This window comes from Cellvibrio chitinivorans (assembly GCF_035117775.1).
In the GTDB taxonomy this organism is placed as follows: Bacteria; Pseudomonadota; Gammaproteobacteria; order Pseudomonadales; family Cellvibrionaceae; genus Cellvibrio; species Cellvibrio chitinivorans.
The window spans coordinates 519,044-749,729 of the sequence record NZ_JAYKKN010000002.1; the positions used below are offsets into that span (position 1 = coordinate 519,044).

The window sequence follows — 230,686 nt, forward strand, 5'->3', positions numbered from 1 at the left end:
TGCCGATGCTCGACTTGCGCCGCCAATTTATGTTCGTCTGGCACAAAAGCCGTTATCAAACACCGGCAGTAATTGCGTTCTTAAATTATTGTCGCTCACTTACAACCAAGCTAAAACACAGTGATCAAATACAACTAATGACTAACTCCCCAGCACTTTAGAGATATACATTAAGTATCGACTGAGTAGCAAACACCTGTTCCACCTAGCCCGCAGTAACCACCCGGATTTTTGTGCAAGTATTGCTGATGATAGGTTTCTGCATAATAAAATTCACCAGCAGGTAAGATTTCTGTTGTTATCTCACCAAGATTTTTCTCATCTAAACCTGTTTGATAAATTGCCTTTGATTGCTCTGCCAGTCCCCGCTGGGATTCAGTGAAATAGTAAATTCCTGATCGATATTGGGTTCCACGGTCATTCCCTTGGCGCATTCCTTGTGTCGGGTTATGCGATTCCCAGAAGACTTTCAATAAAGTATTCAATGATATTTTGGTCGGATCAAAAACTACCAATACAACCTCATTGTGCCCCGTTAACCCTGAACATACCTCTTCATAAGTCGGATTAAGGGTAAAACCTGCTGAATAACCAACCGCCGTTGTATAAACACCATCCTGTTGCCAGAACTTACGCTCCGCGCCCCAGAAACATCCAAGACCAAACACTATCTTTTCCATATTTTCAGGAAAGGGAGCTTTAATTGGAGCATTTTTGATGGCATGTTGATTATTCACTGGCATGACTTCAGCACGCCCTTTCAATGCTTGATCTGCAGTAGGCATTTGTAATTTGGTTGTTGAGAAAATCATAATCAGCCTCCAATATATTTTTAATTCATCAAAAAAAAACGGTGCCCTTAGGCACCGTTAGATTTTCAATCAGACTAAAACCAGCGGCTCATATTCAACCGCTCCCACCAAGTCATCAGTAATCGATCAATCGTTGCTTGAGCCGCAAGTCCCAGCTTTTCTGGAAGCGTTTTTTTGTGGGTAAATTCTACTTCGTAAATATCAGCAGTTTCTGCTTGCGCAAATAGATATTCATCACTGGTTTGTAACTCATCAATAAGATTCACATCTTTTGCGCGCAAACCGAACCACACCTCACCAGTAGCAACTTTTGCAACATCCACTTGTGGGCGATGCTCACTAACAAAATCTTTGAAAAGCACATGTGTATCTTCCAGCTCTTCGACGAATTTTGCGCGACCTTTTTCAGTATTCTCGCCAAACATAGTTACAGTGCGCTTGTATTCACCCGCCGTAAACATTTCATAATCAATATCATTTTTCTTGAGAATCTTATGGAAATTAGGAAGCTGCGCCACAACACCAATTGACCCCAAAATAGCAAAAGGTGCGGCAACAATTTTGTTGGCGACACAAGCCATCATATAACCACCGCTGGCTGCGACTTTATCGACACACACGGTTAACGGAATATTTTTACTGGTAATGCGCGCCAACTGGCTTGATGCTAAACCATAGCCATGCACCATGCCGCCACCACTCTCTACCTTTACCACTACTTCATCAGTAGGTTTGGCAAGAGTTAGCACTGTGCTAATTTCTTCACGCAGGGATTCAACGCCAGAGGCTTTGATGTCGCCGTAAAAATCCAATACAAAAACGCGCTTTTTAACTGCTGTATCGGCGTCAGCATCTGCTTTTGTTTTGGATGATTCTTTGGCCGCTTTTTTCTTTTGCGCCTTTTCTTCTTTCAGGCGTTTCTTTTCAGCTTTTTCAAACTCTTTGTATTCCTCATCATCTAACATGGCATCGCGCAATGAGTCGCGCAGATGATCAAACTTTTCATTCAGTTTGGTGACTTCGATATGACCTTTATCTGACTTTTTATTGCGCCCGCCCATAGAAACAACAAGGCTAACAATGACACCAATCGCCACCACAAATGTCAGCGTCTTGGCGAGAAACAAACCGTATTCTGCTAAAAATTCCAAAGGGTAAACTCCGTACAACTTTTATAAAAAATAATTACAAACGATTAATTAAACTCTGCAACTGCATCACGTGCAGCCTCATTTATTGGGCGGGCAACCAAACCGGTGTTAGACAGGCTTATTTCAAACAAAGCGCCATCCTTCATAGGCAAATAGGTTGCAGAGCCATAAACTGCATCGACCACAGGAACCCACTCAGGATTAGCGTGGAAAATTTTCCAAACATCGACACCATACAAACTATTATGCACTGTATAGGCGGTGCGTTTGGCAGTGGTTTCCTGCTCTATGTCGTAGTAGCGTCCACTTAGACGCTCTAATCGATAGGCTGGTTTAAGGCCAAAGGTAGAAAGATAGCCATCCCACTTCACGATGCGTGCATCCAATTGCCATTGGTCGCCACGCATTTCTACGCGCTGCTCTTTGCCGTCTTTATCGGACAGAACGGCAAAATAATGTTGATCTTCAATTTTATCAAAATTGATTGTGGCAACGACCTGCTCTTGCAGCACCTGTTTGTAGCTGTACACATCATATGCCGTTAAGGCTACAAAAACGCCTGCAGCTAACAATGCCAAACCGAAAATACCGCGGCAAAACCCCACAAACCAGGAGTTTTTCCAAAGCAAATTAACTGCTTTGTACGCCAGAAAAACAGCAATTAGCCCAATAAAAATCGCCAGTAAGGTAAAAATCATGAATGTCCTACCTGTGTTAACCGCTTGTTATTGTTTATGAAGTTGATGCATATGTTTCACGTAATGCGCAATCAATTGCCCCGCTACACTAGCGGGTGCTGGCGTCTGAGGCAACTGATCGTAACGGAACCATTTCGCATCCACAATTTCAGTGGGGTCGATCTGAATCTCACCCGCTGCGTATTCGGCAAAAAAACCGAGCATTAACTGACCAGGAAATGGCCAAGGTTGACTGCGAAAGTATTCCAATTTATCAACACGAATACCGACTTCTTCCATTACCTCTCGCTTTACGCAGTCTTCCACGCTCTCACCCGCTTCTACAAAACCGGCCAGTGTTGAGTACATAACACGCGAGGCGCGCTGATGATGCGCAAGCAAAAGCTCGTCACCGCGCGTTACTAACACAATCATGCAAGGCGACAACCTTGGATAAAAGCGTAGATCGCAAGGGATGCAAACCTTGGCGCGGTCGATATGATCTTGTGTGGTTTTTTGCCCACAGCGCCCACAAAAACGATGATCATAAAACCATTGAGCTATTTGCAGTGCGCGCCCAGCTAATTGAAAAGCCTCGGGTGATAACAGCTCCAATTGTGATCTCAGCCCACGCCATTGATAAGTTTCCGGCAGTGCAGCCTCAGCGAACACTCTAACCCACAAATCTTCGCCATTCAGCACACCTAAATAGTGTTCGCTAGTAGCTTCCGACTTAAGGCTAAACAAATGTGACTCTTGCGCAAGGAATAGATACCCTTCCGCATCACAAAGAAGCTGATCACTACGATAGTTGGGCGAAGTGCCGACGATAATAAAACGCCGGTTGCGAGAAACAACCGGCGCTACAACTGAAGCATGAAATTCAAATGAAGCCAGATCAAAACGAAAGGACATAATTACACATTAAAACCCAAGGCTTGCAGACTCTCTTCAGCAATCTGCAATACACTGGTATCGGCCGCTTTATCCAGCTTGATCGCATCAAGGTAATACTCAAGACTGATTACTGCATCGGCAAACGTTTCCAGAAGATGCTGCACGGCGGGATGCTGATCGGACGCCAATAAATCTTCTTCAACAAAACGCATACAACCTGCGAGGACTTTGGCAGCGCGCGGCAAACCAAGTACAAACATACCGCCACGCACTGAATCCAGAATTCCCGGAATGTTGCGGATATGCCCTTTGTCGTAATTGGACTCTGCAAAAGCAGTTAATGCGCGCTTGACCATTGCCAAACCGGCTTCCGCTTCATCGATTACAATTTTTTCAGCTTCTGCAATTTGGTTATTTGCCATAGCCGCATCGCGTGAGAGCGCATTGATCTGCGCGACTTTTTCATCCGACAGGTTAGCGTTGTTTAATCCGGCAATTGTGCTCTCTACATAGAGAAGAGTATCCGCAACAACCAGTAGCTCATCTGCAGTTACCGGGCTGTGATTTGCTTGCCATTGTGCGATCTTGTCGATCTCTTGCTTGAGACTGTTACTCGGCGCAACCAAGCCCACAATCGATAAAATATCAGCCACTTTTTTGAGTGTTTCCAATAGCTCGGGCGACTCACTCAAAAGCTCTGCGCCCCCTTGAGCTGCACGTTCAAGAATATTTTTGGTGCTGTGTAACTCATCGGTTAATACCGCCACCATAGAACTGATGGTATTTGCGCTAGGGCCGTTCAGGAACTCCATTTCGCGCGCAAGTTCAGCTTCGGTGTAGTTTAACGATGGCACACCATAAGCCGACAAAACCGTTTGGGTTTTATCTTGATCGGAATGGGACAGTGCCAATAAATAAAGCAATTCTTTTTGCAGCGCTGAATCAACCTCACGCGCAAGTACCGCACTACCCTCAAATTGAAAGCGTTTGATCTCACGTTCAATCCCGCTCAAGAGCATTTTACGGCTTTTGGTAAGGCGCATATTTTTTTCTGCTATCGCCGCTAAAGTTGCTCCACTCAGCCACCAAAAATTGCTCAGAGGGCTGCCTGCTGCGGCAACTTCCAATCGCTGCAATGCGCGCGTCATCATCCCCAATGATGCTTTTGGCTGAACGTTTTTCAGCACATTTAATAGCGCCGTTTGATACATGTGGCGCAAACGGCGCACCAAGGTCACCAAGTCTTCCGGCAATTGCTGAGCGGCAACCAATTCACGATTTGCTTTGATCGCAGACAAACTATAGAAAAAGCTTTCTGGCAGCGGCGCCGCTTTGCGCGTCATGCGCAGCTCATTGATATGAGGGATTAACAGCATCGGCATGCTGCGTGCGGTTTGTGTGCAATATTCCAAATAGCGTGGCAGGATAAAAAAGCTGGAAGTCAGCAACTCCAGCTTTGCATCTGTTTTTTCATCTTCACCCAAGGTGATATCGGTGATGTGAGTGACCAGTTCATCGGCCAACAAATCTACGCCGCGCAGTTGAATCAAGCTAAGAATGCCACGGATCTGCTTGATTCCATCGATACAGTTTTGCAATAACTCGCCATTGTTGCGGTCATGCGAGAACTGCTCCAAACGGATTGCTGATTGCTCAATAGTCGCAACCAGTTCGTCTTGAACCATTTTAAGAGAGGCGAGATTTAAGGTTTCTGTTGTGCTCACAATTACATCCTGGCGTTTATTTTTAACGGGGCAAGGCCGATACAGGGAAATGCATCAGCCTTAGCTCATTCGAGATCACATTGACTCTATACCATGTTTGGCGTTATTTCACCGCTGGCACGCAAATAAGCCAACCAGCGAAAGGAGTTTGCCAAGCATCTCTCACTTGTTCATTTTTTCAACCAGTACTTCATCCAACAATAAAAACCTTCATTTATACAGACTTACTCGCGCAGCCAAACACAGTTGTCGCCGCTGCTTTTGGCGATAGCGGTCAGCTTTTGGCTATGCAATTCCAGTTCTGCTTCAGTCGCCATAATCACCGGCAGTGGTTTGCGATTGGGTGACACACGGCGAATGGCTTCTTGCCCACCGCCCTCTTCGCTATTGGCCTGATTGCCACCCAGCGATAATGCTGTTTGGCCGCCCGTCATTAATAGATAGACGTCGGCAAGGATTTCCGCATCGAGCAATGCGCCGTGCAATTCACGCTGGGAGTTATCGACTCCGTAGCGTTTACAGAGCGCATCCAGATTGTTCTTTTGGCCGGGATGCTTGGCGCGCGCCATTAATAGTGTATCCACCACATGGCAGCGATCGGCGATGCTGCCATAACCCGGGCGCAGCATATTCATTTCATGATTGATAAAGCCGATATCAAACGCCGCATTATGGATGACTAATTCCGCATCGCCCACAAAGGCTAAAAATTCATCGGCGATACGTGCAAATACAGGTTTATCTTCCAGCATTGCATTGCTAATGCCGTGCACCGCTTGCGCGCCCGCGTCGATTTCACGCTCTGGCTTAATATATTGATGGTAATGACGCCCGGTTAAACGACGATTGACCAGCTCAACGCAGCCGATTTCAATAATCCGGTGCCCTTGGCTGGTTTCAAGGCCGGTTGTTTCCGTATCCAGTACGATTTGACGCATGAGTCCAAACCTTAATGTTAAATCTTGTTGTTGAGTGTATTTGCGCCAGGCGATAAAGAATGCAGGCGCAATCCGGGAGCCGGGCCAACAATTCTGGTTACCGCTAAACCACGCAGCGGGTGATATTTTCGCCAATCGGGTTTAACTGGCGTGAGCGGGATGTGATCCTTACGCGCGACCACCATATAAAAGCCCCCCCAAGGCAAGTGCAGCCTTTTACTCCAGCGCTCCATCCAATGCAAATGTTTAATCGCGCCTTCTTGCGGTAATGGAGGGCGAAAAAAACCTTTGTGAATCGCAATGGGTTCCATATCCAACAGGGTTAACCAATCCAAAAGGCGCCCCAAGCGTAAATATTGAAAGCGCCAGCGCGGGCGGGAATTAAAAATCCGCGCAAGGCTCGCCCAAACACCCCAAGGGCTCCAAGGGTTAAAGCCGACAATAAGCAGATGGCCTTTGGGGATAATAATCCGTGTTGCTTCACGCAATTGATGATGAGGACTTTGGCTGTAATCAAGACTGTGATGCAGTAATACCGCATCGATAGATTCTGCAGCGAGCGGGAGATGGTTAAAATCCGACAGCGCACCAAGGCGCTGCTGGGATTTGTGGGTGCTATCCTCTAGCTGCGAGTGCAATATAAATCGATGTGAGATGCGGCTTTCTGCCGTTAGATCCAATCGCCCACTGACGCCGAGCTGCAATAGTTGATAGCCAAACACACACTGCAAGCCCTCAGATACCGCGGCTTGCTCCTCCTCCAACAGCGCCCGCCCAAGTGGTGACTCAAACCAAGGTGTTAAATCTGCGATGGACTCACGCATCGGCAAAACACCAAAATGCTTTTTCCAAATGGCAGAAAAACGGATCATTAACCGATGCGGTGTTTTCATCAATTTGGAGTTCATTTTTTGACCTCGTCGCTCACTACCGGATTTTGCACGCCAGACATTAATAAGCCGCGGACTAAGCTAACGCAAGAACAAACCGTAAATTACACTAACCCCTAATTAAGACAGCGTAGAATAGAGTGCCATTTTTAATGAGGTATCACCGTGCTGACAATTACTCCTATACCTGCCCTCGACAGCAATTATTTCTGGATAATTCAGCCTGATGAAACATCAAAAAAAGTCTATGTCGTTGATCCGGGTGATGCCGCACCGGTTATTAATCATCTTCAACAGCAGCAATTACAACTCGCCGGAATTTTAATCACCCACCGCCACCGCGATCACACGGGCGGCATCAATAGCCTGTTAGAACATTGGTCGGTACCCGTTTATGGGCCTGACTCAGAACTTATCCCGCAAATAACTCATGCACTTAAAGACAAAGACCAACTCCAACTGGAAGGTATTCACTTCAACATTATTGCCGTGCCCGGTCACACATGGGAGCACATTGCATATTTTAGCGATGCCCCTAATTTGGCAGCACCAATCCTTTTTTGTGGTGATGCGTTATTTGCCGGCGGTTGCGGTCGGCGGTTTGATGGCACCGCCGAAATCATGTGGGATTCGTTAGTGCGACTCGCATCGCTGCCCGACGAAACCTTAATCTACTGCGCCCATGAATATACTCAAGCCAATCTGGCATTTGCCGTAGCGGTAGAGCCGGACAATTTGGAATTAAGAGAGCGCTTTGAACAAGTAAAACAAACCCGCCAGCAGGGCAAGATCACCCTCCCCTCTTCTATTGTGTTGGAAAAACGAACAAATCCATTTTTGCGCTGTCAACAAGCTGGCATCAAAATCTTCGCTGAACAGATGACAGAAGATGCCTTGGACACCCCTGCAAAAGTCTTTGGTGCGCTGCGCTCAATAAAAGATAGCTGGCCAAACTGAACCGGAAAGCAACATTTTTGAACTCCCGACCAGCTCTCATTCAGGCTGTGAACGGTTCTTGTTATTCCGAATTAAGCGTTGACCCAAGCGACGCCTGCACCTAGAATCCGGGATCCTCAGCCCCAGGGAGCGCAGAGGCAATCACTAAACAGCCGTTATTTGTCATCATAATTAGGATAAAAATCCTAATGACAGAATAATGAAGGCCAAAATCAACCGGATTTTCCACGTCAAAACTGAACACGCATTGTTGGAAATGCAGGAACAGCAACGTGGAAAAGTAACCTTGAAAGTGACCCTATGAACCATCAAAACCGCTTCCCGCTGGTGCCATTCATTTGTATAGCCTGGCTCATCGCACTCGCAGGCTGTAGTACAACTAAAAAGGCAGAAGAACCAGAAATCAGCACTGCCACAATAGAGTCCCCCTCCGCAGAAAAAATAGCTGCCAAGAAAAAACAAAGCCACGACCACAGCGAAGACTACGGTAACCTGTGGGAAGAAATTGTTGATGGCTATGGTTTTCCCGCAATCGGGGACGCTAAGGTCGATAAAAACTTACGCTGGCTTTCCAATAATCAACGCTATCTTGACCGCATCACAGAGCAAAGTAAGCCCTACCTTTATTACGTTGCAAGCGAGCTGCGTAAAAATGATCTTCCTTCAGAGCTGGCGCTCTTGCCTATTGTAGAAAGTGCATACAATCCATTTGCCGTATCACCGAGCAAAGCAGGAGGCTTTTGGCAGTTTATGCCTCGCACAGCGAGCAATTTTGGTTTAAAACAAAACCACTGGTATGACGGGCGCCGCGATTTGGTTGCCTCTACCGATGCCGCCGTCCGCTATCTAAAGCGACTGAATACTATGTTTGATGGCGATTGGTTGTTAAGTATCGCTGCCTACAACGCTGGCGAAGGCACCATCCGCCGCGCGATTGATAAAAACCGCAAGCAAGGTAAAGGGACTGATTTCTGGTCTCTACCCTTATCACAACAAACCCGCTCCTATGTTCCACAACTTGTCGCACTATCTAAAGTGATTGCTGACCCAGCTAAATACGACTTGGAACTGCAAGAAATCGACAACAACCCCTACTTCACCAGTGTCAACGTCAGCTCAGCCATTGACCTTGCTCAAGCCGCACGCATGTCGCAAATTGACCCCAAGGAACTGCGCAATCTGAATGCCGGTTATCAACGCTGGACAACTGACCCCACAGGCCCACATCAAATTCTGGTTCCAGTGGCCGATGCAACCAACTTCAAACTGAACCTCGACAAACTACCCAAGGTTGCCCCAATACAAATTGCTGGCGACTACAAAGTGAAATCAGGCGATACCTTGGGCGCAATCGCTAAACGCTACGGCACCAGTGTGGCAGCGATTCAATCCGCCAACGGGATGAAATCCACCCAGCTGCGCGTTGGTCAACGTTTGAGCATTCCCGGTCAGGCGCCGTTGAACTCGCCTTATGCTGTCCAAGCGGAGCAAGAAATCGCTCAACGCAATCAAAAGAACACTGGCACTTATTACACAGTGAAATCGGGCGACAGCTTTTGGACTATCGCCAAAAAGCACGGCACCAGCGTGAAGAATTTGTTGAAATGGAATCAGTTGGCGAGCAATGCCACCCTAAAGCCGGGGCAAAAATTATTAGTGATGAACAAAACCGCCACGCAAACCGCCGACAACAAAATCACCTATGAAATTAAGAGTGGCGACACCCTGCTCAAAATCGCTAATCAATTTGATGTATCTAAAAAAGATCTCTTGGCTTGGAATAAAGTGAAAAACGAAAGCTACATTCATCCAGGTCAAGAACTTACTATTTATCTCAGCGCTAAGAACTAATCGCTTTCAGTTCTTCCAAGCAAGCGTAAATTTAGATAGAACAGATAACAAAATACAAAAAAGCCAGAGATTTTCGCAAATCTCTGGCTTTTTATTACAAGCTAAAAAAACAAGTTACGCAGGCAACAATTCTTTTACTGCGTCGCGCTCTTCTTGCAATTCTTTCTCAGTAGCGGTCATACGAGCGCGTGAGAATTCATTGATTTCAACGCCTTGTACGATTTCCCAATCGCCGTTTTTGCATACGCATGGGAATGAGTAGATCAGGCCTTTTTCGATGCCGTATGAGCCATCGCTGTAAACGCCCATGCTGGTCCAATCGTTTGCTGGAGTACCCAGTGCCCAATCACGCATGTGGTTCAATGCAGCGTTAGCAGCAGATGCAGCAGAAGAAGCACCACGAGCAGCAATGATTGCAGCACCGCGTTGTTGTACAGTTGGGATGTAATCTGCTTCGTACCACGCTTGATCAACCAAGCTCAGTGCTGGCTTGCCATCAACCAAAGTGTTGTGCAGGTCTGGGTATTGGGTAGATGAGTGGTTACCCCAGATCAGTGCTTTGGTGATGTTGTTGATGCTGGTGCCAGTTTTGGTCGCCAACTGTGACAACGCACGGTTGTGATCCAAACGGGTCATTGCAGTGAATTGACGTGGGTTGATGTTTGGTGCGTTGCGTTGAGCGATCAGCGCGTTGGTGTTTGCTGGGTTACCAACTACCAATACTTTGATGTCGCGTGATGCGTAGTCATCAATCGCTTTACCTTGAACAGAGAAGATAGCGGCGTTAGCAGCCAGCAGGTCTTTACGCTCCATGCCTGGGCCGCGTGGACGCGCGCCAACCAGCAATGCGTAATCGGTATCTTTGAAAGCGACAGCAGGATCATCGGTAGTCACAATGCCCGCCAACAATGGGAATGCGCAGTCATCCAATTCCATTGCTACACCTTGCAGCGCTTTCAGAGCTGGGGTAATTTCGAGCAATTGCAGGATTACTGGTTGGTCTTTACCCAACATGTCGCCAGCAGCAATGCGGAACAACAATGAGTAGCTGATTTGGCCTGCGGCGCCAGTGACGGTAACTCTTACAGGTGCTTTCACGATGAGACTCCATTTATTCGGGTGATATTGGAAGGAAACGAAAGTTCGGCATTGTGTGCCAGGGTTTTACTAGTAAGACGGGCGAGCATTATAGGCATTTGGGCAGAAAATTCACCCCAAGAATGCGACTTGATGAAGACTTAATGAGAGGAATTCGCACAATTGACTGGCTATTTACGCTTACAACCTAAACCCCACCAATGAAAAATGCACCGCGCAAACTAAATTTTTGACGCCATCTTGAATTTTGCATCGGATAGAGCAAAATCGCGCAGCTCGACGACAACATCCCCCCAACCACCTTTCCTCGTTCTGAGGCCACATGTCATCCGAATCCCCTTGCCTAACTTGCGGCGCTTGCTGCGCGAACTTCCGTGTGTCTTTTTATTGGGGCGAATGCCAGAGTGCCGGAGGAAGTATTCCCGATGAGCTGACCCTTCAGGTAAGCCCTCATCATGCGTGCATGAAAGGTACCGAAAAGAATCCGGTGCGCTGCATCGCGCTGGTAGGAACCCCCGGTGAACATGTTTCCTGCAACATCTATGAGCAGCGCTCAAGCACTTGCCGGGATTTTGATATCTGGAATGACGATGGCAGCATTAATGATACCTGCACTCGCGCCAGAGCTGTGTTTGGATTGCCGCCGATCGTTCTGCCGGAAGCGGCACTAGTACCGGAGCCAATCTGGGTTGCAGAGGTGCTCCATGCTGATCAGGCAATCCTGATTACTGAGCCGGCAATACTCGCTGAGTCAGCATCTGTATCGACTCTGGAACCGATGACTGATTCGATGGTTGATTCAATCAGTGACCCGATACTAATTGATCCGCTAATAGCTACAACAAACATCGCCCCGAAGCAGCCAGAACTTATCGAGCTATTGGTGATTGCCGATGGCTCATCATTCCCAACTGATGAAACCCAGTTAAATTAAGCGCCAGGCCCACAATCCAAACAGGTATTTTCACTGATTACACCCAACCGCAGCTTACGATTCAAATCGCGCAATGCGGTGCGAACCCCCTCCTCTAATACGGGGTGATAAAAGGGTAAATCCAAAACCTGCTGCACAGTCAGCCGAAGCTGGATAACCCAAGCCAATTGGTGCGCGATATGTTCAGCTGCTGGGCCAAACATTTCCGCACCTAATAACAACCCCGTGCCCTGCTCCGCATAAATACGCAACAAGCCGCGATTTTTATTGATGACCTGCGCCCGACCCTGCTTTTCATAACTAACTTCGCCGATTGCGTAGCAGTCGGTACACCCGCGTCTGATCTCTTCCAAACTTTGACCAACGCTGGCTATTTGCGGGTCGGTAAACACCACACTGAGCGGCGTCCGGCGCACACCGGCACGAATATCATCAGGGTTGCGCAGCGTTCGCGCCGCATTGCCTCCAGCAATACGACCTTCATCTACCGCCTCGTGCAGCAAAGGCACGTCCGAAGAGGCATCACCAGCAATATAAATCGGCGAGCTGCCGCACTGGCCGGTATAGCGGTTGTAATAAGGAATGCCGTCGTTGTTTAGCGATAGATCAGCACTCTCGATATTTAACCCATCAATATTCGGGCGACGCCCGGTAGTCGCTAATACGTAGTCGAACTTTTCGGTGATTACGCCTTTCTGGCGGTGAGCATAGCGAATCGCTACTCCGTCTTTTTCAGATTGAATATCTTCGATATTGGCTTTGAGATCGAGATAAAACTCGCGGTTGAATTCCATGTCGGCATATTCGCAGATCGACGGGTCTTTAATCGCCGCCAAAGCACCGCTTTTCCCGAACACCGCAACTCTTACACCCAAGCGGCTCATCGCTTGCCCCAACTCCAAACCAATCACACCCGGGCCAAAAATTGCCACCGACTTAGGCAAATCTCGCCATTCGAATACATCATCGCTCACCACCAAATGTGGCGCCGCCGCTTTTAGGGAATCAGGAATAACTGGCGACGAACCTGTCGCAATTACGATGCGCTTGGCGCTGACTTCAATTTCAGTACCGTCCTGCTGGGTGACAATCAATACCGACCGCGATTGAAATTTCGCGCGCCCCAGCAATTTGTTTTCCGGCGGAAACTCGTCCACCGTTTTAATCACCGAAGCGACAAATCTATCGCGCTCACGGCGCACACGCTCCATCACTGCAACACCGTTGATTTCTGGCGCGGCATAGGTGACACCAAAAACGTCACCTGATTTGCCGTGATGTGCATAATCAGCGGCAGCAATTAGCAGTTTACTCGGCATGCAACCTACTCTGGCACAGGTAGTACCAAAGGTTTTCGCCTCAATCAGAAGTAAGTTATCGGTATAGTGTTTAGCGGCGTTATAGGCACTTAAACCTGCTGTGCCCGCGCCTATGATGGCAACGTCAACTTGACGTTTTTGAATGGTTTGTTGCATATAAATTCCCTCCTACTTACTAACACTCTAGTAAATAGGAGGAAGTTTAATCTGTTTGGTTTCAAACAATACTTAAGCCTGTGATGAATTTCTTAAAGATGGTAGAACTTTAAGATGTAAATTCAGGCACTTTTATTTCGTATATCGAGTTAAAAGTGCTTGGTAGAGTTCATCTTTGAATTCAGGCTTGGTGGCATCAAGGCTCTGCACCGCTTCAACCAAATGCTCGTTATCTTCACGGCCATCGTGCCAATGTTTGCGATAAGAGCCATCTTTATAGCCGTGATCCTGACGGAAAAAATTCAGCACATTTTTGCCCACATAACCGCGATACAACTGCTCAAAGCTCATACCAATTCCCGCCATCAAGCGCGCAAATAATCCGATATGAAACTGGCGATCACTTAAAGTAGCTGCGACAAATTTTTCCAGATCGAGACGGAAATCTTTTTCATCAGTCGCGATAGTCAATTCACGCTGGATTTTGACGATGATGTCATCCAAAGCAGTGCCTGATTGCAGTTCGATACTTAAACCAAAGTGCCAAATGTCGATCAACTCCAGTGCAACCTGCTCGGTATCCGGCGATTGTTTTTTCCACCACTTCCAGCCGTAGTGATCCATCAACTCGGCACACTCAACCCAAATCGCGCGGTACCATTCATAACCTTGTTGCTGCCAATTCGCCGTTACCTTGGTGTTCATTGCATCCTGTAATTCGAGCATGATTTTTATTTGCTGGGCTTGTGCAGACATATGTTCCAACCTTACTGAGGGAGATATTGTTTTGCTTTGCTAAATAAGCGGTAAAAGTTTTCGGTGGTTTTTTCGGCAAGTTCTTCGAGCGGGATTCCACGCACATCGGCTACAAACTGCGCCACTTCACGCACATATTTCGGTTCATTCGGTTTGCCGCGATAAGGAATGGGCGCAAGGTATGGTGAATCTGTCTCTACCAACAATCGATCAATTGGCATATTGCGCACCACATCACGAATCTGTTCGGCATTTTTGAAGGTGACGATACCGGAAATAGAAATGTAGTAATTCAAATCCAGCGCCGCTTTGGCCATATCCCAATCTTCAGTAAAGCAGTGCAACACACCACTACTTTCCAAACTGCCGTGCTCTTTGATCAACATTAATGTATCGGCTTTGGCCTCGCGTGTATGCACCACCACCGGCAGACCGATTTGCTTGCCAACGCTTAAATGCAGCGCAAAACTTTCATGCTGAATATCTTTGCTTTCAGTTTCGTAGTGATAGTCCAAGCCGGTTTCGCCCAAGGCGACAACCTTGGGCTGCGCAGCCCAATTCATTAACTGGGCTTCGGTCGCTGCGCCCTCTTTCACATCGCAGGGATGTACACCAACAGAGGCCACTACGCGCGGGTGCGCTTGGGCAATATCGATTACGGTTTGGATATTTTCCAAGCTGATGCCAATACATAGCATTTGCTGAATACCGCGCTCATGGGCGGCAGCAATCGCAGCGCTCAAATCACCGTTGTAAGGGTCAAGTTTGATTCGATCAAGATGGCAGTGGGAATCGATCAACATAGGGAATTTCCAAAATATCGGCTACAAAAACAACAAAGCCAGGAATGACCTGGCTGTGTAAACACTCAGTGGTGCGAATTTTACATGCTGCACTCATTACATGATATGGGCGTTTTACATGGTATGGGTAGGTTTGTCTGAGTTGAGCATACCGGCTAGATAGGTTTCGATTTTGTTGATGGCGGTATTATCCTGATCGCTAAACTGCACACCTATCCCCGCTGCACGGTTGCCCTGCGCACCTTTTGGTGTCACCCATACAACCTTGCCTGCAACCGGAATTTTTTCTGCCTCGTCCATTAAGCTCAACAACATAAACACTTCGTCGCCCAGCTTGTAGCTTTTGCTGGTGGGGATAAACATGCCGCCGTTTTTTACGAAGGGCATATAGGCTGCGTAGAGCACAGCTTTGTCTTTAATCGTGAGTGAAAGTATGCCGTTACGGGCACCACCGCCAATGGGTTGCATAAACAATCCTGTTTGTTGTTTTGTTAGTTCATAGACCTAATTGGCCGAAACACTAATAGATTAGCTCATTAGTGTCCAGACGCCATTGCACGATTCGTGCTGGCGCGCAATAAAGCACTCCAATCCAGTAATAATTCCTCTAATAACAATTGCTTATTGGGGTTTGCCCCGCTCAGCAGCTGCTTTTTGGAGAGCAGGATTTTCTCGATATAACGATGCAACAGCGACACATTGAGATGACTTAATCGGTCGCGCCACTCCACCGGTGCCTGTTCCATTTGCAGATCCTCAGCACCCACACGCCAGCGGGCAATACTGTGCAAGAGCCCTAAAAACCACTCCATAAACCCCTGCACATCGCCACTGTGCCATTGGGCCGCCAGCTCGATTGCCGATATTTGACCGAGACTTAAGCGCACAAACTGCTGCAACACCTGTTCGCGTTGTTCCAAGGCATCGCCCTGCAACAAGGCTAATGCACTCAAGGGCGCTCCGCGCGCGGCAACCAGCAGCTTTTCAGCATCAGCACTGCTACCGACCAATAGCGGCGACAGCCAATGCAACACCTGTTCGCTGCGCGGCATCGGGAATTTGCGCATCTGGCAGCGGCTGCGAATAGTCGGCAATACCGAGCTTGGGCTGTGAGCGACAAGAACCAACAAGGTATTGGCCGCAGGCTCCTCCAGAGATTTCAACAATGCATTGGCTGAATTGCCATTCATCGCCTCTGCTGGCTCGATAATCACAACCTTATAACCGCCCTGCTGCGCTGTCTTGCCGAGAGATTCGGTCAGCTCACGTACCTGATCCACTTTGATTGCTTTGCCCTCTTCTTCCGGCTCCAGCCAGATCAAATCCGGATGGGTTTGGGCTTTGTTCAATTCACAACCGCGGCATTTGCAGCAAGGCGTACCTTCAATCGGCGATTGACACAAAAGCAATTGCGCTAACGCATCTGCCAAATGGCGCTTACCGATTCCCTTGGGGCCAGCAATCATCATCGCGTGAGGCAATTTTTGGGCGGCGATCTGCTGCACCAACTGTTGCCACTCGCCCAACTGCCAAGGATAAGGATGTAAAGGAAAGACTTGTTGTGGGGAATCGCTCATGAATTACTCAGTGCCTGGAACAGAAGAGACAGACCAAAGATAAAGTTGGGCAAGCTTAGCAAATTTGCGATAATCCGCACCCACTTAATTCTGCTCAGGCGCGCCAATGACCGACTCCCAGCTCGACATTCTCTACCTCGACGAGGATCTGCTCATTGCCAACAAACCCGCCGGGCTGCTTTGTGTTCCGGGCAAAGGCCCTGACAAGCAGGACTGTCTTTACAACCGCGTGGTGAAATTTAACCCCAATGCGCGCATTGCGCACCGCTTGGATCAAGGCACATCCGGCATAGTGATGTTCCCGCTAAACTATCTCACTCTGAAAAATCTGACCCACAAGTTTGAAGCGCGCGAAATCCACAAGCGTTATATCGCCGTAGTTGAAGGATTGATGGAGGAAGATGAGGGCGAAGTGAAGTTGCCGCTGATTTGTGACTGGCCAAATCGCCCGCTGCAAAAAGTGTGTTTTGAAAGCGGCAAGGCAGCGCATACGCGCTATCAGGTAATCGAAAAAGATATAGAAAGAAACACTACTCGCGTGCTTTTGGAGCCGGTTAGCGGCCGAACTCACCAGCTGCGCGTTCATATGCTCAGCCTTGGTCACCCTATGTTGGGCGATGGGCTTTACGCCCCTGAAGATGTGCTCGCCAAAGCCCCTCGCCTGCTGTTGCACGCGCAAGAGCTGTGGCTTGACCACCCTATCACTGGCGCCCGGATTCACATCAAAGCAGCGCCGGATTTCTAATTACTCAACCAAGCAATCGAGTGAGCACCGCATCAATTTCGGCTTGCACCTCAGGTAAGGTTTTACCTGCATCTACCAGCGCATAACGCTCGGAAGCCGCTGCTGCACGCTGACGATATGCCGCTCTCACCTTCTCGAAAAACCCGATGGTTTCGCTTTCAAAACGATCCAGCTCTCCGCGTTGGCGCGCGCGATTTAAGCCCAGCTCAACATCAATATCCAAAATCAGGGTCAAATCGGGGCGCAAATCACCCTGAACTAGCTGTTCAAGTTGCTCGATGGTCGATTTGCTTAAGCCGCGCCCACCACCTTGATAGGCAAAGGTGGCATCGGTAAAGCGATCACTCAGCACCCAAGCACCGCGCGCCAGCGCTGGCTTAATCACTTGGGCCAGATGCTGTGCACGAGCGGCGAATACCAGCAGCAACTCAGCTGTTTCATCGACAGTTTCGTCACGCTTACTCAACAACAGACCACGAATTTCCTCAGCAAGCGGCGTACCACCCGGCTCGCGTGTCACAACCACTTCAATTCTGCGCGCCGTTAACCAATCCCGCACAAACGCTAAATTGGTGCTTTTTCCTACACCTTCCGTACCTTCAATTGTGAGAAATTTACCGCGCTGCATAGGCTTCACTTAATCAAAAAATTTAATGGGAATACGCATTCCTTCCCCTTCGGGGAGCGCGTATCATACCCGCTTTTTCCACAAGGGAGACTTAGCATGATCACTCTACACACCAACTACGGCGATATTGTTATCGAACTGGATTTTGACAAAGCGCCAAAAACTGCCGCCAACTTCAAACAATATGTTGAAGAAGGTTTTTATAACGGCACCATTTTTCACCGCGTAATAGATGGTTTTATGATTCAAGGCGGCGGCTTCACCGAAGATTTTGAGCAGAAAAAAACCCGCGACCAAATTGAAAATGAAGCAGATAACGGTTTGCAAAATCTGACCGGCACCTTGGCAATGGCGCGTACCAATGACCCACACAGCGCCACTGCACAATTTTTTATCAACGTAAAAGACAACAGCTTCCTGAATCACTCAGGTAAAAATGCATCCGGCTGGGGTTACTGCGTATTCGGTAAAGTAACCGAGGGCATGGACGTTGTGAACAAAATCAAAGGCGTAAAAACTGGTACTAAAGGCTTCCATCAAGACGTACCTAAAGAAGCTGTAATCATTCAAAGCGCTACGATTGCTTAATTAAGTATCGCTGAATAAGTACTACAGAATATGCACACGCTATTTATTTCAGATTTGCATCTTCATGAATCACGCCCGCAAATCACGCGGGCGTTTTTTCATTTCTTGCACACACAAGCAGTCAATGCGGATGCGTTGTATATCCTTGGCGACTTTTTTGATACCTGGATTGGCGACGATGACGATTCAGCACTTGCGCTAGAAGTTGCTAACGAACTACAACACGTACACACACGCGGCACAGCGATTTATTTTATTCATGGCAATCGCGATTTTTTATTAGGGAAAGATTACGCCGATAAAGCAGGTATGACTTTGCTGCCGGAAATCTCGACTATCGATCTCTACGGCACTCCCACACTGATAATGCACGGTGATGAACTTTGCACTGAGGATACCGAGTACCAACAATTCCGCGCAATGGTGCGCAGCCAACAATGGCAGCAACAAATTCTTTCTCAACCGCTCGCGGCTCGCCGCGCACTGGCTGCGCAACTGCGTGAAAAAAGCCAAAGCATGAACAGCCTTAAGTCAGGCGACATAATGGATGTCACTTCTACAGAAGTAGTGAATCAAATGCAGGCAGCAGGAGTAACTCGCTTAATTCACGGCCACACTCATCGCCCAGCGCGCCATGAATTAATCATCGATGGACAAACTGCGGAGCGAATCGTATTAGGTGATTGGCACGATTTTGGCTGGTGTATAAAAGCCAACCAAGAAAAACTTACTCTTGAGCGCTGGACTATTGCTTAACAAGTTCACGTTTTGCTCATCCGTAAATAACAACCCCACAAAAAAATAACCCCGCAAAAAAAGTGCGGGGTTATTCAGAGCACATCAGAAAATATTAGCTTCGATTGCGACTAGTCATCATATAAAGACCGCCGATAATAACGAAAACCGGCCACCAGACCCAAAATGACAAATCCAGCAAGAACATCAACGCAACAAAAATAATCGCCCCCGCTGACACCAATGAATTAGCCACATTCGCGCTTAATCCTTCCTTGCGATAATAACTAAATGCCTGCTGCAATGGCCCGATGGCCGCACACATAATTAAAAACGCCCACCAATTATGAAAATCCAAAAAGAACAACTCATAACCAAGATTACGCGCCAGCAACAACCCACCGATAACAACTACCGCCAAACCAACTGCCCAGCCTGAAGCAGATGACTTGGTAGAAGCTACTGATGGCGATGGAGCTGCAACGGGATGCTCTTCTTTGTTTTTTTCATCAATGGACATAAAAACTCCTTAACTGGAAAGTCATTGCAAACCTGCTGAAAGACTAGATGCTACCGCAGTAACTATTAAGACACCATACAGCGATATTGAGATTCACTCTTTCAACAAGTTTTATCAGACAGTTCTATTAAAGAGCTTATTACCTAAAAAATCTAATTCATCAACACATCTTCTGCTGCATTCACCAGAAAGATATAGCTGGCAGCCAAGTTGACTACGTATTCATTTTGCCCCCAGAAGAAAGGCCAATCCTCATGATTTTCGGGAAAATCTGGTTTCAAAATCAGAACACCAGGAACAATAGCGCCAGAAATAAAAGAGAAGTCTGCGCGGTTCATACCATAGGCTACTTCTTTTGAGCGAGCCCCTACATTTGAAACGAATGACAGGTTATGAGCAGGATGGGTACCATACAAATAATTCAGCCCTTGCAATACTGATTCACGCGTTACGAGCGAAGGAAACGCTTTGTGAATGTAGTAATTGTTGATCGCAAATTGAATTACCGCTCCATTGCCTGCCCAACCGCCTTCCGTGATAGGCACACCAAATGGGTTTTTCTTTTCTGTCACGCTTAATTCTTGTTGATAGATCTTTGCCTTGTTCTCTAATTCCGATTTAAAGCTGGCATTCATATATGGCATGGCACGCACAAACCATGATGCCATTGGCACAAACTCAACTTGCATGAGAGCTTTTTCAACTGCTTGCGCATATTGTTTTTCTCCCGTTGTAATCAGCAATTCGGTAGCCGCTTTTAACTGTTCATGCTCCAGCTTGCCTCCAGTTGTATTGCCATATTTGAAACTATCTGGTTGAGGTTTTGCCTGTTCGTCTGCCCATACTTTTTTCGCGGTCGCGATGCACTCTTTCGCCAGCGCATCATTAAACCCCTTTAGTGCACGGCTCGCGGCAGCAAGTGCAGCGGCAGAACCATAATTGAGCGATGATGACTTGCTGGTAAATGCCCAGCGATCATCAAACTTGCCACTTTTAAAACCATCAGTCTCAAGTTCACTCATTTTGGGGTCGTAGATTAAGTTATCTGTTTTGGTAACACCGTCGCCCAAGTGGTGATATTGATCAATATGCGCTTCTACAGTGCCGGGAATTGCGTGCCCTACAGCGCGATGCTGAGCTATTAAAGCTAAGGTACCGTGCTCTATTTGCTGCAATATATCTGGCTTACCATCCGCAGTGTGAAGATCAACAAATTTACTTTCGTAATCTACTTTGGTGGTATCACGCGTTAATTTAAAAGCTTCCCATGCAACAACTAAAGTATTCACCACCGCATACTGGGTTTGAGTTCGAATATCGTAATCACCTGCATCGTACCAACCACCAATGTTTAACCCGGGTATATGCTCGCCCGGCTTAAATTTTGTATCAGTTGTTGGCCCTTGGGCATACAAGTCAAAATGCTCATGATTAACAGGTGCCTGCAAAGCATCATCCAAATGAGATGCACCATGCCAAATACGATAGGACTCATTTACGGTGACATGATCCATTTGCACAGGTAAATACATATCCAATGTCGGATGCCATGCATTTTGATATACAGATTTACCAATACGGAAGCTGTGCGTCTCTTGACTGCCATAGGTAATGACGTACAAACCAGATTCTTGCACCTTACTGAAATCAAACTGATGATATTCATAGCGCAAATACTTGCCCCAGTGTTTTGGCTTCTGGCTAAGTATGGTTTTGCGTGCTCCGTCTGCATTAATTTTTATTAAGTTTGCCTTCTGGATTTTTTTATCATTTGCATCCAGCTCAATCACTGCTATTTTTTTCTGAGAAGGATGATAGCCCACCTGAGAATGAGCAATCATCGGTTCGCGAATCCAGTTATTAACGGTTGCCGCATCAATTTGCCATTCAATAACGATTCCCGTTTTGTTTGCAGGAATTTTACTGCGCAACACATACCAACCATTCTGAGCCTTTCCACGACCATCGTATAATTCCAGTGGTACTTCTGTAGAGCTAATACTTATACGATGCTCAATATCCTCTGGCGCCAACACCAAGTGTTGACCTACCGCTAACGCAGCAGGATCAGCCTTTCCATTAATTTCTTTTAAACCACTTGGATAGCGAGGAAAAGTTCCTGCCGAACCATCCATTAAAAAAGATTTATGAAAATAAGCTGCTGGCAAAAACTCCAAATTGAAACCCGCCTTACCTTCAAGCGATTTGGGTAAAGACTTAGGAATATTTACAGTTAAACGAACCCCTGCCGCGTTTTTAGCAACCTTTATAGAAAAATCAAATTGATAATCGGGATAATGCAAAAAAGCCTCAATCGATTGCTCTTCTCGATTGACCTTTCGCTCCTTAAATAGTGGGGTTAAATCCCACTGCTCGGGCGTCGCATTCACACGCACATCGCCATTGGTTACAGTGCGCTCACCGTGGTGAATTAACTCCACTCCGCTCGTTTTAGAATCGCTAAAAAGCCCGTCATACCAGTTGCTAAACACCAGCACATTTAAACCGGGCTTTTCAAAGTAATCCTTATCATTGAGGCGTAAGTTATCTTTTGCCGAAGCGGATAATGAGAGAGTGGAAAACAGAAGAATAGAAAAGATAGCGAGTAAACCTCGCCCACGACCGAATTGATATCTCATGTGCATCTCCAGAATTATTATTTGAGCCTGAAAACAAGCCGATTAATAGACTAGATACACGCTGATTACTAGTATACAAGATTTACATTTAATAACGGATCATCAGTCATATGATGACACACCGACAATTTCGATGTGTCGCTCCTTGAGCACTAGCAGGGAACATCCCTCAGTGAGCTACCAGTTAATTGGTATCGCTCAACAACCGCAGCTCATACAAGTCTTTGCGTCTATCACGCATGGTATGCACTGAACCATGAGAGTGTAATTTTTTAAGCAAATCCATATTCACATCCACAATCAAAGTCATCTCTGAATTGGGAGTGGCTTCCGATTTAATACCGGTAGCCGGAAATGAAAAATCAGAGGGAGTAAAAAGCGCAGACTGCGCATATTGAATATCCATATGATTCACACGCGCCAAATTTCCTACTGCACCTGCGATTGCAACATAACACTCGTTTTCAATCGCTCTTGCCATAGCACAGTGTCGAACGCGCGTGTATCCACTTTGAGTATCGGTTAAGAAAGGCACAAATAAAATATTCATGCCTTGATCAGCCAGCAAGCGGCTGTACTCGGGAAACTCAACGTCGTAGCAAATAATAATGCCGATTTTTCCGCAGTCAGTATCAAATACACGAATATGCTGCCCGCCAGTCATCGCCCAGTTGCGAACTTCGGCAGGGGTATTATGAATTTTATCGTAGCGCTCCCAAGTACCATCGCGACGACATAAAAATCCGGAGTTATACAGCTTTTCGTTATCCATCAAAGGCATGCTGCCCGAGATAATATTGATGTTGTAGCTGATGGCCATTTCAATGAACTTATCCCGAATTGCCTCACTGTAAATCGCCAACCCACGGATAGATTCGGTAAAACTCAAGTGGTTGAATTCAGCCATTAGCGGAGCACTGAACAGCTCGGGAAATAGAATAAAATCACTTTTATAATCTGATACCGCATCAACATAAAATTCCATTTGCTCGAATAACTCTTCAAGCTTATCCATTCTGCGCATTTTCCATTGCACCAAACCAATACGCACCTCACTGCGTTCAGCATTAATCAATTTGGGGGATTTGGTGTAATACACATTGATCCATTCAATCAATGTCGCACACTCTTTAGATTCTTTATCGCCAGCCAAATAAGCGGTCAACACTTTGCGAACGTGGAAATCATTCGCCAATTGAAAACTTAACACCGGGTCGTAAATTTCTCTGGCTTTTACTTTGGCAATGTAGGTTTTTGCGTTCATCTCGTGCGCATGTGCTGCATAGCCTGGCATACGCCCACCCGCGATAATGGCTCGCAGGTTCAGATTTTCACACAGTTCTTTGCGTGCAGCGTAGAGTCGTCTTGCCAAACGCAGGCCGCGATATTCGGGATGAATAAAAACTTCAATTCCGTACAGCACATCACCCACCGGATCATGTGTTGAGAACTTTAAATTGTCGGTAATTTGGTCGTAGCTGTGATCATCTCCAAATTGCTGATAGTCGATGATGAGTGAAAGCGCACACCCAACTACTTTGCCATCTACACAGACACAAATTTGTCCTTCAGGAAATTTCGTCAGCAATCGGCCTATAACCTTTTCATCCCAACTGGCCAAAGCAGAATCGGGATATACCTCATTACAAGCGACTTTTAACTCAAACATGTCCTGATGGGAAAGATGACGAATTTCAATATGATGAGCTTCCATTTTGCACCTTGCATTAGAGTGACTGAATTTTAAGCGGTACACCGAAGTCTAGCAGAAGTGAGCACATGCAGGTGTCCCAATTTCGCTACAGAAACAATCAAATAGCATCTCAAAAACAGAACAGTTTTACTTTTAAATACTTCCATAGATTTTGTAATTTATTGTTTTCACTATAAAAAATATATCTGGCTCAGTTACTGCTCTATAAACACCATCAACAGTATCAGAGCAGTTAAGAAGTGGACATCATTCGTTGTCAGCCTAACAAGCAAATCAAATCAATCTGGCTTCTTGCCGGATTTTTAATGTGTGTTTTTATAGGATACGGCGTTATTCCCTTATACAGCCCATCCGATTTTAAAGTTGACCGACATACGCTTCGATTGGCGAAAGTTAATCAGGGTAGCTTTGATATTGTCATTCGTGCACCGGGCGCACTGGTACCGATCAATGTTCGCTGGTTGGCTGCAGAAACCAATGGCCGCGTTGAGCAGGTTTTAGTCAAGCCTGGCGCTCAGGTTAAAACCGGTGATCTGATTGCAGAGTTGAGTAATCCTGAATTGGAACAAGCTTACGACGATTTACACTGGGATCTTGAAGCCATGCAAGCGCAAACAAGTGCGGAAATAAAAGATATGGAATCTGCGCTATTAGATCAACGCACGATTGAATTGGAAGCAAAAGGTCTATTCCAAACCTCCGAATTAAACCTGAATGCGCAAATATATTTACGTGAACGCAATCAGGGATCCATATCTAAAATTGAATTTGAATCAAGTCAAATGCAAACAGCCCAACGCAAAGAACGCTGGCAGATCGAGCAAAGCCGCACCAAAAGCATGGAAGAAAATGTTGTAGTGCAAGTAATTGCTAAAAAAGCACGTTTGAAAAAGCTGCAAAAACAAATTGAGCGCGCAAGGGAGCAAGTTGAACAACTACAGGTTCGCGCAACTATGGATAGCGTTGTACAAGAAGTAGCCATAGAGCCAGGCCAACAACTGGCACTAGGAGCAAACATTGCCAAGCTAGTACAACAAGATCAATTGATTGCACGCATGCTGGTTCCTGAAATTCAAATCCAACAAGTCGCCTTAGCCCAAACAGTGAGTATTGATACCCGTAATAATCGTATTACCGGTGTTGTCTCGCGCATATCGCCTTCAGTGATGAATGGCACTGTAGAAGTGGATGTTGAACTCACAGAACCTTTACCTACTGATGCCCGCCCGGATTTAACCATAGATGGGGAAATTATGGTGGCCGCTTTGAGTAATGCGCTATTTGTAGAGCGCCCTGCTTACTCACAAAATTATCGCGCGATGCGAGTATTCAAGCTTTCAGAAGATGGAAATTTTGCAGATAAAGTCCCGGTAGAATTTGGTCGCGGGTCTGCCAGCAAAATCGAGATTGTCAGCGGCCTTAATCCAAGCGATCAAATTATTGTCTCTGACCAATCGGAGTTGGATGGCTATTCAAGAATCTATTTAGCCAACTAATCATTAGGTTATTTTTAAAAGTTCCACCACATATTTTTATAAAAATGGAGTTATGTATATGAATAAGCCACTCATTAATATGGATGCTATTAAAAAAATATTTATTACGGATGATATGGAGACTCATGCGCTCAGTAATATCAATTTAACGATTAAGCAAGGAGAGTATGTTTCCATTACCGGGCCTTCAGGCTGTGGAAAATCCACACTTCTATCAGTAATGGGGCTTTTGGATAGCTCATCTGCGGGAGCTTATTATTTGTCCGATGTGCTCGTCAGCGATTTAAACAGCAAAGTGCGCAGCCAGATTCGCAATAAAGAAATAGGTTTTATCTTTCAATCATTTAATTTGATTAGCGATATGACAGTACAAGAAAATGTGGAGCTGCCGCTCACTTATCGCAATGATTTAACCAGACAACAACGCAAAGATATGGTGGAAAATGCTCTTGCTGCAGTAGGTATGCATCATAGAGTTAATCATTATCCGGCCCAGTTGTCAGGTGGTCAGCAGCAGCGCGTGGCCATTGCGCGCGCGATTGCAGGGAAACCATCTCTGCTGCTAGCAGACGAACCCACTGGCAATCTGGATTCGAAAAACGCGGCAGATGTAATGACACTGCTGGATGAGCTCCACGCAAAAGGCGCCACCATTTGCATTGTCACTCACGATCCGCGATCCGCTCACCGTGCACACCGAATAGTACAAATGATGGATGGAAAAATTGTCAGCGATATTTCCAGTGATGCCCCCATACATAATGTATTGCAATCGGATGAACGTTTAACATCATCACCGGAAACAAAAATCCATTTGGCAGGTGCAATATGAGCCTGCTTCTCGATATTAAGTACACATTACGTATTTTATTAAAAACGCCCGGTTTTACTGCGCTCACTATAGCGGTAATGACAATTGGGCTTGGCGTTTCAATTTTTATGATGTCGGTTGTGAATGCGTTCGTCTTTCGCCCGCTGGATTTTAAAGACGGTGAGCGATTAATGTTTATAAATCGATTGGTAGATAAACGCGTTCAACAAACGCTCTTGCATGATTATCAAAAGATTAAATCCGAAAGCCAAAGTTTTGAATTGGTAGTTGCCTTTGGTTCTGAAACAGCGGTTTTATCTGACGGGGTTAAATCCATTCGCTATCAAGGTATTTACGCTGGGGATGATTTTTTTGAATACACGGGTGTGGTGCCCCTGCTAGGGCGAACCTTAACAAATAATGATCAACAGATTGGCAGCCTTCCTGTGGTAGTGATTGGCTATGACCTTTGGCAAAATTATTTTGATGCAGACAGCGCAATTATTGGAAAAACAGTTCAGATCAATCGCGAGAAGGTTGAAGTTGTTGGCGTTATGCCCAAGGGATACGTATTTCCTTTTAACAATCAAATATGGCTTCCATTAAAGAAAGACGCTCATCAATTCTCCTTAAAAAATTCCCCTTTGATTCGTTTACTTGCAAAAGCAAAACCAGGGATTTCTGCAGCTGAAGCCGAACTGGAACTGCAAACCATTTATGCCAACAGTACCGACTTGCGCATTAATCCACAGCAAAACCTAAGCGCCAGAATCGATCTTTATAAACGTGAACTTTCCAGAAACAATATTAATATTTTTTATTTAATGCTGAGCTCAGGTTTTTTTGTTCTGGCATTGAGCTGCATCAACGTAGGAAACTTATTACTCGCCCGCGCCAATATGCGCTCAAAGGAAATCGCCATTCGTGTAGCCTTGGGCGCTCAGCGCACGCGGCTCATCAGCCAAATGATGTGGGAAAGCCTATTTATCTGCGGAATCGGTGGCTTATTAGCAATTCTATTTGCCGGTTGGGGGTTAGATGCAGTAACCCAATTTTTTATGAAGCGGAGTACTGACGGCATTCCTTTTTTTGCAGTGATGAGCCTTAGAATGGAAGATGTCATTAATGCTCTTGCTGTTATTGTAATAACCGCACTGGTAACCGGTTTTATTCCAGCTTGGAAAGCATCGGGAAGAAACTTTAATGCCGTATTAAAAGATGCAGCAAAAACATCACTGGGAAAAACGGCGGGATTCATCAGTAAAATTCTGGTGACAGTTGAAATTGGGCTTTCATGCGCATTGATGGTGATAGCAGGCATTATTTCCATATTGATTTATCATGCCGTCGCAGAAGGATATGGTATGAATATCAATAATTTTTTAACCGCGCGCGTCAACCCGCCGCCAAGTGTTTACCCCCAAGGACCAGCGCAGACCGGATACTACAATCGCCTGCTAATGGACATAAGCAATATTTCCGGTGTTGAGAAAGCGACATTAATGTCGCACGTACCAACTGAATTTTTACCTGCCAGCGGTATTCAACCCGAGGGGCAAGAGTTCCCTACTTCTGCATTTCCTCAGGCGCATTTGGTACAGGTTTATCCAAACACGTTTGAAACCTTATCAATTCCATTACTGGAGGGGCGCTTGCTGGATGAACGCGATAACGAAAACTCACCCAAAGTAGCCGTCATTTCTGATGAGTTCGCCAACAAAATATGGCCGGAAGAATCACCTATTGGCAAACGCATTCGCATCGCCAGTAGCATACAAACCATGCCCGACAACTGGATGACCGTCGTAGGTGTTGTGCCACAATTAATGCAAGGTAGTCTGTTTGGTTCTGAACAGGAACCGACCGTTTATGTTCCCTTTGCACAAATGCCACGCGATGCTATGGCGATTGTGTTAAAAACCCGTTCTGATCCTAATCTTTTCCAACAACCACTCGCCAGAGTGTTACACAACATTGACCCCAATTTACCCATGTACCGGTTTGCAACTTTAACCGCACAAGCCGAAAACAATCGCGTGTTGCTTGATTTAATGGAGCGTATTTTTTTCTTATTTGCCATTTGCTCATTAGTAATGGCGGTAAGCGGCATATATGGGGTGATGGCAAATCATATCGAACAACGCACGCAAGAATTGGGAATTCGCCGCGCGCTCGGCTCACCAGACACCCGAATACTTTTATTATTCAGCCGCCAAAGCGCATTACAATTAATCACAGGATTTGCACTGGGCCTTCCACTCGCTTACTTTATGAGCCGGAGTTTTATTAAGACGATTGGTGCAGAAAATCAGCTTCATCTACTGGCGTATATATTGGTTCCTATAATTATCACCGTCGCTGTATTTGTCGCCACATGGATACCCTTACAGCGCATACTACGCATGGAACCCGCACTGGCATTGCGATACGAATAATTTATCCGGACTCTATAAATGGCAAATGTATTAATCGTCGATGATGATGACGCTATCTTGGCTGCGTTAAAAATCTTACTGAAACACGATCAACATCAGGTTGTATTAGCAAAAAGCCCGCGCGCCGCATTGGAGGCGCTCAGGCAAACAGCAATTGACCTTGTGTTGCTGGATATGAATTTTACCCACGATACTACCTCGGGTAGCGAAGGACTGGATTTAATTAGCCAATGTAAATTATTAAATCCCGATATTCCGCTAGTAGTGATGAGTGGCTGGGGGTCAATTGAACTTGCCGTAAAATCCCTGCAGCAAGGAGCGAGCGATTTTATTGAAAAGCCCTGGGATAACGAACGCCTTCTGCACATTATTCGTACCCAAGCGAGCATTCGCGAACAACAGCGCGTGCAGACCGCACTGATCATCGAAAATAAACTGCTCAACCAACAAGTGGCAGCAAAAAACATCCAACAACTCCGTACGCGATCCCCCGCAATGCAAATAGTGCTGGATACAATTCAGCGCGTTGCTGCCAGCGATTTAAATGTTTATTTTTCCGGTGAAAATGGCACAGGTAAAAGCATGCTGGCTCATTATATTCACCAACAGTCGGCACGCAAAGACCAGCGGCTAGTAGCGATTAATATGGGCGCAATAGCCGAGTCGTTATTTGAGAGCGAAATGTTTGGCCATGTAAAAGGCGCCTTTACCGATGCACGCGACACTCGTATCGGTCGATTTGAATTGGCGAACAAAGGCAGTTTGTTTTTGGATGAAATTGGCAATATCCCACTAAGCCAGCAGGCGAAACTATTGCGCGTGCTTGAAGAGCGCCAATTTGAAAGACTGGGATCATCGGAAACAATCACTGCCGATGTACGCTTGATTTCTGCCAGCAATGCCAATATCCAAACAATGGTAGCGGAAGGCAGTTTTCGTCAGGATCTTTTGTATCGGCTCAATACCGTTGAAATTCGCGTGCCTTCTCTGCGTGAACGCCGCGAAGATATAGACGATCTTTGCAATCAATTTTTGGAAGCTGCCTGTCTGCGTCATCGTCGCCCGCCAGCAGAATTAACTGTAGAAGCGCGGCACAAACTTCATACCTATGATTGGCCGGGGAATATTCGCGAGTTACAACATGTACTTGAACGCAGCCTTATTTTAAGTGATAACGGAAAAATCGATACCGATGTGTTAATGCTTGAAACTTCTGAAAGCACACAAAATGCTATGACCAATACACTCTATGACGCGTACAACAATAGCACTTTGGACGAAATTGAAAAAAATATTATCGAAGCAAGAATTTTATTGCAGGCGGGCAATATGTCGAAAGCTGCCAGTTCTCTGGGGTTGAGCCGCAGTGCGTTTTATCGCCGACTAGAAAAACTGCAAATTCGCTAAACATTCCCTGATCACAAAACCGATGAAAAAATAGTAATAAAAAATTAAATGAAAAAACGCCCTGTTGAATACATTCAAACTCGCGCCCCACTTTTGGCAAGCGTTCCACTAACCTGCTTTACGATCTGGCTGTGTGTTCAACAGGGGTTATCACCCTATTTCATTGCCATTCTGTGCTTATTACAACTCACTCTGGTTGGTTACGCCATTTACATCATACGCTTTGAATTAACCTATCGCCTACGGAGTTTAACTTCTGTGGTCGATGCCATGCTGCAGGGAGACTTCTCACTTAAAGCTCGTCAGGAGCTAACCTCCTCCGGTTTAAGTGGCTTGGCCGATAGTATCAATACACTCTCTCATGAGCTCTCCAGTCATAAGCTCGCCAATGTAGAAAAACGTGCACTACTGGAAAAAATCATTACCCAAATTAATATAGGCGTGATCACCGCAGATGATAAAAATACTATTACGGTGATGAACAATGCCGCTGTACAGATGTTAAATATTGAGCAGCCCAATGCAATCAAAAATCTGCAACAACTGAACCTCTCACTACCGAATTGCTCTCCCACCAAAGAATTGATTAATCTGCACACAAATGGAAAATCTAAAAAGCTCTACATCCAAGTCGATAAATTTCGTGAATTTGGCAGCGAGCAAACACTGATTCTGCTAACAGACATGAACCATTTACTGCGTCAGGAGGAATTAAAATCATGGGAGGGATTAGTGCGAGTCATTAGTCACGAGATTAATAATTCGCTCGCGCCTATTGCATCCTTGAGCCAATCCCTAATTGATATTGTTAAACACAGCAACATTGCCAGCGCACAGGGCGCTGATATTACAGAGGGGGCAAACATTATTTATGACAGAGCCAAATCCCTGACAGAATTTATTGCCCGTTATCGTGACCTGACGCAGTTAAAAAAGCCACAATTGAAAAATATCGATATACAGTCGCTAGTGAGTCCACTCTTGCCATTGTTTTCCGGGCAAAGAATTTTACTGCGGGGAGAAGTAGATTTGGTGTGTGCGCTGGATTCAGCACAGCTCAAGCAAGCACTGATTAATCTTTTGAAAAATGCAGTAGAGGCTATGCAACACCCGGATGCGAGCGATCCATCGGCAGCAATTATTATCAATGTAGCAAAAGTCGCAGCTCAATCCTCCCCTTCTGCCTCTGTCTTCCTGCGCATCGACATACTGGATTCCGGTTGCGGCATTCGCAACAACCAGAATCTGTTCATTCCTTTTTACACAACCAAAGCACAAGGCTCAGGGATTGGCTTGGCATTGAGTCAGCAAATTATTGAATTGCATAACGGCAGCCTGCAGATTTTCAATCGTGATGACACCAAAGGCTGTTGTGCCCGTATAGAACTGCCGCTAACGAAATAAAACCAGGATGACTGCTTGTAAAAGCATTTCTCTTACGTTTTCTTAACCGTAAGTAGATCCTGCAACTACTGTTTTTTCTCCTGTGTAATACTTCAATCCGCAGTTTGCAAATTTACACTGCACTAAGAGTTCCTGAATGAAAACGGAACTCTTCATCAACACCTTCGATCAAAGTCTTTTCCAGCGCCAGAAATTCCTGCACACGCGCAGAAATATCCTTACCCTCTGCCGCACGTTTGGCGAGTGTTAAATAATCTTCGTAGTGACGCGATTCAGACTTAAGAAGAGAAAGATAAAACTTTTGCAATTCTTCATCTAAAAATGGAGCGACCTTGGCAAAGCGCTCACAGGAGCGCGCTTCAATTATTGCGCCACAAATAAGCGTATCGATATAGCGGCCAGGCTCCGAGGTGCGAACCAATTTACGCAATTCACCTGCATAACGGCCGGGGGTAATTTGCTCGTAGGCAACACCTCTTGCCTCCATAATCGCCATGACTTGCTCGTAGTGTCTCAACTCTTCACGCGCGAGACGCGACATTTTATTCATCATGTCAAAGTCGCCTACGTAGCGGAACATCAAATTAATGGCAGTCGATGCAGCTTTTTTCTCGCAATTGGCGTGATCGAGCAATAACAGCGCTTGATTATCAAGGGCATTCTTCACCCAGGCATCAGGGGTTTCGCAATGTAAAAATTGTTGGATTCTAGCGACGGCATTCATAGTGATGGACTACTTTGTAAGTCAAGTTTTTATGAGTCAGAACTTGTAAGTTAAGAATATGTTAATCAAGATTTTCAACAGAGATAAAACACGGAGAAATATAGCGTTCATAATGCGCACAGCTTAATGCGTAATAGTCTTTATCGATGTTATCGCGAATAATAGCTAGTGATGTGCCTTGCCATGCGGGCTGCAACGCTAGTCCGTATGCAGATAAACTCTGAATTTGGCTCGCGCCTGCGCGCAGCAAATCAAAAACCCAACAGTAAGGATTTTGCTCCTGTTTGAATTGGATTTGCTGATGTTGGATTTGCGTTAGTAAAACTTTTTCATCCAAAATTTGAATCATGTTTTGCACAATTTGCGCAAGAAAAGTTTCCAAGCGCTGTGCGATCAACAGTTTTTGCTCATGTGTGTAACTATTCCAGTCAATCACCTCATGACCAAAACGTTTGCATCCGCGGCAGACACTATCGCCAATGCCGGTGGAACAGATTCCCACACAGGGAGTTTTGACACGTTTTAATACAAGCATAAGTTTTCGTTGTTACAGACGAATCATTAGTCATAAATGATCCGCCTTGATGATCAGATAAAAATTAATAGGCTGAGCCAGTAACGGCGAGTTCAATTTTCCACAGTGAGCCTGCTCCTGTCAGGTAAAGCGTTTTTCCTTCCACACCACCAAACGCAGCATTCGTCAGGTTTGCATCTGTTGTCGCCTGTGCGATTTGCTCACCAGCAGGCGTATATACACGCAACTGACGCGCGAGATGCTCAGTCAAATAAATATTCCCCAAACAATCTACTGCCATGCCATCTGGGATAGAAATACCTGTCACCAAATCCTTACCTGCTTGCGGTACACCATTAACAATCGGATAAGCACGCAACACACCCTGCTCACCACCGCCGTTTACATAAAGCACATCTTCTGCTGGCGATAACGCAATCCCGTTCGGATTGGAAATAGTGTCATCAACCAACGTCACAGTGCCGTCAGTTGCTACGCGATACACACCGGTTTTTTCCTGGCCGCCGGGCGCAGCATCGCGCTGAAAATCGGGGTCGGTAAAGTAAATGGTTCCATCTGCCGCAATGGCAATATCGTTAGGTGAATTAAAAGGATTGCCATTATATTGATCAACAATTGGTGCGCGCTCACCCGTTGCAGGGTTGAATAGCGAAAGACCTTTGTATTTATGCGTGCCCGCAACAATTAAACCTTTGTTATCGACAGCCAAACCATTGCTGCCCGAATCATCAATTGCAGTTGTGACAGTGCCATCTGCATTTAATTTTTGAATGCGCGATGAAAAACCATTGGTGAATACAAAATCAGAAAAATACAGTGAATCATTGATCCACACAGGCCCTTCAAACAAGCCAGGCTCGGTACGGGTGGTGTTGACGGCATCGATACGAACCGGAGTCAAATCACCTGCAGGTGCAACGCCCTCACAAGCTACAGTAGAAACAGATAAAGCTTCCGATGAAATCGCAACTGCACTGACTGCCGGAACTTCAGCTGCCTTTTTCTCGCAGCCCATCAGCGTAGCTAGCAAACCAACCATCAAACTTGAAACAACCAATCTATTTTGTATAGCGCTCATAGTGTCCTCATTCTTATCAGCCGAAGCCATTTTTATCATTGCCGTAGTTCATGTCTGACCTTTCAAACAAGTCTGCCACCTTATCACAATCACCTTTAAATACCGATTCCTGCCCTGCATCATGCAATGACATCTGCACAGGCAAATTGATACTCGCAATCTACGGCGACTTGGGCATCACGCATTAACAGCCTGCGCTGCATCAGGTATACTCTGCCCCCGATTTGCTGCTCCTTTCCATCACGTTAAATCGTAAGTTAGGCGAGCAGTTTAGGTGCAAACAATTCTTGGTTGCACTTAGTCATCCATGAAGGCCATGGATAGTCTCTTGAGGCAGAGATCCTGTCGAGGGAGTAACCCCCACACTAATGAGGATAAAACCGTGCTTGAAGCCTATCGTAAACAGGTCGCAGAACGCGCCGCAGAAGGTATTCCACCAAAACCATTAAACCCTGAGCAAGTTGCCGGATTGGTTGAATTACTGAAGAATCCCCCCGCTGGTGAAGCTGAAGTATTGCTTGATTTGATCACCAACCGCGTTCCGCCCGGCGTTGATGAAGCCGCTTATGTTAAAGCCGCTTTCTTAAGCGCGATTTTGAAAGACGAAGCCTCCTCCCCCCTGATCGATAAGCCTCTCGCTATTAAACTGCTCGGCATGATGCTCGGCGGTTACAACATTGAACCTCTAGTAAACCTGCTTGACGACGCCACTTTGGCGCCTTTGGCAGCCAACGAACTCAAACACACTTTGTTGATGTTCGATGCATTCCACGATGTGGAAGAGAAAGTAAAAGCGGGTAACGCACACGCTAAAGAATTGATGCAATCCTGGGCTGATGGCGAATGGTTCACCAGCAAACCAAAAGTTGCCGAGAGCACCAAGCTCACCGTATTCAAAGTCACCGGTGAAACCAACACCGATGACCTGTCACCAGCACCTGATGCATGGTCACGCCCTGACATTCCACTGCACTCACTGGCCATGTTCAAAATGAGCCGTGACGGCATCACCCCAGACCAACCCGGTTCTATCGGCCCCATCAAACAACTCGAAGAACTGAAAACCAAAGGTTATCCATTGGCATTTGTTGGTGACGTTGTAGGCACTGGTTCTTCTCGTAAATCTGCAACCAACTCAGTGTTGTGGTTTATCGGCGACGACATTCCCGGCGTACCAAACAAGCGCACTGGCGGTGTTTGTATCGGCGGCAAAGTCGCACCGATCTTCTATAACACTATGGAAGACGCCGGCGCACTGGTGTTTGAAGCGCCAGTAGACGACCTGAACATGGGCGATGTAATTGAAATTCGTCCATACGATGGCAAAATCCTCAATGCTGAAACCGGCGCAGTTATCTCTGAATTCGCGCTGAAATCAGATGTATTGCTGGATGAAGTACAAGCTGGCGGCCGTATCCCACTGATCATTGGTCGTGGCCTGACCACCAAAGCGCGTGAATCACTTGGTTTAGAGCCAAGCACCTTGTTCCGCCTGCCCCAAGCACCTGCTGACACCGGCAAAGGCTATACCCTTGCACAAAAAATGGTAGGTAAAGCTTGCGGCGTAGAGGGTATCCGCCCTGGCACCTACTGTGAACCAAAGATGACTACCGTTGGCTCACAAGACACCACCGGCCCAATGACTCGCGACGAACTGAAAGATTTGGCTTGCTTGGGCTTCTCTGCCGACCTGACCATGCAGTCTTTCTGTCACACTGCGGCCTATCCAAAGCCAGTGGATATCGAAACCCAACACACCCTGCCCGACTTCATCATGACTCGCGGTGGTGTTTCCCTGCGTCCAGGCGACGGCATCATCCACTCATGGCTGAACCGCATGTTGCTGCCTGACACCGTAGGTACTGGTGGCGACTCTCATACCCGCTTCCCAATTGGCATCTCCTTCCCTGCTGGCTCTGGCTTGGTTGCTTTCGCTGCTGCGACTGGTGTTATGCCTCTGGATATGCCCGAGTCTGTTTTGGTTCGCTTTAAAGGCGAATTGCAACCAGGTATCACCCTGCGCGACTTGGTAAACGCCATTCCTCTGTACGCTATCAAGCAAGGCCTGTTGACTGTAGAGAAGAAAGGCAAGAAGAACATTTTCTCTGGTCGTATCCTTGAGGTTGAAGGCTTACCTGATTTGAAAGTTGAGCAAGCGTTTGAAATTTCTGACGCATCTGCTGAGCGCTCTGCTGCGGGCTGCACCATCAAATTGGACAAAGCGCCAATCATTGAATACATGACCTCTAACATCACCATGCTGCGCTGGATGATCGAACAAGGTTACGGCGATGTACGCACTCTTGAGCGTCGCGCACAGAAGATGGAAGCCTGGATTGCCAACCCAGAATTGATGGAAGCCGATGCTGACGCAGAATACGCAGCAGTGATCGATATCGATCTGGCTGACATCAAAGAGCCAATTCTTGCCTGCCCTAACGATCCGGACGATGTGAAAGTATTGTCTGATGTACAAGGCGCAAAAATTGATGAAGTATTCATCGGTTCTTGTATGACCAATATCGGCCACTTCCGTGCTGCAGGTAAATTGCTGGCCTCAACCAAAGAAGAGCTAACCACCCGCCTGTGGATTGCCCCTCCAACTAAAATGGATGAGCATCAACTGATGGAAGAAGGCTACTACAGTATTTACGGCGTTAAAGGTGCCCGCACTGAAATGCCAGGCTGTTCACTGTGTATGGGCAACCAAGCACGTGTGGCGCCAAAATCCACTGTAGTTTCCACCTCTACCCGTAACTTCCCGAACCGCTTAGGTGAAGGCGCCAACGTGTATTTGGCCTCTGCAGAACTGGCTGCTATCGCTGCTGTAATTGGTAAACTGCCAACCCCGGACGAATACCAAGCCTACGCAAGCAAGATCAACAGCATGTCAGCGGATATCTACCGTTACCTCAACTTCAATGAAATTGAGAGTTACCAAAACGCTGCCAATGAAGGCAAGCGTATTGCGGCGGTAGAAATTCAAACTGTCGCTGTATAAATAAGGCTAAAACCTGAAACAAAAAACCCGCTGCGAAGCGGGTTTTTTGTTTGTGTTATTTCAAGTTAACTTTATTAGCGCTGCATATCGTATTTGCGCATTTTTTCCACCAAGGTAGTGCGCCGCACACATAATTTATCCGCTGCACGCGCCACAACACCACCGCAGTCATTCAGTGCCTGTTGAATCAAACTCATTTCCAAATTAGTTATATATTCGCGCAAATCAATTCCCTGCTCAGGTAGTAACGGAGTGTCATTCATATTTACGTAACTTGCACCACCCGCCACAGTAACTTCACCATTTATCGATGCAGGTAAAAAATCTTCATCAGTTACATCGACATGGCGATATTTTGCGGGCAAATCCTGAACACCAATGACACCAAAGGGATGCATGATCGCCATGCGCTCCACCAAGTTAGCCAGTTCGCGCACATTTCCACTCCACTCATGCTGGCAGAGCGACATAATGGCAGCTGAGTTAAAACGTATTGAGCCGCGCTGCTCACTCTCCATGCGCGATACCAACTCATTAATCAACAATGGAATATCTTCCGAGCGATCCTTTAATGATGGCAATTCGATTGGAAATACATTGAGGCGATAAAACAAATCTTCCCGAAAAGTATTACCAAGAATCATCTGATCCAGATTTCGATGCGTTGCCGCAATAATACGCACATCAACCGGCTGGGTTTTATTGCTACCGACACGCTCAAAACAGCGCTCTTGCAAAACACGCAAAATTTTCACCTGCATGTTCAACGGCATATCGCCAATTTCATCTAAAAATAAGGTGCCACCTTCAGCCAATTCAAACCGCCCAGCGCGCGAATTGATCGCGCCGGTAAATGCACCTTTTTCATGGCCAAATAATTCGCTTTCCAACAGTTCAGCCGGAATTGCGCCGCAATTTACTGGCACAAATGGCTTATCGCGACGCGGAGAGTTGTAGTGAAGGTTACGCGCAACCACCTCTTTGCCGGTACCTGATTCACCGGTAATCAGCACAGAAACATCTTTATCGGCCACCTGCGCCATCATCTCGCGCACATTTTGAATTTCACGGCTGGTTCCTACAAGACTGCGAAATAAATGCACAGGGCGACGCTGAGGCTGACGCTTGCTGGTTGATTGCGCTTCACGATACAACTGGGCGCGATGCAGAGTATCAACCAACTTGTTATAGGTAGGAGGAATCGAGAGAGTTGCTATGATCATGAAGCGATAAAAATCATCTAACCCCTCATAAATATTGGGATGCTCATCGCCAACTAAAATGATAGCGAGCTCATCGCTCCAAGAGCGAATTTCTTTTAAGAGATGAGCGAGGGATTTATTGCTGTCACGATAATCCCCCAGAAAAATAGCAACATAATCTTCACCGCCATTCTCTTCAGCAACAGCTGATTGCCATGTGTCACTCGCTGTCGCGCATGTGGTTTCACTGAGAAAATCGAGCAGAATTTTTAAATCGTGTCGACGTGACGGATTATCGTCGATAACTAAAACTTTATTGTTGCGCCACATACCCCAAGACCTTTATTTATTCACGCCAACATATTAAAAACACTTAAAAAACGCGTGTTTTAATTGGCAAGCCGACTTATTGGAGTAAGTAATAGACGAGACTGTGATCTTAGTCAAATTTATGACGAAATGATTTTGGCGTTTTGATAAGACTTAGCCAGATAGCACAAACTATCGCCAAATTATTGCCTGTTTTTAGAATTATTTCTAAGCAAGAAGCCAAGCTAAATTACAATACTGCTGACTGAAAAACATCCAATTTTTATTTCGCAAATTGTAAAGCTGAACTCAAGGCGCAATATCATCCCAGCCTGATTTTATTGTTTTCAGCAACTGAATGGCTTCATTTACTTTTTCAGCGCTGTTTTCTTTTGATGCCTCAAGCAATTTCAAATTAACGTATTCATATACCTGATCAAGACGCTCCGATAATTCGCCCGCGCTCATATCTAACGAACTGCGCAAACCGCCTACAATCCCTATAGCTTTACCTAGCAATTCACCTTTTGCAGCCACATCACCGCGCTCAATAGCACCCTGAGCGGCCGCCAAGCGCCCTAAGGCACCCTCAAATAATAATTGGATTAATCGGTGGGGCGAGGCGTTATTAATTTCTGACTCAATTCCCAACTGGCGATATTGTTTGAGTGCTTCTTGCGGATTGTAATTAGACACGTCTGTCCCCTGCTAGCGGTTAGATTTTCTAAGGCTAGCAGGGCTAAGTCGTTTTGGCGAGTTTTGCTATAAGTAAGCTGTTTTAAAAACCTAACGTGCTAGACCATCAGGTCGCATGCAGTAGAGTTACTTCGCGCTGACATTGTGCAATCAACCCGGCATACACTCCCTTCAACTCATTCAGAGCACATACCAATGTAGATTTGTCATTGCGATTTGCAGCAACCACTCTATCGATCAGCAAAGCACAAATTCGATCCAAATGGCGGATTTTTTCCCAGTCCTCAACTTGCAATGCGTTAGTCAGCTCCTGTTGCAGACCACGCATTGCCATAATGCCAGCCGCTCCCACATATTCAGGTGCTGAAACCAAGTGAATTGCCATATGAACCTCGTTACACCTGATTTCCGATTGCATCCCATGCTGTTTTAATCTCACCCAGCAGGCGACCGCACTCATCCAGATACTCACTGTTATTTTCATAATTCGCCTGACTCAAACGGCGAATCACATAATCGTACAAACCATCCAAATTGGCTGCCAAAGAACCACCTTCGCGATCATTCAAGCTGCCCTGTAAACCGGCAACTATCGCTACCGCTTTGCTAATCAACTCGCCTTTACGTGCAATTTGGTTTTGCGCCATAGCGCCTTTTGCCTGAGCAATACGCTCCAGAGCTCCCTCAAATAACATCTGAATCAAGCGATGAGGCGAAGCAGCTTCAACACCTGACTGTACTTTTACACTGGAATAATGCTGCACGGCAGAATAGGCATTCATAAATCACCACAGATTTTTTTGAGTTTTGGCAAACCACTATAAGTAGCAGTCAAGATTAGTTATCCGACCCTATAGCTAACGGCACCAACCAAAAAACCTTTAGCTAAAAACAGCGAATATCACAAAGTATCTTCACAACCTCGGAACTTATAAAAGTGCGAAATAAGAACAGATTGAAAAACTATTGCACACATCAGATTACTGTATATAATCACAACCACTGTACAAACAAACAGATTCAGGAGTACACATGTCTGACTTAACACCGCGCCAGGAACAGGTACTACAACTCATTCGTCAATATGCAGATGAAACGGGCTACCCACCGACACGCGCTGAAATCGCACGTATTCTGGGGTTTAAGTCAGCCAATGCCGCTGAAGAACACATCAAGGCATTGGCACGCAAAGGCGCTATTGAAATTATTCCCGGTGCTTCAAGGGGTATAAGATTGCCGGAAGTGCATACAGGTATTCCGGTTATAGGGCGCGTTGCTGCTGGCAATCCGATTCTTGCGCAGGAGCACATTGAGGACTATTGCAACATTCCTCAAAGCTTTTTTTCACCCAGTGCTGACTATTTTCTGCGTGTGCATGGCATGAGCATGAAGGATGCAGGGATTTTGGACGGCGATCTCTTAGCTGTCCATAAAACCGACCAAGTCCGCAACGGGCAAATTGTCGTTGCGCGAATTGGCGAGGAAGTAACCGTGAAGCGTTTCAAGCGCAGCGGCAACAAAGCACAGGTTGAATTGTGGCCTGAAAACCCTGATTTCGAGGTTATCCTCGTTGATATGCGCGATCAGGAATTCAGTATTGAAGGTTTAAGCGTAGGAGTAATTCGTCGTGACTAATATCGCCCATGCAATACCGTTATCTGCAAAAACACATTCACAACCCGCAAGTGGCGTAACCGAGCTGGTACTAACCAGTGATTCACCAGAGCAACTTGCACTACTGCTACCAATGATTGCCTTCCTAAGTAATGTCAGCAGTGACCGTTGGATCACGTGGATTGCACCACATAATATCAATCGTGAACTATTGGAATCCTATGGTGTGAATACTCGTTATATTCGTGTCATTCACTGTCAGGACCCACAAACACTCTTGTGGATTACTTGGGAAGCTCTGTCAGCCGGCAACAGTCACACAGTTATCTCGAGCCCGGGAAAACTGACCGACAAAGAATTAGCCCAGCTGGAATTGGCTGCAAAAAATGGCTCAAGCCAAGGGCTGTTACTTAGAGTGCGATAAGGTTTTTGTAAGAAGTAAGCCTTTCAGTGGAAACACATCAAGTCTTCTTAATTGATGAACTGCTTTTCAGAAGATCGCTATTTAAAATGTTTTTATTTGAAGTGCTGCTAGCTTGAAAAATTGTCACTTGATGTACAGCGCTTGAAGTTATGCAGGGATGCGAATACATCAGGGAAAATAAAAATCACATAGATTTGAAGCTCAAACTCCGCGTAGCCGTGCCCTAGTGCAACATCAACTTTTCTGTATCATCTACACCATCAATCAACTCATCTAACATGGCCTCAGCCTGCTGATCAGCAATATCTCCCGCCGCCTCCATACCAGCTTCGATCATTGCTTTGGCAACCGCAAACTTCTCCTCCCCCAAAAAGGCCATAGACTCTTCTGAAAAACGGATAGTCACTAGCGGTTCATTTTTTTCATCGTCTGCACGCGCCAAGGCGACATCACCATTTAGTAACTCAATGATTTCGTAGAAAGACGACATAACTACCTCAGAACCTCTGCGCAAAAAAGACGCGCATTCTAACACCCAAATAGACTCAAAGCCTATTTAGGTGACGATTTGGGCGTTGCTAGCAAGAACAGACTGGGCTTTCGGCTGGATATAAACCACCCTGCCCCTGATTTAGGCATCAGTATCGCCTGCCCTGAATTAACCTCTTGCTGGCTCCCTAATTGACCTATAACCAGCTCCCCATCAAGCGTCATCAACACAGAGTAAACACCACTATCCTCATGATAATTACCATCCAGCCAAACGCGCTTTACCTCGAAATCATCAAAATTAACAATTCGCTCAATCCGATAATCCAGTGTTTCCACTAAAATCTCTGGCGTTGGTAGCTGGGTAAAGTTCATATCAGCCAATTTAAGAGCTTCTTCCGTATCCCAATGAGACTGAGTCAGCACCTTTTGGCCGAAACTGAGAATCTTGCGTTCATAAACCGGGGTCTGAAACTCAACCACCCTAACTCCATGCTGCAATGCGTGAGGCACAAGCTTAGGAACAGTTACAACATCGCCAAGCCTCAATGGGTAATGCTCCACAAAACTATTCATAACTTGACGCAGTTGCTGTTCTTGCTCAATTAAACCTTTCGTATCAACTGATTGTGATAACTCATTAATCCAGATCATTAAGTCCGAACTGGATGCCGGTTCGCTGAGATCCAGCCCAACATCACGCTTTTTTTCATCTAATAGAGTGTCAATCAGACGCCTAACACGCTCATAGGATTGGACAGCCTGCAAATAAGCGCGCTTGAACGCATCATCATTTTTATATTGCGCACGAGCTTGCGTTGAAAACCCCAATTGAATAGCACCTACCCCATCTCGCCATGCAGATTGATTTAGGTGAGTGACGACATAAACCTCTTGTTTTTTCTGATGAAGCTCAAAATAAAGGTCGCCATAAACCTCTTCAGCAACAGGGTCCAACACTTTTAACAATACTGGAGGTGAATCTTGACCCAAGCCAATCTGACCAGACATTACATCCAACAACCAAGGCAAAGGAATAATCCCATTTGTACAAACAACACCAGCCTGACCCCGAGCCTCAATACCGGTATACCAGATTTCCTGCCCCCAAGGTTTTGGGACATGTACAGGTGAAAGCACCCAAGGATCAGACATTACCAACCATGGCAATAAGTTTGTTTTAACAAAGCTGTGGAGTGTCTCATCATCTGATGCCAGATGGGGTAGCTGCTGAATTTTTGCCCAGCGTTCAGAAGTAAAAGGAAAAATGCTGCCTTCGATATGCAATTGATTAGATTTATTTTTGCGAATTATTAGTAATGCCACCAGCTCTGTAGCTGATTGTTGCGGTAGATAATACTGGTTATGAGTAAATTGAATTGCCAGATGTTGTGTTTGGAAAATGCCATCAGCAGAGTTGCCTAATCGTTGAATGATACGATTGAGCAAGACTCCGACTGGCATTGTTTTATCTGTGTAATTATGAATCAACGCATATTTCCCAAAAGCTCGATTTTGGGCGTCAGTTTAACAGACACAAAGATTTGCGTTAGACGAAACATGTCTTACGTAGCTTCCAACAAAAAGGGTCAACATAAGCTGACCCTTTTTGAAACTAAAATATGTACTTGGCAGCTTGTTACTAAATCAGCGACTGGATTTCTGCATCATCTCAAGTAGTGATGCCTCGGCGCGAGATAATCCGCAACGTCGCGCCACCTCATCGCAATCCATCCCCATTTTGAACATTTGTGCCGCTTGGGAATATGGTTGAAATTCATCGTCATTGTAGTAATCGATTTTTTCTGGTTGCTTCGCTGCACTAGCCTGCAAGCGTTTCTCCATTGCTAGCAAGCGCTGCCCCATACCCACCGCACCGTTACTGGATGCAGCGACCTCACGCATTAACTTTTGGATTAGTTTTTCATTGGCATCAGCCTGACGGCGCACATGCTTCAAACTGGCAACGGCAATAATCAGCGCGATCACACTGACTACTGCCGTTGCTATCAATCCCATCTCCAACACTGTCATGGCGTTTTCTCTGAGCCAGATTCAATCTGTAACTTAAATATCTTCCAGCTCTGACCATTCATCGCTGGTCAACAATTTGTTCAAATCGATCAGGATTAACAGCTCATTGTTCTTGTGACATACACCTTGGATAAATTTGGCGCTTTCTTCGTTACCGACATTAGGAGCGATTTCAATTTCTGATTGGCGCAAATACACCACTTCAGCAACGCTATCCACCAAAATACCGATGACATGGCGATCAGTTTCGATGATAACGATGCGGGTATTGTCGGTAATTTCGCCACTGGCCAAGTTAAAACGGTGGCGAGTATCGATCACCGTCACTACGTTACCGCGCAAATTGATGATACCCAACACGTAAGATGGCGCCCCTGGAACCGGAGCAATCTCCGAGTAGCGCAGCACTTCTTGCACCTGCATTACGTTGATGCCATAGGTTTCACCATCCAAGCGGAAAGTTACCCATTGCAGTACTGGATCATCGCTGCTCTTATTTTTTGTTGTATCAGTTGCCATCGCTTTTCCTCTCAAGCTGCACCATTGGCAGCGATCACATAAATGTCGTTATAACTATAGCCGAGGACTTTTCCTGTGCCACTTTTGTTTGATTCGCCCGGAGTTTACGCGGGAACGAAGTTTTTATCTGCATCAATTAGCATCTGTCCGATACGCGGAATATCCAGCAAGGCGCACATATGCTCTTTCACAGTACCGGCAAGCCAAGGGCGCTTGCTGCGATCGCCGCGCCATTTCACATCTTCTGGTTGCAAGGTGATCGGCTGATTCACTGAATCGACCGCCAGCCCCCAAGGCACACAGTTTATCGACATCACATATTTTGCGGTCTGCAAAAATGCTTCATCGTAACGCTCAGGCATCACAAATTTTGCGGTATTAACCGTGCGAATTTTACCTGCGGGAGTTGGTTGCAACCCCATGAACCAGTCCGCCTGCCCAAATAAAGGGGTTAACTCATCCGTTAATGGCTGGATTTGCCCCAACGAAATTAATGGCACCGCAAGCGTTAAACCTGAAACGGTAAACAGTAAAACATCAAAGCGCGATTGCGCCCACTGCGGGCGACCATTCTCAAGCCATTCGAGGCCATCAATTTGAAATTGAGGTGCCGGTGCCGCCAGCTCAGGATCAGCAATGGCCTCAACGATGGTCTCTAAAGGTGCAATTTCTGTAATGGGAGATTCAATCACCCAGTCCTGAATTTCTTCAGGATTATTTATAAATTCAGATTTTGCCTCTATAAGCAATTGCGGACGAGCAGATTGCAATAGCCGTTCAAGCTTGAGCTTTTGCTCAATGGACTGAATGGGTTCAGGTTCAGCATAAGTTGGGATTGAATCTGATTGGGTTTTGGGTGCTATTTGCGAGACAGGCTCTACCCGCAAATTCACTTTTTTAGGCTTATGCTCAGGCTTTTGCTTGGTGTCAGACACCTTTTTAGCGGGCAAGGCTTTCGTAGGCAGAGACACTATGCGTGCGCCACCAGAGCTGGCAGCAACGGGTAGCACTTGCTCGTCAATGGCCGCTAACGCGTGATCCAGCAGGCTTTCATCGCCAAAGCCGCCACCTAACAGGTCGTCAAAATAATTGCTCAGGCTATCATCTGGCGAGCTGATGCCGCCATCAACATCATTTTTCTTGCTCACGACGCCGCACCCGTTTTATTGGTTGCAACGCGAGGAGCCTGCTCGGTTTTTGCTTCATCGGCGCGGATCGCTTTTTCCAGCCAATGCCACAAGGATAAATATGCTTCTGCACCGCGGCTGGTTGGATCAAATAGATGGGGTGGAATACCTGCCTTACTGGCATCACGAAAACGCGTGTCGATTGGGATATGACCAGGCCAGGCCTGCTCGGGATAAGTATTGCGAATGGTGCGCAAGCTGGTTACGGACGCTTGCGTTCTGCGGTCAAACATCACCGGAACGATTGTATAAGCCAGCGCTTTTTTGCGTGAACGCGACATCATATTCAGCGTGCCGACCATTCGCTCCAAGCCCTTGAGCGCGAGAAATTCAGTCTGCACCGGAATCACCAAATATTGGCAAGCCGCCAACGCGTTCACCATGAGTACCCCCAGCAAAGGTGGGGTATCGATCAACACATAATCGTAGTCATCAGCGAGATGCGCCAAAGCGCGGCTCAGCACCAAGCCCATACCGTCTTGCCCTATCGCTTGTCGCTCCAGCGTGGCTAAAGCCGTGGTCGATGGCAGCACATGCAGATTGGGAAAGTCAGTTTCGATAATCAAGCGACGAACGGAATCCCGCGTAAGCGTTTTACGTTCCTGGAATAAGGTGTAACTGCTCAGCTGCTGAGTGTCAGGATCCTGACGGAAATAAGTCGATAAGGAACCGTGCGGGTCAATATCCAGTAATAGCACGCGCTTCCCGGACGAGGCGATTAATCCCCCGAGAGACACGCTGGTAGTGGTTTTACCTACTCCACCCTTCTGATTTGCGATTGCCACGACACGCACGTTCAAGTCCTCTCTGGCGCCAAACACCAGACATTTTTGTCATTTATTCATGCAAAGCAAGCTCTATGCCCAAACCACCGTGGAAAATTAAGTATTGCCGAGCAGAAAGCAACGTCAAGTTATCGGCTCAGGTTTAGGAATATTTAATGGGAGCTTAGTATCGATTAAGGTTTTGCTGTAGCTGTAGAGTTTGATGCAGATTGAGCCTTAGCAGGTACGGGGTTTAGTTTGGGGCGCTCCATTTTGCGCTTGGCAACCATAATAGTAACTCGCCGATTTTGTGCTCGCCCCTGCTCGGTATCATTAGGAGCGACAGGCTGATATTCACCGTAACCCACTGCCGACAATCGCTCTGGCGCCACACCTTTGCTCGCAAGATATTTCACAATCGCACTTGCACGTGCCGTCGATAACTCCCAGTTGGTTGGATATTTCACGCTTTTGATGGGAATGTTGTCAGTAAAGCCTTCAACCTGAACCGGATTTGAGTAAGCTTTTAAAATAGACGCAATTTCATCAAATATTTTTTGCGCTTGCTCACTGGTATCGGCACTACCAGACGAAAACAAAATACTGTCTTTTAATTCGATCTGCAGCCAAAGCTCATTGCTGGAAACTTGAATTAATTGTTCGTTGATTAATTGCGAGAATTTTTCAGTCACCAAATCCGATATCTGCGTCAGCTCATCGCTGGTTTTAATGGGATTACCGGAGTTTTCAGATTCAGCGTCGGCCTGTTCTTGCGGCTGAGCATTAGTAGGCGCGCCCTGCTCTCCGCTTGCTGGCTCAGTCGAAGCACGCCCCATATCGATTGGAGTAATAATCGCGTTTGAGGGCGATGCATTGTCTTGCGCATCTGATGAAGATTGCGTTTCTGTTGGCCGATGAAACGCCTCAATAAAAGTATCGGATAACACACGATACTTACTGTCGCTGACTTGTGATATTGAATACATCACCACAAAAAAGGCAAACAGGAGAGTAATAAAGTCGGCATATGAAACCAACCAGCGCTCCTGATTAACATGAACCTCTTGGCGTCTGCGACGTACCATAAAAATACTGCTAGGAAAATTGAGAGATTAATAAACGATTTGGATTTACTGCGGATGTAAATATCCATTCAGTCGCACTTCAATCGAGCGAGGATTTTCGCCGTCAGCGATTGCAATAATTCCCTCAATAATTAATTCGCGATATTGTGAATTTTCATTCACACACATGCGCAATTTATTGGAGACGGGAATAAACACCAGGTTTGCCAAAGCAACACCATAAATTGTCGCCACAAAAGCAATCGCGATTCCAGGGCCAAGCGTGGCAGGATCAGCCAGATTATTCATTACGTGAATAAGCCCAATCACTGCACCGATGATGCCGATAGTGGGAGCATAACCGCCCATGGACTCGTAAAACTTTATCGCATCAATATCGCGCTGCTCATCGACGATCATGTCAGTTTCGAGAATGCGACGAATAACTTCCGGCTCATTGCCATCCACCAAAAGCTGCAACCCTTTTTTAGCAAACTTATCTTTTTCTCGTTCAGAAACAGCTTCCAACCCCAGCAGACCATCTTTACGCGCAGCTGCTGCCCAGCGCACTATATTGGCAACACCTTGCTTGAACGGCACATACGGCGGTTTAAATACCCAGCGAATAATTCTTAAAGCGCGGCGCAAACTATTTTTGGATGTCTGTAACATAGCTGCGCCCAAGGTACCGCCAATCACAATAAATGCAGCTGGGCCATTTACCAATGTACCCAAACCACCACCTTCTAAAAAATTTCCGCCGATAATGGCTGCAAACGCAATGATGACGCCAAATATGCTTAGCAAATCCATTACATAACCTCTCGCACTAAGCGTGGCCCAATTTCTTTCAGGCTTAAGACTTTATCAGTCAATCCCGCTCGTGCAACTGCCATCGGCATACCATAAATCACGCAACTTGCTTCATCTTGTGACCAGAGAGCAGAACCCGCTTCTTTTAATAAGCGCGCACCATTGCAACCATCGGACCCCATTCCGGTTAATACAACCCCCAACACTTTGTCGGCGTAAATATTGGCTGCTGAACCAAAGGTAATATCAAGCGAAGGTTTGTAATTCACGCGCTCATCATCCGGCAACACTCGCACAGAACCACCATTACGGCGATCAAGCATTAACTGTTTTCCACCCGGTGCCAGCAATGCCAAACCCGCTTGTAGCTGGTCACCGTCTACTGCTTCGCGCACGCGAATATTGCACTGTTTATTTAAACGCTCGGCAAATGCCTTAGTGAAATTTTCCGGCATGTGCTGCACTAGCACTATAGGTAAGGGGAAATTGGCAGGCAGTGTGGTCAACACTTCAGCTAGTGCAACTGGCCCGCCTGTTGAGGCGCCTATCACCAGTAACTTGGGTTGTTTTTTGAGGCGATAATTATCAACACCGGAGGATTTTGCCGAATCCTCTGCTGGCGCATTTACCATTGGCCGCACAGGCGTTCGTGTAACAGGAACCGGGGCGCGTAACTGCGGGGTTGATGAAACAGAGGTTGGTCTTGGCTCAATAATGGGCGCCGCACGTGCAGTAACGCCCGCTAAAGTAATCAGGCGCTCATGCAGTTTTTTCTTGAGTGCATCTGAGCTGCGCGATACTTCAGCGAAATCTTTGGGAATAAAATCCAGCGCACCTGCGGCCAAAGCATCGAGTGTTACTTTAGCGCCTTCATAGGTAAGCGAAGAAAACATCAGAATCGGCACTTTGCGATTGGCCATTATCAGCTTGATCGCAGTAACGCCATCCATCACCGGCATTTCAAAATCCATGGTGATGATGTCCGGCTTTAGTTGTTCTGCTTTTTCTACTGCTTCGCGACCATTACTGGCTATGCCGATGACTTTTAAATCCGGGTGCTCATTAATAATATCTTTCAAGCGATGCTGAAAGAAATTTGAATCATCAACTACTAATACCCGAACAGGCATCTAACTCACTCCGCAGTTGCAACTGCTGTGAAAAATTAACGTTTGAGTTGGCCGCGCTAATAAATCGGGTCGCCAAAACCAAAACAACGATTAGCTATGACCCCAACTGGTCGATCCTTTTGCATAGCGACGCAGCAAGCTGGGAATATCCAGAATTAACGCGATGGTGCCATCACCTGTAATCGTGGCGCCAGCCATACCAGGGGTGCCCTGTAGCATTTTACCGAGCGGCTTGATGACAACTTCTTCTTGCCCGATCAACTGGTCAACCACAAAGCCAACGCGGCGGGTTCCAACAGTAACGATAACAACGTGTGCATTGTCAGGACGTTCGCCGTAGGCGTTTTTAACCAGCCAATCTTTCATATAAAACAGAGGGATTGCCTGATCGCGAATCGCAACACAATCCTGCCCGTCAACAATATGGCTCTTGGTTAAATCCATGTGGAAAATTTCATTCACACTCACCAATGGGAAGGCAAATGTTTGCTGCCCGAGCATAAACATAAGCGTTGGCATAATAGCTAGGGTGAGCGGCACTTTAATAATAAAACGCGTGCCCTTACCCAATTCCGATTTGATTTCTACGGTGCCGTTTAATTGGGTGATTTTAGTTTTCACCACATCCATGCCTACACCGCGGCCAGACACATCGGAAATTTCTTTTTTCGTTGAAAAACCAGGCGCAAAAATTAAATTGTATGCTTCGGTATCGGATAATCGATTGGCGGTATCTTCATCGAACAGACCTTTCTCAACTGCAATATTACGCAGCTTTACCGGATCCATACCGGCGCCATCGTCGCTAATTGACAGAAGGATATGATCACCCTCTTGTTCAGCAGACAGCACAACCTGGCCTACACGCGATTTGCCATTAGCCTCGCGGATCTCAGGAAATTCGATGCCGTGATCGACCGAGTTGCGCACCAAATGCACTAAAGGATCGGCAAGTGCTTCAACCAGATTTTTATCCAAATCTGTTTCTTCACCCACCAATTCCAAATTAATTTCTTTGCGTAGATTACGCGCAAGGTCGCGAACAACACGCGGGAAACGACCAAAGACTTTTTTGATCGGCTGCATGCGGGTTTTCATTACCGATGTTTGCAAATCTGCGGTAACCACATCGAGATTGGCAACAGCTTTTACCAAAGCTTCATTGGTTGAAGCATTACCCAAACGCACTAAACGATTGCGCACCAATACCAGCTCACCAACCATATTCATAATGTCATCGAGGCGCTGGGTATCTACCCGCACAGTTGTTTCAACTTGCGGCGCTTCTTTGTCATTGTTCGAGGCAGCCGCTGGTGCTGCGGCAGCCTTAGGCGATTCGATTTTTTTCGCCGGTGTCGCTACTGCAGGTTTTGGTGCTGCGGGTTTTACGGCAGCGGTTTCTGATTTCGCTGCTTTAATCTCTGATGGCTTTACCTCAGGAGTTTTTATTTCTGCGGGTTTAATTGCAGGTGCTGATGTTGATGCTAGAGTCGCGCCCGGCCCTTTACCTTTGCCGTGCAACTGATCGAGCAACGCATCAAATTCATCATCGCTAATTAAGTCGCCACCTGCGCTCGCCGCGGTTGGTGCAGGTATTGATGAAGATGTTGCTGTAGGCGCAGATACAGCTGGAGCTGCACTTGGCCCAGGGCCTTTGCCCTTACCATGAAGCTGATCGAGCAATGCTTCAAATTCATCGTCAGTAATTTCGTCACGGCCAGAAGCAGAAGCTGAATTTGTAGTATGCGATGGAGCATTGCTAACTATAGGAGCTGCGGTGCCCGGCCCTTTGCCTTTACCGTGTAATTGATCCAGAAGCGCATCAAATTCATCATCGGTGATGTCATCATTCCCCGAAGATGTTATTGGAGTATCCGTAGCAATGGACTCATTGGCTGATGCGGGCTTACCGGCGATTGCATCCAACAATTGTTCGAATTCTTCGTCGGTAATATCTCCACTGGGAGTTTCTGCAACTGGCGCAGTTTCCGAAACAGCAGATACAGCAGGCACCTCGATTTCAATATTTTCTGGCTCATCCGCTTCATTCAAATCTGCACAGGAAACCAAGCGTTCCAAAGCGGCGATCAGCGATGGGTCAACCGGAGGTAATTCTTCGCGCTGGGAAACCAATTCAAACTGCTGGTTAACCATATCCAACGCTTCAAGCACAACGTCCATCAATTCCGATGTAACGGCACGTTTGCCATTGCGCAAAATATCAAATAAGTTTTCAGTCAAATGGCAGCATTCGACCATGGGTGTTAGTGCCAAAAAACCTGCACCGCCTTTAACGGTATGAAAGCCGCGAAAGATCGCATTCAACAGGTCTTTGTCTTCAGGACGTTGCTCCAAATCAACCAATTGCTGGCTCAGGCGCTCAAGGATTTCTCCCGCCTCTACCAGAAAATCCTGGAGAATATCCTCGTCATCACCAAAACTCATTCAACTTTACCTCGCGTGTCACGCAGATATTAAAAATTATCGTAATTAAAAGCCCAGACTCGACAATAAATCGTCAACATCATCCTGGCCTGATACCACATCTGCGCGCTCTTTATTAATTTGCGGGCCTTCCGCTTCGGTTTTACGTTTGAGCATAATTTCTTTGTCGTGCTCAAGCATGTCACTATCTACATCGAGGCCGGCAATTTCTTCAACCTGACCGGCAATACGCACCAAACTGACCAAATCTTTTTCAACATCATTAATCAACCCGATCACGCGCTTTAATACTTGACCAGTTAAATCCTGAAAGCCTTGTTCTAAAACAATATCTTGCAAGTTTTTGCTTAATTGTTCGGTGCCGGTAACCATTTGCCCTAAAAAACCATCCATACGTTCATAGAGTTGGCGAAATTCATCCGGCGTCATTTCACGGCGTTTCAAGCGCGCCCACTCGGTGCGCAAACTGCTGGCTTCTTGCCCGAGATTCATCGCAATAGGAGCAGCTTCATCAACCACATCCATGGTTTTTTCAGCGGCTTTTTGCGTTAACTCAATAACGTAATTCAAACGATTGGAGGCATCGTGAATATCCGAATTGGCAATTTTCGGCGGTTCTTTAGTGAGATCGGCATCGACATTGAAGTTGACAATTGCATTGTGCAAACCACGCGTTAAACGCCCGACAGATTGAAAAATATGACGGTCGCGCGCTTGAGTGATGGTATGAATTAGCACTGATGCTTCTTCGAACTGATCGCTTTGTAATTTTTCGGTGAGCAGCTTGGCGCACTCTTTCAGTTCGATCACAAATTCTTCATTGAAGGATGTTTGGAGTTCAGATGCCATGACAACGCCTTATTTATTATTTGATCGAAGACAATTAACCGACGCGATCAAAAATTTTCTCGATTTTTTCCTTCAGTGCTTGCGCAGTAAACGGTTTAACCACATAACCATTCACTCCCGCTTGCGCCGCCTCGATGATTTGGTCGCGCTTGGCTTCCGCTGTCACCATTAATACCGGCAAGGTGCGCAACTTTTCATCGGCGCGAACAGCCTTGAGCAAATCGATTCCGGTCATGCCTGGCATATTCCAGTCAGTTACCAAAAACTGGAAATCACCACTTTTCAGCATAGGTAATGCCGTGACGCCATCATCTGCTTCATGGGTATTGGAAAAGCCCAAATCCCGCAGCAAGTTTTTAATGATCCGTCGCATTGTTGAAAAGTCATCAACAATCAAGATCTTCATATTCTTATCCAACGCAACCTCCACCACCCTGACGGGATTTTCATTTACTCATAGTCTAGTAGGAGTTAAAGCTTCGGCCAGTGCTGGCACACAAATCTTCAACTTTTAATGCGAATCATAGCCCAAATACCTGTAAATACAGAGTTTTTGCTAGTTATCTATGAAATCACAGCCAATTCGCCTGATATTTGAACAAGCTTCAGCCCGCTTGCCAATCCGCCAGCTTGTGGCGTAAACGCGCCGCCGCCTGACTGTGAATCTGACTAACGCGGGATTCACTTACCCCAAGCACCAAACCGATCTCTTTCAGGTTGAGCTCTTGATCATAATAAAGCGCCAGCACCATGCGTTCGCGTTCGGGTAAAAGTGCGATGGCTTTTGCCAACGCCTGTTTTAAACCATCGCGCTGGATACCATCGAGCGGGCTGACAAATGCACTGCTGTGCTCAGAAGCATCGATGTTGCTGTCTTCTTCACCAAAGGTTTCTTCGTAACTAAATAAACGGCTGCCGTTGGAGTCTTGCAGCATTTCAAAATATTCTTCGAGTTCAACCCCCAGCTCAGCGGCGACTTCGCTATCGCTTGCATCGCGACCGGTGCGCGCTTCAACTGCCGCAACCGCTTGAGCTACTCTGCGCGCATTGCGATGCACCGAGCGAGGCACCCAGTCACCGCGGCGCATCTCATCGACAATCGCACCGCGAATACGAATTCCGGCATATGTTTCAAAACTCGCACCGCGCGAGGCGTCATATTTTTGGGAGGCTTCGATAAGGCCGATCATGCCGGCCTGAATCAGATCGTCTACCTGCACACTGGCAGGCATACGCATCATCATGTGATAAGCGATACGCTTAACTAAGGGAGCGTATTCTTCAATATTGATCTGGGCATCAAGTAAGGTTTTTTTATCGTACATGGCTAAACCATTGACTGCGGCCATTGAGCGCCCTCTTTTCAGTAATAATCTGGCAGCGTCCCAACAGCCTTGCGGTACAGCGTGTTTTATATATCCACTTCCCTACTACCATTTGCAGGTTAACGCGCATTCGCTGCCTGCAACAAACGCTCAACAAAAAATTCCAATCGCCCAGTAGGCGAATTGGGCAGCGGCCATTTATCAACTGTTTGCGCGAGTGCACGTATCGCAACAGCCGCTTTTGATGAAGGCGCAAACTCAAGTAGCGCCTTTTGTTTTTGTACAGCTTTGCGCACATTTTCATCAAATGGAATCTGCCCCACAAACTGCAAGGTCACATCCAAAAAGCGCTCACACACCGTATTAAGTTTGTTAAACATGTTGATGCCTTCTTGCGGTGTGCGAGTCATATTCGCCACAACCCGGAAGCGCTGCATGCCGTATTCTTTATTGAGTAATTTGATCAACGCGTAGGAATCGGTGATGGATGATGGCTCATCACACACGACGATCATCACTTCATTGGCGGCGCGCACAAAACTCACAACGGTATCGGAAATACCAGCGGCAGTATCAATGACTAATATGTCGACCTGATCGGACAAATCATTAAATGCATTAATTAATCCTGCATGCTCAGCTGAACTCAATTCGGCCATACGCTGCACGCCGGAAGACGCAGGCACAATTTTCATTCCGGCAGGACCAGTGACGAGAACATCGTTAAGGCTATGAGTACCCGCCAAAACATCGGCCAAAGTGTGAGTTGCGCGAACACCCAAGAGCACATCAACATTCGCCAAGCCCAAGTCAGCGTCCAGAAGTACAACGCGACGGCGCAACTCTGCTAGCGCAATACTGAGGTTGACGGAAATATTGCTCTTGCCTACCCCGCCCTTGCCGCCGGATACCGCGATCACCTGTACTGGTCGCACTTGACTCATCTACGCAAAACTCCAAACCTTGTCGTTGAGTTGTGCCGGGCTGTTGTGATGCTGATCACTTTAGCGGGCGACACACCAATGGTGATCTGATTATAGATAGGGATTAGCAATTCATCCGACTAATTTCAGTTTCACCAATAAAATCCTGTACTTATCTGCTTTTTTGCTGCTGCTCTGGCTGGGAAACAGCCACCGCTGGATTAGTTTTGAGCAGTGCAACGGCTTTCGATACCAGCTGATGCGCACGCGCGACATCCAGATTTTTGGGAATATCCTGACCATCAGTGGTGTAAGCAATTGGTAAACGGCTCTGCGCAGCTACACCCAAGGCTTCACCGATACTCGCGGTTTCGTCCAACTTAGTGAGAATGCAGCCCTGCAAACGCGCTGCGCCATAAGCGTGAACCGATGCCTTGAGCATTTGCGCTTGGCTGTTGCAGGACATCACCAGATAGGTTTTAACCATTTGCTGATCGGCCAGCGCCTTTAATTGCGCCTTCAAGTGTGGATCGCCGTGGCGGAAACCAGCGGTGTCGATCAATACCAATGAACAGTGGCGCAAACTGCGCAGCACAGTGTCCAGTGGATTGACTTCATCTACCACGCGCACCGGAACGCGCAGAATACGCGCCAGTGAGCGCAGTTGATCGTGCGCAGCGATTCGGTAGGTATCGGTGGTAATCAGCGCAACCTTGTCAGCGCCGTGTTGCAATACATAGCGCGCAGCCAGTTTGCCGATAGTCGTTGTCTTACCAACACCAGTCGGGCCGACAAAAGCAAAGACGCCGCCTTTCTCAACCACATCACCACCGGCAACCGGTAATTGATGAGCAAGATTTGCCAGCGCATCCGGCCAGGCCTCCGCCAAGGTTTTAGTCTTGGTGCATGAGGCAATCACTTTGCTAACGATTTCTTTCGGCAGATTCAAACGCTCCATGCGGCGCGCAACACTGGCCAACACAGGGGAATTCACGGGTGCAGATTGCTGCCCCAGCAGACGATCCAATTGTTGTTCAAGCAAGAAACGCATATCGGCTATTTCTGCTTGCAGGTCATTGAGCTGCGCGGTTTGATCGATTTCAGTTGCGGACTTGCCTTCAATAGCAGTGGGTTCTGACAAACGGTTTTCTGGCAAACGAGTTTCTTTCACACGCGCCTCGTTCAACAGTGCCTCTCTGAACGAGATTGATTCTTTGCTCAGCATGGGTTCTGCGGCGGGAACTTCATCAACCAAAGGATATTTTTCTGCTGCGCTCATGCCTTTCATTGGGCGTGCAACAGGTGCGCTAGCATTGCGTGGAATACCGGCATTTACCACGGTATTTTTGCCCACTAAAAATTCTTTGGCCGATTCCTCAGCTTTGCGTGCAGCGATCATACGCAAGCGAGCTTTTTCAATATCTTCAGCCAATTGCGCGCCGCTCTTGCCCGCATTGGGGTGGCTGGCACTCCAGTGATCAGCTGCCACACTCAATACCGGCTGGGTTTTGCGTGGTTGAGTGTTGTTTAAGGCGCGCGGGGAGATATCGCCATCACTAAGCAGAGGTTCACTCAAGGCAAAAGTCGATTCCGCAAACGGACGATTTTGCAGTTGTTTGAGTTCGTAATCCGACCCCATAGTCGTGAGCAATTCAACGCCTTCAGGAATGCGGTTACTGGAGAGAATAATGGCATCTGGCCCCAACTCCTGGCGGACCAATTCCAACGCACGGCGCATATCAGCAGCTACGAAACGTTTGACTTGCATATTCAACTCCTACCCCTTGGGGCTATTTTTTATCGGCGCCAACGCTGGCATCGATAGTGATCTGTTTGTTATCTGGAACTTCGGTATAAGCCAGTACGCGCATATCAGGAACACTGTGACGAACAAAGCGCGACAGCATTGGCCTGAGCGGCGCGGCCACCAGCAATACCAGTGGTTTGCCTGACATCTCCTGCTTTTGCGCTGCGTTAATCAGCGACTGCTGCAAGCGATCTGCCAAGCCAGGCTCAATAAACGCGCTGTCGTCAGCGCCAGCTTTTTGTGCCTGCTGTACGGTGTTTAGCAACAACTGTTCCAAACTGGGCTCAAGCGTGATAACAGGCAGGTTTCGCTCGTTTCCAATGATGTTTTGGACGATTTGTCGGCACAGTGCCACCCGTGCCAAAGCCGTTAAAGCGGCGGGATCTTGACTCTTTCCGGTTGTCCCCGCCAAGGCTTCGGCGATGGAGCGTATGTCGCGAATCGATACGCGCTCGCGCAACAAATTCTGCAAGACTTTTAACAACACATTGATGCTGATGGTATTGGGCACCAGCTCTTCAACCAATTTGGGCGAGGATTTGGCCAGCATGTCGAGCAGCTTTTGCACGTCTTCATGACCGAGCAATTCAAAGGTGTGTTGCTGCAGAATTTGGTTGAGATGAGTGGCAACCACAGTGCTTGGGTCAACCACCGTGTAACCAAGGGTTTGCGCCTGTTCGCGCTGATTAGGGCTAATCCAGATGGCATCCAGACCAAAGGCAGGGTCTTTGGTTTTTATCCCCTCAAGAGTGCCGAACACCTGCCCCGGGTTGATCGCCAACTCGCGATCGGGGTAAACATCAGCCTCAGCCATAGTCACACCCATTAAACTCAGGCGATAGCCGGTTGGGTTTAAATCCAGATTGTCGCGAATGTGAACCGAGGGAATTAAAAAGCCCATTTCCTGAGATAGCTTTTTGCGTACACCTTTGATTCGGCCGAGCAGCTCGCCGCCCTGATTTTTATCGACCATCGGAATCAGGCGATAGCCCACTTCCAGCCCGATTACATCCACTGGCTGCACATCATCCCATCCCAATTCAGGCGCTTCTGGTGTACCGGCAGGCAATGCAGGTGCTGAACGTTGTGGGGCGATATTGGCGCCGCCTGCGGCTGGCTGGGCATCGCCCGCTACGCGGGTTCCGGCGGGAATAAAGGAGTTGTCTTCAACCGGCGCAGGCTGTTGTTTGCGCCAGTGGAGATAGTAAGCAAGGCCGGCACAGATCAGCCCCAGTCCGAGGAACGCCATATGTGGCATACCCGGCACCAGCCCCATGATGATCAGCATGAGTGAGGCAACGGCTAGAGCTTTAGGCGAGCCAAACATCTGGCCGACCACCATCTTGCCCATGTCTTCAGAGCTGTTAACGCGAGTTACCAGAATCGCGGCTGCAACCGACAACAACAAACCGGGAATCTGCGCGACCAAACCATCACCAATGGTCAGGATGGTGTACTTTTCAAACGCATCGCTAAACGTTAAGTCATGCTGAACCATACCTATCGCAAAACCGCCAAAGATATTGATAAACATGATCATGATGCCCGCAACGGCATCGCCTTTCACAAACTTGCTCGCACCATCCATTGCACCGTAGAAGTCCGCTTCGGATGACACTTCTTGACGGCGTGTGCGCGCTTGATCCTGATCGATCAAACCTGCGTTCAAGTCCGCATCAATCGCCATTTGTTTACCGGGCATTGCATCCAAGGTAAAACGCGCGCTCACTTCCGAAATACGGCCAGCACCTTTGGTAACTACCACGAAGTTGATGATCATCAAAATAATGAACACCACAATCCCCACCGCCAAATTGCCGCCGATCACAACATGACCGAACGCCTCAATAACCTTACCTGCCGCATCGCCCCCCTCATGCCCTTCAAGCAACACCACGCGGGTTGATGCCACGTTCAAGCCCAAGCGCAGCAAGGTTGCGACCAGCAAAATTGTCGGAAAAGCAGCAAAATCCAGCGGGCGCATGGCATAGACAGACACCAGCAAAACCACCAGTGCCAGTGCGATGTTGAAGGTAAAAAACATGTCGAGCAGCAGCGCCGGAATCGGCAGGATGATCATGGCCAACAGCATCAACAGCAGAATAGGAATCCCCAGATTCCCGCGCCCCACCCCCCTTAAGGAACCAAGCGCAGCTTTGCCGTTGAAGTTGTTGAGTTGATTAAAAGTCGGTAAGGCCATAAGCACGGATTCTTGACGGTCAGATCATTTTTCCGTGTTATCGCAAGAAGTGTACCGATTTAAACCAGTGCGATAAAAGAGTTAATTGTTGTTTTATTTTTAATCAAAAACGCGCCGTGGTGATTGTTAATCCACCTTACCAGAAGCGTTATAACGAAGGTCGCGCGGCACGTTAATGTTGCGCGGATAAACCGGTTTGTCGCCCTTCCCTTTGCGGAAATTACGCAATTGAAATACATAGGCCAGAATTTGGGCGACGGCTAAATACAAGCCGGATGGAATTTCTTGATCCACTTCCGTGGTGTAGTAAATCGCACGAGCGAGAACAGGCGATTGAATGATTTCGATTTTATGGGCACCGGCGATTTCGCGGATTTTTAGCGCGGTATGATCGCCGCCTTTGGCGATCATTAGCGGTGTATCCATAGTTTCCGGGTCGTACTTGAGTGCAACAGAAAAGTGTTCCGGGTTGGTGATGACCACATCGGCCTGCGGCACGTTTGACATCATGCGGCGCTGCGCCATTTCGCGTTGTAACTGGCGGATGCGCCCTTTGACTTCGGGTTTACCATCAGTATCTTTGGCTTCGTCTTTTTGATCTTGCCGCGACATTTTTAATTTTTTGTTGTACTCAAAAATTTGCAACGGCACATCAATCGCGGCAATCACAATGGTGGTTGCCGAGAGTGCGATAGTGGCGAGAATTGAAATTTCCAGCGAGTGAATGATCGCATTGCCGACACTTTCATCCACTAAGCGAAACATGTCCTGCGCGTAAAATTTTAATAGCCAAATAGTCGCGCCAAGAATAATCAGCACCTTGCCCAAGGCTTTTAACAATTCGATCAACGACTTCACCGAAAACATGCGTTTAAGGCCAGCAAGCGGGTCCATGCGGCTCAGTTTTGGCTCCATCGCCTTGGCGCTCATGTTCCAGCCGCCCAAGGCAATAGGCCCGACAATCGATGCAACTACTAGCATCAGCATCAGCGGCGTGATACTGATCAAGCCGTCGTAAATAGCACTAACGAAATGGGCAATCATCGCATTGGGGTCAAAAATCGCAGCGCGATTGAGGATAAAACTTTCGCGGGTCAAACCGATTAATTTTTTGCCGGTAAATTCGGCAAACATATAAATGCCGACCGACGCCAACAACAGAATGGCGGTGGTAGTTAATTCGCGGGATCGGGGAACCTGGCCTTCTTCGCGCGCTTTCTCGATCTTTCGCGCACTGGCCTCTTCCGTTTTTTCCTGACTGCTGTCGTCATCTTCAGCCATAGCAACACCTAGGGAGTTAAGGCCAAAGTACGCAGCACACCTATGCCTTCATCCATAATTTCAAAATAGATGGGCAGGAAGTTGGCAAAGGTAAACCACATGAGGATAAAACCAAGAAGCAGCGTAATCGGAAAACCAACAGTAAATACGTTCATTTGCGGCGCGGAACGGCTCATCACACCAAACGACATATTCACAATCATCAACGAGGTAAACAGCGGCAAGGTTATCAGGAGCGCAGCACTAAATAACCATGACCCCATTTCAACAATCGTCATAAAGTGCGCAGTGTTCATGCCAACACCGCCGATGGGAAAAGTGGTAAAACTATCGATCATTAATTGCAAAACAACCAAATGACCGTTGCTGCTTAGAAATAAGAGCGTGGATAACAGCAAATAAAATTGCGACAACACCGTCACACTCACACCGCTGGAAGGATCGTTCATCGCGGCAAAACCCAAGCCCATTTTCATCGCGATAAATTGCCCTGCCAACACAAACACATGCATAACCACTTGCATGGCAAAACCCAGTGCAAGGCCGATCAGCACCTCTTGAATAATCATCATAAAACCCTGTGCCGATAAAAACGACACAATAGGTGCAGGAGGCAATACCGGGGCGATCATGATGGCAGTATAGAGCGTGAGAACAATACGAATGCGCGCTGGAACCGTACGCGCACCAATCACCGGAACAGCAAAATAAAATGCACTGATACGCAATAAAGGCCAGAGGTACTGGCCGATAAATTGCGACAACTGTTCTTCAGTGATGATTAATTCTTGCATCGCAATGCCTAGCCGATCAGGGAGGGAACGGCCGAATAGAGTTGATCAAACAAATCCATAAATTTGGTGAGCAACCAAGGCCCGGCCATCATCAAGGTAATGATGGTCACAATAAGGCGCGGCAAAAAACTCAAGGTCTGCTCGTTAATTTGCGTAGCAGCCTGAAACATACTGACGATCAAACCCACTATCAAACCTGGGCCAATAATCACCAACAGCATCAGGATCACCAAATAAAAAGCATCGGCAAAGAGATCCATTACGACTTCGGGCGTAATCATAAAACCTCCGTCATATTCCGTAACTGGCAGCGAGCGTGCCAACAATCATCGCCCAACCATCCACCAATACAAACAGCATAATTTTAAATGGCAGAGAAATAATCAAGGGCGAGAGCATCATCATACCCATCGCCATCAGCACGCTGGAAACAACAATATCAATCACCAAAAACGGAATAAAAATAATAAAGCCAATTTGGAATGCGGTTTTTAACTCACTGATGATAAAAGCCGGCACCAGTATGCTAAACGGCGTTTCGTCGGGGTTGGCAATGGGTGGATGTTTGGCAATACCGACAAACAAACCTATATCGGATTCGCGCGTTTGCTCAAGCATAAATTTGTGGAAAGGCGCAGCAGTTTTTGCAAGCGCTTCCTGCGCGCCAATCTGCTGATTAATGTAAGGCTGAAGTGCATCCTGATTCACCTTGTTTAACACTGGCTGCATGATAAACAGGGTTAAAAACAAGGCGAGGCCAATCAGAATTTGGTTGGACGGCGACTGCTGCAATCCGAGCGCTTGGCGCAAAATTGAGAACACAATAATGATGCGAGTAAAGGACGTCATCATCATTAACAGCGCTGGCAAAAATGTCAGCGCCGTCATAATGGCGAGAATTTGTAAGGTTACCGTGTACTCCTGAGTACCATCAGGATTGGTTTTTACCGTTAACGCAGGCAACCCGGGAATGGCAGGCAGACTCCCTAAATTAGAAGGTGCAGTTTGCGCAAGCGGCAAAGTACCCGCAGCAGGATCAGCAACTGGCGGCGTGCTGGTTTGCGCTGACGCAAATCCGGCCAGCAGCATTAAAAACAACGCAGCGATTATGTGTGCAAATGTGCGCTGATGAGTTATCGCATTAATAAACATGGCGTCACCTAGGGCGCAGAGCTGTTTTTGTTATCGGGATTTTGGCTAGATGAGAGCGATGTTTTTTGTTGCAAAATGGACATCAACTTACGGCTAAAGTCTGACTGGGCATTATCGCCGCTATCCAGCACTATCGGTGTGTCAAACACATGCAATGTATTGATGCTGGTTGATGTTATGCCGAGCAACAGTTGCTGACCGCCAACCTCAATCAATGCAATGCGCTCGCGTGTTCCCAGCGGCATAGCCGATAAAATTTTGATGTGCGAATTGGCGGAAAATGATCCCTTATTAAACCGCTTCACAAACCATGACAGCGCAAAGATCAACCCGATAATTCCCATTAACGCCAAGGTCACATTTACCAAATGGCGGCCGCTGCCAATAGGCGCAGCGGTATTGTTAACGGTTGTTGTTTTGGCTGAAACAGTATTAGGCACAGACGCTACTGAAGCTGTTTGTGCGCTAACAGGTGCAGTTACAGCAGCTTCTACTTGTGCCGAGCCCTGTGCAGAGTCTTGCGCCAACTCTTGTGCAGTTACTGCTTGAGTTGCGAGTAAAAAAAATACCGACAAACATAAACAAAGAGATTGGTTTTTTATCAAAACCAATCTCTTTGTTGCGAACAAAAGGTGTGAAAAAAAATTCATTGGGTATCCCTAACGCAACTTTTTAATACGCTCAGCCGGGCTGATAACGTCCGTCATACGAATACCAAATTTTTCATTCACCACCACGACTTCACCGTGGGCAATCAAGGTGCCGTTAACCAACACATCCAGCGGTTCGCCCGCCAAACGATCCAGCTCAATCACCGAGCCTTGGTTAAGCTGCAGCAAGTTGCGGATCGTAATAGAGGTGCGCCCTACTTCCATTGAAATAGAAACTGGAATATCGAGAATGACATCCAAGTCAGGACTTCCTGACGGTTGTTTTTGGACTTCTGCTTTTAATTCATCAAACGACACCGCATTGGCCATAGCTTCATCGGCATCGGCCTGTTCCGCCATGGCGGCAGCCCAATCATCAGCCATAGAATCTTGATCGATATCATCACTTGCCATTTTTTCCACCCTTTAGTGCAGCAACGCTGTTAGTGTTATTTTCTGCTGCCGCAGCGTTTTTAGTCTCGGCAGCATCCGCTTTAGTCCCCGTAATGTTGTAGGCACTACTGCGATCAATAAATTCACGAATTTTTAATGAGAGAAAACCATTACTCTGCCCCAACTGTGTACGAAACATAGGTACACCGTTAGCAGTCAGCACGTGGTAATCAGGAAATTCAACCGGAATAATGTCGCCCTCTTTTAACTCGACAATATCGCGCAACGTAATGTCGCGCCGAACAATATCGCACTCCAAATCAACACTGGCAGAAAGCACATCCTCACGCAGCGCCTTTTCCCAACGCTCGTCGTGTTCATCGCTGTCGCTTTGCAAACCGGCATCGAGCACTTCGCGAATCGGTTCAATCATTGAATAAGGAACAGTGATATGCATTTCACCGCCGCCACCATCCAACTCAATGTGGAATGTGCTCACCACCACCACTTCACTAGGGCTAACAATATTCGCGAGCGATGGATTTACTTCTGAGTGAACATATTCAAAATTGATGGGGAAAACTGCTTTCCAGGCTTCAGCCAAATCGACAAACGCCTGATTCAATACCATTTGTACAACGCGCAATTCTGTCGGCGTAAATTCGCGACCTTCAATTTTTGCGTGACGGCCATCGCCACCAAAAAAATTGTCTACCAATTTAAATACCAAGCGTGCATCAAGGATAATCAATGCTGTGCCGCGCAGCGGGCGGAATTTCACCATGTTCAAACTGGTGGGCACATAGAGCGTATGAACATACTCACCAAATTTTTGGATTTGCACGCCGCCGACCGACACATCCGCAGTTCTACGCAACAGGTTGAACATACTGATGCGGGTGTAACGAGCAAAACGCTCGTTAATCATTTCCAACGTAGGCATACGCCCACGCACAATACGATCCTGACTGGTGAGGTCATAATTCCTCACCGCGCCCGGTTCGACATCGCTCTCTGTGTCTATGTCACCGTCATCGACACCGTGCAGGAGCGCGTCAATTTCGTCTTGTGAAAGTAGATCTTGCACAGCGGTTTCCTTATTGCATTACAAAATTAGTAAACAACACTTGTTCAACATTGTTTGATGAAACCTTTTCCGCTTTGCCTTGAGCAGTCAGTGCTTCCTGCTCCTTTTGCAATTGATTGCGCACTACTGCCAAAGCTTCTTCACGCAGTTGTTCCTTGCCTTCAGGTGTTTGTAGTTCATCAAAGTTTTTTGCACTCAAGAGCATAACCAAACCATTACGAATCGCGGGCATATGCAGCTTGAGCAGCTCTTCCAATAAAGGGTCGCGATACAAAAGTGTGATCGCCGCTTGCAAATAACGCTGGCGCCCATTCACATTAAAATTGATAGTGAAGTTGGGCTTCATTTCATAATAAATCGCTGGCGCCAATGCGGTATGTTCGGGTTCTTTAGTTGCGCTTTCACCAGCAGGTTGCTCTGGCGACAAAAATTTCAAAGCCACAACTGTGCCGCCAATGGAAAGAATAATCAGCGCAACCGCTACACCGATCAGTAAAAACAATTTCTTTTTAGAACCAGAGCCGGCACTGCCTGCATCGTTTTTGGCTTTTGGGGCTGCCGCCATGTCAAAACTCCGTCATATTCGAAGGCTAAAAGGGGTTGAGCAATACCTATGCCAGCATCGCCTTGAAAGCTTAGCAGCGGATAAAAGGTTTGCGAAGAATATAATCGGGATTAGGGGAAATTCACGAGCAGAAACAAAGCAGTAGAGAATCTGATCAACACGATCAGATTCTCACTAAAAGCAGATAAAACAAACCGTTTCGAATGGATTTTATGCGTAATGATCAACAAGTCGGCTGGAAATGCTCTGACTGACAGCAACTGGCGTCAGCTCCTCTTCATCCAGTTCAGTATTACCGCTTTGTTGTTTCGAGGATTCACCTTGCTCACGCTGGGTGAAGGATTTATCCGATACATCAACATTCACCAGATTTAAGCCCTGCTCGGAAAACATTTCGCGCAGACGGTTTAATTGCTGATCCAAAGCTTCGCGTACCGCGGGATGAGGACTAGTAAAGGTAACGTTCGCCTGTTGATCTGGCGTCACAGTGACTTTGACCTGCATAGGGCCAAGCTCGGGCGGATCCAAACGAATTTCGGCAGCACTTACATTTTGCGCCGCAAGCCACAGCACCTTGTCACCCACAGCCTGACTCCACTGCGGGCTGCCCATAGCCACAGGCATACCGGTTTGCACTACAAAACCACGCGCAGCGGGCGCTTGCGCCTCTGTCAAACGAGCCAAACCCTCCACTACTGTTGCCGGTGCTTTGGTCAAATCAATCGCGGTATTTTTTGCATCTGCTGAGGCCATATTTGCCTCGGCAAGTTTATTTAATGCAGCTTTGGAATTCAGGAGTAAAAAGTCGGGGTTCTCGCCAGAGTCAGTCGAACCCAACACATTTGCTTCAGACTCAGCTGCGTCTGGATTTTCACCAGCTGCCAGCACATCATTCGCTGCCTGAGCTGCGGCCAGTAAACCTGAGCCGGCGCCATTAGATGCATTCACTTCCTGCCCTGCCCGTACAGATTCGCCCTTTATACCAGTCACACCAACCGATGTTGGCTTTAAGGGCGCAGCAAACTGTTGTACCCCAGCGAGCGCGGGATCGACCAGTTGATCAATTTCACTGCTAGCGTCATCTTCAGCGACCAATTGCTCGGCTAGCTCAGCTTCCAATTCATCAGTATTCTCAATTACTGCATCCAGCGATTCTTCTGCAGCCTCACCGGTTGCAAGTGAATTATCTGCATTGGATACCTGCGTGAGCTCGCCCTCTTCACCCGAAGCCACAACCTGTTGGTTATCAACATTAGTTGTACTTTCCTCCGAAGAACCCTGTGCAGTTTCCTTCTGGGTAGACTCTGTTGATGCAGCCTTATCAGTTTTGACCGGATGCTCGCCAGCTTGAGATTCGCGAGACTCAGCCTGTTCGGTGTTTTGTCGCAATACAGACTCAGGGCGTTCGCGTTGCGGCTCCAATCTTGATGCAGAGCGCACTTCGCTGGATGAGTTTTCAGCAGAGGATGCGCGAACAGCCGGTTTACGAGCGGCAACTTCTGGCCGCGCCTGCTCAAAGGCTTGATGGAATCGCTCGCTTGCATCCGCACGGCTTTTAGCGGCAGATCCTTTCGCAGATGCAGGATTGGCGCTGGTTATTCCCAGCAGACTATTTAAAACGGTGCCATTGCTCATCGGCTGCTCCTGTCTTTGATCAGGGCAAAACTTTGCCGCTTGATCACTCAACAATTAGGTTCAGTTCAAATACTGCAAAGCAAATGCCAAATCGAAGAGTAGCTAAAAACTGGAGATAAGAGCGATTGTTAGAGAGAACTCAGAAGGGATTGAACTTGATTAAACTCCTGTTCGATTGCGTCTATATCAATCGACAGTCCTTCAAGCTTATGTTCGAGAGCTTTTTTCTCTAGCGCTGCACAGAGCGCCGAAAGTTTCAGCGCGCCAATATTGCTGCAACTCCCCTTAAAGCTGTGGGCAGCGCGGCGAATCAAGTCAGCATCCAACTGTTGGATCACACTACGCAGAGTGCGAATGCGTTCGGTTGAATCCTGTATAAAGGTATCCAACAACAATGCAAAATCATCTTCCATGACATCTTTAAGGGTATTTAAGGTGTCGTAATCCAGATGTTCCATTGGCCGGCATCCTATCTATAGTAAATCTACGATTAATTAATTGTTTACCGAGTCGATCACCCTTAGTGTCAATCGTCATTAACCCAGAAAAAATCGACTTCAACGACATTACCACATCCATGATAAGTCACGGTGCCACAGAGTTTTTCAACCAATGCAATTCCGCGGCCGCTATACCCTAAGGACGACAGAGCTTCGGTTGCACGCCCTTGATGATCAAAACCATCACCGCTGTCTTCAACACGAACTTTTAGCATGCCACCATTTTCGTTACTTTTATGTGTAATGTGAATGCGGACGAAACCTTCTATTACCTGATTGATACGTTGCTCACGCAGTTCGTAATACTCAGAAAAACCGTCCGGTGTTTTTTTAAGATTAGAATCCAATTTCAATACACCATGCTCCAGCGCATTGGTATATAACTCAGCCAGTATGGTGTACAACCTGCTACTGAAAGCGCGCAGGCTTGGCACTTCCATAAGCACATTCAGCAGCAAAGGTAATGGATCAAATATTTTAAAGCTGGTTGGCTTTACTTCAAAACTCATTGTCCATTCTGTTTCAGAGTTACCGTATTTGTCGCTCGCATCTTTAGCAAGGCTGCTGACCATCGCAGGTTCGTCCATACGGATTTCGAGTAGCGACAGATCATCATCTGCTTCGCCTGTACCTACAAATTGTTTTACGCCACCAATAATTTCATCAAACAACAACTCGGGCTTTTGGTTGCGACTGAATACTTCTTTCAGTCGCTCTTCGCCAAACATATCGCCTTCTGTATTGCGTGCTTCGTGAATACCATCAGACCAGACAAAAATCCGATCGTTTTTTTCTAGCTCAAAATATTCACAATTGTCTTTGAATGCGCGATTCGACAATACACCCAAAGGCAAATGCGTGGATTTAATCGGTGTTATCTCGCTGGTTTTATTGCGATAAATAAAGCAGTCCGGCAAGCCGCCGTTCCAGATTTTTAACCGCTGCTTGCGAAAGTTGATATCAATAATCGTGGCGCAACAAAAAATCCCCACGGGCAGAATGTTTTTTAATTTTCCGTTGATCTCACGCAAAATATCGGTCATGGAAAAGCCTTTCGGCACCATGCCATAGAACGTCGAGGCGAGTGGCATTGCACCTATTGCCGCAGGTAAACCGTGACCGGTAAAGTCACCCAGCAGCACCATCATATTGCCATTAGGCCGCATGGCGGCGACCAATACATCGCCATTAAATACCGCAAGTGATGATAAAAAATAACGAACGTTATTGGCATTCAAACAACCGCTATGCGCTACGTTGTCAAACACATGTTTGGCGACGGTTTGTTCTTGCAATAAACGATTGTTGTATTGAGCAATTTGATTGCGCTGCGCGAGCATGGTGCCATGCAATTCGCGCATACGATTAAAAGACTTGATTTTTGCCTGCAAAATAATGCGGTTGTAGGGCTTGGAAATAAAATCATCGCCGCCCGCATCCAGGCATTGAACAAGGGATTCAGTATCCGTAAGTGAAGTAAGAAAAATAATGGGGACTAATTCATCACCCGCCAGCTCTTTAATTTTGCGCGCAGCTTCAAAACCATCCATTTCCGGCATTAATGCATCGAGCAATACTATGTCGGGTTTTTCAGCAGCATAGACTTCAATCGCCTCGCGCCCATTGCTTGCTGAAACAACATTGTGCCCTTCTTTACGCACAATGCTTTCAAGGATCAGCCGGTCAGTATCTGTGTCATCCGCGACCAGAATTTTCAAACGACGAACATCATTCATAGGATCGCATCCATACCCCACTTAACGCGCCGATGAATCTGGCCACCTATTGGATATCAAAGAGTTGTTCAAAGTTGGAAATCAGTAAGATTTTTTTCACATCGGGAGCGCAATTAACAATCTGGATGTTGGATTGCTCGCCACCAGCGTAGTCGCGCAGTAGCAGCAACATACCTAAGGCGGAGCTATCCAGATAAGAGGTTCCCTGTAGATCGACCCGGTAATGTTGTGGAGTTTGTGCAAGCTTTTCGTAAGCGCCGCGGAATTCCTGATGGGAGCTAAAATCGAAGCGGCCCTGAATGTAAATAGTGACTTGGTTGCCGTCAGGGGACACTGTTGACGTTATCGCCATGTTTTACCTCTTCAAAAAACGCTGATCATCTAATTACCAGCCAATCCGGGCCATGCCCTTTCGCAGTTCAACCTAAGAATAGCCTATATATCGGAATCTGTACTGCCCGAGTTGCGCTGCAATTGTTGGGAGCTTAGTTCATCCATTTCCTTCTGCAAGCGCTTATCGAGCAGAAGGTCATCTTCCTGTTTCATACGGCTGATAAGGTCTTCAATCGACTTGCGTTTTTGATGTTTTATCCGCCATTGTTGCTGCAGGTTTTCCAGCAAATGCTTGTAGCGCTCGACTTTGGTTTCCTGATCCCGACAGGCTTCATTGACGCGACCAATAAAACCGCTGTAGTTGATAAGTTCAGAAGCGCGAACGCCTTGGTGCAAAGAGCCCTGAGCGGTTAAATACTGAGCGGCATAATCCCGTAGCTCAGCCAACTGCCGCTCTTCTTGCGCGACCTGCTCGCGAAACTGGCTTAATTTTTGAGCGGCCTCATCCTCCTGACGAATAACCAGCGTCAAGACAACCTGCATACGCTTTGCGCGGGATTCAGCCATGAATTATCTCTTCACACTAATTAATCATTTAGCGCTGGCGATGTTGCTGCGCCAACGGGCTGGTAGCTTTGGTATTGGCGGGAGGTTTAAGGAGGGTTTTGAGATTGGTGATGGCCTCCGGCAGGCGAACCCCCTGCTTGATGCCCTGCTGGATAAAGGCACGCAAATGCGGGAAGCGTTCGATAGCGGCGTCAGTATCCGGGTCGGCGCCCGGTGTATAGGCGCCAATCGCGATCAAATCGCGGTTTTGTTGATAGCGCGCCAATAACTGTTTAAAGCGCTGCATCATCTTTAAGTGCTCATCCTCAACGATGTTTTGCATCGCACGGCTGATAGACGCCTCCACATCAATTGCAGGATAAACCCCCTCTTCCGCTAAACGGCGCGATAACACCACATGGCCATCCAAAATTGCGCGCGCCGAATCGGCAATCGGGTCTTGCAAATCGTCGCCTTCGGTCAAAACGGTGTAAAACGCGGTGATGGAACCGGCACCTTCGGCGGCATTACCGGCGCGCTCGACCAATTGGGGAATTTTTGCAAACACCGAAGGTGGATAACCTTTTGTCGCGGGCGGCTCACCAATCGCCAACGCGATTTCACGTTGCGCCTGTGCGTAGCGCGTGAGTGAATCCATGAGCAGCAATACGTTTAAACCTTGATCGCGATAATACTCAGCGATACGGCTGGATAACTGCGAGGCACGCAGGCGCATCAAAGGCGCATCATCAGCAGGTGATGCCACCACGACTGCGCGGCGCAAACCTTCTTCACCCAAAATATGGTCGATAAATTCTTTTACTTCGCGGCCACGCTCACCAATCAATCCCACAACGACGACATCCGCAGTTGTAAAACGAGTCATCATGCCCATAAGCACGCTTTTACCCACGCCGGAACCGGCCATTAATCCAAGCCGCTGGCCACGCCCGACGGTGATTAAGGCGTTGATAGCGCGCACACCAACATCCAGCGGTTCGCTGATGGGATGACGTTGCAAAGGGTTAATTTCGTGCGGGGTAAAGTCGAGGAATTCATCGCCAATCAAGGGGCCTTTGCCATCGAGCGGCTGGCCGATGCCGTTCACAACTCGCCCCAATAATTGCGGGCCTACGCGCATCCCCATTTGGGTGGCAATGGGAACAACACGTGCGCCCGGCTGTAAGCCTTCGACGCGCTTGATCGGCATTAAAAATACTTTGTCGCCCGCAAAACCGACGACCTCGGCTTCGATCCGGCGATTATCGCTGTTGATGATTTCGCATTGGCGACCGACGGATACATTTAATCCAACCGCTTCCAGTGTTAAACCAACCGAGCGAGTGATGCGCCCTTCAGCTTGCGGTTCGACTATCGCTAATTTGCGCGGAGCGTAGCTGCGCAGGCGGGCGGCGATGGATTGGCGTTCTGACATTGCTATTCCTCATAAGTACTATCAGGATTAGCATTACCTGAATAAGCACTATCAGGATCGATGCCTGTTACTTCTTCATCGCTGTAGTCATCACTGCCGCTCGCCAATTGCTTGGTAATAAATTGCTCTAACACAGTTTGCAAACGCGACGACACCGAAAAATCGACGCGGCTTTCCGGCGTTTCTACACGGCATCCACCCGGCAACAATTCGCTATCGCCAAAAAAACTCCAAGCTAATTGCTGTTCAGCTGCATAGGTTTCAACGGCAGCCAGATCGTCCGGATTTAAACAGATACGAATATTTTTGCTGCCGATTGGCAAGGCATCAACGGCGGTTTTTACCAAGCCGATAATGTGGGAGGAGTCAGTCAATAATTCGCGCTGCACCACACTTTGGGTGAGCGTGCAAATAACATCCAGCAACAAATGTTCTACGTCAGAATCCTGCTCATTCACAGGATCGAGCAAGGAATTAGCAAGCTTTTGAAAGCGTTGCTGTTCAGCAACCAATTGCGCGCGCATTTCCATTAAGCCTTGCTGGCGCCCTGCTTCGTAGCCTTCGGTATTACCTTTGGCAAAACCTTCTTTATGGCCTTGTTCAAAGCCATCTTTTTCAGCAGCGTCAAAAATCGCCTGCATTTCTTCTGCAGAAATACCCTGTTGTGCAGGCACTTCCGGTTCTGGAATCTCAATGGTTTCGATGGTTTCTTTTTCGCGGCGCAATAACCGCTCGCGTCTTTCACGCGCTTCTTTTTCAGCAGACGACAAAATTTTGCCGTGCTCGGTAATGGGAGGAATCACCCAAGTCGTGGCACTTTCAACCGCTTCTGCGGGAATTCGGTTTTGCAAATGATTATCCGACATGGATGAATTTCTCGATTACAGCGTTGCGTTCAGGAATAAGTAAGACTCATTAAACCATTTGATCGCCACCGCCGCCCAGCATAATTTCGCCCGCATCTGCCATACGGCGCGCGGTGATAAGAATCTCTTTCTGCGCGGCTTCTACATCGGCCAAACGCATTGGCGGTTTGGTTTCAAGATCATCACGCAGCAATTCTGCTGCACGTTTGGACATGTTTTTGAAGATCTTTTCTTTGAGACCATCGTCAGCACCTTTAAGTGCAACCACCAATACATCAGAAGATACTTCGCGCAACAAGGATTGAATACCGCGGTCATCCACCTCTTTCAGGTTATCGAATACAAACATCAAATCCTGAATTTGGTTACCCATATCCTCGTCAATTTCTTTGATGCTTTCCATCAACTCGGCTTCAATAGAACCATCCAGATTGTTCATAATTTCTGCCGCAACTTTATAACCACCCATGGCTTTGGTTTGCGATGCAGCATTGCCCGAGAATTGTTTTTCCAGAATATCGTTTAGTTCTTGTAGCGCGCTAGGTTGGACGGTATCCAGGGACGCAACGCGCATCATAATGTCGAGGCGTACTTTCTCAGTGAAATAGGTCAGAATTTCGGCTGACTGATCGGAATCTAGATAAGCAATTACAATCGCCTGAATTTGGGGGTGTTCGTTGCGGATAATATCGGCGACTGAACGTGCGTCCATCCACTTGAGCGTATCCAAGCCTGTGGTATTACCGCCAATTAAAATACGGTCGATCAAACTGTTCGCTTTATCTTCACCTAATGCCGTCACCAGCATTTTGCGAATGTAATTATCTGCACCCACACCCAAGCCAGTGAGCGTGCGTACTTCATCTAAAAAATTACCTAAAACCTGATGCACATCTGACTGTTGAATATTCTGCAGCTGGGTCATAGCAGCGCCAATGCGCTGTACTTCTTTTGGCCCCATGTGTTTCAGAATTTCAGCTGCATCCGCCTCGCCCAGCGACATCAATAAAATCGCCGCCTGATCTACATGGCGCATTTTCAGCTTGGGTTTTTCAACCGCTTTATCGTTAGCATCAGTCATCGCGATTTATCCATTGTTTTACTACTTGCGCCACACGACCGGGATCGTCGGCAATCAAGCCTTTAATTGCATTCAATTGTGCCTCGTAACCTTCTTCCGGACTTGGCAACAGAAGCGCGTGGCCACCAGTGAGCGTTACGGTTTCATCAGACATACCATCCAAACCGCCAGCACCTGCAGCCTCCAAGGCTGCCAACTGACGAGCTTCTTCCTGCTCGGCATATGCTCCACCTTGCTTAGCCAAACTTTTAAACATGGGGCGCAGCAAACCAAATACGATCAACATCATAATCAACACACTGGCGATGTGTTTAATGTATGGCATCACCCAAATCTCCCACCAAGGCAATTCCGCACCTACCGAAGAAGTATCGACACGATTCGCAAAGGGAGAATTCAAAACATTGACGCTATCGCCACGCACTGCGCTGAAACCAACGGCATCACGAACCAGTATAGACAAACGTTCCAATTCGTTTTCAGTCCAAGGCACCAGCGTTTGGGTGCCATCTGCATTCATGACAACTTTATCGTCAACAACAACAGCGACAGTCAAACGTTTCAATGTGCCCTGCTGATGTTTGGTATAACTAACGGTGCGATCCAACTCGTAATTGCGTGTTGCCTGCTCGCGATTATTCGTTGGCTCTGCCGGTGCGACAGGCTGACCAGTAGCGGGGTCAATTTGCTCAGGCGCTTCTGCAGTTCCCGGAGGCTGATTGGTGAGCGCGCCAGGAATACCAGCGGCCACATCGCCCGCGCGACGAGTTTCATTCAAGGTTTGCTCAGAGCGAATTGCAGGCAAATCAGGGTTAAAAGTTTCTGCCGCTTGTTCTACCGCTGTAAAATCAATATCCGCACTCACTTCAGCGCGGAATTTTCCGCCGCCGACAACTGGTTCAAGAATACTGTTAATGCGTTTGATTACACTGCTCTCAACTTCTTGCGAATATTGATGCTGTTTTGCCGCCATGATCAGATCGGTATTGTCGTCGCCGGTCGAAATCAAATTACCGTGTTGATCAACAACAGTCACATCGGCCATTTTCATACCGGGCACGGATGAAGCCACCAAATTCATAATCGCTTTTACTTGTGCTGCCTCAACGGTTCTTCCGGCAAACACTTCAACAAAAACTGACGCGGTTGGATTTGCAGCATCGCGCACAAACACGGTTTTTTTCGGAATTGCCAAATGCACGCGCGCGCTGCGGATACTGGTAATACTGGTGATGGTGCGCGCTAATTCCCCTTCAATACTGCGCTGATAGCGAGTATTTTCCATAAACTGGCTGGTGCCTAATGGCTGCTCTTGATCCATCAACTCAAAGCCTTGCGTGGAGCTTGATGGCAAACCAAATTCGGCGAGTTTCAAACGCGCCATGTGTACATCTTCGCTAGCAACTAAAATCGCGCCGCTGTTTTGATCGACTTTAAAATTGATTTGATTTTGCTCAAGTACATCAACCACGTTAGCGGCATCAAGATTATCCATGCGGCCATAGAGCGGACGGTAATCATCGCCCTGCATCCACATCACAATCGCAAAACCAATCGCCACACTTGCGGCGAGTGTGATCATCAAACCGATTTGACGCAGCAAATTAAGGTTGCTTAATCCCTCTAAAAAATCGCCACCCAATTTTGACTGGGCTGGTAAATTTTCAGTTTCAGAAGCGGCATTAGTAGCCATAATCTCAACACCTTAAAAATTTTTAGACGTAACTCGTTGAGCTAAAACGTTTTAAAAATACGCCGTTAGATTGGCATGTTCATAACATCGCGATAGGCATCAACCAACTTGTTGCGCACCTGCACCATCGCTTGAAAAGACACCGAGGCTTTTTGCGAGGCGATCATCACATCAGTAATGTCCACGCCCGCCACACCTCGCTCGTAAGCATCCGCCATAGCGTTAGATGTCTTTTGCACATCGTTCACTTTATTAACGGCCTGCGTCATTAAATCGCCAAAGCTGGGGGACTTGGTGGTGCCTTCAACTGGCACAGCGCCAAGGTTACGCATACCGGCAGGCGTATCACCAACACCCTGTGGGCGCTGAAATGCCTGGGTTTGCGCTTTTAAACTGCGCATATCGCCCAGTAAACGGCTGATATCTACACGATCTGTCATAACGACCCCCTCACCTACAACATCAGCAATCATTTGCGATGTGTTTTATTCAGACTAATGAGACTGACAATAAATTGGCATTTAGGCTGCCAAATACGTCTTTGCAGGGGATTTTGCACAAAACAGGCCAACCTTTGCCGCACGGCAATCGCTTGCCTTAATTTGAAGAAACAACTGCACAAACATTAATCATTTTGTCGTCATTGCTTCATCGAACTGTCACTCACAACTCCTAGGATCTAGCCAGCTTTCAGGTTCTCAAGTTTTCAGCCCAAGGAGTTTTTCATGTCCGATATGATCACACTGAGTGAACAGGAATTGATTGACAGCGCCATGGCCAGTTTTATCGCCGATGTCGTGATTTCAAAAGGGAAGAGACAACAAATACGCCGCAACATGGAATGTCGCCGCAAACTGGAAGAGAAACAGGAAGCAAAAAGACTACAACGGGAAACCTGCGAATACGAGTTTGAATATTTGCATTAACAATCGCTACCTTTATCGCAAAACGATCAAGCACTTCAAATAATATCGCCCAGCAAAAACTGGGCGACATTTGCAATTAACATCACCAACAAATCTCACTCAGTGATTTCATATCCCTCTTCACGCAAGCGCGCGATTTTGTAACGCAGTGTGCGCGCGCTAATCCCCAAACGTTCGGCGGTATTTTTGCGACTGCCGCGCTCATTGCGCAGGGTGTTCATAATAATTTCGTATTCGCGTTGCTTGAGGTCATTCCCCAATGCTGGATTATTCAGCGATGAATGATGCACAGGCTGATTACTGATCAAGGCAATATTATCAACCGGCAGACTGGCGACAGAAAATTGACTGGCGCGTGCGAATGCTTGTGCGGCAAACGCAGACTCATTTGCATCAAACTCTGCAACGGGGTTAATCGCTTGTGCCGCCTCTAACAAATTTGGTTTTTGGCTGTAGTGAACCGGGCTTTGTGAATAGGCACCACCACCCAAGCCTAAATCTTCCGCTTGAATTGAGCGCCCTTCCTGTAAAATCAATGCGCGCTGCATGATGTTATCCAGCTCGCGTACATTGCCCGGCCAAGGGTAAGCAAGCAGCATTTGCTGCGCAGATGCCGACAAATTTACGCCGCGGCGATTTTGTTTGTGTGCGTGTTTCTGCAAAAGCTTTTCGGCCAGAGGGATAATATCTTCCATACGGTCACGCAGCGGCGACCATTGCAGTGGCAACACACTTAAACGGTAATACAAGTCTTCGCGGAATTTTCCGGCAACCACTTCACTGCGCATATCGCGGTTGGATGTTGCAATCACACGCACATTTAATTTAATGGTTTTGCGACCACCCAAGCGCTCTACTTCGCGCTCTTGTAATACGCGCAACAATTTTGCTTGCAGGCCAATATCCATTTCGGAAATTTCATCGAGCAATAAAGTGCCGCCATTAGCCTGTTCAAATTTACCCGGGCTACTGGTGTGCGCGCCGGTGTATGCCCCTTTTTCGTGGCCAAACAACATGGCTTCCAGCATATTTTCTGGAATCGCCGCGCAGTTAATGGCAATAAAAGGTTGATTGCGACGTGCAGAATGATCGTGAATATAGCGCGCAAGCACTTCTTTACCAGTGCCCGACTCGCCAACAACTAAAACAGTAGAATCTGATTGCGCAACGCGGCGCGCAAGTTGCAAAAGCTGTTTGCTCGATGGGGCCATTGCGACCGGCTCATCACCGGAAATTTGTGCAACACCTAAATGGCGCGCCACAGTTTCAACCAGAGTTTGCGGCGCAAAAGGTTTAACCAAATAATCAACTGCGCCTTGCTTCATCGCATCAACAGATTCAGTAATGCTCGCGTAAGCAGTAATCAACATCATCGGAATTTGGGGGTATTCCTGCTTCACATTGCGCAATAAATCATGACCACTCATTGCGCCCATATTGACATCGGAAACAATCATGCGGATATCGCCATAGAGCGCCAACTGCTTGAGCGCCTCTTCGCCGCTGTTTACGGCAATCACAGAATAATCTGCTAATTGCAGCGTATCTGTTAATGCTTCGCGAAGATTATTGTCATCCTCAACGACCAATATCTTGATTGCGCTTTCAAATTCAGCTTGTTGCAATGCCAAGGCCATGATGATTCCCCTAAGATGAAAAGTTCGCAAAAGGCAGCAGCAGACTTGCACAAGTCCCCTTGCCTAATGTTGATTGCAATAAAAATTTTCCGTGGTGCGCGCGCGCAACCGCTTTCACCACACTTAATCCCAAGCCAGTGCCTTGTGCTTTGGTGGTGACAAATAAATCGCCAACGCTAGACAATAATTCCGCAGGCATGCCTGGGCCTTTGTCGCACACACGAATCCATAAGCGCGGCTCATCAGAACTCACTGATTGATCATTAAGTGCTTGCGGAAATTGATTAAATTCAATGCGCAAACTTGCCTTGCGATCTACCGCTTGAATCGCGTTATTCACCAGATTTAACAAGGCGCCAATTAATGCTTCGCGATTGCATTGAATATATTGCTCGCGACAATTTATTACCCACTCGCAAGTGGATTCACTGGTCATTAGCGGAACTTCCATTGCCTCTGCCAGCGAGGCTTGCAATTCAGCCACGCTGATCACATCGTTCAGTGCCAATTCGCCTTTGACGTAAAACAGCATGTCTTGAACTTGACGTTCGATGTTGTTCAAACGCCCGAGAATTTTTTCCGAGAATTGTTGACGGCGAACTTCATCCAGTTTTCCGCTACATAAATGACCGGCGTACAACATCGCCGATGACAGCGGAGTACGAATTTGATGTGCCAATGCGCCCATCATTTTCCCGAGTGCAGATAAACGCTCATGGCGACTTAGCTCACCTTGCAAACGGCGAGTTTCGGTTTGATCGGTGAGCAAAATAATTTGGCCATCAGCGCCCAAATTACGGGTTTGAATACTGATCAAACGACCATCGCGCAAAGACACTTCATGCCCATCGCCTTGGCGCGGAGCAAAGCTGCGAACAATCACATCGCGCCACAACTCACCCTGCAAAGGCTCACCCAACAAATCAATCGCCGCTGGGTTTGATTCAGAAACACGGCCTGACGAATCCAGCACTACCACGCCGCCGGGCAAAAAATTGAGCAAGCTCTCAAGGCGATTGGCCAACTTTTCTTTTTCGGCCAACTCTTCCAACCGACGATCACTGAGGCTGGACAGTTCTTCATTTAATTCTGCAACACGGTTTTCCAATAAGTGATAAGAGTCCGCCAGCTGTACCGACATCTGGTTAAAAAGCTCAAACGCGCTTTTTAAATCCTGACCTTTCCCGGTAATCGCTTTATCTGTCGGCAGTGGCGCCGCTTGAAGCTCACCCTGATCTGCAGCCAATAGACCGGCACGCGCCTTAATCGCACTCCCGACTCTGATTACATTGGAAACTGCTTGCGTCATAAAAACCCCTGATTCTTATTTACGCCACTCACGCTCAGCAATACCGTCAATAAAACAACGGACTTTTGGCGTAACCGACCAATCTACAGGAATAATTGCAATCGCAATGCCAACTAATTTTTCTCTTAATAATCAGCAAGTTAAATCAATAAAAGCAAACTACCAGTCAAACAATTGGCTCAGATGGGATTTTTAGAATTGTCGTCAGAAATACTCTTGCTTATAATGCCCGCACTCTCTCGGGGGAGTAATCTGCTCTAGCCTGCGATCTTGGATTGCTAATCGCTGAGCGCTTTTGTCAACAAACTTGCCCGGTTTTTAAACCCTACATGGCATGGCAAAAGCGTCCTCTGTCGCATCTAATGCGCACATCGGATTGATGAGACCTGAGATACCACTGCAGCCCCGGCGGGACTGTGGCTGTATCTCTTGTTATTCATCCCGCCAAGGTAACCATAATGGAAGCATTCCTCAGCTCAACATTTGCCGTCGCTATTGCTGAAATAGGCGATAAAACCCAGCTGCTCGCCCTATTTCTCGCGGCGCGCTATGGTCGCCCTTACATCATTAGCCTTGGAGTCTTAGTCGCCACCTTGGTCAATCACGCCCTCTCTGCATGGCTAGGCGCAGTACTTGCGGATGTTATTCCTGCAGAGTGGATCAAATGGATTGTTGGCGGCAGTTTCATTGCCATTGGTCTGTGGTTATTAATCCCGGATAAAGAAGACGATGAAATGGGCCGCTTCGCAAACTACGGTCCATTCGTTGCCACACTCGTATTATTTTTTCTTGCCGAGATTGGCGATAAAACGCAAATCGCCACCGTCATTTTAGCGGCGAAATTCAGCGCAGATATGTGGATGACAATGGCAGTCATCGCAGGTACAACTTTCGGCATGCTGCTCGCAAATGTGCCGGTTATTTTTGCGGGTAAGTGGCTTATGGATAAAATGCCATTGGGCATCGCACACAAGATTGCCTGCGGATTATTTATTTTATTGGGAATCGGAACCTTAATAGGAATGAGCTAAGTTTAAGCGCCAAACTTGATGTACTATGGTGACACAGTCACCATAGTGTTCAGGTCGGGCTAAGCATTAATGATTACTCCTATTTTCAATTTCAACGATATTATTTTAATTCTCGCAATTGGATTGAGTTTAATTCTCGCGTTATTCCAACCCATATTACCTGCCAAGAAAAAACTCACCAAAGCGCTATTAGCCTGCTTCTTTTTAAGTCTCGCTTTTGCTGATATCGGCATCATGCTGATCTGGAATGAATACATTCCACAAACAGCATTCAGCTCCACGCTGGTTCCTTATTTTTATTGCAGCTCAATGCTCCTCAAAGCACCACTCCTGCTGTTTTACGTGCGCAGCATTACCGAAGAAAGCTTTCAACTTAAGCGCATCCATCTATTGCACCTGATACCTATGCTCGCCGCTATAGGGATAATTTTTTCGTTTGATATTGATATTAATCGCCTTAAGCTCGATACCTTTGGAATGGATGCAGCTCTCTATCAAGTCATCGACAGCCTTTGGTATTCACTAAAAATCATCCCACTTGGCTATTTTATTGCTGCAACGCTTACGGTATGGAACTACCACAAAACGCTTCGCCAACAGCACTCGGATGTCAATGAAACCGCTCTATGGTGGCTATATTATTTAACCTTGGGATTTGTACTGGCAGGAATCTGGACCTTATCGCTAAGTGTTCTCGCTTATTTGTATCGCCTACCCTTCGGTGTAACAGACAACTATCTGAACTTCATTCTATTAATCGCACTTTTCTACTACAGCATCTCACACGCACAAAACCTCACCACCACCAAGGAAGAGGAAGAGTTTGAAGACCCTAAAGAGTTAATCGCTGCAGATACCAAACCGTTAGATTCGACTATCAATAAGATTATGGATGGTATTGTGAATCAAAAGCTCTATTTGAATCAGAGCCTCAATGTAGAGCAGTTTTCTGCAAAAATTGGTGTTCCCTATCGCGATGTATCCTTTGCCATTAACAAAGCATTCGGCACCAACTTTTTTGAATTTATTAATTCCTATCGAATAGAAGAATCAAAACGCTATCTTGCCGATGAAAAATATAAAGACATGACAATTATGGATATTCTGCTGGAGTCAGGCTTTAACAGTAAATCCGCCTTTCAGCGCTTTTTTAAACGCCTGACGGGAACTTCACCTACAGAATTTCGCCGCGATGCCTTGCGCAAAGCACATTTTGCGCAAGAGTAATATTGGATTTGTATTGGAAGATTAACTCAGCGCCAAGCGGCCCCTAGACCTCAACAGGAATTCCAGCATCAGTCAATATGGCAATTGCAGGCTCAAGATAAGCAGCATAGTGCCTCCACTGCCCTACACTTGCAGCTGATATTGGCTGGCGCACCTGTACTGCACTTGCGGTAGCAACGGGCTTATTATTTTTCTCTACCTCCAAACAAGCGTCTTCCCAATCCAACCCACAAAAAGCCAGCAGCTTAGCAATCTCTTGCTGTGGTTCTGTAACTAATAACTCGTAATTAACAACATAAAAATTGTTCGGATATAGCTTCCGCCACCAATCAGTCAAGTGCTTAAACTCAACATAATAGCGCGCGGCATCTTCCAAATTGAGCGAGTAACCAAAAGTCGAATCATGAAAACTAAATAGCTGGCGATAATTACTTGCAATCGTATCGAGTGGATTGCGATCCAAACAAATAATTCTCGCTTCAGGTAACGCCTCAATAATTAAACCCGCATAGAGAACATTTAATGGGAGTTTGTCCACCAGAAAGCGCTTTCCTGACAACAAATACTCTGTGCTCGCAATATAATTACGCCCCAGCAACGCACGATCCACTTCAGCCAAGCGGCCGAGAAAACCGCTATCAATAAACTCATTGCTGCTAGATTTGATAATGCGTTTTAACGCGACCGAAAAGTTGTAAAGTTCTCCACCTGTTGCCACATCGCTATGGTTTGAAATAATTCGCTCTACCAACGTGGTTCCTGTACGAGGCATACCCACAACAAAAATAGCCCGCTCCTTTGCATAGCTATTAGTCAATGTCATTGGCTTTGATGAAAAGTGACGTTTCAGGCTGTCGAAAGTATCCTGATCGCGCATAAAATGATAAGCAATTTGTTGACTCTTTTTTTGCTTCGCTTGCGCAAGCACCTCGACTGATTCATCAAAGCGCTTGAGTGATTCCAATTCTTTTGAAAGTGCATGGGCGATGCATAAACTGTCGTCAGGATCTGCTGCCTTAGGCAGAAGTTCACGCAATCGCTCAATATGGTTCACTTCTGGGGTAATACCACCGAGACTGGTTAACGCTGCATGGGCCTTGAAATAATCCGGTTTCAGTGCGATTGCATTTTCATAAGCATCGCGCGCGCCAGAAAAATCACCGCAAAACTTTAACGATGAAGCCAAATTAAAATACACACCGGCATGCACGTTTCCGAGTGAAATTGCTCGTTTAAAACATTCGGCTGCTTGCTCGTACATGCAAAGGCGATTGTAGCTAACGCCCATCACATCCAATATTTCTACATTCTGAATTGGCGTGCGCTGGGCGCGCGATAGTAAATACACTGCATCGCTCGTATTACCTGAAAGTACTTGCGCGCGAGCCAGATAAACTCCATATCTAAGATTTTCCGGCTCCAGCTGATAAGCGATAGTTAATTTTTCTGCTTCCTTTAGATGATTTTTAAATTCATACGCGATTCGACTCAGTAAAAAATAGAAGCCAGCACAATCAGGATATTGTTTAACCGCGCTGGTTAAAATCGTATAAGCTTCCTGATAGTTGCCATTTATAAGTGCAATACTCGCGGAATTTTGTAGCTGTTCCTGTTCGTGCTGTGCTTCTATTGCCGTCATACTCTCGCCATTATTTAATCATTCAGTGCAACCACTTGTGCTTGCACCTACGTCTAAAAACTTATCATAAACGAACCAGGTTGAACCAACGACCTCAATATTCGCTTGCCAAGGTTTATCAAGCGCATCGTATTGTGCCTTCCAGGATGTATAAGCCTGCTGATGCGGATTTTTTTCTAACCAGCACCCCATAAATGGAAGATCATTAGTATTATTTGGGCCTTCATTAGAAAAAATCGGCACTATTTTTACTTTACGGCTTGCGGTAGACAACCATTCAAGGCGTTCAATACCAAAATTTACAATGTTGACATCATTTGGGCGATAAAAATGCACCAGAATTCGATCCGTTACATTAGCTAAAGGAGCAGCTTCTGCCTCTTCGATCCAACCAATATAAATTTCGGTCATTAGTTGATTAGCAGAAGCAACTGCTCTAAAACGCTCCAGCATTGAAATAGTTGTAGCAAACGCTGTTTTGCGATCAGGCTTGTTCCAAAACTCGTATTCGACATTCAATACATCAATACGTTCTGATGCCGGGCGATTATTGTTGTAAGCGACAACCGTATCAGCCTCACTGGCATCCCCTAATGCCGCGCCAACCTGGGTAACTCCCGCAGTCAACTTTGCCCGACTCACAAGCGAAGCAAATTGCTGGGCTTTTGCAGATGAGGGGTTCAGCCCTTCCAATTCATAGAAAATTAAATAGCTGAAACCGCCATCGCGAACAAAATTAATAAATTGTTGTTCACGCTCAGCATTGCCTAACAATTGATCGTCTCGCCCCATATGTAGAGAAACATACAAGCCATAGACTTCCCCAGCTTCATTTGATGAAGATGCAGAAGATGAACTCAAAGCTACCGACGAAACCACAGAAGCCTGACTGGATGATTCAGCAGAAACAGTAGATGCGCTGATTGAACTAGCAGAAACATAATTTTCACCACCACTCTTCACTGCCCCTGAACCGCCGCCACAAGCACCAAGACTGATACAAAATAATACAAACAGTATTTTTTTAAACATAGCCAAAAACCTTACCGAATTAATTAATAAATTCATGCCGTTCATTAGTTCAATGTCGCTGTAGTACTGACCTGGGAATTTAATCGGCTGCGCAACAAAATGGCGTCATTACCAATCTCACTCCCAACTTCACTCCCCTTTTGATAGGCTTCCCAGCTTTTGCCTTTGTCGCGACTAAATTCAATTAGCAATCCCGGTAAAGAGGTATTTGCATTAAACGTATGATTCACTCGAACAGCTCCTGGTGGCGGCAAATAAAATGTAACACCCAACTGTTCCAAACGCGGTAATTCTTTATTGACCAAAACTGATACAAACTCGCGCCATGCGGTATCACGCTCTTTGATGTTAGGAGTATCACCCTCCCACTCAGCTTTAAACCAAGCACGTTCTGCCAATACGATGACGCGAGGAAAAATCATGGTCTGCAATTGCTCTTTGGTGCGGATAGTTTCAGTCCACACTTGCCCCTGTATTCCCAATACATGCTCAGGTTTTTGTAAGGGAGGCAACATGCGACCAACTAAACCATTCAAGTTGGTAATTTCATCACCAATAAATGTTCTGTCGGCATTGGCGTAAAGGTTGTCAGGCATAAAAGAAAATACTTTTGCCAGATCGGTATAGCGAGTAGCCCAGTGATAACCGCGCTCGCCGGCGCTCGCCTCATGGGGATGATCAAAATACAAATGCGTAGCGCCAGAAATAACCACATCGTAATTATTGTTGGCCAGTCGATGCGCGCGATCAGCTACGCCTGCTTCCCAAATATTGTCCCACGCATTTGCAATAACACGTTTGTTCAATAGCAGTTCACGATTGAAGGTGTTATTAGGGTCGTACATCAGGCCATCTTCCCAGCCCATTAAATCCAAGCCACGTTTGCTGGTAATCTCGGAAACACGCTGTACAAAATAGGGTTTCAAATCAGCAACACCGGCAATATCATTTTCGTTAGCTGCAAATAGCTGATCGCACGCTGGTGAAGCTGTCCATGATCCAACACCTACCTCATCGCCGCCCATATGAAACACATTCAATTTTTGGCCAGCTTTGCGATACATTTGCTGCAGTTCGTAGGTGACTTTTTCAATGAAAGCATAGGTAGATGGAAGGCAGACATTGACGGAGTTGTCGGAATAACTTTGCACGGTTAAGTATTGCGATTTATCTTGAGGGTCACTTAGCAGATACTGTTCTGCTTCAGATTTTTTGCCTTGCGCCAATAACTTTTTATAGCGCGCCTCCATGGATTTAATCGCTGCGCGAGAATGGCCGGGCATATCAATTTCAGGAATAACTTCAATGTGGCGCTGCGCAGCATATTTAACAATATCGGTTAAATCAGTCGCAGTAAGATAACCATTTCCAACGGAGTTTTTATTTGGGCCACTACCCAATTGCGACATCAAACATTGGGTTTCCGTTAAGTCAAAGCAGCGGAAAGCCCCCACTTCGGTTAATTCAGGCAAGCCGGGAATTTCTATGCGCCAGCCTTCATCTTCCGTCATATGCAAATGCAGCTTATTGAGCTTATAGCGACCCATCTGCTCAACCAGCTCTAACACAGCATCTTTACCATGAAAGTTGCGCGCAAGGTCGTAATGCATACCACGCCATTGCGCACGCGGCTCATCAAATACACGAATAGCAGGAACCGCTAAAACACTAGCCGCTTCCATGGGCAACAAGCCAAGAAAACTTTGCACCGCATAAAAAACACCTGCAGGTGTACCAGCTGAAATAGCAACTTTTTCGCTGGTAATATTTAACTCGTAGGCTTCAGGGGAGGTGATTTTTTTATCGATCGTCAGTGCAATCACCTTGTTTTTCGGAACAATTGCATTCACTTGTGTGGCGATTGATAAACCCGAATCAGCTAGTTTCTTCTGTACATATTCAGCCTCAAATGCGAGACCACCAATCTCAACAATACTCCACGATGAGTCGATCTTTGCACTGCCTTTGCTATAAGTTACCTGCTTGGGTGTGGGTATAATTTTTACGGAATCTGCAGACGCGACAAATTCATTTATCGCTTCATTTGCTTTATACCGTGTTTCAGTCGTCACGAACCCATAACGGTCTTTAGGCACATTAAAACGCAATTGCTGCTCTGGCTTTTCAAAGGGGTCAACAAACTGCTCAAAATTTTCAGTGTCCGTATTAGCAAACACTGCTGAATCGCCAGCTGCATCTGCTATAAAAGCACGCGGCATAAAATCGCTATAACTTACGATATGACCACGAGCCTTGTAGGGGAAAATGAATTTCTCGCCAGACTTTAAACCAGGAAATTTTTCCGTAGGCGAAAACTCATAAAGGTCACCCTGTAAATGTTTAAAGGTAAACTCTGATGAGGGTGTAGAAAGGATTCGTTTTACCGAGTGTATGTATATTTTCCAGTCCGATTTTCCTTTAGGTAAAGCAACGCCGGAATTGTTGCTTACGCTAAACAAAGCATCAAAAGTGCCTTCCTGATTAAAGTTACTTACCGTTGCAAAGCGTAATTCAGCGTTATCACCTATTTTTTTTAGATCACCACTGGAAAAATTGGCAAAGGCATTTACAGCTAAAAGCGCTAAGTAAAAACCTACTATTAATTTTTTCATCATTATTTTTAACCTCACTACAACCCCTGAAAAATCAGAGATCACATATTCATAAATGTTGGCGTATTCATTTTTATATCTGCTGAACATTAATTTCAGACAAACGTAAAAAGGCCCGGCCGGAGCCGGGCAAAACGGGAGACATGACGAGAAAAATATTAAAGTTTGGCGCGCAGACCAAAGGTGTAGAGTGCACCTGTATCTTCGAAACCAATAAATTGGTTTTCGTAGCGGCCATATTTGTCCACAGTTTCACCGGTGACGTTGCTACCTTCGACAAACAAGGTGATACGGTCTGTTACGTCATAACTTGCGCTGACATCGACTGTACCGTAGTCGTCATAGTGAACTGGTTCGCTGCTTGGACCATTAGATACACGGCCGAGAAATTCAGTGCGATAGTTATAGGCAACACGTAGTTGCAGGCCATCTCTATCGTAGAAAACGCTCGCATTTCCTGTGTCACTGATTCCCGGCAACGCAAATGTTTGTACTGCACCTGCAGCACTGAGAGAGGCATTACTGTTCACAAAGGTGTAGTTACCGGATAAACCGAAGCCGTTATCAAACACATGAGTCCAGTTAATCTCGGCACCTTCAATAGTGGCTGACTCACTGTTTTGTGGACGAGTAACCGTGAAGGTTTTCCACACCGGGTCTTCAACACCAACAATGCTGTCTATTGTTTCTGGCAAACTCATGGTCACGATAAAATCGTCGATGTCTTTTTTGTACAGGGCCACAGCAAACATATTTGCATCGCCATAGTAGTACTCAAATGATAAGTCCAGATTTTGCGAGACAAACGGCTTGAGGTTCGGATTATTACCGCGCGCAGTGCGAACTGAGGTTGTCGTTGTCTGATACGAGGTGTATGGAGCCAAAGCGGTTAGAGTCGGACGAGTTAATGTCTCGCTATAGGCAGCGCGAATATAAAAATCATTGGTGACTTCGAGGCGCGCATTCAGCGATGGCAACCAGTTGTCGTATTCATTTTGCATCGCCACTGCGGTACCTGCTTCATCCGCATATTGTTGCACTAACCAAGGCGATGGTGGCCTACCTGGTTCAGCAGCTTCACGCTCAAGCCCAACCAATACTTGTGTAGTACCGGATGAGGTTAACGAAGTATCTGTGTAACGCACGCCAGCAGATAAATGCAGTGGCATGGTGAAAACTTCGGTGTCTGCTGCGCCCTCTAAATAGAATGAAGTGACGTCTTCTTCGATAGTAGAAGAGTCGTTGGATTTAACCGCATCCCAACTGTTTCCATTCGCGATGAACGCCTCTTTTGAAGCAATACCTGCCGGTGTATCAGCGCGAGTGCGGCCATCGATGTTTTCTGCCATCCAATTGCGATAAGCAACTGGATCGATCATGTAGACATCGCCATTTAATCCACCAAATACATTACCGGGCTTTAACACGCCTTTAATGACTGAATCGGTATCCATGACTTGTTGTGTTGCGAGACCATGATACATACGGCGAATCAAATCAGGTGTCTGCCAGTATTCGGTCGCTTTTTCAGCAACAGTATTATTTGCACCAAATTTTACTTGCGAGAGGAATGAATCGATTGGCGACCATTCGAAATCCAATTTGAACTCATGGTTTTTGGCTTTGTTGTAGACGCCGTCATTTGAATTTATGCGCGCGCGCAAATCTTGCATATTTTGGCTGCCCATTTCCGGAGTAATCGCCGCTGGGTCTGCATATTCAAGAGTGGGGATTCCACCATTGGAAGTCATGATGTAACCGGGTCTATCCAAAAACTCCACGATGTACAAGCGATCCAAGCCACGGTTATCGAGAATCGCATCGGACATGGAAATATCCGCGATCATTTTCCACTCGTCAGAAATATCCCAAGCCGCATTAAGACCGCCCACATTGGATTCAGTCGGACGTTCAGTAGTCGTCAGCAGATGTGCATAACCGGTGATGTTGTAGCCTGCGTCGTAACCGTGATTGATCACATTGTAGAAACCGTTTTGATCAACCTGATTGAGCGGCGATAAGGTCGGAGCCCACATGTAGGAGCCAGTAGAATATTTGGAGGTGGAAGTGTCGTACTTGGAGTGAATAATGTCGGCGGTTAATACAAGGTCATCAGTCGCTTGTAATTGCAGCACCAAATTGCCGCCAATGCGCTCGCGGGTTTCATTGGTAATACCGGCGTACAAACTTTGGATGCGATAGGTATCTTCTTCCAAGCCATCGCCCGAGTAGGCATAACCACCAGCCCACCCTTGCGATGGATTGGTGAAATTCAAAAAGGGTTCTTCTACTGTTTTCGAGATGTGTTCGTTTTCAACGGTGTATTTTGCGGCAGAGCGTTCCTGATATGTCACAGACGCGAGGACGCCAAACTTTTCATCATTGAATGTATTGCTAATAACAAAAGAAGCCTGTGGACTGGTATCTCCACTATTCTCTTCATACATGCCCCTGATACTGCCTGCCGCATGCAAACCGTCAAAATCAAACGGGCGAGCGGTAACGATATTAATGGTTCCGCCCAAGCCACCTTCTTTCAGTCCGGCATTGGAGGTTTTGAATACATCAACCGTGCGCACCAATTCAGATGCGAGGGTATCGAAACTGAAGGCGCGATCTTCGTTTTCGGTCGCTGGTGAGCGGCCATTGATTAGCACAGCGGTAAAATCTGGCCCCAGACCACGAATACTCACAAAGCGCCCTTCCCCACCGGCGCGGTCAATTGCTACGCCAGGAACACGCTGCAAGGAGTCGGCAATATTGTTGTCGGGAAACTTGCCCAGATCTTCTGCTGTGATACTGTCGGATATCAGATCCGAATTTCGCTTCTTATCTATACTGCGCATCAAACTGCCAGCAATACCGGTTACAACCACCTCTTCCAGATTTTCATCGGCACTTGAATCTGCCGCCTGCGCACTACCCAGCGCCAGTGTCGAAGTCATGGCGGCTAACACTGCCATCGACAATCTTGATTTTATGAACATAACACCGTCCTCCTCGGACATTTTTAATGGCTATTGGTTATGGCTCAGCTAGGCGTGGTCTTGCTTTAAGCGATCTAGTTAGAGATGTCGCTCTTATTGGGTGAATGCATATTCACGCGCCACCCAATTGCTGTCGCCTCACTTTGCCCCAACACTAAAAATGCGCCGATTCAGTTTCGACAAAAAAATGACCCTATAGATAACCCAATGAATAATATAGATTTTTTATAAAATCCGTAGAAACGAAAAAGTCTAAAGAATTCTCAAAGAGCTAAATAAGTAAGGTTACCTAAACCACCTAAAAGCCCAGAAAGCTGCCAGTTCGGTTTAACGGGTGAAGTGAACCCTAAGCTAAAACAGAGGGTTTTATTTAGTAAGAAAGGGTCAGAAATAACCCAAAAATGAATCGCACAGAGAGGAGAAAATCGACTTTTTGAGCAGCGCTAATCTTTGAGATACCAATCATCGCGGTAGGTTTTGACCATATCGGGATACAACACCGTCATCACAGTAGCGATAAGGCCATTCACAAAACCTTCGGGGAAAGTCATCAACACGAAAACAATAAAGTGTTCGATTGTTGTCGTCAGCTGAACTTCGCTACCGGTAATTGCGAACAATAAAAGCGCAGCAAGCCCCAGCCAAATACAACTGACCATAGCGCCAAAAAAGCCGACACCCCAGAAATAGGTAAACGGGTTTTTAAACTTCCAGCGATCAACTAGCCAGAGCACACACCACGCCCAACCCACAGGTACAGCGACACTCAAACAAAAATCTACCGGTAGCGTCATCAGGTTAAACTGCGCAACGGCGACATCCCAATCCACGCGCAGGGCATGCATGGGTATTTGATAAAACTCCAACGCCACCAAAGCCAGAGCACCAATCACAGTGGCAAGGCTCCAGCCAAACACCATAGTCGTAACTGTCATCAGCAATGGATGTATCGCCAGAGTATCGCGTATCGACACCTGCAACAGCCACAAGAGTGCGAGCGCCAAAATAGTGGCAAACAAGACGTGTTGACGGGGCTGACTAGCAAGCACCTGCTGCCAAGGAGCGTGGCGAATTGCCAATAATAAAATTGGCAGCGCGATGACGGTAGAGAGCCAAAACAGCAGCGGATTTGGAGAAATTAATAAATTCATGGCTCTTGCAATAATGGTTCTTGCAATAAAAGCCCGAAGAGAATTTCGGGCTGCGCTTGTAGCAAAGTGTGTAGATTAGATATTCGCCTCGACAAAGCCCTGCTCCACCAATACGGTACGAATTTTTTCTGCTGTTTGTTTAAGCACAGCGCCATCAGCGCTTTTGGCAAAGGCAAAACTCAAATCATCCATCGAATCCATCGGCACCAAATGAATATGGGTGTGCGGCACTTCAAGCCCAGCAATCATCAAACCGACACGAGTTGCGGGATATGCCACTTTTAGTCCATTGGCGATTTTGTGACTGACTTGCATTAAATGTGCAGCTAGATCTACTGGCAAATCACTCCACTGATCAATTTCTTCGCGCGGAATAACTAACACATGCCCTTCGCGGATAGGTTGAATGGTCAAAAAAGCGACTGCTTTATCGTCTTTCCATACAAAATTTCCGGGGATTTTTCCTTCCATAATCATGGTAAATACACTTGCCATAACGCACTCCTGAATCGGTTGAATTAATAAACAGCAACACCGCGGCGCAGCAGTTCGCGCGCCAGTGTGTCATCGACTTGATGAATATTTTCATCGCGAAATTCCAGGTAATCAACTTTGTGCTTTTTATAGGCTTGGTTTTTTGCCAGCTCATTGCCGATCATTTGCGCACGATTTTTTTCCTGCGCCAATTCATCTGCCCAGCACTCAATGCACAGCTCTGCATCCGGGACATAAAAATCCGCAATGGCTGAATCCTGCTCCCAGTTCAAGGCGTAATTGCGCGCATGGATAACGCGAGTGAGGTAAAGCCAGTTGTTGATTCTGCGCTGCATGGCATTGTTGACGCTGTGGCCATCGAGCGCTGTTTGCCCATCCAAACCTTCATCGCCAGTAATTTGCATGATGAACGCGATAAGCTCTGGCTCGTCCAGAATTGTCTCTGGCCAAGTTACAAATGGAATTCCTGACTCCGCCTCTTGCTGTTGTCCGCCCAATGCTTTTCCTTTTGGCGATAGCAACCAACCGCGAATATGTTTTTTAATCAGCCCCTTCTCAGCTAAAAGTAAATTCACTAAGCGCGCGGGAAGATTCCATTTATGCGCAAGATTAGTCGCGCTCAGCGGCGCCTCGGGTAAAAGCTTTAATAAAGGGTGATTCTGGATCGATTCAGGCCAAGCGATGTATTCACCGTATTTGGGGTGATTGACATAAATCCCACCCTCGAACTTGCCCTTCTCGGTCAGTTGCCAATGGTTATCGACCTTGACGATCCAGCCACCGCTGGTCAGCAGGATAAACAGCTCTTTGCTTTCTTTATTAATCAGTCGCGCCAGCGCCGTGGTCGAAATGTGTCGTTCAGTCATAGCGAATTCCTTATGAAGGATGCGAGTGTAAACCCCGTCACCCGTAACAACCAGAGTCCGATTAATCATTCCAATCAACAACATGGCCTTATGCTGATTTATCGATAAAACACGCAGACTTAGCACCATTTTGCGATGCAATTCAAATTTCACTGGCCTTAAAAGCCACAAGCCTCTATACTCCGCGCACTTTCAGTAACCCCCCTCTCTTGATCGTGAATGTCTTGCCCTGGGGTGATGCTGATATGCAATCGGTTATGTGAATAATTTATTCACGGATTGCAACAGATCTGCCTGACAGATTACGCGGGAATTCGTTGATTTAATCGCTTTTTACGACTGCCTTTACTTGATACCAAGTGTGCCCTGACTCTCTGAGTTATCACTGCGCGCAGCCGAACCCTGTATGTAGACTTCATACGTGTAGCGATCCGATCATCGCCCCCACTTTATTGTGCTTGCCCATTCACTGTTGCCAATGTGTATTCGGCAATGTTTTCGCAAGCACCCATTAAAAAACCAATAAAAATCACATCGTAAAAAGACGGATACGGCAACTCGCTGTTATCACGTAATTTTGCGTGCGATTTTTATGTTTAAACACAGGTTATTACATGTCTGAACCTATTTTGTTTTCCGATTTAGCCCTCTCTGAACCCGTAATGCGCGCCATCCAAAAAGTTGGCTACGAGCAGCCATCTCCCATTCAAGCAGCAGCAATTCCTGTTCTGCTCGGCGGTGGCGATATTCTCGGTATGGCTCAGACCGGCACCGGTAAAACAGCGGCGTTTGCATTGCCTTTGTTGTCGCGCATCGACATCAATCAAGCCGAACCACAAATTCTGGTATTGGCGCCAACCCGCGAACTCGCGATTCAGGTAGCTGAAGCCTTCCAAAAATACGCCAGCGAAATTCCCGGCTTCCATGTTCTGCCAATTTACGGCGGTCAGGATATGACTAGCCAGTTGCGTCAATTAAAGCGCGGTGCGCACGTTGTTGTTGGTACCCCCGGTCGTGTTATGGATCACCTTCGCCGCGGCAGCCTCAACCTGAACAACCTGAAAAGTTTGGTTCTCGATGAAGCAGATGAAATGCTGCGCATGGGCTTTATCGATGATGTTGAGTGGATTCTTGAGCACACGCCATCAGAGCGCCAAACCGCACTTTTCTCTGCCACCATGCCGCGCGAAATTCGCAAAGTGTGTGACAACTATTTGCGCGATGCGAAAGAAATCAAAATCGCCAGCACTCAATCTACCGGCGAAAATATCGAACAGGTTTACTGGATGGTTAGCGGCACCAATAAATTGGATGCACTGACTCGTATTCTGGAAGTTGAACCTTTCGACGGCATGATTATTTTCGTGCGCACTAAAACTGCAACCGTTGAACTCGCTGAAAAACTGGAAGCACGCGGTTACTCTGCATCTGCATTGAACGGCGACATGAACCAACAATTGCGTGAGCGCGCGATTGATCGTTTGAAAACCGGCAAATTGGATATCGTCATCGCTACCGACGTAGCCGCACGCGGCATCGACGTAGAGCGCGTAAGCCACGTTGTGAACTATGACATTCCTTACGATAGCGAAGCTTATGTACACCGTATTGGTCGCACTGGCCGTGCTGGCCGCAGTGGTAAAGCAATCCTGTTTGTTGCTCCACGCGAAAAACGCTTGCTCTACACCATCGAAAAGGCAACCAAAAAGCCAATTACCTTGATGGAATTGCCAAGCGGCGCGACTGTTACCAAACACCGTATCGATCAATTCACCGCACAAATCACTACCACTTTGGCTGAACAAGCTGATCTGAGTTTCTTTAACGATTTGCTCGCTGAATACAGCCACAAAAATGACGTATCACCAGAGCAAATCGCTTCTGCCCTTGCCTACTTGTTGCAACGTGAACGTCCACTGCAAGTGAAGTTCACCGATGTAAAACCAGAGCGCGGCAGTCGTGATCGCGACGACCGCGGCAATCGCGGCAATCGCGACCGCGATGATCGTGGTGGTCGTGATCGCGGTGGACGTGAAGATCGCCCGCGCCGTGAGCGCGACGAAAATATGGATCGCTACCGCATTGAAGTGGGTCGCAATCACGAAGCGCGCCCGGGTGACATCGTTGGTGCCATCGCAAATGAAGCAGGTATTGAGAGCCGCTACATTGGCCACATCAAATTGCACGATGAATTCTCTACTGTCGATCTGCCCGTAGGTATTTCTAAAGATGTGATCGCCAAACTGAAAAAAGTGCGCGTGCGTAATCGCCCACTGGAAATCACTTTGGATACCGGCCCACGCGGTGGCGATGATTTTGGTCGCAAGCAAAAGCGTGACTTTGGTCCAAGAGATGGCGGCTCACGTGAAGGCGGTTACCGCGGAGATGGCAATCGTGACAAGCCTCGTTTTGGTGAGCGCGACGGCAAAAAAACCAGCTTTCGCCCGAAAAAATCTGACTAATTTATTTGATTAAATCGGATTGCTTCAAAACCAAAAAAGCCATGGCAATCGTCATGGCTTTTTTATTTAAAGCGCGCTTTCACTTCCTGATTAACGCGATCCATCATTTGCTCAGATTCAGTTTTTCCGCCGCAGGACACCATAAACCAATTTTTTGCCTCGCCCTCTTTGGTTAGTGGTGAGCGCAAACATCTACCCCCACCCAAATCAACAATCGTTGCACCCGATGGATCAATATGGCTTTCAAGTCCATCCTTATCCTCTACCCGTTTCAACTTGGGTTTGCTTGCCTCTTCTTGTAAACGCTTACGCAGTTCGGGGTGAAATACATTTGCTGCAATATCACCCGGAGGAGCCGGACTCTGATCTCGCTCAGCAATCGAACTTTGCACAATATCGCGCAGATCATCGGTGGTTAATGGTTGGATTACACGAACTTTGGCTTCTCTTAAAGGCTCCGCCTCAGAGCGAGTAGATAATACTGGTTGGATAGCCTCAGACTCATCAGAAGTGACTAGATTTTTTTCATCCGCTGTCGACACAGAAGAATCTTCAGTAAGCGCCTTTGGCTCCGCTTTTAATTTAATCGGTGGAGCAACAATCTGTTTTAACTCGACAAACAATCGAGTGCTTTGTTGTAGCGGAGCTTCGAGACGGGAATGGCGCAACTGGATTATTAGCAGTAACGCGTGGACAGCAATAGAAATTACAAACGCGACCAATAACACATTGGAAAATTGACGCTTGGTGACAGCAAGTTCGGGCAAAACCTTGTCGCCGACTTGGGATTGCAGAAAGGAATAATCGACTTCCTTGAGGGGAAAATCAGCCAACATACGTGTGAGCCTGAATTTGGTTATTAAATAGCGACCAAATCTAGACTCACAGGCTGATTAAAAGTTCAGCAATAGATGATTTGCAAATTACTCATCAAACATTTGAATCATGTAACCATCTTTAAGCGCTTCAGCCATTGCCTTGTCGGCAGCAACTACGCGTGGATCACTGGTGAGATTGCTCGGTACAAGTTTGCGGTTTTCAATATCGATATCGACAAAACCGGCGCGCATTAAATACAGCTTGCACAAATGCTCAGCACCGAATAAATCCTTAAAGTTGATGTACACAATAAAAGGCACCATTTGACCTTCTTTAATATCATCGAAGGCTTTTTTCGCGCGGCCATTGGCAGAGAAAATATACATACACTTGCTCCCTTAAGAATTAGATTGTCATAACAACGCGCAACGCGTCCAAACGGATTTTTGCTTGCCCAAGGAAGTGCAAACTGGCGGCCAAACGTTGCTGCAAATAATCAATTTCTTCCTGGCGCACATTCGGGTTCACTTCTTTCAGCGCTTTCATGCGCGCCAGCTCGCCACTTAATTGCTCACTCACTTTCGCTTGCGCTTCAGCAACCAATTCAGATTGTTTTGCCGCCGTAATTTCTTCCGCTTTTTGCACCATAGTCGTCAAGGTTGGGCGGGCGTGACGTACCAAGTCCTGCGCATTGTTACGCGGCACTTTTTGCAACAGCTTACTCAATTGCGTAATACCAAGTACTGCGGACAAATCCTTGCCTTTGTCATCCAGCAATACGCGCAACAGTGATTGCGGCATGTAACGGAACAATTGCAACTCGGCGGGCGCGGGGCAATGCAATACAAACAAGGCTTCCAACATAAGTGTGCCCGGCTTGAGTGGTGGCAACTTCAATGTACAAAACGCCGTATTACCAAATTCACTGAGCGAAATTAAATCCTGCGCACCGCGCACCAGTGGATGCTCCCAGGTCATAAACTGAATATCTTCACGCGATAGCGCCTGCCGACGATCATAAGTTATCGTCATGCCGTCTTCCGGCAGTCCAGGAAATTCCTCAAGGCGCATATGATCACTGGGATGCAACACCAAACTTTTTTCGCTGTGTTTTTCATGGTCGATGCCGAAGCTGTCAAACACTTGCTCCATATAATCAGGTAGTGCACTGCTAAGATCATTTTCGATAAGCGCATCAACCAGCGCCTCCGCTTGCGCAGGTTTACAGGAGTTCAGCTCCAATAAGCGATCACGCCCCTGTTGTAACTGCGCAACCAATTCAGCGGCGAAACTTTGTGTTTCACCCAGCAACTGATCAAAGTCTTGATCATCATTGCCCACCAATGCTGGCAATAATGCTTCCGCAAATTTCACATAGGCTGCCTGCCCTATCGCGCAGGTTTTTTCAAATGCGTTCAGCCCTTGGTGATACCACTCCATGAGCTTTTGCTGAGCGGTATCTTCGTAGTAAGGCACATGAATATTGACAGTCGCCGTTTGGCCGATACGATCCAAACGTCCGATGCGCTGCTCTAACAAATCCGGATTGGTTGGCAAATCAAACAACACCAAATCCTGCGCGAATTGGAAGTTGCGCCCTTCACTACCGATCTCCGAACAGAGCAGCACCTGAGCACCGTCTTCCGCTTCGGCAAAGTAAGCTGCTGCACGGTCGCGTTCAATCAAGCTCAAACCTTCATGGAATACCGCAGTAGTTAAACCTTTGCGCAAGCGCAAATATTCTTCAATCGATTGTGCAGAGTCGGCATTGGCGCAAATCACCAATACTTTTTTGCGACGATGTTGACGCAGCCATTCGGCAAGCCAAGTTACGCGCGGATCTTGCAACCACCAATCCGCTTCGGTTTTTTGCTGCCAATATTGCTCAGCACAAATTTGTGTTGATAACGGCTGCTCAAGTAGTGCGATTAAATCTTCATCTTCCAGCTCTAAGGCATGAGCCTGTAATTTACGCTCGGGGAAACCGCTAACAGAATTACGGGTGTTACGGAAAAGTACACGACCAGTGCCATGGCGATCCAACAAGTAATGAATTGCAGTATCAATCGCTTCGCCCAAGCTTTGACTCTCTGCTTGTGCTTGCAACTCTTTAATGGTTTCACTTGGCAAATAATCGCCCAGTGCTTTCACCGAGCTTGCAGAAATTTTTCCACTTTCATCGCTACGCTCTTGCAAGAGTTCTTGCACTAAAGTGTTTAATGGCTGATAGGCTTTTTGTTCAGCGATAAATTTTTCCAAATCGTAATAGCGATCTGGATCAAGCAAGCGCAAACGCGCAAAATGGCTTTCCACACCCAACTGTTCGGGTGTTGCGGTAAGCAGTAATAAACCTTTGGATTTTTTCGCCAAACCTTCAATGCAGGTGTAAGCCTTGCTCGGCTTCTTTTCACTCCATTGTAAGTGATGCGCTTCATCGACCAACAGTAAATCCCACTCGGCAGCGACTGCTTGTTCGTAGCGATAATTATTTTTGGTCAAAAAGTCCAGCGAGCAAATAACTAGCTGTGCAGTTTCAAACGGGTTATTGGTATCGCTTGATGGTTCGACAGTTTCTTTAAAATCATCTTCAAAGTCATCGACATAATCGATTGATTCTTCAACACTATCCAGTCCCACCAACGCATTGCAGCGCGCTTCATCGAGCAACGTAAATGCAAGATTAAAACGGCGCAGCATTTCTACCAGCCATTGATGTTGCAAACTTGCAGGCACCACGATCAATGCACGCTGTACGCGGCCACTCATTAATTGTTGATGCAACACCAGACCGGCTTCGATGGTTTTACCCAAGCCCACTTCATCTGCCAACAAAACGCGCGGCGCATGGCGCTGTGATACTTCGCTCGCGATATACAACTGGTGCGGCAACAACTGCACACGCGGCCCAGCTAAGCCGAACATCGAGGATTGGCGATGTTGATTTTGGTAATGCAGGGTTTGGTAGCGCAGTGTGAAGTGATTGTGCTTATCGATTTGTCCGGCAAACAAACGGTCGCGCGGGGTGCTGAATTGCACAAAGCTATCCAGCTCGAATTCGGGGATTGAAAACTCTTCATTCTCTTTAGTGAGGCCGACGTACATCAGGCAGCCAGCTTGCTCAACAATACGAGTGATCTGGATTTTGGTTCCATCCTGATGGCGAACCTTCTCACCCACCTCGTACTTCACACGACTAACCGGGGCGTTATCTATCGCATAGGTACGGCGCTCACCTGCCGCAGGAAAACTCAAGGTTAAACGGCGATTGGCGACATCCAGAACAATCCCCAACCCCAAATCCGCCTCGGATTCACTAATCCAGCGTTGACCTATAACAAAACCACCAGCTAATTGCGTCTTACTCACTAAAATACCTGCTTACAATTGATCAGAAATGTCGAAAAGGCGCGCATGATACTGTTTTAGGGCACACAAAACCAAAAAATTTGGCTGTTCGCAGCAGGGCTTTTCGATAGAATCCCCGCATTAATCACATAAATGGTAGCCGCTATGCACATCTCCATACCCGATGCCCAAAGCACTCTAAACCTTGAACAATTAGTCGCCAAATCCAGCTTTTTGCGCCTCACCACCAGCAAAGCCCAGTACCCTGACGCCCCCGGCGCTGGTCTGCCTTTATTGGTGGTAGAGACCCCGCTGTGCAGCGCAGTTATCGCCCTACAAGGCGCACATTTGCTCGAATTTAAAACCACCAACGGCGATCCATTGCTCTGGCTGAGTCCAAACTGCGACTTCACCCCCGGCGTTGCACTGCGTGGCGGCGTGCCGCTCTGCTTGCCTTGGTTTGGCGTCAACAAAGCCGACCCAAGCAAACAAAAACACGGTTTTGCGCGCAACAGTTTTTGGGAGTTAGGCGAAGCACGTCAGTTGAGTGATGGTTCTGTCGCGTTGGAGTTTTTGTTCGTCAGCGATGCCAATGACCTATTCCCTTACGATTTTTCCGCCGAGCTGCGCATGGTGCTGGGCAACAGCGCCAAACTCGAACTCACCATCAACAATACCGACACAGAAGATTTTGATTGCAGCTGGGCGATGCACAACTACCACCGCATCAGCTCATTGGCAAATGTACGTGTACTCGGTTTGGCAGAGCGCAAATATTTAGACAACTTCGAAGGCCACGCCGAAAAACATCAATCTGGCGATTTAAGCTTCCCCGGCCCGGTTGATCGCGTATTTCCGGACATCCAAAATTCACTCACTATTCAAAGCTCACCCTCAATTGAAATCACCCACAGCAACTGCCCCAGCGTTGTCACCTGGAATCCGGGCGCAGAAGCAGCGGCAACAATTGCGGATATTGGCGAAGGCAACGAACAGTTTTATATCTGCGTAGAACGCGGTGCGGTACTCGGCGAGCAATGGCATATACCAGCGGGAACCAGTAAAAGTGCATGGATGGAGTTTAAACAGGCTTAACGAATAGGGGCGCGTTGGACTCAGCGCTCCCCTTAGCTTTCCACACCGCTTAGTTTTTCACACATCCTAGCTTTTCACACCGTTTAGCCTTTAGTGACAATAGAATTTAACAGCGAACGCGTGTCAGGCAAGATTGCTAACAACCCCCTTTTCATCCGCTCATTTTCCTGCATAAGCCGCATAAATAAAGCCCGCTCATTATCACTAAAGGAATGCTGAAGTTGTGGTTGAAAACCCATGCCGTACAAAATGTATTGGTAACTCGCGGCAGGAAACACCTCCTCTTTGTACAAAAAATCTTTTTTGTAAGGAACATGGTATCGCCAAAGCTCCATCGATTCTTTTAGCGACTCAGGAATCGTATTCGGGTCCCGGTTGTCTCGCCAAAAAGCGGTATCACGCTCACTTAGCAGGTAGTGCAACTTGAGAAAATCTACAATGCTATTCCAACGATAGGTTTGTAATGCATTAAATCGTTTTTCAACGATCGGCATTACCGATTTGTGTTGCGGCAATTGATCACGGATATAGTTAGCAGCCAACTCCACCATGACCAGCGCAGAAGCTTCCAGCGGTTCGATAAAACCTGCCGCCATGCCTACGGCAACACAATTTTTAATCCAAAATTGATCGCGATACCCACACGGAATTTGTAACTTTCTTGGCGATAATTTTTCAAATCCGCTGCCGACGTACTTGCTCAACGCGAGAACGGCATCATCATCCGACATATGGCGACTGGAATACACATGGCCAATGCCTTTACGGCTTGAAAGCCCTATATCCCATATCCAACCAGCTGACTCAGCTTGAGCAATCGTATAAGGAACAATGGGTGATTCAGCGGATTCATAGGGAGCTTGTACAGCGATGGCTGAATCGATAAAAAGCTGGTCGCTTTTATCGATAAATTTTGCGCCCAGTGTTTCACCCAACAGCAGCGATTTCAGCCCGGAACAATCAATAAATAAGTCCGCTTCAATACGCTGCAGATCAAGAGTTTCAATTGCAGTGATACCCAAATGGTTTTGATGAACTGTATTAATAGTTCCTACCAGATGCTTTACCCCCAAAACATGGGTGCAGTGCCGACGAAGAAAAGTGACGAACTTTCCAGCATCCAGATGGTAACCATAGTTCACATGGGATTTGTAATCTTCCGCATCAGCCGTGCGAGGCGCTCGATTTTTTTCGCATAACAATTCTTGAGTGCAAACTGCATCTGAAAAAGAATTGGTCGATGGATTTGCAGCCCACCATGCCGCGATATTTCGCTCCAGAAATCCAATCGGTAGTGAAAACGGGTGATAAAAAAATTCACGCGCATTGTCCGAGCGCCAGTCAATAAACTTCACGCCTTGCTTAAAGGAAGCATCGCACTCTCTGAAAAAATCCACTTCAGCGATTCGCATATCGCGCAATGTATTGCGCAACGAAGGCCAACTGCCCTCGCCTACACCAATAATAGGTACATCACTTGATTCAAGCAGGGTTATTTCAATTTGTTGGCCGTAGCGAGCCGCAAGAATTCCGGCGGTCAACCAACCGGCGGCGCCTCCGCCCACAATTAAAATGGAGGTAATGTGATCTTCACTCATAAGCATTACAACTATCTGGCAAAATTAAAATGCTGAAAAGCAGCACCCAAAAGTACAGCGCGAGCTAAACGCAAAAAGGCCATTACGAGAATGGCCTTTTTGTTACGAACGCGGGTGAAAATTAGAAGCTTGCTCTCACACCCAACGCATAGCGACCAACACCTTCACCTGAGTAGAACATATGATTATTTTCCCTGCCGTGAATACGTGAACCCTCTTCGGTCACGTTAATCCCCTCAAGGAAAAGGCTGACGTTATCGGTCAGGTCATAGCTCACGGTGAGATCCACCTGCGAATAATCTTCCACTACAACAGGCTCATTACTTGTGCTGGAATAATAGTATTGGAAGCCTCGAATAAATGAATCTCTCCAGTTGTAAGCGATACGAATTTGGAAGGGACCATTTTCATAGAAGCCGATCAAGTTTGCCGAGTCACTTACACCAACAACGGCATCAGCTTTAGGCACCTCGCCCAATGGTGTATCAAAATCGTATTCCGGATCAGCAAACACAAAAGTCGCGTTCGCAATTACGCCGAAACCAGAGTCACCGAAAATGTGCTGCCCGCCAACCTCAATACCACTCACCTTTTTGGTGTCGAGGTTGCGTGGACGGCGCATTTCATAGACAACGTCTTGACCGGTTGCCGGGTCGATAACGCCGGTAATGACTTCCGGGGCTGCCTCGGTTACCACAAAGTTATCAATGGATTTTGTGAAGGCGGCGAGAGAAACATAATCAAAATCATTGATGTACCATTCTGCCGACAGGTCAAAGTTGTCGGACATAAACGGTTCAAGATTCGGGTTACCGGCACTACCAATACCCGATTGACCTTCACGAATATCGCCAAAATCACGCGATGAACGCATGTCGGTCAATTCAGGACGAGTAATGGTGCGGGACGCAGCAAAACGAACTGTCACATCTTCCAGCAAGTCGTATTTAACCGAAAGGTTCGGCAGGAATACGTCGTAACCATCGCCATCGGTAAACGGCACGCTTTCAGTGAATTCGCGCACATAGTTTTCACCTTCGACCGCTGGCGGGGTCAGCGATACCAGTGTTCTCTCCAAAGACGTCGACGCAATTTTTGTATCTTCATAACGCACACCTGCAACAAGCGTCAGATCGTGACCGCTAAGATCGAAGAATTTGGTACCTTCCACATAAAACGAGGTGGTCTCTTCGTTAATCACAGACCAATTAGGCTGCAAAACCAATGTTGAAGCGTTCAGGTTTTTCTGCGCGTCTGTCGCAGTCGGGTCTTGTTGCGCATATTGCACCCAGCTGTTAAACGCGAGCGGATCAAACGAGAAATACGCCAAATCACCCAGCACGCCATGATTCATGATTTTAGTTTCATAACCTGCGGCATTGGCTTCTTCCACAGTGCGGAAAAGGCTGGTAGTCGGATCTGCTCCCACCAATGTGTACTTACCTTGCAAACTACCACCGAGCGTTGTTGTGTACTGCTGGATGGTCTTGGTCTGGTCGGTAAACATCGCGCCAGCTTTTATGGTGAAAGTATCTTGAGTGAAGGTGTAATCAAGGCGAGCCTGATCGATTTCATCTTTGCGCGGATCAGAGTAACCGTCGTATTGCCAGATACGTGCATTGGCGATACTGATATCTTCGTTGTCATAAAAATGGCTGGCAACGTCATCGCGCACTTCAAACGTGAAGGATAGCGGCGCAGCTTGTACATCTGAGCGACTGATATTTTTTTGTCCATCCGGCTGAGCTTCCGCGGTGGACTGACTGTAGGCAATGACCAGGTTGGATGAGTCTGTGATATCCCAGTTCGCTTCAATACCGGTAGTCAAACCAACTTCCTGAGTTTCAGGATTATTAACAAAAAAGTCCAAACCAGCATTGGTTACAGTGCGGTTGATGATGGTGCCATTGTCATCAATTTCATATTGTTCGTTATTGCCGTAGCCATACCATGCCGCACTTTCGTACTCCATACCCTCTTGCTGCAAGTCAGAGTATTGCGCATCCACAGTCAAGGTAAAGTTATCAGCAGGTTGATACTGGAAAACCAGACTACCGTTTAAACGCTCGCGGTCGAACTCCTGACGGCGAATAACAGTTTGGGTTGGATAAAAATCGACATTCTGAAGATTGCCATTAGCATCAGGCAATTGCAGGTAGGAGCCCAAGGAGGCTGGGCGACGTGAGCGCCAATCCCAACGGCGCTGCTCGGCAGCATCACTTTTATACTCACGCTCCTGATAACTCACCGCAGCAAGAACGCCAAAGATGTCGTTAAAGGTAGTGCTGAAAAGGCCTGATACAGACGGTGTTATTCCATCAACATTGGTTTCGTTCATACCTTTGATAGAGCCGGTTAGCTTGGTTCCCACATCCAACGGACGAGCAGTTTTTACATTAACCGTTGCGCCTATTCCGCCCGATTGAGTAGTCGCGGTTGAGGTTTTATACACTTCAACCCCACTTACCATTTCGGCCGCAACGGTATCGAAGTTGAACCCGCGGCTAGCATTGGCATTAGGCATTTGTCGGCCATTGAGCAACACAGTGTTGAACTGCGGCCCTAGCCCGCGAACCGTGATTTGACGCCCTTCGCCACCGCTACGGTCAATCGACACACCGGTGATGCGCTGTAGCGATTCTGCAAGGTTGGTATCGGGGAATTTACCGATTTCTTCGGAGCTGATTGCGTCCACCACACCGTTAGAGTCACGTTTGGTATCTAACGCACTTTGTAAGCTGGCGCGGTAACCAGTTACTACGACCTCTTCAACCAGTGGATTTTCGTCTTGTGCATGGGCGCCAGTAGCCGCTGCCATGGCCAGGCTAAGTAAACTTATCTGAAATGTAGGGAGAGTGTATTTCGGAGTCATAAGAAATCCTGCTATGTATTTTTATAGATGTCTTTTACTAAACGGCCGTGATTCCGATCCGCTTGGGCATCTTAATGTCTACTTGCACTCTTGTATACAAGCAAAATCATAAATATCCGTAAATAAAACGGTGGATTGACTCATATGAGACACAACAAACTAATTACTTATAAGCAAATTTGCATATAATGCTACCCCATGCAAAAGTCCCTGTAGCTCAGCTGTATAGAGCGGGCTCCTCCTAAGAGTCAGGTCGGGGGTTAGAATCCCTCCAGGGACGCCATTGCACGGCTATCAAAAAACTACTCGATCCCCTTAATAAAGCCCTTCAATTTGGCGATGCCATAAGCATTAACGCTGGTCGCATCTTTTATCTCGCCAGATAAAATCATTGTTTCAAACTCTTCGATACTGACGCGTTTGGAAATTAATCCCTCCTCTTCTGCATCCAATTGCATCGAATCAAGCTCCAACTCTGTTGCCAAATAAATGTGGTAGCCCTGCGTGGAGTAACCATAAGCCAGAAATTGATGACCAAGATACGTCATGCGATTTGCAACTAAACCTGTTTCTTCCCGCAGTTCACCTGCCGCTACCAATAAGTGATCGGCCTCAGCATTTTCCTCCCATGATCCTTGCGGCAACTCCCAAAATCGCCCTTCAACCGGGTAGCGGTATTGCTCAACAATATGAATAAAACCCTCATGTACCGGCAAGATCACCACAAAATCCGGCTTTTCAACTACACCAAAAATACCTTCAGCACCACTCGCTCGTTTGATTTTGTCCTCTCGTATCGTCATCCATTTATTTTTATAAACCTGCTTGGTGTCCAGCGTTTCAATTTCTTTCATTCTGCTACTCCTGAAAAAAGCCCAACTGAAAAATTCCAATTGAAAAAAACCAACTGAAAATGCCCGACTAAAAATATTAGGCAGATAATAATAGCCATGCTCTAATACTCACCTATCCGCTTACTTTACCGCTCTATTATGAACATCATTTTATTATCGCCCGTTGACTTACTTTCCGATAATCGCGCTTGTATCAAAAATCCGCGCCAGCTTGAGCACATCAAACAAGTACATGGCGCGACCTTGGGCGACAAATTAAAAATTGGATTGATCAACGGCAGTCTCGGTAGCGGATTGATTACCGACATGCATGATGATGCTATTTATCTGGATATTGAATTGCAGCAAGCGCCACCGAAACCACTGCCACTGACCTTGGTGCTTGGTTTACCTCGACCAAAAATGATGCGTCGTATTTTGCAAACTATCGCCACACTCGGTGTGAAAGAATTGCACTTGATCAATTCGTATCGTGTAGAAAAAAGTTATTGGCAGACACCGTTTCTGGAAGAACAAAGTATTTACGATCAGTTAATTCTAGGGCTGGAACAGGGGTGCGATACGCAATTACCGCGCGTGCACTTACACAAACGTTTCAAACCTTTTGTTGAAGATGGATTACCTGCGATTATTGCCAACACGCGTGCATTAGTCGCTCATCCTTACACTCCCATTGCTTGCCCTACTCAGATAGATTACTCACTGACGCTGGCAGTTGGCCCCGAAGGCGGATTTATTCCATACGAAATTGATTTGTTGGAAAAATGCGGATTTGAAGCGGTGCATCTAGGCGAGCGCATTATGCGCGTAGAAACAGCAATCCCTTATTTATTAGGGCGCTTGTTTTAGAGGCGATAGTTTTAAGAGATATTTTTAAAAGCGCTTTTAAAAAGTTATACGGGCAAGTGCGCTTAAACTTCACTTGCCTGTATTTCATTGGCCAGAATGGTTTCAAATTCAGCTACTGCTACAGCCTGACTCGATAAAAACCCTTGGTAATAATCGCAACCAAACGATTTCAAAATCGCCAACTGTTCTGCCTGTTCAACACCTTCTGCAACCAACTTCATATCCAGCAAGCGCCCCATCGTAATGATGGTTTCAACCAATACCCGATCATTGCGGTCTTCAATAATATCGCGCACAAATCCTTTATCGATTTTTAAGGTGCTTACTGGCAATTGTTTAAGATAGCTGATCGATGAATATCCGGTACCGAAATCGTCCAGCGAGAAACTAATACCGCGTTCACTCAATGTTGTCATGGTGACAATTGCATCATCAACACGCTGAATAAGTATCCCCTCGGTAACTTCCATATCAAGTGATGCTGCTGGAATCGGATATTTATCCAGCGTTGCCAATACATCATCCACAAATGCAGCGCGGCGGAACTGACGCGGGCTGATATTAATACTCATCGTCATACCTGACTTCCACAAGCCCGACTGATCCCATTTGACCAGCGTCTTGCAGGCTTCATCCAACACCCACTGCCCTACGTCGATAATCATCCCCGAGGTTTCCAGCACAGGAATAAATTCAACCGGCGGCACCATGCCTTTAACCGGATGATTCCAACGTAATAACGCTTCAGCACCTACTACGCGACCACTGGCAATATCAATCTTGGGCTGATAATAAAGTTCAAATTGGGATTCATCCAAAGCGCGGTGCAAATCGCCTTCCATCGTTAATTGACGGCTAACCTTATCGGCCATTTCTTCATTAAAGAATTCAATGGAATCGCGCCCTTTTTCTTTTACTTGATACATAGCCGTATCGGCATAACGTAAAAGTTCGTGCACAGAATTATTTTTTTCCGGATAAACCACTACGCCCACACTACAGGTCACGCGCAGTTCCATATTGTCGTACATGTAAGGCTGGGAAATAATCGAGCGAATTTTTTCGCTGATCTCACCTGCACGCAAGGCGGCAGTTTCAATATTTTGATCAAGCACCGTGAGCACAACCACAAACTCATCGCCACTTAAGCGAGCAACCAAATCCTCTTCACGCACAGATTGCTGCAATCGCGTTGCAACAACTTCCAATACTTTGTCGCCCACCGGATGGCCGAGTGAATCGTTGATGGTTTTGAATTGATCCAAATCGATAAACAACACCGCACCAAAATAACCGTGGCGCTCTGCTCTGCGCAGTTCATGCTCAAGGCGCTCTACCAATTGCAGGCGATTAGGCAAGCCAGTGAGTGCATCGTGGTGAGCCATAAATTCCATTTTGGCTTGAGCATTTTTACGCTCGGTAATATCCACCGATACAATCAACGCAACTTTTTCATCGTAAAAAGCAAGCGGCATTATGTGAGTCTGCAAAAAAAGTTGCTTGCCAGTTGAAGTGATAAATCGCTCCTCGATCACATCCAACTCTTCGTTACCGCGAATTACACGATAATCATTTTGCAGCATGGTATCTATATCGAAGATGGAATTTTTGAGCAGCTGACGTACATGTAAATTGCGCATCTGCTCCGGGGTATATCCCAGCTCATTGGCGAGCGCTTTGTTGGCAAACAAGTAATATCCTGCAATGTTGCGTGCACCGATCATTACAGGAAGATGATCAATAATCTGGCGCAAATGCTCCTCACTTTTACGCAAAGCTAATTCAACGGCACGACGCTTGGCCAGTGAAAGCTCCACAACATCCAACAATTGATTGGAGCTGGCGATAAGTTGTGAGAGTTCATCTTTACGCTTACTGGGCAACTGAGTGAGGCGATTTACACCAGGATGATCAGGATTGATGTTATTAATTTCGCGCGACAGGCGAACCAGCGGTTTAGTAAGCGTGTAATAAAAAACCACAAACAATAACAATACCAAAAACATGTTGCGCAACAATCCTGTCAATAACGCGGTTTTGGAGCGGCTATAAAATCCTTCCAGCGCCAAATCCATATCGACAGAAAAACGAATACTGCCCGAGGTGCCATCGCTATAACCGGGCAATAATAAGTTGGCCGTGTATTCGCGCGTGTTGTCGGTGATCTTACTGGTGAGCCAGCGGGTTTGGACTTCCGGGCGTGTACTACTGCCTTGGGCAAGCACATTGCCGGTATCGTCGTAAATCACGACTTCATAAATAAAGCCATAACGCAGCAGCCCGTTTACTACTTCGTAGGAAAGCTCATCATCAAGAGTTGATACAGAGCGGACGGCGGGAGGCGTGGCGACTTGAATAACCCGGTCGATCAGTGTTTTGAGTTCTTTTTCCTGATTCAAAAAATCCAAATATAACTGCACCGAACTCAACAAAAAGCTCAGAACAAACGCCAGAATAATGCCGATCTTGGCAAGCTGGAAGGAAATGCCATTAAAGAAAGAAGGCGCTTTGTCTCTCATTGACCTAGGGTTTCCGGCGGACGCTATTCGGTTATTTATAGGGATGGTTATTGCTCAAACTTACGCAAAGCTTTCTTCAAATCACTCAATTTGAGGCAATTTGGTCTGAGTATAGAACAATATGATCTCTGTCACCTAAATCTATAGTGTTATTTTCTATAGGAAAATTCGCCCGCCGATAACAATTTGGTGGGATCGGTAAACGCCATAGAAAAGGTCTCGGCAACCCCCATTTGGGTAAGCAATCCGCGGTGAATATTCAGGCCGGCCAGCAGACCAGCATCCGCTTGAAAAGCCTCCAACCCTGCATCAGCCAAGCGCAATATATAAGCCAAGGTCGCATTGGTAAGCCCCAAGGTCGCTGTTCGCCCAACGGCGCTGGGAATATTGGCGACGCAATAATGGATTACACCTTCCTCTATATAGGTTGGATGCTGATGCGTCGTCGCACGGGAGGTTTCAAAACATCCACCCTGATCAATCGCCACATCAACCAACACACTCCCCTCCTCCATTTGTGCGATAACTGCCCTGCTCAGCAATCTAGGCGCACTGGCTCCGGCAATTAATACACTGCCAATAATCAAATCAGCCCGCAGCGCGACTGACTCGATACGCTCTTGGGTCGCGTATTCACACACCACTCGCCCGCGCCACAGATCATCCAATTGACGTAAACGCACGAGGGATTTATCCATGATGTGCACCTGAGCACCCATACCGACCGCCATAGCCGCAGCATTTGCTCCCACAACGCCACCACCCAAGATCAATACATTCGCAGGCGCAACACCGGGAATTCCTCCCAGTAACACGCCTTTGCCGCCCTGCGCCATTTCCAAATGATGCGCCCCCGCCTGCACCGCCATACGCCCGGCAATTTCAGACATAGGCGCAAGCAGCGGCAGCCGACCCTGCGCATCAGTTAAGGTTTCGTAGGCGATACAGGTTGAGCCGGACGCTAATAAAGCTTCGGTCAAAACAGGGTCCGCGGCCAAATGGAGATAGGTAAACAAAATCTGATCGCTGCGCAGCAAGCTGTATTCTTCTGGTTGCGGTTCTTTGACTTTCACAATCATGTCGGCGATGGAATAAACCTCCGCCAAAGAATCGAGGATCAATGCACCCGCTTGCTGATAGCGAACATCGCTAAACCCCGCCGCCACACCCGCCCCACGCATCACATAAACCTGATGGCCACGCTGAACCAATTCCGCCGCCCCTGCCGGAGTTAATGCAACACGATTTTCGCCGGCTTTGATTTCCTTAGGAATTCCAATACGCATATTTATTCCCTCCCCAATTTAACCTTCATAATCTGGAGTATAGCCATCTCGCTTTTAACGGGATGAATGAAAAACACTCAACACAAACGAGACAACCAAAAACAACAAAGGCTGCAAAAAGCAGCCTTTGAATGAGTGACTTACAGCAGAAAATGACGTTAGTGAATATCCAGCACATCCACATACTGCACACCGCTATCGGCGCGGTTCACTACCGGGGTAATTCCACAGGCGTCGGATTCATCTTCACCTATAGGTGCATCTTTATTGATTTTCAGATTCACAAAGTCGAACAAATTTAAATCTGCCAGTTGTGATGGCTGAGCATTGCGGATGGCAGAGAAGATGGTTTCGGTGCGACCGGGGAATTGGCGCTCCCACTGCTGCAGCATGTCTTTCACTACCTGACGCTGCAGGTTTTCTTGCGAACCGCAGAGGTTGCACGGAATGATCGGGAAGCCTTTCATCTCTGCAAAACGGGCAATGTCTTCCTCTGCGCAATAGCTCAGCGGGCGAATCACGATATTGCGTTTGTCATCAGACAGCAGCTTGGGCGGCATGGCTTTTAATTTGCCGCCGAAGAACATATTCAAGAACAGGGTTTCGATAATATCGTCGCGGTGATGACCGAGTGCAATTTTGGTCGCACCGATCTCATCGGCAAAACCATAGAGCGTACCGCGACGCAAGCGTGAACATAAGCCGCAAGTCGTTTTTCCTTCAGGAACAACGTCTTTAACAATGCTGTAAGTGTCGCGCTCGATGATGTGATAAGGCACCCCAACCTGCGCTAAATACTGGGGCAATATGTGTTCAGGAAAGCCAGGCTGTTTCTGATCCATATTGACCGCCACCAACTCAAACGAGATAGGCGCAGTCTTTTGCAGGCTCATCAGAATATCCAGCATGGTGTAGGAGTCCTTACCGCCCGAGAGGCACACCATCACCTTGTCGCCATCTTCGATCATGTTGTAATCGACAATGGCTGAGCCGGTCAGGCGGCGCAAGCGCTTCTGCAGCTTGTTAAATTCGAGACGATCTTTGCGTTCGTGTAACTCTTTCATGGACTCAAAACTCATACAGAAAAGTAAATCCGCAGGCGACAAACCAGCGAGCGGCGCATTGTACGGATTTTGCGCGCAACTTGAAATGAATCACCTGCGCACGGCAAGGATTTGCCGTTTTTTGGTCCAGCAAATAGCCGCTAACTGTTTGAAACTACAGCAACTATTTCAACTCACCTTGAGCCGCAGGGCTTATACACATCTGGCATAAGGCTTGCTCTTATCCTTTTAGTCCCAGCTGAAATCAGCACAAGGGGAGAATTTTTGCCGCGAGGAGCTAGTAATGTCGCTATTCGACAGACTGTTTAAAAAAGGTGTGCACTCATCAAAGCCCAATACTGCCGATAGCGCCACGTCTGAAGCTGGCGACACTTCGCCGCTGAGAGCCATACCAGCGGAATACCTTGCACTTGCCGAATTGGAAGACCAACGCCAACTGCTGGAAATAAAAATTACCGGCGCCAGCCGCGTTTACCAAAGCATGATTATTGCCGTTGATATTGAACGTGGACTGCTCTGGCTGGACGATCTCTTTCCACAGCAGTTGATGCTGGAAGTGGGCGATGAAATCACCCTGCGCCATCATCGCAACGGCGAGCAGCTTGTGATCACTGAGGCGATTGTCGCGCTGGGCTCGACCTACAATGTTGCAGGTTTTGCCATTACTCTACCCTCATTTGCCTACTACACACCCAGACGCAGTGCGCCGCGTTATGTGGTTGGCCATCAATCGCCCCTCTCGGTCAAAATTCGCACGCTGGGGCAAGAACCCAGTTACGGTACCTTGCAGGATATTTCAACTGGCGGCCTACGGTTGATGGTTGCGGGCAATTTGTTGCCCTACCTGCGCCACGGAGCGCTCTTGCCATTGTGCGAAGTGGATATTAGCGATGAATTAAAAATTCGCTGTCGCGCGCGTATCTGTGCATTTCGCCTTGGCCGCCGCCCTTATCGCCACACCCAGATCAGTATTGAATTTATCGAGCTGGAGGAAAGTACGCGCGTTGCGCTGGCCCGATTTCTGCGCGAAACCCAACTCGCAAGCAACGAGAGCCTTGCACCCCAAAGCATCCGAGCCAAAGCCGCCTGATAATTAAGTAGTGCTAATAGCCTAGAGATTTACTCATATTGATCTAGGCTTGAAACACTGAGCCTGCACGTCTCGTCTGGCATTCAGCACGACGATCTGTTTACACCTTATTTGTTTTACAACAAAACACTGCGAATAAAAGATCGGCAAAATATCGATTTATCGGGAACCACGTTTTCAGGAATTCAGTTATGCGCAATAACGGCAATATCACCGGCAGAGAAGTTCATTTAACCAATCACGACGAAATTGTGTCTTCGTCCAATCTGCGTGGCGATATTGAATTTTGTAACGATACTTTTTGCCGAATCTCCGGCTACAGTCGTGAAGAGCTATTAAATCAACCCCATAACATTTTACGTCACCCGCAAATGCCACCCGCCGCTTTTGGCATGTTGTGGAGCGCATTAAAAGCTGGCCAGCCCTGGATGGGTATTGTTAAAAACCGCTGCAAATCCGGTGACCATTATTGGGTAGATGCCTATATCACTCCATTGCGCCAGAACGGCCAGATTTATGGTTATGAATCGGTGCGCACCAAAGCCGATGCAGATGTAGTTCGCCGTGCAGAGCGTGTCTATGATCGCTTGAACCAAGGTAAATCGCCCTATTCCACAGCCGAAAAGCTTTGGAGCCAATTTGGCAGCAGCCTATCGATTGCATTTATTAGCGGGATTTTATTGCTCATCGCCACAGGAATTATTGCTAGCCCTTCAACTTCATCCGTTATCGCTGCGGTTGTAATCGCACTGATTATTGGCGGCGCAAATCAGGTATTGCAGCAAGGTCGTATCGCCCAAGCACTGCAAGAAGCGCGCAGCACTATTAATGATCCTTTCGCTGCCTACATTTATACCGGACGCTGCGATGCGATGGGCGAAATCGAACTGGCACAACATGCAATCAAGTCACGCTTGCGTACGGCCCTTGGGCGTTTCGGCGAATCGGCAAAAGAGTTGCAACAAAAAGCCGGCGTAGCACGTCAACAAGCGCGCAAAACCTACGAAGGCATGAATTCACAACAACAGGAAACGGCTGGCGTAGCGACTGCCATGCAGCAAATGGCGATTGCCGTTCAGGAAGTTGCCAGCGGCGCAAACCAAACTTCGATTGCGACCGGAGCGGCTATCGGTGAAGTCGATAAAGGCAATCAGGTTATTGAAGGTGCGCGTAAAGCGATTGATGATTTATCGCAAACCGTTGGTGACCTAGGCGGCGTGCTCAATAAACTCAGCGAAGACAGCAGCAAAATCGCCAATGTCGTAGATGTGATTCGCGGCATTGCCGAACAAACCAATTTGCTTGCACTCAATGCCGCTATTGAAGCAGCGCGCGCCGGTGAACAAGGGCGCGGTTTTGCGGTAGTGGCCGATGAAGTGCGCTCACTGGCGCAACGCACACAGGAATCTACCGGCGATATTCAACAGATTATCGCCAACCTCGGCAAAGCTACTGATGATGCAAGCCTCAACATGAAAAATTGCTTGGACATGGCCGATCGTAGCGTGAGCGAAATGGGCAATGTTCGCACTGCATTGGATGCTATCTCCAATTCAGTTAATGCCATTGACCAAATGTCTCATCAGATCGCTGCCGCTGCTGAAGAGCAATCTTCTATGGCGATGGAAATCGAACGCAATACCCAATCGATTGCACAGATTTCAGACCAAACCCAACAGGAAGTCAGCATCGCCGACGGCCTAAATAGTGAGATGGATCGCCTGTCCCACAAGCAGTTGGATCTGATCGTCAGATTTAATTAGTGATTCCCCTTTAGCGAAATTGATTCAGATTTTTACCAAAAATTTCGCTAAGCTTGGGGCGAACACTTTTAAATTTGTACGAAGACAGTGGAACTCCAATGACTGATACCCCCAAGATGACGGCGCAGGAATTACTGCAGTTGGACCGCGCCCACGTGTGGCATCCTTACACCTCATTTACCAACCCCGGCATGGTTACACCCGTGAGTCATGCACAGGGAGCGAAACTCCATTTAGCCGATGGCAAAGTATTAATCGATGGCATGTCCTCCTGGTGGAGCACTTTGCACGGCTACAATCATCCGGTATTGAATCAAGCAGTGATTGATCAGGTCGGGAAAATGTCGCACGTTATGTTTGCCGGCATTACCCATGAACCTGCGGTAAAACTCGCCAGTACTCTTGCTGAAATTACACCAGAAGGATTGAATAAAGTTTTCTATTCCGACTCAGGTTCAGTCGCTGTTGAAGTTGCACTCAAAATGGCGATGCAATACTGGCACGCACAGGGTCAATCGCAACGCACTACCTTTCTGACCTTAAAACGCGGTTACCACGGCGATACCTTTGGCGCTATGGCCGTGTGCGACCCTCATTCAGGGATGCATCATTTATTTCATCACGCACTTTCGCATCACCTGTTTGCGGAAGCGCCGACCTGTAAATTTGATGAGCCGTTTCAAGAAACGCATATCGCCAAATTTGCACAACTGATTCAACAGCATCGCCAAAAAATCGCAGCCGTTATTCTTGAGCCGATTGTGCAAGGTGCAGGCGGCATGCATTTTTATTCACCCGAATATTTACGGCGCGTGCGCGAGCTGTGCGATAAGCACGAAATTCTGCTAATTGTTGATGAAATCGCTACAGGTTTTGGCCGCACCGGCAAATTATTTGCGTGTGAATACGCAGGAATTAGCCCGGACATTATGTGCATCGGCAAAGCCCTGACTGCAGGTTACATCACCCTCGCCGCCACACTCTGCAACGACAAAGTCAGCAATGGCATTTGCAACAGTGACAAAGGCGTATTCATGCACGGCCCAACTTACATGGCAAACCCATTAGCCTGCGCCGTCGCCAATGCCAGTATCGAGTTGCTGTTGAAATCCGACTGGAAAAATTCAGTCGCTGCCATCAGTCAACAACTACTTACTGAGCTAACCCCCTGCAAAGATTTTTCTTACGTGACGGATGTGCGGGTTCTGGGAGCGATTGGTGTAGTCGAGCTAGAAAAACCGGTCGATGTCAGTAAAGTCATGCCGCAATTTATTGAAGCAGGCGTTTGGATTCGCCCATTCGGCAATGTGATTTATTTGATGCCGCCATTCATCATTAGCAAAGATGAGTTGAGCTCCTTGACTTCCGCAGTATTAAAAATTGTCGGCTCTTTGGCGAAATAAATACGATGCATATGCAGACTCCTACTCACAACACAAAAACCTTCGCGGTTGTGGGTATTGGAGCCTCGGCAGGCGGATTGGATGCGCTAACCAAACTGCTTGCACAACTTCACACTGACAAACTGCAAAAAACCAGCAACAAAACTTATGTAATCGCCCTGCATATGGGCAAGGATAATTTCCTTGCCCCACTGCTCAGTCTGCTGCGGCGCATATCCCCCTTGCCACTCAGCCTGGCCACACATAATGCGCTACTGGTTCCCAATCAGATACTCATTATTCCACCCGGCATGAACGGCGAAATCCATCAAGGTCGAATACAACTATTTTCTCCCGATGATGAGCACATCTACAGTCCTTCTATCGATCTTTTATTCAGTTCTATTGCGAACCAGTATGCGTACAATGCCATCTGCATCATTTTGTCCGGTGCCGGAACCGATGGCCAAACCGGTGCGCAACAAATAAAAGCCCGGTCTGGGTGTGTCATCGCCCAACAACCTGAAACAGCACAATTTGATGCTATGCCAAGCGCAGTGATTAACGCGAATTTGGCGGACCATGTTTTACCGCCAGAAGAGATAGGTTTACTACTTGGCAAGCTCAAGGCTTCCAACCAAAAAAACCAGCGGCCGCAAACGCGCGTACTGTCCAGATCAGCATCAACATTAGAAAAACCGTTTGATAAAACTACTGATGAAACGGATAAAGCAGAGCTAGAACAACTGCAATTGCTACTACAACAATTACATGAACATACGGGCAGAGACTTTTCCGACTACAAAGAAGAAACACTGCTCAGGCGCATTCACCGGCGCATGTCGCTATTACATATTTCCAGCCTGAAGGATTACCTGAGTTACACCCACACACATCCGCATGAGTTTTTTACTCTGCAACAACAATTTTTAATTTCAGTCTCCTCATTTTTTCGCGATGGAGAATCCTTTGCTGTTCTAAAGCAGCATCTCACCCAACTGCTTGCTCATAAACAAGCTGGCGATTCAATTCGGATTTGGGTTCCCGGCTGTGCAACGGGAGAGGAATGCTATAGTTTGGCGATCTTGCTGACAGAGATTTTGGCCGAGCGCATCACCGAGTTTAATGTACAGATTATCGGCAGCGACCTCAGCGATACCGCAATCGCCACCGCAAAAGCAGGAATTTACAGCCAAATCAGCCTGCGCGAGGCGGCGCCTGAAATCATTTTGCGCTATATAGAAAAGCAGGATTCGCAGTACCAAGTAAAACCGCAGATTCGCGCTTTGTGCGAATTTCGTATTGAGGATGTATTCCAACACCAGTCCGTACAAAATCTGGACATGGTGAGCTGTCGCAATTTGCTTATTTATCTTAAAAGCCAGTTACAGGATAAATTGATCAAACAATTTTACGAACTCTTGGCACCGCAAGGCTTGGTGTTTATCGGGCAATCGGAAACCATAGGTTTATTAGGGAGCACTTTATTTATGCCGCTGGATCATTTTCATCGCATTTACGCGCGTAAGAAAAGCATCGCCCAACCGATACAAATGGTCGCGCATACCCCCACCTAATCCCAAAATATTTCGAACAAGGATATAGCCACATGAAACAACTTTGGGCTCTACTGGAACGCCGCCGCTTGGCAACCAAACTACTCGTTGGGTTTGGTGCATTGCTGCTAGCGATTTTATTGCTGGGGCTGACCTCCATCACCAGTGTGCGCAATATAAGCAACGAGGCGCGCAACCTTTACGAATTAAAACTACTTGGCATTTCCCATATTAAAGAAGCCAATATCAATTTGATGTTGATGGGTAGAAGCCTTCGGCAGATGGTAATAGCACGCGATAATACCGAGCGCACACTCGCCACCGAAAAACTGGAACAAGCAAGACTGAATCTTGAGCGTGAACTGGATGCTGCACGTAAGAGTATTGAGCGCGAAAATAATCTGCACTCAATTGATGAGTTTGAAACAGAATACCGCCACTACAAACGCAACGTGAATCAGGTTATCACCTTAATTGACCCAGCAGCTGAACAACAAATTAAAGCCATAGATTACATTTCCAGTGTGCAATACACCCAAGTAGCTGACTCCGCAGATCACGCCCTGGAGCGGCTGGTTAAACTCAAAGAAGAAAGCGCCAGCAAAACTGCGGCAACGATGATCCAACAACAAGAGCGCACCCTGAAATTAACGCTGTTTCTGATTTTATCCAGCTTGGCATTCGGCATAGTGGTCGCCCTGCTGGTCGCCCGCTCCATCAAACAACCTACCGATAATCTGCGCCGCGCAATTGATCAGTTGGCAAATGGCAAAGTAGACGCCCCAATTCCTTACACCAACTACGGCAATGAAACTGGCGTAATCGCACGCGGCTTGGTGATACTGCAAGACGCCTACCGCGCTATGCAGGCGCAGCAGTGGATCAAATCGCAACTCACCGACATTTCTACCCAGTTGCAGCAAGCGACAGAATTTTCTGATTTATCCCAGCGTTTGCTATCAACCCTTTGCCCGCTGCTAAATGCAGGGCACGGCGTGATTTATATCCAGCAGGACAATCAATTGCAGCTGCTCGGCGGTTACGGCTACCGCACACGCAAACATCTCAAACAAGTATTTGTGCTAGGTGAAGGATTAGTCGGCCAATGCGCCTACGAAAAATCGGCCATCACCCTGACCGACCCACCAGAAGATTACATTGTCATTAACTCAGGTTTGGGTGAAAGCGTACCGCGTGTGATTGCGGTTTTACCCATAGTGCATAACGAGCGTTTGCTGGGGGTGTTGGAACTCGCTTCATTTCAAGCATTCACACCGCGCGAAATGGAATTGCTTGACACACTCATGCCGATTCTCGGGATGAGTATGGAATTGTTGGAGCGCAGTCTGCATACGCAAAACCTGTTACAAGAGACACAAGAACAGGCGCTGCGCATGGAGAAACAGGCTGCGCAGCTTGAAGAGCAGTCAGTGGAAATGGAAGCGCAACAGGCCGAGTTAATGCACACCGAGGCTTGGTACCGCGGCATAGTGCAAACCGCGCCCGATGGCATGCTGGTCGCCAACGAGCAAGGCGTCATTATTCTGTGTAACCCCAAAGTTGAATCGTTGTTTGGTTATGAATCCGGCGAGCTTTTGGGGCAGACAGTCCAGCAATTATTCCCCAATACAACCCACAACATTTACACCCAAAAATGCGCGGAGCTACAAACCAACTCAGACAATGATGCTATCAGCAGCAATCAGGATCTTGTCGGGCGACACAAAGATGGCAACGATTTCCCCATCGAAATCGGCTTGAGTTTATTGCCCGATTTAGGCGGACGCGGCATTTGTATTTGCGCGTCGATTCGCGACATCAGCGAAAGAATCGCCGTGCAACAGCAGTTGCAACTTGCCAAAGACATGGCCGAAGGTGCTACTCAAATGAAGTCGGATTTTTTGGCCAATATGAGCCACGAAATTCGTACGCCGATGAATGCCATTATCGGCATGTCGCATTTGGTGTTGAAAACTGATCTCACCGGACGCCAGCGCGATTACATCAAAAAAATCCAAGGCTCCGGCCAGCATCTACTGGGCATTATTAACGACATCCTCGACTTCTCTAAAATCGAGGCAGGCAAACTCAGTATCGAACAGGCCGATTTTGAATTGGATAAGGTGCTGGATAATGTCGCCAGCCTCATCTCTGAAAAAACCAACGCCAAAGGGCTGGAACTGATTTTTGATATAGGCCGCGATGTACCGCGCCATCTCAATGGCGACTCCCTGCGCATCGGGCAAATTCTGATCAACTACGCCAACAACGCGGTTAAATTTACCGAGACAGGCGAAATCGTCATAGCCGCAAAACTACTTGAGCAAGATGACAAAACTGCCCTGCTGCAATTCAGTGTGCGCGATACCGGCATCGGCCTTACGCCGGAACAGCAAGCCAAACTTTTCCAATCCTTCCAACAAGCCGATATGTCTACCAGCCGCAAATACGGCGGCACCGGGCTGGGCTTGGCCATCTCCAAACAATTGGCGCAACTGATGGAGGGTGATGTCGGCGTCGAGAGTGAATTTGGCAAAGGCAGCACCTTCTGGTTTACCGCGCGCCTTGGCATCACTCTCGCGCAACCAGAAAAACTGATGCTTGCCCCCGCTCTGCAAGGACGCCGCGCACTGGTGGTTGATGACCACGACATGGCGCGCGGTGTGCTGGATATTCTTCTGAGCAAAATGTCTTTCAAAGTCAGCGAAGCCGAGGATGGCAAAAGTGCTATAGCGGCGGTGCAGCAAGCCGCGCAACAAGGCGATCCTTACGACATAGTCTTTCTCGATTGGCGGATGCCGGGCATGGATGGCATCGAAACCGCTCATGCGATTAATGCACTTGGGCTAACGCCCTCACCTCACCTGATTATGGTCACGGCTTACGGCCGCGAAGAAGTGTTGCAAGCAGCCGAATCGGCGGGGCTGGACGATGTGATTATCAAACCGGTAAATCCGTCCATCCTGTTCGATACGCTGGTGCGGGTACTTGGCGGGCAAGTAGCCGAAGCACGTATTGGCGAGCGCGACACTTCATCGCTGGAGGCAGATTTGGCCAGTATCGCCGGTGCCTCGATTCTGGTCGCGGAAGATAACGAGCTAAATCAGGAAGTCGCCATGGGCTTGCTGAGTGATGCCGGTTTTGTAGTGACCATCGCCAACAACGGCAAAGAAACTCTCGACTTACTCGCCAAACAACGTTTCGACATAGTGTTGATGGATATGCAGATGCCGGTGATGGATGGCGTCACCGCGACTCAGGAAATCCGCAAGCAGGAGGCTAATCGCTACCTGCCGGTAATTGCCATGACCGCCAACGCCATGGTGCAGGATAAAGAAAAGTGCCTCGCCGCTGGTATGAACGGCCATGTCGCCAAACCCATCGAACCCGATGAACTGTTCGGTGCGCTCTTACAGTGGATTAAACCGCGCAATGCATCTGCATCATCCGCTCAAACGGCCAGTACAACCAGTGCTCCCGATATTTCTATCGCGCCCTTGCAACAAATACCCGGCTTGGATGTAGCGCTGGGGCTGCGCCGCGTACTGGGCAAAGTTCCCGCCTATTTCTCTATGCTGCGCAAATACTTGGAGAGCCAAGCTAAAGTGCCAAGCGAACTGCAAGCAGCATTGAGCCAGCAGGATTTTGCTACCGCAGAGCGCATCGCGCACACCGCCAAAGCCGTCAACGGCAATATAGGCGCAACGGGTCTGCAAGCAATGGCTGAGGAATTGGAGCAGCAATTTAAAGCTGGTGCTTCCTCTCAGTCACTCGCCCCCAAACTCAATGCATTTGAGCAGCAACTCGCACAGATACTAAGTGCGCTGCAGGCAGCCCTACCCGCCGAAGCACCTGCACCCAACTCCAGTTTGAATAACAATGAGCTCAACCGCCTGCTGCAAAAACTGCTTGATTTATTGCGCAATGATGACAGCGATGCCACAGAGATATTTGAAGACAATCGCACGGCCATCCGCTCACAACTTGAAGCCGGCGCGTTTGCGCGTATTGATCAGGCGATCAAGCAGTTTGACTTTGATCAGGCGGCAACCGAGCTGCAGCAACAACTGGCAGCATCGAATCCTTTGGCGCGAGGCAGCAGCTCATGAACCTCGCCAAGCTATTGCAGCGCTTTCCGCAACTGCCATTGCTGACCTGTCTCTTGGTTGGAGTACTCATTAGCGTAATTTCTGTCCAGCTGATGAAGCTCTATGCGGATTCGCGCGGCCGCGCAGAGCTGACTACACAATTGGAGAAAATGCAGGAATCGCTTTCGGTTGTGACGACACGCAGCCGTTCGATGGGCATGGCCATGCTACTTGGCCTCAACGAGCCAATCCTGAAACATGCGGCACGCAATGAGTTAGGGCTGGACTCGCCAGACGTGTTAAAACGCTTGAATATTGGTCGCCAATACTTTGGTTTTGAAGGTCTTTATGTGATCGACCAAACCGGTTTGATAGTCGCCAATGACACCGACGGCGCTAAATCCACTGGTAAAAGCATCGCTTTCCGGCCCTATTTCCAACAAGCGATTAAAGGCAAAGAAAGTATCTATTTGGCGATAGGCACCAACTCCGATAGCCGCGGGCTGTATGTTGCCGCGCCGATTCACGCCACTGAGGAAGTTACCTCGGACATTATCGGCGTCATCTCCATCAAAATATCGGCCGAGGAATTGCTCGACCAAATTCTGGCCAACGCCGGTGGCGATGCCCTACTCCTTTCGCCTCAAGGGGTGGTGTTTGCGGCAACCAATCAAGACTGGCTGCTATCCATGACACCGCCAGCAAGTGATGAACGTTTACACACCATTCGCGACCTCAAACAATTTGGCCGCCGCTTTGCGGAAGCTAATCCGTCACTTTTAGACTTTACGCCAACTACTTCAGTGATCGAGCGCGAGGGTAAACACTTTCTCGCCGAACATTCAGGCATTAACTTCAATGACCCCTCCGGCAGTTGGACGCTGGTGTTAATGAAGGACATAGAAACCTGGCTGCCGGGCACCAGCACACCCAATGTGGTATTCGGCATTATGCTTATCGCATTGGTGATCGGTAGCATAGTTCAGCAGCAAATCGCCCGCGTAGCCAGCCTCAAGCAGCGCTTGAGTGAGGAAAATCAGGAGCGGGAACTTGCGCAGCAAAATGTTCTTGCCGCAGCCGAAGAGCGCGCCATGATCGCCAAAATCATTGCCGAACTGCGCCAGGTTCAAAACTACGCTGAGCTGGTTACTGTTTTTATGCGCCATGCCAGCGAACTTTTTAACGTGCGCCACGGGCTGCTTTATGTAACTGATCCCGGTCAGCAGCTGCGTTTAATTGGCGGCTATGGCGTTGCCATAAATGAACTGGGTAAGAGCATCGCCTATGGTGAAGGCTTGGCGGGACAGTGCGCTCTTGAAGAACGGGCACTGGAGATTCACCAACCACCGGCAGATTACATCAACATTCACTCTGGCACCGGTGGCGCTGCACCCAAGGTCATCCTCCTTCGCCCGCTGCTCTTGAACGACAAGCTGGTTGGCGTTTTGGAATTGGCAGCATTTAGCACCATCACCAGCCAGCAAGAAAAAATACTCTGTGAGTTTGAGGCCATTGTTGCTGCGAATATTGAGCTAATCGAGCAGCGTTTGGATCTGGAGCAGGAGTTTATGCGCCAGCAAGAATCTGAAGCCCAAATGCGCTACCAAAGTCTTTTCCAACAAGCGTTGATTGATGCCATTCCCTTTCCTATCTTTTATAAGGGCGCAGATAGTTATTTCCTTGGCTTCAATAAAGCCTACGAGCAGGTATTCAACGTAAAGCGCGATGGGCTTATCGGTAAACGGGTCATTGATCTGGAATATTTACCCCTCGATGACCGCAAAGCCTATCAGCAAGAAGATGAGCAAGTTATTCGCCAAGGTAGTTCAATCCGGCGGGAAATCGCCATGCCGTTTGCTGATGGAACTTTGCACAAAACGCTCTACAGCGTATCGGGTTTTAGTATTGAAGACGGCCAACCGGGTGGGTTGGTGGGAATATTCATCGATCTTAAGGATCGCATTAACGAGGAGTAAGTGATGATTGAAGCGGTCGATTTAACTGAAAAATCTACTGTTTTGGTGGTGGATGATACGCCCGATAACCTGACGCTAATGAGCGGCCTGTTAAAAGATCTATACAAGGTAAAGGTTGCCAACAGCGGTGAACGCGCGCTAAAAATTGCGACATCGGATACTCCGCCTGACCTGATCCTGCTCGACATTATGATGCCGGAAATGGACGGCTACGAAGTCTGCCGTCGCCTCAAAGCCGATTCCACTACGCGCAACATTCCGATTATCTTTTTAACTGCTAAAGCTGAAGTAGTCGATGAAACACTGGGCTTTGAACTAGGCGCATCTGATTACATAACCAAACCGATTTCACCACCCATTGTGCTAGCCCGCATTGAAACCCATTTGTCGGTTAAACATATGCAGGACTTTATGCGCGATAAAAATGCCTATCTCGCTGCCGAGGTCAATCGCCGTACCGCTGAAGTTATGGCGATTCAGGATGTAACCATTCGTGCTATGGCATCACTAGCGGAAACGCGCGATAACGAAACCGGAAATCACATTCATCGCACACAACACTACGTGAAATTATTGGCTGAAAAGCTGCGCCACAATCCGCGTTTTGCGCACTTTCTCAATGACAACAAAACCATCGAACTGCTGTTCAAATCGGCACCCTTGCACGACATTGGCAAAGTGGGCATCCCCGACCGGATTCTGCTGAAACCCGGGCGTTTTGAGCCGGAAGAGTTTGAGATCATGAAAACCCACACCACCCTCGGGCGCGATGCAATTACCCATGCGGAAAAGGATTTGGGAATCGAAATGCCCTTCCTCAAATTGGCGAAAGAGATTGCTTATAGCCATCAGGAAAAGTGGGATGGTTCTGGGTATCCCGAAGGTTTATCGGGTGATGACATTCCCATCTCTGCCCGTTTAATGGCCGTCGCCGATGTGTATGACGCGCTTATCAGTCGCCGGGTTTATAAAGCCCCTATGCCCCATGAAAAAGCTGTGCAAATCATCATCGAAGGTAAAGGCAGCCACTTTGACCCGGATATGGTTGATGCGTTTATTGAGCTGCAAGAGGAGTTCAAAAAAATCGCTGCAAACTATGCCGATACCGATGCAGATATGGAGAAAAAAATCGAGTACTTGGACAAAGCAATCTCTGAAAAACCTGAGTAATTTTCCGTACAGTTGCAATTGATCAGGCGTAAAAATAAAAAATCCCCTCGCGGGGATTTTTTTCGTCAATACAATTCGCAAATAGCGATTACTTGATCTTGCGAATACCTACCGCTTCACGCACTTTTTCCAACAATGGCTGACTGTAAGCGCGTGCTTTTGCCGCACCCTTTTGCAGAATCTCTTCGATGTGCGCCGGGTTTGCCAACAGTGCTTCGTATTTATCGCGTGCTTCGCTCAACTGACCATTGATCAGCTCAAACAACTGACGCTTGGCTTCGCCCCAAGCAATCCCCTCAGCAAATTGCTGACGCATGTAAGCCGATTGCTCAGGTGTCGCAAATGCTTGCCAGATTTGGAATACCGGTGAGGTGTCAGGATCTTTGGCCTGCCCCGGTTCCAACAGATTAGTGAGAATTTTATTAATCGACTTTTTCAGCTGTTTTTCAGGCAGAAATAGCGGGATGGTATTGCCGTAGCTTTTACTCATCTTGCGGCCATCCAAGCCCTGCAGTACTGCATTTACATTGTCATCCACCTGCGCCTCTGGCAGTACAAAATGCTCGCCATAGTGATGGTTAAAACGTGCGGCAATATCGCGCGCCATTTCAATGTGTTGGATTTGATCGCGCCCTACCGGCACCTTGTTGGCGTTGAACATCAAAATATCCGCCGCCATCAGAATCGGGTAAGAGTACAAACCCATAGTGATACCAAAATCCGTATCTTCACCAGCTTCAACATTGGCATCGACTGAAGCTTTGTAGGCATGAGCGCGGTTCATCAACCCTTTGGCAGCCATACAGGTCAGCATCCAGCAAAGCTCAGGGATTTCCGGCACATCGGATTGGCGATAAAAAATTGCGTTATCGGTATCCAACCCCAACGCCAACCAAGTAGCTGCAATTTCGCGCGTTGATTGATGTACCAGATCAGGATCCTGACATTTGATCAGCGCATGGAAATCGGCCAAAAAGTAAAAGGATTGCACGTTAGCGCTTTGGCTGGCTTGAATCGCGGGGCGAATAGCGCCGACGTAGTTGCCAAGATGAGGGGTGCCTGTGGTGGTAATACCGGTAAGAACGCGTTGTTTGCTCATGGTGCCCTGTCTGTTATTTGCTAATTGCCCTAAAAAATCGTTGGCCCTAAAAAATCAGGCGCCATGATACAGACAAGCCACCATAATTTCAGCCTTACAAACCCGCGTAATAATTTGCCGAGTCACGCAGTATGCAGCTATCAAACCCCGCTTGAGTAAGCAGATGCGATGCCACATCGCAACGACGACCAGAATCATCAGTGATCACATACACCACTGAATCATCCAAATTTTTCAGATTGTTGCGCAGTTGATTGAGGGGAATATTGCGACTGTCGGGCACCGCTTGAACGCGGCGCTCCAGCGGCAGACGCACATCCAAAATTTGATAGGCCGGCGAATCTGCGGGACGCGCTTTTAACTCATCACCACTTACGTATTTGAGCACAGGCTCTTGCAGTAGCTCGCGGAAATCTTCTTTATCCAAGCGCATGACTTTGCCATTGGTGATCATTTTGACAGTGGCATTGCGGGTAGTGTCCCCCACTAAAGCTTCTTCACCAAAGTAATCGCCGGGGCGCAACGCAGCCAGAATCTTACCCGCCGGGTCCATCACCATAGCGCTACCAGATTCCAATACATAAAAGTAATCGCCACGCTCTCCTTGCTTGATCACGGTTTCATCCGCCTGCGTTTTTTGTGCTTTAAAACGAATAAAAAGCTGGCGAATATTCGCCGGTGGCAGGCGACTAAATAACGGCGATTGCAGCAAAGATGACATCCAGTCGCTATCGTCGTGCAGGCTTACACCAGAGGTATCAGCTTCTTCATCACTAGACTCGCTCCAGGCGAGTACCAAGTCGAGAAAATCGCTATCGACTGACAGCAGCGTCACATCTGACTTGGCAACTGCCGAGACTTGGGTCGGCTGAGTAATATTGAGTGGGGAGCGACGCGACTCACTGGCGGGGTTGATGGTATTGATCTGAAAACCTGAGTCGATCAGATCAACCGTACCGCTAACCAGATACACCTTTTCAGGAAACGGGCGGCCACGCTTGAAAATGATCGCGCCTTTGGATATTTCACGCAGTGAGGCTTTTTCAGCGACTTGAACCAGATACTCATGGTGAAGGGTGTTAAAAGGCGCAAAAGACGCTAATACATCAAGGCTAATCGCCATTTTCGGCTCCACTAAACTCTCATCGGGATGATTGAACGCCAATCGGGTTGCGTTGTTTTTTATTCTAGAAATTAGCGCGAGTATAAACAGGCAGCGCCCGCAGGGGGCGCGCTTGTCGTCAGGATTAGCACTGGATCACAAGAGAATTGCGAGAAATTGCACTTTCATCTGCGATAGATGACCGCTCAGCCGAAAGTGCTTGATCAAAATATCTTCAAGCCGTTTACGCGCGCGTCACCATTGCGATGGGAGCTTTGGCGTAGTTATAAAATTCGGTTACCGCTTTGTAGAGATACCAGCCATCACTCGCTCCCGCTAATTCACGGATCGAGTGCATGGCAAAGGTAGGGGCACCGACATCGATGGTTTTCACGCCCACTTCTGACGCCACTACTGGGCCAATAGTACTGCCGCATCCCATATCGGTACGCGCCACAAAAGCCTGTACAGGTACGCCTGCGCGCTCACACATCAAACGAAAGAAAGCACTGGTTTCACTGGTGGTGGCATAACGTTGATTGGCATTGACCTTGATTACCGGCCCGCGATTCAACAATGGTCCGTGGTTTTCATCGTGCTTATCCATAAAATTAGGATGAATCCCATGGGCATTATCGGCTGAGATCATCATTGAACGCTCAATCACGCGCGCGCGATCTTCTCCGTCGGGCAACAAGCGCTCCAAGAACTGTTGCAGCATTGGCCCTTTGGCTCCGCAGCAGGATGCACTGCCAACTTCTTCGTGGTCGGTACAAATCAACAAGCTCGACACCTCACCATCTGCCTGAAGTAAAGATTGCAAGCCTATGAAACAACTCAATAAATTGTCCAGGCGGGCACTGGCGATAAATTCCTGCTCAAAACCGATCAGCGCCGGAGGCTGGGTATCGTAAAGACTGATTTCGTAATCCATCACCTGTTTAACCGCGAGCTGAGGCTGGGTGCGTACTAACTCAGCTTGTAGCAAGGCGCGAAAATCCGGCAAAGCGGCATCTTCTGCGGGCAACTGAAGTAATAAGGGAACTATGTCTTTTTGAGCATTGATGGTACGCCCACTGTTAGCTTCACGATCAAGGTGAATCGCCAAACTTGGCACTACAGCGATGGGGCGCTCAAAATCGACCAAAGCACTGACGATTTGATCGTTTTCATCGGTATAGGTCACCCGCCCTGCCATAGATAAATCCCGGTCATACCAAGGTGCAAGCAAAGCGCCACCGTAAACTTCCACGCCCAACTGAAAGTAGCCGCGACGATTCAATTCCGCGCGCGGTTTCACTTTTAAACAAGGGCTATCGGTATGGGCACCCAGCATACGAATCCCTGAATCTAATAACGCAGACTTGCCGTAAGCAAAAGCGATAACCGATGAGTCATTGCGCGTCACCAAATAGCGATTACCCGGCTCAAGCTGCCAGATATCACCCTCATAAAGCGGGATAAAACCAGCGGCTAATAGTTGATTGGCAATATTTCTGGTGGCGTGAAATGGAGTTGGGGATGCGCGCAAAAACTCAAGCAAACCTGTGTTGAAATCTACCTTGGAGAGGGTAACAGTCGTCATATACACACCAAAAATCTAGTTGGGATTACGAATACGTTGGCGTTTTTGCCAAGAGATAGTATCGCGCAAATACACTGGCTGGGCATCGAGCACATCTACTGCGCCGCCCTCAGTCCAGACTTGTGCGGCGATTAATGCCATATTTTCGGCGTGCGGCTGGGCATCTACTACCAAGTTAGATGCAGCCAATGCCTGCATCGCCGGATAATGCCAACCGGGCCCAACGGCAATAAATTTCCCTGCCAATTGCTGGATGACAGCCTGCTCCGACAGCAACTCGGGCTTCATCACAAACTCGTCACTTAGGGCTTCTACACCTTCGCCATTGCGCGTAAATAAGCCCCAGTAGACCTCATCCATACGCGCATCTAGCGATACTAACACTGGCATGTTTTCACTGGGATTTGCGCGGTAATAACCAAGCGCCATAGTTTCAAGAGTGGATACAGGTATCACCGGCAGCTGCGCGCCAAAGGCCAGCCCTTGCACTATGCCCATACAAATACGCAACCCGGTAAAAGAGCCCGGCCCGCGCCCAAAAGCAATGGCATCAAGATTTTGTAGTTTGAGGTTATTTGCCTGCAACAGCTCATCAACCATCGGCAACAGTCGTTGGGTATGGCTTTTGGCGGCAAGTTCAAAATGGGCATGCAGTTGGCCATCGGCGTAAAGCGCGACAGAACAGGCATCAGTAGAAGAATCCAAGGCGAGGATATGGCTCATAAAACAACAGCACAAGTAATAAGGAATAGAAGAATAAAACGGCAGACAAAAAAATAGGCTCCGTAGAGCCTATTTTCACTGCCTTGGCGAAATCAGCTTAATACAGATTAGCCCAGTACAGTCAGTAATTGTTGGCGGATGGAGTCAACACTGCCTACACCACTGATGCGAGTATATTTCGGTGCCTTGGTTTTACCATCAGCAGCCAGCTTTTGATAAAAACCAACCAGCGGCTCGGTTTGATCGTGATATACGCCCAAACGCTTACGCACAGTTTCTTCAGCGTCATCTGGGCGTTGGATAAGCGGCTCGCCGGTTAAGTCATCGTGACCAGCAACTTTTGGCGCGTTGTGAATAACATGATAAACACGGCCAGAGGCTTCGTGTACACGGCGACCACTGAGGCGCGAAACAATTTCTTCATCCGGAACGTGGATTTCAATCACATGATCAATATCAACACCTGCATCCAGCATAGCCTCTGCTTGCGGGATGGTGCGCGGGAAACCGTCAAACAGGAAACCGTTACTGCAGTCACTGGAAGCGATACGCTCTTTTACCAGAGAAATGATCAGATCATCCGGCACCAAACCACCAGCAGACATAATGTCTTTCGCCTGCAAACCCAATGAGGTGCCAGCTTTCACAGCGGCACGCAGCATATCGCCAGTGGAGATTTGCGGAATGCCAAACTTCTCCATAATCAGTTGCGCCTGAGTACCTTTACCTGCGCCAGGCGCTCCCAACAGTATCACTCTCATCTCGGATTGCTCCTCAGCATTATTTTTATCGGGTCAAGTGGATAACCCCTTGTCCTCGAACACGGCACAGAATGCCCAACAAAAGAGGCGATAAGATACACGCCCATGACTTCAATCACAATACGCGGCTCCGCGCTTGACCCGCGATGCCCCGCCATGAGGACAACTTTTAATATATCAGCCGGAAAAACTGGGGATGACAGTTAAATGCATCCTCAAATAATTGTCATATAGACACTTTCATCCTAGAATGAGGCATATCAATAACGCCACTCAGGATCGCTCACTCATGACCAAATCTGTCGAACTCGATGAATATGACCGCAAGATTTTGCGCGCCTTGCAGGAAAATGCAGACTACTCTATGGCCGATTTGGGCAATATGATTGGACTCTCTCACACACCTTGCTGGCGTCGCCTCAAACGACTGGAAGTGGAAGGCGTTATTCGCGGGAAAGTTACCTTGCTGGACCCAAAACTGTTGAATTTGGGGGTGACGGTGCATGCATACATAACGATTAAAAATCACGATGCAGTATCACTGGAAGCCTTCGAGCAATCGGTACAAGCGATTCCTGAAGTAGTTGAGTGTTATTCAACCAGCGGTGAAAAAGATTATGTTCTGCGCGTAGTTGTTGAAAGTGTTGAGCACTATGAGCGCTTGATGAAAGAAACACTGATTCATCTGCCCAATATAGGTTCAATCAATTCTGCCTTCGCGCTAAAACAAGTGAAATTTACCACCCAGTTACCCTTGTAACGCATGGTCAGTATTAACGCTCACTACATAACGAACACATGCAAAAACGGGCAGAAAAATCTGCCCGTTTTTTATTTGCGCAATGACTCGATGACGTATAAAGATTAAACCTTGAATTGCATTAATAGTTGGCGTAATTGAATCGACAGCTCATTCAAGCGCTGACTCTCTGCTGCGGTTTGTGATGCCCCCTCGGCAGCATTCATCGCCAGTGAATTAATTTGAACAAGGTTACGATCAATTTCGGAAGTTACCGAACTTTGCTCTTCAGCTGCAGTGGCGATTTGTAGAGTCATATCGGAAATTTGTTTTACTGCTGAGCCGATACCAGTCAAAGATTGCCCTGCTTCAGTTGCTGAACCCACAGCCTCAGAAGTCATAGTCGCACTACTGCCCATGGCATCTACAGCATGCTGCACCCCCTGCTGCAATTTGCTCAACATGCCGTGAATATCGGCAGTGGATTGTTGCGTGCGGCTAGCGAGGGTGCGCACTTCATCAGCAACTACTGCGAAGCCTCTGCCCTGCTCTCCGGCACGCGCCGCTTCAATCGCCGCATTGAGTGCTAATAAATTCGTTTGCTCGGCAACGCCACGGATTACATCTATCACCGATGTAACATTCTTGGCTTCGCTCTCCAAACGCGACATAAATTCAGCCGTTTCGCTGATGCGTACCGCCAAACTTTGCACGCGCTCAACAGCTAAATGAATTCGCTCCTGACCACGATCAGTAATGACTGTTGCCTCTTTAGTGTTTTGTGCTGTATTACTGGTATTACGAGCAACTTCTTGTATCGCCATAGTTAGCTCATTAACTGCCGTAACCACCATAGTGATCGCATGACATTGATCATCGGCTGCACGCTGGCTGTTGCTGGACACTTCCAATAAAGACTCGGCCGCTTTGGACACTTCTGCCGCATTAACCAAAACGCTGCCAATAATGCGCTGTAGTTTTTCGATAAATTGATTCACGTTAGTTGCCAACTCACCCAGCTCATCATTTGTGGTCACTGGCAAACGTACGGTTAAATCGCCGTCGCCTTCTGCAATATTTTGAATACGATGACTAATTTGACGAACCTGATTAGCAACCAAAATCGGCAAAAAATACGCTGCCAATAGACTCACAAGTGTTCCAATTACTGCCAGCGCGAAAAGTTGCCGCGAACTATTCGCTTGATTCTCATCTATGACATCTGTGAATTTATCAACATCGACCAAGCGGCTTTCTTGCAGCTCATCTATATATTCACGCAGATGTTCGAATGCATCAGATGCGCTGCCGTAGGACTGCTCTTGAGCAATTGAACGACTTGTATCATCAGAAGATGAGCGCACAGCGTCGATTACCTGAGCAGCCTGTACCTTCCACGCATCATAGCGTCGAGTAAACTCTGCTCGTTCAGCCGGCGTAGATGTGTTGGAAATATCGAGTGATTTATACACACGCTCTTGCGCCTGTTTGGCATTTTCGCTTTGTTCGCTGAATAATTTTTGATGGGCAGAGCTATCGAGTTGCAGCAGCGCACGCTCCGCCAACATAGCCTGATACAAATCCCGATCTGCCTGAATTAATAGCTGAATCTCTGGCAGGTTCACCTTGGCAATAGTGGTTGCATTACTACCCAAAAGCTTGCTCGTGCTAATTGCATGCAATCCCATATACAAAACTAAAGCGACCAAGAGGAGCAGAGGAAGCATAAGCTTCATGCGCAACGTTAATCCTTGATACCAACCAAACATGACAGACTCCGTTATCTATTTCTATTGTGATTAATCAGCGTCAGGTGCTGATTAATCCAAGTTTAGTAACGAATCAGAAATTTGCTATGGAAGGTCTTTGTAACGTCGCTGAGTTAATATGAACTTTAAAGAGTAGATAGCAATAAAAAACACAGAAATGATTTAAAAACGTTCACAGAGATATTTGATATTCAGATAATCCTCAATCCCATAGCGAGAACCTTCCCGCCCCCAGCCCGACTGTTTGATGCCACCAAAAGGCGCCATTTCGTTAGAGATAAGTCCGGTATTAATACCCAGCATTCCCGACTCCAAGCGTTCCGACATAACCTTGATGCGCTTTGCATCGCGGGTGTAAAAGTAACCAGCCAAACCAAACTCGGTGTTATTGGCCAGGTGTATCACTTCCTCATCGGTATCGAATGGAATCAAGGCCGCGACCGGGCCAAATATTTCCTGACAACTGAGCGCTGAATCTGGGTCAACATTAACCAACAAGGTTGGAGGATAAAAAAGTCCATCACCAGAAAAATCGTCACCAAGTGCAACTTGGTAATGGATACGCGCACCTTTTGCGATTGCATCCTCAACCAACACTTTTACTTTATCGATTGCTTTCGCGGAGATCAGCGGCCCGACGTTGACCTTATCATCAGCTCCATTACCAATGACAAATGTTTGCATTTTTGCTGCTAATTTTTCAGCGAATTGGGCATAGATAGAACGCTGCACATAAAAGCGATTAGCGCACACACAGGTCTGACCTGCATTGCGGAATTTGGAAGCAACAGCACCTTCGACTGCTGCATCCAAATCGGCATCATCAAACACAATAAAAGGTGCATTACCGCCCAACTCTAAAGTGATGCGTTTTACATCGTCAGCACATTGCTGAATCAACTTTTTGCCAACCGCTGTTGAGCCGGTAAACGACAATTTACGCACAGCAGGATTGGTAGTTAGCTCTTTGCCGACAGCAGCGGAATCGGTAGTAGTCAGAATATTAATTACGCCAGCAGGAATTCCCGCTTGTTGCGCAAGATAGGCCAAGGCCAATGCAGATAAAGGCGTTTCAGCCGCAGGTTTTGCCACTATCGAGCAGCCTGCAGCCAAAGCCGGAGCAATCTTTCGTGCAAGCATCGCATTGGGGAAGTTCCAAGGGGTGATGGTCGCAACTACACCAACGGGTTGTTTAATCACCAAAATTCGCTGATCGACACTCGGAGGCGCGATCACATCGCCATAAACACGCTTGGCTTCTTCGGCAAACCATTCGATATAGCTCGCGCCATAGGCAATTTCACCACGTGCTTCAGCGAGCGGCTTACCTTGTTCGCAGGTGAGAATTAGAGCGAGATCATTCTGATGCTGCATTACCAGATCAAACCAGCGACGCAGCAACTGGCTGCGCTCTTTGGCTGTTTTCTGTGCCCACAGAATTTGCGCTTCCGCCGCGGCGGCTATAGCACGACGAGTTTCTTCAACACCGACATCAGCCACATTCGCAATCAGTTCACCGGTAGCAGGATTGTGTACAGCAAAGTTTTTTTGGGAGTCAGCACCTGCCCATTCATCATTTATCAACGCGTTTGTTTGCAACAATGATGAGTGGGCAAGTGTCAACATCGGATTATTTACTCATTTCACCTGTGGGAGAGTTCTTTTTAGCTGCTGGCTTAACACCGATTTTGCGCACACGGTTGCCTTCCACTTCAGCAATCGTCCAGACCATTCCGCTCCACTCGCTCTGGTCGCCCACAACCGGTTTACCGCCAACCATACGCGTGATCAAATCGCCTAGAGTTTTATGTTCTTCGTATCCCTTCATGTCTAACGCATAGAGCATCGCAAGATCACCTAACTCCGCATCGCCCTGAATTATAAAATCGCCAAAAAAACTTAAATCCAAGGTGCGCTTTGGAGCCTCGCTGAACAGCTTTCCAAGCGCTGGTAGATCATACTCATGGCCGATAACACAGAGAATATCGCCCGCCATCAAGCGCGTACTACCCGATGGGTGGAACAATTCCTTATCACGAAACAGTGCAGCGATACGGGTGTTTTCCGGCATGTGTAATTCGCGCAACGCAGCGCCAATACACCATTTTTCTGCACCTAATTTGTAGATAAATAATTCCCATTGGCTGGTGACATGAATCTCAAGCCCAGCGCGGGAAAATGGCGATGGCACTGCAGGCACCACCACCTTCGCCTTTTTAGCGGCGAGTCCCAGTGTTGTTCCCTGCACCAACAGGGATACCAACACGATAAAGAAGGCAACATTGAAAAATAGCTGGGCGTTTTCCAGTCCCGCCATTAAGGGGAATACCGCCAAAATTACCGGTACGGCACCACGCAATCCAACCCAGGAAATAAACGTCCGTTCTTTGAAGTTAAAGCTGCGAAACGGTAACAAGCCGATAAATACCGACAGTGGCCGTGCAAATAAAATCATCCAGAGTGATAACAGGAGCGCAGGCACTGCAATAGGCAACAGCTGGCTAGGCGTAAGCAGCAATCCCAGCACCAAAAACATGCCTATCTGACTAATCCACGCCAAACCATCAAACATATGCAAAATGCCGTGGCGATTGCGAATCGGACTATTACCCAGCAGCAGCCCACAAACATAAACAGTGAGAATCCCGCTGCCACCAATAGCGCTGGAAAGTGCATACAGAATAATTCCGCCACTCACCGCAAGTAATGGGTAGAGACCACCAGCAATCGACAAGCGGTTGATTAACTGCAACAGCAGCCATCCACCAGTGCCGCCCAAAATAATCCCTATTCCAAATTGCTGGATCAAACTGGTTAAAACATCCCAGCTAAAACTCGTCTCGCCTGCCGCCAACATAGCAATCAGGGTGACAGTTAAAAACATCGCCATAGGGTCATTACTGCCCGACTCAATCTCCAAGGTCGAGCCAACCCGCTCATTCAAGCCTTTGCCATTTAATAGATTGAATACCACGGCGGCATCGGTGGAGCCAACTATGGCGCCAATCAGCAACCCCTCCAGTAACGACAGATCAAACAGCCAAGCCGCAGCCAAACCAGTTAATCCCGCGGTAATCATCACCCCAACAGTTGCGAGCGAAAGCGCAGGCCAGAGCGCAACGCGGAAAGTGGCGGCGCGAGTGCGCATACCACCGTCGAGCAAGATAATTGCCAGCGCGAGGTTACTCACTAAATAGGCTGTGGAATAATCATTGAAGACTATGCCGCCAGGGCCATCGACCCCAGCGACCATTCCAACTGCTAGAAAGATAACCAGGATCGGAACACCCACTCGGGTCGAAATCGAGCTCAGTAAAATACTGGCCGCAACCAGAAAGGCTCCCACCAGCAAGATATTGTTAATAGCAACTGTGTCCAAAAAAATGACCCTTACGAATAAATCCAATAAAAACAAATACTAAGCCCTGCGCGATTGTAACCTGTTCGCGCTGGCCGCTGTCAAAAACAACAATCATTAACCATCAGTAAAGCTCATATTCGCGAAAAACAGTAGCCGCCCCATATTTGCGCAATCACCGGATAAATCCGGCTATAATCGCGCCATAATCCTTACTTATAAGTTGTCTTACATGCTCAATAAAGATGCCCTGCAGCAACTCGCGCAATTAAAATCCACTATCGCCGAAACCAAAGATGTCGCACAAGGCACGGTTCGTACTACCACTAAACGTTTTGGCTTTTTAATTCTGGACGATGGCCGCGAAGCGTTTATCGACCCGGATCAAATGATGCGCGTACTACCCGATGATCGCGTCGAAGCGGAAATCACCACCAATAGCAAAGGTCAGTTTGAAGCCAAGTTGACCAAGCTGATTCAACCAGGCCTAAAGGAATTTGTCGGTCGCTACGTTAATAAAGGAACGACCGATTTTGTTGAGCCTGATGTCACCAACTTTAATCGCTGGTTATTTATTCCTCCGCAAGAGCGCAAAGGCTATAAGGTTGGCGACTTGATTCACTGCGAAGTGTCGCGCCATCCATTCCACAGCGAAGGCAAAATCCAAATTCACATTCTCAATCGTATCGGTACAGTGGAAGATCCGGGAGTTGAGAGCCGTTACAGTATCGCCAAATTCCAAATTCCATTTGAATGGCAACCGGCAGCGCAAAATCAGGCGGGCGGCATCAATTGGTCACCACTCACTTTTGAAAACGGTGAGCTGGATTTAACCCATCTGCCCTTCGTCACTATCGATTCTGAAAACACCCGCGATATGGACGATGCCATTTACATCGCTCCTAATGAAAACGGTTGGGAGTTGATTACTGCTATTGCCGACCCGAGTAAACATATCAGCTTTGATAGTCCGTTGGAGCAATCAGCGCGCGCACGCGCGAGCACACTCTATTTACTCGGCCAAACCGTCACCATGTTGCCGGTGGATTTATCGCACGATACTTATTCATTAGTGCCAGAACAAAAACGCCCGGCATTGGTGTGCCGCATGCAAATATTGCGCGATGGAACCATCAGCGCATTTGAATTTATAGAAGCGCAAATTCGCTCGCACTTTAAACTGAGCTACCAAGGTGTATTTGATGCGCTCATGAGCACCGGCGAATCGCCACTTGCTGCACCAGCGTTCATTCACGACATGCTGGTTGAATTAAAAAAGTTCGCCCAAGCACGCGCACAATATCGCCAAACCCATGCATTAGTGATGGAGGAGCGCCCGGACTACTCCTACATTCTTAATGACCAACGCAAAATTGATCACGTCGAAAAACGCGAGCGCAATATCGCTCACCGCATGATTGAAGAAGCCATGCTGGTAACCAACCTGTGTGCGGGTGAATTATTTTTGCAGCACCCGGGCTATGGTATTTTTTCCAGCCACATCGGCTTTCGCCCCGAGCGCATCAATGATGCTATTGCATTAATTCAGGAAGATCGCCCCGATTTAACAGTGAGTGATCTCACGCAACTTGAAAGCTTCCAGCAATTATTTAGCGAGTTGCGTTTAAACCCAACCAACAACCCCGTCAACTCAAGCCTGCATTCGTTGTTACAGCGCATGCTGCAAGCTGGTGCATTAACTTTTGAACCTATTCCGCATTTTGGATTGGGTTTTAAAGCCTATGCGATGGTCACCTCGCCAATTCGCCGCTACAACGATTTATTCAATCATCTCGCGATCAAACGCATCTTGCGCGGTTTACCGGCCGAAAACATTAGCGATAAAAAACAATTTGCCGAAGAGTTGCAAAACCAACTTAATACCGGCCGACAAGCTTGCCGTTACGCCGAAACATGGCTTGGCTGCCAATACGCAAACCAACATATTGGCAGCGTTCACGCCGCCAGTATTGGTTTGGTTAACTCGTTTGGCATTGGTGTAAAAATGGAAGACTGGGGCTTGGAAGGCTATGCACTTCTGGCACCGAAAGAGAGTGAAATCAAAGCACAATTCGATTCGCGCCGCTTGAGTCTGACAATTGAAGGCAACACTTACAAGCTGGATGAAAAAGTATTTGTTGCCATCAAAGAAGTCGATGTGGAAAAACGTAAAATCAGTGTGGAATTGGTTAGCGAAGAAACCGCACAACGTTTGAGTGCATGGATGTAAATCATCCAAGCAGGCAAGGATAATTAAGGAGCATGTAATGGCAAAAAATTACTGGCTATTTAAAGCGGAACCGCATATTTACGGTATCGATCATCTTGCAGCAGCGCCCGACAAAATCGGGCGGTGGGATGGCATTCGCAACTATCAAGCCCGTAATTTTTTGCGCGATCAGGTTGCACTTAATGACGAAGTATTTATTTATCACAGTAGCTGCAAAAATGTCGGTATTGTTGGAACTGCTAAAGTGGTCAAAACTGCCTACCCTGACCCAACACAGTTTAATCCAGAAAGCGATTATTACGATCTAAAATCAACACAGGAAAATCCACGCTGGGTATCGGTGGATATACAGCTCACCAAAGTATTTTCACACCTGATCCCACTCGCCGAGATCAAAACCATACCTACTTTGGAAAACATGGTTCTCATCAAGCAGAGTCGCTTATCAATCCAACCTGTCACCCGCCAAGAATGGGGCAGCTTACACTCTCTCATAAAGTTATAGTGCGTTTAATAGCGAAGCAGTAGCAGTTAATCGACGTAAAAAACGATTCCAGCGCCGCTCAATTTTAAGCCGCAAAAAGGCATAAAACTTATTAGGCCACTGAATAAAAACAACCTCCCCTATCCCATCAATAATGACCAATTGCATCTGTTCAGGGGATAACTTTTTCACCAACAAGTTAACTTCACATATATCATTATTAAATATGACGCTGTAGTTTAAAAAATAGGACTTTAGATCTTCTAACTGCGCAGAAAAATCACTTAATGTATAACCGTTTTTTAAATACCATTCTAATGACTTCGATATTTCGCCGTCATAGTCACACACCATATCGACAATATATCCCTTGCCTAAATTAGTACTCACCACACCATAAAATTCAGGCATGTGCGTATAAGACACATTTTGACGCTTTTGTAGTTTTTTGTAGTAGCGAATCTCACGATCTGTTTGCAGACGCACTCTACCGAGCGGCACCTTAACCACCTTATTTTCTTCATACGGATGAACATAACAGGCTTTTTCAGTACCAACCCCTATTTTTTCGGAAACAACAATAAGTTCACTCTCTCTCACACTTTACCTTTTAATCCAACATTAAATTTAAATTGATACTCTACTCATCAACCATTCGATCTTGCGCTTGACTGACGCCCGTTGCGGGCTCATCCATATCATCAGTGTCATCAATTCCTGAATCATCGCCGTCTTCTTCATCTTCCTCAAGAAGTTCGCCATTCATTTGACTCTCTTCGATAAGAATTGCTTCCGGCGTTTGAATACCTATGTGATAAGCGGCAAACCCAGGCAGAACAACTTGATCTAATGCCATACCAATAATACGGCCAGTGTAAGGAGACTTGATGGTAGTGCGTGCATTGGTGATTGGATCGGTAACCGTTCCCAGCACATCCTCTTCTTTTACGCGTTGCCCAAGCGTAGCCTGACTAAACAAAATGCCACTTTGGTTGGCGCGCACCCAAGCCGATCGGTAATAAACCGGCGCAATGCGATTCCAACGTGGTTTCTTGCCATACATACCAGTCTTTGCAAGCAGGGTATTAATCGCCTTAACGCCCTCCTCTACTACTTCACGTTGCATTGCCATAGGCTCACCCGCCTCCAGCGTCACCGCCGGAATGCCAGCGCTCACTGCTGCCGCGCGCAACGAATTTGGATTACCGCGACCATTTAATACAGCAATGACACCAAAACTTTGTGCAAGATGTGCGACCTGCTCATTACCTAAATCTGCGCGCAACTGGGGCAAATTGGTGCGATGAAACGAGCCGGTATGAAGATCAACCAATGCGTCGCAATGCATAATAATTTTGCTAAAAAATGAATGCGCCAAACGCGATGCGGAACTACCGTGAGTATTTCCTGGGAAATAGCGATTCCAGTCGCGACGATCAGGCAGGTAACGCGAATTACGGCGGAAGCCCATAATATTTGCGACGGGAACACCAATTATCGTACCTGTCAGTTTTGCGGGATCTATATTGAAGATGACACGGCGAACCATTTCGATACCATTTAATTCATCGCCATGCACCGCCGCTGTTAAGCACAATGTTTTTCCGGGGTTAGCGCCATTCACCACAATAATGGGTGTCGCCTCACTAAATGCACCAACCACCGTATCTGAACTCCAAGTCAGGCGAGCAGAAGTTCCCGGTTTAATTTCAGTGTCCATAATGAACTTTGAAGGCGACATCATTTCAGCGAATGCCGCCGCTTCATCTACCACCACATTTGAAGATGAATTTTCTGGCAATTGAGAATTACCAGAATTAGCGGTAGTCGAATCAACACTTGAAACAGATGTAACTACTGAAGCGGCAGATGAAGTCGCTACTGAAGAAGCCGCGACGGAAGAAGATGTAAATGAAGAAGCAATAGCAGCTTGCAAGCTTGATGACTGTGCGATAGAGCTGGTCGATGAGGCTGCGACCTCACTAAGAGGAGGCTCAGTTGATGCAATCGAAGAAGCGCTATTCTTCGAAGAACTCTGCTCAACAATCACCGATGAAGCTTGCACCGACTCTCTAACAACTGAAGAATTCGCAACCGAACTCGCTGCAGCAACTAGGGGAGCAGTTTCAGTTTGAGCGAAAACTGGAGAGATAAAAACAAAGAGAGAAAGCAGAAGAGCTGAAGAGAATTTTTTAACTAGAGCGTGATGTTTCAGTCCAAACGTATGGCGCATATGATCGGCGTCTCGTGGTATTTGTTGCCTCATTAAAATTACTACACCGCAAACAAACGGGCGCATCCTTGCGCCGACAAATTCCTATCTAACAGATTATTCCCACTCAATGGTTGCTGGTGGTTTGCTCGATACATCGTAACAAACACGCGACACACCAGAGATTTCATTAATAATGCGCCCAGAAACTTTTTCTAACAACTCGTAAGGCAAGTGTGCCCAACGCGCAGTCATAAAGTCTACGGTTTCAACAGCACGCAAAGAGATCACCCACTCGTAACGGCGACCATCACCAACTACACCTACTGACTTCACTGGCAAAAATACCGCAAACGCCTGCGAAGTTTTGTGATACCAGCCAGATGCATACAACTCTTCCAAAAAAATCGCATCAGCTTCACGCAGAATATCGGCATATTCTTTTTTCACTTCACCAAGAATACGCACACCCAAGCCAGGACCAGGGAATGGATGACGGTACACCATGTCGTAGGGCAAGCCTAATTCCAAACCAATTGCACGCACTTCGTCTTTAAACAATTCACGCAGCGGCTCAACCAACTTGAATGCCATATCTTCTGGCAAACCACCCACATTGTGATGCGATTTAATCACGTGTGCCTTACCGGTTTTGGCAGCAGCAGATTCAATCACATCAGGATAAATGGTGCCTTGCGCCAGCCATTTAACATCTTGCAGCTTTGTCGCTTCTGCATCGAACACATCGATAAAAGTACCACCGATGATTTTGCGTTTTTTCTCTGGATCATTTTCACCCGCGAGCTTGCTGAGGAATTGCTCTTCAGCATCCGCACGGATAACACGCACACCCATATTTTTGGCGAACATATCCATCACCTGATCGCCTTCATTTTTGCGCAGCAGACCGTTATCAACAAATACGCAAGTAAGTTGATCGCCAATTGCTTTGTGCAGCAACGCTGCAACAACTGATGAATCCACACCACCGGAAAGACCGAGCAATACCTTGTCAGTACCTACCTGCTCTTTTACTTTTTGAATGGCGTCTTCAACGATATTTGCTGGAGTCCACAGCGGCTCACATGCACACAATTGCAGTACAAAGTGTTCAAAAATACGCTTGCCCTGCAGGGTGTGAGTTACTTCCGGATGGAATTGTACGCCGTAGAACTTTTTCGCTTCGTTGTACATACCCGCAATTGGGCAGGATGGCGTTGATGCCATCAAACTAAAACCTTCTGGCATTCTGGTAACTTTGTCGCCGTGACTCATCCACACATCAAGCAATGCGTTACCGTCTTGATCGACGTGATCTTTAATATCTTTAAAGAGTGACGATTCACCATCCACTTTAATTTGCGCATAGCCAAATTCGCGAATGTTAGAACCTTCAACCGAACCGCCCATTTGCTCGGCCATGGTTTGCATGCCGTAGCAAATACCGAACACAGGAACACCCAGCGTAAATACGCTTTCAGGCGCGCGCGGTGAATTAGCTTCATGAACTGACTCTGGGCCGCCCGCCAAGATAATCCCTTTAGGATTGTATGCGCGGATCTCTTCATCGCTCATATCCCATGCGCGAATTTCAGAGAAAACACCAATTTCGCGTACACGGCGCGCGATCAACTGGGTGTATTGCGAACCAAAATCGAGAATGAGAATTCGCTGTGCGTGAATATCGTGAGACATGCTTGTTCCTGCTCAAAAGTAAAATGAAAAACGAAAAATAAAATGAATTCTGTTTAAACGAAAAACTCGGGCATTACCCGAGTTTTTCGTTAGCTAGGTTGTAGCGATATTTATCGCCCGCCACCTATTGGATAGTTAGGCGCTTCTTTGGTGATCTGCACATCGTGCACGTGGCTTTCGCCCATGCCCGCGGAGGTTACGCGCACAAATTCAGGCTTGGTGCGCATGGCTTCCAAATCTGCACAACCGGTATAACCCATAGCAGAGCGCACACCACCCATCATTTGGTGCACGATTGCAGTTAATGAGCCTTTGTAAGGTACACGGCCTTCGATACCCTCTGGAACCAGTTTCTCAGCACCTTGACTGGCATCCTGAAAATAACGGTCGCTAGAGCCTGAGGTTTGCGCCATGGCTCCCAATGAACCCATGCCGCGATAGGCTTTGTAAGTACGACCCTGATACAGCTCCACTTCGCCCGGCGCCTCTTCGGTACCGGCAAACATAGAACCCATCATTACCGCATGGGCACCGGCAACAATCGCCTTGGCGATATCACCCGAGTAGCGAATACCACCGTCGGCAATCGCAGGTACACCAGTACCTTTCAGCGCCGCCACAACGTTAGCAATTGCAGAAATTTGCGGAACACCCACACCACTCACGATACGAGTAGTACAGATAGAACCTGGGCCAATACCAACCTTAACGGCGTCTGCGCCAGCTTCAACCAAAGCAAGTGCTGCCGCGCCAGTAGCGATATTGCCACCAATCACCTGAACTTCAGGGTATTTGGTTTTGATCGCACGCACGCGATCCAATACGTTCTTGGAATGGCCGTGAGCGGTGTCAACAACCAGCACATCCACGCCGGCTTCTACCAAAGCATCTACACGATCATCAGTATCGCGGCTGGTGCCAACACTCGCACCAACACGCAAACGACCTTCAGGGTCTTTAGACGCATTCGGGTATTTTTCAGCTTTGTTGATGTCTTTTACGGTGATCAGACCACGCAATTCAAAGGCATCATTAACAACCAATACTTTTTCAATACGGTGTTTGTGCAGCAGGTTGCGTACCTCTTCAGCTGACACTCCCTCTTTAACGGTAACCAGCTGCGCTTTCGGAGTCATGATGCTGGAGACAGTGGCATCCAGATTGGTTTCAAAGCGCACGTCGCGACCAGTCACAATGCCAACCAAATCGCCATTACTCAGTACAGGCACACCAGAAATGTTGTTTTTGCGAGTCAGGGCGATCAAATCGCGGATAGTCGCACTGGCATCGATAGTGATTGGATCTTTCACCACACCGGCTTCAAACTTTTTCACTGCGCGCACTTCAGCAGCTTGCTGCTCGATCGTCATACTCTTGTGGATGATACCGATGCCACCTTCTTGGGCAATCGCAATTGCCAGACGCGCTTCAGTTACGGTATCCATAGCCGCAGAGATCAGAGGGATGTTTAACTGAATTTTGCGTGTTAACTGGGTTTTCAGAGATACGTCTTTTGGTGTCACATCGGAATAACCGGGCACCAGCAGAACATCGTCAAACGTGAGGGCTTCTTCAGCAATCCGCAACATACCAACCAACCTCAAAACAGGGGAAAAATAAACGCGAAATTATAGCGACTTGCGCGCTTCCGGTAAACCAATAACCACAACATCTAGTGTTTGTGCGCCTAACCAAGGCTATCGCCTTGGGCACTGATCGCCTAAAATGCGCCAATGACTAGCGATCTCTTTAGTAAAACCTCCGAACGTGACATCTTCAGTGTCAGCCAGCTAAACCGGCAGGCTCGGCAGCTGCTGGAGACTCACCTCCCTCTTTTGTGGGTTGAAGGCGAGCTTTCCAATGTGTCCACGCCTTCCTCCGGCCATTGGTACTTCACGCTCAAAGACGACCAAGCCCAAGTGCGCTGCTGCATGTTCCGCAATCGCAATATGCTGGTTCGCTTTAAACCTCAGCAAGGCCAACATGTGCTTCTGCGCGCTCGCGTCAGCCTTTATGAGGGGCGCGGCGATTACCAAATCATCGCCGAACACATGGAGGAAGCCGGCAGCGGTGCATTGCAGCGAGCTTTTGATGAGCTTAAACACAGGCTCGCACAGGAAGGCCTGTTTAACGAAGCCCACAAAAAAGCCTTACCCAGCCTGCCTAAACGTATTGGTGTGATCACCTCACCTACCGGCGCCGCCATTCATGATGTATTGAGCGTTCTGGAGCGCCGCTTCCCCGGCATCCCGGTAACAGTCATCCCTGTAGCCGTACAGGGCAAGGAATCAGCACCACAGATAGCCAAAGCAATCGACCTCGCCAATCGCTCTGGTTTATTTGATGTGCTACTACTCACCCGTGGTGGCGGTTCAATGGAGAATCTTTGGTCGTTTAACGAAGAGATTGTCGCCCGCGCTATTTTCAATAGCGAACTGCCGATCATCAGCGCTGTAGGCCACGAAGTGGATTTCACCATCGCCGATTTCGTCGCGGATTTGCGCGCACCCACTCCATCTGCAGCCGCAGAAATTCTGGTTCCCGATGCCGATGACTGGCTAGACAAGTTCATCGGCTTTGAAGTTTTGCTCGAAGAAAGCATGCTGCGAAAGCTCAGACAATGGCAAAAGCATTTACAGAATTTACGCCAACGTTTGCGCCATCCGCGCGAACGATTGGAGCAGCAATCGCAACGGCTAGATAACCTCGAATTGCGCCTGAAAAATCATATTAAAACCTTATTAAACGACGCAAAGCATCGCCTTCAACAAATACAAGTTCGCCAGCAAGCCCAGCACCCACAAGTGCGACTCAAACAATTGACCGAACAAGTAAAATCCCATCACCAGCGCCTGCAAAAAGCTCAATATCGGATTATTGAGCGAAAACAGCAGGCACTGGGGGAAGCGATTCGCCTGCTGAATACCCTTAGTCCGCTCAATACACTAGAGCGCGGCTACGCACTGGTGACCGATGCCAACACCCAAAAAGTGATCACCAATAGCGACCAGGTTATGCCCGGTACCAGCATCAAAGCACGCATCGCCCAAGGCGAATTACTGTGCAAAGTGGAATCTATCAACAGCTAAATTAGGCGATGGATGATCGCCCACAGATTGCGAAGCGGATGTGCGGCCAGTATATTGGCCGCCTTCTTGTCGGGGCGCCCTGGCAGTCAATGACTGTACGGGGGCTGAGATGGGCTCGGCCCAACCCGTAGAACCTGAACAGGCTAATACCTGCGGAGGGAACAAGGTGCTGATAGCTATTGCTATTCCCTGCCCTCCGCCTCAATTAATCGAGGCACTGTGACTAACAAACTTCCCACAACCATTGCGATTGCAGGTGCCGGTTTGCTCGGTCGATTACTGGCATGGCAATTACAAAAAGCCGGCATTCAAATCACCTTATTTGAAGCTGGCAGCTTCACACCTGATGCACCACAATCAAACCGGGCCGCTGCATTCACCGCTGCCGGCATGGTCGCCCCTTTAAGTGAAGCTGTAGTATCCGACGAAACCGTGTACCGCATGGGCATCTTTGCTCTGCAACAATGGCCAAAATGGTTTGCCCAATTGCCCGCCAATACGCCGCCGCTATTTTTTAATAATGGCAGCCTTGTTGTTGCGCACCAGCAAGACACCAGCGAGCTGGAACAATTCGAACGCGAACTGGGCTTCGTATTGCCCGACTGCAAAGGTTACAAACGTATTAATCAGCATGAAATCCGCCAACTAGAACCCGATTTGCAACCACACTTTCACAGCGGACTGTTTTTGGCTGACGAAGGTCACATCAACAACCGCGAATTTTTGCAAGTGATTGGCAATGAACTTTCAAGGCTCGGCGTGATAATTCGAGCAAACACATCGGTTGATGTATACCCCGGCAAAATATCCACTGAAACTGGTGATGAACATTTTGATCTGGTAATCGATTGCCGCGGATTGGGCACAAAAAAACAATTCGGAAAACTGCGCGGCGTACGCGGCGAAACCCTGCACGTAGAAACCAAAGAAATTCACTTGCAGCGCCCTGTGCGATTAATGCATCCACGCTATCAACTTTACGTAGTACCCAAACCCAATCACCGCTTTATGATCGGCGCAACACAAATCGAGAGTGAAGATCGCTCACCAATGACATTGCAATCGTCACTGGAACTTAGCAGCGCGCTATACACACTTTCACCCGCTTTTGCAGAGGCGCGCATTATTGAAATGGATACCAACTTGCGTCCGGCCTATATCGACAATATGCCCAAGGTTAGCATTCAGGACGGGCTGATCAGCGCAAACGGACTATTTCGCCACGGTTATCTACTCGCACCTGCGGTTGTCGAAAACGTGCTGGCACACATACTTAATTATCCTGAAGCGGTTTTCTCATCACAGCTCAACAAACACTAAACAACCATGACAATTGAACTCAGCGTAAACAACGAAAGTAAATCACTGGCAAGCGACACACTGCTCAGTGATGCACTGCAAGAATGGGGTTATGGCGATAGTAAAATTGCCGTGGCGATTAATGGCGAATTTGTTCCGCGCTCCACCTATAGCGAACGCAAATTATTGAATGGCGATCAAATCGATATCGTCAAACCCGTGGGCGGAGGTTGATATGAGCCACACCAAACCTGAAAAAGATTTCACACTCTACGGCGAAACTTTTTCCAGCCGTTTTTTATTAGGCACAGCCCTTTACGCATCACCACAATTAATGCGCGATTCAATCATTCAATCCCGCTGCGAAATTGTTACGCTCGGACTGCGCCGCCAAAATCCGGCCAATCGCGATGGCGATGCAATCTGGCAATACATTCAAGAGAGCGGCTGCCGCTTGCTGCCCAATACCGCCGGTTGCAAATCAGTCAAAGAGGCTGTAACACTCGCTGAAATGTCACGCGAAATTTTTGATACAGATTGGATTAAATTAGAAGTCGTTGGCGATGATTACAATCTGCAACCCGATCCATTTGGATTGGTAGAAGCCTCCGAAATTTTGATTAAAAAAGGCTTCAAGGTTTTACCCTACTGCACTGACGATTTAATTCTATGCAAACGTTTGCTTGATGTCGGCTGCGAAGTGTTAATGCCTTGGGGCGCCCCCATTGGCACCGGCCAAGGTTTATTGAATCGCTACAGTTTGCGCACACTACGTGAACGCATCAAAAATGTACCCATGATTATCGACGCTGGATTAGGCGCGCCTTCACAAGCAGCCGAAGCAATGGAAATGGGGTTTGATGGGATTCTATTAAACACAGCAGTAGCAAAAGCGCACAATCCGCCATTGATGGCGGAAGCATTTGGCGATGCGATTGATTCTGGGAGAAAAGCTTACAAGGCGGGATTAATGCAAAAACGTCAAACGGCTAGTCCGAGCACCCCTACCATCGGCCAACCTTTTTGGCATCAACAATAAACGCAGAAATTAGCCAGCGGTTACATCAAATACATTATTGGATTATTTGATGTAACCGCTGATTTTTGTAAGACCATCCTGTAATCGGCGAGTGATTTGCGGATCTTTTCCCTCACCCGATAACACATACATTTGCATCATGCGGCTTAATCGATGCAAATGAAAACTCATTTCCTGCTGCATTAGTGACGCATCCGCCACCACTTTACTAAGATTGATCTCATCTTCACTAATCATCGATTCAAGCGACTCACGCAAATCCTCTTTAAACAACATGCTGCCTTTAAAGGTGGTGGCTATATGCAAAATAATATTTTGTAGGGCGTGCAATTTGCGATCACCATGAGTATATCCAACTGCCCCCAAGCAGTTACGCAATTGAATAAACCAGCTTTGCAAATGCAAATTCTGCTGCAACATCCGCTCGGCAAACTCAGGCACACCGCTACCACTAACAAGATTCGGAAGCGGCAACTCACTACGCAAAATCATGGCAGTCACAATATCGCAGCTGCGATATAAATAAGCACTGCGATTCATTTCCAACACCGGAATTACTTCGCGCCAGCGGCGTCCTTGGGCTTTAAAGTGGTTAAAGTAAATGCCCACCATTGCATCTGCAACTGCGAGAATCTGCCCTAAAATTGAAAGCTCACTCTCTACTTTTGCGGAAGGATAACCCGTCCCATCGCAGCGCTCATGATGCTCACCTACCGCCTCAATAATTGCAGATGAAAGACCATCTACTCCATTTAAAATTTGACAAGAAATATTCACATGAGCTTGCAGATGCAACCACTCATCAGCCGTTAGTTCTTCCGCTTTATTAAGCACATCAGGTTCTATATGCAACATACCGACATCATGAGCGATCGCAGCCCAAAATACATCGCAGGCATCACTTGCAGGCAAACGCATTTCTTGCGCGATGTATAGCGCCCACAAACTCACACAGAGAGTGCGCTGATACAAGTCATTCATTTGGGACTGCATTACCGTCAGAAATTGCTGTAAGAGCGGAAAATTAGTCAAGAGCGCACAAACAGGCTCCAGCGAACTTAGCGGATGTTTTCGCTCCGCCAAAGACTGAAAATATTCGGTGGAACGAATGGTATCCAGTAGATGCTGCAACAACTCATCGGCAGTAATTACTTTTTCGATACTAATGGAATTGATCAAAGGGATAGCAAGAGTTCTATTTTTTAGAGCGCAGATAGCTGCGAAATCCAGCAAAGTTCCTTTCGTGAGCAACAAATCACCTTCAACAGAACAAATATCATTAACAACCAATACGGAGTTATGAACGGATAGTTGCGCAAGGTAATTAGCATAGACTCCTGCTCGCAATGGATTCCATGCGATTAAAGCATTCCCTGAAGAAGACTTTTGCTGATTAGGCGACATAGATAACAACCATCCGTGCAGCAGATACTTAATTGAACAATGTTTTAATTTTTATTCATTCTGTTGTTTAAGCTTAAAACTAAATGACTAGTCGCCAGAGCCACACACTTACCAAACCAGCCAACAAGCTATAGCCAACCAACGAAGAGGCAAATCGCGGCAGCAAATTATGACTAATCGCCAAGACTCCGGCAGAAATCATCGCAGGCATAGCCGCCTCTAAAATCACAACCCGAGCAACCAAGCCATCAACATCAAAGAGCCGCAGACCCAATAACACAAATAATGGAGAGATAAACAGGATATAAACCAACCCCACTAACAAAGGTGAAAAGTGCTCAGCACTCATCGACAAACGCCATTGCAAACCAACGGCCACCATCACCACTGGTACCAGTGTAGATGAAATACGCGCAAGTGCTTCAGCCAGCCAATCCGGATAGCTGAAAAAACTCACTCCAAATGCAAGAATCAGCGCAATAAAAGGTGGGAACGCCATAATGCTACGCACTATTTTCGCAATAGATGTAGAGCCGGAAGAGTAATAACAAGCCACCACTATGCCGTAGGTATTCAAGGCGATGAAAGTACCCAATTGATCGTACAAAATCGCATAAGGAATTGCCTGCGCCCCCAAATGCGCCTCAATCAGTGGAATCCCTACAAAACCGGTATTGCCTAAAGGCACCAACAACATAAGCGCGCCCGTCAGCTCACGCGACCACTTCAATGCACGCGCAGTACACCAGGTTAAAGACGCGCTGAATAACATCACCATCCAGGCTGCAATTACCGGTATCAATGCCTCGTGAGTGTAAGAAAGCTTGGGGATTTCAGCCAATACCAACGCGGGCAAAGCCACATAAATCACATAGAGATTTAACGTAGCCGCCGCATTTTCAGGAAAGCGCTTGGCTTTCTGAAGCAGCAAACCAATGATCAAGGCGATAACAACAACAGCAATATTCGACATAAATTAAACTACAGCCAAAATTTTCATCAGTCACAATTTTGCGCCCATGTTTTTGCGACCGCAATAAAAAACCCGCTCGATTTTGTCGAGCGGGTTTTGCGTTTACAACTAAAAAATCGTATTTAGTTGTAATAGTTCATATACAAGCCCATTCGCAGTGCAGACCCAATATCACGATTTGCGAAGCGATTTATCTTCACCGTGTAATAGCCAGATTGGCTGGGAGTGAAGTTAACGTATTCGAATGAGTTATCCCACGAATAAGAACCGCCAACCAAACTCCCATTAGGTGCATAGACCCTCATATCCAAATCCATACCTATTGCATGCGCATTATTGCGGTGATCATAGGTGTAGCTACCACGATTCATCCACGCCAACGCAACACGTGCTTTTTTATAGCTACTGGAAATGTAAATTCGCGTCGTTACATAACCATCGCTGCTGCCATCATTTTTATCGAAGGTACTCCAGGATGCATTATTACCACTCCACCATGCCCAATAACCGTTGTATTGCGCACTCAAAAAGTCGATACCACCCAAGCCCACCTTATCGAAACCACCACTAATCGCATCAGTAGCGCCGGCCAACATTTTAGCCTTCGCCAAATAAGGGCGATACTTCAAATAAGTCGACGAACTCATCATATCTGCTGTAAATGCGGCGGCGTGCGGGCAAGACATACTGGTGCCCGTCATGGTAAATCCACCCGCAGTGATACTGGTACCAGGAGCAGATAATTCAGGCTTGTCATTACCAATACTTGGATCGGTAAACGATGAACCAGCATTAATCGCACTGGTGGAGTCGTTGTAATTTCCCACCGCAATAATATTCAACCCTTTACCAGGAGTAGAAATTGAACCCGAACTGCCGCCAGAGTTACCTGCACTATTGAACATCGCCAAACTGTTGTTGTAACTGTAGTTATCCCAGTTGCGGTCAGTAGTGTTGTAGTTGTTACTGGAAGCATCGCCATTAGAACGAGTAGTGATGTAAATACGGTCATTGCCACCAACCCCATCCAAATCGCCATCATTCGGTAACACTGCACTGCCGCGACAATATAAAAAAGACTCGGGCGATACACTGCGAATAATCGCACCCACGTTACGCGAGTGATCCGTTTCTGAACCGGCAAGGCGATCATAGTTGGTAATACGCGATTCATTCGCACAACCGCTTTCAGTCATGTAAATACCAATGCCATCACCACGAGTTGCACTGAACGGCAACGCCCAATTAATGATGTTAGTTGCAGCCATAGCACCGGCGATATCATCCTTAAATTCAGCAGTTGGTTCGATACCGGCAACCATTTTGTCGTCTGCATCAATCAAGCGCACCAGTGTTTCCACATCCAAATAAGCAGTCACCCCCTCCTCGCCACGCGCAAGAGATTCCTTTACTCCTTTTGCATCCAGCAATTTATTCGCCTCTGCCCAACGCTGAACAATAATGCCCCGCTGAGTATTAGCCTCACTTTGCAGTTTGCGCAATTTGTCCGCACTAGAGTCCCCAAAAGCGGCCAACTCTTTTGCAGTCAGCTCGCGTCCGTTCACCACGCCACTAGCGGCCTCGCCACTGCGAATTTCTCCAAAGCCGACTTCCACCGGAAAGCTCGGGCTCACATCAAGATTTAACGCAATATCCACCTGCAATACAGCACCATAGTTCCCGCTATTACGCATTTCATTAACCCACTTGACGATACGCGGATCAATTTTTTCTGTTTTGGCGAGAGGCACTTCTCGCTCTGAGATAATTTTCCCATCAGGATTAAGAATTTGAGTTTTCACCTCACCCTGAGCATCAACGATTTTGCTAAATAAATACTTAGCACCATCAATGACAGCAACTTTTGTTGTAGTAAGTGAAACATCTTTTGTTTGAGCGCTGACGTTGATAGCAGTAAAACTAACCGCAAAACCAACCGCAAGAGAGAGGGAGTTAAAAGCAAATGATGAAAGTTTCATAATAAGTTCCTTTATTAACTGAGATTTGGCCTAGCCCAAATAATCCTTTAGGCTGAACTCAGTGTAAGAAACTGAAACGGGCATATCTGTAATCAAGTACCACAAGAATTTGTGACTTTTTCACATAAAGTAAAAGCCACCACAGAAATATTCCATAGAGTTAAAATCAGACGAAAACCACACGACTCTTATTTAAAGTATAAGCGTTTAAAAAATTCAGCTAAAAACTCCAATTTTTTATTAACTTCGCAGGAACCTTAATAACGGTTCCATGGCGCATTCGCTGTGGAGTATCCGCATCTGGAAAATGCATTTGCTCGGATACGTCCTCCCAGTGAACCATATCGGTTGAACGTAATGCGCCATAACGATGTGTTGTATACGCATCGTAATAAATGAACGCAGCATCGCCGATTTGAATTCCCGTTGGGCCTTCGACCCAAACCCCTTCTGGGGTAATAGGAAGACTTAGTTTTCCAAAAGATCCGAGATAGGTTTCAGCAGTAGTGATCTGCAAGTATTTTTTAGGTGGGAAACGTGTTTCATCTTTTACAACAAAATATAGGTTTTCGTTAAAACGCAGAAATGTTGCATCAATTACGCTAAAACCGGGATCATAGAATATTTTAGTTTCGCTAAAACGTTTGAAGTCGCGAGTAGTGGTGAAATAAATGCGATGGTTGTAATCGCTTTCCGATGCCCCTTTTGTTTCCGAAAATTTACCCGTGATAGTGGATGACCAAAAAATGATAAATTGGCGACTTTTTTCGTCATAGACAATCTCTGGTGCCCATGTATTACGTACCTCAGGCTCATGCGCCATAACCGGAATTTCTTGTTGCTCACTCCAATTCACAAAATCCTTTGTGGATGCATATCCAATATTGTTTTCATTCCAGCCAGAGGTCCACACCATGTGGTAGGTGCCATCCGGCCCCTGTACCACACAAGGATCGCGCATTAATTTTGATTTGCCGATTGATGGCCGCCAATGATTTTCAGCACGCACTACCTTTTTCCAGTTATATCCATCTTTACTGACGGCGAGATGCAATCCATCCTCGCCGTTTTTGGTGAAATAGGTAAATAGATAAGCAGTATCGTCTTGTGTGGTTTTATCCGGAGATATACAACCGGAAAAACTGAGACAGACAAAAACCAACGAAATCCAGGCAAACAGTTTTTTCATATCAATCCGCATAATCATTTGTAGATAATTTACTGAAACAACTTTTCACCAAAAGCTCATCACCTAAAATAATAGGCGTTCGCTGATGCAAGCTCTTTAGTGTAGTATCTAGAGCTGCTCCGGTTTCCGTATATGCCAAGCCCCCCGCCGCCTTCATCAATAAGGCCATCGGAAAAATTTCATACAGTAACCGCAATTTTGCTGGCTGGTTTGCGTCGCGGGAATCACTAGGATAAATAAATACACCACCACGAGTTAATATTCGATGCACATCGCCAACCATCGCGCCTTGCCAACGCATATTGAAACGTTGAGAACCTGAAATGGGTGCGAATAATCTAAACATGTAATTCTGAAATCGTTTTGGCCAATAAAACAAGTTAGCCATATTTGCAGCAACTTCCCGCACCCCTTGCTGAAATTTTATTTCGGCTTTAGACAAATGAAATTCGCTCGTCTGTTTATCTAATGTAAATTCATGGCACTTCGAACCTGTTGTTATCACCAAGGTGGTGTATGGGCCATAGAGCACATAACCAGCACAGAGTTGAGCACTTCCCGCTTGATAAAATTGTTCATCGCTATGATAAGGCACATCATTACGCGCATTCATAATGGTAAAGATAGTGCCAATCTGCCCGTTGACATCGACATTACTACTACCATCCAACGGATCAAATGCAACAATATAAGGCGCACCGGCAGCCCCCAATTGAGTATGCTCTTCCTCTTCTGAAGCCATGGCACGCACGGAGCCTTGCTTGCGTAAGGCAAGGATCAACAAGTCGTTGGCGATAACATCCAATTTTTTTTGCACTTCACCCTGCACATTCTCGTCTTGAGTTGCCCCCAAGGTATCACCTAAAGCGCCCTGCCCGACTTGCCGCGCAATTTGGCTACAGGTGGCGACGATAACCTCAACAAGATTGATAAGTGCAGGTGTTGCCTGCTCCTGAGTTAATACATCTTTTACCGAGATCATGATTTCGCCTTATAGCGACCAACACAATTTAATTGCACGAAAGACTCCGTCAGGCGTACAACCATCGATTCTTCTGCACTGCGCAGCCACACGCGTGGATCGTAAAACTTTTTGTTGGGTGCATCAGCGCCTTTTTCATTACCCAATTGACTATGCAAACGCTCCGCATTAGCGCGATAGAAGTTTAAAATTCCTTGCCAGAACGACCACTGAGTGTCGGTATCTATATTCATTTTGACTACTCCATAATTAATGGCAGCCGTTATATCAGCAGGGTCTGAACCTGACCCACCGTGAAAAACCAGATCCAAAGAATTGTGACCAAGCGAAAATTTTTCACTCACAAAATCTTGAGACTCTTTCAGAATCAAAGGCTTTAATTGCACATTGCCGGGATTATAAACACCGTGAACATTGCCAAAAGATGCAGCAATGCTGAATGATTTACTAATTGGTGCTAATTGCTGATATGCGTAAGCAACATCTGCGGGCTGGGTATAGAGTGCAGATTTATCCATATGGCTATTATCAACGCCATCTTCTTCACCACCTGTGCAACCTAATTCTATTTCCAATCCCATTCCCAGAGAGGCAACTTTTTGCAAATACTCAGCACTGATCGCGATATTTTCTTCCAGTGACTCTTCGGATAGATCAATCATGTGTGAACTAAAAAGTGGCTTGCCTGTTTGCTCAAAATGCTCCTTACCCGCCACCAATAAACCATCAATCCACGGCAATAATTTTTTTGCAGCATGATCGGTATGTAAAATCACAGGCACTTCATAATATTTAGCGACTTGATGTACATATTTCGCCGCGGCAACAGCGCCCAACACGGCCGCATCTTGCCCAACCAATTTCAATCCTTTACCGGTAAAAAAACTCGCGCCACCATGAGACAACTGGATAATCACCGGCGAACCAATGTTGCGCGCAGCTTCAAGCGCCGCATTGATAGAGTTAGTGCCAATTACATTCACGGCCGGAATTGCATAGCCATTAGCTTTTGCATCGGCATATACAGTTTGTAAATCCGCACCAGTGATTACACCGGGAGCAACGAGGTTTTGCAGGCTAGTCATAATTTTTCTCGTTCAATTCATTCAAAAATTTATTCAACAATGAGAAATGTCATCTGTGTTAATTCGCCATTTTTTGGGCAAAAGAATCCACACAACTTTCAGGTCATCCCGAAAATAGCTCAAGCAACAGAGTGGTTTTCAAAAAAAGCGCCGGAATGGCGCTTTTTTTATTTACAGCAGGATCAGATAATTCCTGATCCGGTTGCTTTAGGATCACGCGGACGTACGGGAGCCATTTTGGCTCTGTACTCAGCTGTACGATAGGTTTTCAGAGGGTTAATTGCGGCACCCTTGCGGTAGCGCGCCATCGCCAGTATGGGTGCCACATCAAAGTTAAATGCACGCTTCAACTCGCCTGCGGCCATAATCGCATCGTTGGCTTCTTGATAGCCGTAAAGCGCGTCGCGATTTACCAACAATGCTTTGACGTATGAGCGTTGAACTTCAATCGCAGAGGTCACCAAACTTTCAATAGGATCGGTCACGTTGTGTGATTGATCGAGCATATAAGCAGGATTGAATTCAGATTCTTTGCGATATTCGGCATCAACCAACTCGTTGAAAATCAGAAATTGTTGATAAGGTTGCAGCGAGCCTGAATCCAGATCGTCATCACCGTACTTACTATCATTAAAGTGGAAGCCGCCCAATTTTTTAAATTGAATCAAGCGTGCGACAATCATTTCAATATTGGTGTTAGGAGCATGATGCCCCAAATCAACCAGTGACTTACATTTTGGCCCCAATTGCATAGCAGCAAGAATACTGCTGCCCCAATCCTGAATTACGGTTGAGTAAAATGCAGGTTCAAACATTTTGTGTTCGAGATGCATCTCCCAATCCGCAGGCAAGCCTTTGTAAATTTGAGCCGCGCTTTCCAGATAACGCTCAAACGCGCGCTGAAAATGTTGCTGGCCGGGATGGTTGGAACCATCGCCCACCCATACGGTTAAACTTTTTGCACCCAACTGTTGGCCGTAGCTAATGCAATCCAAGTTGTGTTGGATCGCTAAATCGCGTGACGCCTTTTCAGTGTTACTCAAGCTGCCGTATTTGTAAGAAACCTGCTGGCCTGGCTGATCCTGAAAAGTATTGGAGTTAACCGCAACCCACTTCAAACCATAGCTATCAGCATGTTGTTTTAATTCTGAGAAGTCATTCACCACATCCCAAGGAAAGTGCGGGGAAATGCTGTCAGTACAACCAGACAGCTCGTTAATAACAGCGCAATCTTCTACTTTTTCAAAAATATTGCGCGGCTCCCCCTGCCCTGGGAAACGCGCGAAGCGAGTCCCACCGGTGCCAGTTCCCCAGGAAGGAACTGCAATTTGGAAATCAATAGCGGCTTTAGTGATCGCTTCAATATCAATTCCATCACGGCTGAGTTTTTCACCCAGTGCATTAAAGTCGGTTTGCAAATATTTAAATTCGTTTTCGTTTTGCTCGTGTACAACAGCGGAATCAATGCGTTTCATAATTATTGTCTCTTAACGTAAGAAGGCTTCGTGCAAACCACCATCAACACTGATCACTTGACCCGTGGTTTTACTCAGTTGACCGGAAATTAGTAAGAAGGCCGCTTCCGCCTGATCATCAGGAGTAATTGGCTGTTTAGTCAAAGTACGCTGGGCATAGAAATTTGCCAGCTTGGAGCGAAGAGACTCTGTCGTTTCGCTCTCATCAAATGGAATATCGTATTTCGCCAGCGATGAAATCACCCGGTCGCGCGGGAACATATTGCTGCCCTGCACTACAGTCGCGGGAGCAAGTGCATTTACATTAACCAGTGGAGCCATAGTCACTGCCAATTCGCGCACCAAGTGGTTGGCCGCTGCTTTGCTAGTGTCATAGGCTAACGAGCCTTTTTTCGACACAGCCGCATTAACGCTGGTCGTTAATACCAATGAGCCGTGCAGCTTTTGCTTCGCCCAAATGGCTTGCGCTTCAGAGGCAACGACATAACCGCCCTTCACATTCACGCCGAAACTTATATCAAAAATTTTGTCATTTTGATTTAAATCGGCGCCCTCGGCGATAAACACACCGGCGGTTACAATCACATTATCAATACCGCCGTACGCGAGAATAATTTGAGTGAACATCTCGGTTACAGTTTCGCGTTTAGTGATATCAACTTGCAATGCGATCGCAGGACCGCAACTGGAAATTCCAGTGCCTGCCACACCGATACCTTGGCCATAAATTTTAGTCAGCTCTGCTGCCGTTTGCTCTGCTGATTCAAGACGCAAATCTGCGCAGACAACATGTGCACCTTCTTTAGCAACACGGTGAGCAACAGCTTTACCAATACCATCGCCTGCACCAATCACTACCACTACATTGCGCGCTTGATTAGCCTCTTTTGGCATACGCTGCAATTTGGCTTCTTCCAGAGCCCAGTATTCAATATCAAAAGCTTCTTGTGCAGGCAGCGCAGTGTATTCAGAAATCGCTTCTGCACCGCGCATTACTTCGATTGCGCAGTTGTAAAACTCTGCGGTCACGCGCGATTCAGATTTGTTTTTACCCCAGGCGATCATGCCTACACCGGGGATCAATACTACAGTTGGGCTTGGATCGCGCATCGCAGGAGAATCAGGGCGCTTGCAAGACTCATAATAAGCTGCGTAATCCGCGCGATACTTTTCCAAACCGGCTTTAAAGCGGCTGATTAAAATATCGAGACTGTCATTTTGCGGATCAAACTCAACGTAGAGCGGTTTGATTTTGGTGCGCAAGAAGTGATCCGGACAAGAAGTGCCCAGCTCGGCTAGACGCGGTGCATCCACGCTGTTTACAAAGCGCAGCGTCGCCTCGTCAGTTTGCACTGTGCCGATAAATTTCACTTTTTCAGAAATAAGGCCGCGCGCCAGCGGTAGGAATTCACGCAGCAGTTCAGTGCGCGCCGCATCGCTCAGGCTTTGATATTTAGCGCCACCAAAGGTTTTCTCGCCTTTGTCATGCCGCTCAATGTAACGAGCAGCAGTTTCAATCACCCACAGCGAGGTCTCATAACAAGATTTACTCTCGCTCGACCAGTTAGTATGTCCGTGCTGACCTAAAAGAATCCCCAAGCTATCCGGATTACTGGCGTAGAGTTCTTCACAGGCTTTAGCTGCCTCCCACCCCGGGCGCATCCAGGGCAGATAAGTTAATTTTCCACCCCAAATTTCTTTAGTGAGCTTTTCCTGATCCTTACAAGAAGCAACTGAAATCACGGCATTTGGATGCAAGTGATCCACGTGCTTTTGCGAAATCATTGAATGCAGCGGAGTATCAATTGATGAAGCGCGAGGGTTCAAACAAAAATTACAGTGAGTGAACATCCCCACCATGCGGTCCTCACCTGCGGATTTGTAGCCCTTGTCTGAATAGGCTTGATATACCTTATCCAAGGCTTGCAGCTTGCCGCTGTATAAAGAAGAGAAATTATCTTTTTTAGATGTACGCAAATCGCCGCCAGATCCTTTTACCCAAAGCACCTCAACTTTCTCGCCGGTAAGCGGATCTGTTTCCATTAATTTGGCTGATGTATTGCCGCCACCAGTATTGGTTATGCGCTGGTCTTCACCCAATTTATTCGAGCGGTACACCAGGTTTTCTACCGGGTTCAACTTATCAGCAACTGCATCATCCCAGAGGTAATTAACGTGCTTATATTCATCTGGCTTGTACGACATGGATGAGTCCTATTATTAATAGTGGATACAACGTGATAGATCAGAGCAAAACGATCAATGCAGTCAATATAGCTACATTCAGAAGCATTTACAATCATATTCAATCATTAATGATCCAAAACAAGGGATTTCGATCATTAAATTTAGAATTTATGCCTAAAAGTGATTAAATAAAGAATGATTGCTGCGACCGACAAGAAAAAACCAGGTGCCTGCGCCATGCCCAATAGCTTTAGTTTAGGTGAGATTTGCAGGAAGCCTTCGCAAGATAACCAAGGAATTTAAACTGTAGATAATCAGGCAGGCTCGCATTAAGCGAACCTGCTGTCGGTAAGAGATGGGAAAAATCAAGGAGCAAATAAAATGGGGAGGAGCTAAATCAGCCTAGCTGGCAATATTAATCACAAGCATCAACCACGATAACTTCAATGCCCTGCTGTTCAAAATGAGCCAGAATAGCCTTATCGGCATTGCTATCCGTAATCACTACATCCACATCCGTGAGCTTGCTAAAAATTAAATTGCCTTTAACGCCAATCTTGGTGCTATCAGCCAAAACAATTAATTTTTCAGCGCGCTTCCGCAGTTTTTGTTCAGCCAATATGAGTAATGGATCAGTTTCCATTACGCCGATTTCACTAATGCCCGGACACCCCATAAACATCTTGCTACCGTGGTAATTTTGGGTAGTGTCATTTTCAAAAGAACTGAGAATAATGCTCTGTTTACGGTATACCTCACCGCCCGGCAAAGTAATTTGGTTTTGGCTGGATTCCAGTAATTCATGAGCCAACACAAATGAGTTGGTCAGAATATTCATGCGACGCTCTTGTAAAAACTCCGCCATCATAAAGGTAGAAGAGCCACCATTAATAATGACCGACTCGCCATCTTCACAAAGCTCGACCGCACGTTTGGCGATCATGCGTTTGGTATCAACATTTTTTTCTTTATCGACCCAAAAAGATTTACCGGCAATTTTTGCGACAGAAACAACTTTGGATTGAATAACCTCTGCCCCGCCACGGATTTTTTTAATTTTCCCCTGGGATGCCAGTTTATTTAGATCGCGCCGAATCGTTGCTTCAGAAGAATTAAGCTGTTCGCAAAGTTCGCCTACCCGCGCAAACTGCGCTTCATCTAAAAAATCCAAAATAAGTTGTTGACGCTGCTTTTCCAGCATAAATTTGCCCCGATAGAGAATTGAGAAATCCCAGAACCGATAGTTTGAAAATCACATTTTTAGCTAATAAAGTGATCATACTGAGATAACCAATCATAATCAATCAAATATAAGGGCATTTGATTGATTTGCTCCATTATCGCTTTAGCAAACCTTCGCTGTTCATCCAAAGATCCAGACTTTGGAACCAATCAATTGGATTGCGCAACCCAAAACCATGCCCACCTTGCGGCAAGAGGACGAGCTGACTGGGAACATGCTGAGTGTGCAGCGCCTGATAGTAAACCCATGCGTTTTCCATCAATACCGCCTCATCATCCTGAGCATGCACAATGAATGCCTTAGGGGTTTCCGTAGTTACTTGCAGCTCATTGGAAAAATACTGGCGTTGCTGCTCACTAAAATCGCTACCGAGTAAATTTTGGCGCGAGCCTTTGTGAGTGATTTGCTCATCAAAACTGATTACGGGATAGATCAAAATTTGAAAATCAGGGCGAAGATTTTTCCCCTTTAACTGCGGGTTTACTGCATCTTGATAATGAACGGCAGCCGAGGATGCCAAGTGCCCACCAGCAGAAAAACCCATGATGCCAATCTTGTTAGCATCGATCTGCCACTGCTGGCTGTGGCTGCGTACCAAGTGAATCGCTTGCTGTACATCTTGCAGCGGGCCAACACTTTTATCCTGCATGCTCACATCCATCGGCATGCGATATTTCAACACAAATGCGCTAACGCCTATCTGATTAAAACGTCGTGCGATTTCATCACCCTCTTTAACGTTCGATACTCCCGCATAGGCACCGCCCGGGCAGATGATAACTGCCGTCCCATTTGCGATCTTGGGATTGGCAATATAAGCCGTCAGATTGGGATGTGTCACCGCCATCAAAAAAGTATCTTTCGCTGCTGGGTCGCGCTGATATTCAAGATTGGCGGTAGCCAGCGCCCCCGGAATTTCTCCGTCATATAAATCAATAATTTCAGCTTTACTGATCAAAGAATTTGGCAGTGTGTTGCTACAAGCGTTTAGCAGATTTAGCGCTACCAACAGACCAGTCATTGCGCCTAATTTTTTAAATTTATTCATGTGACCACTCTTATGCTTTATTTTTCGCCTAGTTCAACTAGCTCGTACCATCTTGACCGGTACTCATTTAAACCAGTAAATCGGGACGGATTGCAGCTATCCAGAGATAAGTTAACTGCTGCTTGGGCATTTGATGCATCACCATCAAATTGTGTTAGCAGTATCGCTCCTTGTACCGTACCCGTATCATCAGCCGATAAATACACAGGTTGATGTGCGCGCAATTGTGCCACCAGCGCACACAATATTGGATTCTTAAGAAACGCTCCTTCAATATAAATAGCGCCAGTCGCCTGCAAATCATTTAATCGCTGGTCGATCATCAGCGCGCAGTACAGGGTTGCAATAGCACCTGCAAAAGCAGCTGATTGCGGACAATGCCATTGCGGCTTCATGCCGCCATAGGGGCCATTACCATCACTGAAATCCGGTGTAACCATCCACAAATTTTCCAGCACTGTCTGCACATCCTGTTCTGATATGGGCATCGATATATCGCCGCCCAAGTACTGACAAATCGCATCATATTCCCGCCCACCCATAAAGCGTGCGCATGCGATAGGATCGCCATAAACATCGCAATTGGCGAGTGTATCGCGACGCTTATACAAATCGCTGAGATCGCCGCGTGCCTGCATCAAAATTGTCCAGGTGCCTGTTGATACAACGGTAAAAGAATCTTGCCGGGTTTTGTCATTACACAAATAGCGAAGGTAACTAGCGTTACTATCATGCAGACCAAGATATACCTTGCAGTTGACGGACAAACCTGTTGCCGCTGCCAACTCCGGGCGAACCACTCCGAGTGATGCCCAAGCTGATTGAAGCGGTGGCAACAGGCGTTGCCAATGGCACTTTTCTACCAGCGATGAGTAATGGTGAGCGGTAGGGTTCCAAAGATCCGTATGACACCCAAGCGAGGTCACCTCCCCTGCAAGCTGGCCGGTCAATCGCCAAACCCAATACTGTGGATACATTAAAAGATGAGTGGCCTTCGCAAATTTTTCTGGAAATTTTTTCTCTAACCAAAAAATTTGCCGCCCTAAATTTAGTCCCGCAGGTAAATCGGGCGAAAGACTTTCTGAAAACGCAGGGCGCAGCACACCATATTCTTTATCCAACTCATTCGGACCAGTAAATTCGTAATCCAGTATCGGTAGGACTAATCCATCATTATCTTGGCCAGATTCCGAATTTATTAAGGCTGCCGTTGCGCCGTGCGTAGTCACAATGATCGCATCGATCATTTTTGCTTGAGAATAATTTGTCAGAGTCGCTAATAACCACTGCCAGATCCCAGCTGCATCCGCATGTGGGTAAGGCTCAATATTGATCGGTAAATTTTTGCGGGAATAGCTATCACATAGCTGACCTGAGTCATCGACCAACTGTAGTTTAACGTTAGTTTTTCCAATATCGAGAACAGCTTTCATAGTTACGGACACTGTAGTTAGACTTATTTTAGGTTAGTTACAAGCAATGATAGCAATTCCCCAATCCAAAACAAGCTTTATCAATCACTTTCAATCTTTTGTGGTCATATGTAGACTCGTCAAGCAGCCTGACGGCCATTATGTTCGTTAGGCGCACCCAACAATAAATCTTTTGGATCATTCTGTAGTTTTATCGAATGACCTTAACGGGAGCCAGAGAGCTATGAACAAAAGAGGCAAGATTATTATCGGCAATTGGAAGCTCAATGGCAGTAAACAGTTGGTAGAGGATACCCTGCTGGAGCTTGGCGAGGTCATCAATCAATCAGGTAAAGAATTTGATTGCTCCATTGCAATTTGCTCACCTGCCATTTACACCAATGAAATCGTTCAACTGGCCGCACGAATTAGCGACAAACTCATAGTCGGTTGTAAAAATATCAATACTGACCCTCACACCTTTACCGGTGAGCTAACTGCACAAGCAGCAAAAACACTGGGAACCAAACTATGCCTGGTTGGGCATGGTGAACGTCATTCAATATTGAATGAGGGTAATTACAGTAATCACCTCAAGATCAAACAATTAATACATGCAGGTATTACACCAGCGTTGTGCATTGGCGAAAAGCTTGAGAACCAATTAGCGGGCGACACCTACGACATCCTCTATCAACAGCTGACGCAATCGCTGAACGGAATAGAGCTAAATAATCACCCGCTCTATATTGTTTACGAACCAGCTTATGAAGCGAGTAGTTGCCAACGCTCTACAGCTATATATGCACAACCAATTCATGCAGCCATTCGCCAAATACTGAGTGATATTCTAGGCGCTAATTATGCCGACAATACTTCCATTATTTATGGCGGCAGTGTTAATCATGACAATGCACTAGAGTTGATCAACCAATCAGAAATTGATGGCTTACTGATTGGCTGTGTCAATGCAAACCTGCCTCATTTCCGTACTATTTGCAAAAAGGTTTTTTCGCACTCTCCTGTGTTCAGTTATTCAACAGAATCCAAAGAGTTTGAAAATTCTGCTCTATCGGCCTGAATGAAAGCCGGGTTAATAAAAGCCGCGTGAAAAAACTACCTTAAGATTGAGCAGGCAAGCCTAAATAGCTTGCTGGCAACCCATCAATATTAATAACTATTTTGTCCAGTAACACACCTGTGTCTACGCCATAGATGCGTAACACCTGCTTCCCTTTTTTTAATACGGTGAGTCTGGCAGTAACTTTTCGTGTTGCACTCAGAACACCCTGAGCCCAAACATCAGTTCCATCTTTAACGTCCAATTCGATCATCTGTGGAGCTGAGTTATCGAGCGATACTGCAAAGCGTAAAACACTTCCCGCTATTGGATGTGTTGGAACTAAATAAAACTCCAACTCAATATCACCCGTGCGTGAAAAACTGACGGGATATTCCAAGCTTGGTGCCAGCTGCGTCAACGAGTTAGTGGAAAAACTTTTTGTCTCAACTGGGTAGAGACCTACAGCACCTCTAACTGTACGCCCTAACCCCTCAATTATTTCCCAGCTGGCATTTGACTTATCTTCTTTGCGGATAAAATTTTCTGCCTCAATCGCAAAAGATAACTGCCCTGTTGCTGTCGCATTCAAAGCCAGCTGCGGCTTCAGATGATTACGAAGATGCGCAGCGGTGCCCGGCATAACCCAAGGAAACAATCGATACTTATCCCATTCATTCGTGGCTGGTTCTACGGCCATAAAATGCTTCCACTTGCCGTTGGCTAACCAACTGTTCCAAAGATCAGTCTGCTCACGCAATTCAGTGTCAGCCGCGACAGCCGCTTGCTGATCGCCAGCTTCACCTTCCAAAAAACGAATATTTGCTAATGCTGAACCATGAATCGGATAACCCACTAATTCAAAAAAGGCGAATCGTTTTTCGTGGGGAATTTTTTTACGCAAGCGGTCAACACCTTCACGCAGTTTTCTAAACGCTTGCAATCGTGAATAGGCTTCTTCTTCATTAAAATCACTTAACCGCGGACTGGTGCGGGATAGCCACCACTGCAAATGCTCGGGCTTTCGCTGATAGTTAAGGTGATAATACTCTTTCATTAGTGCTGCAATTTCCGTCGCATGAGTTTCACCAAACTCGCGCGCAGCCCAAGTACGTAAAAAATCTTGCTGATTATGAAGTTGCCAACGATTGATATCCCAAGCCATTTGAAAAAATAGCTCAGCACCAATTTCTGCGGGTTTTAAATCACCAATATTGGCTATCCAAATACGATCAGCACCCATCGCGTAGGATTTAGACATTTCCTCCCAAATCAACGCTGGTGGAGTTGTGTTTAGCCACAGATATGAGAGAGGCGCACCTAAGTAAGAGAGGTGATAATAAACACCGAATCCACCACTGCGATTGCGCTCTTGCGCATTGGCAAAGTTGCGCACATAACCAAAATTGTCATCAGGCCAGACAATGGTGACGTCATCGGGCACTTGTAGACCTTGGCGATATAAACCTAATACCTCTTTATAGGCACAAAACATTTGCGGTGTTTGTGATACGGGCAAATCAGTATGCTTAGAAATTAATTCACGCTGATCGGTAAATATTTTTTCCAACAGGGATATGCGTCCGCTATCGTCAACAGGACCTTGCATATAAGAGTCATGAATACCACGCATTCCCATTGTATAAATATTTTCAAATTTTCCATTGGTTTGCATGCGCTCCTGCCAGTAGCTATAAACCTGCTTCCGGTGGTCGAGATAATTATATTGCTCATGCGGCAATGACCACTCACCCACATTATTGCGCAGCATAGGTTCAGCATGAGATGAACCCATCACTATCGCGTAGTCGTCGGCAAGCTGCGCATTTTGCGCAAAATAATTAAACGGTTTGGTAACAGGGTGCATTGCAGGCCAGAGTGTATTGGCTTTCAATCGCAATAGTAATTCAAATATTTTTTGATAAGTTTTTGGGCCTATTCCACCATTTTCCGGCTCAAAGGTTTTTGCCGCCCACGGATGCATCCCCCAACCTTCATCATTGATAAAAATACCTCGATACTTCACCGAAGGTGGTCCAAATTGACGTGTGCCGGCGGAAATATACAAAGCCGATTTTTTTTCAGGAGTAACGTCAGCCCACCAATACCAAGGCGATACACCTATGGCCTGCGAGAGCTCATAAACACCGTAAGCAGTACCGCGACGATCACTGCCGATAATCACCAGCGCTTGCTTGATCCCTGGTTGGGGGTTATCAATCAGAGCAATAAGAAAACTTTCCCACTTTCCGCGCAACTGAGCAACATCCAGCTTTCCATTAGCAATCAATTCATCAATAACCGGGCTTTTACCTAGCGTACCAATGTAAACAACATTTTGAGTCTTTTTTGACTCTGACACACCAGACAGCACCCTTGGCTTTTGTCCGGTAACTCGTTCGATATCCTGCGCTAAATCCTGCACAGCAATGCTCACCACCTTAAAATCTTCCGATGCGATCACGAGGGGTGCAGATTGTTTTTTGGTAACCAAAGGAAAGTCGCCTTTGTGCATGCGGCTATCTACCCAGTGGTTATTTGCATGCACACTAAATGTACTCAAACTTAAAATGAGAAGAGCGATATATTTTGATAGTTTTTTATAGAAGCAATTGAAGCTGCGCATAAATTTACTGCCTTGTGCTGCCCGGTTTTAAATTCACATAGGTGAGCGCATTGCGGTCAGCCGTTAACCAACCATTTTGATAATGCAATTCCACCACCTGTATTGAGCTGCGTTTTACATTTACATCAGGCGCCTTACTGTAAACACTTTCCGCATTGACACCAGGATGAACAAAATAATAGAGATAGGCGCGCTCACCGCTGACAATCACCTCTGGATGATGGCCACCATTTTGATCATCTACACCTGTACCCGCGATACTTAACAAATCCTGTGGTTGACGCTGCCAGTGATTTGCATCGCTGGATTTATAAACACCCAATCCATTGTTGCCGAGCAAATCACTGATTAACCAATAACTACCTTTCCAAAAAAATACCAAAGGTGCCTCGCCACGCTCATTAGGTAAATTGGCTGAACCCTTATCTTCCCAGTGATATAAATCTTTACTGTCAGCGTAAAAGGTTTTTTTCCCTGCGAGCTCATTGTTGTACCAGAGCCGCCAGGTGCCATCGGCCAAACGCAGCACTGTTGCATCGATTACTTTATTGTTGATTAACGGCAGAGTGCTCTGATAGGACCAATCAATTAAATTGGCGCTGGTGAGGTGCACGATTGTGCGCGGGTGATTCCAGTCCTCAAAAACTCCGGGAACTATCGTCAGGTACATATGGTATGTACCCTCATGTTCCAGCACCGCTGGCGCCCAATAAGTCGCCAATTCAACATCAGTAGTATCAGGAATATTTTGGGGGAAATTAACTGTGCCGCGATATTGCCAATTAGCACCATCAGTAGATTCGGCAAATCCAATCGGTGTGCCATGCACCCAAGAAACATCAGTCAGTTCAGGTACATTTGCACGTCGATTTGTGTAAAACATCCACCAACTTTTAGTCGCTTTATTAAAAATAATGGATGGATCGGCAGCACCGTCAAATACCGGATCGCGATAAAGTGGCTTGGGAGCAACGACACCAACATCGTGGTTACTCTTTTGTATTGGCGGATTATCAGCACAGCTCAATAAAGAGAGTGATAGCAAAAAAGTTAACAGTCGCATTATTTTTATGATCTTTAATTGGATGATTTTAAAAAGAGAAATCTCCTCAAAAATGAGGAGCTTCGCCATTATTCAAAATGAAAAACCTGCTCCAATGGCTCAACCACCGGGCTGTTATCTGGATTGGTATCCATAATATCTGCCATATACGCCCACCACTTTTTTACCGCCGCAGTTGCTGGCAAGTTATCCATAGTGTGATTGGATTTGCGCTTTAGTACTGCAAATAATTTCAACGATTGCGGATGCAGATAGATCGAGTAATCAGAAATCCCTGCATTTTTTAGTTCCAGTGCCAGCTCCGGCCACAACTCATCGTGGCGTTTTTTATACTCAGCCTCAAAACCTGGCTTCAAGGTCATTACAAAAGCGATTTTTTCCATTGCTCTAGTCTCTTTTTGTTTTCAATTGGTTTCGTTCAGCTGTTTACAGCCAAAACGCGCCATTCGTAACTGGCAAGTTTTAACTCTGTGCCAGCAATTTTTTCTCCGGTTAATAGATCGCGTGTATTGGCTGGCAACTTAAGGTTTCCGCCTGCGCCATCCATATTGATTACAACCCATAACGTTTTACCGGATTGATCTATTCGCGGACAAACTACAGTGCCTTTTGTTACTGCAAAAGGAGCAGCGACAAATAATTCTTGCGCATAATTTTGAATTAGCTGTTGAATAAATTGTTTGCCTTTGTCACCTGTGGGATGCGCAGACAAGAGCACAACTTTACCTTTACCTAAACGGCGCTCGGTCAAAAAGGCAGTGTCAGGTACTAATGGAGAATTTAATATGCCCAACACCTTGGTATTAGCATCTGTCGCAGTGACCGCTGCACACCAACCGGTAAAGTCCAGCGACTGGCTGCCCACATTTCCGGTAATACCTGTGGCGGTAAGCGGGAAAACAAATTGGGTATCTACACCGGCAACTTTATCCAACATACCCAAGCCGCTATCGGTGTGAACTGTGTGCTCACGTGTACGCGTACCGGTTCCAGGGCCTACCAACCAAATGCCACCTGCCGTTACAAAATCGACAGCCCGCTGCAAAAATTCTTCACTAACATAAGGCATCGCTGGAGTGATCAATAATTTCAGGCCATCCAGTGCTGCACCTTCAAAACGGACATCGCGGTGATAGCCCTGCTCGAATAACAAGCCATGCCAAAATTGCACAACACCACCGTAGGTTTCAGGAAATCCGGCATCCTTATCCATAGGCTCAGATTCAATCATCGCGCGCGCATGATCTGACCAGGTAACAGCAATTTCCGGCACCAAGGGTTTGCTCGCAATCATTAATGGCTCTAGTTGTTTGCGCGCTGCATCTACCTGCTTCACTTGCTCATAACCAGTCGTAGGTTTGAACCAACTGCTCATGACTGCACTGTGACTAATTTCTGCCCCAGTGCGTTGTTGGCGCCAGAGCCAATAGTTCACACCTTCGCCACCCAAGCCGTACACCAACACCGCTTCCGCTTTTAAAAAGCCGTCGGGGTGCATAGGACTGTGATTTCCCAGCCAGCCGTTGTGACTCACACTGGTTTCCATTAACCAAAATGGGCGGCCGGGTTTTGCTGCGCGATACATATCGCTGCGAAACACCAGAGATTGCCATTCCGTTTTAGAGGGATAAGCGTCATAAGCGGCGAAATCCAAATTCTTGAACAAGCGCTCATGATTAACGCTAAAAGCGGGATTAGTATTGTGAGTAATTGGCGCCTTTGAATACTGGCGAATAATCTCGCACTGCATGTCAGAAAACTCCGCGATACTCTCGCGGTTAAACATGCGATACGCCGTACTTAATGAAGCATTGTGCAAAAACGGCGTTTTTAGTGGTGCAGGAACCTGCTCAAAGGTTTGATAGTGGGTGCTCCACATATGGGTGCCCCACTCTTCGTTCAAACGATCAATTGTGACATAGCGTTTTTTCAGCCACTGGTGCCAGTTGCTAATGGCTGCTGGGCTAAAATCTTCTGCCACATGGCATTTCAATTCATTGTCAATTTGCCAGCCAATAATCGATGGATGATCCCCCAAGGTTTTGGCAATCGCCTCTACAATTCGGTAACAGGCTTTACGTACTGCTGGATGTTCATAGCTGACATGCTGGCGCGCACCGTGGATCAAACGTTCGCCATCAGCGTTTACAAACAATCGATCGGAATGCCTATACGTCAACCACACAGGAGGTGTCGGTGTAGGGGTACAAAAGACAACTGCAATATCGGCGGCGTGAAGTTTATCCATAACGTTACGCAGAAATTGTGTAGAAATTTTACCTTCACGCGGCTCAAGCGTGGACCAGGTAAATTCACCAATACGAACCATATTGATACCGAGCTTTTTCATCTCAGCGATATCGCGCTCTACATCTTCAACTGGCCACAATTCGGGATAGTAACAGGCACCGTGCCAGAGTTTTTTCATGGTGTAGGAGGATGAGGCGCTTGCCCCTGCACCACTGGCAGAGGCCTCCTCAGCGTTCAAATAAGGTGCCGCCGCACTCAAGCTGGCGACAGATGCCATTAATTTAATGGCGTCACGACGAGTTGTATCCATTCTTATTACTCTTATTTTGGGTTGATATTGTGGTTTTAAGCTAGCAATGAAGACTCCAGAGAACCTGTTATCTCTCACTTTTGAAAAATACTAACGTAAATTCAATCACAAATGACAACATTTACCCTACTTTATGATTACATTTGCTTGATTATGAGTGTAAAACGTTGACCCCTGAGGATTATTGGCTATCATTTCGCTGAAAAATAACAACAGAGACCCATCAACCATGAACACCAAGCTATCTTTTTCCTCCTTAAACATTGCCCTACTTGCAACCCTTGCCATTTTGGGTTGTAACGGCAGCTCACCCCAAAAAACAGACAAGACAATGAACTCATCCCCCTCTATTGGGCTGGACTTTACCCAACCGCAAGTATTCCTTTTCGATAAGAGATCAAACCAGACAAATAAATATGTTGTTGCAGACAATCAAACGTATACCGAAAGCCTTGGCTATGGATTTGATTTGCAGACACAGAGAAATTCCCAGAACAAACCCTTCTTTTTTTCTGCCCATGTTCCTGAGGGAAATTATCGGGTGACGGTGGAGTTTGGCCATGAATCGCTAGCCTCTGCCAATACCCTACGCGCCGAGACGCGTCGCCTTTATGTTAAAAATTTAACAACAAAAGCTGGTGAGTTTGTGACGCGCAATTTTATTGTGAACGTGCGCAACAACGAATTGCCGCCGCCAGAATTGAACGCCCCCGGTTTTGTTGAGGTAAAGCTTAAAGAAAAAGAACAACATCGCTTACATTGGGACAATAAACTCACGCTGGAATTTAATGGCGATGCACCACAGGTTCGCTCAGTAACGCTGCAGCGTGTAGATGTACCTACTATTTATTTAATCGGGGATTCCACGGTAACCGATCAAGCCTATGAACCCGCCGCAAGCTGGGGGCAAATGCTGCCTTATTTCTTTAGCGGTGATTACTTCAATGGTGAGATAGCCATTGCAAACCATGCCGAATCCGGCGAGACCATGAAATCATTCATTATGACCGGGCGACTTGCAAAAACATTACAACGCATGAAAGCTGGCGATTATTTATTCATTCAATTTGGTCACAATGATCAGAAAATACAATGGCCACAAACTTATGTGGAAGCAACAACTACCTATAAAGATTACTTGCGCACACTGATTGGCGAGGCGCGCTTGCGCGGCGCAACTCCGGTATTAATTACCTCTATGCAACGCCGTACGTTTAATGAAGCAGGAAAAATCGTAAACAGCCATGGCTTGTACCCCCAAGCAGTGAGAGAAGTTGCCATTGAAAAAAATCTCACACTGGTTGATCTTGATACGATGAGCGTTAAATTCTACGAAGCATTAGGCCCCAACAAGGCACCGCTCGCCTTTAATGACAATGGCAAAGATGCCACCCATCACAATAACTATGGAGCCTATGAGTTTGCTCGCTGTGTAGCAGAATCCATTCGTCAATCATCACTTCCGCTAACGGCTCAACTTGCCAAGCTCCCCCCGTTTAATCCTGCTCATCCAGACGCGGTCGAAAACTTTAGTTTAAGCCCAAGCCCACTAAGCTCAAAACAACGTCCTGACGGGAACTGATACCTAAATACTCAAATATCGTCACCGGTAACGATAATAATGACTCCTTATGACCACTATGGATTGCATATGATTGATAATGATTGTTTTTAGGCAACATTTATCCTAGTCTCTATACAACACGAACCACACTCGTGCTCGACATCTTCAAACGCTAATTCTAAAAATGGAGAAGTAAATGAAACACACCAGTTTTAAAGCCAAGCCTCTTGCCGCGGCCATCGTCGCCCTGAGTCTTGCCGCCACCGCTCAAGCACAAACTTCTACCACAGAAGAAGTTGAGGAGATCACCGTCACCGGCTTTAGAGCGTCTCTTAATACCGCGTTAAACCAAAAAAGAGAAAGCGCGGCTGCAGTAGATAGCATCGTCTCCGAAGACATTGGTAAATTCCCTGATTCCAACCTGGCTGAATCCATGCAACGCATCCCGGGTGTTGCCCTGTCGCGCGGCGACGGTGGCGAGGGTAAGAATATTTCCGTGCGCGGTTTGGGCTCTTCGTTCACTCGCGTACGTATCAATGGTATGGAAGGTACCTCACAAACAGGCTCATCAGATATTTATGGCGCAGGTAATGCCGGTCGCAGCTTTGACTTTAACGTATTCCCCTCGGAAATCTTTTCTGAATTAACTGTACGTAAAACAGCAAGCGCGGATGTTGAAGAAGGTTCATTGGGTGCGACTGTGGATCTGCGCGCACCAAAACCGCTGTCAATGCAAGATGATTTCACCATGACCGGCACCATGCGCGGCGTGTATAACGAAATAAGTGAATCAACCGATCCTCGCTTATCTGGTTTGATCGCTAAAAAATTCGCTGATGGAAAATTTGGCGTTCTTGCTTCTCTCTCCTACTCTGATCGCAATATTCGTGAAGTAGGTTACTCAGCAGTAAATATTCTGCCTGGATATGTAAATGGCGGTTTCTGTAGTCCAGCCGGCTACACTGGCACTCAGGTTCCAGCAAACAATGCAACTAAAGGCGCTGACGCAGATAATTGCAGCACCGGCAATCCGCGTACTGGCAGTATTGAAGCCTATGAGCTGATGGCAAACACCACTGGTATCTCTGGTAATTTTGGTGGGGGCGTATTTATGCCGCGCATTCCTCGCTACCTCAACTCCGAACAAGATGCTGAACGTACTGGCGGCACTTTGACTCTTGAATGGGAACCAAGCGAAGACACCAATATTTCGCTAGATACCCTTTACTCACAATATGACGTAACTCGTCGCGACAACTACATAGATGCTCTTTCATTTGCGCGTAACGCCAATGACAATGGCCAGCCAATGGTGTCGGTAAGAGATCTGGAAATCGATGAAAATGGTTCCTTGGTTTACGGTGTATTTGATGGCGTTGATTTGCGTGCGGAAAGCTTGAAAGACCATTTCACCACAACATTTTTGCAAAACAATTTAAATCTTACGCATCACTTTACCGACAACTTTGAAATGAACATGTTGCTTGGGCGCTCGGAGTCTGAATTCCGTCAGCACGAGCGTTTGACCGTAAACGTCGATGCAATTGATACCGATAACTTTATAATTGATTTCCGCAACGGCGGTAATATTCCTATTATGAGTTACGGTATTGATCTGACCGACCCTAACAATTTCAATTATGCTGCGCGTCAGGCAGATGGAACAGTGCTAGGTAACTGGAACACCGCAAACTTGACCCGCACCACAGAAAATACCACAGCTGAGGCTAATTTCGGCTGGCAGATCAATGACGAATACAAGCTTAAATTTGGTGTACAAAACCGCGTTAGTGATTACCAAGTTGATGCATTGATTGTTGCTCCCGCCTACACAGCTACGCAGAATTTACCAGCAGGAGTTACTGTCTCTGACTTCTCGCGCATTGTTAACGGCGTAAATGACAAGCTAGGCTCAAACACCATGGGCGACTTCCTCGGTGTTGACCACGAGAAATGGAAAGAAGCGGTAGGCTTTGATGATTTTGTATGGTGCGGCGCGGAGTGTGGAGCGCAATCACCTGAAGTTAAAGAATCTGTTCAAAGTGCTTATTTAATGACTGAATTTAACTATTCAGAACTCAGATTCCCAGTACGTGGTGATATTGGTGTGCGCTACGTTGAAACTGATCAACGCAGTTTAGGTTTCGTTCCTACTGCTGCCCCGGCCGGCTCTCAGTATCCTACTGTGGCCAATCCAGTGGTTGTAAAGCGGAAATACGATGACCTTCTTCCAACGACAAATATCGTAGTTGAAATTCGTCCAGACTTGCTTGCGCGTTTTGCGTATGCTGAGGTGATGTCGCGCCCTGAATTGGGCACGCTTATCCCAAGTGGATCGATGAACCCCACTACTCGTGTAGCATCTGTAGGCAATCCCTATTTAGAGCCAATTCGCGCGAAATCTTATGACGCTGGATTAGAGTGGTATTTTGACGAAGGTGCATTGGCATCGGTTGCCTATTTCGAAAAAGATATCGACACCTACATTCAATCTATTTCTAGCTTGGTACCCTACTCCACATTAGGCTTGCCAGATACCTTGTTAGAAGGAAGCTCTGCAACGCCTAGCGATTTATTCACTGCCACTCGCTCCACCAATACTCCTGGTGGCCCACTGAAAGGCTATGAGTTGAACTTGCAATTACCATTCACTTTCCTGCCTTCTTTCTGGCAAGATTTTGGTGTATTGGCCAACTACACTCACGTAACCTCAGACATTGACTATGTTCTGCAAAGTGCTAATGGTGTGCCCACCCTGACTACCACCAATGACCTTGTTGGTTTGTCAAAAGATGCTGCAAGCGGAACCATTTACTACGAAAACGATTTATTCAGTTTCCGTACCACTGGTAGCTATCGTTCAGGTTATTTGCGTGCAATTCCATCTGGCGGTAACGACAGTGACGTACTAGGCAACAAGTCTACTTTCTTCGTAGATGCTTCTGCTTCTTACAATCTGACTGACAATGTGAAGTTGATGTTGGAAGCGCAAAATCTTACTGATGAGCGCAACACTCTCTACATCGATAGCGTTCGCCAAGACACCCTGTTCGAAACCCGCATGGGCCGCACATTTACTCTTGGTGTAACTGCCAAGTTCTAATTGTTCTCATGGCTGTACCTTTGCTGCTGCCGGTTTATCCGGCAGCCTTTTTCTATCTCTATTCTGCGCACGCGTATTTTTAATACTGAGCTCAGTCTTGAGACTTCAGCACAAAATCGACGCTTGCTCAAAACCTTATCTCATCACCTGCCGATACTCGAATTATTAATCTCCCTCATATTGGAGAAAGCATAATGAAAAAAACAATAGGCTTTTGCCTTGCATCTATATTGTCCTTACTTCTTTTACAAACATCTGCTTATGCAGAGGAAAAAAGAGCTGACATTTTTATTACTGCTCCCAAAGCAATTAGTACCACAGAAATTATTGCAAATGACTTTGGCGCGAAAGGCGATGGCATTAACGATGATACCCTTGCCTTACAAAAAGCAATCGACGCAGCCGCTGCTAAAAAATCCACGTTGGTATTAAAACCCGGAACCTACCTCACAGGGTCACTATTTTTAAAATCCAATATGGCGCTGCGCTTGGATAAAGGTGTAACTCTTACTGGCAAACAGGATATTGCATCCTACCCACGTCAAAAAACTCGCATTGCCGGTGTTGAAATTGTTTGGCCATCTGCACTGATCAATGTGTACGAGCAAAAAGATGTGCGCATTTATGGTGAAGGCACTATTGATGGCAATGGCATGGTGTTCTGGCAGACCTTTTGGGACAAACGTAATGCGTATGAAGGTAAGGGATTGCGTTGGGCTGCCGATTATGACGCAGAGCGACCACGATTAATTCAGGTATATAACGCCGAGCGCATCGAATTGGGTGGCGGATTGAATTTAACTCGCGCGGGATTCTGGACACTGCAAATTGTTTATTCAAATAACGTAAAAGTGTCCGGCGTGGTGATTCGTAATAATTCCGATGGCAAAGGTCCTTCTACAGATGGTATCGATGTGGATTCTTCTCATCATGTATTAGTAGAAAAAGCCGATATCGATGTAAATGATGACGCACTCTGTTTAAAAGCCGGGCGCGATGCTGATGGCCTGCGTGTAAACCGCCCCACCGAGCATGTAGTAATTCGTGATTCAATTATTCGACACGCTGAAGCAGGCGTTACTTTCGGCAGCGAAACTTCCGGCAGCATTCGCAACATTGATGTTTACAATCTGGATGTACAAGGGCCAGTGTACAGTGGCGTATTTTTTAAATCCGCCCATGTGCGCGGCGGTACTGTATCCAATATTCGCATCCATAATCTTGATATCAAAAATGCCGAAGCGGCTGTACGTGTCGACTTAAATTGGCTACCAGTTTATTCCTATCCGGTTATTCCGCCAGGCATAAAAAATGTACCTGATCACTGGAAAATTCTTGCGACACCTGTACCTAAAGATAAAGGCATGCCTCACCTGCGCGATATTTATATTAGCGATGTCAAAGCCGAAGCCAATGCAGCCTTTTTAATGCAGGGCTACGCCGAAGCACCGCTCAAAAATATGCGCTTTCATAAAATGCATATTAAAACTCCAGCAGCAGGTGCTATCAGCCATGCGCGCGGCTTTAGTTTTAAAGATGTGACTCTGGAAACCAGCGATCCTGATCCTGTGATACTCGACAATGTCAAAGATACCAAGGGCGAAATTACTTACGTGAGAACTTCCGAGTAATTGTCGCGCACCGGAGAATTTGAAATACAAATTCTCCGGCAATTTTTTAACAATAACGATAAATAAGGTACTGTCATTATGTCCAATCCATTACTGGGCGTTTTTTTCCATTGGCTGGGTGGACTGGCCTCTGCCAGTTTTTATGTTCCTTTTCGCAAAGTACGCGTTTGGTCATGGGAGGTTTATTGGCTCGTAGGTGGAATATTTTCATGGATCATTGCACCTTGGGTATTTGCCTATTTTCGCACCGAAGATTTATTTGGTGTTATCGGCGCTGCGGACAAGAAGATTTTAATCCAATGCATTGTTTATGGATTGCTCTGGGGGCTGGGAGGTCTGACCTTTGGTTTAACCATGCGCTATTTGGGCCTATCACTCGGCATGGCTGTGGCCCTTGGGCTCTGTGCATTTTTTGGAACGGTTATTCCGCCTATGCTGAAAGGTGTATTTTTTAGCGAGGTTTTACCTAGCTTGCACGGTCAAGTGGTATTGCTGGGATTAGTGATGTGTCTTCTCGGTATAGCAATAGTCGGTGCAGGAGGAATCAGCAAAGAGCGAGAGAGTGCCCCTGAGGAACGCAAAAAAAATATTGCCGAATTCAATTTAAAAAAGGGACTGCTAGTCGCACTTTTTTGCGGTCTGATGTCTTCCTGTTTTGCATTTGGATTATCCACCGGTGAACCTATTGCCGTATTATCCCGAGCTGCGGGAACCAATCCCCTATTTGCCGGCCTTCCCGTTATTTGTGTGGTGTTGATAGGCGGAGCAACAACCAACATTTTATGGTGCAGCTATTTAATCTGGCGCAATAAAAGCATTGGCGATATTTTTAATTCAAAATCCAATACCAACATTTTCGCACCGAGTATCGCGAATCTTTTTTGGTGCGCTTTAGCGGGAGTCACTTGGTATTTTCAATTTTTCTTTTATGCCATGGGTGAAAGCCAAATGGGGGAATATGGTTTTTCTTCCTGGACGCTGCATATGGCTTCCATCATTATTTTTTCATCCCTGTGGGGTTTTGCACTTAAAGAATGGCAAGGATCCAGTAAAAAAACACTTAGCTATGTGTTTCTCGGTTTGGCCAGTCTTGTGGGCTCAACAGTAGTTATCGGCTACGGCAACTCTTTGCTCTAACTACCCTTTTTCTATTCGAAAAAACACGTCCGACTTTAAAGAGAGTTCATCATATGAAAAGACGAGACTTATTGATTTCTTCTGCACTTGGCAGTGCGCTATTCGCATTGCAAAAAAGTGGCTGGGCAGCAGAGGGAAAAATTCCTGCAAGCTCAGCATTTAAAAATAGCGATGGACTACCGCGCGAATGGATAGACTCGATAAGCCATAAAAAAATTATCCGTCTCTCGCAACTAGACAATACTAAATCGCTCTATTTTCACGACAATGCCTTTACTGGTGATAGCCGCTATATGGTTATGAACACACCTAATGGTATTGGGCTTTATGATTTCACCTTGCATAAATATTCTCTTCTAGTGGAAGGTCGCTACGAAGCGATCATGGTGTCTTATACCAAACCGATTTGTTATGCACGTAAATACGCAGGCGAATTTAAAGGTAAGGACAACACCAATCGTTTCGATAGTGTTGAGTACTACGCGATTGATATTCCCAGCGGCAAAGAAAATTTTATTGGAATTTTCCCTGAAGGATTTATTACCTCGGTTAATGCTGATGACACCTTAATGGCCGGAGCCTATGCAACAGAATTTGTGGAATTGCAGCCAGGGCCGAAAGTTGCCAATACTGACGGAGGCTATAACGCGCTGGGTGCTGACGGTAAACCCTTGAGTTTCGCAGAAGCAAAAGAAGTGCGTATGGCTGAGCGCTTGGCTAAAAATATTCCTATGGAAATATTTACCATTGAGATAGCAACAGGAAAAAGAACAGTCGTAACAAAATCTACTGACTGGCTCAACCATGTGCAATTCTCCCCTGCTGATCCCCATAAATTAATGTATTGCCACGAAGGCCCTTGGCATATGGTCGACCGGGTCTGGACAATAGATACCAACGGAAAGAATAAACAAAAAGTGCATCAGCGCACCATGAATATGGAAATCGCCGGACATGAATTTTTTTCCTTTGATGGAAAAACTATTTATTACGATATGCAAACGCCACGCGGTGAAGTGTTTTGGTTAGCAAGCGTCCATTTGGAAACTCAAAAACGCCACTGGTATCACCTCTCGCGCAATGAATGGTCGGTGCACTATCAAATATCGCGCGATGGAAAATTATGGGCGGGTGATGGCGGCGATCATGAAATGGTTGCTCGCGCGCAAGACGGGAAATATATCTATTTATTTGAGCCGGAAATTATTGACGATATTGGCGCTAGCGCAGCTAACGCTGAGCAGCTGATTCGCCCTGGAAAATTAACCAGCACTAAACTGGTGGATATGCGCAACCACGATTATCGTGTTGAACCCAATTTGCAATTTTCACCCGACAATAAATACCTGATCTTCCGCTCTAATATGCAGGGTGCTATTCACACCTACGCAGTAGAACTTTAAAACTGCATCCAACCGCACAGCAATCTAACTTCTTCAACTCATAAAAAAGCCCGTTAATTAAATTGATTAACGGGCTTTTTTATTGCTTGGCGCACATTTCTTCAACTAAGGATTCGCAATGCGTCACTTAGGTAACCAGATGTTACCAATGACCACATATGATTGCACTTGACCACACAATGATTGAATATGATTGACCATGAATTTATATGATATTAATATCAGCTTGTTAGACACAAAATAATAGTTAAACACAATAAAAGAGAGGGAATAATGATAGGTTCCAATCAAATCACAACAGTTTGTAATACAAGCAATAAGATTCCATTTTCCCGTAAGTTATTAGCTAGCGGTATTACTTCAATATTGCTTGCCAGCGCGGGTTTTACCCTGATCGCACCCTCAGCTTTTGCACAAACATCTGCAGAAGTTTCTGAAGACCAAGTGACCACGGTAAATAAAAACACGACTAAAGCGAGCAAAGATAAAGATATCGAAGAGCTAGAAGTCACTGGAATTCGCTTCAGTCAGCGCAGTGCGCTGGATAGGAAAAAAGCCGCAGTAACCATGACTGATTCATTGGTTGCTGAAGATATTGGTGCCTTTCCTGATAAAAATATTGCCGAAGCGTTACAGCGCATTCCAGGGGTACAAATCTCTCGCGACAACGGTGAAGGTTCATCGGTCAGTGTGCGCGGGGTAGATCCTGATTTATTGCGTGTGGAATTAAATAGCGTTGGCGTTATGGGAATGGGCGGTAGCCGCGGAGTTGACTTCCGCGATATGGCCTCAGAATTGGTTAAATCGCTAGATGTGATCAAAGGTTCTGAAGCGCGTTTAACTGAAGGCGGTATTGGCGGCACTATTCAGGTCAATACGCGCAAGCCAAATGAATTCGAAAGCGATTTCTTCTCGGTTGATGCCGAAGCGCAATATAACGATTTGATCGGCGATACCATGCCCAAGATCAACTTGATTGGCGTGCACAAATTTCATGAAAAATTAGGGGTACTGGTTAACGTAACCGCCTCCGATAAAACCACCGTATTGCATGGTGTACGTAATACCGAATGGGCTCGCTTTGCCGATTACGATGGTGCTGCCGAAAAAACCTCGGTTAATCCAATCTATGCTGATATCACCGAGCAATCCGGTTGTTCAGGCATTTCTGTCGTTGCCGATCGCAATACCTGTTTGGCACAGTGGCAAGAATATGTTCCCTATTTGCCGCGCTACGGTATTTGGGAGCGCGGAGAAGAACGTGTGTCGGCGAATGCGATGGTGCAATACGCATTTACGGATAATTTTTCTGCGCATCTTGGTTATACCTACAACGAGCGCGACAAATCCGCTTACGACATTAACATGCAGTTTGAAACCAACTCGGCTGCGCGCATTAATCCATCCACGGTAGTGGTAGATGATCGTCATAACGTAGTGGGTTTCAAAACAGCTAATGCTTCAGTCTCCAACCGTGTGTTGGATATCGACTGGGATCAAGAAACCAGCATGCTGGAAGCGGGTTTTGAATACACTCAGGATAAGTTCCAAGCCTTAGGTGTAATCGCCCGCTCAACTTCAAAACAGGATATTGATTCGCGCGGCACCACTGTATGGGCTGGTGGCATTGTAGATATGGAAGTGACACTAAACCGCGAAGGCTTACCTAACATCGATTTAAGTAATGCTTACATCCTCAATGCAGCCGACCCTAGTGATACCTCGTATAAGTTCGATATGAATGATCCTGCCAGTTATACCGGTGGTGCATCCTATAACTATCGTCCTGTTACCGACGAAACAGAGGAAGATATGGCGAAAGTGGATTTTGCCTACAATCCGGATGCAGGATTCTTCACCAAGTTTCAAACAGGTTACCAATACAACACCCAGAATTTTTCTAACGCCAACTATGCCTACAATATTATTCGCAACGTAGGCGCAAACTATAACGGTCAAGTCTGGACCATCGCCGATCAGGTTAATTTAATTGAAGGGCGCACTGAATCTACACCTACTTTTTTCAATCATTTTGATTTGGACGTTTACGCCCCCAGCACTTGGCAAGCGATAGATTCAAAAGCCATTTTGGAAGAGCTTAGAGCGATCAGTGCCGACAATACAACGCGGAACGATTTGAATGTCAGTCGCGGCAACTTTGATGTAGATGTCGAGACTAATGCAATTTATGGCCAAGCAAATTTTGAAATGGCTATAGGTAGCATGCCATTAAAAGGCAACATGGGTGTACGTGTTGTCGATACCAATACCAGTGCTAATGGTGATGTGACTATTCGTGTGTGGGTAGATCAACTGGATGAAAACGGCAACCCAGTAATCAACCCGGTTACTGGTGCCTATGCTGCACCAATAGAAGATCTGGATCACCCGGATACTTATAACGGCCGCAAAACAATTGATGAAGGTTATACCGAAACTCTGCCTAGCTTGAACCTGACCCTGGGGTTGATTCCCGATGAGCTGGAATTATTTTTCGGTGCTGCAAAAGTGATGGCGCATCCACGCATTGCAGATATCAACGTCAATGCTACCTGCGTTATTAACGACTATACCCAAGCGCAAATTGACGATTTACCCAATACCTGTACTGCAGGTAACCCGGCATTAAAACCTTACGTCGCCAACCAACTGGACTTGGCGTTGACCTGGTACCCGAACGACGACTCCATTGTGTCTGCCGCCTTTTTCTCTAAAGAGATGGAAAGCTGGATCGTAGATCCAGATACGCAATACGATGTGGATTTCTTAAACGATGGTCGTGTGTGGGATGTACGCCAAAAATACAATAGCTCCGGTGCAAAAACCGAAGGTGTAGAGCTACAAGCCAGCACTATATTCTCGATGTTGCCCGCGCCCTTTGATGGTTTTGGTGGCTCAGTTAACTACACCTATATGAAGGCGGAAGATGTTGGCTTATTTAACCAAATTTCCGGTGAGGAACTCCCCTTCCCTTCACAATCGGAAGATAGTTATAACCTCACTGCATTCTATGAAACAGAAGTATGGGGCATTCGCGTTGCTTATAACTACCGTAGTGAATACTTAGTCAGAGCGTCTGACCGTTCAGGCAACCCTTTGTTTGTTAGTGATGCGGGTTATTTGGATGCGAAATTCAATTACAACATTACCGACAATTTGAAATTCCATATCGACGGTCGCAATCTGACCCAAGAAACATTGCATCTCAATTCCGGTGAAGGTCGCATGGCACAATACGATTATTCAGGCAGAGAATTTGCAATAGGTATCATGTACAAAATGTAACTGCAGTAGCCCCCGTAAACCCCGACTAACCCTCGGGGTTTTTTATTACCACTGTTAAAGGAGAATAATGAATAATGAGCCAGTTATTAATAAATCAGCACCCATCAAACAAAAATAAATATATTAAAAGAAATCGTTTTTTACATACGTTCTTTGCCTGCTTAAGCGTTGCGGCATTGTCTTTGCCTCAAGCTCAGGCACATCAAAAGCTCGATTGCAGCAAAACCAAACGGCCTTGTACTGAAAAGAAAACCGTTGAAAATCTGGATCGCGGTCTGGTGGTTATCCCCACAGAGGAAGGCAATGCAATTAGCTGGCGTCTATTGCAAAAAGATCCACCCCATAAAGGTTTTCATCTTTTTCGCAATGGCAAGAAACTCAACAAGCATCCTCTCACGCAAGCGACATTTTTTATCGATAAAGAAGGAAAGGCAGACGATAGTTACGAAGTTATGATTGAGGGTGAGCATCATCTTGACAAGGAAAAATCCAATGCAGTTAAAGCATGGAATAAACCCTATTTAAGCATTCCGCTGAATAAACCCAAAAGTGATTCCATTTTTGGTGTGCCTCACAATTACAGCGCGAATGATGCAAGTGTCGCTGACCTTGATGGTGATGGCGATTATGAAGTGATCGTTAAATGGTATCCCTCCAACGCCAAAGACAATTCCCAAAGCGGCTACACAGGCAATGTATTTATCGATGCCTATACACTTGAAGGCCAACAACTTTGGCGAATTAATTTAGGCAAAAATATTCGCGCCGGCGCTCACTACACGCAATTTATTGCTTACGACTTTGACGGTGATGGTCGCGCTGAAGTTGCAATGAAGACAGCGGATGGCACCATCGATGGTCGCGGCACAGTAATTGGCAATGCGAGTGCGGATTATCGCAACTCTGCCGGTTATGTATTGACCGGGCCAGAATATCTCACCATGTTTGATGGTCTCTCGGGTGAAGCGCTGGATACCATCGATTATGTTCCCGCACGCGGCAATATCGGAGATTGGGGTGACACTTACGGCAACCGTGTCGATCGCTTTTTGGCTGGTGTCGCTTATCTGAATGGTGAAACGCCAAGTCTGTTAATGGCACGCGGTTATTACACGCGCGCTGTTGTCGCTGCATTTGATTGGGTCAATGGAAAATTTAGTGAACGCTGGGTCTTTGATACCAACAATGGCAATGGTGATGAAGTTGTGTATGGTCAGGGTGCACACAGTTTGTCGGTAGCCGATGTTGATAATGATGGCCGCGATGAAATTATTTATGGCGCTGCAACTATTGATGACAACGGCCACGCTCTTTATAGCACAGCACTTGGTCACGGCGATGCATTACACGTTACCGACATTGATCCCAACCGTCCGGGTTTGGAAGTTTTTATGGTGCATGAGTGCGCCTCCTGCTACACCAAAGACGGTGTCGAATATGGTGTGGAGCTGCACGATGCCGCAACTGGACAAATTTTGTGGAGCCAACCCAGTAACGGTGCCGATGTGGGGCGCGGTGTCAGTATCGACATAGATCCGCGTTTTGCAGGCAATGAAAACTGGGGCTCACGCGGTGGATTGGTCGCAGCTAACGGCCAATTAATTTCCGATGTTCGTCCACCACAAATGAATTTTGCACTCTGGTGGGATGGTGATTTGCTGCGTGAAATTTTGGACGGCAATAAAATTTATAAATGGGATTACGAAAACAGTGTTTCCAATGTGATCGTTGATGGCGAGCTATTCAATGCAGTATCTGCTAATGGCACTAAAGCAACACCCGCCCTCTCAGCTGATATTTTCGGTGACTGGCGTGAAGAAGTTATCTGGTCCAGAGCCGACAGTAGCGAATTAATGATTTTTTCAAGCCCTATTGCTACCACACATCGCATCCCAACGCTTATGCAAAATCCACAATATCGCGCCGCTATCGCTTGGCAAAACGTGGGCTATAACCAGCCACCACATCCTAGCTTTTATTTGGGAAGTGATATGCAAGCGGTACCGGATTATCAAGTCACAGAAGTCGATGCTGCGCCCTGGGCAAAACTAGTCGCACGCGGTGATGCAACTAAAATCGCGATCCAACTTTACAGTCATGATGCAAAATTTAATGGAGCAGATATTTTCCGCGAAGTAGAAAATGATCCTGCCAGTAAAATTCGCATCGGCAGAATTAAAGGTGCACAGGGGGAAATAGTTGATACCAATGTTGTTCCTGATATCAATTACATTTATTCCGCACAATTGCGTGGTGGAAAGCCACATACTCAATTAAATCCAGGTGCGTCAAAAACACAGTTGTCAATGAGCTTAATTCCGCAAGTAGAATTCAATATCACCAACAACAAAGTGCCAGTACAACTTACTTGGCGCACTGAAAATATGGACATCCGCGCGATCAATATTTACCGCGAGGAAGTGGCAGACGATTCGGTGCCCGCCAATTTCGCCAACAGCCAATTCATCGGCAATGCCGCTAATGATGCAATCACTTGGCAAGATGCAAGCGCTACGGCCAGTAAAAATTATTACTACTGGGTAGAGTTTGATAACGGTCTTACCAATTCGGTAATTCGCACCCAACCTGTTTATGTTGCGACTATTTTGGAACCTAAAACCAATTTGGTGAGCAGCAAGGTTGCCAACGGCATTAGTTTGAATTGGAAGCTACAGGACTTCGCCTCCATCCGCACGGTAGAGGTTTATCGCAACACTCTCAACCAAGCTAGCGGCAGAACACGTGTACTGGCTAGCGCGCCACAAGAAGGCTCGCTTGTAGATACCAACGTCGTTGCAGGAACTACCTATTGGTATATGTTCAAACTCACGATGAGTGATGGCACCACAGTTAACACAACACCTGAGGCAAGTATTACTTTTTAAGACTACAACTCAATATGCCGACCTGTGCTGCAGGCCGGCATATTGAGCTTTTATTTCAATTGTTAAATGTTTATTGGATAAGTACATCATGACAAGAATTTATTGGACGCTTAAAAAAGTATTCACTGTATTGCTGGCCTTAACTTGTAGCCTGATGTTTACTTCATTACATGCTGAATCCAACAAGTCCAAAATTCCAAATCCGCAGCAAACGCTAAGCACAGTAAATAAATTGGCACGAGCGGAGGTTGCCAGGCTCAATAAAATCGAAATGACCGATGCTCACAAATGGAAAAAAATTAATACCAATTGGATCTCTGCCACTTTTTTTGTAGGCACAGCAAAGCTGATAGAGGTCAGCGATGTTCCAGAGGTACTGAAATTTAATTTGGAAACCGCTGAGCGTTTTAATTATGCACATCAAGGCCATGGCGCGCCGGTACATTTAATTAATGCCGACGATCAAGCGATTGGCGATTTATATCAATCCATATATTTGCGCACAGGTTTGCCTGGCGTGCTTATGCCATTACAGCAGCGTATGGATTACACCCTGCCCTATTTGAGTCTTACACCAACATCTAAACGGCTGGTCTGGTGGTGGTGCGATTCTTTGTTCATGGCTCCACCTGTCTATACCCGCATGTCTGCAATTACCGGAGACAGTAAATATATTGATGCCATGGACGCGCAATATTGGCGTGTTTACGATCGCTTATTCGATACCAATGAAAACTTATTCGCACGCGATGAACGCTTTATTGAGCGCCGCTCGGCCAACAATAAAAAAATATTCTGGTCGCGAGGACAAGGTTGGGTAGTTGCCGGGCTTGCGCGTATTTTGGAGGCCATGCCGGAAAATTATCCATCGCGTCCTAAATATGTAAAATTATTTCAGAACATGATGAGCCGTATTGCCCAACTACAACAACCCGATGGGCTCTGGCGCGCTAGCCTCTTGGATATGGAAGCCTACCCTGAACCAGAAACCTCCGGTACCGCCTTCTTTACTTACGCGTTAGCGTTTGGCATTAATCATGACCTGCTGGAGCGCGATAAATATTTGCCGCACGCACTTAACGGCTGGGCCGGATTAAATCAATACATTTTGCCGAGCGGCATACTCGGGCAAGTACAGTCTGCTGGCGACCAACCGGTGCCCACTAAACGCGAAACCACAGCACTTTATGCATCGGGTGCATTTATTCTCGCGGGGCTGGAAATCGCCAACTTAAATAAACCAATTGTCAAACTACCACTGCCATTTCCTAAACCACCCAAGCCCGACTATCACGCCAGTGATATTCCGTTAGTCCCATTGCCTGCCCATGCTACTCCAGATCAAATACGCGAAGATAAACGCCGCAATGCTGAACGCGATGCGGTTAAAGCACTGGCATATGATCCATTGGTTGATAAGTAAAGGATAATAAAAAATTATCCAATAAAAATGCCGACATTGAGTCGGCATTTTTATTACTAAAACTTTACTAGCATCTACTTCAATTGAAAGTTAATTACATTTTCCGTTGCCAAGGCTGTGCCTGATACAGATTCCACTTTGACATTTTCAAGTTTCAATCTGCGTACCGGAAGCTCCGCACTTGCATTGACATTGCACACATAGCTAGCTTGTTTAGCTTGCACATTGGAAACCACAATGTTTTCGATAGGCGTTAGGCGCCGCTCCAGCGTTGGGGTAAGGTTGCGCCACTGATAGAGCACATCCGTATCTATAGATACAACACCGCCTTGCAGGTTATCGGCAACAATATCATCCATAAAAATATTTTTAACAAATCCACCGCGTCGCTCGTTGGTTTTAATAAACAGCAAATTCATTAGCGTGGGAATATCTTGTTTAACAATAGGCTCAACCACGCAGGAGTGCATATACACATTTTCAATTCCGCCTGCGATTTCACTGCCTATCGCCAATAGTTGATGACCGTTTTTCACCGTGCAGTTGCGAATGACGATATTTCTACAGGGGGCATTTAATCGCCACGCATCAAACTCACGGCCGGACTTAACTGAAATAGCATCATCGCCCTGATCAAAAATGCAATTTTCAATTAATACATTGGTACACATTTCCGGGTCAGCGCCGTCGTTATTGTGACCGTGGGCGTAAATGTGCGCACCGCGAATAGTGACGTTATTACACAGGTAGGGATGCAACACCCAAAACGGGCTATTAACAATTGAAATATCTTCGACCAAAACATTATTACAGCGATTAAATTGTACAAATTGCGGGCGAAGGTTTGCAGCCCCTTTGGTCATATCGCGCTCGGTGACTGGAACATTTTTATGTGCCATGTAGTAGAGCTCGACCAGCGCATCCATATGGGTTTGAGGACGTGCGTACCATTCTTTCCAAATATCCAGTTTCGCTACTAATTTACCTTTGCCGGTGATGGCTACATTTTCGCATTCATACGCATAAATTAACGGCGAGTAGTTGTAGCACTCCAAACCTTCCCAAGTTGAATGTACAGCTGGAAGATAATCTTCAGGGTTGCTCGAAAAATGCAATTCGGCACCTTCAGCAATATGCAAATTCACATTGCTTTTTAAATGAATTTTCCCAGTTTCCCAGACTCCAGCAGGCACTATGACCACACCGCCCGATTTGGATGCTGCATCAATTGCCTGATCAATTGCCACTGAGGTTTTCGCTGGGTTTGCTTGATCAGCACCAAAATCCAAAATATTAAAGAGCGGCATTCCATCAAAATTGGGCGCTTGTACATCCATTGCCCCAAAAGGGGTTTCCAAAGAGATTTTGTTCATTTGCATGTTCATTACGTCATTGCGCCCCACAGCAATACACGAGGGAAGGAACGGCACCATTGCCATCAGTTTTAGTAGATCGCGTCTGTTGCTAGAGTTCATATTATCGCTCGCTGAAAGTTCATCGTTCAGATTAACGGTCATGGCTATTTCTTGCGCACAATATTTAGCCTTGGTTTAGCAGGTAGACTCATGCCTTCTCCGAGATAAAAACCTGGATGCGGAGGCTGATTGTATGCAGTGTTTTGCCATGCAATAGCAACCCGGTATTGCGGATCTTGCATGAGCGTGGTCATACCGATTGCAGATGATATTGGAGTTGAATAGATACGAAGTGATCGATTGTCCTCAGTGCGCAGAATAACTTCTTCACGCCAGTCACCAAATATATCAGCAGATAAGGCTGGCGTAGCCTTGGTACTATTGTTTGAACTTGTGCCTTCAGTTATTAACAGAGGAACACTGGTGTTGGTATTCCAATCCCATTTGAAAATTTTGTTGCCATCCAGTAGTTCGCGCAGTAAATCGCCATCCCACCAGATTGCAAAATTCACTTGTGCGGGACGCACCGGAGCAGCAATTTCGCTTTTAACGGTAAATAATTCCGGTGCATTTAATGCCCAGATTTCTGCGCCGGGATGACGTGGATCTATATCTGCCGCTAAACCGCGCCCGTTATCTTTTTCCGCAGATTTTTTCCACAATACCTTGCCACTCGCAAGATCAATTAACGCAGAACCAACACCACCGTTTGCACGCACACCTTCATAGACATTAAAGGATTCCAAGCCGGGATTATTTGGATCTAGATCCGACACATGCATGGCATCGCCGTGACCAAAGCCCGTTGTCCATTTAGGTGAGCCATCGTCATCAATCGCCATTGCACCGTAAATAATTTCATCTTTGCCATCGCTATCTATATCAGCTACCGACAACTGATGATTGCCCTGCCCGCCAAAACCTGGAGGAGTTTCTTTAGCGGAGGAATCAAACACCCAACGGGTAGAAATTTTTCCTGCATGGAAATCGTATGCGGCAACCACCGTGCGTGCGTAATAGCCCCGCGCCATAACCACGCTTGGACGCTCACCATCTAAATAAGCAACACCCGCCAAATAGCGCTCGGAGCGATTGCCATAAGCATCGCCCCAAAGCGATTTCATTTCATCGGCATTGGGATTGTCATTGCCCGGTGCACGTTGCGGAATATAAGGGACAGTATCCAGAACCTTACCAGTAGCACCTTCAAAAACTGAAAAATATTCAGGCCCGTTTAGTATGCGCCCGGTTAACTGCCCCATATATTTTCCTTCGGGAGTTACCACGGAACCTGTACGATCGCGCACTTCCATTTCACCACTGTGACTTACCCAATCTTCCTTGGCATCACCGATGATAGTTCCTTCACCATCGATAGTGCCGTCTGCGGTTTTCATTGCAATTTCGGCGCGCCCATCACCATCAAAGTCGTACACCATAAATTGGGTATAGTGCGCGCCCGAGCGAATATTTTTGCCTAAATTGATTCGCCATAGTTGCTTGCCTTCAAGTGTGTAGGCATCGATATAGGTAATACCTGTGTAACCACCGAATGCATTATCTTTCGCATTAGTTGGATACCATTTAAGAATAATTTCGTAGCGACCATCTCCATCCAGGTCGCCAACACTTGCATCGTTTGCGGTATAGGAATAAATATTGCCGTCAGGCGTTTTATCATCGGCAGGTGGTGTAATTGGAATATTCCAATAATTCTGCTGCCATGCCTGAGTAGTTGCGATCACCTGTTCATTGTAACGCAATTCGTAGGTTGTATCTGGTGTGCCTTGGTCATCCAAAACATTGCTAGGCCCATCATTGGTTACACTCGAAATCTTTTTGCCTTCGCGATATAAATCAAATACTGCGGTATTGTTATCGCCATAGAGTTTTCGCCAGCTAACCAAAACACCTTGCTTGGTTGGCACTGCAATAAGTCCACGATCCAAATATTCTATTTGTCTGGAAAAATTCGTAGCTGATAACGAATCCTGTGTATTAATTACGGGGGCGACTGTTTTATCTACCGCGCTTGCCGGTTGGCTGTCGCTAGTATCTTTGGAGCAGGATACCAAGGCTATAGCAGCCGCCATTGGAGTTAAAACACGGATAAGCTGGCGCAAGCCAAGCGAAAGTAATGACATGTTAACCTCGCGAAACACTTTTATTCTTAGCGAAAAACTACAAACCCAGTAAGGGTTTCAATGCATGCGCCACAATTTTTGCATTCAATTCAGCACCGGCTTGGCTGGTGTGGGTGTGTGCATCTGCAAAGAGTGCATCCACCTTTTTCACGCCCAGTTGATCGTATTCATTTGCGACTAGATTATTGAGGTCGATAAAGCCGCTACCAGTTTGCAAAGCGATTTGATAAGCCCAATCAGGATAGGAATTTTGTGGACGGTTAATTTTTTTATTCGTCCATTGTTTACGCGGGACGGGGGAACAAATTACGGTTGTGACACCACGGGCGCGCGCCTCGCCAATAAATTTACGCAGATATCCCCCATAGCTATACACAGTTTCTGGCTTACCGGTAAGCTCATTTGTAATTTGTTCGTAATTGTCTGCCACACCTTTTAAGGTTCCGCGTGCGCGCTCCTTGTCATTTATCGGTGCGTTGTCGTTGTGACCGAATTGCATTACCAATACATCGCCGGGGCGCATCATATTCAGTGCACGCTGCCAATAACCACCAGTGTAAAAGGTGCGGCTGCTTAAACCACCTACAGCGCGATTGACGACGTTGATTTTCTTGCTGTTCAAATGGGGCTGTAAATAATCGCCCCAACCCCACTCGCCGTTGTCGCCCACACCGCCACCGTTGCGAACGGTGGAGTCACCGATTAAAAATACCGAGCGTAAATTATTATTAGCGGGTAACGGCAAACGCAGCCAGGTCATTTCATCCGCCGCTATCGCTTGACCCTGTGCATTGAATAAATTGGCAAACAGTGCGGGGCGAATACCTTTGAGCGCGGCAACAATCGTCTCCACATGAACTTGCGCGCCTTGCAAATTAAAATGGGTATTGTCTTTGGTATAGAACGCCGCGGTGCGTTCTTCACCTAGTGCTTCCAACTTATCTGCTACCAAATTATTTACATCAACAAAGGATGTATTTAACTCTAAAGCTAATTCATACGCCCAGCGACCATAACTGCCATTGCGCTCTAACTTCCCTGCTTGCCACACATTACGCTGGGTGAGCGACATCAAAATAGGTGTGGCATTTTTTGCGCGGACATCGTTAACCATTTGGCGAATGTAATGACCAAAGGTGTAAACCGTTTCCTGTTTGTGTGTGAGCAGATTATTAATAGTGATAGCTTCATCACCTATACCCAGCAGCGTACCGCGCGCGCGAGTGGCATCATTTACCGGGCTTGCATCGTTATGACCGAATTGAATGATGACGATATCATTTGCGGAGACCTGATTAATTAATCCCTGCCATAAACCTTCGCTGATAAAGGTTCGTGTGCTTCGCCCGCCACGTGCCAGATTAATCACTTCGGATTTAGCTGGATCGATATAGTCTCCCAAGAGTGCGGCCCAACCCTGATGGTCAGGATCGCTATAGGTTGCAGCAGTGGAATCGCCTGCGATAAAAATTTTGGATTTGCCTGCAATCACTTGATCTGCATGCACCCAATTCACCGCACCACAAAGCAGAAGTAACATCAGCGAAACACTATGTGAAAGTGCGCGTACAGTAGTAGGTAAAACGCTACGCTGCCCGAGGCTGCGCAATTGCTGGATTATTTTCATTATTAGCCTCAATCGCGAGGGTGAACTGATTGTTCACCCATGAATATTGAAATTCTATTTCACTAAAATATCGGCGGTGACATCCTTAAGCGAAGGGCAACCAGCCAAGGCCATAGCCACGCGCAACTCATTACCTAAAATATCCAATACATTGGATACTCCTTGTTTTTTCTGAGCCGCAAGACCATAGACCCAAGCGCGGCCAATAACGACCGCATCAGCACCTAGCGCAATTGCGCGCACTATGTCTAAACCAGTGCGAATACCGCTATCGAGCAAAATTTTGATATCGCCTTGCACTGCATCGGCAATGGGGGGCAATGCGCGGATAGATGAAAGTGCACCGTCCAATTGGCGGCCGCCGTGATTGGATACGATCAAACCATCGGCGCCCAGTTTTTTCGCTTCGATCGCATCTTCAGGATCGAGAATACCTTTAATGATTAAATCTCCCTTCCATTTATCGCGAATTTGTTCGAGTGTTTTCCAAGTCACACTCGCATCGAAATTTTTGCCCATCCAACTCCAAAACTCATCGATGCCAGCGCCTTTTCCAAGCACGTGCGCAACATTACCCAGTGAATGGGGGCGACCACAAATTCCTACATCCCAGGCCCAACTCGGGCGCAGCATTGATTGAAACATGCGCGCACTTTGGCGGCGCAACATACTGCCTCCCGAAAGCCCTGAGCGAATATCGCGATAGCGCGATGATGGCACTGGCATATCCACTGTAAACATCAATGTTTTAGTGCCCGCCTCTACTGCGCGATCAAGCATTGCATTTAAAAATCCGCGGTCTTTGATCATATACAGTTGGAACCAGAGCGGATCTTTAGTTTTCGAACGTACCTCTTCAATTGAACAGGCTGACACTGTGGACAGACAAAAAGGTACGCCTTTTTCTTGCGCTGCTTGTGCTGCTAGTACTTCACCACGACGCGCGTTTAATCCGGCAATACCTACCGGCCCTAAAATCACGGGCAGCTTAAGTTTTTGGCCAAACAATTCTGTTTCGGTATTGATATTGGAAATATCGCGTAGCACCCGCTGACGCAAACCTATGGTTTGCAGATCAGCACAATTATTACGCAGTGTCGTTTCACTGAAGGAGCCACCATCAATATATTCAAATAAAAATTTGGGTAAGCGACGCTTTGCCAGTAAGCGATAGTCTTCAACGTTTGCAGCGATCAAAGGGTTCACCTCTAAAAAATATTAACTCAATGTGTTGGTTGTACTTCTCTGCTTCTGCCTTTTTCTTCCTACCGGAAAAGGCAATTATTTTTTTAATGCCGCGCCTATCAAGGCCAGATTCTGTATCGCCGCCAAGCCCCATTGTGCTGAGTCATTAGTGGATACCCAAGGCGCTTCATCAATTGGATTCAACACATTTGGCCCAACCACTTCTCTGGTTTGCGGAACATGATTTGACTCGCGAAAAAATTCACTCCACGCGCGAGCCGCTAATTCATCATCTCCGGTTTGCTGCGCAACATAGGCCGTTAAACGTGAATGGGCGTTGGTCAAACCATTGCCGCGCAGGCTGCGACCGAATTCTTTCTGCTGTTCAGCAGGTGATGCACTGTAAAATTTTCCATAGCGTAACCAAGCCGCTTTAAACTCAGGCACATCGATTAATTGATTTAATTCCGCGCAGACTTCAATCAAACCGAATACAGAATTCAGATGAGACACAGGTTGAAATGGTCGTGTATCGGACGAATCAAACAGCAGCGGGGTCATAGTTTTGGTATGAATATCAAAATGGTAACCCTTAGCAAAAAATCCTTGGGGATTGCCGCCAATTGCGCGCATCGCATTTTCCAGCCACTGTTTATAACGTGCATCACCAGTGCGCTCCCACGCAGACAACCAATTCGCCGCCGCTGAACCCCAGTCAGTGCCTATTCCAATGTGGGTATTTTTATCAGCGGCAGCATCGGGATTCACCTTGCGTGTCGGCAATAAATTCACCAGCTGATTATCGGCTTCTGCAACTTCTTGAATTACATCACCGGTGCGTTCGTCTGCGGTTAAAAAATAATGGAAACGACGGTAGACCGAGGTACTGATGCGCAGTTGTTTTGCGCTGCAACCCCAGTGCTGCACATTGTGACGCGTACCTAATCCCGCAAAGCGCCCCAAATGATAAATATCGACATCGCGATTGTGGCGAGTCATTGCCTCTGCCAAACGAAATGCACGTGCATCGCCGGTGCGCAAAAACGAATACCACAGCCATAAGTCTGGTGATAATTCAGAGTTATCCCACGCGAAGCCGCCAACATCGTAGCGCCACACATGGCGATCGGCATCGTAAGTGTGCATCACATCGCCGTAATTCCAAAAGCCATACCAGTGACGTTGCTCAACTTGCTTTTGATAAAAACCAATCGACCAAGCGAGACGATCCTCTAGCGTATTTTTAATTGGCGTCGAGCGATCCGGCAGACTCCATAAACCGCCAAATACACCGGCGTCCAGATAAGTTTGCGGCGCAGCAATAACTTGGGAGGGCGAGCGAATGCTATCTGCCAACTCAACCGTTCGCGCGCGTGTTGGTGTGTGATCCAACGCATAGAAAGTGAAATCGCTGGTACGAGCGATACCTTGAGGCGCACCAAATCCCGGCTCGTAATCTTCGTAGGTTATTTCCAAACCTTCGAGCTGTTTTGCGTAAGTATCCATGCCCATGCCGTCATGATAAAAACGCAAATCCATTGCGGGAGCATCGGGTGACCAGATCCACATTGTGCCTTGCGCAAGATCAGTTCCTGCATTGCGAATATCCAATTGCGTGGGATGCAGCTGCCAAAAATCACGCATGCCAAATAATATTCCGCCACTGGCGCCGCCCAAATAAGCGACGCCTGCAGCGCGTTGCCCTTGATCTACATCGATCCACGCGTGGCCGGGTTTGGTCCGCTTTTTTAAGGTAAAGCCATTGGCATTTAATTGTGCTAACGAATAATCATTCCACACGGGAATAAATTGCAGGCGGTCACTGACGCGCTTATCCCAAGTCGATAGCGCAGGCGTTGCCTCTCCATTTATTTGAGCTGCACGTACAGGCGCACCAGGGTCGCGCCGCAATCCGGTAATACCTTGCGGAGATTCCGCCCACAGACCTGCACCCTCACCCGCAAAACGTACATGGCGATCATAGAACTGATCGCGCTGAGGCACATCAAAACGCAAACCTAATGCGCGTATAAAGTCGCGATGTTCATCGCCATCAAAAACAAAAGTGTGACTGAGGCGCACGGCATCGCCGCCAGCATGAAAATACAAGCGTAAAGAAAATGGCAGCCACTCCCGACCACTGGCCTCGCGGTGCACTCCCGAGATTTTCACCACGGCTCTGAGCGGGCCAGACTGTTCAACTTCGGCCTGAGTAATCTGCGCAGAGAAATGCTCAATCTGCAACGCTTGGCCTTCTTCCAGTTCTGCTTGTGTCTGACGCTGACCAATAAAACGCGCATTTTTTAACAGTGTTTTTTTCCCGCGTGTAATTTCATCGAGAATCACATCGCCTTGAGTATTAATTAGACAGCGAATTACGCCCGTATCGACTGCGAGCTTGCCATTCTGCTTTTTAACACTGACGAACTGTTTGGCTTTAGGTGCGCGGCCTTTTTGTACGCGAAAATTATTTCCAAGCGATGGCCCTGCGGCTGTTGCCTGCCCTGTCCATTTAACTGAACCATCTGGCCAGGTTGCCATCACCCATGTTTGCAATGGCTGTTTCTCGCCGTTTGCATCGACAAGATGGAGTAGCTCATTAGGCTTCAGGCTGCCTCGTGGCCAAGGCTGCCCCCAAACCTGCCCACAGTTGACTTGCGGAGTTTTTGCATCCAACCAGCCGAGCTGACCAGATTTAACCAAGAATGGGTTGCCAAGCGGCTGTGAATGCCCGGAGGGCGACTGTGCGTTAGCAACTTGAGAGGCGGTTAATGGCAGGCTGGCGGCAATAGCGCCATATTTGAATAACTCTCTACGTTTCATAGTGATAGCTTCCGTCAACACCCGCAAAGGGGTATTCATTTATTGATTATTCGGAATCGGACAATGCTCTAATGCACGCCATTTGTATCACAATTGAATTAAATTGACCACATATGATTGAATATGATCAAATAAAAACTCAAGAGCTCGTCGAATAACACTGGCGCCAAGCCGATCAAGCCCACTGATCCAACGGCGCTATCCGGCGATTCAAAAATAATAAAGCCAGCGATGCTGCACATTCTGGAGTCAGAAAATAATGACATATCGTCAATTAATTCATTTATTTATCACCCTACTTGCTTATTGTGCCGCACCAGCGAGCTCGGCTTTATCACTTCGCCCGGAACTGTTATTGACGAACACCAGCGCCCGGGAACATATCAGCCTGAATGGCGACTGGGTTTACTCCAAAGACTTATATCGCACCGGGTTGACTGATATTAACGGCTGGGTTGCCAAATCCCGTATGCAGCGTTATCGCGACATTAACATCGCAGATGAAGAAAAAAATAATCCGCAAACGTTTTTTGAATTTGATATGCAACGCGGACCAACCATGAAGATTCCCGGAGCATGGAATGCAGCGGAACAAGAACTCAGGTACTACAACGGTCTGATTTGGTTTCAAAAAGAAATCACTATCGAACCGCCCAAAAATAAACGTGCCTTTCTGTATTTTGAAGCGGTTAATTACCATGCTCATGTGTATTTAAATGGTCAAAAAATAGGTGAGCACAAAGGGGGATTTACGCCCTTTACATTCGAGGTAAGCAACCTATTACGCAAAGGACTGAATCGCATTACCGTCGGTGTTGATAGCTCCCATGATCCCGAAAGTATTCCCGGCGATATTACTGATTGGGATTTATACGGTGGCATTACTCGCACTGTACGTTTAGTGTTCACCGCACCCACATTTATCGATGATGCCTATTTACAGCTGGATAAAAATGGATCACTTGTTGGCGAAGTTGTCCTTAACGGCCCCAAGCGAGCCAATCAATCGGTAAAAATATATTTGGATGGAAAGCCATTACCCTTAACGCTAAGAACCAATGCGCAAGGTGTTGCTCAAGTGAATACTCCAGCCCCACGAGATTTGCATCCTTGGTCACCAAACAACCCCAAACTCTACTCAGTGAAATTTACCGCCGCCGGTGACAGTCAGATAGAAAAAATTGGTTTTAGAACCTTGGAGACTCAAGGTGCTCGCCTGCTCTTAAATGGCGAACCCGTATTTTTGGCCGGTGTTTCACTGCATGAAGAGGAACTGGGCAGCAATCCCGGGCGCGTCATGACTGAATCATCGATTCGAGCTCTATTTAAAGAAGTTAAAGAGGGATTGCACGGAAATTATATTCGCCTCTCACACTACCCTCACTCTGAACTGGCCAGCCGAATTGCCGATGAAATGGGGCTGCTTTTGTGGAGCGAAATCCCGGTTTATTGGTCGATTGATTTCAAAAATCCGCGCGTATTACTCAATGCTCAAAAAATGATGGCAGAAAATATTTACCGCGACCGCAATCGTGCAGCGATCATTATTTGGAGCATCGCTAACGAAACGCCAATTGCGGATGATCGCAATCACTTTTTGCATGAGCTTGCACAGAGCGTTCGCACGATGGATAGCACTCGCCTGGTCAGTGCCGCATTATTAGTGGAGCGCAAAGATGCGCAGAACCGAATTGAAATTACCACGAACGACCCACTGATTGAGAGCCTGGATATTTTAGCGATCAATACTTACAACGGCTGGTACGGAGAGGATCAATTATCTGATCTGGTAAATACCCTCTGGCATATCCCCACACACAAACCGTTGATCCTCTCAGAATTTGGAGCCGATGCTAAAGCGGGCGTACATGCGCAAGGCACACCATTTAAATTTTCAGAGGAATATCAGGCGGAATATTATCGTCAGACACTGTTAATGGCTGACAAAATGAACAACTTGACCGGCATGTCCCCCTGGATCTTAAAAGATTTTCAATCACCACGACGCGAGCACCCTGTTTATCAACAAGGCTGGAACCGCAAAGGTTTACTCTCTGAAACAGGTGAGCGCAAACAGGCATTCAAGGTGCTGGCCGATTATTACCTGCAACGGAAAGCAAACACACTGGAGCCCACTGAAAAACCCCTAAGTAGAAACTGAATGACTTAATATGATTGAATATGATCGACAAATATCGATTTGAAGAGTATTATCAAGAAAGAATGAAGTCTGTCCCACATGAATAATAAGTTGTGAGTATTTTATGGTTGCTACAGTAGAAGGTATCGCGCGCACCGAGTTAACGCGCACCATTGATAAGCTGATTGATAATCTCGTTAACATCAAAGACACCAGCGGTGAATTCCTGCTGCGCCTTGATGATGGCCGCGTTATCGACACCAAAGGTTGGAATGACTGGGAGTGGACTCATGGCGTAGGTCTCTACGGGCTGCTGAAACTCTGGGATATTACTGGCGATGAAAAACCGCTGGTGATTATGCAAGATTGGTTCAAAAACCGTTTTGCCGCTGGCACACCTACTAAAAATGTTAACACCGTATCTCCATTTTTAACGCTGGCTTATCTCGCTGAACGCCTGGGCAATCGCAGTTACCTCCCCTATTTAGACGTATGGGCTGAGTGGGTAATGAATGAAATGCCGCGCACTGAAGAAGGCGGCTTGCAACACATCGTATTTAATTCGGTCAATTACCAACAAATATGGGACGACACACTCATGATGTGTGTACTTCCTCTCGCCAAAATAGGCTTGCTGATGAATCGCCCGGCTTACGTAGAAGAAGCCAAGCGCCAATTTATATTACACACAAAGTATCTGGCAGATCGCAAAACCGGGCTCTGGTTTCACGGCTGGACCTTTGATGGTCGCCACAACTTTGCAGATGCGCTTTGGGCGCGTGGCAACTGCTGGGTGACAATCGCTATTCCGGAGTTTATCGAGCTGCTCGATTTGCCACCGCACGACAGCACCCGCTTGTTCCTGATTGAAACTCTGGAAGCGCAAGTAAAAGCGCTTGAAGGTTATCAACACGAGAGCGGCTTGTGGCACACACTGATCAATGACCCAAGCTCCTATTTGGAAGCGTCGGCCGCAGCCGGTTTTGCTTACGGCATTTTGAAAGCGGTACGCAAAGGTTATCTGGACAGCAAATACGAAGCTATGGCGGTCAAAGCTATTAAAGCCGTGCTCGCCAACATCAGCGATGATGGCGAATTGCAGCAAGTATCCTTCGGCACACCAGTATTCGATGACCTGCAAGGCTACCGCGATATTCCTTTGACCTCTATGCCTTACGGTCAGTCAATGGCTATTCTCGCGCTAGTGGAATATATGAATCGTTATATTTAAGTTCCTGCTCGCTCTTCCTTGCTCGCGTTGACAGCACAGGAAGATTCCCTGTGTAGCATTGGCTACACAGGGTCTTTTATTCACAGCAACATCTTCTTGATAAGTAAAAAACAAAAAAACTAACTACAACTAATAAACAACAATAACGAGCGTCGTCCCTATGCAAACACGCGAAATCAAAACCCACAACTATGTCGCCTATGGTCTTAACGATGTGTTGGGCGCAGGATCTATGGCCGTTATCAGCGGCTGGTTAATTTTTTTCTACACCACTTTCTGTGGTTTATCCGCCGTACAAGCCGCATCTATTTTTGCTATTGCCCGAATTCTTGATGCAGTAGCCAGTCCACTCATCGGCCATATTTCCGACAATCTCAACAAAACCAAAATTGGCCGTCGCTTCGGCCGTCGCAGAATATTTTTATTAGCTGCCATTCCGTTGCTGCCATCTTTTGCACTTATGTGGGTTGCCGACCAACACTATTGGTATTACCTCTGCACCTTTGTATTTTTTGAACTGGTCTACGCCTCGGTATTAATTCCTTACGAAACACTTGCGGCTGAAATGACTGATGACTACGCAAAAAAAGCCAAGTTTGCCGGTGCGCGCATTTTGGTTGGGCAAGTCTCTGCGATTTTTGCCGGCATATTACCCAACTGGATTGTGAACTACGTCGGAGGCAAAGAAAGCTCCGATACATTTTTAATTATGGGAATTATTTTCAGTCTTGCATTTATGTTGGTTGTAGCAATTACCTATTTATTCACGTGGGAGCGAGAACCAACAATTGAAACTGAAGAGAAGAGCAATTCGAATAGCTCACCACTTAACTCACTCAAAATGGTTTTTGTAAATTTATCTTCCACGCTACGTATTCGCGCTTTTCGTCTACATTTGGGAATGTATTTAGGCGGTTATATTAGTCAGGATATTTTCAACGCGGCATTTACTTATTTTATTGTCTTTGCATTGGGCGGTTCGGTTGTGATTGCATCCTCGCTCATCGCCAATACTTATATTGCACAACTTCTCGCTGTTGCTTTGGCAATCGCCCTGGTAATTCGTATCGGCCCTTCTTATACCTATCGCTTAGCCGTTTCTTTTTATATCGCCGGCATTCTTGCACTGCTTATTTTATTTTTAAGTTTTGATCACTTACCTCCAATGTATTTACTGCTCGGCGCAGTAGTGTTGGCCGGACTGGGCCGCGGTGCACTTAATTATATTCCATGGAATGTATATAACTACATTGCCGACGTGGATCAAATTGTGACCGCAAAACGTCGCGAAGGCAGCTTTGCGGGTGTGATGACATTTATCCGCAAAGCATCGCAAGCTGCGGCGGTAATGTTTGTGGGGATTGTTATTGAGTGGGGCGGTTTTGTTTCAAACAGTGAAACACAATCTACCGAAGCGATTCACACAATTGTTACTGTAATGGTAATCGGACCAATCGTTTTGCTCTTATTCGGATTTTTTGTGGCAAGTCGCTTTAAATTAAATAAAGACTCACACGCAATTCTTATGCAAGAAATCGATCATCTAAAGTCGGGCGCCACTACGCCAAGTAGTGAAAAAAGTCGTCTCGTGGTGGAAGATTTATCTGGCTGGAGTTATGACAAATTATGGGGAAACAACAAAGTAGGAAAATAAAAGCAGGCAATGAAAGGTAACGCTATGCATCTATTCGCACGCTATTTTCTAACGCCGATACTGTGGCTCGCAATTGCAGCCACAGTGATATCCAAACCGATACTGGCGAGCAGTAGCGAGCCTAATAGCAATCAACAACCCCCTATCAACACCATCCCATCTAAGGGGAAACAACTCTACCACCGTGATTTGGCTAACCAAAAAGATATAGCCAATTGGCGAATGGAGGGTAACGCACAGCTGAACTTCAGTGACGGTTGGATGGAAATGTTTTCTCCCGCGCAACAGCAGCACCATGTACTTTGGTGCCCGCAAGAATTTCCCGATGATTTCATTGCGTCCTGGGAGGTACAAAATCTCGCACCTGAGGCAGGTTTATTAATTATTTTTTTTGCTGCGCGCGGCATAGAGGGCCAGGATATTTTTGATCCATCTTTACCTCTACGCGATGGCACCTTCACCGATTACACCTTGGGAAAAATTAAGAGTTATCACATTTCTTATTATGCCAATGTCGCCCATGAACCCGGACGTGTACACGCTAATTTGCGCAAGAACAACACATTCAGTTTATTGCAATCCGGTGGTGAAGGCATTCCTACACACTCAACCGATGTTTACCAGCTAACTCTCATCAAAGAGCGCGCACATCTCCGCTTGTTTATCAATGAACGCAAGGTAATCGACTATGTCGATAATCAACCTATAGTGGATGGGGTAAATACAGGTGCAGCCTTGACTGCAGGCAAAATCGGTTTTCGTCAAATGCAATGGAGCCGCTTTCGTTATCGCAACTTTACCGTCTGGGAACTTGCTCAATAACGAAGACAAGCCCAGATATAATTTTGCAGATAAAGAAATAGAGATTAATTTAATTGTGTAAGCGCCTCATCCCAAGCACACTGTAAATAAGCAAATGAATCGACCGCATGTGCAGGGCTGGTATCCTCCAGCAAAATTGGCACCGATGTTTTTCCCGCTTGCATTAATCGTTTAAACACACCAGCCCAATCCATTACACCAGTAGTACCCACGGGTAAATCCCCTAGCTTCATTAGGCCTTTGTCACTCTCAACCATTTTGTAATCTTTTGCGTGTATCGCCACTATGCGATCACCAAAAGTAGCAAAACATTCATCCAAAAATACATCCATGTTTTCTACACCGGGCAACGGAATTAAATTTACCGGATCAAAAATAATTCCCAAGGCCGGCGAATCAAACTCTGTGATCATAGTGCGGATATGTTCAATAGTAGAGAGCGCATGATATTCCGCCACTGCTTCTACACCAACTCGAACACCTTTTTTTTCTGCGGCTTTTACCAAGGGATAAAGCCCGTTTAACGCAACACGAAATGCGGTCTCGCGACCATTTGGTTGATCCAGATACGCAACTGGTGATCCAGTTTCTGTACCAATTACTGCGCAGCCCAAATCCGCCGCTACATCAATGTGCGCCTCAAAACGTTTAAAAGAAAATTCGCGCGCCGCAAGATCAGGTGTAACAGTATCAATGTAACAACCAATCACCCCAACAGAAATTCCCTGCGCAGCAAATGCCGCTCTTATTTCTGCAATACCATCAGCCCCGAATTCTTCAGGCATCAAATGCCCACCCGGAAATGCCTTTGCCAAGGCCAACTGCACGACCTGAGCACCAGAACTGGCTATGCGCATTGCCAACTCTTCAGGAGGAAAGGTTCCAAAATCATGAGCCCGCAGGCCAAAAAAAGGTTTCATAGAGCAATCCAATCAAAACTTAACATTTTATTGATTTATTATGACACATATTGATTTATTTGGATTGATAAGGAGAAATATAGACCCACTCTTTGGCTCTGTTGATAGTTTCGCTCAGACTATCAATTTTGATTTGCCATAGAAGCGTCAGCAACTTTGCTGATGTGATGCCTGAGACTGGAGTATTACCAATAAGGGGAACAATTTTTAATCGTCTATCAACTTGAGTTTACCGAGAGTTGCGCAGATAAAACCTTCAATTTATTTCTTTTTTATATGCTTAGCAGCAATCGCTGAAAAAGTGTTCGATGCAGAGATTCTCTTGTTTAATTTTTCTTGTCTTTTTATCTCACCAGGATCTTTGCCTTCAATCAATTCTAGTTTTGCAAGTCGCATTTTTTCTCGCGCAGTTGCGAGAAAAATTTCTGGATAAACACCAAAGGAAAGACGCTTTTCTTTGAGATCAAAACGATATTTTAGTCGCCAATATTTGGAGCCATTAGGTATGACTTGCAAATACATACACCACCATTGGAGACTTATACATCTTCTCTTTTGGCTTGGCCTTTTTGATTGCGACCTCAGTGAGCTTATTGGTTGCCATTTACGCCTCCAAATTTGTGCCCCCAGATGATCGTGGCTTCAATAGGATTTCGGTGGACGCCTATAGACGAAAAATGCCCTAAAACCCAGTGTTTATGCGGGTTTGTGGACATTCTGGGATTTCTTGAAATGTGGATATGGTGCCCGAGGCCGGACTTGAACCGGCACGACCAAAAGATCGACAGATTTTAAATCTGTTGTGTCTACCGATTTCACCACTCGGGCGGAGTGTCTTTACGTCGGTACGCAAAGAAAAGTGGAGGCGCGATCCGGAGTCGAACCGGACTAGCTGGATTTGCAATCCAGAGCATAACCGCTTTGCTATCGCGCCTTTTCGAGAGGCCGCAATTCTAGCGGACTCATTTTGAAAATCCTAGTCTTTTGTCACAATCGATGGAAGGTTTTTTGGCGACTGTTTAAATGCTGTACAGGTCGATCAAAAAGCCGTTATTTTTCTGGCGATTCGGGTAAAAGATAAGGCCAAGCTGCACGCAAATACAGCACCATCGACCACAGAGTCAGTGCAGCAGCGCCAGCCAAAGCGATGAAACCGACCGGCAACAACACAGGGATATTCATCAGCAGAACAATGATGGCAGTCATTTGCAAAGTTGTTTTGATCTTACCAATGCTGGATACCGCCACACTTGCACGCTGCCCCAGCTCTGCCATCCACTCACGCAATGCTGAGATCACTATCTCGCGCCCAACGATGACCGCAGCAGCAACGACAAACCAAACTGAATCGTGATGCAGCGTAACCAATAATAGCAATGCAATAGCCACCATTAATTTATCGGCCACAGGGTCGAGAAAGGCTCCAAAAGGTGTGCTTTGATTGTATTTACGGGCGACATATCCATCTGCCCAGTCGGTGATGGCAGCGACACTAAAAATCAGCGATGAGACGAAGTAAGACCAACCAAAGGGCAAATAGAAAACCACAACAAATAACGGAATCAAAAATATCCGCAACAGGGTCAATTGGTTGGCAAGATTCATAGATAGGTCCCGGTGCTACAAAATCATCAATCGGGCGCGATAATACACCAGCAGGAGGTCATTAACACCCTTTGGTTATATTAGTGAAACAATTGGATTAACGGCAAAGATGATTAATCGTTATGGAAAAACGCATAAATTTCTTCTGCGAGCCGCTGACTTATGCCGTTTACTCGCGCCAAATCATTAATACTGGCATTTTGCACTTCTTGTAGGCCACCAAAATGCCGCAACAATTCGCGGCGGCGATTAGCGCCGATCCCCGGAATATCCTCAAGGGTCGAGGTTTTGCGTTTTTTGTCGCGCCGCTGTTTGTGGCCCGTGATCGCAAAACGGTGGGATTCATCGCGAATATGCTGGATCAGATGCAATGCCGGAGAATCACCCGGCAAGACAATTTCTGCGCCGGTGTCACCATCAAACAGGGTTTCAAACCCCGCTTTGCGCGTTGACCCTTTAGCGACGCCTATCAATAAGACATCGTTTACACCCAGTTCGGCAAGCACCTCTTTTGCCTTACCTAACTGCCCTTTTCCGCCATCGATTAGCAGTATGTCAGGCAACTTCCCTTCGCCATTTTGCAGGCGGGTATAACGTCGTGTAAGCGCCTGCTCCATCGCAGCGTAATCATCGCCCGGTGTGATGCCATCAATGTTGAAACGGCGATAGTCCGATTTCAGCGGACCATTGGTATCGAATACTACACAGCTGGCAACAGTCAATTCACCACTGCTGTGGCTGATATCAAAACATTCCAAACGCTGCGGCGTTTCATCCAAATTCAGTGAGTCTTGCAAAGCAACAAAGCGATCCAGCGAGTTCTTTTTATTATTGATGTGCGCGACTAAATTTTGCTTCGCTGCTGTTGCTGCCATCTGCAACCATTGCGCGCGATGACTGCGAACCTGATGGTTAATCGATACCTGCCGCCCTACTGCCTGCTGTAATGCGGAACCGATCACTTCAACATCATCCAGCGGACTGCTCACAATAAGCTCGCGCGGAATTTCCCTGCCACTACTTGCAAGATAAAACTGCGGAATAAACTCCGCCAAAATATCAGCAGGCGTTTCTGCCAAAGTTGCAGCGGGATAAAAACTGCGACTACCTAAAATGCGTCCTTGACGAATAAATAACACATGCACACAAATTGCCGATACACGCATCTCGGCCGCGATCACATCAATATCGCCATTGCCTTCTTCTATCACCTGCTGCGATTGCACGGTACGCAGAGCAGTTATTTGGTCGCGATAAGCAGCTGCCTTTTCAAAAGCCAATGATTGCGCCGCATCGTCCATTTTGTCGGCCAACTCACCCAGTAATTTATCTGAATTGCCGGTAAGAAATAAACTGGTGTGGTACACATCGGTTTTGTAATCAGCGGGAGAAATAAACTCCACACAAGGCGCTGTGCAGCGTTTAATTTGATATTGCAAGCAAGGGCGTGTGCGATTTTTAAATACACTGTCTTCACACTGGCGCACACGAAAAGTTTTTTGCAAAAAATGCAAACTTTCCTTTACTGCACCAACATTCGGGAAAGGGCCAAAATAATCACCGCGTTTTTTCTTGGCGCCGCGATGAAATGAAATGCGCGGATAATCCTCACCACTGGAAATAAAAATATAGGGATAGGATTTATCATCGCGCAGCAAAATATTGTACGGCGGGCGATTAGACTTAATCAGATTTTGCTCAAGGATTAACGCTTCCGTTTCGCTCGCGGTAATCGTGACCTCAATACGCGCGATACGCGCCACCAATGCTTGAGTTTTGGGTGTTAGCCCTGTTTTGCGAAAATAACTCGATAAGCGCGCTTTAAGATTTTTAGCTTTACCAACGTAAAGGATCGCGCCGTCACCACCAAACATTTGGTAAATGCCCGGCTGCTGGGATGTATTGGAGAGAAAACGGGAGTGATCAAACAGATCGGTGCTGTCAGATGCCATTACAAATACTGTTTAATAGAACAAAGCAGTCGTTTAAACGACTGCTTCTGGATCGAGGAGATTGTGTTTCACTGCCAACAATGTCAGCTCAACATCACTGTTGATATCCAGCTTTTCAAAAATGCGGTAACGATAAGAGTTAACCGTTTTTGGGCTTACACAAAATGTGTTGGCAATATCGTTTACCTTTTGTCCGTTCGCAATCAACATTGCCGTCTGCAATTCACGCTGGGACAATTTTTCAAACGGCGATTCCTGACTACTGTTGCCAGAAAAGTTTTTCAATGCAAGCTGCTGAGCAATACTATTGCTCATGTACAGATCACCACGCGTTACTTTATCGATGGCATCAGTAATTTCGGTGAATTCTGCACCTTTAGTAACATAACCAACTGCCCCTGCTTGCATCAAGCGCGTTGGGTATAGGTCATCATCACACGCAGTAACAGCGATAATTTTAAATACCGGATTCACGGTCAGTAGTTTCTTCGTTGCCTCAAGGCCGCCCATCCCCGGCATTTTTACATCCATCAAGATGACATCAGGCTTTAAAATACGCGCCTTGGTCACTGCCTCTTCGCCACTTTTAGCGTCCCCAACCACTTGATAGCCGTCGATATCGGCTAACATACGCACTATCCCCATGCGAACTAGATCGTGATCATCGACTACGAGAATCTTTGTCAAACTAGCCCCCAATCCGAAAACGGATACATAACATTGTTGTTATTACCAACATATCTGCTGGCACATTTTTACTGATTGTAGTGAGACTACCGATAAACTACCACCATTTATGCTGCAATCAGGGGTAAATTCTCGGCTCCATTTCCAGCATGACGCCAAATTGCTCGTATACCGATTGCTTTACCGCATCAGCCAATGCCAATACCACCGAACCTGATAAGCGCGATGGATTAGTCAACACCAGCGCCTGTTGCTCATGAACAACCGCGCCAGCCTCCGCTTTACCTCGCCAACCGGCCTGATCAATCAACCAGCCTGCTGCCAATTTGACCTGATCACTTTCAGCGGGATAGCCCACGATTTTAGGATAAGCACTCAACAAAAGCTCAAATTGCGCGCGATCAATAACCGGATTTTTAAAAAAGCTCCCTACATTTGGAATAAGCGCAGGATCAGGCAGCTTTGATTGACGAATGGCGACAACGGCCGCACTTACATCCTGCGGGCTAATGTCAGATTCATCTCGATCAGCAAAAATCGCGCGCAACGCTGGATAAGTCAGGTTCACACATGGCTGCTTGCTCAAACGAAAAGTGACCGACGTAATAACATATTGGTCTTTGAGCGACTGTTTGAAGATGCTGTCGCGATAGCCAAATTGGCAACTTTCATTAGTGAAAGTCACAGGCAAACCTGATCGAATTTCAATGGCGGTAAGCTCAGTGACTAAATCTTTAATTTCAACACCGTAAGCACCAATATTTTGGATAGGTGCAGCGCCTACACTACCTGGAATGAGCGATAAGTTTTCCAATCCATAAAGTGCATTATCGAGCGAATATTCAACTAGTTGATGCCAGTTTTCACCCGCTGCTACTTTTAACCAAACACACTCATCATTTTCATCAATCACATCCCTGCCCTGAGATTTGATCTGTATCACCAAGCCGGGGAAATCATCGCGTAATACAATATTGCTGCCACCACCCAACAACAGCAGCGGTAATTTTTCTGTGCGCGCAAACGCGAGCGCTTCGCGCAACTCATCGTCCGTTTTTACACTGACAAAATATTGCGCAAGCGCTGGTACGGCGAGCGCGTTGAATTTTTGCAAATTAAAATGTGGCAGAAAAAGTGGCACAGCTGGCTTTACCTAATCAGTTAATTTTTTAAAATTACTTTTCTGGATTGCTTTTTTTGGACTGCTAACGATAATCAACGCAAGGCGTTGTGGCGAATATGGTTCAGCAAGCCTTGAGCTGCATCTTCCACCAAGTCCAACACCAACTCAAAACCGTCTGCGCCGCCGTAGTATGGATCAGGTACTTCACTGTGATCGCCGCGCGAACCAAACTCCAAAAACAAGCCCAAGTGGCCGCTGTAGTTTGCAGGTTTCATGCGCTGCAAATCACTTAAATTGGATTTATCCATCGCCAACACATAATCAAATTCAGCGAAATCACTTTTGCTAACTTGGCGCGCACGCAAAACCGATAAGTCATAACCGCGCTGGCGTGCGGCAGCAACCGTGCGCGCATCAGGTGCTTTACCTATATGCCAGTCGCCTGTTCCGGCTGAATCCACCAGAATTTTTTGATCCAAATTTGCCTGCGCAACCAAATTGCGAAAAATGCCGTCCGCTGTAGGCGAGCGACAAATATTCCCAAGACATACGAACAACACTTTAGCCATAAGTTTTTTAAGCCTGATTTTCCAGAATTGCTTTTACGCGCTGCAAATCAGCTTCAGTATCCACACCGCCGGGAACTGCGGCGCAAGCTTCTGCGATATGAATGGCTTCACCATTTGCCAACACACGCAATTGCTCCAGTGACTCTATTTGTTCCAACTGCGCTTGTGGCCAAGTAATAAAGCGATTCAACAGCGCCACACGATATGCGTAAATGCCAATATGGCGCTGCGCGGGGAAGTTATCAGACAAGGTATTCACATCCGCTTTAGCGAAATGATCGCGCGGCCAAGGGATAGGCGCACGGCTAAAATACAAGGCTTTACCAGCAATATCGGCAACCACTTTTACTATATTGGGATTGCGAAAATCATCCAAGTTATGAATAGGCTCGCTAAGTGTTGCGACGCTTGCGTAATTATTTGCAGCCAAATTGGCCGCGACCTGATTGATCACTTCCGGCGGAATCAAAGGCTCATCACCTTGAACATTCACCACTATGTCGGTTTCTTTCAACCCCAATTGTGTTACTACTTCTTGCAAACGATCTGTGCCGGAATTATGTGCCGCCGAAGTCATACATACGCGCGCGCCGAATGCTTTGGCAGCCTCTTCAATTCGGGCATCATCGGTAGCGATGATTACTTGCGCAGCATCACTTTCACAGGCGCGCTCATAAACGTGTTGGATCATCAGCTTGCCTGCGATTTCTTTTAATGGTTTTGCTGGCAAACGCGTGGATGCATAACGCGCAGGAATAACAACATAAAAACTCATGATTAGATTCCGTTAAGTAAATTCTATTTCGATTTGAATATGGATCGCTTCTGTTCACAGATTCGCTCCAACTTTTGTTGAAGCGCAACCCAAAAACTATCTGGCAAGCTGGCACTAATCGGTAAATAAAACCAATTCGGTTGCGCGAAGCTGCGGCACTTCACAGCATCTTTTTCGGTCATCACCACCGGCAAATCATTTGTAAATTTAAAGTCAGTTTCCGTATAAGAGTGATGATCAGGAAATTCATGTAGCTCTGCATCAACGCCTAATTGATTCAAGGTATTAAGAAAACGCTGCGGATTGCCAATGCCCGCAACCGCATTTACCTGTACACCAGCCAACTCAGCTACGGTACTTTTCTCGCCTGTTTGTAGATGGACTAAATCAGCTGCATTGATTTGCATAGGCACGTAAAACAAATCTGCCAATCCCGGTAGGGTGAAATTTTCGGATGGAGAATTTACCACCACCCAATCAACCGTTTTTAAGCGCGATTTAGGCTCGCGCAGTGGGCCGACAGGCAAGCGCCAACCATTCCCCAATCCGCGTTGCCCATCAACAACGGCGATTTCGATGTCGCGCCCCAAGCGATAGTGTTGTAAACCATCATCGCTCACTAGCACATCGCAATTTTGGTCTTCCAGCGCGCGCGCAACAGCGATACGATCTGGCCCGACACACACTGCGCAACCAGTTTGTTGATAAATGGTAATAGGTTCATCACCCGCTTCGGCGGCGGTGCTTGATGGATCAAGCAGATAAGGATATTGACTCGCCTTTCCGCCATAACCACGGCTAATTACACCGGGGTTAAAGCCTTGTTGCTGGAGTCGTTTTACCAATGAAATCAGTAACGGCGTTTTACCAGTGCCACCCACGGAAATATTGCCTACGACAATCACCGGCGTTACCAGCTTCTTTTGGGTGTAGCGCAAAATCCAGTAGCGGCGCAAACCAGCCAGCCCGACAAAAATCCACGACAAAGGTAAAAGCAAGTATGTCCAGACAGCATTGCCATACCAAGCTGCCAGCCAGGGATTTTGTTTGCGCGCAGGCGGAGCTTGAGTTGATAAATTGGGAGAGCTCAAATAGCGATCCTATCGGCTTGGAATAATAAAGAAGGCACAAAACAAAAAGGACTTTTGCATCCGGGATACAAAAGTCCTTCTGGTTGCGAAACTGGTTGGGATTGTAACCGAGTCGCCTGTCTTTTTCAGGCTCAGCCCCTTAGTCTTTTTCAGGCTCGGGCTGGCGGGTGGTAATACTCAAATGAGAGAAACCCAACTGCCCAGCGGCATCCATCGCCTGAACCACAGCTTGGTGCGGGGTTTTAGCATCGGCAGTAATCACCAGCGGCACCTTGTTATCTCCCTCAGCCATTTTGGTAATTGCCGACTTTAGAGTCTCGATTTTGCTATTGACCAGCGCCTGCCCATTGACCGAGTAGCTGCCATCGCTGCTGATCAAAATCTCGATCTGCTCGGGCAGCTCACTGCTCTGCTCACCCACAGCCTCTGGCAAATCGACACTCAAATGTGTCTCTTTGGTAAAGGTGGTGGAAACCATAAAAAAGATAAGGAGCAAAAACACCACATCGATCAGTGGCGTCAGGTTTACCCCTTCATCTTCTGTTCTTTGACGACGAAATTTCACGTGACAACCTCGCGCCCTTAAACCAGTTTCACATCAACACGACGGTCGCTGTGCAGCGCATCGACCAGTTTGATCGCCTCTTCTTCCATGGTGACTACGATGGAATCGATACGACGCTGGAAAAAACGGTGCGCGATCATCGCCGGAATAGCCACGATCAAACCAGCCGCGGTGGTATAGAGGGCGACGGAAATGCCACCAGCCAATACGCCAGTATTGCCGGTGCCTTGAATCATGATCGAGTTAAAAACCTGAATCATGCCGAATACAGTACCCAGCAAACCCAGCAAGGGCGCAATATTGGCGATAGTGCCAAGGATATTAACGTAGCGTTCCAACTCGTGGATGACCTGACTGGCGGCCTCTTGCACCGAATCTTTCATCACTTCACGGCCATGTTTGGAGTTGCTCAGACCTGCCGCAAGAATTTGGCCGAGAGGAGAAGACTGCTTGAGCTCACGCAGTTTGGTAGCATCAAGTTGATTATTTTTAATCCAGCTCCACACCTGCGCCAGCAGGGTTTTGGGGGCGATTTTAGCGGGATTGAGCGTCCAATAACGTTCGGCGCTAACGGCTATTACGATGAGTGAACAGGCCAGAATCGGCCACATCAAAAAACCGCCGGCTAAAAAAATCTCAAACACAGATAGCTTCCTCTTATTGTGTAAATCGTGGAGCCTATGGCCCTTGGTCGCGGCGTACATTACCACAAGCAGTCGTAATTGCCATGCGACAGACAGTTTTGTCTATAAATGTGTGAAGAAGTTGCATTTGGTGCCAGTGTTAAAGCCGAATCAATCCTCAATCAAACCAATACCGGCGGGCAAATTGACGATATTCACGCACCGCCAGTTGCTCATTTTTCCACTCAAGCACAACCGCACCAGCATCTGCGGTATTTAGCTCCCGACTGCCCACCGCTTGAAACCGTTGCCTAACCTGCGGATGAGGATGCCCATGCTGGCTGCGATAGCCCGCCGAATAAACCACGATGTGCGGTTGCGTGTTATTAACAAAACTAATCCCAGATGAAGTGCGACTACCATGATGCCCCGCCAGCAAAACCTGAATTTTCTCAGGCAACTGTTGCGAACGTATTAATTGATTTTCAACCGAGGTTTCTATGTCGCCGGGTAACAGAATATGTTGATCGCCATAACTGATCAGCAACACACAGGAATGATTATTTGCATTGGCGCGCGCAGTTTGCGGGAATTGTAAAAATCGAAATTTAATTGTTTGCCGCTGATCAGACAGCCATTGCCAATCAGTCGCTTGGTGACAATTTTGCACGCCGATTTTGTTGAACATATCTTGCTGATATTGTTCAAACGCGAATTTTTCTAGCTGAAAACTTTCAGGCTCGCCAGCAAATATTTGATCGATACTTGTCTTCTCCATCAAGCCAGCCAAACCGCCCGCATGATCCATATCGCCATGGCTCACAATTAAACGATCAATATGCCGGATTCCATGAGCATATAAATAAGGTGCAACTATGCCGCTGCCAGCATCAAAACTGTCGGTGTATTTGGGGCCTGTATCGTAAACCAAGGTTTGTTTACCCACTTGAACCACTACAGCAGTTCCCTGCCCTACATCCAACACCGTCAGCTTTAAATCCGCTGACTGTGGCGGCACCAAAATAAAACTGAATAAAAAACCTACACCTAAACCGCACCATCCGAGTGAACGGAAAAATAATCCTTTTGGCAATAACAACAAACAGCAGCTCAGCGCGATTAACACTGCTAATTCAGGCCGAAATGCAACAATCGGACTTGCCCATAAGCCACCCATTTCAAGTAATTTATCCAGCACCACTTTAAGGATTTCCATTAACCAGCCTGCGGCGGTTAATAAAAAATTACTGACATTAGGCAATATGGAATTGGTCGCAGCACTGATTAATAAAGGAGGAACAACCAAAAATGTAATGAGCGGAATGGCTATCGCATTGGCGATAGGCGCCACCAACGAGACAGTGCTAACTAATAAACTCAGCGGCACCAACAAGCCGATAAACATCACCCACTGGGAGCGAATAAAGCCAAAAATTATCTGGTTAGCATCAAAACCCGACCATGGCTGGTTCTGTTTTTTAACAACCAAACAGCCAGAAAAATACATTAGCAATAAAGCAACAGCGCCAAAGGATAACCAAAAGCCCATATCCAATGCGGCAAGTGGATCAATCACCACCACTATCGCCAACGCGAAACAAAAAATGTGGGTGACATTAATGCTGCGGCGACCTAAACACGCAAGATAAAACACCGCCAGCATGATCAGAGTGCGCACCGTAGGGATATTAAAACCCGCCAGCGCCGAATAAAAACTTGCGCAAATAATTGCGCAGCACCATGCGATCATTAGCGCTGGGCATGAGTGCCACATGAGTTGAATCGCTTTGCCAATCCATAAGCCGAGATAAAAACCAAAAATTGCCAAAAAACCAACATGCAAACCTGAAATCGCAATTAAATGACTGGTGCCTGTTTGCTGCATGCGCATCCATTGGCTTTTTTCAACATAAGCCGAATCACCAATAAGCAGCGCAATTAAAATTCCGCGCTCACTCGATTCACTGCGGGCGAGAATCCACTGCTGCAACTCATAGCGTTGCTTGTTGATCCAATCAACAGCGCTAAATAATTTCTTTTCATCTTTAATCTGCTGATTCAATGGGTGCTCAACCACATAACCGGTTGCTCCAATTCCTTGACGAAGCAGCCAAGCTTGATAATCGAACCCCGCCGGATTCACAAATCCACGCGGACGCTTAAGTCGCACTCGCAGTTGCCATTTATCGCCAATTACCAAGCTCGATACATCGACAGATTTTCCATTACGCTGATACAAATACCAGCTCAGTTGCAGCCGCTGGGGAAATTGCTCAAGAGGAATTGCCTGCCCCGCAGATGTCTGTGCAGACTCAACACTCAGGTTAAAACGCTGGCGGCGCTCATCCCGCTCGGGCAAGCCCTGAACATGGCCAGTGACCAGAAGATCTTTACCCGCCCACTTATCATCCAACTGAAGTGCAACCAGCCCGTGGCCGGAGTAAACGCCCCATGAAACCCCAATAATCAAAGCAGAGGCATAACGGGCGAGCCCGAATCGCCCTATATCGACGATAAATAGAATGGCGATAAGGGGAATCGCGAGAAATAAAGACCACAAGGGAGGTAAAACAGGGAAAAAACTAACGGCGACAACGCCAAATGAGAATAGTAATAACAGGCGGGGCATGGCGATATTCCTTATTGCCAATAATAACTTACACGATCTGGTGGGCGGCGCTCGGTGTCATCAGATTGGAGCGCAGCTTATGGTATACCGCTCGGGCAGACAAGTAAGTGGCTGGCGCCACATCATTCACCTGTCTCATAGTCTTCAAGCCTATTTATAGGCATAATGCGGTCTCTTTTTTGGTAGTACTCCGGTTTCCAGCATGGCGCGTAATCTACTTAAACGTTTTTTCCCCTCACCTGCCGCAATCAAAAGCAATCGCTCATTGCACTTTTTGGGGGATTTACTGCACGACCCGAACCTGTTTCACCTGAATCGTCACTCAGTTTCAGTTGCCTTTTTCTGGGGGACATTTATTGCGTTTGCATTCCCGCTCCCCGGGCAGATGGCCGTAGCGGCATTTGCCGCATTGTACTTCCGTTGCAATTTGCCGATTTGTGTTGCATTGGTTTGGATTACCAATCCACTCACTATTCCCTTTTTCTTTTTTCTGGCCTACAAAATTGGCTGTTTGATTCTGGGAATTCCGCCCGAGGCTTTTAAATTTGAAATGACTTGGGCTTGGGTGATGAAAGAAATCGGGCGCTTCGCCCCACCATTTTTGTTAGGCACAATTCTGATGGGATTGGTACTGGGAGGCTGCGCGTATTTCGGAATGCAAGGTTATTGGCGCTGGCATGTGAATCACGCATGGAAAAAGCGTCAACAAAAACGCGCAGAACAAACGACAAAATCTGAATAATGACAGGATAACCAGTACAAAAAAGCCCGCAGTGCGGGCTTTTTTGTGGCTGTAGTTTTTAAAATTATTTGTTAATGACTGATCATCCAGGGGCGCATTGAGGGAAACATTTTATTGCCGCCTGCGGTGTACATCAGATTGGATTTGCGAATCGGCTTATCACCACATCCACAACCTTTACCGTGTTTATGTTCGCGGCGTGCCTGTTGTTCAGCACGATATTCAGGTGTCGATAGCACCGGTGTATGTACCGCCGCTTCATTGCGCGCATGTGCAGCGCGGTTTTCTTTTTTCATGTCCATAAATTCTGGCGCAAGCATAATCACGCGTGCGCTGAGTTTGGCGCAAGTGGGGCAAGCCGCAGGTTTACTTGAATCATCCACTGAGGCTAATTCATAAAACAAACCATGGTCGGTGCATTTGTAATCGTAAACGGGCATATTTTTCTCCAGAAGATTTAATCCCTCCCCCGCCTCCCTTTTTCAAAGGGAGGAGCTAGAAGAGTGCTTTGCACAAAGTACCCCCTTTGAAAAAGGGGGCTAGGGGGATTTATTTATCCTTAGACAAAGGCACATCCATTCCCGGCGATACCTTTTTGGTTGGGCCTTCTGCCGATGGGTTTACATCGAAGTCGAAAATATCCGTCGGCAACCACAAAGTTGCACAGGCGTTTGGAATATCCACCACACCCGAGATATGCCCTTGCACCGGCGCACAACCTAAAATGGAGTAAGCCTGCGCTTTGCTGTAACCAAACTTGGTTAAATAATTGATGGCATTCAAACAAGCTTGACGATAAGCAACGTGCACATCCAAATAATGTTGCTCGCCATATTCATCAACCGAAATACCTTCAAAGATTAAGTAGTCATCGTATTTAGGCGCAATTGGGCTTGGTTTGAAAATGGGGTTTTTAATCGCGTATTTAGACATACCATCTTTGATCAAATTGACGCGCAGATGAATCCACCCCGCCATTTCGATAGCACCGCAAAAAGTGATCTCACCATCGCCTTGGCTAAAGTGCAAATCGCCAACTGACAAACCACCGCCTTTTACATACACAGGGAAATAGATTTTAGAACCGCGCGACAAATCTTTAATGTCGCAGTTACCGCCGTGCTCACGTGGCGGAACCGTGCGCGCACCTTCAGCAGCGGCTGCTTTGGCTGCATCACCCGTCATTTTGCCCATGTGCGCGGTATCCGCGTATGGAAGTGTGGCTAACGCAGGAACGCGATCTGGCTCGGTTTCATAGAGTTCTTTTTCGCGCTTATTCCATTCCAACAACATTTCTTTGGAGGGCAAACAACCGATCAAACCCGGGTGAACCAAACCAGCAAATTCGACGTTTGGAATATGGCGGGATTTGGTAAACATACCGTTAATATCCCAAATGGATTTTTGTGCTTCCGGGAAATGCTCGGTTAAAAATCCGCCACCGTTTTGTTTGGAGAAAAATCCATTAAAACCCCACTGACTTTCTTGAAATGTACCTATATCTAAAATATCAACGACCAATAAATCACCCGGCTCTGCACCTTCAACACCCACAGGGCCAGAAAGAAAATGCACCTGGGTTAAATCTACATCGCGCACGTCGTCAGCGCAGTCGTCATTTTTAATTTGACCACCGGTCCAGTCGTAACATTCGATAATAAAATCATCGCCAGGCTTCACGGTTTTAACCATGGGAATGTCCGGATGCCAGCGGTTGTGAATCATTTCGTTTTCGTAGGGAGATTTTTTTAAATCAATTTTGATAATCGTTTCAGCCATGGTTTTAACTCCTGATGGATGTGGGACGCACTTAACGTGACAGGGTCAGTATCTGGCTCAGCAATGAGTTTCACCATACGACAAATAGCGCGCAGACCTACGCTATTTGACGTATAGACAAGAAAATCAGGAGTCACAGGGGTATAAGAAGAGAACATAAAAAAGCCAGCAGTCGCCCGAGACATAGCGAAAGCTGGCTGAAGTTGAAGGCGTTAAAAATTAAATAAATTTAGACAGATAAATAAGAAGCCACTTTTGCTTCATTCACTGTCTCACGCAGCTCTTCGTGTACGATCTGACCTTTCTCAATCACTAAAATCCGGTCAGCAATATCCAGCGCAAAACTTAATACTTGCTCGGACACTACAATCGATAAACCACGCTGATCGCGAATATCTTTTAAGGTGCGTCCCATTTCGCGAATGATCGATGGTTGAATACCTTCAGTTGGCTCATCGAGAAATAACATTTTGGGATCACTCGCCAATGCACGGGCAATTGCCAATTGTTGCTGCTGACCGCCCGATAAGTTCCCGCCGCGTCGGTTGCGCATCTCCAACAGCACCGGAAACATATCGTAAAGCTCTTTGGGTACAGAGCGTTTTTTAGTGGTAGTTAAACCAGTTTCGATATTTTCTTTTACCGTCATACTAGAAAAAATCATGCGCCCTTGAGGAACAAAACCAAAACCATTTGCAACACGCTGATGGCTTTTAAGCTGGCTGACTTCTTTTCCATCCAGTTTTACACTGCCTCCGGAACTGGGGATAACTCCCATCAGCGATTTCATCAGCGTGGTTTTTCCCATCCCGTTGCGCCCCATCACCGCGACTATTTCACGGGGTTTTATTTCAAAATTTAATCCGTGCAATACTTCACTCTGGCCGTAACTTACGCGATAGTCGGATACAGATAACATAGTCAATTCCTCTTAATAGCCCGTCTCTAATGTCCCAGGTAGACTTCAATCACTTTAGGATCCGTCTTCACTTTTTCGACCGAACCTTCGGCGAGAATCTTTCCTTGATGAAGCACTGTCACCTTGTCAGCGATTTGTGCAACAAATTGCATATCGTGTTCGATCACAATTACCGAGCGATCTTTGATAATGCTGCGCAATAACTCTGCGGTTTGCTGACGCTCGCCAACAGACATTCCTGCCACCGGTTCATCCAGCATCAACAAATCCGGGTCTTGCATCAGCAACATGCCGATTTCCAACCACTGTTTTTGCCCGTGGCTGAGCAACTCGGCTTGCCGATCAAGTTGGTCACCAAGAAAAATCATGTTGGCAACTTCATTGACTTTGTTAATCACCTCTTCATCGCGTTTGAATGCTAAAGCACCAAATACCGAGCGACCGCGCGGAAACGAAATTTCCAAATTTTCAAATACGGTGAGATCACCATAAATAGAAGGGTTCTGGAATTTACGCCCCACACCGGCTTTCACAATTTCATGCTCACGCATTTTGGTGAGTTCTTTATTGCGAAATTTGATCGAGCCTTCGGTTGCTTTGGTGCGGCCACAGATCAAATCCAACACGGTTGTTTTACCTGCACCATTAGGGCCGATAATTACGCGGATTTCATTTTCATCCACATAAAAACTCAAATCATTAACCGCTTTAAAACCATCGAATGAAACGGTGAGACCTTCCACCGCCAATACAAAGTCTGTATTACTGGGGCTCATGGAGTGCTCCTTGTAGCATGGTAGAAGATTCAGTTTTTGATTCAGCAGGTTTTACTGATGAAGGAGTTGTAGGGACTGATGGTGGTGTTGGTGGAGTCGTACCCGACGAATTTTTCTTGCCAAACAGTGAGGCAAAAAGCGCATCCACTTTCGGGGCAGCGTAGGTGTTGTACAAACCTGCCAAACCATTAGGAAATGCCATTACCACCGCGATAAACAAACCACCCATCGCAAATAACCAGAGTTCAGGAAAACTTTCCGAGAAAGTGGTTTTTGCAAAATTCACCACAAGCGCACCGTATACCGCACCAATAATCGATAAGCGGCCACCCACCGCACAGAAAATTACCATCTCAATTGAAGGCACTATCCCGACTAAGGTTGGCGACATAAAACCCACTTGCAGGGTAAACATAGCACCGCCAATCGCAGCAAAGATTGCACCTATACAGAACACAAAGATTTTAAAGTTGGAGACGTCGTAACCGGAAAAACGTACACGGTCTTCTTTATCGCGCATCGCCACCAGCAAACGACCCAATTTACTTTTTCGAATAAATTGAGCGATGAACAAGCAGACAAAGAGCATAAACACGCACAGAAAATAAAATACGTATTTGGCACTGTCGGTACGAATGTCATAGCCATGTAATGTGCGCAAGTCAGTCATACCATTAACACCGCCGGTATAACCTTGCTGACCGATAATTAAGATAGTGAGAATGGCAGCGATTGCTTGCGTGATAATTGCAAAGTACACACCACCTACACGGCGCTTAAACATAGCCACGCCAATGATGTAACCCAAAATTGTCGGCAGCAAAATAATCGCGAGCAAAGTAAAACCAAAACTATGGAAGGGCTCCCAGAATAAAGGCAATTCGGTGAGCTGATTCCAATCCATAAAATCGGGAATACCAGGTGTGGATTGAATTTTGGTACTTTCAGGGTCAGAGGCTTCCAGCTTTAGGAACATCGCCATGGCGTAACCACCCAAACCGAAAAACACGCCCTGCCCTAAACTCAAAATACCCCCGTAACCCCAGCACAACACCAAACCCACTGCAACAAAGGCATAGGTTAAGTATTTACCGATGAGATTGAGACGGAAAATATCAAGTGACAGCGGCAATACCACCACCAAAATTACTGCGAGCACTAAAAACCCGACCATATCTTTTTTAGGAAAGAGTGATGCAAAACCTGCTTTTGTTGGCAACATTGACATGATCATTCCCTCCCCTTAACGACGCACTTTCAAGGTAAACAAACCTTGAGGGCGTAACATTAGAATGAACACCACGAACAAAAGTGTGAGTACTTTTGACATGGAACCGCTCATGAAAAACTCCATGGTGGATTGCGCTTGCGAGATGGTGAACGCTGAAGCAATTGTGCCGAGTAAACTGGCCGCACCACCAAACACAACGACAAGGAAAGTATCGACAATATAAAGTTGGCCAGAAGTCGGGCCAGTAGAACCGATCATGGTAAACGCGCTGCCTGCGACACCTGCAATGCCGCAACCCAATGCGAATGTTATGCGATCTACTTTTCCAGTATTGATACCAACAGCACCTGCCATTGGACGATTTTGTACTACTGCGCGAACTTGTGTTCCCCAACGCGAGCGATACATGAGAATCGCCACGGCGAGAGAAATTCCCAGTGCAAGGCACATTACAAACAAGCCGTTTATTGGCAGCTCAACAGTTTCGGTTAATTGATATGAGCCCATCAGCCAATCCGGCAAGGTCACACCTACTTCGCGCGCACCAAATACTGTGCGATAAAGTTGCTGCAAAATTAAACTTAAACCCCAGGTTGCGAGCAGCGTATCCAGTGGACGATTATATAAATGTCGTATCATCGCCCACTCCACAAGCGCACCCAGCGCAGCGGCGGCGATAAATGCGAGAATCATCGCGAGAATAAAATAAATGCTGAAAAAATCAGGAAGGTAAGTAGAAAAAACTTGTGAGGTTAAATAGGTAACATAGGCACCGAGAATCATAAATTCGCCGTGTGCCATATTGATCACACCCATCTGACCAAAAATAATTGCAAGCCCTAAGGCCATAAGCACAAACACGGAAAACAAAATCAATCCTGCTACGCCCTGCATGGCAAAGATCGACATCAACTCCGAGGTACTGTATTCAGCGAACATGGCTGTATCCTCATCTCGATTAAAAAATTAGCTTTGACAATACGTTCTCACAACGCAATCACCAGCCAATGGCTGGTGATTGCTATTTTTATTATTGATAACCTTTCGGGAATGGATCCGGCTCGATCAAGTCTTTGGTTTCAAACACCACATCGTATTGACCATCGGCACGTGCATGGCCTACGCGGGTTTTTGACCAGAGGTGATGGTTCGGGTGAACTTTCACGTAACCTTCAGGTGCAGTAGTCAACTCAAGGCCTGGTGATGCGGCGCGAACTTTGTCGATATCAAATGAACCGGCTTTTTCTACCGCTGCTTTCCACAACCAAGGGCCAAGGTAAGCTGCTTGAGTTACGTCACCGATAACGATGTCTTTGCCATATTTTTCTTTAAATGCTTCAACAAACTTTTTGTTGTTGTCGTTTGGCAAGCTTTGGAAGTATTTCATCGCCGCATATGCACCCACCATGTTCTCACCGCCGATGCCAAGGATTTCGTCTTCAGTTACGGAGATGGTCAATACCAGTGGCTTTTCTTTGGTCATATCGATACCGGCAGCTTTTAACTGCTTGTAGAAGGCTACGTTTGAACCACCTACAACGATTGCATAAATTACGTCCGGCTTTTTCAGTTTGATTTTGTTAATAACTGAGTTGAATTGGGTGTGACCCAACGGATAGTACTCTTCACCCACTACACTCAAGCCCAATTTTTCAATGTGCTTACGTGCAATTTTGTTAGAGGTGCGTGGCCAAATATAATCAGAACCAAGCAAGTAGAATGACTTGGCACCTTTGGTTTTAGTTACCCAGTCAATACCCGCAATAATTTGCTGGGTTGCTTCTTGACCGGTATAAATTACGTTAGGTGATTGCTCCAAACCTTCATAGAAAGTTGGGTAGTAGAGCATCCCATTGTATTGTTCAAAAATTGGCAGAACCGCTTTGCGCGATGCAGAAGTCCAGCAGCCAAATACCGCAGCAACCTTATCGTTCACCAATAATTTTTTGGATTTTTCAGCAAAAGTTGGCCAGTCAGATGCGCCATCTTCTTGAATGTATTCAATCTTGCGACCAAGCACACCACCCATAGCGTTGATTTGATCAATCGCTAACTTCTCGGCCTGTACTGAACCTGTTTCACTGATCGCCATAGTGCCGGTTACTGAGTGAAGGATACCGACCTTAACTGTGGTATCAGTTACCGCAAGGCCCGTGGTATTTACATCGGCCGCTTGCGTACCACCAATTGCCAAAGATGCAGCAAGTGCAAGCAAACATTTTTTCCAACCGCTGACCGCTTTCGCTGGCCGACCCAGTTGCATGGTATTGCGCATGGTCATGTTCATGATCTTTCCTCTAGTCATTAGCGAGTATTGTCTTAACGGATATTGTCAACAGGTGTTGGCTTAGCGATCAGCCCTGTGGAACAACATCCGTTCACGTTGCTCAATCTAGTGATGAGGAGTGCGTGACACCATTCGATAAATGACACACGTCACTACGTCATTTAACGCATAGAATATTTTTAAAGTTGGTACAGCAATTGAGTAGTAATAAAAATATAAGTGATGCAAATGGCAGGAAGCCCAATTGCCAGCAGCTAAGCACCCATACAAAAAATAAGCTGCACCACAAAAAAACATAAAGCGCGAACAGTGCGCAATTAGAAGGCAAATGGAAAACGCCGATTCATACCACTATTGATAACGAGACGTTCCCGGACGAACAGACTGTTTTACGGGGAGACCATGACAGCTAAACAACACATATTTCGTGTGCGGCGAAACTATAACCAGTGGGTCGCTAACCAAACGCTGGAAGACTATGCACTGCGCTTTACTGCCAAGCGCGCACGCCGTTGGTCTGCTGCACGAGTTGCAACAACAGCACTGGGCGCAATTTCATTTCTTGCGTTAGAAGCCATTGGTGGAGCAATTACGTTGCACTACGGATTTACTAACGCAATTGCCGCGATTATCGCGGTAAGCGTCATTATTTTTCTTACTGCCATCCCCATTAGCTATTACGCAGCCAAGTATGGTGTCGATATAGATCTGCTCACCCGCGGCGCTGGTTTTGGCTATATCGGCTCAACTATCACATCGCTAATATACGCATCATTCACCTTTATATTTTTTGCGCTTGAAGCTGCCATTATGGCGATGGCTTTGGATTTATTATTTGGAATTCCACTCGCCTGGGGCTATCTGATCAGTTCTTTAGCAATTATCCCACTGGTAACTCACGGCATTACTTTTATTAGCCGTTTTCAACTGTGGAGCCAACCGCTCTGGGTAATTTTACAACTCCTGCCCTTCGTTTTTATTATCTATGCCGATGCCAGCGCTGTAGAAAGTTGGACGCTATACGAAGGTGGTTTTGAACAGAAAAGCTCATCAAATGATGGCATCAACATTTTATTATTTGGTGCAGCGTCAGCAGTTATTTTTTCACTTATCGCACAAATTGGTGAACAAGTAGACTTCCTACGCTTTTTACCTACGCCAAAGAATACGCGAAAGGCACGCTTAAGTTGGTGGGCGGCTTTAATTGCGGGCGGGCCGGGCTGGATTGTCATTGGTGCGATTAAAATTTTGGCAGGTTCTTTTTTAGCGGTACTCGCACTGAATCATGGCGTCGCTAGTGAAGATGCAACCGACCCGACACGTATGTACATGGTCGCATTTAGTTACATTGCCAATTCACCGGAAGTCGCACTGTCTATGGCGGGAATTTTTGTCATTCTCAGTCAATTAAAAATTAATGTGACCAATGCCTATGCCGGCTCTATTGCCTGGTCAAATTTTTTCTCGCGCCTAACCCATAGCCACCCCGGCCGGGTTGTCTGGTTAGTATTCAATGTAGCAATTGCACTACTACTGATGGAACTAGGCGTTTATCGTGCACTGGAACAAACCTTAGGGTTTTACGGCATAGTCGCAGTGGCATGGTTAGGTTCTTTAGTTGCGGATTTAATTATTAACAAACCACTTGGATTAAGCCCTAAACATATCGAATTTAAACGTGCACATCTCTACGACATCAATCCTGTAGGCTTTGGCTCAATGCTCATCGCCTCTATTGTTGGCATTGTGTGCCACAGCGGTGTTTTGGGTGAAATTGCGCAAGCGCTCTCTCATTTCATTGCACTGGCTACAGCACTCTTAGCTGCACCTGCCATTGCTATTGCAACCAAAAGTCGCTATTACCTCGCCCGCCCTACAGTTAATTTACAAGACTCCATAGCAGATTCCGATAATCGTTATGAACAAAAACTTGCCACTATTTCCTGCTGTATTTGCGAGCACAAATTTGAAACTGAAGATATGACCTACTGCCCTGCTTATGCAGGCCATATTTGTTCACTTTGTTGCTCGCTTGATGCTCGTTGCCATGACCACTGTAAACCGGGCGCTAATTACACCACCCAAATCAGTGATTTTCTCAAACTGTTTTTTCCCAAAACTGCAATTTCTTACATCAACTCACGCTTTGGCCACTTTCTGATTTTAGTGTTAGTTATTAATGGGCTTTCTGCTGTTCTTTTATCCTTAATTTATTTTCAAACACCTATTGATGCCCCCGAAACAGCAGCACTTTTAGAAGCTACGCTATGGAAAGTCTTTTTCCTATTGGTGATTATTACCGGAGTTGTCAGTTGGTTATTTGTTCTTGCCCATGAAAGCCGCGTAGTTGCACAGGAAGAATCACAGCGGCAAACCCGTTTGCTGATGGAAGAAATTGATGCGCATGACCGCACAGATCGCGAGCTGCAAAAAGCTAAAGAAGCAGCTGAAGCTGCCAACCTCGCCAAAAGCCGTTATCTCACCGGCATTAGCCATGAATTACGCTCACCACTCAATGCTGTTCTCGGCTATGCACAGTTACTCGAAAAAGATCCAAGCATGCCTGCACACCGAAAAGATGCCTTGAGTGTAATTCGCCGCAGCGGTGAACACTTGGCTGATTTGATTGAAGGCTTATTGGACATTTCAAAAATTGAAGCTGGCCGATTGGATTTACATCAAGACCAGGTTCGCATTGCAGTTTTAATGGAACAATTGGTTCATATGTTCCGCTTACAAGCTGAAGCCAAAGGTTTGCAATTTATTTATGAATGTAAAGATCGATTGCCCGAATTGGTACGCACCGATGAAAAACGTTTACGCCAGATTTTAATTAATTTGCTATCCAATGCGATCAAATATACCGATAAAGGCAGTGTTGTTTTCAAGTTGCGTTATCGCAGCCAAGTTGCTGAATTTACTATTACCGATACGGGTGAAGGTATTGCACCTGAAAACATTGAACGAATCTTTCGCCCATTTGAACGAGTAAGACGCGCAGGTTCAACCGCTACTGGTACCGGTTTAGGCTTAACCATCACTCGTTTACTGAGTGAAATTATGGGTGGCGACATTGCAGTCACCAGCACACCCGGCCAAGGCAGCACCTTTAAGGCCAGTTTGATGCTTGCAAGCATTAATAAACCACAAACTGAATTTATCAGCTCTCAAGCGCAAACGATTTATGGCTATAAAGGTGAACCAAAACGTTTGATGCTGGTGGATGATGAAGCATCGCATCGTCAACTTATGCGCGCCATGCTTGAGCCTTTAGGTTTTGAAATAATTGAACTGGATAATCCATTACTTGCACTGGACCGCCTCGCACAGGAAATAAATCAGGGTAATTGCCCCGATTTAATTATGTTGGATGTATCCATGCCTGAAATGAATGGCTGGCAACTCGCCAAAAATCTGCGCGAGTCTGGATTTCAATCGCCCATCATTATGGTTTCAGCTGACGCCAGTGAAGGCAAGGATCTCCCTTCTCATCACCTAAGTGAAATTGCACCTTTGCACGATGCTTACGTTCTTAAACCTGTGCGCATCAACGTCCTACTCAATCACATCGGGCGCCTGTTAAATCTTGTTTGGTGTTATGAAAAAACTAAACCTAACGCCAATCCATCGCCTGAATTAATCGGTGCATTGGAGTTTCCAGATGAACAACATCTGGATGATCTTGCTCACTTTGCGTCTATCGGGCACAAAAAGGGCTTGGAAAATAAAATTCGAGAAATGGAAGAAGCAGGAGTTGCTCAAACACAATTTATGCAAGAAGTAAAAAAACTAACAGTCAGTTTTCAATTCGAAAAAATAGTCGCACTGATTGACACCGAACTGACAGAAGAAAAGAAATAAGACCACACTATTATTTTATAAACGAGAGCACATGACCATGAACACAAAATCACAAGCGCCAATCGTACTCGTGGTAGATGATTCAATCGATAGCATTCACATGCTGAATGACGTTTTGGAAGATGCACACTTTACTGTACTGGTTGCCCTTGAAGGCAATCAGGCACTGACGATTACTAAAAATATTCGTCCCGATATTATTTTGCTCGATGCCATAATGCCCAATATGGATGGTTTTGAAACTTGCCGACAATTAAAACTTAACCCACAACTTACCGATGTACCCATTATTTTTATGACAGGGCTAAGTGATACTGAACACGTTGTGATGGGACTGAGCGCAGGCGGAGTAGACTACGTAACCAAACCGATCAACCCCGACGAACTCATAGCACGCATGCGTGTTCACTTGGCCAACGCACGAATCACTCAAAGCGCACGCGCCGCACTGGATACTGCCGGGCAATTTTTATTCACTATCAATTTATTCGGCGAGTTGGTGTGGGCAACGCCGCAGGTTTACCAACTTTTAGATAAAGCGGGAGCAACCGAAGACTCAATCGCACTCACTGATGATATAGGCACACAATTGCGTGATTGGCTAAAGCATAACCCGGAGACCGGCCGTCAATTACAGTTGCAGCAATTGAGCGAATTATTAAGCGTGGAAATGCTGAATTTAATTGATGGTAAAGAATATTTACTGCGCTTGACCAATCCAAGCAAGCCTACCGAAAACACACAATCACTCAAGCAACAGTTTTCTGTTACCGGGCGTGAGGCCGATGTATTGCTGTGGATCGCCAATGGTAAAACAAACCGGGAGATTGGTCAGATTTTGGAAATGAGCCCGCGAACAGTAAATAAACATCTGGAACAGATATTTAAAAAATTGGGCGTAGAAAATAGGACTTCAGCGGCGGCTGTAGCAATTAAATGTCTGGCAAAGGCTTAGCTATCGCCAGACAATAACTCTATTCATTCGTAACGCAATGCATCAGCAGGCTGAATTTTACTCGCGCGCCATGCGGGATAGAGGCTGACAAAAAAACTGATCGCCAAAGCAGTCACCACTACTTTGGCGATATCGCCAGCCACCATTTCAGAAGGCAAATAGGTAATTGGATAAACATCTGAATGTAAAAACTGAATACCAAAGATGCGCTCAATGAATTGCACCAGCGGAGTTACAAAGTAAGACAGCAATACACCCAGCGCTAATCCAAGAGAGGTACCAATCAAGCCGATTAGCCCACCCTGAACCATGAAAATACCCATAATTTCTGCTGTGGATGCTCCCATGGTGCGCAGTATCGCAATATCACCCTGCTTATCAACAACAACCATAATCAGCGTAGAAACCAAATTAAAAGCGGCAATTGCGATAATCAAAAACAGCAACATCCCAACCATGTTTTTGGACATTTGAATCGCTTGATAAACATTGCCGTGAGTACGCATCCAGCTGGAGCCGTAATATTCAGGAGGAAGTGTTTGCATGATGTCACGCACAATATCGGGCGCAGCAAATAGATCATCCACTTTTAAACGCACACCGGTAATTTGGCCGGGATAACCTGAAATCTCTGCTGCGGCATTAATGTTCATCAGGGCCAGTGCATTATCTATATCGGTGTGGGTATCAAGAATCGCCAGCACTGTAACCACGTTAATTCGCGGCGATGTATTGCCTTCTACAGGAACAATTAAACTGATTGAGTCAGATTCGGCCACACGTAATTTGTCGGCAACACCGCGACCAATAACTATTCCCGTTTCAGAGTTAGCCAAATGTTGCAGCGTGCCTGCGGGTAAAAAATCCGGTAATTTGGATGTAGCTTTTTCTTGTTCAGAGTCAATCCCGAAAATATTGACTGGCGCCACTTGTTTTTGATAACTCAGCAAGCCCTGCAGTTGCACAAACGGTGATGCAGCCAATACACGCGGATGCTGTTCAAGTTGGGCAATTAACTGCTCAGGTTGCTCAATTGCATGACGGTGATAAACCATCGCTTGCGGCATTACGCCTAGAATATTTTCACGCAGTTCTTTATCAAAACCATTCATGATCGACATCACCAGAATTAACAGGGCAACACCAATCACCAAACCAGCAGTAGAGAGTCGCGAAATAAACGAGACCAAATGGCTATGGCCACGCGAGATTCCGTAGCGGGTTCCAACAAAAAATATGTAGCGGTTAGACATCAGTTAGCCTCAGCGCTTACTAAAGCACCATCGACCAAAGTGAGAGTGCGATCCATACGTGCAGCCAAGCGCGGATCATGTGTCACCACCACAAAGCTGGTGCCGATAGATTGGTTTAATTCCAGCATAAGCGATTGAATAGATTCTGCTGCGTGGCTATCAAGATTACCGGTAGGCTCATCCATTAGCACACAAGCAGGATTGGTGACCAACGCACGGGCAATAGCGACGCGCTGACGCTCGCCACCAGAAAGCTCCGAAGGTTTGTGATCGATCCGCTTTGCCAAACCAACACGAGCCAACAATTCCGATGCGCGCGCTTTAGCAACTGATACTGGCTGCTTACCAATCAGCAGCGGCATAGCGACATTTTCCAGTGCAGTAAACTCAGGCAACAAGTGATGGAACTGATAAACAAAACCCAAGCTGCGATTGCGCAATCGCCCGCGCGCATCTGCACTCATGTGCGACAAACGCTCGCCTGCAACACTTACCTCTCCACTATCGGGCACATCCAAACCGCCCAAAATATTTAGCAAGGTTGATTTACCAGAACCCGAGGCTCCAACAATCGCAACACGCTCACGCGCATTAATCTGAAAATTTACATTGTGCAAAACATCTACTGATAACGCGCCTTGGCGATAACTTTTGCTGACCTGCTGGCAAATTAAAACAGGAGTTGAATTATTCATAACGTAGCGCCTCCGCAGGTTCAATCTGTGCAGCACGATAAGCGGGATAAAGTGTGGCAATAAAACTCAGCAGCAGAGCAACTGCGCAGATAAATACAACATCCTGCCAGAGTAATACTGAAGGGAATTGACTAAAAAAATAGACATCCGGATCAAAAACCTGAAAACCGGAGAGTGATTCAATAAAATTCATAATAGGCGTGAGCATTGATGCCACAAGACAACCAAGCACAGTGCCAATAAAGGTTCCAAAAAAACCAACTGCACTGCCCTGCACTATAAAAATTGCCATTACCTGCCGCGCACTTACACCCATCGTACGCAAGACGGCAATGTCAGAACGTTTATCTGCAACCATCAGCACCAAGCTGGAGACAATATTAAATGCGGCAACGGCGATAATAATCATCAACAAAGAGCCGACTACAATTTTTTCCATTTTGACCGCCTGAAACAAACTGCCTTGCGTTTGACTCCAATCTTTTACTCGATAGCTATCACCCAGCTGATCGCGCAACTCACTCATCACCTGCGCAGCAGAAAACATGTTGTCGGTTTTTACATGTAGACCTTGCACACCCGGTTTACGCAAAAATTTTTGTGCATCCTGAACATGAATCAATGCCAGAGTGCTATCGACTTGCGCACCCACTTCAAACACACCAACCAAGGTAAAACTACGCGAGCGAGTAAATGCCCCCATGGGGGTAATATTGATATCAGGAGAGGTGATTCGGATTTTATCGCCCGGCGCAAGCATCAATCGGCTCGCCAATAGGCGCCCCATGACGATGCCATATTCTCCCGGCTGCAGTTGCGCAATCGATCCAACCAACATACGTTGCTCAACAATAGATACTTGCGCTTCAGCTTCAGGCAATATTCCCTGCAGCTCAATTGCCTCTACCCCGCCGGCATAACTGACCATCGCGCTACTGGCGATGTATGGAGCAGAAGCCACTACCTGAGGATGTTGATCAACCTGCACTGACAAGTTTTGCCAATCATCCAGCGCGGGAATCTGATCGATAAAACCATGAGGTATCACACTGAGAATGCGCTCTTTCATCTCACGATCAAAGCCGTTCATGACTGACAAAACGATGATCAAGGCCATAACCCCGAGCGCCATTCCCAGCAATGAAAAAGTGCTGATAAAGGAGATAAACTGGTTGCGACGCTTAGCGCGGGTATAGCGCAAGCCGATATAAAGAGGGATGTTTTTTAGCATGGGCGCATTAAACCCAATTGGTCTCGTTTGCTCAAGCAAAACCACAAATTGCCAAGAAAAACTCTACTACCAAGGCAACACATGAACGCCAGCCCTTTAGCAGAGCCACTTAGGCTCCGGCATGTGCTATGTTTACCCAAATAAGCCATTAGGAAGATCCCATTTATGAGCGAACGCCGCAGCTATTTTCGCATCGATGAAAGTATCGCCATTGAGTTCAAAGAAGTTGAGGAAATCACAGCAAATACTGCTGCGCCAGAATTGCAATTTCCCAATACCGCTTCACTTAAACTATTTGCCGAATTGCGTAAAATCGATAATGACAACGCGCACTTATTTCATGAGATTAAAGCCAATAGCCGCGCGCTGGGCGAATACTTGCACAATCTGAACCGCAAAATAGACATTATTAGCCAGCAATTAATGAGCGATGCAAAACCCCTCCCCCCATCAAAGACAATCAAACAAGTGAATCTGAGCGAAGGCGGCATTGCATTTGGAAGCTCTCGCCACGTGGAAGCCAACTCCCATATTGCATTGCGTTTGATTTTTTTACCCAGCAACGCAGGCCTGGTGCTCTTTGCCAAAATCATTCGATGTGAACCCAGTAACACTGGAGAGTTCCAACTTGCGGCAAAATTTCATCGTGTTACCGAGGCGCAACAACAACTGATCGGACAACAAATCATGCGCGCGCAAATGGCTGAGCGCCGCAAAAGCCAACACTATCTTCAATAGTTTTTGTTGTCGCTATGAATTTAAGGTGATTTAAACGATATGAACTCACGCAAATTGATCGCAATACTACTGAGTAGCCTTTTGGGATGCACTCTCTCAATTCAAAGCGCAAACGCTGAGGAAATCCGCATTCCCATCGGGGAACAAGCAAAAGATCAAGCGCCAATCGATATGCCCACCAAAGGCATGAGTCAATCACGAGTCAAGGAACTATTTGGCGAACCACTAGAAGAAGCGCCGCCCAAGGGCCAACCTCCCATTTCGCGCTGGAAATACAAAGAATTCACAGTTTATTTTGATAGCGGTGCCGTCATCCACAGCGTACGCAACTTTCACCCTAAGGCAAACTCCACCAATAGCGCCCAATAAAAACTGCCTTTCTGTACGCACCAAAACAAAAAGGGCGCACCTAGTTACCACTCGGTGCGCCCAATTCAATAAACAATTACAAATCTTCTTTAACGACGGCTAATCCGGTTTATACCATCCAATGCCGCCACTCGATAGGCTTCAGCCATAGTCGGGTAATTGAAGATATTATTGAGGAAATAGTGAATGCTATTGCCCTCACCTTTCTGCGTCATAATCGCTTGGCCGATGTGCACAATTTCCGCAGCCTCAGCACCAAAGCAATGAACCCCGAGGATCTCAAGTGTATCGACGTGGAATAACAGCTTTAGCATCCCTACATCTTCACCACTGATTTGACCACGCGCTGTATTCTTAAATAACGCACGACCAACCTCATAGGGAACCTTGGCTTGAGTCAATTCAGTTTCGGTTTTGCCTACAGAACTAATCTCTGGCAGCGTGTAAATTCCAGTCGGAACATCCTGAACCCATTTACACTCATCACCAAAAATACCACCCGAAACCGCTCGCCCCTGCCCGTAAGAGGCACTTGCCAAACTCGGCCACCCCACCACATCACCTACCGCATAAATGTTGGGAACCTGCGTTTGATAGGAGTCGTTAACTTTTAAATTGCCGCGATGATCCGACTCCAAGCCAACCGCTTCGAGATTCAATGTATCAGTGTTACCACTGCGACCATTACACCAAAGAATCGCATCTGCTTTTAACCGCTTACCGGATTTCAAAAACAGAGTTACGCATGAATCGCTCGCTTCTATCGCATCAAATTCTTCGCTATGACGCACAGTAACGCCGCTATCACGCAGGTGATAACTGAGCGCATCTGAAATTTCATCATCAAGGAATGAAAGCAACCGCTCGCGGTTGTTGATCAAATCAACACGCATGCCCAAACCAGAAAAAATCGATGCATATTCACAACCAATAACACCAGCACCATAAACGATGATATGACGCGGGGTATGTTGCATTTCGAGAATTGTATCGCTGTCGTAAACACGTGGATGATTGAAATCCACATCGGCAGGACGATAAGGGCGCGAACCTGTAGCAATGACAATATTAGCGGCGGTAATGGTTTCAATGCCGCCATCTAGCTGAAGCAAACTTACGGTATTTGCA

At 46.7% G+C, this 230,686-nt stretch carries 184 protein-coding genes, 3 tRNA genes, 1 pseudogene and 1 riboswitch (2 of these 189 cut by a window edge); of the genes and pseudogenes, 55 read left to right on the forward strand and 133 right to left on the reverse strand.

The window, feature by feature from the left end; all coding sequences use genetic code 11:
* A protein-coding gene (locus SPL68_RS08920; RefSeq protein WP_323814747.1) for a LysR family transcriptional regulator crosses the window boundary here: on the forward strand, positions 1-161 show its final stretch. It extends 775 nt beyond the left edge of the window; 161 of the gene's 936 nt are visible here — the last part of the coding sequence; the start codon falls outside the window, past its left edge; the stop codon is at positions 159-161.
* 9 nt (positions 162-170) lie between these two features.
* On the opposite strand, the gene msrA is transcribed toward SPL68_RS08920, so the two are convergent.
* The 7 genes from msrA to SPL68_RS08955 all read right to left on the reverse strand — a co-directional run bounded on the left by msrA (position 171) and on the right by SPL68_RS08955 (position 7,107).
* A complete protein-coding gene (gene msrA / locus SPL68_RS08925) occupies positions 171-812 on the reverse strand; it encodes a peptide-methionine (S)-S-oxide reductase MsrA (RefSeq protein ID WP_323814748.1) in 642 nt (213 codons plus the stop codon).
* Between the two features lie 74 nt (positions 813-886).
* A complete protein-coding gene (gene sohB / locus SPL68_RS08930; RefSeq protein WP_323814749.1) occupies positions 887-1,963 on the reverse strand; it encodes a protease SohB in 1,077 nt (358 codons plus the stop codon).
* Between the two features lie 44 nt (positions 1,964-2,007).
* A complete protein-coding gene (locus SPL68_RS08935; RefSeq protein WP_323814750.1) occupies positions 2,008-2,661 on the reverse strand; it encodes a cation/multidrug efflux pump in 654 nt (217 codons plus the stop codon).
* A 27-nt stretch (positions 2,662-2,688) separates the two neighbouring features.
* Positions 2,689-3,555, reverse strand: a complete 867-nt coding sequence (gene nudC / locus SPL68_RS08940) for an NAD(+) diphosphatase (RefSeq protein ID WP_323814751.1) — start codon at positions 3,553-3,555, stop codon at positions 2,689-2,691.
* A 2-nt stretch (positions 3,556-3,557) separates the two neighbouring features.
* Positions 3,558-5,261 (reverse strand): pilus assembly protein, encoded by a 1,704-nt coding sequence (locus SPL68_RS08945; protein WP_323814752.1) that lies wholly within the window; start codon positions 5,259-5,261, stop codon positions 3,558-3,560.
* 224 nt (positions 5,262-5,485) lie between these two features.
* On the reverse strand, positions 5,486-6,199 hold the full coding sequence (gene dnaQ / locus SPL68_RS08950; protein WP_323814753.1) for a DNA polymerase III subunit epsilon: 714 nt from the start codon (positions 6,197-6,199) through the stop codon (positions 5,486-5,488).
* 17 nt (positions 6,200-6,216) lie between these two features.
* Entirely contained in the window at positions 6,217-7,107 is an 891-nt protein-coding gene (locus SPL68_RS08955; protein WP_323814754.1) for a methyltransferase domain-containing protein, read from the reverse strand.
* Between the two features lie 147 nt (positions 7,108-7,254).
* On the opposite strand from SPL68_RS08955, the gene gloB reads away from it, so the two are divergent.
* Entirely contained in the window at positions 7,255-8,046 is a 792-nt protein-coding gene (gene gloB, locus SPL68_RS08960; RefSeq protein WP_323814756.1) for a hydroxyacylglutathione hydrolase, read from the forward strand.
* 300 nt (positions 8,047-8,346) lie between these two features.
* A complete protein-coding gene (locus SPL68_RS08965; protein ID WP_323814757.1) occupies positions 8,347-9,897 on the forward strand; it encodes a lytic transglycosylase in 1,551 nt (516 codons plus the stop codon).
* A 114-nt stretch (positions 9,898-10,011) separates the two neighbouring features.
* Here SPL68_RS08965 and SPL68_RS08970 read toward each other — a convergent pair whose 3' ends face one another.
* Positions 10,012-10,995 carry a malate dehydrogenase gene (locus SPL68_RS08970; RefSeq protein WP_323814758.1) on the reverse strand — a complete coding sequence of 328 codons (984 nt, stop codon included), beginning with the start codon at positions 10,993-10,995 and terminating at the stop codon, positions 10,012-10,014.
* A 322-nt stretch (positions 10,996-11,317) separates the two neighbouring features.
* Between SPL68_RS08970 and SPL68_RS08975 the strand changes: the two genes are divergently transcribed.
* Complete coding sequence (locus SPL68_RS08975; protein WP_323814759.1) at positions 11,318-11,929, forward strand: YkgJ family cysteine cluster protein; 612 nt, start codon at positions 11,318-11,320, stop codon at positions 11,927-11,929.
* Here the strand turns inward: SPL68_RS08975 and SPL68_RS08980 are convergent.
* The 5 genes from SPL68_RS08980 to SPL68_RS09000 form a co-directional block, all read right to left on the reverse strand.
* The gene (locus SPL68_RS08980; RefSeq protein ID WP_323814761.1) at positions 11,926-13,404 is read right to left on the reverse strand and encodes a dihydrolipoyl dehydrogenase; all 1,479 of its coding nucleotides are present in this window, start codon (positions 13,402-13,404) and stop codon (positions 11,926-11,928) included. The two genes, SPL68_RS08975 and SPL68_RS08980, sit on opposite strands and share 4 nt — an antisense overlap.
* 132 nt (positions 13,405-13,536) lie before the next feature.
* Positions 13,537-14,160 (reverse strand): dUTP diphosphatase, encoded by a 624-nt coding sequence (locus tag SPL68_RS08985; protein WP_323814762.1) that lies wholly within the window; start codon positions 14,158-14,160, stop codon positions 13,537-13,539.
* Between the two features lie 11 nt (positions 14,161-14,171).
* On the reverse strand, positions 14,172-14,963 hold the full coding sequence (locus SPL68_RS08990) for a TatD family hydrolase (RefSeq protein WP_323814763.1): 792 nt from the start codon (positions 14,961-14,963) through the stop codon (positions 14,172-14,174).
* Between the two features lie 114 nt (positions 14,964-15,077).
* Complete coding sequence (locus SPL68_RS08995; protein WP_062060497.1) at positions 15,078-15,431, reverse strand: PilZ domain-containing protein; 354 nt, start codon at positions 15,429-15,431, stop codon at positions 15,078-15,080.
* A 68-nt stretch (positions 15,432-15,499) separates the two neighbouring features.
* Positions 15,500-16,540, reverse strand: coding sequence for a DNA polymerase III subunit delta' (locus tag SPL68_RS09000; RefSeq protein ID WP_323814764.1), 1,041 nt, complete (start codon positions 16,538-16,540; stop codon positions 15,500-15,502).
* Between the two features lie 106 nt (positions 16,541-16,646).
* On the opposite strand from SPL68_RS09000, the gene SPL68_RS09005 reads away from it, so the two are divergent.
* Positions 16,647-17,285, forward strand: a complete 639-nt coding sequence (locus tag SPL68_RS09005; protein WP_323814765.1) for a pseudouridine synthase — start codon at positions 16,647-16,649, stop codon at positions 17,283-17,285.
* A gap of 4 nt (positions 17,286-17,289) precedes the next feature.
* Here SPL68_RS09005 and tmk read toward each other — a convergent pair whose 3' ends face one another.
* Complete coding sequence (gene tmk, locus SPL68_RS09010; RefSeq protein ID WP_323814766.1) at positions 17,290-17,913, reverse strand: dTMP kinase; 624 nt, start codon at positions 17,911-17,913, stop codon at positions 17,290-17,292.
* A gap of 96 nt (positions 17,914-18,009) precedes the next feature.
* Here tmk and SPL68_RS09015 point away from each other — a divergent pair, with 96 nt between their 5' ends.
* Together SPL68_RS09015 and lpxH are read left to right on the forward strand one after the other, a co-directional pair.
* The gene (locus SPL68_RS09015; RefSeq protein ID WP_323814767.1) at positions 18,010-18,501 is read left to right on the forward strand and encodes a peptidylprolyl isomerase; all 492 of its coding nucleotides are present in this window, start codon (positions 18,010-18,012) and stop codon (positions 18,499-18,501) included.
* Positions 18,502-18,531: 30 nt separating this feature from the next.
* Positions 18,532-19,257 (forward strand): UDP-2,3-diacylglucosamine diphosphatase, encoded by a 726-nt coding sequence (gene lpxH / locus SPL68_RS09020; RefSeq protein WP_323814768.1) that lies wholly within the window; start codon positions 18,532-18,534, stop codon positions 19,255-19,257.
* A gap of 94 nt (positions 19,258-19,351) precedes the next feature.
* On the opposite strand, the gene SPL68_RS09025 is transcribed toward lpxH, so the two are convergent.
* The 3 genes from SPL68_RS09025 to SPL68_RS09035 all read right to left on the reverse strand — a co-directional run bounded on the left by SPL68_RS09025 (position 19,352) and on the right by SPL68_RS09035 (position 24,109).
* Positions 19,352-19,756, reverse strand: coding sequence for a LiaF transmembrane domain-containing protein (locus SPL68_RS09025; RefSeq protein ID WP_323814769.1), 405 nt, complete (start codon positions 19,754-19,756; stop codon positions 19,352-19,354).
* Between the two features lie 152 nt (positions 19,757-19,908).
* On the reverse strand, positions 19,909-22,395 hold the full coding sequence (locus SPL68_RS09030; RefSeq protein WP_323814770.1) for a glycoside hydrolase family 9 protein: 2,487 nt from the start codon (positions 22,393-22,395) through the stop codon (positions 19,909-19,911).
* 184 nt (positions 22,396-22,579) lie between these two features.
* On the reverse strand, positions 22,580-24,109 hold the full coding sequence (locus SPL68_RS09035) for a bifunctional GNAT family N-acetyltransferase/carbon-nitrogen hydrolase family protein (RefSeq protein ID WP_323814771.1): 1,530 nt from the start codon (positions 24,107-24,109) through the stop codon (positions 22,580-22,582).
* 305 nt (positions 24,110-24,414) lie between these two features.
* Between SPL68_RS09035 and SPL68_RS09040 the strand changes: the two genes are divergently transcribed.
* Genes SPL68_RS09040 through SPL68_RS09060 form a run of 5 tightly spaced genes read left to right on the forward strand, consistent with a single transcriptional unit; the run spans position 24,415 to position 31,662 of the window.
* Positions 24,415-25,605: an efflux RND transporter periplasmic adaptor subunit gene (locus SPL68_RS09040; RefSeq protein WP_323814772.1), complete on the forward strand. Its 1,191-nt coding sequence runs from the start codon at positions 24,415-24,417 to the stop codon at positions 25,603-25,605.
* A gap of 58 nt (positions 25,606-25,663) precedes the next feature.
* Positions 25,664-26,437 (forward strand): ABC transporter ATP-binding protein, encoded by a 774-nt coding sequence (locus SPL68_RS09045; protein WP_323814773.1) that lies wholly within the window; start codon positions 25,664-25,666, stop codon positions 26,435-26,437.
* Positions 26,434-28,851 (forward strand): ADOP family duplicated permease, encoded by a 2,418-nt coding sequence (locus SPL68_RS09050; protein WP_323814774.1) that lies wholly within the window; start codon positions 26,434-26,436, stop codon positions 28,849-28,851. The genes SPL68_RS09045 and SPL68_RS09050 overlap by 4 nt, the downstream gene beginning before the upstream one ends.
* An 18-nt stretch (positions 28,852-28,869) precedes the next feature.
* Complete coding sequence (locus SPL68_RS09055) at positions 28,870-30,258, forward strand: sigma-54-dependent transcriptional regulator (protein WP_323814775.1); 1,389 nt, start codon at positions 28,870-28,872, stop codon at positions 30,256-30,258.
* Positions 30,259-30,306: 48 nt separating this feature from the next.
* Entirely contained in the window at positions 30,307-31,662 is a 1,356-nt protein-coding gene (locus tag SPL68_RS09060; protein ID WP_323814776.1) for a sensor histidine kinase, read from the forward strand.
* 112 nt (positions 31,663-31,774) lie between these two features.
* Here SPL68_RS09060 and SPL68_RS09065 read toward each other — a convergent pair whose 3' ends face one another.
* The 3 genes from SPL68_RS09065 to SPL68_RS09075 all read right to left on the reverse strand — a co-directional run bounded on the left by SPL68_RS09065 (position 31,775) and on the right by SPL68_RS09075 (position 33,999).
* Positions 31,775-32,386, reverse strand: a complete 612-nt coding sequence (locus SPL68_RS09065; RefSeq protein WP_323814777.1) for a MiaE family protein — start codon at positions 32,384-32,386, stop codon at positions 31,775-31,777.
* A gap of 61 nt (positions 32,387-32,447) precedes the next feature.
* A complete protein-coding gene (locus SPL68_RS09070; protein ID WP_323814778.1) occupies positions 32,448-32,921 on the reverse strand; it encodes a DUF1289 domain-containing protein in 474 nt (157 codons plus the stop codon).
* A 64-nt stretch (positions 32,922-32,985) separates the two neighbouring features.
* Positions 32,986-33,999 (reverse strand): SMP-30/gluconolactonase/LRE family protein, encoded by a 1,014-nt coding sequence (locus tag SPL68_RS09075; RefSeq protein WP_323814779.1) that lies wholly within the window; start codon positions 33,997-33,999, stop codon positions 32,986-32,988.
* A gap of 382 nt (positions 34,000-34,381) precedes the next feature.
* Between SPL68_RS09075 and acnB the strand changes: the two genes are divergently transcribed.
* Positions 34,382-37,000, forward strand: coding sequence for a bifunctional aconitate hydratase 2/2-methylisocitrate dehydratase (acnB, locus tag SPL68_RS09080; protein WP_323814780.1), 2,619 nt, complete (start codon positions 34,382-34,384; stop codon positions 36,998-37,000).
* A gap of 74 nt (positions 37,001-37,074) precedes the next feature.
* On the opposite strand, the gene SPL68_RS09085 is transcribed toward acnB, so the two are convergent.
* From SPL68_RS09085 to fliS (SPL68_RS09100), 4 genes are all read right to left on the reverse strand, one after another.
* Positions 37,075-38,532 carry a sigma-54-dependent transcriptional regulator gene (locus SPL68_RS09085; protein WP_323814781.1) on the reverse strand — a complete coding sequence of 486 codons (1,458 nt, stop codon included), beginning with the start codon at positions 38,530-38,532 and terminating at the stop codon, positions 37,075-37,077.
* A 288-nt stretch (positions 38,533-38,820) separates the two neighbouring features.
* Entirely contained in the window at positions 38,821-39,207 is a 387-nt protein-coding gene (gene fliS, locus SPL68_RS09090; protein ID WP_323814782.1) for a flagellar export chaperone FliS, read from the reverse strand.
* Positions 39,208-39,313: 106 nt separating this feature from the next.
* Positions 39,314-39,592, reverse strand: a complete 279-nt coding sequence (locus SPL68_RS09095; RefSeq protein WP_323814783.1) for a hypothetical protein — start codon at positions 39,590-39,592, stop codon at positions 39,314-39,316.
* 10 nt (positions 39,593-39,602) lie between these two features.
* Positions 39,603-39,989 carry a flagellar export chaperone FliS gene (gene fliS / locus SPL68_RS09100; RefSeq protein ID WP_323814784.1) on the reverse strand — a complete coding sequence of 129 codons (387 nt, stop codon included), beginning with the start codon at positions 39,987-39,989 and terminating at the stop codon, positions 39,603-39,605.
* 250 nt (positions 39,990-40,239) lie between these two features.
* On the opposite strand from fliS (SPL68_RS09100), the gene lexA reads away from it, so the two are divergent.
* Complete coding sequence (lexA, locus tag SPL68_RS09105) at positions 40,240-40,842, forward strand: transcriptional repressor LexA (RefSeq protein WP_323814785.1); 603 nt, start codon at positions 40,240-40,242, stop codon at positions 40,840-40,842.
* Positions 40,835-41,245 (forward strand): cell division inhibitor SulA, encoded by a 411-nt coding sequence (locus SPL68_RS09110; protein WP_323814786.1) that lies wholly within the window; start codon positions 40,835-40,837, stop codon positions 41,243-41,245. The genes lexA and SPL68_RS09110 overlap by 8 nt, the downstream gene beginning before the upstream one ends.
* 223 nt (positions 41,246-41,468) lie before the next feature.
* Here the strand turns inward: SPL68_RS09110 and SPL68_RS09115 are convergent, their stop codons facing one another.
* The 34 genes from SPL68_RS09115 to fliE form a co-directional block, all read right to left on the reverse strand.
* A complete protein-coding gene (locus tag SPL68_RS09115) occupies positions 41,469-41,735 on the reverse strand; it encodes a hypothetical protein (RefSeq protein WP_323814787.1) in 267 nt (88 codons plus the stop codon).
* A 62-nt stretch (positions 41,736-41,797) separates the two neighbouring features.
* Complete coding sequence (locus SPL68_RS09120; protein ID WP_323814788.1) at positions 41,798-43,225, reverse strand: hypothetical protein; 1,428 nt, start codon at positions 43,223-43,225, stop codon at positions 41,798-41,800.
* Positions 43,226-43,381: 156 nt separating this feature from the next.
* On the reverse strand, positions 43,382-43,768 hold the full coding sequence (locus SPL68_RS09125) for a DUF2802 domain-containing protein (protein WP_323814789.1): 387 nt from the start codon (positions 43,766-43,768) through the stop codon (positions 43,382-43,384).
* Between the two features lie 33 nt (positions 43,769-43,801).
* A complete protein-coding gene (locus SPL68_RS09130; protein WP_323814790.1) occupies positions 43,802-44,287 on the reverse strand; it encodes a chemotaxis protein CheW in 486 nt (161 codons plus the stop codon).
* Positions 44,288-44,391: 104 nt separating this feature from the next.
* Positions 44,392-45,435: a chemotaxis protein CheW gene (locus SPL68_RS09135; protein WP_323814791.1), complete on the reverse strand. Its 1,044-nt coding sequence runs from the start codon at positions 45,433-45,435 to the stop codon at positions 44,392-44,394.
* Positions 45,432-46,268 (reverse strand): ParA family protein, encoded by an 837-nt coding sequence (locus tag SPL68_RS09140; RefSeq protein ID WP_323814966.1) that lies wholly within the window; start codon positions 46,266-46,268, stop codon positions 45,432-45,434. The genes SPL68_RS09135 and SPL68_RS09140 overlap by 4 nt, the downstream gene beginning before the upstream one ends.
* 164 nt (positions 46,269-46,432) lie before the next feature.
* On the reverse strand, positions 46,433-47,323 hold the full coding sequence (gene motD, locus SPL68_RS09145; protein ID WP_323814792.1) for a flagellar motor protein MotD: 891 nt from the start codon (positions 47,321-47,323) through the stop codon (positions 46,433-46,435).
* Positions 47,324-47,368: 45 nt separating this feature from the next.
* Entirely contained in the window at positions 47,369-48,115 is a 747-nt protein-coding gene (locus tag SPL68_RS09150) for a flagellar motor protein (protein WP_323814794.1), read from the reverse strand.
* A complete protein-coding gene (locus SPL68_RS09155; protein ID WP_323814795.1) occupies positions 48,115-49,245 on the reverse strand; it encodes a protein-glutamate methylesterase/protein-glutamine glutaminase in 1,131 nt (376 codons plus the stop codon). Before SPL68_RS09155 ends, SPL68_RS09150 begins: the two co-directional genes overlap by 1 nt.
* A 90-nt stretch (positions 49,246-49,335) precedes the next feature.
* On the reverse strand, positions 49,336-51,690 hold the full coding sequence (locus SPL68_RS09160; RefSeq protein WP_323814796.1) for a chemotaxis protein CheA: 2,355 nt from the start codon (positions 51,688-51,690) through the stop codon (positions 49,336-49,338).
* A 45-nt stretch (positions 51,691-51,735) separates the two neighbouring features.
* Positions 51,736-52,539: a protein phosphatase CheZ gene (locus SPL68_RS09165; RefSeq protein WP_323814797.1), complete on the reverse strand. Its 804-nt coding sequence runs from the start codon at positions 52,537-52,539 to the stop codon at positions 51,736-51,738.
* A gap of 34 nt (positions 52,540-52,573) precedes the next feature.
* A complete protein-coding gene (cheY, locus tag SPL68_RS09170) occupies positions 52,574-52,957 on the reverse strand; it encodes a chemotaxis response regulator CheY (RefSeq protein ID WP_039914554.1) in 384 nt (127 codons plus the stop codon).
* Between the two features lie 187 nt (positions 52,958-53,144).
* Positions 53,145-53,888, reverse strand: coding sequence for an RNA polymerase sigma factor FliA (locus tag SPL68_RS09175; protein ID WP_323814798.1), 744 nt, complete (start codon positions 53,886-53,888; stop codon positions 53,145-53,147).
* 95 nt (positions 53,889-53,983) lie between these two features.
* Positions 53,984-54,808: a MinD/ParA family protein gene (locus SPL68_RS09180; RefSeq protein ID WP_323814799.1), complete on the reverse strand. Its 825-nt coding sequence runs from the start codon at positions 54,806-54,808 to the stop codon at positions 53,984-53,986.
* A gap of 151 nt (positions 54,809-54,959) precedes the next feature.
* Entirely contained in the window at positions 54,960-56,555 is a 1,596-nt protein-coding gene (gene flhF, locus SPL68_RS09185) for a flagellar biosynthesis protein FlhF (protein WP_323814800.1), read from the reverse strand.
* A 22-nt stretch (positions 56,556-56,577) separates the two neighbouring features.
* Positions 56,578-58,794, reverse strand: a complete 2,217-nt coding sequence (gene flhA / locus SPL68_RS09190; protein ID WP_323814801.1) for a flagellar biosynthesis protein FlhA — start codon at positions 58,792-58,794, stop codon at positions 56,578-56,580.
* 126 nt (positions 58,795-58,920) lie between these two features.
* Positions 58,921-60,075: a flagellar biosynthesis protein FlhB gene (gene flhB / locus SPL68_RS09195; RefSeq protein ID WP_323814802.1), complete on the reverse strand. Its 1,155-nt coding sequence runs from the start codon at positions 60,073-60,075 to the stop codon at positions 58,921-58,923.
* Positions 60,076-60,083: 8 nt separating this feature from the next.
* A complete protein-coding gene (gene fliR, locus SPL68_RS09200) occupies positions 60,084-60,869 on the reverse strand; it encodes a flagellar biosynthetic protein FliR (protein ID WP_323814803.1) in 786 nt (261 codons plus the stop codon).
* Between the two features lie 8 nt (positions 60,870-60,877).
* Positions 60,878-61,147 (reverse strand): flagellar biosynthesis protein FliQ, encoded by a 270-nt coding sequence (fliQ, locus tag SPL68_RS09205; protein WP_323814967.1) that lies wholly within the window; start codon positions 61,145-61,147, stop codon positions 60,878-60,880.
* Between the two features lie 13 nt (positions 61,148-61,160).
* Complete coding sequence (fliP, locus tag SPL68_RS09210) at positions 61,161-62,021, reverse strand: flagellar type III secretion system pore protein FliP (protein ID WP_416377419.1); 861 nt, start codon at positions 62,019-62,021, stop codon at positions 61,161-61,163.
* Between the two features lie 8 nt (positions 62,022-62,029).
* Entirely contained in the window at positions 62,030-62,626 is a 597-nt protein-coding gene (gene fliO / locus SPL68_RS09215) for a flagellar biosynthetic protein FliO (protein ID WP_323814804.1), read from the reverse strand.
* A 54-nt stretch (positions 62,627-62,680) separates the two neighbouring features.
* The gene (gene fliN / locus SPL68_RS09220; RefSeq protein WP_323814805.1) at positions 62,681-63,085 is read right to left on the reverse strand and encodes a flagellar motor switch protein FliN; all 405 of its coding nucleotides are present in this window, start codon (positions 63,083-63,085) and stop codon (positions 62,681-62,683) included.
* Positions 63,075-64,151, reverse strand: coding sequence for a flagellar motor switch protein FliM (fliM, locus tag SPL68_RS09225; RefSeq protein ID WP_323814806.1), 1,077 nt, complete (start codon positions 64,149-64,151; stop codon positions 63,075-63,077). The genes fliN and fliM overlap by 11 nt, the downstream gene beginning before the upstream one ends.
* Before the next feature lie 10 nt (positions 64,152-64,161).
* A complete protein-coding gene (locus SPL68_RS09230) occupies positions 64,162-64,716 on the reverse strand; it encodes a flagellar basal body-associated FliL family protein (protein WP_323814807.1) in 555 nt (184 codons plus the stop codon).
* 210 nt (positions 64,717-64,926) lie between these two features.
* Entirely contained in the window at positions 64,927-66,351 is a 1,425-nt protein-coding gene (locus SPL68_RS09235) for a flagellar hook-length control protein FliK (protein WP_323814809.1), read from the reverse strand.
* 128 nt (positions 66,352-66,479) lie between these two features.
* Positions 66,480-66,809, reverse strand: coding sequence for an Hpt domain-containing protein (locus tag SPL68_RS09240; protein WP_323814810.1), 330 nt, complete (start codon positions 66,807-66,809; stop codon positions 66,480-66,482).
* A gap of 68 nt (positions 66,810-66,877) precedes the next feature.
* On the reverse strand, positions 66,878-68,587 hold the full coding sequence (locus SPL68_RS09245) for an ATP-binding SpoIIE family protein phosphatase (RefSeq protein WP_323814811.1): 1,710 nt from the start codon (positions 68,585-68,587) through the stop codon (positions 66,878-66,880).
* A 46-nt stretch (positions 68,588-68,633) separates the two neighbouring features.
* On the reverse strand, positions 68,634-68,939 hold the full coding sequence (locus SPL68_RS09250) for an STAS domain-containing protein (protein WP_323814812.1): 306 nt from the start codon (positions 68,937-68,939) through the stop codon (positions 68,634-68,636).
* Positions 68,940-69,022: 83 nt separating this feature from the next.
* Complete coding sequence (fliJ, locus tag SPL68_RS09255) at positions 69,023-69,487, reverse strand: flagellar export protein FliJ (protein ID WP_323814813.1); 465 nt, start codon at positions 69,485-69,487, stop codon at positions 69,023-69,025.
* A 28-nt stretch (positions 69,488-69,515) separates the two neighbouring features.
* Positions 69,516-70,901, reverse strand: a complete 1,386-nt coding sequence (gene fliI / locus SPL68_RS09260; protein ID WP_323814814.1) for a flagellar protein export ATPase FliI — start codon at positions 70,899-70,901, stop codon at positions 69,516-69,518.
* A 2-nt stretch (positions 70,902-70,903) separates the two neighbouring features.
* Positions 70,904-71,767: a flagellar assembly protein FliH gene (locus SPL68_RS09265; protein ID WP_323814815.1), complete on the reverse strand. Its 864-nt coding sequence runs from the start codon at positions 71,765-71,767 to the stop codon at positions 70,904-70,906.
* Positions 71,768-71,816: 49 nt separating this feature from the next.
* Entirely contained in the window at positions 71,817-72,848 is a 1,032-nt protein-coding gene (gene fliG / locus SPL68_RS09270) for a flagellar motor switch protein FliG (RefSeq protein ID WP_323814816.1), read from the reverse strand.
* A complete protein-coding gene (gene fliF, locus SPL68_RS09275) occupies positions 72,841-74,541 on the reverse strand; it encodes a flagellar basal-body MS-ring/collar protein FliF (RefSeq protein ID WP_323814817.1) in 1,701 nt (566 codons plus the stop codon). The genes fliG and fliF overlap by 8 nt, the downstream gene beginning before the upstream one ends.
* 65 nt (positions 74,542-74,606) lie before the next feature.
* Positions 74,607-74,981: a flagellar hook-basal body complex protein FliE gene (fliE, locus tag SPL68_RS09280; protein ID WP_323814818.1), complete on the reverse strand. Its 375-nt coding sequence runs from the start codon at positions 74,979-74,981 to the stop codon at positions 74,607-74,609.
* Positions 74,982-75,266: 285 nt separating this feature from the next.
* On the opposite strand from fliE, the gene SPL68_RS09285 reads away from it, so the two are divergent.
* Positions 75,267-75,467, forward strand: coding sequence for a PA3496 family putative envelope integrity protein (locus SPL68_RS09285; RefSeq protein WP_323814819.1), 201 nt, complete (start codon positions 75,267-75,269; stop codon positions 75,465-75,467).
* A gap of 95 nt (positions 75,468-75,562) precedes the next feature.
* Here SPL68_RS09285 and SPL68_RS09290 read toward each other — a convergent pair whose 3' ends face one another.
* Positions 75,563-77,104 (reverse strand): sigma-54-dependent transcriptional regulator, encoded by a 1,542-nt coding sequence (locus tag SPL68_RS09290; RefSeq protein ID WP_323814820.1) that lies wholly within the window; start codon positions 77,102-77,104, stop codon positions 75,563-75,565.
* Between the two features lie 10 nt (positions 77,105-77,114).
* The gene (locus SPL68_RS09295; protein WP_323814821.1) at positions 77,115-78,413 is read right to left on the reverse strand and encodes a sensor histidine kinase; all 1,299 of its coding nucleotides are present in this window, start codon (positions 78,411-78,413) and stop codon (positions 77,115-77,117) included.
* Positions 78,414-78,829: 416 nt separating this feature from the next.
* Here SPL68_RS09295 and SPL68_RS09300 point away from each other — a divergent pair, with 416 nt between their 5' ends.
* Positions 78,830-79,444, forward strand: coding sequence for a TMEM165/GDT1 family protein (locus SPL68_RS09300; protein WP_323814822.1), 615 nt, complete (start codon positions 78,830-78,832; stop codon positions 79,442-79,444).
* A gap of 69 nt (positions 79,445-79,513) precedes the next feature.
* Positions 79,514-80,671: an AraC family transcriptional regulator gene (locus tag SPL68_RS09305; protein ID WP_323814823.1), complete on the forward strand. Its 1,158-nt coding sequence runs from the start codon at positions 79,514-79,516 to the stop codon at positions 80,669-80,671.
* Between the two features lie 43 nt (positions 80,672-80,714).
* On the opposite strand, the gene SPL68_RS09310 is transcribed toward SPL68_RS09305, so the two are convergent.
* From SPL68_RS09310 to SPL68_RS09340, 7 genes are all read right to left on the reverse strand, one after another.
* On the reverse strand, positions 80,715-82,310 hold the full coding sequence (locus SPL68_RS09310; RefSeq protein ID WP_323814824.1) for a tetratricopeptide repeat-containing sulfotransferase family protein: 1,596 nt from the start codon (positions 82,308-82,310) through the stop codon (positions 80,715-80,717).
* Positions 82,311-82,328: 18 nt separating this feature from the next.
* Positions 82,329-83,342 carry a hypothetical protein gene (locus tag SPL68_RS09315; RefSeq protein ID WP_323814825.1) on the reverse strand — a complete coding sequence of 338 codons (1,014 nt, stop codon included), beginning with the start codon at positions 83,340-83,342 and terminating at the stop codon, positions 82,329-82,331.
* 44 nt (positions 83,343-83,386) lie between these two features.
* Entirely contained in the window at positions 83,387-85,957 is a 2,571-nt protein-coding gene (locus SPL68_RS09320; RefSeq protein WP_323814826.1) for a family 20 glycosylhydrolase, read from the reverse strand.
* A 155-nt stretch (positions 85,958-86,112) separates the two neighbouring features.
* Positions 86,113-88,941 carry a TonB-dependent receptor gene (locus SPL68_RS09325; RefSeq protein WP_323814827.1) on the reverse strand — a complete coding sequence of 943 codons (2,829 nt, stop codon included), beginning with the start codon at positions 88,939-88,941 and terminating at the stop codon, positions 86,113-86,115.
* Positions 88,942-89,384: 443 nt separating this feature from the next.
* The gene (locus tag SPL68_RS09330) at positions 89,385-90,092 is read right to left on the reverse strand and encodes a hypothetical protein (RefSeq protein ID WP_323814828.1); all 708 of its coding nucleotides are present in this window, start codon (positions 90,090-90,092) and stop codon (positions 89,385-89,387) included.
* Positions 90,093-90,167: 75 nt separating this feature from the next.
* Positions 90,168-90,587: an HIT family protein gene (locus SPL68_RS09335; RefSeq protein ID WP_323814829.1), complete on the reverse strand. Its 420-nt coding sequence runs from the start codon at positions 90,585-90,587 to the stop codon at positions 90,168-90,170.
* A gap of 23 nt (positions 90,588-90,610) precedes the next feature.
* Positions 90,611-91,453 (reverse strand): 4-alpha-glucanotransferase, encoded by an 843-nt coding sequence (locus SPL68_RS09340; protein ID WP_323814831.1) that lies wholly within the window; start codon positions 91,451-91,453, stop codon positions 90,611-90,613.
* A 614-nt stretch (positions 91,454-92,067) separates the two neighbouring features.
* Between SPL68_RS09340 and SPL68_RS09345 the strand changes: the two genes are divergently transcribed.
* Complete coding sequence (locus SPL68_RS09345; RefSeq protein WP_323814832.1) at positions 92,068-93,915, forward strand: DEAD/DEAH box helicase; 1,848 nt, start codon at positions 92,068-92,070, stop codon at positions 93,913-93,915.
* Positions 93,916-93,977: 62 nt separating this feature from the next.
* Here the strand turns inward: SPL68_RS09345 and SPL68_RS09350 are convergent, their stop codons facing one another.
* The 3 genes from SPL68_RS09350 to rapA all read right to left on the reverse strand — a co-directional run bounded on the left by SPL68_RS09350 (position 93,978) and on the right by rapA (position 98,100).
* Positions 93,978-94,751 carry a hypothetical protein gene (locus SPL68_RS09350; protein ID WP_323814833.1) on the reverse strand — a complete coding sequence of 258 codons (774 nt, stop codon included), beginning with the start codon at positions 94,749-94,751 and terminating at the stop codon, positions 93,978-93,980.
* A gap of 87 nt (positions 94,752-94,838) precedes the next feature.
* Positions 94,839-95,120, reverse strand: coding sequence for a hypothetical protein (locus tag SPL68_RS09355; RefSeq protein WP_323814834.1), 282 nt, complete (start codon positions 95,118-95,120; stop codon positions 94,839-94,841).
* Between the two features lie 19 nt (positions 95,121-95,139).
* On the reverse strand, positions 95,140-98,100 hold the full coding sequence (rapA, locus tag SPL68_RS09360; protein ID WP_323814835.1) for an RNA polymerase-associated protein RapA: 2,961 nt from the start codon (positions 98,098-98,100) through the stop codon (positions 95,140-95,142).
* 144 nt (positions 98,101-98,244) lie between these two features.
* Between rapA and SPL68_RS09365 the strand changes: the two genes are divergently transcribed.
* The gene (locus tag SPL68_RS09365) at positions 98,245-99,174 is read left to right on the forward strand and encodes a D-hexose-6-phosphate mutarotase (protein WP_323814836.1); all 930 of its coding nucleotides are present in this window, start codon (positions 98,245-98,247) and stop codon (positions 99,172-99,174) included.
* 83 nt (positions 99,175-99,257) lie between these two features.
* Here the strand turns inward: SPL68_RS09365 and SPL68_RS09370 are convergent, their stop codons facing one another.
* Both SPL68_RS09370 and SPL68_RS09375 read right to left on the reverse strand, forming a co-directional pair.
* Positions 99,258-100,772 carry a tryptophan halogenase family protein gene (locus SPL68_RS09370; protein ID WP_323814837.1) on the reverse strand — a complete coding sequence of 505 codons (1,515 nt, stop codon included), beginning with the start codon at positions 100,770-100,772 and terminating at the stop codon, positions 99,258-99,260.
* A 121-nt stretch (positions 100,773-100,893) separates the two neighbouring features.
* The gene (locus SPL68_RS09375; RefSeq protein ID WP_323814838.1) at positions 100,894-103,644 is read right to left on the reverse strand and encodes a TonB-dependent receptor; all 2,751 of its coding nucleotides are present in this window, start codon (positions 103,642-103,644) and stop codon (positions 100,894-100,896) included.
* 206 nt (positions 103,645-103,850) lie between these two features.
* On the opposite strand from SPL68_RS09375, the gene SPL68_RS09380 reads away from it, so the two are divergent.
* A tRNA-Arg gene (locus SPL68_RS09380) sits at positions 103,851-103,927 on the forward strand.
* Positions 103,928-103,946: 19 nt separating this feature from the next.
* Here SPL68_RS09380 and SPL68_RS09385 read toward each other — a convergent pair.
* Positions 103,947-104,498, reverse strand: a complete 552-nt coding sequence (locus tag SPL68_RS09385; protein WP_323814839.1) for an NUDIX hydrolase — start codon at positions 104,496-104,498, stop codon at positions 103,947-103,949.
* 138 nt (positions 104,499-104,636) lie between these two features.
* Here SPL68_RS09385 and SPL68_RS09390 point away from each other — a divergent pair, with 138 nt between their 5' ends.
* The gene (locus SPL68_RS09390) at positions 104,637-105,347 is read left to right on the forward strand and encodes a 16S rRNA (uracil(1498)-N(3))-methyltransferase (RefSeq protein ID WP_323814840.1); all 711 of its coding nucleotides are present in this window, start codon (positions 104,637-104,639) and stop codon (positions 105,345-105,347) included.
* A gap of 62 nt (positions 105,348-105,409) precedes the next feature.
* Here SPL68_RS09390 and SPL68_RS09395 read toward each other — a convergent pair whose 3' ends face one another.
* From SPL68_RS09395 to ttcA, 3 genes are all read right to left on the reverse strand, one after another.
* A complete protein-coding gene (locus SPL68_RS09395; protein ID WP_323814841.1) occupies positions 105,410-107,866 on the reverse strand; it encodes a putative bifunctional diguanylate cyclase/phosphodiesterase in 2,457 nt (818 codons plus the stop codon).
* 149 nt (positions 107,867-108,015) lie between these two features.
* Entirely contained in the window at positions 108,016-109,152 is a 1,137-nt protein-coding gene (gene ald, locus SPL68_RS09400; protein ID WP_323814842.1) for an alanine dehydrogenase, read from the reverse strand.
* A gap of 158 nt (positions 109,153-109,310) precedes the next feature.
* Positions 109,311-110,216 (reverse strand): tRNA 2-thiocytidine(32) synthetase TtcA, encoded by a 906-nt coding sequence (ttcA, locus tag SPL68_RS09405; RefSeq protein WP_323814969.1) that lies wholly within the window; start codon positions 110,214-110,216, stop codon positions 109,311-109,313.
* 283 nt (positions 110,217-110,499) lie between these two features.
* Between ttcA and SPL68_RS09410 the strand changes: the two genes are divergently transcribed.
* From SPL68_RS09410 to SPL68_RS09440, 8 genes and pseudogenes are all read left to right on the forward strand, one after another.
* On the forward strand, positions 110,500-111,306 hold the full coding sequence (locus SPL68_RS09410) for a flagellar brake protein (protein WP_323814843.1): 807 nt from the start codon (positions 110,500-110,502) through the stop codon (positions 111,304-111,306).
* Positions 111,307-111,497: 191 nt separating this feature from the next.
* Positions 111,498-111,827: pseudogene (locus tag SPL68_RS18430) on the forward strand (PAS domain-containing protein); the annotation flags it as partial.
* A gap of 9 nt (positions 111,828-111,836) precedes the next feature.
* On the forward strand, positions 111,837-113,069 hold the full coding sequence (locus tag SPL68_RS09415; RefSeq protein ID WP_416377422.1) for a methyl-accepting chemotaxis protein: 1,233 nt from the start codon (positions 111,837-111,839) through the stop codon (positions 113,067-113,069).
* A 98-nt stretch (positions 113,070-113,167) separates the two neighbouring features.
* Complete coding sequence (bioA, locus tag SPL68_RS09420) at positions 113,168-114,472, forward strand: adenosylmethionine--8-amino-7-oxononanoate transaminase (protein WP_323814845.1); 1,305 nt, start codon at positions 113,168-113,170, stop codon at positions 114,470-114,472.
* Between the two features lie 11 nt (positions 114,473-114,483).
* Positions 114,484-116,028: a CheR family methyltransferase gene (locus tag SPL68_RS09425; protein WP_323814846.1), complete on the forward strand. Its 1,545-nt coding sequence runs from the start codon at positions 114,484-114,486 to the stop codon at positions 116,026-116,028.
* 32 nt (positions 116,029-116,060) lie between these two features.
* A complete protein-coding gene (locus SPL68_RS09430; protein ID WP_323814847.1) occupies positions 116,061-120,116 on the forward strand; it encodes a response regulator in 4,056 nt (1,351 codons plus the stop codon).
* Complete coding sequence (locus SPL68_RS09435) at positions 120,113-122,071, forward strand: PAS domain-containing protein (RefSeq protein ID WP_323814849.1); 1,959 nt, start codon at positions 120,113-120,115, stop codon at positions 122,069-122,071. The genes SPL68_RS09430 and SPL68_RS09435 overlap by 4 nt, the downstream gene beginning before the upstream one ends.
* Before the next feature lie 3 nt (positions 122,072-122,074).
* The gene (locus SPL68_RS09440) at positions 122,075-123,241 is read left to right on the forward strand and encodes a response regulator (RefSeq protein ID WP_323814850.1); all 1,167 of its coding nucleotides are present in this window, start codon (positions 122,075-122,077) and stop codon (positions 123,239-123,241) included.
* 88 nt (positions 123,242-123,329) lie between these two features.
* Here the strand turns inward: SPL68_RS09440 and SPL68_RS09445 are convergent, their stop codons facing one another.
* The 5 genes from SPL68_RS09445 to adk all read right to left on the reverse strand — a co-directional run bounded on the left by SPL68_RS09445 (position 123,330) and on the right by adk (position 128,511).
* Positions 123,330-124,340 carry a tryptophan--tRNA ligase gene (locus SPL68_RS09445; protein WP_323814851.1) on the reverse strand — a complete coding sequence of 337 codons (1,011 nt, stop codon included), beginning with the start codon at positions 124,338-124,340 and terminating at the stop codon, positions 123,330-123,332.
* A gap of 94 nt (positions 124,341-124,434) precedes the next feature.
* Complete coding sequence (locus tag SPL68_RS09450) at positions 124,435-125,463, reverse strand: cyclic nucleotide-binding domain-containing protein (protein WP_323814852.1); 1,029 nt, start codon at positions 125,461-125,463, stop codon at positions 124,435-124,437.
* Between the two features lie 223 nt (positions 125,464-125,686).
* Entirely contained in the window at positions 125,687-127,027 is a 1,341-nt protein-coding gene (locus tag SPL68_RS09455) for a M18 family aminopeptidase (protein WP_323814854.1), read from the reverse strand.
* Positions 127,028-127,042: 15 nt separating this feature from the next.
* Complete coding sequence (tsaB, locus tag SPL68_RS09460) at positions 127,043-127,750, reverse strand: tRNA (adenosine(37)-N6)-threonylcarbamoyltransferase complex dimerization subunit type 1 TsaB (protein ID WP_323814855.1); 708 nt, start codon at positions 127,748-127,750, stop codon at positions 127,043-127,045.
* A 107-nt stretch (positions 127,751-127,857) separates the two neighbouring features.
* Positions 127,858-128,511, reverse strand: coding sequence for an adenylate kinase (adk, locus tag SPL68_RS09465; protein ID WP_323814856.1), 654 nt, complete (start codon positions 128,509-128,511; stop codon positions 127,858-127,860).
* A gap of 289 nt (positions 128,512-128,800) precedes the next feature.
* Here adk and SPL68_RS09470 point away from each other — a divergent pair, with 289 nt between their 5' ends.
* A complete protein-coding gene (locus SPL68_RS09470) occupies positions 128,801-129,271 on the forward strand; it encodes an Lrp/AsnC family transcriptional regulator (RefSeq protein WP_323814857.1) in 471 nt (156 codons plus the stop codon).
* A 104-nt stretch (positions 129,272-129,375) separates the two neighbouring features.
* Here the strand turns inward: SPL68_RS09470 and SPL68_RS09475 are convergent, their stop codons facing one another.
* The 3 genes from SPL68_RS09475 to SPL68_RS09485 all read right to left on the reverse strand — a co-directional run bounded on the left by SPL68_RS09475 (position 129,376) and on the right by SPL68_RS09485 (position 134,434).
* On the reverse strand, positions 129,376-131,019 hold the full coding sequence (locus SPL68_RS09475) for a methyl-accepting chemotaxis protein (protein ID WP_323814858.1): 1,644 nt from the start codon (positions 131,017-131,019) through the stop codon (positions 129,376-129,378).
* Positions 131,020-131,181: 162 nt separating this feature from the next.
* Complete coding sequence (locus SPL68_RS09480; RefSeq protein WP_323814859.1) at positions 131,182-132,645, reverse strand: NAD-dependent succinate-semialdehyde dehydrogenase; 1,464 nt, start codon at positions 132,643-132,645, stop codon at positions 131,182-131,184.
* A gap of 4 nt (positions 132,646-132,649) precedes the next feature.
* A complete protein-coding gene (locus SPL68_RS09485) occupies positions 132,650-134,434 on the reverse strand; it encodes a potassium/proton antiporter (protein WP_323814861.1) in 1,785 nt (594 codons plus the stop codon).
* A 175-nt stretch (positions 134,435-134,609) separates the two neighbouring features.
* Here SPL68_RS09485 and SPL68_RS09490 point away from each other — a divergent pair, with 175 nt between their 5' ends.
* Both SPL68_RS09490 and SPL68_RS09495 read left to right on the forward strand, forming a co-directional pair.
* Positions 134,610-136,607: a VacB/RNase II family 3'-5' exoribonuclease gene (locus SPL68_RS09490; protein WP_323814862.1), complete on the forward strand. Its 1,998-nt coding sequence runs from the start codon at positions 134,610-134,612 to the stop codon at positions 136,605-136,607.
* Between the two features lie 37 nt (positions 136,608-136,644).
* Positions 136,645-137,112 (forward strand): EVE domain-containing protein, encoded by a 468-nt coding sequence (locus SPL68_RS09495; protein ID WP_323814863.1) that lies wholly within the window; start codon positions 136,645-136,647, stop codon positions 137,110-137,112.
* Here SPL68_RS09495 and SPL68_RS09500 read toward each other — a convergent pair.
* The 4 genes from SPL68_RS09500 to guaB all read right to left on the reverse strand — a co-directional run bounded on the left by SPL68_RS09500 (position 137,107) and on the right by guaB (position 142,587).
* Entirely contained in the window at positions 137,107-137,691 is a 585-nt protein-coding gene (locus tag SPL68_RS09500) for a YrbL family protein (protein ID WP_323814865.1), read from the reverse strand. The two genes, SPL68_RS09495 and SPL68_RS09500, sit on opposite strands and share 6 nt — an antisense overlap.
* 40 nt (positions 137,692-137,731) lie before the next feature.
* Entirely contained in the window at positions 137,732-139,156 is a 1,425-nt protein-coding gene (locus tag SPL68_RS09505) for a succinylglutamate desuccinylase/aspartoacylase family protein (protein WP_323814866.1), read from the reverse strand.
* A gap of 264 nt (positions 139,157-139,420) precedes the next feature.
* A complete protein-coding gene (guaA, locus tag SPL68_RS09510) occupies positions 139,421-140,998 on the reverse strand; it encodes a glutamine-hydrolyzing GMP synthase (RefSeq protein WP_323814867.1) in 1,578 nt (525 codons plus the stop codon).
* 110 nt (positions 140,999-141,108) lie between these two features.
* The gene (gene guaB / locus SPL68_RS09515; RefSeq protein WP_323814868.1) at positions 141,109-142,587 is read right to left on the reverse strand and encodes an IMP dehydrogenase; all 1,479 of its coding nucleotides are present in this window, start codon (positions 142,585-142,587) and stop codon (positions 141,109-141,111) included.
* Positions 142,588-142,731: 144 nt separating this feature from the next.
* On the opposite strand from guaB, the gene xseA reads away from it, so the two are divergent.
* From xseA to SPL68_RS09535, 4 genes are all read left to right on the forward strand, one after another.
* Positions 142,732-144,087, forward strand: a complete 1,356-nt coding sequence (gene xseA / locus SPL68_RS09520; RefSeq protein WP_323814869.1) for an exodeoxyribonuclease VII large subunit — start codon at positions 142,732-142,734, stop codon at positions 144,085-144,087.
* A gap of 60 nt (positions 144,088-144,147) precedes the next feature.
* Positions 144,148-144,265: riboswitch (TPP riboswitch) on the forward strand.
* Positions 144,266-144,306: 41 nt separating this feature from the next.
* On the forward strand, positions 144,307-145,407 hold the full coding sequence (locus SPL68_RS09525) for an FAD-dependent oxidoreductase (protein ID WP_323814870.1): 1,101 nt from the start codon (positions 144,307-144,309) through the stop codon (positions 145,405-145,407).
* Between the two features lie 6 nt (positions 145,408-145,413).
* Positions 145,414-145,620, forward strand: a complete 207-nt coding sequence (gene thiS, locus SPL68_RS09530; RefSeq protein WP_323814871.1) for a sulfur carrier protein ThiS — start codon at positions 145,414-145,416, stop codon at positions 145,618-145,620.
* 1 nt (position 145,621) lies between these two features.
* Entirely contained in the window at positions 145,622-146,425 is an 804-nt protein-coding gene (locus SPL68_RS09535) for a thiazole synthase (protein WP_323814872.1), read from the forward strand.
* Positions 146,426-146,467: 42 nt separating this feature from the next.
* On the opposite strand, the gene SPL68_RS09540 is transcribed toward SPL68_RS09535, so the two are convergent.
* From SPL68_RS09540 to SPL68_RS09590, 11 genes are all read right to left on the reverse strand, one after another.
* Entirely contained in the window at positions 146,468-147,604 is a 1,137-nt protein-coding gene (locus SPL68_RS09540; protein WP_323814873.1) for an HD-GYP domain-containing protein, read from the reverse strand.
* A gap of 304 nt (positions 147,605-147,908) precedes the next feature.
* Positions 147,909-148,802, reverse strand: a complete 894-nt coding sequence (locus tag SPL68_RS09545) for an AEC family transporter (RefSeq protein ID WP_323814874.1) — start codon at positions 148,800-148,802, stop codon at positions 147,909-147,911.
* A 122-nt stretch (positions 148,803-148,924) separates the two neighbouring features.
* Positions 148,925-150,781 (reverse strand): S8 family serine peptidase, encoded by a 1,857-nt coding sequence (locus SPL68_RS09550; RefSeq protein ID WP_323814875.1) that lies wholly within the window; start codon positions 150,779-150,781, stop codon positions 148,925-148,927.
* A gap of 220 nt (positions 150,782-151,001) precedes the next feature.
* Positions 151,002-151,970 carry a glycoside hydrolase family 43 protein gene (locus SPL68_RS09555; protein ID WP_323814876.1) on the reverse strand — a complete coding sequence of 323 codons (969 nt, stop codon included), beginning with the start codon at positions 151,968-151,970 and terminating at the stop codon, positions 151,002-151,004.
* 1 nt (position 151,971) lies between these two features.
* Complete coding sequence (locus SPL68_RS09560) at positions 151,972-152,952, reverse strand: class 1 fructose-bisphosphatase (protein ID WP_323814877.1); 981 nt, start codon at positions 152,950-152,952, stop codon at positions 151,972-151,974.
* Positions 152,949-154,037: a class II fructose-bisphosphate aldolase gene (gene fbaA / locus SPL68_RS09565; protein ID WP_323814878.1), complete on the reverse strand. Its 1,089-nt coding sequence runs from the start codon at positions 154,035-154,037 to the stop codon at positions 152,949-152,951. The genes SPL68_RS09560 and fbaA overlap by 4 nt, the downstream gene beginning before the upstream one ends.
* A 182-nt stretch (positions 154,038-154,219) precedes the next feature.
* A complete protein-coding gene (gene rhaI / locus SPL68_RS09570; protein ID WP_323814879.1) occupies positions 154,220-155,512 on the reverse strand; it encodes an L-rhamnose catabolism isomerase in 1,293 nt (430 codons plus the stop codon).
* A 12-nt stretch (positions 155,513-155,524) separates the two neighbouring features.
* On the reverse strand, positions 155,525-157,717 hold the full coding sequence (locus SPL68_RS09575) for a bifunctional rhamnulose-1-phosphate aldolase/short-chain dehydrogenase (protein ID WP_323814880.1): 2,193 nt from the start codon (positions 157,715-157,717) through the stop codon (positions 155,525-155,527).
* Positions 157,718-158,114: 397 nt separating this feature from the next.
* Positions 158,115-158,900, reverse strand: coding sequence for a DeoR/GlpR family DNA-binding transcription regulator (locus tag SPL68_RS09580; RefSeq protein ID WP_323814881.1), 786 nt, complete (start codon positions 158,898-158,900; stop codon positions 158,115-158,117).
* A gap of 136 nt (positions 158,901-159,036) precedes the next feature.
* The gene (locus SPL68_RS09585; protein ID WP_323814882.1) at positions 159,037-159,990 is read right to left on the reverse strand and encodes an alpha/beta hydrolase; all 954 of its coding nucleotides are present in this window, start codon (positions 159,988-159,990) and stop codon (positions 159,037-159,039) included.
* Between the two features lie 17 nt (positions 159,991-160,007).
* Positions 160,008-161,423, reverse strand: a complete 1,416-nt coding sequence (locus tag SPL68_RS09590; protein WP_323814883.1) for an FGGY-family carbohydrate kinase — start codon at positions 161,421-161,423, stop codon at positions 160,008-160,010.
* 223 nt (positions 161,424-161,646) lie between these two features.
* Between SPL68_RS09590 and SPL68_RS09595 the strand changes: the two genes are divergently transcribed.
* Positions 161,647-162,483 (forward strand): triose-phosphate isomerase family protein, encoded by an 837-nt coding sequence (locus SPL68_RS09595; protein WP_323814884.1) that lies wholly within the window; start codon positions 161,647-161,649, stop codon positions 162,481-162,483.
* Between the two features lie 40 nt (positions 162,484-162,523).
* Here SPL68_RS09595 and SPL68_RS09600 read toward each other — a convergent pair whose 3' ends face one another.
* The 4 genes from SPL68_RS09600 to SPL68_RS09615 all read right to left on the reverse strand — a co-directional run bounded on the left by SPL68_RS09600 (position 162,524) and on the right by SPL68_RS09615 (position 168,711).
* Positions 162,524-164,977 (reverse strand): glycosyl hydrolase 115 family protein, encoded by a 2,454-nt coding sequence (locus tag SPL68_RS09600; RefSeq protein WP_323814885.1) that lies wholly within the window; start codon positions 164,975-164,977, stop codon positions 162,524-162,526.
* 115 nt (positions 164,978-165,092) lie between these two features.
* Positions 165,093-166,151: a family 43 glycosylhydrolase gene (locus SPL68_RS09605; protein WP_323814886.1), complete on the reverse strand. Its 1,059-nt coding sequence runs from the start codon at positions 166,149-166,151 to the stop codon at positions 165,093-165,095.
* 68 nt (positions 166,152-166,219) lie between these two features.
* Positions 166,220-166,534, reverse strand: a complete 315-nt coding sequence (gene rhaM, locus SPL68_RS09610) for an L-rhamnose mutarotase (RefSeq protein ID WP_323814888.1) — start codon at positions 166,532-166,534, stop codon at positions 166,220-166,222.
* A 35-nt stretch (positions 166,535-166,569) separates the two neighbouring features.
* On the reverse strand, positions 166,570-168,711 hold the full coding sequence (locus SPL68_RS09615; protein WP_323814889.1) for a beta-galactosidase: 2,142 nt from the start codon (positions 168,709-168,711) through the stop codon (positions 166,570-166,572).
* Between the two features lie 331 nt (positions 168,712-169,042).
* Here SPL68_RS09615 and SPL68_RS09620 point away from each other — a divergent pair, with 331 nt between their 5' ends.
* The 8 genes from SPL68_RS09620 (at position 169,043) to SPL68_RS09655 (ending at position 185,142) form a co-directional block, all read left to right on the forward strand.
* On the forward strand, positions 169,043-170,293 hold the full coding sequence (locus SPL68_RS09620; RefSeq protein WP_323814890.1) for a rhamnogalacturonan acetylesterase: 1,251 nt from the start codon (positions 169,043-169,045) through the stop codon (positions 170,291-170,293).
* A 178-nt stretch (positions 170,294-170,471) separates the two neighbouring features.
* Positions 170,472-173,378 (forward strand): TonB-dependent receptor, encoded by a 2,907-nt coding sequence (locus SPL68_RS09625; RefSeq protein ID WP_323814891.1) that lies wholly within the window; start codon positions 170,472-170,474, stop codon positions 173,376-173,378.
* A 194-nt stretch (positions 173,379-173,572) separates the two neighbouring features.
* Positions 173,573-175,009: a glycoside hydrolase family 28 protein gene (locus SPL68_RS09630; protein ID WP_323814893.1), complete on the forward strand. Its 1,437-nt coding sequence runs from the start codon at positions 173,573-173,575 to the stop codon at positions 175,007-175,009.
* A gap of 78 nt (positions 175,010-175,087) precedes the next feature.
* Positions 175,088-176,146 (forward strand): L-rhamnose/proton symporter RhaT, encoded by a 1,059-nt coding sequence (rhaT, locus tag SPL68_RS09635; protein WP_323814894.1) that lies wholly within the window; start codon positions 175,088-175,090, stop codon positions 176,144-176,146.
* Positions 176,147-176,199: 53 nt separating this feature from the next.
* Positions 176,200-177,549: an oligogalacturonate lyase family protein gene (locus SPL68_RS09640; RefSeq protein ID WP_323814895.1), complete on the forward strand. Its 1,350-nt coding sequence runs from the start codon at positions 176,200-176,202 to the stop codon at positions 177,547-177,549.
* Positions 177,550-177,822: 273 nt separating this feature from the next.
* A complete protein-coding gene (locus SPL68_RS09645; protein ID WP_323814896.1) occupies positions 177,823-180,834 on the forward strand; it encodes a TonB-dependent receptor in 3,012 nt (1,003 codons plus the stop codon).
* A gap of 182 nt (positions 180,835-181,016) precedes the next feature.
* Complete coding sequence (locus SPL68_RS09650; protein ID WP_323814897.1) at positions 181,017-183,719, forward strand: rhamnogalacturonan lyase; 2,703 nt, start codon at positions 181,017-181,019, stop codon at positions 183,717-183,719.
* 88 nt (positions 183,720-183,807) lie between these two features.
* Positions 183,808-185,142 (forward strand): glycoside hydrolase family 88/105 protein, encoded by a 1,335-nt coding sequence (locus tag SPL68_RS09655; RefSeq protein ID WP_323814898.1) that lies wholly within the window; start codon positions 183,808-183,810, stop codon positions 185,140-185,142.
* Positions 185,143-185,216: 74 nt separating this feature from the next.
* Here the strand turns inward: SPL68_RS09655 and SPL68_RS09660 are convergent, their stop codons facing one another.
* The 5 genes from SPL68_RS09660 to SPL68_RS09680 form a co-directional block, all read right to left on the reverse strand.
* Entirely contained in the window at positions 185,217-186,659 is a 1,443-nt protein-coding gene (locus SPL68_RS09660; RefSeq protein ID WP_323814899.1) for a glycoside hydrolase family 28 protein, read from the reverse strand.
* 2 nt (positions 186,660-186,661) lie between these two features.
* Positions 186,662-188,701, reverse strand: a complete 2,040-nt coding sequence (locus SPL68_RS09665; RefSeq protein ID WP_323814900.1) for a rhamnogalacturonan lyase — start codon at positions 188,699-188,701, stop codon at positions 186,662-186,664.
* Positions 188,702-188,738: 37 nt separating this feature from the next.
* Complete coding sequence (locus SPL68_RS09670) at positions 188,739-190,328, reverse strand: rhamnogalacturonan acetylesterase (RefSeq protein WP_323814901.1); 1,590 nt, start codon at positions 190,326-190,328, stop codon at positions 188,739-188,741.
* Positions 190,329-190,382: 54 nt separating this feature from the next.
* Positions 190,383-191,534, reverse strand: a complete 1,152-nt coding sequence (gene lldD / locus SPL68_RS09675; RefSeq protein WP_416377420.1) for an FMN-dependent L-lactate dehydrogenase LldD — start codon at positions 191,532-191,534, stop codon at positions 190,383-190,385.
* 75 nt (positions 191,535-191,609) lie between these two features.
* The gene (locus tag SPL68_RS09680) at positions 191,610-194,336 is read right to left on the reverse strand and encodes an exo-rhamnogalacturonan lyase family protein (RefSeq protein ID WP_323814903.1); all 2,727 of its coding nucleotides are present in this window, start codon (positions 194,334-194,336) and stop codon (positions 191,610-191,612) included.
* Between the two features lie 259 nt (positions 194,337-194,595).
* Between SPL68_RS09680 and SPL68_RS09685 the strand changes: the two genes are divergently transcribed.
* From SPL68_RS09685 to SPL68_RS09700, 4 genes are all read left to right on the forward strand, one after another.
* On the forward strand, positions 194,596-196,497 hold the full coding sequence (locus SPL68_RS09685) for a glycoside hydrolase family 2 protein (RefSeq protein ID WP_323814904.1): 1,902 nt from the start codon (positions 194,596-194,598) through the stop codon (positions 196,495-196,497).
* 103 nt (positions 196,498-196,600) lie between these two features.
* Entirely contained in the window at positions 196,601-197,707 is a 1,107-nt protein-coding gene (bglB, locus tag SPL68_RS09690; protein ID WP_323814905.1) for a beta-galactosidase BglB, read from the forward strand.
* Between the two features lie 160 nt (positions 197,708-197,867).
* Entirely contained in the window at positions 197,868-199,361 is a 1,494-nt protein-coding gene (locus tag SPL68_RS09695; RefSeq protein ID WP_323814907.1) for an MFS transporter, read from the forward strand.
* 24 nt (positions 199,362-199,385) lie between these two features.
* Entirely contained in the window at positions 199,386-200,183 is a 798-nt protein-coding gene (locus SPL68_RS09700) for a DUF1961 family protein (protein ID WP_323814908.1), read from the forward strand.
* A gap of 44 nt (positions 200,184-200,227) precedes the next feature.
* Here the strand turns inward: SPL68_RS09700 and SPL68_RS09705 are convergent, their stop codons facing one another.
* The 14 genes from SPL68_RS09705 to SPL68_RS09770 form a co-directional block, all read right to left on the reverse strand.
* The gene (locus SPL68_RS09705) at positions 200,228-201,103 is read right to left on the reverse strand and encodes a sugar phosphate isomerase/epimerase family protein (RefSeq protein WP_323814909.1); all 876 of its coding nucleotides are present in this window, start codon (positions 201,101-201,103) and stop codon (positions 200,228-200,230) included.
* A 261-nt stretch (positions 201,104-201,364) separates the two neighbouring features.
* On the reverse strand, positions 201,365-201,625 hold the full coding sequence (locus tag SPL68_RS09710; protein ID WP_323814910.1) for an Arm DNA-binding domain-containing protein: 261 nt from the start codon (positions 201,623-201,625) through the stop codon (positions 201,365-201,367).
* Positions 201,626-201,844: 219 nt separating this feature from the next.
* A tRNA-Leu gene (locus SPL68_RS09715) sits at positions 201,845-201,931 on the reverse strand.
* A gap of 32 nt (positions 201,932-201,963) precedes the next feature.
* Positions 201,964-202,037, reverse strand: a tRNA-Cys gene (locus SPL68_RS09720).
* 116 nt (positions 202,038-202,153) lie between these two features.
* Positions 202,154-202,708: a CDP-diacylglycerol--glycerol-3-phosphate 3-phosphatidyltransferase gene (gene pgsA, locus SPL68_RS09725; RefSeq protein ID WP_323814911.1), complete on the reverse strand. Its 555-nt coding sequence runs from the start codon at positions 202,706-202,708 to the stop codon at positions 202,154-202,156.
* Positions 202,709-202,821: 113 nt separating this feature from the next.
* The gene (gene uvrC / locus SPL68_RS09730; RefSeq protein ID WP_323814912.1) at positions 202,822-204,660 is read right to left on the reverse strand and encodes an excinuclease ABC subunit UvrC; all 1,839 of its coding nucleotides are present in this window, start codon (positions 204,658-204,660) and stop codon (positions 202,822-202,824) included.
* 33 nt (positions 204,661-204,693) lie between these two features.
* A complete protein-coding gene (locus SPL68_RS09735) occupies positions 204,694-205,347 on the reverse strand; it encodes a response regulator (RefSeq protein ID WP_323814913.1) in 654 nt (217 codons plus the stop codon).
* A 118-nt stretch (positions 205,348-205,465) separates the two neighbouring features.
* Positions 205,466-206,488 (reverse strand): UDP-N-acetylmuramate dehydrogenase, encoded by a 1,023-nt coding sequence (murB, locus tag SPL68_RS09740; protein WP_323814914.1) that lies wholly within the window; start codon positions 206,486-206,488, stop codon positions 205,466-205,468.
* A gap of 74 nt (positions 206,489-206,562) precedes the next feature.
* A complete protein-coding gene (locus SPL68_RS09745) occupies positions 206,563-207,039 on the reverse strand; it encodes a low molecular weight protein-tyrosine-phosphatase (RefSeq protein WP_323814915.1) in 477 nt (158 codons plus the stop codon).
* Positions 207,040-207,046: 7 nt separating this feature from the next.
* Positions 207,047-207,814: a 3-deoxy-manno-octulosonate cytidylyltransferase gene (gene kdsB, locus SPL68_RS09750; RefSeq protein WP_323814916.1), complete on the reverse strand. Its 768-nt coding sequence runs from the start codon at positions 207,812-207,814 to the stop codon at positions 207,047-207,049.
* A gap of 23 nt (positions 207,815-207,837) precedes the next feature.
* Entirely contained in the window at positions 207,838-208,905 is a 1,068-nt protein-coding gene (lpxK, locus tag SPL68_RS09755; RefSeq protein ID WP_323814917.1) for a tetraacyldisaccharide 4'-kinase, read from the reverse strand.
* A 139-nt stretch (positions 208,906-209,044) separates the two neighbouring features.
* Positions 209,045-209,470, reverse strand: coding sequence for an ExbD/TolR family protein (locus SPL68_RS09760; protein WP_323814918.1), 426 nt, complete (start codon positions 209,468-209,470; stop codon positions 209,045-209,047).
* A 17-nt stretch (positions 209,471-209,487) separates the two neighbouring features.
* The gene (locus SPL68_RS09765) at positions 209,488-210,114 is read right to left on the reverse strand and encodes a MotA/TolQ/ExbB proton channel family protein (protein ID WP_323814919.1); all 627 of its coding nucleotides are present in this window, start codon (positions 210,112-210,114) and stop codon (positions 209,488-209,490) included.
* Between the two features lie 157 nt (positions 210,115-210,271).
* Positions 210,272-212,722, reverse strand: a complete 2,451-nt coding sequence (locus SPL68_RS09770; protein WP_323814920.1) for a DNA internalization-related competence protein ComEC/Rec2 — start codon at positions 212,720-212,722, stop codon at positions 210,272-210,274.
* A gap of 202 nt (positions 212,723-212,924) precedes the next feature.
* Between SPL68_RS09770 and SPL68_RS09775 the strand changes: the two genes are divergently transcribed.
* Positions 212,925-213,464, forward strand: coding sequence for a DUF2062 domain-containing protein (locus tag SPL68_RS09775; protein WP_323814921.1), 540 nt, complete (start codon positions 212,925-212,927; stop codon positions 213,462-213,464).
* 71 nt (positions 213,465-213,535) lie between these two features.
* On the opposite strand, the gene SPL68_RS09780 is transcribed toward SPL68_RS09775, so the two are convergent.
* From SPL68_RS09780 to urtA, 7 genes are all read right to left on the reverse strand, one after another.
* Positions 213,536-213,904, reverse strand: coding sequence for an FmdB family zinc ribbon protein (locus SPL68_RS09780; protein WP_323814922.1), 369 nt, complete (start codon positions 213,902-213,904; stop codon positions 213,536-213,538).
* A 109-nt stretch (positions 213,905-214,013) separates the two neighbouring features.
* Complete coding sequence (fmdA, locus tag SPL68_RS09785) at positions 214,014-215,243, reverse strand: formamidase (protein WP_323814923.1); 1,230 nt, start codon at positions 215,241-215,243, stop codon at positions 214,014-214,016.
* Between the two features lie 229 nt (positions 215,244-215,472).
* On the reverse strand, positions 215,473-216,162 hold the full coding sequence (gene urtE, locus SPL68_RS09790; protein WP_323814924.1) for an urea ABC transporter ATP-binding subunit UrtE: 690 nt from the start codon (positions 216,160-216,162) through the stop codon (positions 215,473-215,475).
* Between the two features lie 26 nt (positions 216,163-216,188).
* Positions 216,189-216,938, reverse strand: a complete 750-nt coding sequence (gene urtD, locus SPL68_RS09795; protein ID WP_323814925.1) for an urea ABC transporter ATP-binding protein UrtD — start codon at positions 216,936-216,938, stop codon at positions 216,189-216,191.
* Entirely contained in the window at positions 216,925-218,166 is a 1,242-nt protein-coding gene (urtC, locus tag SPL68_RS09800) for an urea ABC transporter permease subunit UrtC (protein WP_323814926.1), read from the reverse strand. Before urtC ends, urtD begins: the two co-directional genes overlap by 14 nt.
* Positions 218,167-218,181: 15 nt before the next feature.
* Positions 218,182-219,108, reverse strand: a complete 927-nt coding sequence (urtB, locus tag SPL68_RS09805; protein ID WP_323814927.1) for an urea ABC transporter permease subunit UrtB — start codon at positions 219,106-219,108, stop codon at positions 218,182-218,184.
* 91 nt (positions 219,109-219,199) lie between these two features.
* Positions 219,200-220,450, reverse strand: a complete 1,251-nt coding sequence (urtA, locus tag SPL68_RS09810) for an urea ABC transporter substrate-binding protein (RefSeq protein ID WP_323814970.1) — start codon at positions 220,448-220,450, stop codon at positions 219,200-219,202.
* Between the two features lie 408 nt (positions 220,451-220,858).
* On the opposite strand from urtA, the gene SPL68_RS09815 reads away from it, so the two are divergent.
* Entirely contained in the window at positions 220,859-224,317 is a 3,459-nt protein-coding gene (locus SPL68_RS09815; protein WP_323814928.1) for a hybrid sensor histidine kinase/response regulator, read from the forward strand.
* A gap of 31 nt (positions 224,318-224,348) precedes the next feature.
* Positions 224,349-225,272, forward strand: a complete 924-nt coding sequence (locus tag SPL68_RS09820) for a response regulator (RefSeq protein WP_323814930.1) — start codon at positions 224,349-224,351, stop codon at positions 225,270-225,272.
* Between the two features lie 23 nt (positions 225,273-225,295).
* Here SPL68_RS09820 and SPL68_RS09825 read toward each other — a convergent pair whose 3' ends face one another.
* Genes SPL68_RS09825 through SPL68_RS09835 form a run of 3 tightly spaced genes read right to left on the reverse strand, consistent with a single transcriptional unit; the run spans position 225,296 to position 228,451 of the window.
* A complete protein-coding gene (locus SPL68_RS09825) occupies positions 225,296-226,525 on the reverse strand; it encodes a lipoprotein-releasing ABC transporter permease subunit (RefSeq protein WP_323814931.1) in 1,230 nt (409 codons plus the stop codon).
* Complete coding sequence (gene lolD / locus SPL68_RS09830; protein ID WP_323814932.1) at positions 226,525-227,220, reverse strand: lipoprotein-releasing ABC transporter ATP-binding protein LolD; 696 nt, start codon at positions 227,218-227,220, stop codon at positions 226,525-226,527. Before lolD ends, SPL68_RS09825 begins: the two co-directional genes overlap by 1 nt.
* On the reverse strand, positions 227,213-228,451 hold the full coding sequence (locus tag SPL68_RS09835) for a lipoprotein-releasing ABC transporter permease subunit (protein WP_323814933.1): 1,239 nt from the start codon (positions 228,449-228,451) through the stop codon (positions 227,213-227,215). Before SPL68_RS09835 ends, lolD begins: the two co-directional genes overlap by 8 nt.
* A 165-nt stretch (positions 228,452-228,616) precedes the next feature.
* Here SPL68_RS09835 and SPL68_RS09840 point away from each other — a divergent pair, with 165 nt between their 5' ends.
* Positions 228,617-229,189 (forward strand): PilZ domain-containing protein, encoded by a 573-nt coding sequence (locus SPL68_RS09840; protein WP_323814934.1) that lies wholly within the window; start codon positions 228,617-228,619, stop codon positions 229,187-229,189.
* A gap of 39 nt (positions 229,190-229,228) precedes the next feature.
* The gene (locus SPL68_RS09845; protein ID WP_323814935.1) at positions 229,229-229,558 is read left to right on the forward strand and encodes a hypothetical protein; all 330 of its coding nucleotides are present in this window, start codon (positions 229,229-229,231) and stop codon (positions 229,556-229,558) included.
* A gap of 89 nt (positions 229,559-229,647) precedes the next feature.
* Here SPL68_RS09845 and sthA read toward each other — a convergent pair whose 3' ends face one another.
* On the reverse strand, positions 229,648-230,686 hold the 3' portion of the coding sequence (gene sthA / locus SPL68_RS09850; RefSeq protein ID WP_323814936.1) for a Si-specific NAD(P)(+) transhydrogenase. It continues 377 nt past the right edge of the window; 1,039 of the gene's 1,416 nt are visible here — the last part of the coding sequence; the start codon falls outside the window, past its right edge; the stop codon is at positions 229,648-229,650.

What these genes read in the sequence shown, in the direction of transcription:
- msrA (WP_323814748.1), bottom strand. Translation starts at nt 812, where the DNA reads ATGATTTTCTCAACAACCAAATTACAAATGCCTACTGCAGATCAAGCA.
- SPL68_RS08935 (WP_323814750.1), bottom strand. Translation starts at nt 2,661, where the DNA reads ATGATTTTTACCTTACTGGCGATTTTTATTGGGCTAATTGCTGTTTTT.
- nudC (WP_323814751.1), bottom strand. Translation starts at nt 3,555, where the DNA reads ATGTCCTTTCGTTTTGATCTGGCTTCATTTGAATTTCATGCTTCAGTT.
- dnaQ (WP_323814753.1), bottom strand. Translation starts at nt 6,199, where the DNA reads ATGCGTCAAATCGTACTGGATACGGAAACAACCGGCCTTGAAACCAGC.
- SPL68_RS08955 (WP_323814754.1), bottom strand. Translation starts at nt 7,107, where the DNA reads ATGAACTCCAAATTGATGAAAACACCGCATCGGTTAATGATCCGTTTT.
- SPL68_RS08965 (WP_323814757.1), top strand. Translation starts at nt 8,347, where the DNA reads ATGAACCATCAAAACCGCTTCCCGCTGGTGCCATTCATTTGTATAGCC.
- SPL68_RS08975 (WP_323814759.1), top strand. Translation starts at nt 11,318, where the DNA reads ATGTCATCCGAATCCCCTTGCCTAACTTGCGGCGCTTGCTGCGCGAAC.
- SPL68_RS08980 (WP_323814761.1), bottom strand. Translation starts at nt 13,404, where the DNA reads ATGCAACAAACCATTCAAAAACGTCAAGTTGACGTTGCCATCATAGGC.
- SPL68_RS08985 (WP_323814762.1), bottom strand. Translation starts at nt 14,160, where the DNA reads ATGTCTGCACAAGCCCAGCAAATAAAAATCATGCTCGAATTACAGGAT.
- SPL68_RS08990 (WP_323814763.1), bottom strand. Translation starts at nt 14,963, where the DNA reads ATGTTGATCGATTCCCACTGCCATCTTGATCGAATCAAACTTGACCCT.
- SPL68_RS08995 (WP_062060497.1), bottom strand. Translation starts at nt 15,431, where the DNA reads ATGCAACCCATTGGCGGTGGTGCCCGTAACGGCATACTTTCACTCACG.
- SPL68_RS09000 (WP_323814764.1), bottom strand. Translation starts at nt 16,540, where the DNA reads ATGAGCGATTCCCCACAACAAGTCTTTCCTTTACATCCTTATCCTTGG.
- SPL68_RS09005 (WP_323814765.1), top strand. Translation starts at nt 16,647, where the DNA reads ATGACCGACTCCCAGCTCGACATTCTCTACCTCGACGAGGATCTGCTC.
- tmk (WP_323814766.1), bottom strand. Translation starts at nt 17,913, where the DNA reads ATGCAGCGCGGTAAATTTCTCACAATTGAAGGTACGGAAGGTGTAGGA.
- SPL68_RS09015 (WP_323814767.1), top strand. Translation starts at nt 18,010, where the DNA reads ATGATCACTCTACACACCAACTACGGCGATATTGTTATCGAACTGGAT.
- lpxH (WP_323814768.1), top strand. Translation starts at nt 18,532, where the DNA reads ATGCACACGCTATTTATTTCAGATTTGCATCTTCATGAATCACGCCCG.
- SPL68_RS09025 (WP_323814769.1), bottom strand. Translation starts at nt 19,756, where the DNA reads ATGTCCATTGATGAAAAAAACAAAGAAGAGCATCCCGTTGCAGCTCCA.
- SPL68_RS09030 (WP_323814770.1), bottom strand. Translation starts at nt 22,395, where the DNA reads ATGAGATATCAATTCGGTCGTGGGCGAGGTTTACTCGCTATCTTTTCT.
- SPL68_RS09035 (WP_323814771.1), bottom strand. Translation starts at nt 24,109, where the DNA reads ATGGAAGCTCATCATATTGAAATTCGTCATCTTTCCCATCAGGACATG.
- SPL68_RS09040 (WP_323814772.1), top strand. Translation starts at nt 24,415, where the DNA reads ATGTGTGTTTTTATAGGATACGGCGTTATTCCCTTATACAGCCCATCC.
- SPL68_RS09045 (WP_323814773.1), top strand. Translation starts at nt 25,664, where the DNA reads ATGAATAAGCCACTCATTAATATGGATGCTATTAAAAAAATATTTATT.
- SPL68_RS09050 (WP_323814774.1), top strand. Translation starts at nt 26,434, where the DNA reads ATGAGCCTGCTTCTCGATATTAAGTACACATTACGTATTTTATTAAAA.
- SPL68_RS09055 (WP_323814775.1), top strand. Translation starts at nt 28,870, where the DNA reads ATGGCAAATGTATTAATCGTCGATGATGATGACGCTATCTTGGCTGCG.
- SPL68_RS09060 (WP_323814776.1), top strand. Translation starts at nt 30,307, where the DNA reads ATGAAAAAACGCCCTGTTGAATACATTCAAACTCGCGCCCCACTTTTG.
- SPL68_RS09065 (WP_323814777.1), bottom strand. Translation starts at nt 32,386, where the DNA reads ATGAATGCCGTCGCTAGAATCCAACAATTTTTACATTGCGAAACCCCT.
- SPL68_RS09070 (WP_323814778.1), bottom strand. Translation starts at nt 32,921, where the DNA reads ATGCTTGTATTAAAACGTGTCAAAACTCCCTGTGTGGGAATCTGTTCC.
- SPL68_RS09075 (WP_323814779.1), bottom strand. Translation starts at nt 33,999, where the DNA reads ATGAGCGCTATACAAAATAGATTGGTTGTTTCAAGTTTGATGGTTGGT.
- SPL68_RS09085 (WP_323814781.1), bottom strand. Translation starts at nt 38,532, where the DNA reads ATGTGGCGCAACAATAAAGTTTTAGTTATCGACGATAATCCGTCACGT.
- SPL68_RS09095 (WP_323814783.1), bottom strand. Translation starts at nt 39,592, where the DNA reads ATGGCAATTCACTTGGTTTCAGCACCTGAATATGTGGGAGCGGCTGGC.
- fliS (WP_323814784.1), bottom strand. Translation starts at nt 39,989, where the DNA reads ATGAATGCCTATTCTGCCGTGCAGCATTATTCCAGTGTAAAAGTACAG.
- lexA (WP_323814785.1), top strand. Translation starts at nt 40,240, where the DNA reads ATGTCTGACTTAACACCGCGCCAGGAACAGGTACTACAACTCATTCGT.
- SPL68_RS09115 (WP_323814787.1), bottom strand. Translation starts at nt 41,735, where the DNA reads ATGTCGTCTTTCTACGAAATCATTGAGTTACTAAATGGTGATGTCGCC.
- SPL68_RS09125 (WP_323814789.1), bottom strand. Translation starts at nt 43,768, where the DNA reads ATGACAGTGTTGGAGATGGGATTGATAGCAACGGCAGTAGTCAGTGTG.
- SPL68_RS09130 (WP_323814790.1), bottom strand. Translation starts at nt 44,287, where the DNA reads ATGGCAACTGATACAACAAAAAATAAGAGCAGCGATGATCCAGTACTG.
- motD (WP_323814792.1), bottom strand. Translation starts at nt 47,323, where the DNA reads ATGGTACGTCGCAGACGCCAAGAGGTTCATGTTAATCAGGAGCGCTGG.
- SPL68_RS09150 (WP_323814794.1), bottom strand. Translation starts at nt 48,115, where the DNA reads ATGGATTTGCTAAGCATATTTGGCGTCATCATTGCGTTTGCAGCCATT.
- SPL68_RS09155 (WP_323814795.1), bottom strand. Translation starts at nt 49,245, where the DNA reads ATGCCTGTTCGGGTATTAGTAGTTGATGATTCAAATTTCTTTCAGCAT.
- SPL68_RS09160 (WP_323814796.1), bottom strand. Translation starts at nt 51,690, where the DNA reads ATGAGTTTTGGTGATGACGAGGATATTCTCCAGGATTTTCTGGTAGAG.
- SPL68_RS09165 (WP_323814797.1), bottom strand. Translation starts at nt 52,539, where the DNA reads ATGGCATCTGAACTCCAAACATCCTTCAATGAAGAATTTGTGATCGAA.
- SPL68_RS09175 (WP_323814798.1), bottom strand. Translation starts at nt 53,888, where the DNA reads ATGGCCGCAGTCAATGGTTTAGCCATGTACGATAAAAAAACCTTACTT.
- SPL68_RS09180 (WP_323814799.1), bottom strand. Translation starts at nt 54,808, where the DNA reads ATGAGTCAAGTGCGACCAGTACAGGTGATCGCGGTATCCGGCGGCAAG.
- flhF (WP_323814800.1), bottom strand. Translation starts at nt 56,555, where the DNA reads ATGCAAGTCAAACGTTTCGTAGCTGCTGATATGCGCCGTGCGTTGGAA.
- flhA (WP_323814801.1), bottom strand. Translation starts at nt 58,794, where the DNA reads ATGGCCTTACCGACTTTTAATCAACTCAACAACTTCAACGGCAAAGCT.
- flhB (WP_323814802.1), bottom strand. Translation starts at nt 60,075, where the DNA reads ATGGCTGAAGATGACGACAGCAGTCAGGAAAAAACGGAAGAGGCCAGT.
- fliR (WP_323814803.1), bottom strand. Translation starts at nt 60,869, where the DNA reads ATGCAAGAATTAATCATCACTGAAGAACAGTTGTCGCAATTTATCGGC.
- fliP (WP_416377419.1), bottom strand. Translation starts at nt 62,021, where the DNA reads ATGTTTATTAATGCGATAACTCATCAGCGCACATTTGCACACATAATC.
- fliN (WP_323814805.1), bottom strand. Translation starts at nt 63,085, where the DNA reads ATGGCAAGTGATGATATCGATCAAGATTCTATGGCTGATGATTGGGCT.
- SPL68_RS09230 (WP_323814807.1), bottom strand. Translation starts at nt 64,716, where the DNA reads ATGGCGGCAGCCCCAAAAGCCAAAAACGATGCAGGCAGTGCCGGCTCT.
- SPL68_RS09235 (WP_323814809.1), bottom strand. Translation starts at nt 66,351, where the DNA reads ATGAGCAATGGCACCGTTTTAAATAGTCTGCTGGGAATAACCAGCGCC.
- SPL68_RS09240 (WP_323814810.1), bottom strand. Translation starts at nt 66,809, where the DNA reads ATGGAACATCTGGATTACGACACCTTAAATACCCTTAAAGATGTCATG.
- SPL68_RS09245 (WP_323814811.1), bottom strand. Translation starts at nt 68,587, where the DNA reads ATGAATGATGTTCGTCGTTTGAAAATTCTGGTCGCGGATGACACAGAT.
- SPL68_RS09250 (WP_323814812.1), bottom strand. Translation starts at nt 68,939, where the DNA reads ATGGCGATAACGTCAACAGTGTCCCCTGACGGCAACCAAGTCACTATT.
- fliJ (WP_323814813.1), bottom strand. Translation starts at nt 69,487, where the DNA reads ATGGCTGAATCCCGCGCAAAGCGTATGCAGGTTGTCTTGACGCTGGTT.
- fliI (WP_323814814.1), bottom strand. Translation starts at nt 70,901, where the DNA reads ATGTCAGAACGCCAATCCATCGCCGCCCGCCTGCGCAGCTACGCTCCG.
- SPL68_RS09265 (WP_323814815.1), bottom strand. Translation starts at nt 71,767, where the DNA reads ATGTCGGATAATCATTTGCAAAACCGAATTCCCGCAGAAGCGGTTGAA.
- fliG (WP_323814816.1), bottom strand. Translation starts at nt 72,848, where the DNA reads ATGACTGATGCTAACGATAAAGCGGTTGAAAAACCCAAGCTGAAAATG.
- fliF (WP_323814817.1), bottom strand. Translation starts at nt 74,541, where the DNA reads ATGGCTACTAATGCCGCTTCTGAAACTGAAAATTTACCAGCCCAGTCA.
- fliE (WP_323814818.1), bottom strand. Translation starts at nt 74,981, where the DNA reads ATGACAGATCGTGTAGATATCAGCCGTTTACTGGGCGATATGCGCAGT.
- SPL68_RS09285 (WP_323814819.1), top strand. Translation starts at nt 75,267, where the DNA reads ATGTCCGATATGATCACACTGAGTGAACAGGAATTGATTGACAGCGCC.
- SPL68_RS09290 (WP_323814820.1), bottom strand. Translation starts at nt 77,104, where the DNA reads ATGGCCTTGGCATTGCAACAAGCTGAATTTGAAAGCGCAATCAAGATA.
- SPL68_RS09295 (WP_323814821.1), bottom strand. Translation starts at nt 78,413, where the DNA reads ATGACGCAAGCAGTTTCCAATGTAATCAGAGTCGGGAGTGCGATTAAG.
- SPL68_RS09305 (WP_323814823.1), top strand. Translation starts at nt 79,514, where the DNA reads ATGATTACTCCTATTTTCAATTTCAACGATATTATTTTAATTCTCGCA.
- SPL68_RS09310 (WP_323814824.1), bottom strand. Translation starts at nt 82,310, where the DNA reads ATGACGGCAATAGAAGCACAGCACGAACAGGAACAGCTACAAAATTCC.
- SPL68_RS09315 (WP_323814825.1), bottom strand. Translation starts at nt 83,342, where the DNA reads ATGTTTAAAAAAATACTGTTTGTATTATTTTGTATCAGTCTTGGTGCT.
- SPL68_RS09320 (WP_323814826.1), bottom strand. Translation starts at nt 85,957, where the DNA reads ATGATGAAAAAATTAATAGTAGGTTTTTACTTAGCGCTTTTAGCTGTA.
- SPL68_RS09325 (WP_323814827.1), bottom strand. Translation starts at nt 88,941, where the DNA reads ATGTTCATAAAATCAAGATTGTCGATGGCAGTGTTAGCCGCCATGACT.
- SPL68_RS09330 (WP_323814828.1), bottom strand. Translation starts at nt 90,092, where the DNA reads ATGAATTTATTAATTTCTCCAAATCCGCTGCTGTTTTGGCTCTCTACC.
- SPL68_RS09335 (WP_323814829.1), bottom strand. Translation starts at nt 90,587, where the DNA reads ATGGCAAGTGTATTTACCATGATTATGGAAGGAAAAATCCCCGGAAAT.
- SPL68_RS09340 (WP_323814831.1), bottom strand. Translation starts at nt 91,453, where the DNA reads ATGACTGAACGACACATTTCGACCACGGCGCTGGCGCGACTGATTAAT.
- SPL68_RS09345 (WP_323814832.1), top strand. Translation starts at nt 92,068, where the DNA reads ATGTCTGAACCTATTTTGTTTTCCGATTTAGCCCTCTCTGAACCCGTA.
- SPL68_RS09350 (WP_323814833.1), bottom strand. Translation starts at nt 94,751, where the DNA reads ATGTTGGCTGATTTTCCCCTCAAGGAAGTCGATTATTCCTTTCTGCAA.
- SPL68_RS09355 (WP_323814834.1), bottom strand. Translation starts at nt 95,120, where the DNA reads ATGTATATTTTCTCTGCCAATGGCCGCGCGAAAAAAGCCTTCGATGAT.
- SPL68_RS09365 (WP_323814836.1), top strand. Translation starts at nt 98,245, where the DNA reads ATGCACATCTCCATACCCGATGCCCAAAGCACTCTAAACCTTGAACAA.
- SPL68_RS09370 (WP_323814837.1), bottom strand. Translation starts at nt 100,772, where the DNA reads ATGAGTGAAGATCACATTACCTCCATTTTAATTGTGGGCGGAGGCGCC.
- SPL68_RS09375 (WP_323814838.1), bottom strand. Translation starts at nt 103,644, where the DNA reads ATGACTCCGAAATACACTCTCCCTACATTTCAGATAAGTTTACTTAGC.
- SPL68_RS09385 (WP_323814839.1), bottom strand. Translation starts at nt 104,498, where the DNA reads ATGAAAGAAATTGAAACGCTGGACACCAAGCAGGTTTATAAAAATAAA.
- SPL68_RS09390 (WP_323814840.1), top strand. Translation starts at nt 104,637, where the DNA reads ATGAACATCATTTTATTATCGCCCGTTGACTTACTTTCCGATAATCGC.
- SPL68_RS09395 (WP_323814841.1), bottom strand. Translation starts at nt 107,866, where the DNA reads ATGAGAGACAAAGCGCCTTCTTTCTTTAATGGCATTTCCTTCCAGCTT.
- ald (WP_323814842.1), bottom strand. Translation starts at nt 109,152, where the DNA reads ATGCGTATTGGAATTCCTAAGGAAATCAAAGCCGGCGAAAATCGTGTT.
- ttcA (WP_323814969.1), bottom strand. Translation starts at nt 110,216, where the DNA reads ATGAAAGAGTTACACGAACGCAAAGATCGTCTCGAATTTAACAAGCTG.
- SPL68_RS09410 (WP_323814843.1), top strand. Translation starts at nt 110,500, where the DNA reads ATGTCGCTATTCGACAGACTGTTTAAAAAAGGTGTGCACTCATCAAAG.
- bioA (WP_323814845.1), top strand. Translation starts at nt 113,168, where the DNA reads ATGACTGATACCCCCAAGATGACGGCGCAGGAATTACTGCAGTTGGAC.
- SPL68_RS09425 (WP_323814846.1), top strand. Translation starts at nt 114,484, where the DNA reads ATGCAGACTCCTACTCACAACACAAAAACCTTCGCGGTTGTGGGTATT.
- SPL68_RS09430 (WP_323814847.1), top strand. Translation starts at nt 116,061, where the DNA reads ATGAAACAACTTTGGGCTCTACTGGAACGCCGCCGCTTGGCAACCAAA.
- SPL68_RS09435 (WP_323814849.1), top strand. Translation starts at nt 120,113, where the DNA reads ATGAACCTCGCCAAGCTATTGCAGCGCTTTCCGCAACTGCCATTGCTG.
- SPL68_RS09440 (WP_323814850.1), top strand. Translation starts at nt 122,075, where the DNA reads ATGATTGAAGCGGTCGATTTAACTGAAAAATCTACTGTTTTGGTGGTG.
- SPL68_RS09445 (WP_323814851.1), bottom strand. Translation starts at nt 124,340, where the DNA reads ATGAGCAAACAACGCGTTCTTACCGGTATTACCACCACAGGCACCCCT.
- SPL68_RS09450 (WP_323814852.1), bottom strand. Translation starts at nt 125,463, where the DNA reads ATGGCGATTAGCCTTGATGTATTAGCGTCTTTTGCGCCTTTTAACACC.
- SPL68_RS09455 (WP_323814854.1), bottom strand. Translation starts at nt 127,027, where the DNA reads ATGACGACTGTTACCCTCTCCAAGGTAGATTTCAACACAGGTTTGCTT.
- tsaB (WP_323814855.1), bottom strand. Translation starts at nt 127,750, where the DNA reads ATGAGCCATATCCTCGCCTTGGATTCTTCTACTGATGCCTGTTCTGTC.
- adk (WP_323814856.1), bottom strand. Translation starts at nt 128,511, where the DNA reads ATGAGAGTGATACTGTTGGGAGCGCCTGGCGCAGGTAAAGGTACTCAG.
- SPL68_RS09470 (WP_323814857.1), top strand. Translation starts at nt 128,801, where the DNA reads ATGACCAAATCTGTCGAACTCGATGAATATGACCGCAAGATTTTGCGC.
- SPL68_RS09475 (WP_323814858.1), bottom strand. Translation starts at nt 131,019, where the DNA reads ATGTTTGGTTGGTATCAAGGATTAACGTTGCGCATGAAGCTTATGCTT.
- SPL68_RS09480 (WP_323814859.1), bottom strand. Translation starts at nt 132,645, where the DNA reads ATGTTGACACTTGCCCACTCATCATTGTTGCAAACAAACGCGTTGATA.
- SPL68_RS09490 (WP_323814862.1), top strand. Translation starts at nt 134,610, where the DNA reads ATGCTCAATAAAGATGCCCTGCAGCAACTCGCGCAATTAAAATCCACT.
- SPL68_RS09495 (WP_323814863.1), top strand. Translation starts at nt 136,645, where the DNA reads ATGGCAAAAAATTACTGGCTATTTAAAGCGGAACCGCATATTTACGGT.
- guaA (WP_323814867.1), bottom strand. Translation starts at nt 140,998, where the DNA reads ATGTCTCACGATATTCACGCACAGCGAATTCTCATTCTCGATTTTGGT.
- guaB (WP_323814868.1), bottom strand. Translation starts at nt 142,587, where the DNA reads ATGTTGCGGATTGCTGAAGAAGCCCTCACGTTTGACGATGTTCTGCTG.
- xseA (WP_323814869.1), top strand. Translation starts at nt 142,732, where the DNA reads ATGACTAGCGATCTCTTTAGTAAAACCTCCGAACGTGACATCTTCAGT.
- thiS (WP_323814871.1), top strand. Translation starts at nt 145,414, where the DNA reads ATGACAATTGAACTCAGCGTAAACAACGAAAGTAAATCACTGGCAAGC.
- SPL68_RS09535 (WP_323814872.1), top strand. Translation starts at nt 145,622, where the DNA reads ATGAGCCACACCAAACCTGAAAAAGATTTCACACTCTACGGCGAAACT.
- SPL68_RS09545 (WP_323814874.1), bottom strand. Translation starts at nt 148,802, where the DNA reads ATGTCGAATATTGCTGTTGTTGTTATCGCCTTGATCATTGGTTTGCTG.
- SPL68_RS09550 (WP_323814875.1), bottom strand. Translation starts at nt 150,781, where the DNA reads ATGAAACTTTCATCATTTGCTTTTAACTCCCTCTCTCTTGCGGTTGGT.
- SPL68_RS09555 (WP_323814876.1), bottom strand. Translation starts at nt 151,970, where the DNA reads ATGAAAAAACTGTTTGCCTGGATTTCGTTGGTTTTTGTCTGTCTCAGT.
- SPL68_RS09560 (WP_323814877.1), bottom strand. Translation starts at nt 152,952, where the DNA reads ATGATCTCGGTAAAAGATGTATTAACTCAGGAGCAGGCAACACCTGCA.
- fbaA (WP_323814878.1), bottom strand. Translation starts at nt 154,037, where the DNA reads ATGACTAGCCTGCAAAACCTCGTTGCTCCCGGTGTAATCACTGGTGCG.
- rhaI (WP_323814879.1), bottom strand. Translation starts at nt 155,512, where the DNA reads ATGAAACGCATTGATTCCGCTGTTGTACACGAGCAAAACGAAAACGAA.
- SPL68_RS09575 (WP_323814880.1), bottom strand. Translation starts at nt 157,717, where the DNA reads ATGTCGTACAAGCCAGATGAATATAAGCACGTTAATTACCTCTGGGAT.
- SPL68_RS09580 (WP_323814881.1), bottom strand. Translation starts at nt 158,900, where the DNA reads ATGCTGGAAAAGCAGCGTCAACAACTTATTTTGGATTTTTTAGATGAA.
- SPL68_RS09585 (WP_323814882.1), bottom strand. Translation starts at nt 159,990, where the DNA reads ATGAATAAATTTAAAAAATTAGGCGCAATGACTGGTCTGTTGGTAGCG.
- SPL68_RS09590 (WP_323814883.1), bottom strand. Translation starts at nt 161,423, where the DNA reads ATGAAAGCTGTTCTCGATATTGGAAAAACTAACGTTAAACTACAGTTG.
- SPL68_RS09595 (WP_323814884.1), top strand. Translation starts at nt 161,647, where the DNA reads ATGAACAAAAGAGGCAAGATTATTATCGGCAATTGGAAGCTCAATGGC.
- SPL68_RS09600 (WP_323814885.1), bottom strand. Translation starts at nt 164,977, where the DNA reads ATGCACAAAGGCGACTTTCCTTTGGTTACCAAAAAACAATCTGCACCC.
- SPL68_RS09605 (WP_323814886.1), bottom strand. Translation starts at nt 166,151, where the DNA reads ATGCGACTGTTAACTTTTTTGCTATCACTCTCTTTATTGAGCTGTGCT.
- rhaM (WP_323814888.1), bottom strand. Translation starts at nt 166,534, where the DNA reads ATGGAAAAAATCGCTTTTGTAATGACCTTGAAGCCAGGTTTTGAGGCT.
- SPL68_RS09615 (WP_323814889.1), bottom strand. Translation starts at nt 168,711, where the DNA reads ATGGATACAACTCGTCGTGACGCCATTAAATTAATGGCATCTGTCGCC.
- SPL68_RS09620 (WP_323814890.1), top strand. Translation starts at nt 169,043, where the DNA reads ATGAACTCATCCCCCTCTATTGGGCTGGACTTTACCCAACCGCAAGTA.
- SPL68_RS09625 (WP_323814891.1), top strand. Translation starts at nt 170,472, where the DNA reads ATGAAACACACCAGTTTTAAAGCCAAGCCTCTTGCCGCGGCCATCGTC.
- SPL68_RS09630 (WP_323814893.1), top strand. Translation starts at nt 173,573, where the DNA reads ATGAAAAAAACAATAGGCTTTTGCCTTGCATCTATATTGTCCTTACTT.
- rhaT (WP_323814894.1), top strand. Translation starts at nt 175,088, where the DNA reads ATGTCCAATCCATTACTGGGCGTTTTTTTCCATTGGCTGGGTGGACTG.
- SPL68_RS09640 (WP_323814895.1), top strand. Translation starts at nt 176,200, where the DNA reads ATGAAAAGACGAGACTTATTGATTTCTTCTGCACTTGGCAGTGCGCTA.
- SPL68_RS09645 (WP_323814896.1), top strand. Translation starts at nt 177,823, where the DNA reads ATGATAGGTTCCAATCAAATCACAACAGTTTGTAATACAAGCAATAAG.
- SPL68_RS09655 (WP_323814898.1), top strand. Translation starts at nt 183,808, where the DNA reads ATGACAAGAATTTATTGGACGCTTAAAAAAGTATTCACTGTATTGCTG.
- SPL68_RS09660 (WP_323814899.1), bottom strand. Translation starts at nt 186,659, where the DNA reads ATGACCGTTAATCTGAACGATGAACTTTCAGCGAGCGATAATATGAAC.
- SPL68_RS09665 (WP_323814900.1), bottom strand. Translation starts at nt 188,701, where the DNA reads ATGTCATTACTTTCGCTTGGCTTGCGCCAGCTTATCCGTGTTTTAACT.
- SPL68_RS09670 (WP_323814901.1), bottom strand. Translation starts at nt 190,328, where the DNA reads ATGAAAATAATCCAGCAATTGCGCAGCCTCGGGCAGCGTAGCGTTTTA.
- SPL68_RS09680 (WP_323814903.1), bottom strand. Translation starts at nt 194,336, where the DNA reads ATGAAACGTAGAGAGTTATTCAAATATGGCGCTATTGCCGCCAGCCTG.
- SPL68_RS09685 (WP_323814904.1), top strand. Translation starts at nt 194,596, where the DNA reads ATGACATATCGTCAATTAATTCATTTATTTATCACCCTACTTGCTTAT.
- bglB (WP_323814905.1), top strand. Translation starts at nt 196,601, where the DNA reads ATGGTTGCTACAGTAGAAGGTATCGCGCGCACCGAGTTAACGCGCACC.
- SPL68_RS09695 (WP_323814907.1), top strand. Translation starts at nt 197,868, where the DNA reads ATGCAAACACGCGAAATCAAAACCCACAACTATGTCGCCTATGGTCTT.
- SPL68_RS09700 (WP_323814908.1), top strand. Translation starts at nt 199,386, where the DNA reads ATGCATCTATTCGCACGCTATTTTCTAACGCCGATACTGTGGCTCGCA.
- SPL68_RS09705 (WP_323814909.1), bottom strand. Translation starts at nt 201,103, where the DNA reads ATGAAACCTTTTTTTGGCCTGCGGGCTCATGATTTTGGAACCTTTCCT.
- SPL68_RS09710 (WP_323814910.1), bottom strand. Translation starts at nt 201,625, where the DNA reads ATGTATTTGCAAGTCATACCTAATGGCTCCAAATATTGGCGACTAAAA.
- pgsA (WP_323814911.1), bottom strand. Translation starts at nt 202,708, where the DNA reads ATGAATCTTGCCAACCAATTGACCCTGTTGCGGATATTTTTGATTCCG.
- uvrC (WP_323814912.1), bottom strand. Translation starts at nt 204,660, where the DNA reads ATGGCATCTGACAGCACCGATCTGTTTGATCACTCCCGTTTTCTCTCC.
- SPL68_RS09745 (WP_323814915.1), bottom strand. Translation starts at nt 207,039, where the DNA reads ATGGCTAAAGTGTTGTTCGTATGTCTTGGGAATATTTGTCGCTCGCCT.
- kdsB (WP_323814916.1), bottom strand. Translation starts at nt 207,814, where the DNA reads ATGAGTTTTTATGTTGTTATTCCTGCGCGTTATGCATCCACGCGTTTG.
- SPL68_RS09770 (WP_323814920.1), bottom strand. Translation starts at nt 212,722, where the DNA reads ATGCCCCGCCTGTTATTACTATTCTCATTTGGCGTTGTCGCCGTTAGT.
- SPL68_RS09775 (WP_323814921.1), top strand. Translation starts at nt 212,925, where the DNA reads ATGGCGCGTAATCTACTTAAACGTTTTTTCCCCTCACCTGCCGCAATC.
- SPL68_RS09780 (WP_323814922.1), bottom strand. Translation starts at nt 213,904, where the DNA reads ATGCCCGTTTACGATTACAAATGCACCGACCATGGTTTGTTTTATGAA.
- fmdA (WP_323814923.1), bottom strand. Translation starts at nt 215,243, where the DNA reads ATGGCTGAAACGATTATCAAAATTGATTTAAAAAAATCTCCCTACGAA.
- urtE (WP_323814924.1), bottom strand. Translation starts at nt 216,162, where the DNA reads ATGTTATCTGTATCCGACTATCGCGTAAGTTACGGCCAGAGTGAAGTA.
- urtD (WP_323814925.1), bottom strand. Translation starts at nt 216,938, where the DNA reads ATGAGCCCCAGTAATACAGACTTTGTATTGGCGGTGGAAGGTCTCACC.
- urtC (WP_323814926.1), bottom strand. Translation starts at nt 218,166, where the DNA reads ATGTCAATGTTGCCAACAAAAGCAGGTTTTGCATCACTCTTTCCTAAA.
- urtB (WP_323814927.1), bottom strand. Translation starts at nt 219,108, where the DNA reads ATGTTCGCTGAATACAGTACCTCGGAGTTGATGTCGATCTTTGCCATG.
- urtA (WP_323814970.1), bottom strand. Translation starts at nt 220,450, where the DNA reads ATGACCATGCGCAATACCATGCAACTGGGTCGGCCAGCGAAAGCGGTC.
- SPL68_RS09815 (WP_323814928.1), top strand. Translation starts at nt 220,859, where the DNA reads ATGACAGCTAAACAACACATATTTCGTGTGCGGCGAAACTATAACCAG.
- SPL68_RS09820 (WP_323814930.1), top strand. Translation starts at nt 224,349, where the DNA reads ATGACCATGAACACAAAATCACAAGCGCCAATCGTACTCGTGGTAGAT.
- SPL68_RS09825 (WP_323814931.1), bottom strand. Translation starts at nt 226,525, where the DNA reads ATGTCTAACCGCTACATATTTTTTGTTGGAACCCGCTACGGAATCTCG.
- lolD (WP_323814932.1), bottom strand. Translation starts at nt 227,220, where the DNA reads ATGAATAATTCAACTCCTGTTTTAATTTGCCAGCAGGTCAGCAAAAGT.
- SPL68_RS09835 (WP_323814933.1), bottom strand. Translation starts at nt 228,451, where the DNA reads ATGCTAAAAAACATCCCTCTTTATATCGGCTTGCGCTATACCCGCGCT.
- SPL68_RS09840 (WP_323814934.1), top strand. Translation starts at nt 228,617, where the DNA reads ATGAGCGAACGCCGCAGCTATTTTCGCATCGATGAAAGTATCGCCATT.
- SPL68_RS09845 (WP_323814935.1), top strand. Translation starts at nt 229,229, where the DNA reads ATGAACTCACGCAAATTGATCGCAATACTACTGAGTAGCCTTTTGGGA.